Below are 230686 nucleotides of genomic sequence, written 5' to 3'. Positions count from 1 at the left end.
AGCCGGCGCAATCGGGCCTGGCCCGGCCGGACAACGCCTTCCTCGCCGAACAGGATCGCCTGCTGGTGGGTTGGCCAACCAAACTGGCCCTGGCGCCAGACTTCGCCGACCGGGTGCTCGCCGCCCTAAAGCGCGATGACATACAGCCAGGCCACGCTGAAGCCCTGCCCGTCCTGCCCAAGCCACCACTGGCGCAACCGGCCTGGGAGCAATTGCTGCCATGAGCCAGCCGACCCTGCACGACCTGCACCGAGCTATCGGCAGTACCGGCCTGATGGTTTCACCCCTGGGCCTGGGCACCGTCAAACTGGGCCGTGATCAAGGGGTGAAATACCCCAACGGCTTCCAGATCCCGGACGATCAGGAAGCGTGCATGTTGCTCAAGCTGAGCCGCGACCTGGGCATCAACCTGATCGACACCGCGCCCGCCTACGGCCGCAGCGAAGAGCGCCTGGGCCCCCTGCTGCGCGGCCAGCGCCAGGAATGGGTGATCGTCAGCAAGGTCGGTGAAGAATTTACCGACGGCATCTCCCGCCACGACTTCAGCGCCGCTCACACCCGACTGTCGGTGGAACGCAGCCTGCAACGCCTGGAAACCGACTTCATCGACCTGGTGCTGGTACATTCCGACGGCAACGACCTGGCGATCCTCGACCAGAGCGAGGTCTACCTGACCCTGGCGCAGCTCAAGCAAGAGGGCAAGATCCGCGGCTTCGGCTTCTCCGGCAAGACCGTCGAAGGTGGCCTGAGGGCTCTGGAGCAAGGCGATTGCGCCATGGTTACCTACAATCTGAACGAACAGGCGGAGCGGGCGGTCATTGACTATGCCACCGCCCACCACAAGGGCATCCTGGTTAAAAAGGCCCTGGCCAGCGGCCATGTATGCCTGAGCCCGGGCATCGATCCGGTGCGGGCCAGCTTCGAATTGCTGTTTGACCGGCCCGGTGTTGCCAGTGCTATTGTCGGGACCATCAATCCGCTGCACCTGGCCCATAACGTGGCAACCGTGGCACAGGTCCTGGGCAAGAACTGATGCCGCCGACGCGGCCGACCCCGAGGCAAGAAGGAGCCGAGATGTCGCGACCGCTCATTAGAAAGAACCCCAGCAACTTCAAGACCCTGCCCCTGTTCGTCGAAGCGACTCCCGAAGGCCTGTGCTACCAGAGCGTCGGAATGCCGCTGAACTTCGCCCAGACCCTGCAGCGCCGACGCCCGGTAACGGTGGCCGACAACGAACGTTTCGCCCTGGAACTGGCCAACCTCGGAGTCTCGGTGCGCCTGACCCTGCACTGGCAGAACCGCGACTATTGGGTGCTGGTACGCCAGCGGCGCCAGGATCGTGGCGACGTGGTGCTCAAGCTGATCTCCGGCTACGTGCCGGCCCATGAGCTGAACCTGCCACTGCACACCGCGATCCAGGAAATCGCCGAGGAATGCCTGCTGGAAACTCCTGAAGGCTGGCTCGGCGGACGCTTCAACGACACCTGGCTGCCCGCACCTTATGCCGGGGCACTGCATTACCGCGAAGCCCTGCCCTTTCGCCTGACCCCGTTGTCCGGCGCGGCGCGTCCGGTACGCTGCGCCAACCTGCAACTGCTGGAGCGCCCCCGGGCCTATGTACATTTGCCCACCGCCTCGTTGCAACTGATCTACGACCTGCGCCTGGATGTGCCCAAGGAGGCCAAGTCCCTGAGCCTGTTCCATGTTGACGAACGCCTGGAAGGTGATCAGTTGGTGGCGCGCCTGGACCGCAAGCGCCCGGACCTGTACCTGATGCCCCTGGACAACGGCCAGCCCTGCGCCGAGCTGTACACCTTGAAGAAGGATCAACTGCATCCGGCCAGCACCCGCGGCCTGTACCTGGCGGAAAGCTTCGCCCTGCAAGAGGGCTGGGTGGTGAATGATGAGCGTATTCGCTGGAAGGATTGGCTCAGGCAACGGGGCTTGAGCGAGCCGGAGAAGGCTTCGAAGCTGTCACGCCTGACCGGTAAAGCACGGCAGATCTTGCGCAAGATCGTTCCCAGCAAGGCCAGTCGCGAGGGATGAAGCAAACCGATCGGCGCCCAGGACGGGCGCCGATGGGTATCACGCCACTGTTACTCGGCTTTCTCGGACTTGCGGATCTTCTCGACGATGGCGGTGGTCGAGCTGTTCTCCACCAGCCCCAGCACCTTCACGGTGCCGCCATAGGCCGTGACGATATCGGCGCCCACCACCTGGTCGATGCCGTAGTCGCCGCCCTTGACCAGCACGTCCGGCCGGACCTGGGACAGCAGGTTTTCCGGGGTGCCTTCAGGGAAGCTGATCACCCAGTCCACCGCCCCCAGCCCCGCCAGCACGGCCATACGTCGATCAACACTGTTGATCGGACGGCCCGGGCCTTTGAGGCGACTGACCGAAGCATCGTCATTGATCGCGACGATCAGCCGGTCGCCCTGGGCCCGCGCCTGCTCGAGGTAGGTCACATGCCCAGCGTGAAGGATGTCGAAGCAGCCGTTGGTAAAGACGATCCTCTCGTTGTGCGCCCGAGCGTCATCAATGGCCAGCAATAACTGGTCGAGACTCAGGACACCGCGTTCGGAACCTTCCTCGCGCTGGATCGCCCGGCGCAATTCCGGCGCACTGATGGCCGCAGTACCCAGCTTGCCGACCACGATGCCCGCCGCCAGATTGGCCAGGCCCACTGCGTGAGGCAGCTCCTCGCCTGCGGCAATCGCTGCCGCCAGGGTCGAGATCACGGTATCCCCGGCACCGGTGACGTCGAACACTTCACGGGCACGGGCCGGCAGATGCAGGGCCGGATGATCCGGACGCAACAGGGTCATGCCGTGTTCGCCACGGGTCACCAACAGCGCCCCCAGCTCCAGGTCATGCATCAACTGTGCGCCCTTGCTCACCAGCTCGTGTTCATCGGCACAACCGCCAACGATGGTTTCGAACTCGCTGAGGTTCGGCGTGATCAGGCTGGCGCCACGATAGATGGAGAAATCCTTGCCCTTGGGATCAGCCAATACCGGTATGCCACGGGCCCGCGCAGCCGCGATCAGCACCTGGTGATTGCGCAGCGCGCCTTTGCCATAGTCCGATAGCACCAGCACCTTGATGCCGTCGAGCAAAGCCTCGACCTCGGCGGCCAAGGCCAGGGCGTCGGTGGCGAAGGGTTCTTCGAAATCGATGCGCAGTAACTGCTGGTGACGGCTCATGACCCGCAGCTTGACGATGGTCGGCTGGTGCTTGATGCGCTGGAACAAGGCGCGCACGCCCGCGCCTTGCAGGCTGTTGGCCAGGCTGTCGGCGGCTTCATCATCGCCGGTCACGCCCACCAGGGAGGCCGGCGCGCCGAGAGCGGCGATGTTCAGGGCGACGTTGGCGGCACCGCCGGGGCGATCCTCGATTTGCTCGACCTTGACCACCGGCACCGGCGCCTCAGGGGAAATCCGTGAGGTACCACCATGCCAGTAACGGTCGAGCATGACATCGCCGACCACCAAGACAGGGGCTTGATCGAATCGCGGCATGGACAACTTCATGGAGCATCCCACATACAAAATGAACAGGGGCGCGATATTAACACAGGGTTGGCGCCGCCTAGTTCAATGGCTTGAGTGGGGCCGACGAAGAATTTTCGCCGTTTATTTCCGCTGCAGGAGCAGCAGCAGGCGACGGATCGCCTCTGGCAGTTCCACTGCCTCTGTATCGATTTCGCAATCGGCCTGCAACGGCGCCTCATAGGGGCTGTCAATTCCGGTGAAATCCTTTATCCGCCCTTGCAGCGCCGCCTGATACAAGCCTTTGGGATCGCGTCGGGCACAGGTGTCGAACGGGGTACTGACATACACCTCGAAGAACTGTCCGGGGCCGAACAACGCCCGAGCGGCATCGCGCTCCGCCCGAAAGGGAGAAATCGCCGAGACGATCACCAGCAGACCGGCGTCCACCATCAAGCGCGCCACTTCGGCCATGCGACGGATATTTTCCTTGCGCGCCTCGACTCCCATTCCCAGATCGCTGCACAGACCACTGCGCACGTTGTCGCCATCAAGGACGAAGGTATGCATTCCCAATTCGTTGAGTCGCAACTCCAGCAGGTTGGCCAAGGTTGACTTGCCGGCCCCCGATAATCCGGTGAGCCAGACGCACCCTGGCTGCTGGTGCTTGAGGGCTGCCCGGGCCTCTGTCGAGAGTGACAGGGTATAGGGGCGAATCTGCGGTTGTTCCAGAGGCGCATATGCAAGCTTATTCATAACCAAGCATCTCGTAGTCACGTTGATAAACCCGACGCACCAGGCGCCGCGTACGTACCGAGCAGAAGTCCCTGACGGGAGTGCTTTGACGCTCCTGGGTGCTGTTGACATGAGTCAGTTGCGCTTCAGCGCCCAGGTGCTCGCAGAGTAGGTGGAAATCTCGCTGCAGGTGCTCCTGATAGCCAAGGAAATCCAGAGACATTCGCCCCAGTGAATCGGTGAGAAAATCACTCTGGGCGGCAAAGTGCATCTGTTTGTGGATGGTTTCCGCGTGCAGCCAGCGGCAGACAAAGTCATCGAAGTCGCGGTAGTGCGCCACCAGCCTTTGCGCGGCCTGGTCCCGCCGCCCCAGTTGATTGCCTCGCAGAAAGGCATAGGCCGAGTAGGCACGCTCCAGGGGATCGCGGACGAAGGCAAACTTGAAACTGCCGGCAAACGCCTCGGGAAATTGCTGTTCATACCAGTACAGCGGCAGGTGCCCGGGCATCCAGCCGTCGAACAAGGCCGAGCAGATGCTGCTGCCGGCACACTTGGGCACATGAATGAACAGGCAAGAACGGCGCGCGAAGGCATCAGGGAAGCGCACATTGGCGGACATGGATTTGTTCACCACCTGACGATCCACCACCGACAGGCGCCCGAGCAGAAAGTTACGCTGGGGCTTAGGGATCAACTTCCAGACAAAGCGTTGCAACATTCCGGTACCCACGCGAGAAGGATGGCCCTCTCGATCAATTCGACGATTCAGGGGGCAACCATAACAAGCGTGAAAGGCAGAATTATTTAAGCTTGGTCAAGAATGTAACGCGGGCAATACAAATGATATCAAGGTGCCTTGCACACCCTGGATATAGCGGGGAGCGAGCCTGCTCGCGCCCCGCTAACGGTCAGGCAATCCCAGTGGGTACGGGCTCTTCCAGCCCCATGGCATTCAACCGCGCGTAATAGCCGTTCTGCGCCAGCAGCTCAGCGTGGGTACCGCGCTCGACAATTCGCCCCTGATCCATGACCAGGATCAGATCAGCCTTCTCGATGGTCGACAGGCGGTGGGCGATCACCAAGGTGGTACGCCCTTTCATGACCTTGTCCAGAGCAGCCTGGATATGCCGCTCGGACTCGGTATCCAGGGCCGAGGTGGCTTCGTCGAGAATCAACAGCGGCGCGTTTTTCAACAAGGCCCGGGCAATCGCCAGGCGCTGACGCTGGCCACCCGAAAGCAGCACGCCGTTCTCACCCACCTGGGTGTCGAGACCCTCGGGCAACTGGGCGATGAAATCCATGGCATAGGCATCGGCGGCGGCCTTCTCGATATCCGCACGCGGCGCCCCAGCCAGGTCGCCATAGGCGATGTTGTTGGCCACGGTATCGCTGAACAGGGTGACGTGCTGGGTGACCTGGGCAATATGCCGACGCAGGTTGAGCAGGCGATAGTCCTCAATCTCGGTGCCGTCCAGGAGGATCTGGCCCTGGTCGTGGTGATAGAAGCGCGGGATCAGGTTGGCCAGGGTGGATTTACCGCTACCGGAACGCCCCACCAGAGCCACCATTTTCCCGGGTTCGACACTGAAACTGATGTCATCGAGCACCTGACGCTCGGTTCCCGGGTAGGTGAAGCTCAGATTACGCACTTCCAGGTGCCCACTGATGCTGGCGTGTTCCACGGTGCCACGGTCGATTTCCGGCTCGACGTCCAACTGCTCGAAAATGCTTTCCGCGCCCGCCACGCCCTTCTGGATAGTAGAGCTGACTTCGGACAGCTGGCGGATCGGCTTGGGCAGCAGGCCGGCCATGGTGATGTAGGCAACCATCTCGCCCGCAGAAGCATCACCGCGCAGGTACAGAACCAGGAACATCAGCACCGCCATGGCGCTGTAGATCACCAGTTGCAGCATCGGGGTGTAGATGGCACCGGTGCGGGTCATGCGCAGTTGTTTGTCGGTATTACCTTGGCTTGCGGCAAGAAAGCGCTGCTGCTCATAAGTCTCGCCGCCAAAGCTGCGTACCACGCGATAGCCCTGGATGGTTTCCGAGGCCACATGGGTCACATCACCCATGGCCACCTGGATTTTCTTGCTCTGTTTGCGGAATTTCTTGCTGGCGGTGCGAACCATGATGGCGATCAGCGGCAGGATGGCAATCATCACCAGGGTCAGGCGCCAGTTCATCCACAGCAACGAAGCAAACAGGAAGATCACCGTCATGCCTTCACGGATCACGACCTTGATCGCGTCCGTGGCCGCTCCGGTGACCATGGTCACGTTGAAGGTGATGCGCGAGATCAGGTGCCCGGAGTTGTGCTTGTCAAAATAGCGGTTGGGCAGTGTCAGCAAGTTGTTGAACAGCTGTACTCGCAGGTCATGCACCAGCCCCAGGGAGACCTTGGCTAGAAAGTAGTTGCCCAGGTAGGAGCCCAGGCCCTGCCAGGCCGCGATCAATACGATCAGTAGCGGCACCGCCTGCAGCAGGCGCATGTCCCGCAGATAGGGAACCGAGGGGAACAACGCAGCGTCGGGATTGGACAAGCCGTCGACAAAATACTTGAGGATGTAGCCGAGCATCGGCTGGGTCGATGCGAAGATCAAGAACCCGACGATGCTGATGAGGAACAGACCAATATATGGCCGCACATAGCCGAGCAGACGGAAGTAGATTTTCAAGCTCGAGGGGCTTGCGCTGGGACTGGAGTCGGTCATATCACGCGAATGTCGTCAAAAAGGAGGCTGACTTTAGCACAGCTTCCCAAGCACGCTGACAATCCCCGAGTGCCAGCAATTGTTCAGCTGACAAACGACAGTACCTGGCAATAGTCGCTATCATGGCCGACTTCATTTCTGGAACGAAGCTCCCAGCATGCAACTGAATGCGCTCAGCAACACGTCCAATCGAGTATTCGATTTCATTTGCCTATGGATCTTGCCGATTGGCTATCTATTGCTTCTCTGCGCGATGTTTTTTCTTCCCGGGCGAAGCATGCTGCACAAGATCTACTACGGGCTGTTCAGCATTCCGGTACTGATTGCCCTGTGCTCACGCCCCAGCGAGCTGAAAGGACTGGTACGCGAGCCAATCTTTATTGCCATGCTGCTGTTCTGTACCTGGGCCATTGTCAGCCTTGCCTGGAGCCCTCCGGTCGATAGCGTGCTGGGAGAGATCAAAGTCCCCCTGCACCTCCTGATGCTGTTTGCCGGCTGCGCCCTGCTGGTTCGCTATCGCAGCGAAATACTGCAGCCCCTGATCTTCTGCGCCGCGATCATTGCGCTCATCGCCTCGATCTTCAATCTGTATGTCTTCGTTCGTTATCACACCCCCGATTTACGCATGATCGGCGCCGGAGCTTTTGACAACCCGCTGCTGAGCTCCCATGTCTTCGGTTTCTTCTGTGTGTACTGGTTATGCCTGAGCATGACTTGTCGCCGCTACCAGATGCTCTGGCTGAGTGTTCCAGCCATGACCATCATGTTCGCCGCGCTGATCGCTACGGGCTCCAGAACGCCCTTGGTGGCACTGACTCTGGCCGCCCTCTGGCTGAGTTTCATCAGCTGGAACCGCCGCTCGCTGATGCTGCTTGCGGGCATGCTGGCAGGTGGCACGGCGGTGGTGCTGCTGTTCTCGCAGATGCTCCTGGAGCGTGGCAGTTCTTCGCGTTTCGATCTCTGGCGCCTGGCGCTGGAGCAGATTGCCAACCACCCATGGATCGGCCATGGCTATAACGCCAGCCTGTCTCTGGACCCGGGCATCGGCTTCCTTCTGCAAGAGCCGCACAACTTTGCCTTGGGGGTTCTCTACTATGTGGGCATCTTCGGCTTGCTGCCGTGGTTGTTCATGCAGGCCTGGGCCCTGTTCAAAAGCTGGCAGCTGCGTGCGACCCCACTGATGATCCTGGCCTCGACCTGGCTGATGTTCGGCATAGGGGCCGGCCTGACCGAGGGCGGCGGGATTCTCTCGCGCCCCAAGGAGCACTGGTTCCTGCTGTGGATTCCCCTGGCGCTGATCGCCGCCCTGTGCATAGGCCAGCGGGCCAGGCGCTCGCCTGCCCTGGCGGTGCAATTGCTCACGCCTGCCGCCGCCGAACAGTTGACCGCCAACGCCCAGGTAATCGAGGCCGATGGCCTGGGCCCCAAAGTCCTGTGCCTGGAGGACGGCAGCTTCTTCAAGCTGTTCCGCCCCCGCCACTGGTACACCTCCGGCGGTTTCAATCCCTACTCCGAGCGTTTTGCCAACAACAGCGAGCAACTGCGCGAACTGGGTATTGCTGTGCCGATCATCCTCGGGCTCTACCGCCTCGCAGACGGCAGCAATGCCGTGCGCTACCAGCCCCTGCCCGGGCAAACCCTGCGCCAACGCCTGCAGTCGGCCGACACCGCCGAGCAGCGCGCGAAGCTGATCAAGAGCTTCGGTACGTTCATGGCCAAGCTGCATGAGCAGGGGGTGTACTTCCGCTCGCTGCACCTGGCCAATGTGCTGGTGCTGGAAAATGGCGAGTTCGGCCTGATCGATCTTGCCGACCTGCGGGTCTACCCCTCTGCGCTAAGAACCTCGCTACGCCAGCGCAATCTGCGGCACATGCAGCGTTATAGCGAAGACCGTGGCTGGTTGTTCCAGGAGCACCTGGGCGCGCTGCAGGCCGGTTATGCACTACCGACCTCCGCGTCACTGGCTACAAGGCTATTGAAAGCGCTGCCTGTGGGCAGTGAGCGTCAAGGCGCTCACTGAGCCACAGCAACGCCCACGCTTGATCCAGGCAGCCCGTGAGGGTTGTCCGGGTCAAGTCAGGCAAGAGTCATGGCTGAGAGCCGCTATTGGCCCCAGCAGTCAGGCTGAGCGTTGCCGGGCATAGTCCAGAAAGCCCTCGATATCATCACTGCAGAGCTTGTCGGCCAACCCGTGCAACTCAGCCTCAGGCCAATCCCACCAGGCACTCTGCAGAAGTTGCAGACGCTGTTCTTCGGGAAAACGCCAGCGCAGGAAGCGTGCCGGGTTGCCACCAACCACCGCATAGGGCTCGACATCCTTGGTGACCAGGGCTCCTGCCGCAATAATTGCACCATGGCCAATGGTCACACCTGACAACAGGGTGCTGTTGGAACACAGCCAGACATCATTGCCAACCTTCACATCGCCATTGGTGACAGCGTATCCGCTGATATGCGCGGCCTGGGGCAGCATCGCCGGGAACGGATAAGTGCTGACCCAATCCGCCCGGTGGTGTCCACCGAGGAAAATCTGCACGCCTTCGGCAATCGAGCAGTACGCCCCAATGCTCAGGGTCGAGCCCTCTTGCCAGTCATGCACCTCGGGCAAGCCGTAGCTGCCACGCCCAATGCTGTACCCCGGATAATGCTGCTGGAAACGCACCACGCCGCGTTCGATCTTCGGCAGCTTGCGGATCGCACGCTTGGCGCGCTTTTCAAGAAAGCGTTGAATCCAGCCCATTACCTACGCCTCTTCAGTCTTTTTCCAACGGCGAAAAGTACAAGCGCGCCAGCCCACGCCAGGTTTTCTTGTTCCAGGCCTTGAAGGGAATCTGTGCCAGCAGCTCTCGGGCCAGTGTCCGGTCACGGTTGGAGACCTTGAGGAACATCGAGCTGAGAAACTTGTAGCGCACCTCGTCGTACAGCGGATGGTCGCTGAACAGGGCATAGGTACGCAGGATGTTGTCGATCATGAAACGGTGGTTTTTGTACGAGTTGGTGGCGTGCTTGCGATAACGCGCCATCAATACATTCAAGCCATCGATGAAGTAGCCCGCATGGGTGATCTTCAACTCGATCAACAAGTCTTCCAGGCGGATATTCGGATCGAAACCACCAACCTTCTCCAGCGCCTCACGACGAATCATCAGCGTCGGGGCCGGCGGATAAGGCTTGCGCTCAAGAAACATGTCGTCAAAGTCCAGGCGTCGGAACGGTACGTCACGGCGCTGGCGCTTCTCGGGAAACAGGTTGCCCTCACTGTCGATCAGTTCGATATTGCCGGCGCAGATCCCAACCTCGGGCTTGCCGTCCATATAGGCCACCTGCGTCGCGATACGCTCGGGCAACATGATGTCGTCGGAGCCGAAGGGCACGATCAGGCTGCCTTTGGATCGTGCGATGGCGCCATTGAGGGTGTTGGTCAGGCCCTGATTCTGCTGGACCCGGAAGTCGAAGCCATGCTGCTCCTGCAAGCGCCGGATACGCTCGGCACTGTCATCGCTGGAGCCATCATCGACCACCAGCAACTCGATGTTCGAATAGCTCTGGTTGAGCACACTGAGAATGCTCTGTTCGATGTAGGGCGCGTGGTTGTAGGAGGCGATGATCACCGTCACTACAGGTTGCTGGTCTGTCATTCCTGCCTCTTGCCCGCCTGACTCAAGCCCGAGTCGATCAGTTGGAGGTATTCCTGGCGGAATACATCAATGTCATGTTCTTGCCGCAAATAGCGATAGGCTTGCTGCCCCTTGTCCGCCAGCTCTGCGTCGGACAGCCCGAGGTACTTGTCCAAGGCCTCTAGCAGGGCCTGCACATTGGCAGGCTCCACGGCAAGACCACCAGCCCCCTCGATCAGCGGCAGCATCGCCGGTACGTTCGAGGCGATCACTGGCAACTGCCCACTCATGCCTTCGAGCAACGCCAGCCCAAGGCCTTCAGCCAGTGACGGCATGGTCCAGATATCGAAGGCGCGCACGTACTGCAGGGCGTTTTCCTTGAAGCCCAACAGGTGGGCCCGGCCCTGCAGCCCCAGGCGCTCGATCTCGGCTCGCAGATTGGACTCTTCACGACCCGCGCCAATGATCGCCAACTGCGCCTGCGGATACTTGTCCTTGAGCTGGGCAAATGCCTGTAGCAGATAGGTGTGGCCCTTTACCGGTACCAACCGCCCCAAGGCGCCAATCAGGCGCACCGACGGATCCAGCCCCAACAGCTCTCGAGAGCGTTCGCGCGAATGCTGCAAGGCTTCGGCCTGCTCAAGATCGATGGCGTTGGTGATGGCCCAGGTGTTCTGCTCGGTGAAACCGCACTGGCAATCCAGCAGGTACTGCTTGACCGCGGGCGACACACCGACAAAACGCCAATGCCGATCGATCAGGCGCTGGGCCTGGCGCCGCCGATACCAGCGGTCGTACTCGCCGAACCCATGGGAGATACCGATACACAACGGAACCTTCAACCAGCGGTTGAGCGTCAGCATCATGTTCACTGGTTTGAAGCGATTGCAGATCACCACATCGAACTTTTCCCTGCGGCAAAACTGATACAGCCGCCACATGGCCCCCAGACGCATCCCCTTGAGGGACTTGTCGGAAAAATCGAAATACACCGAATGGGCGGCCCGGCTTACAGGGTCGGCCGGCCCGGGGCGACCTTTCAGAAACGCTGCCGTGACCTCATAGCGTTCAGTCGGCAAGGCCTTGACGATCTGTTCTGCCAGGTCCGCGAAATCGTGGGATTTGACGTTGTAGTCCGGCTGCAATTGCAGGACCTTGAAGCGCTGGCTCATAACTCTCCCCGGTGAAAACCTGTGGCATCGATGAGCCAGGACGACTCACTGGCCAAGGCCTTGACCGCCTGTGCATCAGGCGCCAAGCCCGACCATTCATTGCGCTTCCAGCACACAAAGTGGAAGTACGGAAACTCGCGGCCGGCGTCGCGATCATTGGTCAGACGCCCATCCTTCCAGTACCAGCACGACGGAAAATCGCGACTGCCGTCATGCCACTTGATGACTCCGCCCGGAGTGCTGAACGCCTCGGTGAACTCACTGCGACGGCGCCACGGATTGAACTTGCCGACCAACTTGAACAGCGGCTCCGGGAAATTCTTGCGCCAGAGGAAAATCCGACTGAAGGCTCCCTCATCCAGTGCATGATGCTTCTGGTCGGTAAAGCGCACCTGCCAGTCCTTGATCTTCCTGAACAATTCACGCTGGCGGACATTGTTGCGTATCAGGCACAAGTGCCCGGCCACTCGCCGCTCGTGGGTGGAGAACAGGTCATACTTCGCCAGGCGATCCGCGGTGAAGTAGGCTCGCAGATCACCGTAGATCAGGTCGATATCGCCGAAGGCCCAGAAGTCGTAGCCCTCCAGCCGATCAAGATGGATATGCCCAAACGCCGGCCTGATATCACAGAGCTTGTAGGCGGCCGTGGGCGCAAAATCGATATCCAGACGCTGGGATACCAAGGCGCAGTAATCGGCAAAGCTGATGCTTTCATGGCGGACGTTCGGCGGCAGATTGTCCGGGATCCCGCAGTCGCTGAAAAATAGCCAGTCGATATCCGGATTACGTCGGCAGCTTTCAAGGAAAAACGGCATCCAGAAGGGCCAACTGCCAAAGTAAGGCATGAGAAACAAGATTCGCGGGCGAGGATTGATCACAAAGGACTCACTGTCGAATTAGGGGTACAAAGCGCCCCTATGGTTATGTCGGTTTAGCGCGACTTCAACAGCCAGAACAGCTCATGCCGCCTGACCGCCTTGCGAAAGAACTCATTCTCCCCAAGGGCCGAAGGTTTTCTGAGGGCCATAAGCTGCTGTATCGACCTGCGCAGGCGCCGCTTGAACGGCATTTTCGGCTGCAGGTCATGCATCATGCCCAGCGCCATGGCTTTGTCATATTGCTCGACCTGAGAAAGCGCCAGGCACCATGGACGCAGCACCGTGCCCGAGTCAAAAACGGGGGGCAAGGCAATGCCCGCGCCCGAATCGCCCATCGGCCAGCGGTCATTGTCATGCAGGTGATTGGCGTAACCAAGGATGCTGGTCGGCTGCCACTCCAGCCCTTCCAGAGCCTGCATCAGCGCCGCCTGGGCACAGATGTGATCGGGATGAGGGTCCAGTGTCGGGTGCGGCAGCACTATCACTTCGGGGCGCGCCTTGAGCAACAGCGCACGCAGGTCGGCTAGAAGATTGTTCCAGGTCGGCTGCCCATCCAGGTCGGCGGGCAACGGGAACGGATTGAACTGGCGGAACAGGCGGATATCGCTCAATTGCGCCTCGCGAGAGGCCATCGGCTGCTCAGGGGCAGCCTGCATGGCGGGCAGTTGCAGGCAGAAATAGCCCAGTTGCACGCAATGGGACTCCGGGACTCCCGCCCAACGAGGCACCGTAATACTGTCCCAGGCCCGTAGACGTCCCTTGACCCGCGCCGCCTCTGCAGGGTTCAGGCCCATGGCCTGGTAATGCTCGGCCTCGATTTCCCCTGCGGTCAGGGTCACGATCCAGGCTTCATCGGCCTGGCTGTACAGACCAAATGCTGCCAATTCAGCATCGTCGGCATGGGGGGCAATCACCATCACCCGCTGGCGCCGGTAGTCAGGATCACGCCAGACCATCAACTGTGGCTGGATCTGTATCCGGCAGAAGCGCCCGCGCAATTGCAACTCGCCGCTGGCCAAGGGACCGGCCAGGCCACTGAGATTGAGATAGCGCAGGCCATTGACCCCACGCTCGAATACCTGACGATCAATGCTCGAACCGCCCCGCACTTCAATCGCCGGATCAAGCAAACGTCCCAGCCAGGAGCTCTTGACCTGCACCCCAAGGACCAGCGTCTCATTCCCTGCCCACTCCTGCGGCGAGCCCAGCAGCAGGCGCCCCGCCTCCAGGCGCACCGCGACTGGCTGTGCGTCACTGCCGAAGTCGTAGCGATAGTCGTCTTGGGGCGAATAGAACAAGTGGTCGGCAAACCAGGCTTCATGGGCCAGCCAGCCAAGAACAGCCAGCAGCACCGGCAACCACCAGGCCACCAGCACACCAACCAGCAGCAGCAGCGCCAATCCGACCAGCAGAGCAATGCGTTTATTACGACGATGGCGCTTGAGCAGTTGCTGCTTACGACTCATGGGCTGACTCACACCTGGAAAACCGGCACAGGATTACACCAACGGTCCTTGTACTCACGGTCAGCGCGACCGAAGGAAAACCGCAACGGCTTGTTCAACGCACGAGCCTGCTCCCAGGCACTCTGGGTGTTGAGAAAACTCAGCACACTACCCGGGCTGAACTCGCGGGTCTCCGGATCGACACCACCATTGACGTACTCGACGCTGATCCACTCCGGCGCTTCGACCCGATAGATCAACTGCACGGCAATCGGTGCATCGTTGAGGAAAATTACCGAGCCAATCAGCAGCTCGCGCAAGCGTTCCAGCACCTCGGCCATGCGTTCGGCGCCAGTGGCGGCAAAGCCCCAGCGACGCTGGAACAGATCACAGTAGATGGCCGCCAGTTCAGGACTGGTGAAATCACTGACAGGCCGCACCAACCCGCCCGCCTCTTCCAGCAGGCGCAGTTCACGACGCTGGTTGTAGCGAAACTTCTTCGACAGTTCTTCCGGGGTACGAGCCATGGCCAGTTGTTCGGCCTGAGGCTTAAGAGTGCTGAAACGCCCTTCGTTCAACGCGGAAAGATAACGCCCGCGATGGCGCAGCGGCGCCTGGGCATCTGCGGCAGCCGGCAGGATCAGCTCGGCATTGCCAATATCGAACAACCCTTTCTTGCCGGCACGCTTGAGCACGTCCTTGGACAACGCCAAGTCCCGGCCCCAGGTAGCGATGGCGGCCTGCAACTGGCCGTTGTGCTCCCAGGCCAGATAACGCACCGGGATCTGCGCCAGGTCCGCCAACTGCTCTACCACCAACGGGTGAGTCGCTACGCTGCCGCCAAAACGCTGCCAGGCCTCGGCATAGGTCGATGCGTCAATGACTGACCAGCCACGTTCGCGCCAGCCTTGAAATCGATTGAGCATCAGCCCCTCGCGGTCAGATCGGTGACTTGCGGCAAACGCCAGAATACGTCGCGTACCGCACGGTCGGAGAACCGCTCGCGCAAGCGATCGAGCATCAGCTCGGCACAGACCCGGCGCTGGTGATCGTCCATCGCGGCCAGATGCTGCAGCCCTTGCGCCATATGCTCGACGTCCCCCAGAGGGAACAGGATGCCCACTCCCTCGACCACTTCCCGGGCACCGCCACAGGCGGTGGCCAGCAGCGGCACGCCAGCGGCCATGGCCTCCAGCAGGACCATGCCAAACGGCTCATGATCGGAACTCAGGGCGAACACATCGAAGGCGCGGAAATAGCGTCGGGCCTGGGACACCTGCCCAAGGAACAGCACGCGATCGGCAACCCCCAGTTCGCGGGCCAGGGATTTCAGGTCTTTTTCCAGACGCCCGGTTCCAAGAATCGCCAGTTGGCTGTGTGCCGGCAACTGCGGCACGGCCGCGGCAAAGCCACGCAGCAAGGTGGCCTGGTCCTTGTCCGGGTGCAGGCGCCCGACGTTGCCGACAATCCAGGCATCGGCGGACAGGCCCAGCTCGCTGCGGGCCTGGGCAGCGCTCAGTTGCTCGGCCTGCAGGGCCTCAAGGTCGATGCGGTTGTACAGGGTCTGAATGCGCTGCGCCGGCCATTTCGGCAGGCAGGCGCGCATGTCGTCACGCACCGCATCGGACACCCCGAGCAGGCTCAGGCGCTTGCGGAACAGCTGGGCAAAGAACTTGCGGCTGCCGCGCTTGTAATCGGAAAACGCATGATGGACACCAATCACCGGCAAGCGGGTGCCCAGCAAGGCGATGTAAATCGGCTTGAAACGATGGGCGATGCAGAAGCTGAAATTGCGCGAGGCGGCAATCTTGCGCATGTCACGGATGGCCCCCAGCTTCAGGCCACGAATGGCCTTGGAGCTGTACTCCATGAACAGCACTTCATCGGAGGCGCAGCCCGCGGCGACATCGGCATCGGCGGCCCCGGTCAGAAACACCGTGGTCACCCGATAGCCGCTGCCCGCGAACAGGTTGGCGTATTGCCGAGCACAGTCCAGGAACGGCCCGTCATAGCCGTGGCAGAACTGCAGCACATGGCGTTCAGCCGAGCGTGTCATAAGGGTCCACGCCGTCTTTGACCACCAGAATGTCTTCCATGATCAGGTACTGCAGATCGGACCCAAAGAACATGTTCAGGGCATCGGTCGGCGAGCAGATCATCGGTTCGCCACGGCGGTTCAACGATGTGTTCAGCGACACACCGTTGCCGGTCAGGACTTCCAGGGCCTTCATCATGTCGTAGTAGCGCGGGTTGTATTCGCGCTTGAGCACCTGGGCCCGGGACGTACCGTCCTCGTGGACCACTTCCGGCACCCGGCTTTTCCACTCTTCAGACACTTCAAAAGTGAAGGTCATGAACGGCGCCGGATGGTCGACCTTGATCATCTGCGGACCAACGGTGTCGAGCATCGACGGGCAGAAAGGCCTCCAGCGCTCGCGGAACTTGATCTGCTCGTTGATCCGGTCGGCGACACCGCTGGCGCTCGGGCAACCAATGATCGAGCGACCGCCCAAGGCACGCGGACCGAACTCCATGCGCCCCTGGAACCAGGCCACCGGGTTGCCGTCGACCATGATCTTGGCGATCCGCTCCGGAGTGTTGTCGATCTGCCGCCAGGCTGGCTTGTTCGGGTGACGGGCGCAGGCCGCAATCACATCTTCGTTGCTGTAGGACGGGCCGAGATAGACGTGTTCCATCTTCTCTACCGGCACCCCACGGGCATGGGAAACGTAGGCGGCGGCACCCACTGCGGTGCCGGCGTCGCCGGAAGCCGGCTGCACGAACAGCTCCTTGACCTCGGGGCGGGCAATGATCTTCTGGTTCAGCTTGACGTTCAGCGCGCAGCCGCCGGCGAAGGCCAGCTTGCCGGTTTCCTTGAGGATGTCGCCCAGGTAGTGGTCGATCATCTGCAGGGCCAGCTTTTCGAACAGCGCTTGCATGCTCGCCGCATAGTGGATGTAAGGCTCGTCGGCGATGTCGCCTTCGCGCTTGGGACCCAGCCACTCGATGAGTTTTGGCGAGAAGTAGAAACCCTTGCCCTTCTCTTTGTAACGACGCAGGCCGATGACGTTGGCGTAATCGGTGTTGATCACCAACTCGCCGTTTTCAAAACTGGCCAGGCGCGAGAAGTCGTACTTGCTGGCATCGCCGTACGGCGCCATGCCCATGACCTTGAACTCGCCATCGAGCATCTCGAAGCCGAGGAACTCAGTGATCGCGCCATAGAGGCCGCCCAGAGAGTCCGGATCGAAGAATTCCTTGATCTTGTGGATCTTGCCGTTTTCGCCGTAGCCGAAGAACGTGGTGGCGTACTCACCCTTGCCGTCGATCCCGAGGATCGCGGTTTTCTCCTTGAAGCCCGAACAGTGGTAAGCGCTGGAGGCGTGAGCCAGGTGATGCTCCACCGGCTCGATCTTGATCTTCTTCGGATCAAAACCCAGTTGCTCCAGGCACCAGACGATCTTGTTGCGATAGCGCTTGTAGCGACGGTTGCCCATCAGGATCGCATCGAGGGCACGGTCCGGGGCATACCAGTAGCGCTTGGCGTAATGCCAGCGGGCCTTGCCGAACAGGCTGATCGGGGCAAACGGAATCGCTACCACATCGACGTCGGAGGGTTTGATCCCGGCCTGCTCCAGGCAGAACTTCGCCGACTCATAGGGCATGCGGTTCTTTGCATGCTTGTCGCGCACGAAACGCTCTTCTTCAGCGGCGGCGATCAGCTTGCCATCGATGTACAGGGCTGCTGAAGGATCATGGCTAAGGGCGCCGGACAGGCCAAGAATCGTCAATGCCACAGGGGTCTAGCCTCGTTTAGTCTGCATGCGGGCGCAATGCGCCTTGAAAATAAAGTGTGCTCGCAAGGGGCGAGAAACAACGAAAGGGCGGGATTATAACGTAAAAGCCGGGGCAAGCCTCTAGCGGCAAGCCGCGAGCCCAGGGGCAGCGTACTACACGCTCCCCCAGCCATCCCTGTAGCCGCCACCAAAGCCTGCGAGGCGCCGCAGGAGATGCACTCTTGAGGCCCATGCAAGGTCCCGGATATCGAGCGCGGCAGCGGCTATAGGTCGCAGGTCAGGCCTCAGCGGCCTGCGCAGTCTTTGGCAAGCGCCGATCAATCACTTGATACAAATTGCTGCTTTCTGGCCAATTGCGCATGAAACGTGCGCGATCACGGGCATAAGCCGGCGCGAAACTCCTCAGGCTGTGGTGCTGGCACATGGAATCCAGATCGATCAGTGCCCAGCGGTCCTCTTGCCAGAACAGGTTGTGCCCCTTGAAGTCGCCATGACTGATGCGCTCCTTGATCAACTCGGCAAAGAGCTGGTCCAGGGCCTGCAATTCCGACTCCGGCGCATCACCACTGGCTACGAACGGAGCAAAGCGCTCGATGATGTCCGGTCCCGGCAGGTACTCGGTGACCAGATAGGCACGGCGCCGCAGCCAGAGAAAACGCGTCTCCAACAACGCCAGGGGCTTGGGCGTGGCGATCCCCAGAAACGCCAGGCGATTGCCTTCGCACCAGGAATGCCAGGCTCGGCTCGGGCGCCAGAAACGCTTGAGCCAATGGGCGAAGCCCTTGATGTTGTAGCGCTTGACCACCAGGCTGCGCCCCGCCACCTCGACCCGACCGACACTGGCTGCGCCACCGGTCTTGTACAAGTGACCCTGATCCAGCAGGGTGTCGGCCTGTTCAAGCACCGACAGCATCGCCGCCTCTTCCTCACGGCGAATCGCGCGCAACGCAAACGGTCCACGCTGCACGCTGAACAGCGTGCATTCACGGCCGACCTTCTTGAGAAAGTCCCGCAGGCGCCAGCCACGCACCTTGTCCACCTGCTTCTGCAGGGCTTCCAGGGGCAAGGCATGCTCGGCATTGCTCAATAGGTAGTGCACCAGCAACTCTTCGGTGAAAGGCTCCAGGCTCTTGGGCAGTTGAGCAAAGAACACCCCGAGATTCTCCAGGACCCTGGAGCGAGACAGCGGCTTGCCGGCCTCCTCGACACAGATCCCTGCACCATCGATCAAATGCAGCTGTGCGCCGTGACGCAGCAGATTGTCCAAGTGCAGGTCTTCCTGCCACAGGCCCTTGGCATGCAGCTGGCCGATCGCCCCAAGCGCCTGCGCCAGCACTGCAGCCTGCTCATCCGCCAGCACCGGCAGTGTTTCCACCTGCTTCCAGGCCTCGCCGAGGCTTTGCGCGCCCTCCAGGAACTCGAACAGCAGCCAGCCGCCCTCGCCATCCTGCAAACCGTCCGCCAACAGCAAAGGCGTGGTCAGGCCCTGCTCCGCCAGCAGGCGCACACCCTTCAATTCCCGCTGAAAATGGCGTGCGGCCTTGGGCCCCACCAGCAACTTGGCCAACACCGGCCGGCCGCGCCAGACCCCGGCACCCACATAGCGTTGCCCGGGCAACACTCGCAGCAAGGTCAACAATTGCAACTGCGCCGGGCCGGCGGCGTCCGCCAGGTCCAGGCTCAAGGGCAACGCCGGGCTACGCCCACTGTCTTTCAGCTCGGACAAACGCATCAGCGAGATTCCTTGTGACTGCTGCGAGTACTGAGACGAGCGACCCAGGCATCCACCAGGGAGCTGTCCAGGGGCTGATCCAGGTAGGCCGCCAGCAAGCAGCGCACCTCATCGGCACTCCACACTGAAGCCCGACGCAGCAAGGGTTCGAGATCCTTGACCCGATCACGCTGGCCGAACAGCAGGGGCCGGGTTTTCTCCAGGTCGATCAACTGCGCTTGATAACCGTCGCCGCTGGCCCGCAGGAAAATATGCTTGGGATAGAAGCAGCCATGCACCTGGCGCCGGCTGTGCAGTTGCCGGGCCAGTTGCCCACAAGCCCTGAGCACGGCTTGACGCTGAAGGTCACTGAGCTGGTCCCACTGCAGCAGCAACCCATCCAGATCATCCCAGCCATCCAGGGCACGAGTCAGGAGGATCGCCCTGGATTCCCCTGCTACCTTGCGCATACCGAAGAACACCGCCTGCAACGCGGGAATCCCCAACTGCTGATAGCGGCGAATATTGCGGAACTCACGGGCAAAGCTGGGCTCGCCGAAAGGCCGATGCAGGGTCCGGGTCAGGTAGTTGGTCTGCCGCTTGAGGTAGAACCCCTGCCCCTCTACATCCAGACGGAAAACACTGCTGCAACCGCCGCGACTGGTATTAGGCTCGTCCACCGCATCCAATTGCGTAGCCCACAGCTGGTCAAAAGTGCCAAGGCCGTTGCGCTCCAGCAGCGCACGTTCCTCGGACGCCAGGAAATCGCTCATTCACGCCCCTCGAAAAATCTCACCACGTGGCGAATACGCTCCTTGTCGGCGGCACTCAGGCGGTCGCGCTGGCGATATTGCAGATAAAAGCGCAGGCGCTGAGTCGCGGACAAATGATACTTGGCCACCTTGTCCAGGCAGGCCAGGTCCTTGGTGATCCGGTACTTGAGCCAGAATCCACGCCAGAAATCGCCGTTCGGACAGTCAATCAGGTACAACCGGTCCTGATCGTCGATCAGCAGGTTGCGCCACTTCAAATCGTTATGGGTAAAGCGATGGTCATGCATGACCCGGGTATAGGCCGCCAATTGACGACTGACCACATCGACCCAGCGCCGATCCTTGAGCCGTGGATCGTGACGGTCGGCCAGCACCGAAAGATCCTCGGTGTGCGGCAGTTCCCGAGTGATCAGCGCCCCGCGTGAATAAGCCAGGCCACACCGTTCCAGCCCCCAGGCCACCACATCGGCAGTGGGAATGCCCCACTTGGCGAAGCGCTTGAGGTTCTGCCACTCGGACTTGACCCGGGGCTTGCCCAGGTAACGCCGCAGGTTCTTGCCAGCACCGGTGTAGCGCTTGACGTAATAGTTGACGCCATCGCGCTTGACACGAATGACCTCGGACAGCGGATCACGGGTCAGGTGCTCGCCCTGCAGGGCGAATACCGCTTCCAGACTGCCGAAATCTTGCGCCAATGCCTGATAGGCAGGGTCCAGGTTCCAGCTCGCCATCAGAGCGCATCTCCGTACCGCTGTTTACGTGCGTAGAGCTTTTCCGCCTTGCCCTCGAGCCAGGACAACAGTGCGGCCTCCTCGGCCAGAATCTGGCGCAGTGGCTGCTGGAAGTAGCCCTTGAGGAAGCGCAGCTTGTCGCGGCGCGTCAGGCCAATGTCCAGGGCCGAGAAATACAGGGCCGCCAGATCCTTGTTGCGCCAGCGCAGAGTGATCTTCGACCGGGTCTGCGCGCGGTGCAGGTCGATCACCGAGAGCTTGAGCTCAGCTGGGGTGATCGGTCGGTCGGTGTGCAGCAGGAAGTGACAGATGTAGCAGTCGCGGTGGTTGACCCCGGCGCGGTGCATCATGCCGGTCATGCGCGCCACTTCGGCGATCAGCGCCCGCTTGAGCGCAGGCAGCGGCGGCTGCTTGATCCAGTCGATGCTGAAGTCTTCGAGGCTGACGGTAGGCGCCAGCTCCTCGGTGACGATAAACGAATGTTGGTCCGCCGGATTGGCACCGCGTTCGCCATAGGCCACGGCGGTCATGGTAGGTACGCCAACCTGGTGCAGGCGCTCCAGGGCCAGCCATTCCTGGCCAGCGCCGAGCACCGGCAACTTGGCGGTGATCAGGTTCTTGACGATCTCGCCCCAACCGATACCACGATGGATTTTCACAAAATAACCACGGCCGTCGACTTCCGTACGCAAGGTACGGCGCGCTTCCAGCTCACGGTAAACCTGGCCCTTGAGCTCCTCGACTGCAGCGAACGCATCGCGTCCGGCCCAGAGGGTCTTGAAGGGTTCGGCAAGCATCAACTTCATCGGTGTTGCTCCGCCAGAATCACATCCGCAGCGTGCTGCGGCATGCTATAGAGGTCGGCCGTCTCGGCGAACGCCAGGCCATTTCGGCCCCAGCTCGCACGTGCAGCGTCGTCGGTCAACATGGTGGTGAGGTATTGATTGAGCTGGGCCTGCTCAAACGGCTCATCCAGCACCAGGCCGCTCTCGGCCTCGGCGATGTAATGGGCGTAGCCGCAGACCGCACTCACCAGCACCGGCAGCCCGGCCACCAGGGCCTCGAGCAACACGGTGCCGGTATTTTCGTTGTAGGCCGGGTGAATCAACAGGTCGGCGCCCAGCAGGAACCGCGGGATATCACTGCGCCCTTTCATGAACTGCACCTGGTCGCTCAACCCCAGTGCGGCACTTTGCACCTGGAATACCTTGGGGTCGTCCTGGCCGATTACAAACAGCCGAGTGCGTTTTTTCAGCGCCGACGGCAACGCCGCCAGGGCCTTGAGGCTGCGATCCACGCCCTTGGTCTTGAACCCGGAACCGATCTGCACCAGCAACAGGTCGTCATCCTTCAAGCCGAACTCACTGCGGAAGTCGGCGCGAATCTCGGCCGCATTGGCCGGTGCCCGACGGTCCTGGGCGATCCCCGGCGGCAGCAGGTGGAAGCGCTCCAGCGGGGTGTCGTAATGCTTGATGAACAGTGGCTGCTGGACCTCGGAGATCATCAGGATCTCGGTCTTGGCGTCCTTGGCGAACACCGCGCGCTCGTACTCGGCAAAATGCCGGTAACGGCCCCAACGACGGTACAGGGAATGCCGCAGGTTCTGCGCCTTATCCTCAAAACAGCCGTCGGCGGCGTAGTACACGTCCAGCCCCGGCATCTTGTTGAAGCCGATCAGCCGGTCCACCGGACGCTTGGCCAGGTCGGCCTCCATCCAGGCACTGAGCTTTTCGTTGCGGCGATGGTTGAACAGCGCCTTGACCGGCGCCACCAGCACTTCGAAACCGGGGGGAATATCGCCCTCCCAGATCAGGGTATAGACGCGAATCTGGTGACCGCGACGCTGACACTCCAGGGCAATGCGCATGAAGTCACGCTGCAAGCCACCGAAGGGGAAATACTTGTAAAGGACAAAAGCCAATTGCATCAGCGCGGCTCCTCAGCCAGTAACAAGGTGCTCAGTCGGCTGGCGACACGCTCGGGATTCAGGCGAGTGAAGCACAGCGGCCACTCGCGTTTGAGGTCATAGCGCTGCTGATCGACAGCAGTCGGCTGGTAGGTGCATTTCTTCTGCAGACACGGCGCACAGGGAAAGTTGCTCCCCAGGTGGATCTGCAACCTGCCATAGGCACCGGTCAGGCCCGGGTTGGTCGGGCCGAACAACGAGATGGTCGGCACATCCAGGGCGGCGGCAAGATGGCCGAGCCCTGTGTCCACAGCCACACAGGCCTGGGCGTCGGCCAATACCTTGGCGACCCCGGCCAGATTCAGTTTCGGCAGCACCGTGGCGTTTTTCAGGCCGCTGGCGATGCGCTCGGCCCGAGCCTTCTCGGCAGGATTGCCCCAAGGCAGCTTGACCTCGACCCCGAGCATGCCCATGCGCTCGGTCAGCTCGCGCCAATAGGCTTCAGGCCAGTGCTTGGTGTCCCAGGTGGTCCCGTGCAAGAACAGCACGAAGGGCTTCTTGCGCGGCAACTCCACCAGTTTCTCGACATTCAGGCCGTAATCGCCCAAGCCTTGAGGCAGGTCGTAACCCAGGGCCACGGCAAACAACTGGCGCAGCCGCTCTACCGCGTGCTGCCCACGGGCCACCGCCAGGCGCCGAGAGTAGAAGCGTGAAGCCAGGGGTTCGCGGGCCGAATGCTTGTCCAGTCCCGCCACCGGGGCGCGAACATAACGGGTCAGCCAGGCACTTTTCAGCAGGCCTTGAGCGTCGATCACCAGGTCGTACTTGGTCGAACGCACGCTCTGCTTGAAGCGCCGCCACTCGCCGCTCTTGATGGTCTGCCAGATATTCTTGCGCCAGCGGCGGATCGCCACCGGAATCACCTTGCCCACCGCCGGATGCCAGGTAGGAATCTCGGCAAAACCCTCTTCCACCACCCAGTCGAACTTGATTCCCGGGATCGCTCGCGAGGCATCGGTAAGGGCCGGCAAGGCATGAATCACATCACCCAGGGAGGAGGTCTTGATCAACAGTACCCGCAACTTATTGAACCTCGACCACAGAGCCCTGCAACCGCTGCAAGGCTTCGTTCACCGGCTGCGGCAACAGCTGGCGCAGGCAGTTGTAATGGCCGAAACGGCAGGTGCGGTCGAAACATGGACTGCACTCGATCCCCAGGCGTACCACCTCGACCTGGTCGGCCAGGGGCGGGGTGAAGTCCGGCGAGGTCGAGCCGTACACCGCCACCAACGGTCGGTTCAGCGCCGCAGCCACGTGCATCAAGCCGGAATCGTTGGAGACCACCGAGTCGGCGCAGGACAGCAGATCGATGGCCTCGGCCAGGGAGGTCTCGCCGCTGAGGTTGCTTGATTCCTCACGCAAACCGGGAATCAGCCGCCCACGAATTTCTTCGCCGACACCGTGGTCATTCTTCGAGCCGAACAGCCAGACCTGCCAGCCTTCGCGGATCTTGGCCTCGGCGACCTGGGCGTAATGTTCGGACGGCCAGCGCTTGGCCTCGCCGAACTCCGCCCCCGGGCACAGCGCCAGTACGGGACGGTCCAGGGCCAGGCCGAACTTGGCCAGGGCCGCATCGCGGCTTTGCGGATCGATCTGCAGCTTCGGACGCGGATAAGGCTGGGGCAATTGGGCGCCCGGCTCATAGGCCAGCGCCATGAAACGCTCGATCATCAGCGGATAACGCTGCTTGTCGAGCTTGCGCACGTCGTTGAGCAGCCCGTAGCGAAACTCGCCACGCCAGCCGGTACGCTTGGGAATGCCGGCAAAAAACGGCACCAAGGCCGATTTCAGCGAGTTGGGCAATAAGATGGCCTGATCGTACTGACCGGCCAGGGACTTGCCGATACGGCGACGGGTGGCCAATTCGAAGGCGCCATGGCCGAGGGGAAAGCTCAAGGCCCGACGCACCTGGGGCATGCGTTCGAGGATCGGCCGGCTCCACTCGGGGGCCAGCACGTCGATCTCGCATTGAGGATGACGCTGTTTCAGGCACTCGAAGAGTGTCTGCGCCATCACCATGTCACCGACCCAACTGGGCCCAACAATCAGAATATTCATGTGGTTTCCATAAACGAACCGGGGAGGCATACGCCTCCCCGCCTCGAGAATCCAGCACCGCGGCCTTCACCGCCGGTTCAGTTTGGGCGAGCCCGCAAGGCTCGCCGAATACATGGGTGGCCCTCTCAGGCCGCTTAGCTTAGCCCCAGCTCGCGCCAAATCCGTAACACTTCCCGTCGTTCGGTCACGAATTGATCACCGGCAATGATCCCGGCTTCATTCTGCAACGCCTGTCGGTGAGCAGCGGAACGGTAGGCCTTGTAGACCTCGCGCAGCAGGCTGGCATCGCTCGACGGCATCAGCCCGACTTGCTCCAGACCTTCCAGGATGCGGATGTTATCGGTGTAGCGCAGCAGTGACGGGTGCTCTTCGGACCACGCCAGGGCCGCGTATTGCACCATAAATTCGATATCGACGATACCTCCGGCGTCCTGCTTGAGGTCGAACGGCGCCGTGGCTTCGAAGGCATTGGCCGCGGTTCCGGCAGCAGTCAGGCGACTGCCCAGGTTGTCGCGCATCTTGGCGCGCATCTCGCTGACTTCCTGGCGCAGCTTCGGCAGGTCGCGCTTTTTGCCCAATACGGCGGCGCGGACCTTTTCAAAGGCCTGGCCCACATCCTGGCTGCCCACCAGCACCCGCGCCCGCACCAGCGCCTGGTGCTCCCAGGTCCAGGCCTCGTTCTCCTGGTAACGGGCAAAGGCCCCCAGGGAACTCACCAGCAGGCCCGATGCACCGGAAGGACGCAAACGCATATCCACTTCATACAGCTGGCCGGAGTTGGTCTGGGTGGTCAGCAGATGAATGATGCGCTGTCCGAGCCGGGTGAAGAACTGCGCACCATCGATGGGTTTCGGCCCATCGGTTTCCGCCTGGGGATCGCCGTCATGGATGAACACCAGGTCCAGGTCGGAACCGTGCCCCAGCTCGATGCCGCCGACCTTGCCGTAGCCAACGATGATGAATCCCGGATCGCACAAGGTGCCGTCGGCGCGCTGTGGCGCGCCGTACTTGGCCACGGTCTGGCGCCAGGCCAGGGCCAGCACCTGTTCCAGGATCGCCTCCGCGAGCCAGGTCAGATAATCGCTGACTTTCATTAAAGGCAGGCTGCCGGCAATCTCCGATGCCGCCACCCGCAGACGGTGGGCCAGCTTGAAGTGACGCAAGGCCTCCATCTGCTGTTCCAGGTCGTCCTCGGGAATCCGCGTCAGGCGCTCCCGCAACTCGGCCGCCAGCTCCGGCGCCAGGGGCGGCTTGAACAAGCGCCCCTCGTTGAGCAACTCATCCAGCAGCAAGGGAAAGCGGGTGATCTGCTCGGCTATCCACGGACTGGCCGCACACAAGGTCAGTAGCCGCCGCAGCGCGCCGGGGTTTTCAGTGAGCAGCACCAGATAGGCCGAGCGCCGCGCCACGGCCTCCACCAACGGCAGCACCCGCTCCAACACCAGGTCCGGATTGGCGTGCTCCACTGCCTGAGCCAGCAAGCGCGGAATAAAGGCATCCAGGCGCTCGCGCCCCAGCCGCTGCATGGCACGCAGTTGCGGGCTGCTCCGCAGGCTGGCCAGAGCTCGCAAGGCCTTGGGCGCATCAACAAAACCGCCCTCCTGCAACTGGCGGCAGGCGGCCTCTTCGTCCTGGGCCTCCTCCCACAGCGGCAACCACTCACCGCCCACCACCACTTCACTTTCCGCGCCTTCATCCTCATCGGGGTCGGCGATGACCTGGCGAAAGTGCCACTCCACTCGACCGCGCCAGTACATCAGCTGCTCGTGGAAGGCACTCCAGTCGGCGAACCCCAACATGAAGGCAATGCGCGCCTGATCCTGGGGGTTGTCCGGGAGCATCTGCGTCTGCCGATCGGCAATCGCCTGGATCGCATGCTCGGTGTAACGCAGGAATTCGTAACCCTCGCGCAGCTCACTGATCACCGCCGCCGGCAGGTAGCCCTGACCTTCCAGGGTGCCGAGCACCTTTAATAAAGGACGCTGTTGCAGGCTCAGGTCACGCCCGCCGTGAATCAACTGGAAGGCCTGGGCAATGAACTCGACCTCACGAATCCCCCCCGAGCCCAGCTTGATGTTATCGGCCATGCCCTTGCGCCGCACTTCCTGCTGGATCAGCTGCTTCATGGTGCGCAGCGCTTCGATGGCGGAAAAGTCCAGGTAACGGCGATAGACGAAGGGCCGCAGCATATCCTGCAATTGCGCGCCGGCCACTTGATCCCCTGCCACCACCCGGGACTTGATCATGGCGTAGCGCTCCCAGTCGCGCCCCTGATCCTGATAGTACTGCTCCAGCGCGTTGAAACTCAGGACCAGGGAACCGGCAGAGCCATAAGGCCGCAGACGCATGTCGACGCGAAACACAAAACCGTCGACCGTCATCGGGTCCAGGGCCTTGATCAGGCGCTGCCCCAGGCGGATGAAGAACTCCTGGTTATCCAGGGGACGCTTGACCCCTACCGTCTCGCCGCCTTCCGGATAGGCAAAGATCAGGTCGATATCCGACGACAGATTGAGCTCCACCGCCCCCAGCTTGCCCATGCCGAGGATGACCATCTGCTGTGGCTCGCCGCTGCGCCCGCCGGTGGGCACTCCGAACTGCTGGCTGTGACGCAGGTACAACCATTGATAGGCCTGGTCGATGCAGGCGTCAGCCAGATCGGAAAGGTCGCGACAGGTCTGCACCAGGTCCGCCTGGCGATTCAGGTCGCGCCAGATAATCCGTACCTGCTGGCGGGTGCGCTGGCGGCGCAGCACCCGTCCCAACTGATCCTCGGTCTCGGCCGCCTGCACCGCCGTGGCGATCTGCCCGCACAGCTCGCCTGCGGCGAAATTGCGCTCCAGCTCGCCGGAGCGCACCAGCTCCAGCAACATCAAAGGGTCACGCAGGCTCTGTTCAATGACAAAGTCGCTGGCCGCCGCCACCCGGGCGAACTCGGCCCAGCGCTCGGCACTCCAATCCGCTAAGCCGGGGTCACCCTCCAGGGTCGCCACCACACTGCGCAACGACTGCTCAGCACGGCTGACCAATGGCAGGAGAATCGCGGGGAGTTGGGCAAGCGCGGGCAGGCTCATGGGCTATCCTTGATCGGCGTGGAAAACGCGGGCGGTGATGGTTGGCAAGGGCAAGCAGCGCGGTCGACTGTCGAACAAAAGTTAGAAATAGCTGAAAATAGGTTTTTCTTAGCAGCCAGCATTAATTTATTACCTATTCCCGTTGGTCACCGACCAACAGTAACGATTATTCTCACAACGCAGCAGGAGGCCACGAGCCAATCTTCTGTAGTTTTACTACTCGTATATACATTCGAAAGGCTGAAATGGCCGACGATTTGTAGTAAAACTACACGCCGCCGGAACAACCTTCGGCAATCCAAGAATTTATAATCGTCTGCCCACAAGGCCAGTCGCAAACTCAGGCAACCGATTCTGGAAGCCTTTCCGCCCTGGAGCAAGCCATGCAAGACCTCGATCCCGTCGAAACCCAGGAATGGCTGGACGCCCTGGAATCGGTTCTCGATAAAGAAGGCGAAGACCGTGCTCACTATCTGATGACCCGTATGGGCGAACTCGCGACCCGCAGCGGCTCGCAACTGCCCTACGCCATCACCACGCCATACCGCAATACGATTCCCGTCACCCACGAAGCACGCATGCCTGGCGACCTGTTCATGGAACGCCGCATTCGCTCGTTGGTTCGCTGGAACGCGATGGCGATGGTTATGCGCACGAACTTGAAAGATTCTGACCTGGGCGGTCACATCTCCAGCTTCGCTTCCAGCGCAACCCTGTATGACATCGGCTTCAACTACTTCTTCCAGGCCCCGACCGACGAACACGGCGGCGACCTGATCTACTTCCAGGGTCACACCTCGCCAGGCGTCTACGCCCGTGCGTTCATGGAAGGTCGTATCACCGAAGACCAGATGAACAACTTCCGCCAGGAAGTGGACGGTCAGGGCCTGTCGTCCTACCCGCACCCTTGGCTGATGCCTGACTTCTGGCAGTTCCCGACTGTATCCATGGGCCTTGGCCCGATCCAGGCGATCTACCAGGCACGCTTCATGAAGTACCTGGAAGCCCGCGGCTTCATCCCGGAAGGCAAGCAAAAAGTCTGGTGCTTCCTGGGCGACGGCGAGTGCGACGAACCCGAATCCCTGGGCGCAATCTCCCTGGCCGGCCGCGAGAAGCTGGACAACCTGATCTTCGTCATCAACTGCAACCTGCAGCGCCTCGACGGCCCGGTTCGCGGCAATGGCAAGATCATCCAGGAACTCGAAGGCGTGTTCCGTGGTGCTCAGTGGAACGTCACCAAAGTCATCTGGGGCCGTTTCTGGGACCCACTGCTGGCCAAAGACGTCGACGGCATCCTGCAACGTCGCATGGACGAAGTCATCGACGGCGAGTACCAGAACTACAAAGCCAAAGACGGCGCGTTCGTTCGCGAGCACTTCTTCAACACGCCTGAACTCAAGGCGATGGTTGCCGATCTGTCCGACGACGAGATCTGGAAACTCAACCGTGGCGGCCACGACCCGTACAAGGTCTATGCGGCGTACCACGAAGCGGTCAACCACAAAGAACAACCTACCGTCATCCTGGCCAAGACCATCAAAGGTTATGGCACCGGTGCCGGCGAAGCGAAAAACACTGCGCACAACACCAAGAAAGTCGATGTCGACAGCCTGAAGTTGTTCCGTGACCGCTTCGACATTCCGGTCAAAGACGACGAGCTGGAGAACCTGCCGTTCTTCAAGCCGGAGCCAAACAGCGCCGAAGCCCGCTACCTCAGCGAGCGCCGCACTGCACTGGGCGGTTTCGTGCCACAACGCCGCGCCCAAAGCTTCGGCATCCCGACCCCATCACTCGATACCCTCAAGGCTATCCTGGACGGCTCGGGCGACCGTGAAATCTCCACCACCATGGCCTTCGTGCGGATCCTCGCGCAGTTGGTCAAGGACAAGGACATCGGCCCGCGCATCGTCCCGATCATCCCGGACGAAGCCCGTACCTTTGGTATGGAAGGCATGTTCCGCCAACTGGGCATCTACTCCTCTGTCGGCCAGCTCTACGAGCCAGTCGATAAAGACCAGGTGATGTTCTACCGCGAAGACAAGAAGGGCCAGATCCTCGAAGAAGGCATCAACGAAGCAGGTGCCATGAGCTCCTTCATCGCTGCCGGTACTTCGTACTCCAGCCACAACCAGCCAATGCTGCCGTTCTACATCTTCTACTCGATGTTCGGCTTCCAGCGCATTGGCGACCTGGCCTGGGCCGCTGGCGACAGCCGCACCCGTGGCTTCCTGATCGGCGGTACCGCCGGCCGTACCACCCTTAACGGTGAAGGCCTGCAGCACGAAGATGGTCACAGCCACATCCTGGCTGCCACCATCCCGAACTGCCGCACCTTTGATCCAACCTACGGCTACGAGCTGGCGGTGATCATCCAGGACGGCATGAAGAAGATGACCGAAGAGCAACAGGACGTCTTCTACTACATCACCGTAATGAACGAGTCCTACCAGCAGCCAGCCATGCCGGCCGGTGTCGAAGAAGGCATCGTCAAGGGCATGTACCTGCTCGAAGAAGACACCAAGGAAGCGGCGCACCACGTGCAACTGATGGGCTCCGGCACCATCCTGCGTGAAGTCCGTGAAGCGGCGAAGATCCTGCGTGAAGAGTTCAACGTCGGCGCTGACGTATGGAGCGTTACCAGCTTCAACGAATTGCGTCGCGATGGCCTGGCCGTAGAGCGCAGCAACCGTCTGCACCCTGGCCAGAAGCCAAAACTGAGTTATGTCGAAGAATGCCTGAGCGGTCGTAAAGGTCCGGTCATTGCCTCTACCGACTACATGAAGCTGTTCGCCGAACAGATTCGCCAGTGGGTCCCGTCCAAGGAATTCAAAGTCCTGGGCACCGACGGTTTCGGCCGTAGCGACAGCCGCAAGAAACTGCGTCACTTCTTCGAAGTAGACCGTCATTTCGTGGTGTTGGCAGCCTTGGAAGCCTTGGCTGACCGTGGTGACATCGAACCTAAGGTCGTGGCTGAAGCCATCACCAAGTTCGGTATCAACCCGGAAAAACGCAACCCACTGGACTGCTGAGGAGACTTTCTGTGAGCGAACTCATTCGCGTACCTGACATCGGCAGCGGTGAAGGTGAAGTAATCGAACTGTTTGTGAAGGTCGGCGACCGTGTCGAAGCCGACCAAAGCATCCTGACGCTGGAATCGGACAAGGCCAGCATGGAAATTCCTGCGCCGAAAGCCGGTGTGGTCAAGAGCCTGAAAGTGAAGCTGGGCGACCGCCTGAAAGAAGGCGACGAACTGCTTGAGCTGGAAGTCGAGGGCGCCGCTGCCGCGGCCCCTGCACCTGCCGCCGCCCCTGCTGCCAAAGCTGACACAGCTGCTGCCGCGCCGGCTCCTGCCGCCGCGCCAGCGGCCCCTGCTGCGGCTTCGGTGCAGCAAGTGCACGTGCCGGATATCGGCTCGTCGGGCAAGGCCCAGATCATCGAGATCCAGGTCAAGGTCGGCGATAAGGTTGAGGCTGATCAATCGTTGATCACCCTGGAATCCGACAAGGCCAGCATGGAAATTCCATCGCCTGCCGCTGGCGTGGTCAAGGCCATCAGCGTCAAGCTCAACGACGAAGTCGGCACTGGCGATCTGATTCTGGATCTGGAAGTGGCAGGTGCTGCGGCCCCTGCTGCCGCGCCCGCTCAGGCGGCTGCTCCAGCCACTGCCGCTGCGCCTGCTCCGGCAGCGGCCCCTGCAGCACCGGTGGCCGACAGCGTCCAGGACATCCACGTTCCGGACATCGGCTCGGCCGGCAAGGCCAAGATCATCGAAGTGCTGGTCAAGGCTGGCGACAGCGTCGTCGCCGACCAATCGCTGATCACCCTCGAGTCCGACAAGGCCAGCATGGAAATTCCATCGCCAGCTGCCGGCATCGTTGAAAGCGTATCGATCAAGCTGGACGACGAAGTCGGCACCGGCGACCTGATCCTCAAGCTGAAAGTCAAAGGCGCGGCACCTGCTGTTGCCCCGGCTCCAGCTGCCGCTGCTGCAAGTGCTCCGGCACCAGCCTCTGCCGCTCCAGCCGCCGTACCTGCTGCTGCCGCTCCGGTTGCTGCTCCTGCCAAGCCGGGCGCGAAAGTTCATGCCGGCCCAGCCGTGCGTCAACTGGCTCGTGAGTTCGGCGTCGAACTGAACGCAGTAAGTCCAAGCGGTCCACACGGTCGCATCCTCAAGGAAGACGTGCAGGTCTACGTCAAGGCGATGATGCAGAAGGCCAAGGAAGCACCGGCTGCCGGCGCAACCTCAGGCTCGGGCATTCCGCCGATTCCAGTGGTGGACTTCAGCCGCTTCGGTGAAATCGAAGAAGTGCCGATGACCCGCCTGATGCAGGCTGGCGCCGCCAACCTGCACCGCAGCTGGCTGAACGTACCGCACGTGACTCAGTTCGACTCGGCCGACATCACCGAGCTGGAAGCTTTCCGCGTTGCGCAGAAGGCTGTGGCCGAGAAGGCCGGCGTCAAGCTGACCATCCTGCCGCTGCTGCTCAAGTCCTGCGCGCACCTGCTCAAGGAACTGCCGGACTTCAACAGCTCCCTGGCGCCAAGTGGCAAAGCGATCATCCGCAAGAAGTATGTGAACATCGGCTTCGCCGTGGACACCCCGGATGGCCTGCTGGTACCCGTGATCAAGAACGTCGATCAGAAGAGCCTGCTGCAGCTGGCGGCCGAGGCCGCTTCCCTGGCGGAAAAAGCCCGGACCAAGAAGCTGTCCGCAGACGAGATGCAAGGCGCTTGCTTCACCATCTCCAGCCTCGGGCACATTGGCGGTACCGGCTTCACGCCGATCGTCAACGCGCCGGAAGTGGCGATCCTCGGTGTTTCCAAGGCCACCATCCAGCCCGTCTGGGACGGCAAGGCCTTCCAGCCGAAGCTGATGCTGCCACTGTCCCTGTCCTATGATCACCGAGTGATCAACGGCGCGGCCGCTGCACGCTTCACCAAGCGCCTGAGCGACCTGCTGGCGGATATCCGCACCATTCTGCTGTAACCCGCGAACCGGCTCTCCCATCTTGGGCGGGCCGGTAACGCATGCTTTCCGAGCGCCACGCTCGTACCTCAACCCCGTCAATTTGGCGGGGCTTTTTTTTGCCAAGAAAACGTCGCCAATAGCCCGTCATTCCAGGGTGAAAATGGCCAAAAAAGTTACTTTGCAGAAATCCTTCAGTCTGCCGATACAGGTTTATAGCACTTAGCCTTCATCTTACTTGTCAGTCGATGCCGCATGATGCAACCTTGCTGCAGGCAACAGTAAAGAGGGCGTGAGCCCGGCGCGATCAGCAATTTCGAAGCGAGTTTCCCCCATGAAAAGCCAACCCGATGCCGCCAGCCGTATGGTGGCCGAGGTAGTGACGCAGTTGCCTGTGCCCTCGCGGCTCGGCATGTTGCGTTTCGAACGGCTAAATGAAGCTAGCTGGGCGTTGCTGTTTCTCGATCCCAATTGCGAACGCCAGTTCGGCCTGCCCGCCGTCGAACTCTGCGCCCTGGTCGGTTCCCCCTACGCCAGCCTGATGGAACCCGAGGCCCGCTATCAACTGCACGACACCATCCAGCAGCAGTTGAGCAGCAGCCCGAACTACCTGATCCGCTACACCTTGCACACCGGCCAGGGGCCCTTGAGCATCCTCGAGCTGGGAGAAGCCTACAAGCAACACAACCGGCACCTGCTGCGCGGTTACCTGCTGGTGGTGGAAGGCCTGTTCAGCGACGGATCGACGATGCCGATCCTGGACCTGGAAACCCAGAACACCCGCCTGCAGATCGCCCTGGAACTCAACCAGCGGGCCCAGCAGGAACAACTGCAGCACCTGGAACGGGTACGGGCTCAGCAAGACCTGATCCTGCTCCTGACCCGCCAGCGCTACAGCAGCGGCAACTCCTTGAAGGAAGCCGCCGAGCTGATTACTCGTTGCGCCTGTGACATCTACCAGATCGACTGCGCGAGCATCTGGAACCTGGAAGACCAGCAACTGGTGCCGATTGCCGCCTACCATCGTGGCTCCCAGGAACACCGCATGCCGGAGCCCGTGGACGCCAGCAACTTTCCCGATTACCTGGAAGCCCTGCACAGCTGCCGCGCCATCGACGCCCAGAACGCCATGCGCGATCCGCGCACCCGGGAAATGGCCGAGAGCCTGCGCCCGCGGGATGTGAATGCCATGCTCGACGCCAGCATCCGCATCGACGGCCAGGTGGTCGGCGTGCTGTGCCTGGAGCAGACCGGCATGACCCGGGCCTGGCAGTCGGACGAAATCGCCTTTGCCGGCGAGCTGGCAGACCAGTTCGCCCAAGTCATCAACAATCACAACCGGCGTGCCGCCACCAGCGCCCTGCACCTGTTCCAGCGCGCCGTGGAACAGAGCGCCAACGCCTTCCTGCTGGTCAACTGCGACGGCGTGGTGGAGTACGTCAACCCGAGCTTCACCGCGATCACCCAGTACAGTACCGAAGAGGTCCATGGCCACCGTTTGTCCGAACTACCGGCCCTGGAGAACCTCAGCGAACTGCTGTTCGACGCCCCCTCCAGCCTGGCCAAGAGCAATAGCTGGCAGGGCGAATTCAAGAGCCGGCGCAAGAACCTCGAACCCTATTGGGGCCAGTTGTCGATCTCCAAGGTCTATGGCGACAATCGCGAGCTGACCCACTACATCGGCATCTACGAAGACATCACCCAGACCAAGCTGGCCCAGCAGCGCATCGAGCGCCTGGCCTATACCGACAACCTGACCAACCTGGGCAACCGCCCCGCCTTCATCCGCAACCTCGACGAGCGGTTCGCCCGAGACAGCGATACCCCGATCAGCCTGCTGCTGGTGGACATCGACAACTTCAAGCGGATCAACGACAGCCTCGGCCACCAGACCGGCGACAAGCTGCTGATCAGCCTGGCCCGACGCCTGCGCAACAGCCTGAGCCCCAGCGGTAGCCTGGCACGCTTTGCCAGTAACGAATTCGCCGTGCTGCTGGACAACACCGACCTGGAAACCGGCCAACAGATCGCCAACCAACTGCTGATGACCCTCGACAAGCCGATGTTCGTCGACAACCAGTTGATCAGCGTCACCGGCTCCGTGGGGCTGGCCAGCTCGCCGCTGCACGGTCGTGATCCACAGACGCTGATGCGCAACGCCGGGCTGGCACTGCACAAGGCCAAGGCCAACGGCAAACACCAATTGCAGGTGTTCACCGAGGCCCTGAACGCCGAGGCCAGCTACAAGCTGTTCGTCGAGAATAACCTGCGCCGGGCCCTGACCCAGAACGAACTGGACGTGTTCTACCAACCCAAGCTGTGCCTGCGCAGTGGTCGCTTGCTGGGAATGGAGGCACTGCTGCGCTGGAACCACCCGGAAAAAGGCATGATCCGCCCGGACCAGTTCATCAGCGTGGCGGAAGAAACCGGCCTGATCATCCCCATCGGCAAGTGGATTGCCCGACAGGCCTGCCGCATGAGCAAGCAACTGACCGCCGCCGGCATGGGCAACCTGCATGTGGCCATCAACCTGTCACCCAAGCAGTTCTCCGACCCGGACCTGGTAGCCTCGATCGCCAGCATCCTCAAGGAAGAACAACTGCCCTCCTCGCTGCTGGAACTTGAGTTGACAGAGGGCTTGCTGCTGGAAGCCACCGACGACACCCACCAGCAGCTTGAACAGCTGAAAAAGCTCGGCCTGACCCTGGCCATGGACGACTTCGGCACCGGCTATTCGTCCCTGAGCTACCTGAAGAAATTCCCCATCGATATCATCAAGATCGATCGCAGCTTCATCCACGAAATCCCCGATAACCAGGACGACATGGAAATCACCTCCGCAGTGATCGCCATGGCCCACAACCTGAAAATCAAGGTGGTCGCCGAAGGCATCGAGACCGCCGAGCAACTGACCTTCCTCCGCCGCCATCGCTGCGACGTCGGCCAGGGCTACCTGTTCGACCGGCCGATTCCCGGCTCCGAACTGATCGCCAAGCTCAAGCGTTATCCTCGCGGTCCAATTGCCTGACAGCGCTGTAACACTCGGGCAAACTGCGTGTCTATCCTCTTACCGACTCCCCAACCTGACTGGAGGACCGCCACATGGTCTTGCGCTCGGAAATTCTGGTGAACAAAAAAGTGCTTCCAACCAAAGAACAAGCTCTGCCCGGCCGTGAAACCCCCATGGCCCTGCCTGCCGAACACTACGTCAACGGCAACCCGCTGCTGGGTCCGTTTCCGGGCAATGTGGATTTCGCCATCTTCGGCCTGGGTTGCTTCTGGGGCGCGGAACGGCGCTTCTGGCAGCGCGAAGGCGTGTTCAGCACGTGCGTGGGTTATGCCGGCGGCTTCACCCCGAACCCGACCTACGAAGAAGTCTGCTCAGGCCTGACCGGCCATACCGAAGTGGTGCTGGTGGTGTATGAACCTGAGAAGGTCAGCTACCAGGAGCTGTTGGCGATGTTCTGGGAATTGCACAACCCGACCCAGGGCATGCGCCAAGGCAATGACATCGGCACCCAGTACCGCTCGGTGATCTACGCCACCAACCCGACCCAGCTGGAGCAGGCACTGCACAGCAAGGACGTGTTCCAGGCCGAACTGACCAAGGCCGGACTGGGCAACATCACCACGGAAATCGAAGAAGCCCCGACCGTCTACTTCGCCGAGGCCTATCACCAGCAGTACCTGGCGAAGAATCCTGAAGGGTATTGCGGTATCGGCGGCACTGGCGTGACCTGCCCGATCTGAGCCTTTCGTTGCAAGCCGGTTCCTGCCGGAGCTGGCTTGCCAACGAAAGCCTCAGGCGCTTATTCCGCAATCAGCCAATCCATCTGCCAGCCGCCCTGAGTCTGACCGAGCTTCTTCGACAGCCAAGGCAACAGTTCGCGCAACTCCTCTTCCAGCCCCCAAGGCGGGTTGGCGATCGCCAGGCCCGAACCATTGAGGCTGTTGGGCGTATCCAGGGGATGCACCAGCAATTCCACCCGCAGCAACTTCGGCGCACCGGTGCCGGCCAGGTCCTGGTAGAAGCGCCGTAGCGCCCGCTGGTCCTTGACCGGGTACCAGATGGCCGCCACGGTCTGGCGCATGCGGGCGATGGCTTCCTTCAACGATGCGGCACAGCGCTGCATCTCATCGAGTTGCTCGAAAGGCGGATCGATCAGCATCAACGCACGCTTTTCCACCACCGGCAGCAGCGCCCGCGCCACATGCCAGCCCTCCCCCAGATGCACCGCCACCCGGCGATCACCCTTCATATTGTCCTTGAGCAATTGACCGTCTTGCGGGTGCTTTTCGTTGAGCAGTACCCGGTCCTGGGAGCGCGTCAGGCGCCGCGCCAACTCCGGTGAGCCCGGGTAGTAACGCAGTTCGCCATCCGGGTTCATCTTGTGCAGCACTTGCATGTAGTCCGCAGTCAGTGCCGGCAGTTCCTCGTCGCCCCACAGTCGTGCGATGCCTTCCAGGTATTCGCCGGTGCGCGTTGCCTGGTCGCCCTTGAGGTCATACAGGCCAATGCCGGCGTGGCTGTCGAGATAGGCGAACGGCTGCTCCTTGCGCGACATCAGGGCGATGAGGCGGGTCAGGGTCAGGTGTTTGAAGACGTCGGCGTGATTGCCGGCGTGGAAGGCGTGACGATAGTTCATGGTTGCTCCTGCGCAGGAGCGCAAGTTTACCCTGTGTGCAGCCTGTCGTCAGTTCGGACGGGGGCCGTACCCGGCGCAGTCGACGACGGGTACGACAGGCAACTCAGACGAACTCGTGGCTGACCTCGGACCACAGACTGACCCGGCGCCCGGAGGATTCGAAAACCTCGATCTCGCGCTTGATCCCGCCGCTGTCTTTCCAGCCCGGCAGGTCGAGCACGATCAGCTCTTCCATCATCGCCATGTACAGCGCATCGACAGGTGCCCAGAGTTTGCCAATGGCCGCGTTATCCTTGCCCTCAAGGCACAGGTTGATCGGATGGGACATGCTCACTTGGCTGAACACCGCATGCCCGGCCTGGAGAATCCCCGCCGCCACCCGGTTGCACTGGATAAAGCGCTCGTTGACGACCGCGGCTTCGGGATGGCTGTACGGACAGGCCAGGAAAATCTTGCGCATGGTTACCTCGACTCTTGGAACAGTGAAGCGGACCGTTCAGGTCCGCGCGGGTTGCAGGGCAAAGGCCTCGGCCTGCTCCTGCTCTTGCAGCTCATAACGCTGGGCAGCCGGAACCGAGATGCGGATGGCAATCGCCACCGCCAGCAGGCCGCCGAACAGTTTGCCGATGAGGATCGGCAGGATCAGGCTCGGCTGGAAGTTCGCAGTGAACGCCAGGTGATCGCCGATCAACGCCTGGGCACAGACACCCAGGGCCACGCACAGCACCTTGTCGCGAGCGGTCATGTACTTGAACAGGTGATAGGTGGCAATGATGTTGGCGAACACCATGATGAACCCCGCCGCACCGGTGCTCGACAGATTCAACTGGCGCCCCAGCAACTCCATGGGCTTCTTGCAGTAGCGCTGGAACAGGTAGCAGATCGGGAAGGTACCGGCGAGCATGATGCCGATGTAGCCGGCGATCTCGATGGCCCGGAACAACTCCTTTTCATCCGCGAACATCGGGTCGAAGCCCCAACCGCCGAAGTTGATGCTGAAGAACTTGGTGAAGTGTTCGACGATGCTCAAGGCGAGGATCAGCTTGATCCCGGCGTCCATGATCTTGCCGAACACCAGGAAGCCGCTGACCATCATTTGCGGGCGGTAGCGCAGCCCGGCCGCCAGCAAGAAGCAGAACACGAACAGCGGCGCCAGCAACTTGAGCATGTCGCCGAAACCCAGGGACAGGTAATACAACGCCTCGGAGTTGGTGGAGACAATGTCACGCACCGGCAATTGGCTGACGGTGATGATCAGCAGCGACATCAGCACCGCGAACGGAATACTGATCAGCCCGGCCATGGCCCCCAGCGCCAGGTACTTGTGGTCCTTGCGTTCGAGCATGGTCAGGCCCACCGGGATCAGGTAGACGATGGTCGCCCCGGAGGTATAGCCCACCAGCATCGCGGTGATCCACAGGTCGCGGTTGGCGGTCAGGGCGTTGGCCAACTGATAACCGCCCATGTCCACCGCAATGATCGACAGCGCCGCAATAGAGACATCCGAACCCAGGGCATTGAAAAACGGCCCCAGGGCGTGGGAAATGCCTTGGGACAGGTAGGGAATTGCCACCATGATCCCGGCCTGGGCCAGGAACACCGGACCGATGGAGTGGATACCGTTGACAAACTCCCTGCCCAGCCCGCTATCAGGCTTGATGATCGACGACAGGGCGCCGATTACCGCGCCGAGCATGATCAGGTAAATGACGTAGTTTCCAAATTCAGCCATGTTGGTTCATCTCTCTGAGCGTCATTTATAGGTTTCCCCGCCGGGAAGGTTCTTGTTGAGGCCAGTCCTGGTCAGCCCATCGCATAGGCGGTCGATAGTCCAGGTAAAGGAAGACAGGGCATTTCCTGTGCCACAATGTGTATTAGTTGTGGTTTTTACATACAAACAAGCAAATATCAGTCAACAAAATCACCACATTTCGATTCTTAAAGCCTATTTCATTGAATCAGCGGATGACTGAGGGTCATTGTTAAACGTGCAAGTAAATGCTTAACTTTTCCATCAGACTTGACCGAATCCGCACCTCAATGTGCAAAAGGTGTGCGTAAGTAACAAGAACTGCCCATTTGTGTGGCGAAGTACCACTGACGGAAAACCACCATGCGCCCCAACGAACGACGACAGCACATTCTCGAACTCCTGCGGCAACGGGAGCGGATCTCCGTGGAAGAGCTGGCCCGCATCACCACCACCTCCCAGGAGACCATCCGCCGCGACCTCAGCGAACTGGCGGAAAGCGGCCTGGTTACCAAGTTTCACGGCGGCGCCGCGCTACCGCCCACCGGCGAACACGAAAACACCTTTCAAACCCGCATGAACGAACATGCCCAGGAGAAGCGCGCCATCGCCCGCTATGCCGCCGGACTGTTCTGCGCCGGCGACAGTATCTTCATCGACACCGGGACCACTACCTTGTTCTTCGCCCGGGAACTGGCGCAACACACGCGCCTGACGGTAATCACCAACTCCCTGCCGATTGCCGGCTGCATGGGTGAGTCGGGCAACCGGGTGTTCATGATCGGTGGCGAATACCGCCCTGATTCGACCCAGAACGTCGGCACCCTGGCCCTCGAGCAGATCACCCGCTTCAACGCTGAGCACGCGGTCATCACCATCGGCGCCCTGAATGAGGACGGCGCCATGGACTTCTCCATTGAAGAGACGGAAGTCGCCCGCGCCATGATTGCCCAGGCCCGCCAACTGACGGTGATCGCCGACTCCTCGAAGCTGGAGCGGCGTGGCCTGTTCAAGGTGTTCCCGCTGGAGCGCATCGACCGACTGGTGATCGATCGCCAGCCTGGCCCGGAGCTGCTGGCGGCCCTGGAAAAAGCCAAGGTAGAGGTGCACGTGGTGACCCCCTCCTGAAGCCTTGATGAGAATTGGGAAAACCATAAAGCCTCATAAAAACAACATAAAACGACCGATACATGACCGAATAACAAATTAAAACAACAACAATGGCCCATATTATGCTTTGATTTCTGCACCGATCCTCAGGCGTTACCGCAGGAAACAGGCGTTTATATGACCGAACTTTATCCGAACAGTATGACTTTCGATGTGGCCATCGTCGGTGGCGGTGTCGTGGGTTGCGCCATGGCCCGGCGCTTTGCCCTGGAAGGCGCACGGGTGGTGCTGCTGGAAAAAGGCAGCGACATTCTCTCCGGGGCCAGCAAGGCCAACAGCGCCATCCTGCATACCGGTTTCGATGCGCCCAGCGCCAGCCTGGAGTTGCAGTGCATGCAGGCCGGGTACCAGGAGTACCTGGAAATTCACCCGCAGATGAACCTGCCGCTGCTCAAGAGCGGCGCGTTGGTGGTGGCCTGGAACACCGAGGACCAAGCCAAACTGCCCGGCATCCTCGCCCAGGCCCAGGCCAATGGGGTGAGCAATGCACGGTTGCTGGAACAAGGCGAGATCCTCGCGCTGGAACCGCATCTGGCCAATCACGCGGTGGGCGCAGTCCTGGTGCCCGATGAACACTTGATCGACCCCTGGTCCGCCCCCCTGGGATACCTGCAACAGGCCATGGCCCACGGCGCTCGCGTACAACTCCAGTGCGAGGTGCAGCAAGGCCAGTTCGACGGCGAGCACTGGACCCTGCACACCAACCGGGGCACCCTGCGCTGCGCACAGGTAATCAACTGCGCCGGGCTGTTCGGCGACACCCTGGAACACCAGTTGCTGGGGCACAGCGAGTTTCGGATCATGCCGCGCAAGGGCCAGTTCGTGGTCTTCGACAAAGCCGCGGCCAAGCTGCTGCAACGTATCGTCCTGCCGGTACCCAACGAACGCACCAAAGGCATCGTCCTGACCCGCACGGTGTACGGCAACCTGCTGGTGGGCCCCACCGCCGAAGAGCAGGAAGATCGGGTCCACGCCGGCCTCGACGGCGCCACCCTGCAAAGCCTGATCGATGCTGCGGTGGAGCGGATCCCGGCCCTCGCCGGCGTCCCGGTGACCGCCACCTATGCCGGGCTGCGCCCTGCCAGTGAAAAAAAGGAATACCGGATTCAAGCCGATCACCCACGGCACTGGATCACTGTCGGCGGTATCCGCTCCACCGGACTCACTGCTGCCCTGGGCATCGCCCGGCACGTCTATGAGCTGTACAGCCAACGCCGCCAGCATCACCCGGTGCGAGAGTTGATCTGGCCGCAGATGCCCAACCTCGCCGAGCACTTGCCCCGCGACTGGCAGCGGCCAGGCTACGGCGAAATCGTCTGCCATTGCGAACTGGTGACCCGACGCGAGATCGAGGCGGCCTTGATCGGTCCCCTGCCCCCCGGCGACCTCGGCGGCCTCAAGCGTCGCACCCGGGCCTGCATGGGCCGCTGCCAGGGTTTCTATTGCTCGGCCCAGGTGGCCGAACTCAGTGCCAGCCATCTAGCCGTTCCACTTGCCACAGGTCGTTGCCATGAACCGCACTGAACACATACAGGCCGAAGTGGCCATTATCGGTAGCGGTCCGGCAGGCCTCGCAGCAGCCATTGAGCTGCGGCGCCAGGGCATCGGCCCGGTACTGGTCATCGAGCGCGAAGGCCAGGCCGGCGGCATTCCCCGGCATTGCGCCCATCCACCTTTCGGCATGCGCGAGTACCAGCGCATTCTCAGCGGACCGGCCTATGCCCGGCGCAATGTCGAGGCCGCCCTGAAGGCCGGCGTGGTCCTGCTGTTGCGCCACACCGTGGTCAGCCTCGAACCCGGCGGCCTGCTGCAACTGGCCAGTCCCGACGGGCCGCTGCAGATCCACGCGCAGAAGGTCCTGATCGCCACCGGGGCCCGGGAAACCCCGCGCTCGGCCCGCCTGCTCTCCGGTGACCGGCCCGTGGGCGTGATCAATACCGGGGCGCTGCAGAATTTCCTCTATGTGCAGCACCTCAAACCCTTCGAGCGCCCGCTGATCATCGGCACCGAACTGGTCAGCCTGTCTGCCGTTCTCAGTTGCCGTCGCGCCGGCATCCGCCCGGTGGCCGTACTGGAAGCCAACACTCGCGCCACGGCCCGCTGGCCGCTGTCGCTGTTTCCACGTGTGCTCGGCATCCCCATGCACTTCGGCGCACAGTTACTGGCGATCAATGGCACCGGCCGCGTGGAGTCGGCCCAGGTGCGCATGGCCAATGGCGAGGTACGCACCCTCGACTGTGACGGGGTGCTGCTCAGCGGCCAGTTCACTCCGGAGTCGAGCCTGGTGCGCCAGAGCCACCTGCAACTGGACAGTGGTAGCGATGGGCCGAAGATCGATCAGTTCGGACGCTGCTCGGACCCGGCCTACTTCGCCGCCGGCAACCTGTTGCGCCCGATCGAGACCGCTGGCTGGTCCTACCGTGAAGGGCGGCGCATCGGTGGCTTGATGGCGCTGGCCCTCAGTGGCCAACTACCTGACACACACAATGCGCTGACCCTGAAATACGCAGCGCCCATCAAACTCGGCGTGCCGGCAAGACTGGTGCGCGGCGACGTTCCCGGCTTGCAACACATCCAGCTGCGGGTCAGCCAGGCGGTCAGCGGCACCTTGCGGGTCCGCGCCCATGGCAAGGACCTCTGGAGCCAGCCGGTGTCAGCCTTGCCGGAACGCCGTCTGCTGATTCCCCTCAAGGCATTGAAGCTGCCGGAGCACATCGACCAACTGGACATTTGCATCGAGTAGGCCCGTCCATCAATAAGAGAGAAAACCATGCGAATAGCCGCACTTGACCAGGGCACTACCAGCACCCGCGTATTGGTGGTGGACATGCAGGGCCGAGCCGATATCCAACTGTCGTTGCGTCATCAGCAGCATCATCCCCGCCCGGGCTGGGTCGAGCACGATCCGCTGGAACTGCTGGCCAACCTGCAACGCTGCCTGGAGGCCACCGGCCGGGTCGACGCCATCGGCCTGGCCAACCAGGGCGAAAGCTGCCTGGCCTGGGACGCTGTCAGCGGCACGCCACTGTCGCCAGTGATTGTCTGGCAGGACAACCGCACCACCGCGCGCATCGAGGAACTGCGCGCCAAGGACGCCGAGGCGCTGACCCTGGAGCGCGCCGGACTGCCCCTGGACGCCTACTTTTCCGCGAGCAAGCTGGCCTGGATCCTCGACAACCTGCCGGCCGCGCAAGCCGCCCTCAGCGCCGGCCGCCTGCGCCTGGGTACCACCGATGCGTATTTTCTCGACCGTCTGACCGGGGTCTACGCCACCGACATCACCACCGCCTCGCGCACCTCGCTGATGAATCTCAGCACTGGCCAGTGGGACCCCGAACTCTGCGAACTGTTCGGCGTGCCCCTGCAGGCGCTGCCGCAGATCCGCGACACAGTCGGTGACTTCGGGCGCATCGGCCAGACGCCTATCAGCGCCTCGGTGGTGGACCAGCAGGCTTCGCTGTACGGCCACGGCTGCCGACAGCCAGGGGACGCCAAGATCACCTTCGGCACCGGCGCCTTTGCCCTGACCGTTACCGGTGAACAAATCATCCGCGCCCCAGAGAAAGGCCTGCTGGCAACCGTTGCCTGGCAGGCCGACGGCCAACCGGTGTATGCCATGGACGGGGGTGTCTACGACGCCAGTGCCGCAGTGGAATGGGCCGGACGACTGGGCCTGTTCAGCGACTTTTCCGAGCTGGCGGCCTTCGACCAGCCTCCGGCGATTTCCCGCGACCTGGCCTTCGTGCCGGCGCTTTCCGGTCTCGCCTGCCCGCACTGGGACCGCAGCGCTGGCGCGGTGTGGATCGGCATGAACGCGGCCACCAGCCGCCAGGACCTGTGCCAGGCGGTACTGGAAGGCGTTGCCCTGCGCAGCGCCGAAGTGATCAGTGCAATGGACGACCACTTGAACGTCACCGACCAGCTGTCGATTGATGGCGGCCTGGCCCGCAGCCCGTATTTCGCCCAGTTCCTCGCCGACATCCTGCAGCGCACCATCGTCACCCAGCGTTTTGACGAGCTCACCGCCCTGGGCTGCGCCGCCCTCGCCGCCCGCGGCCTGGGCCTGGAACTGCCGGCCCTGGACAACACCCGCACCGACTACCAGCCACGCATCGACCAGGCCACCGCCGCGGCCTGGCGGCTGACCTTCAGCGGTGCGGTCAGCCGCTCCCAGGGCTGGTCGCAACCGCGCTGAACACTCAACCGGCCACGGACGGCCGGTGCTTCCTGGCGCACTCAACAGCCCCTTGCCGATCCGCCACGCCTATTGGACACTGGCCCGCCTGCCCGCGACCAAGCGGCGGGGACACCTAGCGGTTGCTGGCGACTCAGACACACGGGACCACTGACTGCTGCGCGGGCACACGACCTGCCTGGCTGTGCTCATTAATGGATTAACTCTGAGTCGAGGTTTTATGAAAGACGCAACGATTGCGCTGCACCATGGATTCAAGTCGGACCCGACCACCAAGGCCGTGGCCGTGCCCATCTACCAGAACGTCGCCTTCGAATTCGACAACGCCCAGCACGGCGCTGACCTGTTCAACCTCGATGTGCCCGGCAACATCTACACCCGCATCATGAACCCCACCAACGATGTGCTGGAACAGCGCATGGCCGCCCTGGAAGGCGGGATCGCCGGGCTCGCGGTGGCTGCCGGCAGCGCCGCGATCCACTACGCGATCCAGACCCTGACCCAGGCCGGCGACAATATTGTCTCCACCCCGCAGCTATACGGCGGCACCTACACCCTGTTCGCCCACCTGCTGCCGAGCTTCGGGGTCGAGGTGCGCTTTGCCCGGGACGACTCCGCCGAGGCCATCGCCGAGCTGATCGACGACAAGACCAAGCTGGTGTACTGCGAAAGCATCGGCAACCCGGCGGGCAACATCGTCGACCTCGAAGGCCTGGCGCAGGCGGCTCACGCCCGTGGCGTGCCGTTGATGGTGGACAACACCGTGGCCACGCCAATCCTGTGCAAGCCGATCCAGTTCGGTGCCGACATCGTCGTGCACTCGGTGACCAAATACGTCGGCGGCCATGGCAACTCCCTGGGTGGAGTGATCGTCGACAGCGGCAACTTCCCCTGGGCCGACCACCCGCAGAAGTTCGCCAGCCTCAATACCCCGGAGCCGGCCTACCACGGCGTGGTCTACACCGAGAAATTCGGCCCGGCGGCCTTCATCGCCCGGGCGCGCACCGTACCGCTGCGCAACACCGGCGCGGCGTTGGCGCCGATGAACGCCTTCCTCCTGCTGCAAGGCCTGGAAACCCTGGCCCTGCGCATGGAACGCCACACCGACAACGCCCTCAAGGTGGCGCAATTTCTCAAGGCCCACCCGCTGGTGGCGTGGGTCAGCTACGCCGGCCTGCCCGACCACCCGCACCATGAGCTGGCGCGCAAGTACATGCAGGGCAAACCGTCGGCGATCCTCTCCTTCGGCCTCAAGGGCGGCTATGCCGCGGGCGTGCGCTTCTACGACGCGCTGCAGATCTTCAAGCGCCTGGTGAATATTGGCGACGCCAAGTCCCTGGCCTGCCACCCGGCCTCCACCACCCATCGACAGATGAACGAAGAGGAGCAGGCCAAGGCCGGGGTCAAGCCGGAAATGATCCGGCTCTCGGTGGGTATCGAAGCCATCGAGGACCTGCTCGAAGACCTCGACCAGGCCTTGAAACAGGCCTGACCACCGATGGACCGCCGCCGAACAGCGGCGGCCCCTTGGGTACCAGGGCCCTGGCGATCAACGCCAGGGCCGAGCCAACCCGCGCCGGCACCGGCGCACCACCCACCCATCAGCCCCCAGGATCATTTCTCACCCTCAAAGGACCCCAACATGATTGTGCGTTACGTAAAAATCACCATGACCCTGGCCGTTGCCGCCTTCGCCTTGCTGGTGGCCTACAACAACCTCAGCGACTACGGCTCCAACTTCGCCTTCGTCCAGCACGTGCTGAGCATGGACAGCGTGTTCCCGGGCAACAGCGCCACCGACCGGGCACTCACCCTGCCGCTGCTGTGGAACCTCGGCTACTGGCTGATCATTGCCGGTGAAGCGCTGACCGGCGTCATCCTGACCTTGGGTGCCCTGCGCCTGTGGCTGGCAAGACGCGGTGCCGCCAGCTATTTCAACCGCGCCAAGCACTGGGCCATTGTCGGTTTCTGCCTGGGCTTCTGCGTATGGTTCTTCGGTTTCATGGTGGTGGGAGGCGAGTGGTTCATGATGTGGCAGTCACCGACCTGGAACGGTCAGGACGCCGCGTTCAAGTTCTACATGGCAATTCTTGGCGTGTTGATCTTCCTCAACCAGCCTGACGCCGAACTGCACTGAGCGGCCCCCGGATCACCGCGACAGGAATCCAGCCAGAGGCTGATGATCAGGCACAAAAAAGGCCCGCTGCGGTGACGCAACGGGCCTTTTTCTAGCGCCCTGAAACATCAGGGGCGGATTTTCCTACTCAGTGATTGAGCTTGAAATCCTTCTCGGCGGCTTCGAAACGCTGAACCATGCCAGCGCTCGGAGCACTCATCTTGCTCACCAGCAGGATCGCCAGGCTGGCGAAGATGAAGCCCGGGATGATTTCGTACAGGCCCAGCAGAGCAAAGTGCTTCCACAGGATTACGGTGACAGCACCGACGATGATGCCGGCCAGCGCGCCGTCGCGGGTCATGCCTTTCCACAGCACCGAAATCAGCACCACGGGACCGAAGGCCGCGCCGAAACCGGCCCAGGCATAGCTCACCAGGCCCAGCACGCGGTTTTCCGGGTTGGCGGCCATGGCGATGGCGATCAGCGCAACCACCAGCACCATGGCGCGACCGACCCACACCAGCTCCATCTGAGAGGCGTGCTTGCGCAGGAAGGCTTTATAGAAGTCTTCGGTCAAGGCACTGGAGCACACCAGCAGCTGGCAGCTCAAGGTACTCATGACGGCCGCCAGGATGGCCGACAGCAGCACGCCGGCGATCCATGGGTTGAACAGCAGCTTGGCCAGTTCGATGAACACCCGCTCATGGTTCTCGGTCACTGGACCGGCCACTTCTGGATGCGCCGAGAAGTAGGCGATGCCGAAGAAGCCCACGGCCACGGTGCCACCCAGGCACAGGATCATCCAGGTCATGGAGATGCGACGCGCGTTGGCGATCGACTTCACCGAATCTGCCGCCATGAAGCGCGCCAGGATATGCGGTTGGCCGAAGTAGCCCAGGCCCCAGCCCAGCAGCGAGATCACGCCGATGAAGGTGGTGTTCTTGAGCATGTTGAAGTTGCTGGGGTCCTGGGCCTCGATGGCCAGGAACGTGGTGTCGACACCACCGGTGGCCAGCAGCACGATGATCGGCGTCAGGATCAGGGCGAAGATCATCAGCGTGGCTTGCACGGTGTCAGTCCAGCTCACGGCCAGGAAACCACCGACGAAGGTGTAGGCGATGGTCGCTGCCGCGCCGGCCCACAGCGCTGTCTCGTAGGACATGCCGAAGGTGCTTTCGAACAGGCGGGCACCGGCGACGATGCCGGAAGCGCAGTAAATGGTGAAGAACACCAGGATCACTACCGCGGAGATGATCCGCAACAGGCCGCTTTTATCTTCGAAGCGGCTGGAGAAGTAGTCCGGCAGAGTCAGCGCATCACCGTTGTGCTCGGTCTGCACCCGCAGGCGACCGGCCACGAACAGCCAGTTCAGGTAGGCACCCACGATCAGGCCGATGGCGATCCAGCTTTCTGAAAGACCGGACATGTAGATGGCGCCCGGCAGGCCCATCAGCAGCCAGCCACTCATGTCGGAGGCACCAGCGGAAAGCGCGGTGACCACGCTGCCGAGGCTGCGGCCGCCAAGAATGTAGTCGGAAAGGTTGTTGGTGGAGCGATAGGCCATGAAGCCGATCAGCACCATTGCCGCGATGTAGATCACGAAGGTGATCAGGGTTGGATTGCTTGCACTCATTGAGTTACGCCCTGGCTTTGTTTTTATGGTGCGGCGGCCATTGCCACCCGCCGTCAAACGATGACGCTTGGGAGACGATCAGGTGGGCCGCGCATTTATGACTGATGTTTCCCCAGGAAAGCCATCAGCCGATGAACCGCTCTGAAAGAACGGTTGCACCTTGGGCGCGAATCCTATTCAACAAAATGAACAAGGTGCAACCAATTTGAGGTGAATCAGTTGCACCTTGTCGATTAATCCACCTTTGACGACGCTTTTGCTCCTTTTTGGGGCAAGCAACGGCTTTTTCAGAAGCAAATGCACCATATGGACGCAAGCAGCTCCCAGCAGGAAATTTATTCCTGACAAGCTGTCTATTTTTCCGACTGAAAATGGGTTGCACCCGGTTGCACCTATTTCGGCGCGCGGATAATCTTGCCGCCAGCTGATGCCACACGTGCGTGGCAAACATGAGGATAAAAATATGGCTACCACCACCCTCGGGGTCAAACTCGACGACCCAACCCGCGAGCGCCTCAAGGCCGCCGCGGCCTCGATCGATCGTACGCCGCACTGGCTGATCAAGCAGGCGATTTTCAATTACCTGGAAAAACTCGAGGGTGGTGCAACCCTGACCGAGCTGAGCAGTGTCACCGCCAAAGAAGGCGAAGATGCTGGCGACGTGCACACTGATCACGCTCATCAGTGCTTCCTCGAATTCGCCGAGAGCATCCTCCCGCAATCGGTGCTGCGCGCCTCGATCACTGCCGCTTACCGTCGCCCGGAACCGGAAGTGGTGCCGATGCTGCTGGAGCAGGCACGCCTGCCGGCCGAAACCGCCGAAGCCACCAACAAGCTGGCCTCCTCGATCGCCGAGAAGCTGCGCAACCAGAAGAGCGCCGGCGGCCGTGCCGGTATCGTCCAGGGCCTGCTGCAGGAATTCTCCCTGTCGTCCCAGGAAGGCGTGGCGCTGATGTGCCTGGCCGAAGCGCTGCTGCGCATCCCGGACAAAGGCACCCGTGACGCGCTGATCCGCGACAAGATCAGCACCGGCAACTGGCAGCCGCACCTGGGCAACAGCCCGTCGCTGTTCGTCAACGCCGCGACCTGGGGCCTGTTGCTCACCGGCAAGCTGGTGTCGACCCACAACGAGGCCGGCCTGACGTCGTCCCTGAGCCGCATCATCGGCAAGAGCGGCGAGCCGATGATCCGCAAGGGCGTCGACATGGCCATGCGCCTGATGGGCGAACAGTTCGTCACCGGCGAAACCATCGCCGAAGCCCTGGCCAATGCCAGCAAGTTCGAAGCCAAGGGCTTCCGCTACTCCTACGACATGCTCGGCGAAGCGGCACTGACCGAGCACGACGCACAGAAATACCTCGCCTCCTACGAGCAGGCCATCCACTCCATCGGCAAGGCTTCCCACGGTCGCGGCATCTATGAAGGCCCGGGCATCTCGATCAAGCTCTCGGCCCTGCACCCGCGCTACAGCCGCGCCCAGTACGAGCGCGTGATGGATGAGCTGTACCCGCGCCTGCTGTCGCTGACCCTGCTGGCTAAGCAATACGATATCGGCCTGAACATCGACGCCGAGGAAGCCGACCGCCTGGAGCTGTCCCTGGACCTGCTGGAGCGCCTGTGCTTCGAGCCGCAACTGACCGGTTGGAACGGTATCGGTTTCGTGATCCAGGCTTACCAGAAACGCTGCCCGTACGTGATCGACTACGTCATCGACCTGGCGCGCCGCAGCCGCCACCGCCTGATGATCCGCCTGGTGAAGGGCGCCTACTGGGACAGCGAAATCAAGCGCGCCCAGGTCGAAGGCCTGGAAGGCTATCCGGTCTACACCCGCAAGGTGTACACCGACGTGTCCTACATCGCCTGCGCACGCAAGCTGCTGTCGGTGCCGGAAGTTATCTATCCGCAGTTCGCCACCCACAACGCCCATACCCTGTCGGCGATCTACCACATTGCCGGTCAGAACTATTACCCCGGCCAGTACGAGTTCCAGTGCCTGCACGGCATGGGCGAACCGCTGTACGAGCAAGTGGTGGGTAAGGTTGCCGAGGGCAAGCTGAACCGTCCGTGCCGCGTGTACGCCCCGGTGGGCACCCACGAAACCCTGCTGGCCTACCTGGTTCGCCGCCTGCTGGAAAACGGCGCCAACACCTCGTTCGTCAACCGCATCGCCGATCAGTCGATCTCGATTCAAGAGTTGGTGGCCGATCCGGTGAGCCAGATCGAGCAGATGGCCACCCTGGAAGGCGGCCTCGGCCTGCCACATCCGCGCATTGCACTGCCGCGTGACTTGTATGGTGCCGAACGCGCCAACTCGGCCGGCATCGACATGGCTAACGAACACCGCCTGGCGTCGCTGTCCTGCGCATTGCTGGCCACCGCGCACAACAACTGGAAAGCCGCGCCGATGCTCGGCTGTGCTTCCAGCAGTGAAACCCCGGCTCCAGTCCTCAACCCTTCCGACCATCGCGATGTGGTGGGCCACGTCCAGGAAGCCACGGTCGAAGACGTCGACAACGCGATCCAGTGCGCCCTCAACGCCGCACCGATCTGGCAGGCCACGCCGCCGGCCGAACGTGCCGCGATCCTCGAACGTGCCGCCGACCTGATGGAAGGCGAGATCCAGCCTCTGATGGGCCTGTTGGCCCGCGAAGCCGGCAAGACCTTCGCCAACGCCATCGCCGAAGTGCGCGAAGCCGTGGACTTCCTGCGCTACTACGCGGTGCAGGCACGCAATGACTTCAGCAACGACGCTCACCGTCCGCTGGGTCCTGTGGTGTGCATCAGCCCTTGGAACTTCCCGCTGGCGATCTTCAGCGGCCAAGTCGCCGCAGCCCTGGCCGCCGGTAACCCGGTACTGGCCAAACCCGCCGAACAGACTCCACTGGTCGCCGCCCAGGCCGTGCGCCTGCTGCTGGAAGCCGGGATTCCTCAAGGCGTGCTGCAACTGCTGCCGGGCCAGGGCGAAAGCGTCGGTGCCCGCCTGGTAGGTGACGAGCGCGTCAAAGGCGTGATGTTCACCGGTTCCACCGAAGTCGCCCGCTTGCTGCAACGCAACATCGCCGGACGCCTGGACAACCATGGCCGACCGATCCCGCTGATCGCCGAAACCGGTGGCCAGAACGCAATGATCGTCGACTCCTCGGCGCTGACCGAACAAGTGGTCATCGACGTGGTCTCCTCGGCCTTCGACAGCGCCGGCCAACGTTGCTCTGCCCTGCGCGTGCTGTGCCTGCAGGAAGACTCCGCCGACCGCGTGATCGAAATGCTCAAGGGCGCCATGGCCGAAAACCGCCTGGGCAACCCGGAGCGCCTGTCGGTGGATATCGGCCCGGTGATCGACGCCGAAGCCAAGGCTGGCATCGAGAAGCACATCCAGGCCATGCGCGACAAAGGTCGCAACGTGTACCAGATGGCTATCGCCGACAGCGAAGAATGCAAGCGCGGCACCTTTGTCATGCCGACCCTGATCGAGCTGGAAAGCTTCGACGAGCTACAACGCGAGATCTTCGGTCCGGTGCTGCACGTGGTGCGCTACAAGCGCAAGGAAATCGACCAGTTGATCGCCCAGATCAACGCGTCCGGCTACGGCCTGACCCTGGGTGTGCACACCCGCATCGATGAAACCATCGCCAAGGTGGTGGACAACGTCCATGCCGGCAACGTCTACGTCAACCGCAACATCGTCGGTGCCGTGGTCGGCGTGCAGCCGTTCGGCGGCGAAGGCCTGTCGGGCACCGGCCCGAAAGCCGGCGGCCCGCTGTACCTGTACCGCCTGCTGTCGACCCGCCCGGTGGATGCCATCGAGCAGTCCTTCGTTCGGGCCGATGCTGCCAACGCTCCGGACCTGCGCCTGCGGGAAGTCCTGAGCAAGCCGCTCAACGCCCTGCAAGCCTGGGCCGAGAGCAGCAAGCTGGCGGAACTGGCGAGCCTGTGCAAACAGTTCGCCGGCCAGTCGCAAAGCGGTATCACCCGTCAATTGAACGGCCCGACCGGCGAACGCAACAGCTACGCCATCCTGCCTCGCGAGCACGTGCTGTGCCTGGCGGAAATCGAAAGCGACCTGCTGACGCAACTGGCAGCGGTCCTGGCCGTTGGCGGTTCGGCGGTGTGGCCAGAAAGCGATCTGAGCAAGGCGCTGTTCGCCCGTCTGCCGAAGGATGTGCAAGCGCGCATCCAACGGGTGGCGGATTGGACCAAGGATGACGTGGTGTTCGACGCGGTCCTGCACCACGGCGACTCTGACCAGCTGCGCGGCGTTTGCCAGCAAGTGGCCCAGCGTGCCGGTGCCATCGTCGGCGTCCAGGGCCTGTCCCAGGGCGAGACCGCGATTGCCCTGGAGCGCCTGGTGATCGAACGCGCCCTGAGCGTCAACACTGCAGCGGCCGGCGGCAACGCCAGCCTGATGACCATCGGCTGATCGCCGAAGGCCAGGCTGCATCGATGGGCGCCCTCACCGGCGCCCATTTTTTTTGCCCGCCCTCTGTAGGAGCCGGCTTGCCGGCGAAAAGGCCTTGAGTCCTGCATCGCCCTCCATGACGCCTTCGCTGGCAAGCCAGCTCCTACACAAGCCAGCTCCTACCGAGGTTTTTTGGGCCCTGCATCACCGCGATCAATCTTGCTATCCAGCCTTTATTCACCCGCCTAGACTCAGCCCACTCCCCAATCCACAGGTAAGCCGCCATGTCCGAGACCTTGCTCAGTTCCCGCAATCTGGCCTTTGAACTGTATGAGGTACTCGATGCCGAGGGCCTAACCCAACGCGAGCGGTTTGCCGAACACAACCGGGAAACCTTCGATGCAGCCCTGGGCACCGCCCGTAGCATCGCCGAGAAATTCTTCGCCCCGCACAACCGCAAGGGCGATGAACACGAACCCCGTTACGAAGACGGCCAGGCGGTGTTGATCCCCGAGGTCAAACCGGCGGTGGATGCCTTTCTCGAAGCCGGCTTCCTCAATGCCGCCCGCAGTTTCGAGGCCGGCGGCATGCAGCTGCCAACCCTGCTGTCCCAGGCCTGCTTCGCTCACTTCCAGGCGGCCAACGCGGCGACGACTTCCTATCCGTTCCTGACCATGGGCGCCGCCAACCTGATCGAAAGCTTCGGCACCCAGGAACAGCAGCAGCGCTTCCTGCAACCGATGATCGACGGTCGCTTCTTCGGCACCATGGCCCTGACCGAACCCCATGCCGGCTCGTCGCTGTCGGATATCCGCACCCGCGCCGAACCGGCCGCCGACGGTAGCTACCGGATCAAGGGCAACAAGATCTTCATCTCCGGCGGCGACCACTCTCTGTCGGAGAACATCGTGCACATGGTCCTGGCCAAGCTGCCGGATGCGCCACCCGGAGTGAAGGGTATCTCGCTGTTCATCGTGCCCAAGTTCCTGGTCAACGACGACGGCAGCCTGGGCCCGCGCAACGACGTCCTGCTGGCCGGGCTGTTCCACAAGATGGGCTGGCGCGGCACCACCTCCACCGCGCTGAACTTCGGCGATAACGGGCATTGCGTAGGCTATCTGGTGGGCAAGCCGCACCAGGGCCTGAGCTACATGTTCCAGATGATGAATGAGGCGCGGATCGGCGTCGGCATGGGCGCGGTGATGCTCGGCTACGCCGGTTACCTGTATTCACTGGAATATGCCCGTGAACGCCCGCAAGGCCGCCTGCCGGACAGCAAGGACCCGAACACTGCGCCGGTGTCGATCATCCAGCATGCCGATGTGCGGCGCATGCTGCTGACCCAGAAGGCTTATGTGGAAGGTGCCTTCGACCTGGGGCTGTACGCGGCGCGGCTGTTCGATGACACCACCACCCTGGGCACTGAGGCCGAACGCCAGCAGGCCCACGAACTGCTGGACTTGTTGACCCCGATCGTCAAGTCCTGGCCCTCGGAGTTCTGCCTCAAGGCCAACGAGCTGGCGATCCAGATCCTCGGCGGCCACGGCTATACCCGGGAATACCCGGTGGAGCAGTACTACCGTGACAACCGCCTGAACCCGATCCACGAAGGCACCCACGGCATCCAGTCCCTGGACCTGCTGGGACGAAAACTGGCGCAGAACGGCGGTGCCGGGCTCAAGCGCCTGATCCGCCTGATCGCCGAAACCGGGGCCCGGGCCCAGGCACATGAATCCCTGAACGCCCTGCGCATGCCGCTGGAGCAACTGCTGACACGCCTGCAGAGCGTGACTCTGGGGCTGTTGGGAGACCTGGCCAGCGGCAAGGTCACGCCGACCCTGGCCAACTCGGCGTTGTATCTCAAGGCGTTCGGCCACACGGTAATTGGCTGGCGCTGGCTGGAACAAGCCATCAAGGCCGAGGAAGGACTGGCGCGGGGCGATGCCGGGGATCGGGATTTTTATCGGGGCAAGCTGCAGGCCGCGCGCTATTTCCTGACCTGGGAGGTGCCGGGATGCCAGCATGAACTGACGCTGCTGGAGACCCGGGACGCGACCTGCCTGGAAATGCAGGATGCCTGGTTCTGAGGCGACCGCCGCAGGAGCCGACTTGCCGGCGAAAGCGCCCGGCCTGACACTGCGCAACACGCGGTTCGCTGGCAAGCCAGCTCCTACACGAGGCTTCACTCCACGCTCGTAGGAGCCGGCTTGCCGGCGAAAGCGCCCGGCCTGACACTGCGCGGCACGCGGTTCGCTGGCAAGCCAGCTCCTACACGAGGCTTCACTCCACGCTTGTAGGAGCCGGCTTGCCGGCGAAAGCGCCCGGCCTGACACTGCGCAGCACGCGGTTCGCTGGCAAGTCAGTTCCTACACGAGGCTTCACTCCACGCTCGTAGGAGCCGGCTTGCCGGCGAAAGCGCCCGGCCTGACACTGCGCAGCACGCGGTTCGCTGGCAAGCCTGCTTCTACAGGCTGGGCGATCAGCGCAACTTGAACCCGCCGACCTGGCGTGCGAGGTCCTCGGCCAGGCGCTGCAAGGTCCGACAGTCTTCACGACAGGCATGCACTTCAGCGGCAGTGGCCCGAGCCAGATCGGAAATACCCTGGACATTGCGGTTGATCTCTTCGGTCACCGCCGACTGCTCTTCGGTAGCGGTGGCCACCTGCTGGTTGATCTCGCTGATGTGTTCCACCTGCCCGGTAATCGCGGTCAGCGAAGCCCCGGTCTGCTGGCTCGACTCGACGCCCGTGCCGGTCGCCGCCTGCCCGGCGTGCATCGAGGTCACCGCATTTTCCGCGCCTTGCTTGAGGCTTTGGATCATCTGCTGGATTTCATCGGTGGACGCCTGGGTACGTTGGGCCAGGGTCCGGACTTCATCGGCCACCACGGCAAAACCACGACCCAGGTCCCCGGCCCGAGCGGCTTCGATGGCCGCGTTGAGGGCCAGCAGGTTGGTCTGCTCGGAGACCCCGCGAATCACCGCCAGCACCTGATCAATCGAAGCCACCTGTTCCGCCAGCTCGCTCACGGCAGCGGCGGCCAGGGCGATTTCCCCGGACATGCTCTCGATGTGCCGGATTGACCCACCCACCACGTCCCTGGCCTGCAGGGCTTCGTCTCGGGCTGACTGGGAAGCGTCCGCCGCCTGTCCGGCATTACGCGCGATGTCCTGGACCGTCAGGCCCATCTGATGCACCGCGGTGGCCACCATGTCGGTCATTTGCTGTTGCCGGCCGGAGCGTTCGGCGGTGTTCTCCACCACCGCAGCCACTTGCCCGACGGACGAGCGCAGGCGCTCGGTGGTGGCCAGCACTTCGCCGATCATGCCGCGCTGGCTATCAAGGAAACGGTTGAAGCCCCGGGCCAGATCCCCCAGTTCGTCGGCGCGACTGGCATCCAGGCGCAGGGTCAGGTCACCGCCACCACTGCCGATCGCGACCAAGCCGTCGGTCACCTGTCGCACTGGACGCACCAGCCCACGGGCCAGCCATACCACCAGCAACAGGCAGACCATGGCGATGGCCAAGCCAATCCCGGTGGTCGTCCACAGGGCTTGCCGGGCCTCAGCATAGATCTGTGCTTCGGGCACCTCCGCTACCAGCGACCAGCCCATGCCCCGCAAAGGCAGGCTCAAGGCGAGAAAACCTTCACCGTCCCGCTCGAAGCGGCTGCTGGCCAGCCCTGCATGGCCCATGACCGCCTCGGCCGCGGTGGCGCCGATCTGCTCCGACAGATGCCGTTTGCCACTGAATTGCGCCTCGGGGTGCACCTGGATCAAGCCGTCCGAGCGCACCAGGTAGACCTTGCCACGCTCGCCGAAACTGAAATTGTGGATCAGCTCGGACAACGCCTTCATCTTCAGCCCAAGCCCGGCAACGCCCACCAGCTTGCCGTCCTTCTTGACCCGCAGATCGATGAACATCGCCAATTCGCCAGTCGTCACATCAGTGTCGATGTTCAATAGCCGTGGCTGGTCGCTGTCGATGAAGTTGTAGAACCAGGAGTCCTTCGGGTTGGACCGGCTAAGCGTGCGATCCAGGCCTTTCTCGTTGTAGTAGTGATTGCTCGCGGTGCCCACCATCAGCGTGGTGAAGGCCTGGCTCTCGGCACGGATGCCTTCCAGGTAGTCGACAAATGCCGGGGCCTGGGAAGGGTCCTCACCGGCCGCCAGCCAGTCACGCAACATGCCATTGCTGGCAATGTCCCGGGCAACCGTCAGCGGCTGGGTGAGGATGCGTTCGATATCGTTGCGCATGGCTTCAATGCTCGAAGGCAGCGCCCTGTCCACCAGGTAGTTCTGGGTCAGGTTATTGATCAGCACGGTGTAGAGGGCTACGACCACTAGCAGGCTGACCAGCAGGGCCGATCCCATGCCGAGGATCAGCTGCCATTGAATACTGCGTCGCCAGAATTGCATGGAACACCTCTTTCTTATGGTTATAAGAGGCTGAGATACCGCGCCAGCCGCGGAAAGTTGTATACAAACATTAATAATGTTTGTCCAACCTATTGCCCGCTAACTGTGTTCAGTTCCATCAATTCTGCTGGATAGTCTTGGCGATCACCTCGACCGTGGCGCTCACCTGCTCCTGATAACGCTCAAGCTCCTGCGCATGCTGCTTCTTCATATCGATCTGCTGCGAACACAGGTTCATCGCTGCCAGCACCAGCAGGCGCTCGCCAATCAGCGTCGGGTACTTCTTCTTGGTGTCGGCCAGGGCCGCCTTGAGCATCAACGCGGCGTCCATCAGGGTCTGTTCCTGACCTGCCGGCGCCTTGATCGAATAATCCTCCCCCAGGATCGAGACGACCTTCACCCCATCGATGTGATGCTTCATGGATTGGCCGGGCTCGCACTGACACGTTCAACCAGAGCCTGGATCCGGGCGGTGGTAGCGCCCTGCTTTTCTTCCTGCTCCATCAGACTCAGCTGCAAGCTGTCGTTTTCATCCTTGGCCTGGGCCAGTTGTTCCTTGAGGGCTTCGTTCGTACCGAGCAGTTCCTGATTCTGTACCACCAGATCACTGACCAGCTGTTCCAATTGGCTGAGGGATGCTTCCAACATTTTGATCTTCCAGGCTTTTTGCAAAGGGCGCGTACGATAAAGAAAAGTCACCTTGGATGCCAGGGTTATCCAGGCGCAAAGCCTTGATTTTACTGGCGATGACCGTTCCGCGAGAGCTGTTAGAGACTGCCTTTCTCCCCTGCGGTTCCTGACGGTCCGTCGGACCTTGCATTTTTTTCGGAAGTTTCCCAAAAAGCATCCCGATATTTCTGAACATGCTCCTGGCGGTTCAAGAAGCACTTCTTCAATGCGATAGCACAGGTACGTCCCCGATTCACAAGGCGCAAACAGCGCTCACCCGAGGTAAATTCAATGTCCCTGCGCACCATGAATATCGCTCCGAGGGCATTCCTCGGATTTGCCCTGATAGGCTGCTTGATGTTGTTTCTCGGGGTCTTTGCCCTGAATCAGATGAGCAAGATCCGCGCAGCCACCGAAAGAATTACCCAGGACACCATTCCCAGCATCAAGAGCGTCGATGACTTCACTCAACTGACCCTGCGCCAGCGGGTCCAGGCCTACCGCCTATTGATCAACCGTGTACCTGAGGCGCAACAACGCGCCATGGATGCCATTGCTCAGCGCAACCAGATGATCGAAGCAGCCCGGGTGAGCTACGAACCGCTGATCAGCAGCCCTGAAGAGCAAGCCACCTACGATCAATACATCAAGCTACTGAGCGAACACCGCGAACTGGAAAACCGGCTGATCCAGCTGTCACAGGACAACCAGCTCGAAGGCATGCAAAAACTGTTGAACAGCGATCTGATGGAGAGTGCCGACACCATCAACAAAGTCCTGGAGCAGTTGGTGAAAATCAACACCCAGTACTCCGAGACCAGTGATCAAGAAGCCGCCAGCCAGTACAACAAAGCCGTCAACCTGGTGGTGATACTGCTGGTGTTATCCACCGGCCTGACCCTGCTGTTCGCCTGGCTGCTGACCCGTAGCATCACCCAGCCGATCGCCAATGCCCTGAGCGCCGCCGAAGAAATCGCCGAAGGCAATCTGTCCCGGCCGATCGAAGTCGACGGCAACGATGAAGCCGGGCGCCTGCTGCAGGCCATGGCCAAGATGCAGGAAAAGCTGCGTGACACCCTGCAGCGCATTTCCGGCTCCGCCCACCAACTGGCTTCGGCTGCCGAGGAGCTCAACAGCGTCACCGACGAAGGCGCTCGCGGCATGAACCAGCAGAATAATGAAATCGAACAAGCGGCCACTGCGGTCAATCAAATGACCAGCGCTGTGGAAGAAGTGGCGCGCAATGCCGTCAGCACCTCCGAGGCCTCCCAGAGCGCGACCCATTCAGCCGAAAACGGGCGGGACATGGTGCAGGAAACCGTCTCGGCCATTGAGCGCATGACCGGTGATGTGCAGGGCACTGCCAGCCTGATCGGCGACCTGGCCAACGAATCCCGGGACATCGGCAAGGTCCTCGACGTGATTCGTGGCCTGGCCGACCAGACCAACCTGCTGGCCCTCAATGCCGCCATCGAAGCCGCCCGCGCCGGTGAAGCCGGTCGTGGTTTCGCCGTGGTCGCCGACGAGGTCCGCGCCCTGGCCCATCGCACCCAGCAGTCCACCAGCGAAATCGAACGCATGATCGGCAGCATCCAGAGCGGCACCGAGCACGCCGTGGACTCCATGCGCAACAGCACCGAGCGCGCCGAGTCGACCCTGAACATCGCTCGCAGCGCCGGCCAGTCCCTGGACACCATCAACAGTGCCATCAGCGAGATCAACGAACGCAACCTGGTGATCGCCAGCGCCGCTGAAGAGCAGGCCCAGGTGGCCCGGGAAGTGGACCGCAACCTGGTGAACATCCACGACTTGTCGGTGCAGTCCACCTCGGGCGCCAACCAGACCCGCGCCGCCAGCAACGAGTTGTCACACCTGGCCGTCGATCTGAGCAACCTGGTGACCCGCTTCACCCTCTAGTGACCTGCCAGCGCGCTCCGGCCCCTGTGCTTCACGGCCGGAGCGAGGGCTACCGTCGCTCACTCCCCTCCGATAGGTGTGTACCCAACAGGCTAAATCCACGGCGAGACTCAAGACTTTAGTCGTACGACCGATATGTCACGGTAGATCAGTCTCAAGCCCCGCACGGATGCGCCCTTTTTGGTACCCCACCATGTCCCTACGTAATATGAATATCGCACCACGGGCCTTCCTCGGCTTTGCCATGATCGGCGGCTTGATGCTGATCCTCGGTGTGTTCGCCCTGAACCAGATGAGCAAGATCCGCGGCGCCGCCGAGGACATCACCCTGAGCAGCGTGCCGAGCATCAAGAGTCTCGACGAGTTCACCCAACTGACCCTGCGTCTGCGGGTGCTGTCCTATCGTTTGCTGGTCAACCGTGAACCTGATGTCCAGCAAAAGACCATCGAACTGCTGGAGATGCGCAACCAGCAGATCCGCAGCGCCCAGACCACCTACGAGAAGCTCATCACCAGCCCGGCGGAAAAATCCGCCTACGACCAGTACATCCAGTTGCTGGGCCAGTACCGGCAGATCGAAGAGCGGATGAAGACCCTGTCCCGCAGCAACCAGGTGGACGAGCTGCGCAACCTGCTCAATACCGACTTGCTGAATAACTCGGAAGCCATGAACACGGTGCTCAACCGCCTGCTGGAGATCAACACCCAGCAGACCATAGACACCAACCAGAAGGCTGCCGTGCAGTACTCCTCGGCGTTCAACCTGGTGGTCACCCTGCTGGTACTGGCTACTGGCCTGACCCTGCTGTTCGCCTGGCTGCTGACCCGCAGCATCACCCAGCCGATCGCCAATGCCCTGAGCGCCGCCGAAGAAATCGCCGAAGGCAACCTGACCCGACCCATCAAGGTCGATGGCAGCGACGAAGCCGGGCGTCTGTTGCAGGCCATGGCCAAAATGCAGGAAAAACTGCGCGACACCCTGCAGCACATCTCCGGTTCCGCCACCCAGCTGGCCTCTGCAGCGGAAGAGCTCAACTGCGTCACCGAAGAAAGCGCCCGCGGCCTGACCCAGCAGAACAACGAAATCGAGCAGGCAGCCACCGCCGTCAATGAAATGACCAGCGCCGTGGAAGAAGTGGCGCGCAATGCCGTCAGCACCTCGGAAGCCTCGAAGAACGCCACCACCTCTGCCGGTGACGGTCGCGACCTGGTGCAGGAAACCGTGTCCGCCATCGAGCGCATGAGTTCCGACGTGCAAAGCACCGCCAGCCTGATCGGCGACCTGGCCAATGAATCTCGGGACATCGGCAAGGTGCTCGATGTGATTCGCGGCCTGGCCGACCAGACCAACCTGCTGGCCCTCAACGCCGCCATCGAAGCCGCCCGCGCCGGTGAAGCCGGTCGTGGTTTCGCCGTGGTCGCCGACGAGGTCCGCGCCCTGGCCCATCGTACCCAGCAGTCCACCAGCGAAATCGAACGCATGATCGGCAGCATCCAGAGCGGCACCGAGCACGCCGTGGATTCCATGCGCAACAGCACCGAGCGCGCCGAGTCGACCCTGAACATCGCCCGCGGTGCCGGCCTGTCCCTGGACACCATCAACAGCGCCATCATCGAGATCAACGAGCGCAACCTGGTGATCGCCAGCGCCGCCGAAGAACAGGCCCAAGTGGCACGGGAAGTGGACCGCAACCTGGTCAACATCCGCGACTTGTCGGTGCAGTCGGCCACCGGCGCCAACCAGACCAGTGCAGCCAGCAACGAGCTGTCGCGCCTGGCCGTCGACCTCAACAGCATGGTCGCGCGCTTCAGCCTCTGAAGCTCCCGGCGAGCGTGGAAAAACCCCCTGCGCACGCCGCCTTCAGGGAATCTGCCGCTGTCACAAAAAGCTTTTTGACAGCGGCACATTTCAACAGGTTAGAATCGCTGGCACGTAGACTGCATGGTCAGTTTGCGCCCGCCTTTTTCGCTCTGGAGTACTGCCTTTGAATGCGACGACCATCAACAGCCTGTTCTTGATCGGCGCGTTGCTGGTAGGTGCGAGCATTCTGGTGAGCTCACTTTCATCCCGTCTCGGCATCCCGATCCTGGTGATCATCCTCGCCGTGGGCATGACCGCCGGGGTCGATGGCGGCGGCATTGTTTTCGACAACTACCCGACCGCCTATCTGGTGGGCAACCTGGCACTGGCGGTGATCCTGCTGGACGGTGGCCTGCGCACCCGGGTTGCGAGCTTTCGCGTGGCCCTGTGGCCGGCGCTGTCCCTGGCCACGGTGGGGGTGCTGATCACCACTGGGCTGACCGGCATGGCGGCGGCCTGGCTGTTCGATCTCAACCCGATCCAGGGCCTGCTGATCGGCGCCATCGTCGGCTCCACCGACGCCGCTGCGGTGTTCTCGTTGCTGGGAGGCAAGGGCCTCAACGAACGGGTCAGCGCCAGCCTGGAAATCGAATCCGGCAGCAACGACCCGATGGCGGTGTTCCTCACCGTGACCCTGATCGACATGCTCGCCAACGGCCACACCGGCCTGCACTGGAGCCTGTTGGGCGACCTGATCCGCGAATTCGGCATCGGTGCAGTGATCGGCCTCGGCGGCGGCTGGCTGATGCTGCAACTGGTCAATCGCATCCACCTGGCCAACGGCCTGTACCCGATCCTGGTGATCGCCGGCGGCCTGGCGGTCTTTGCCCTGACCAACGCCTTGCACGGCAGCGGCTTCCTCGCGGTGTACCTGTGCGGCCTGGTGATCGGCAACCGGCCGGTGCGCAGCCGCCACGGCATCCTGCACATGCTCGACGGCATGGCCTGGCTGGCACAGATCGGCATGTTCCTGGTGCTGGGGCTGCTGGTCACGCCCCACGACCTGCTGCCCATCGCCCTGCCGGCCCTGGGCCTGGCGCTGTGGATGATCCTGTTCGCCCGGCCGCTGTCGGTTCTGGTGGGCCTGCTGCCGTTCAAGGCCTTCCACCCCCGGGAAAAAGCCTTTATTTCCTGGGTCGGGCTGCGGGGCGCGGTCCCCATCATTCTCGCGGTGTTCCCGTTGATGGCCGGGCTGCCCAATGCCCAGCTGTATTTCAACCTGGCGTTCTTTATCGTGCTGATCTCGCTGCTGGTGCAAGGCACCAGCCTGCCATGGGTGGCCAAGTGGCTCAAAGTGACCGTACCACCAGAGCCGGCGCCGATTTCCCGTGCCGCACTGGAAGTCCACGTCACCAGCGAGTGGGAGCTGTTCGTCTATCGCCTGGGCGCGGAAAAGTGGTGCATCGGCGCCGCCCTGCGCGAGCTGAAAATGCCCGAGGGCACGCGGATCGCGGCCCTGTTCCGAGGCCAGCAACTGCTCCATCCGTCGGGTAGTACGGTGCTCGAAGTCGACGACCTGCTGTGTGTGATCGGTCATGAACACAACCTCCCGGCCCTCGGCAAACTCTTCAGCCAGGCGCCGGAACGCGGGCTCGACCTGCGCTTCTTCGGCGACTTCGTGCTGGAGGGCGACGCCCAGCTGGGCGCGGTTTCAGCACTCTACGGGCTACAACTCGACGGCCAGGACGCGGACATGCCGCTAGGGGCGTTCATCGCCCAGAAAGTCGGTGGCGCACCGGTAGTCGGCGACCAGGTGGAGTGGAACAACACCATCTGGACCGTGGCAGTGATGGACGGGAACAAGATCGGCAAAGTCGGCGTCAGATTCCCCGAAGGAAGTCGCCCCGGCCCCGGACTCTTCCTCTAAACTCGGGAACGCGCCAGGCTGCCGCCGCGGCGCTCCCCCTATTTCCACTTGCTTGACCGACCTCTATGCCTACCCTGCGTAAATTTATCGCTGTTGCCCTGCTGGGCCTGAGTCTCTCTGTCGGCGCCGCACAGGGCGGCGATCCGCCCAGCGCCGAGGCGGTCCAGCAAAACCTGGACAAGATCGCCGAGCGCAAACTGCCCGAAGCCGACCAGAAGGCCCTGCAGACCCTGCTGCAGAACACCCTGAGCCAGCTGAACAACAAGCAGGACTACGAACGGCGCCTGGCGGACCTGAAACAACAGCTGAGCAACGCGCCGCGCCTGACCGCGGACAACCAGCGTGAACTGGCGCGCCTCAAGGCCAGCAAAGTGGTGCCGGTGGCCCAGCGCTATGCCACTCTGGCGGTGTCCCAGCTGGAACAACTGCTGGCAGAACGCAGCAGCACCCAGGGCGAGCTGCAAAAGGCCCTGGCCGATGCCAACAGCCTGACCATCACTGCCCAGACCCGCCCCGAGCGCGCCCAGGCCGAGATCAGCAGCAGCCAGACGCGCATCCTGCAGATCAACGCCGCACTCAAGTCCGGCAAGGACGGCGGCAAGCTGCTCAGTGCCGACCAGCGCAATCTGCTCAATGCCGAGCTGGCGGCGATCAACGCCCTGATCCCCCTGCGCCGCCAGGAACTGGCGGGCAACAGCCAGCTCCAGGACCTGGGCAACAGCCAGCACGACCTGCTGATGGAAAAGGCCGCGCGCCTGGAACAGGAAATCCAGGACCTGCAGACCCTGATCAACCAGAAACGCCTGGCCCAATCCCAGGAAACCGTGACCCAGCAGTCCATCGAGGCGCAGAAGGCCGGGGGCAGTAGCCTGCTGGCCACCGAGAGCGCCACCAACCTCAAGCTCTCCGACTACCTGCTGGTGTGCACCGACCGCCTCAACGAGCTGACCCAGCAGAACCTGCAGACCAAGCAGCAACTGGATAGCGTGAGCCAGACCGATGCGGCCCTGGACGAACAGATCAACGTGCTCAAGGGCAGCCTGCTGCTGTCGAAGATTCTCTACAAGCAGAAGCAGGCCCTGCCGCGCCTGAAACTGGACCGCGACCTGGCGGACGAAATCGCCGACATCCGCCTCTACCAGTTCGAGATCAACCAGCAGCGGGAACTGCTCAGCAGCCCCAGCGGCTACGTCGACAACCTGCTCAAGACCCAGCCCGCCGAGCAGGTCACGCCGCAACTGCGACGGACCCTGACCGACCTGGCGATGACCCGCGCCGACCTGCTGGAACGCCTGAACCGTGAGCTCAGCGCACTGCTCAACGAATCCATTACCCTGCAACTGAATCAGAAGCAGCTGCTGAGCACCTCCCAGAGCCTGCGCGCGACCCTCGACGAGCAGATGTTCTGGATCCCCAGCAACAAGCCCCTGGACGCCGAGTGGCTGCAGGAAGTGCCCCAGCGCCTGGAGAAACAGGTCACCACCCTGCCCTGGGCCTCCAGCCTCAGCGAACTGGCCGACGGCCTGGCCCAGCGGCCGCTGCTGTTCCTGCCCCTGGCGCTGTTGATCGGCGCCTTGCTGTGGCGGCGCAAGGCCCTCTATGGGCGCCTGAGCAAGGTGCACAAGGACATTGGCCACTTCAAGCGCGACAGCCAATGGCACACGCCGCTGGCGATCCTGGTGAACATTCTGCTGGCGATGCCGGTGACCCTGGCCCTGGCCCTGTGCGGCTATGCCCTGCAGATCGACGCCCGCGGGCAGAACGCCAACCTCGGCGCGGCGCTGCTGCAGATCGCCCAGGCCTGGCTGGTGTTCTATACCGCCTATCGGATCCTCGCCCCTGGCGGCGTGGCCGAGCTGCATTTCCGTTGGGAAAAACCCCAGGTGGAATTCCTCCAGGGCTGGGTCCGGCGCCTGGGCCTGGTGGTCCTGGCGCTGGTGGCCGTGGTAGCGGTGGCCGAGCATCAGCCTGCGGCCCTGGCCGAGGACGTGCTGGGCATTGCCGTGGTGCTGACCTGCTATGCACTGATGGCCTGGCTGCTGAGCCGCCTGCTGCTCAGCAGCCCGACCCACCAGAACACCTCGCTGTTCCGCAAGGCCGTGGGTGTGCTGTTCACCCTGCTGCCGATCGCCTTGTTCATCGCCGTGTGCTTCGGCTACTACTACACCGCGCTGAAACTCAGCGACCGGCTGATCAATACCCTGTACCTGCTGATGTTCTGGCTGGTGATCGAGGCCACCTTCGTCCGCGGCCTGAGCGTGGCGGCCCGGCGCCTGGCCTACCAGCGTGCCCTGAGCAAGCGCCAGGCAGCCAAGGAAGCCGGGGAAAGCGGCGAGTCGGTGGTGGAAGAGCCGACCCTGGACATCGAGAAGGTCAACGAGCAGTCCCTGCGCCTGATCCGCCTGGCCCTGCTGGGCGGCTTCATGGCGGCGCTGTACTGGGTCTGGGCGGACCTGATCACGGTGTTCTCCTACCTGGACAACGTCACCCTCTACGAATACACCAGCGGCACCGGCGCCAACATGAGCATGGTGCCCATCAGCATCGGCGACGTGGTCGGCGCGCTGATCATCGTCGGCATCACCTTCGCCCTGGCGCGCAACCTGCCAGGCCTGCTGGAGGTCCTGGTGCTGTCCAAGCTGGACCTGGCCCAGGGCAGCGCCTACGCCACCACCACCCTGCTGTCCTACGCCATCGCCGGGATAGGTTTCGTCGCCACCCTGTCGACCCTGGGGGTCAGCTGGGACAAGTTGCAGTGGCTGGTCGCAGCCTTGTCCGTTGGCCTGGGTTTCGGCATGCAGGCGATCTTCGCCAACTTCATCTCCGGCATCATCATCCTGTTCGAGCGCCCGGTGCGGATCGGCGACACCATCACCATCGGCAACCTGTCGGGCACCGTGAGCAAGATCCGCATCCGTGCCACCACCATCACCGACTTCGACCGCAAGGACATCATCGTCCCCAACCAGACCTTCATCACCGGGCAACTGATCAACTGGTCGCTGACCGACACCATCACCCGGGTGACCCTCAAGCTCGGCGTCGACTACGGCTCGGACCTGGACCTGGTGAAGGAGTTGCTGCTCAAGGCCGCCCGGGAGAACCCACGGGTACTCAAGGAACCCGAGCCCCACGTGTACTTCCTGAACTTCGGGGAAAGCACCCTGGACCATGAGCTGCGCATGCACGTGCGCGAGCTGGGGGACCGCAACCCGGTGGTCGACGAGGTCAACCGCTTCATCAACCGCGAGTTCAAGAAACAGCACATCAACATCTCGTTCCGGCAGATGGAGGTCTACCTGAAGAACCTTCACGGCCAGGAGTACAAGATGGTGCCCATCGAGCCGGAGGCCAAGACGATAGTCCAGACAGCCGACGGCAAGCCGTTGCCGGAACCGCCGCCAAGCAAACTCGACTAAGCCACCTTTCCCCAGCAGAATACTCGGACATTCTGCTGGGAGATGGCCGTTGAAAGCCCTCGACGAACTGACCTTCGACAACCGTTTCGCCCGCCTCGGCGATGCCTTCTCGACCCATGTACTGCCCGAACCTCTGGACAATCCGCGCCTGGTAGCGGCCAGCCCTGCCGCCATGGCGCTGCTGGACCTGGACCCGGCCGTGGCCGAAAGCCCGGTATTCGCCGAGCTGTTCGGCGGGCACAAGCTGTGGGCCGAGGCCGAGCCGCGGGCGATGGTCTATTCCGGGCATCAGTTCGGCTCCTACAACCCGCAATTGGGAGACGGCCGCGGGCTGCTGCTGGGCGAGGTCTACAACCAGGCGGGGGAACACTGGGACCTGCACCTGAAGGGCGCCGGCCAGACGCCCTATTCGCGCATGGGCGATGGCCGTGCGGTATTGCGCTCTTCGATCCGCGAGTTCCTCGCCTCCGAAGCCCTGCATGCCCTGGGCATTCCCAGCAGCCGCGCCCTGTGCGTCATAGGCTCGGACACTCCGGTATGGCGCGAGAAACAGGAGCGTGGGGCGATGGTCCTGCGCCTGGCGCCAAGCCATATACGTTTCGGCCATTTCGAGTTTTTCTACTACACCAAGAAACCCGAGCAGCAGAAGCAGTTGGGAGAGCATGTGCTGGCCGCGCATTTCCCCGAGTGCCTGGAACAGCCTGAACCCTATCTGGCGATGTTTCGCGAAATCGTCGAGCGCAATGCCGAGCTGATTGCCAAATGGCAGGCCTACGGCTTCTGCCACGGGGTGATGAACACCGACAACATGTCGATCCTGGGCATCACCTTCGACTTCGGGCCGTTCGCCTTCCTCGATGACTTCGACGCCCACTTCATCTGCAACCACTCCGACGACCAGGGGCGCTACTCCTTCAGCAACCAGGTGCCCATCGGCCAATGGAACCTCAGCGCCCTGGCCCAGGCCCTGACGCCGTTCATCAGCGTCGAGGCGCTGCGGGAAAGCCTCGGTCTGTTCCTGCCGCTGTACCAGGCGCACTACCTGGACCTGATGCGCCGGCGCCTGGGCTTCACCCAGGCCGAGGACGATGATCAGAAGCTGGTGGAACGCCTGCTGCAACTGATGCAGAGCAGCGGCGTCGACTACAGCCTGTTCTTCCGCCGCCTGGGGGAGGAAACCCCGGAACAGTCGCTGGCGCGGCTGCGGGACGATTTCGTCGACCGCAGCGGCTTCGATGCCTGGGCCGAGTTGTACCGGCAACGGGTCGCCCGCGATCCGATCCAGGGCCAGGACCTGCGCCGGGAGCGCATGCACGCGGTCAACCCGCTGTACATCCTGCGCAACTATTTGGCGCAGAAAGCCATCGATGCCGCAGAAGCGGGGGACTACAGCGAAGTGCGCCGCCTGCACCAGGTGTTGAGCCGGCCGTTCGAGGAACAGCCCGGCATGGACAGCTACGCCGAACGCCCGCCGGAGTGGGGCAAGCACCTGGAAATCAGCTGTTCGTCCTGAGTCGGGCGCAGCTTTGCATCGGCACCTTGAAGCCCTCGGCCAACCAGCGGACTTGCCGCAGGTTGAGCCGGCGCTTGCCGCTCAGCCCTGGCTCAACCTGCGATTGCGCATGGACCCGCCGCCAACGGATGCGGATAATGCGCGGCTCTGATTTCCAGTACCGGCAAGGATGCGCATGAACCTGTTCCTCAACCTGGTCACCCTGGCTTGTGGCGTCATCAGCCTGGGATCGACCGTCATCTACCTGAGCCGTCGCGCCAAGTACCGGAAGAACCTGCAGGACCTGCACCTGCACGGTAAACCGCACCGCACCATCACCCAGGCTGAACGGGACGAACTGGCCAAGCAGACCGCCAGCCTGCAACGCATCCAGGGCAGCGGCGGCATGTCCTACGAGCCGGTCAGCGACAACGTCTATCTGATTTGCGGCGGCACCGCGAGCGACGGGCTGGAACTGCCTGTCCAGGCGCTGAAGCACGTGTCGATCGGCACTATTCCCATGGAATTCCCCTTCCCGATGGAAAGCTTCCTGGCCACCAGTAACAGGGCCGAAGTGGTCATCAGCAAGAAGTTCGCGGTGGTCATCGGCCTCAACGGGCATCGCCTGGCCCAGTGACGCACCGGCTGCCACCTTCACCGCTCGCCCCTGCCGCGAGCCCTGCTCCCGTCGATACCCTGCAAGAGTCCACCATGAAACCTCGCTACCTGCTGCTATTGCCCCTGCTGCTCACGCTGACCGGGTGCAAGGAAGACTTCGCCACCCTGCACTTCCAGGACTCGGTGCGCTCCGACCCCAAGGCCGGCCCGCAATACTCCGACCAGTTGGTGCACGAGGCGTACAAGCAGAGCATTTACACCGCGCTCAGCGCCCAGGGCCTGGACCCGGATGCCATCGCCCTGGAACGCGACAAGGAAGATGACAAGGTGATCCACCTGCGCCTGGTGGACTACTCCCTGAGCCCGGAACAACGCGGCAGCCTCAAGGCCCTCTTCGAGCAGGTCACCCAGGCGCGTAACGCCAGCTCGATGAACCTGCGCCTGGAACTGGACAACGCCCATGCCAGCGTCAAGCCGTCCGGCTCCAGCGAGCTGCCGGACCGCATCGACGCCAGCCTGGAGTTCGAGCCGGAGTTCGGCATGCTGCTGGACCGAAGCTACGACGACAGCATGCAGGCCATTGTCAACGAGAGCGAAATCGAAGGCCCGGTCAGTTGCAAGATCACCGCGCGCCTGGCGATGCCCACGTCCTTGAAACTGATCGCCTACGAAGCCCTTGAAAAGGACAACAGCGCACGCGGCCTGATCTCCTTGCTGACCCGCAGCGGCAGCATTGCCAAGGTAGAGCTCAAGGTGCATTTCGATGACCCGGACCTGACCCGCCACCTGCAACAGGATACCGTCCATGCCTGGCCATCCAGCTCGAGGATCACCCAGCCGGCACCGGTGCCCCTTGACGAATTTGCCTTCGTCATCGGCTCCATCGGCGTCCAGACCCTGACCTCAGCCCTGCCCTTCGACACCCGCAAAGACGAACTGCAAGCGCTGTGCGACCAGAAGATGCAGAGCCTGGGTCGGCCCTTTACCTTTCAAATGGGCCGGACCCTGGATCGCTTGACCCGCGTCGACTACCGCTGACACCCCGTGCACGACAAGGATTGCCATTGAACCGCCGCCTCTACGCCACCGCCCTGCTGCTGATGCTGCTCTGCGGCTGCAAGCAGACCTACCTCACCCTGCATTTCCAGGAGGAAGTGGGTGACCCCCAACAGGCTGAAGTAGCCTCCTACTTTGTCGAGACCATCACCCAGATGGCCACCACGATCGGCATCGCAGCCGACGACATCGGCCTGGAGATGGACCGCAAGGACGACAAGACCCTGCACATCAGCCTGGACAGCAGCGTGAGCGAACCCCAGCGCCAGCGCCTGCGTGCGCTGTTGGACGAGATTGTCGAGGCCCGTGCCGCCGTCACCTTCGACGCCGTTCTGGAGATCGCCCCGCAAACCGGGAAATACACCTCTCCCGACTACCGTAAAAGAGCCATGGCCTTGCCGCGCCACTTCTCCCTGGCCCTGGAGCCGGTGCAATACGCCAGTGTGATGTTTCAGTACTCGATGCAAGAGTTGATCAGCGGCAAGCTCTCGGCCACCGGCACGCCCAACGAGGCGCTTTGCCAATACCAGGCCAGTATCCGGGCGCCGGGCATGCTGTTCAGCCAGATGGGCAGCAAGGCCGGGAGCGGAACAGGGGATTACAACGTGTACCTGGAGTGGAAAGGCGACAAGCACGAACCGGAGCAATACTTGTTCGGCAACATCACTTTCGCCAATCCCACGCTCAACCAGATGCTGTTCGACAACCGCATCCAACTGTCCGTCATCAAGACCTCCTGGGGTTCGCGAGATAATCGCCGGGCCGACCGCATCGGTTTCAGCGTCGGCGGCCTGGGCCTGCAATACCACGAGGATGGGGAGATTTCTGCGCTGCAACATATTGGCTTGATGGGCAGGTGCACGGGCATGGCCATGGACCTGGGCCGCCCCTTCACCTTTTACATCGGCCGCTCCATGGACCGTCTGCTCAGCGTCGAACTGGCCTCGCCCAATGCGTGAGCCCTCAGCGCCACGACGGCTCCTGCCCGGCAGCGGCAACTTGATATTCACTCCGGGCGCTACCATTTAAGGCGCTCGACCCTGTTTGCGGAGCCCGACCATGACCGACCCACTGCTGATCCCCTGCCCGCACTGCAACGGGCTCAACCGCATCCCCGCCGAACGCCTGGGAGACACCCCCAAATGCGGGCGCTGCAAAGCCGAAGTGTTGCTGGGCAAACCCTTTGAATTGAAACAGGGCGACTACGCCAGCCAGATCAAGGGCGACCTGCCGTTGCTGGTGGACGTGTGGGCGGACTGGTGCGGGCCGTGCAAATCCTTTGCGCCGATTTTCCAGCAGGCCGCGGCACAACTGAGCGGCAAATGCCGGCTGGCCAAGCTCGACAGCGAGGCCAACCCACAGCTGTCAGGGCAATTGGGCATTCGCTCGATTCCGAGCCTGATCCTGTTCAAGAACGGGCGTGAAGTGGCCCGACAAAGCGGCGCCCTGCCATTACCGCAATTGTTGAGCTGGTTGCGCAGCCAGGGGATCTGAAGCCACACCGTGGCCAGAGGGCATCGCCCTGCGGTCACGGCAACATCAAGCTCAGGCGCTTTCCAGCAGACTGTGCAGGTCGACGAATTGCTGGGTCAGCTTGTGCCGTGGATCGAGGTGGATCAGCGGCATGCTGGCCTGGTGGGATTCACGCATGCGCACCGAACTGGCCAGGTACACCGGCAGTACCGGCAAACCCTCGCTGATCAGTTCGTCGAGCATCTGCTGCGGCAAGCTGGCCCGGGCCTGGAATTGGTTGACCACAATGCCCTCGACCTCCAGGCCTTCGTTGTGCTCCTCCTTCAAGTCTTCGATTTCCGCCAGCAGGCCATACAGCGCCTGACGGGAGAAACTGTCGCAGTCGAAAGGGATCAACACCCGATCAGCGGCAATCAACGCCGACACCGCGTAGAAGTTCAACGCCGGCGGGGTATCGAGGTAGATCCGGTCATAGTCCTCGGCCAACTCGTCGAGCAGTTTGCGCAGCCTGTTGATCTTGTGCTTGGCCTCAAGCTTGGGCTGCAGGTCAGCCAATTCGGCGGTGGCCGTCACCACGTGCAAGTTGTCGAACGGCGTCTCGTAGATATCCACCTGGTTCTTCTTCGAGAAGGGCCCGGACGACAGGGTCTGCTTGAAGAAGTCGGCGATGCCCATGGGAATGTCCTCGCCGGTCAGGCCGGTAAGGTATTGGGTCGAGTTGGCCTGGGCATCCAGGTCCACCAGCAAGGTGCGATAGCCCTCGCTGGCGCTGACCGCCGCCAGATTGCAGGCAATACTGGATTTGCCGACGCCACCTTTCTGATTGAACACCACACGCCGCATGTCTAGACCTCCGTGTTTCAAAGATCACCGAGTGTAGTAGGCCATACCGCCCCTTCGCTACCTCGGCAACGCAAGAGTTGCCCATGGCCTGCTCCCCTGGGGATAACTGGCGCAAAGGCTTGGCAGCAGGGGATTAGAGCAGGGACAAAACCCGATAGAGGCAAAACGCCATCCATGATCAACTCAGATTTATCGTTTTTACGACCAGCAGTCCAACCAGCATTTGCTACAAGCCAGTTGCACCGGGATAATGCGCGCCACTGGCGCTCTCGCGTCACCCAGGTCAATCACCGACCGAAGCGACACACCGCGTCAAGGAAGCCCGCAGGGGCGGGATGAAATCAAGTGATCAAGTTCAACATCGCTCAATGGCGTGCGTGGGCCCCTGGGCTCGAAAGCATGGACGCCTGGCAGGCCTGGAGCCAACAGCCGGTCCGGCCTGATAACAGCGATGCCGCCCCCGATGTGTCCTTCCTCCCCGCCATGCAGCGGCGCCGTCTCAGTCGCCTGGCACGCATGGCGTTCAGCGTTGGCTGGCCATTGGCCGAGGGCCTTGAGCAGTTGCCACTGGTGTTCATTTCCCGTCACGGCGAAACCCCGCGAACCTTTGAGATACTCAGCGACCTGGCCGCCGAGCAGCCACTGTCGCCGACCCAGTTCAGCCTCTCAGTGCACAACGCAGTGATCGGCCTGTGGTCCATCATGCGTGGTGAAACCAGTGAAATGACGGCCCTGGCCGCTGGCGGAGACGGCCTGGAACACGGCCTGCTGGAGGCCGCCATGCTGCTCGCCGACGGCGCCCCCCATGTGCTGCTGGTGATCACCGAGGAACAGCCGCCCGAGGCCTATGCCAGCTGGATCGACGACGTACCGTTCCCCTATGCCTTGGGCCTGTTGCTGACACCCGGCGACGACTGGCAGCTGTCCCTGGACAGCCACGACGGCCAAATCCCCAAGGCGCAATGGCCCCACGCCTTGAATCTGTTGCGTGCCCTGCTCGGCTCGCAGACCTTTTGCCAACATGCCTGGATGAATCGTGTATGGACCTGGCAACGCAGCCATTGAACACCAAGGGCCGCAACGCCTACTACTGGCGTCTACTGGCCACAGCGCTGAGTTTTACACTGTTCGGAATAGGTGGTTTGTGCCTGCGCCTGGTGATTTTCCCCCTGCTCGGCTGCCTGCCCGGCGATGCCCGCAGCCACCGCCTGCGAGCACGCAAGACCGTCAGCCGGCTGTTCTGGCTGTTCATCCGCTTCATGGCCAAAAGTGGCGTTCTCACCTATGAAGTCCAGGGCGCCGACCTGCTCGGGCGTCCGGGGCAGATGATCATCGCCAATCACCCGTCGCTGATCGACGTGGTGTTCCTGATCGGCCTGGTGCGAGACGCCAACTGCGTGGTCAAGCAAAGCCTCTGGAACAATCCTTTTACCCGTGGCCCGGTACGCTCCACTCAGTACATCAGCAACGATGGCAGCCTGGACATGCTCGATGCCGCCTCCCAGGCACTGCAAGAGGGCCAGACACTGATCGTCTTTCCCGAGGGCACCCGCACCCAGCCGGGCAGCGACCCTGCCTTTCATCGGGGGGCGGCGGCGATTGCCCTGCGGGGTGCGAAGATCATCACCCCGGTGGTGATCAGGGTCAGCCCCACCACCCTGACCAAGGCCGAGCCCTGGTATCGCATCCCGCAATGCCGTGTGCACTTCAGTTTTCACGTTGGGGCCGATATAGACCCACAGACCTTTGCTGCCCAAGGCCCAGCGCCCCAGGCTTCGCGCAAGCTCAATGAGCACTTGCACCACTATTTCATCAAGGAGCTCGCCAGAGATGAGCGATACAAACCCGGACCTGATGCTTGAAATCAAACTGCTGATCATCGACGCCCTGGGCCTCGAAGACATCAGCGCCCAGGACATCGGCAACGACCAGACCCTGTTCGGCGAAGGCCTCGGCCTGGACTCAGTGGACGCCCTCGAGCTGGGCCTGGCGGTCCAGAAGAAGTACGGCATCAAGATCGACGCCGACGCCAAGGACACCCGCAACCACTTCAGTAACGTGGCGAGCCTTGCGGCGTTCGTCACTGCAAAACAGGCAGCCTGAGAACCGACCATGCAAACCCGTGACGATATCTTCAACACCCTGCGCAATGCCCTGGTCGAACTGTTTGAACTGGAGCCTGCGCGCATCAACCTGGACTCCAACCTGTACCAGGACCTGGAAATCGACAGCATTGACGCCGTCGACCTGATCGACCACATCAAACGCCAGACCGGCAAGAAAATCGCCGCCGAGGAATTCAAGTCGGTGCGCACCGTCAATGACGTGGTCGAGGCGGTTTACCGTCTGGTCCAGCCGGCCGCATGAGTCGGCTGATCGGCCTGGGCTTGTTGCTGGCCGGCCTGCTTTACCCCTTCGCGGTGTATTTCGGCATGGAGCACTTCGCTCCGTGGCAGTTTGGCCTGCTGCTGGGTGGCCTGTGGCTGGCCCGGGTGCTGACCGGCGAACGTCGCCCTGGCAGCTTGTGGATGGCCGCCGCGGCGATTGCCTTCTGCCTGCTGCTGGCCTGGTTCGACCACCCGGCACTGCTGCGCTGGTATCCGGTGCTGATCAGCAGCTTCATGCTCGGCCTGTTCGGCCTGAGCCTGAAGTACGGCCCGCCGGTAGCGGAACGCCTGGCCCGCATCAGCGAGCCGGATCTGCCGGAAAAAGCCGTGCGTTATACCCGCCAGGTAACCATTGCCTGGAGTGTGTTTTTCCTCTGTAACGGAATGCTCGCCGCGGCCCTGACACTCTGGGCGCCGCTGAGTTGGTGGACGTTGTACAACGGCCTGATCGCCTACGGGCTGATGGGCTTGCTGTTTGCCATTGAGTGGCTATTACGACAACGGGTGCGAGGCCGTAGATGAACTGGATTCCCCTTGAGCAACTGTTGCTCAAGACGCACACATCACGAGTGGTCAGTGCCCATCCCGGGATCGACCTGGAGCGCTTGCAGGAACAGGCCCTGAGCCTGGCCGCGGCCCTGCAAGCCCGTGGCGTGAAGCGCCTGGCGCTGCACCTGGAAGATGCCGTGGAACTGGCGGTGGCGCTGCTCGGCGCCTGGCGTGCCGGGGTCAGCGTGCTGTTGCCCGCCGACCTGCAAGCCCAGACCCGCCAGCGCTGGGCGGCGGACGTCGACCTGTGGCTGACCGACCAGGACACACCCTTGCAACAGTTGCAGGACAGCCCCCTGGCGGCGGCTGAACTGGACCTGGACGGCTGCCGGCTGAGCCTGTGCACTTCCGGCTCCAGCGGTGAACCCAAGCGCATCGAGAAAAACCTGCGGCAACTGGCCAACGAAGTCCAGGCCCTGGAACAGCTGTGGGGCGCAGACCTGGGCCACGCCTGGATCATCGGCAGCGTTGCCACCCAGCATATCTACGGCTTGCTGTTCCGCGTGCTCTGGCCGCTGTGCGCCGGACGTCCTTTCGTGCGTCGCCAGTTGCCGTTCCCCGAAGACCTGCAACGGGCCAGTCGCGAGTGCCCCGCGTTTGCCTGGGTAGCAAGCCCTGCCCTGCTCAAGCGCATGAGCGACAACCTCGACTGGCCCGCGCTGAGCCAGGTGCGGCGAGTGTTTTCTTCCGGCGGCGCCTTGCCTGCCGATGCCGCGAGCAACCTGCAACATCGCTTGCAGCAATGGCCAACGGAAATTCTTGGCAGCTCCGAGACCGGCGGCATTGCCTGGCGCCAGGGCGACACCCTGTGGCAGCCCTTCGCCGACGTCCGGGTGAGCCAGAACAGCGACGGCGCGCTGTTGATCGCCTCGCCCTACCTGCCTGCCGGGCATGTCGAACACACCGCCGATGCCGCGCGGATTGCCGCCGATGGACGCTTCGAACTGCTGGGACGCCTGGACCGCATCGTCAAACTGGAAGAAAAACGCATTTCCCTGCCCATGCTGGAACAGGCTCTGGAGCACCACGACTGGGTGGCGCAAGCGCGGCTCGGCGTGATCGAGGAAAACCGTGCCTACCTCGGCGCCCTGCTGGTGCTCAATGACTCCGGTCTGCATGCCTTGCGCAATCAGGGCCGACGGCACCTGACCCAGACTCTGCGCCAGCACCTGGCCCAGCACTGTGAAGCCCTGGCCCTGCCGCGGCGCTGGCGCCTGGTGCGACAAATGCCCCTGAACAGCCAGGGCAAACTGCCCCAGGCCGAGGTCCAGGCCCTGCTCCTGGCCCCACGCCCGCAAGCCCCGGAAGTACTGCAGCAGGTGCAGCACGAGGGAGAGTGGCAACTGCAACTGGCGATCCCGCCAGACCTGGCGTATTTCAGCGGGCACTTCCCCGCCACCCCGGTGCTGCCGGGGGTAGTGCAAGTGGACTGGGCCCTGGCCCTGGGCCAGCAACTGCTCGAACTGCCGGGCCGCTTCGCCGGCATGGAAGTGCTGAAGTTCCAGCAACTGGTGCGCCCCGGCGACCGCATCCAGCTCAACCTGCGCTTCGATGCCCAGCGCCAGAAACTCTATTTCGCCTACTTGAATGACGGGGCCCCCTGCTCCAGCGGGCGGATCGTTCTGGAGGCCGGCTGTGGATAACTCTTCCCGCTTCGCGGCTGTAGGAGCTGGCTTGCCAGCGAAGGGTCCAACGCCGACCCACACGCCCTGCGCCGTCATCCCGGTCTACAACCACGAAACTGCCGTGCCCGCGGTGCTCAATGCCCTCTTGGCACAAGGCCTGCCCTGCATCCTGGTCGACGACGCCAGCAGCCCCGCCTGCGCCTGTGTGCTGGAGCAACTGGCAGGTCTCGATCAGGTGTTCCTGATCCGCCTGGCCATCAACCAGGGCAAAGGCGGTGCCGTCATGGCCGGCCTGCGGGAAGCCGCGAACCTGGGCTTCAGCCACGCCCTGCAAGTGGACGCCGACGGCCAGCATGACCTGGCGGATGTGGATAACTTCATCCGCCACTCCCAGGAGCACCCCCAAGCACTGATCTGCGGTTATCCACAGTACGACGCCAGCGTGCCCAAGGGCCGCCTGTACGCGCGCTACCTGACCCACGTCTGGGTGTGGATCAACAGCCTGTCGCTGCAGATCCCGGATTCGATGTGCGGCTTCCGGGTCTATCCCCTGCCGGCGACCTTGGCCCTGATCGACTCGGTACAGCTGGGCCAGCGCATGGACTTCGACCCGGAAATCCTAGTGCGCCTGTCATGGCGCAAGCAGCCCATGCTCTGGCTGCCGACCCGGGTGCATTATCCCCAGGACGGCCTGTCGCACTTTCGCCTGTTCCACGACAACGCGCTGATCTCCAAGATGCACGCCAAGCTGTTCTTCGGCATGTTGGCGCGCCTGCCAGTGATCCTCTGGCGGCGGTGGCGCTCATGAGTCAGAAGCCTTCCAAGGAGCCCACCAGCGAACACTGGGCCGAGCATCAGGAACGCGGCAGCTTCTGGCTGATGAAGCTCACCGCGTTCGGCGTTCGAGTGCTCGGGCGCCGAGTACTGAGCCCGGTGCTGTACGCCATCGTGTTCTACTTCTTCCTGTTCGGTCGCAGCGCTCGCTGCAGCATCTGGCAGTACCAGCAGCGCCTGGCGCAATGGAGCGGGCGTGACGAATTGCGCCCCAGCCATTGGCGAGTGTTTCGCCAGTTCATGGCCTTTGCCGACGCCCTGCTGGACAAGCTCGACGTGTGGAACGGCAAGCTGCGCATCGAGCAGATCGAGATCATCGATCCGGCGGCACTGCGCCACCAATTGCGCGGCGAGCGCGGGCAGATGCTGGTGGGCGCACACCTGGGCAACCTGGAAGTCTGCCGCGCCCTGGCCGAGCTGGGGGAGCAGGTGACCATGAACGTGCTGGTGCACACCAAGCACGCCGAACGCTTCAACCGACTGCTGGGCGAAGCCGGCGCCAGCAACCTGCGGCTGATTCAGGTCAGCGAGCTGGACCCGGCGATCATGCTGCAACTGAGCCAGCGCCTGGACCGCGGCGAGTGGCTGGCGATTGCCGGCGACCGCGTACCGCTGCACGGCGGACGCAACGTGCGGGTGGATTTTCTTGGCCATCAGGCGGCGTTCCCGCAAGGCCCCTGGCTACTGGCGGGGCTGCTCAAATGCCCGGTCAACCTGCTGCTGTGCCTGAAACAGCAGGGCCGTTACCGGGTGATCCTCGAACCCTTCGCCGAGGCCGTGCAGTGGAAACGCAACGACCGCCAGCAAGTGATTGCCCAGTGGACCGCCCGCTACGCCGAACGCCTGGGCCAGTACTGCCTGCAGGCGCCGCAACAATGGTTCAACTTTTACCCATTCTGGAAGACCGATGACGACCTCAACCCATGAGCCGGTAACCTTCGGCGAACACCCTCTGCGCATCGAAGACGTGCTGGCCCTGGCCAACCGCCAAGTGCCGACGCGCCTGCAAAGCGACGCCGCCTGGCGCCAGCGGATTGCCAAGGGGGCACAGTTCCTCGACTCCCTGCTGGACAAGGAAGGGGTGATCTACGGCGTGACCACCGGTTATGGCGACTCCTGCGTGGTGGCCGTGCCCCTGGAGCACGTCGAGGCCCTGCCCCGTCATCTGTACACCTTCCACGGCTGCGGCCTGGGCAAGCTGCTGGACGCCCAAGCCACCCGCGCGGTGCTGGCGGCGCGCTTGCAGTCGCTGTGCCACGGCGTCTCCGGGGTCCGCGTGGAACTGCTGGAGCGCCTGCAAGCCTTCCTCGATCAGGACATCCTGCCGCTGATCCCCGAAGAGGGTTCGGTGGGCGCCAGTGGCGACCTGACGCCGCTGTCCTACGTGGCCGCCACCTTGTCCGGCGAGCGCGAAGTGCTGTTCCGTGGCGAGCGTCGTGAAGCTGCCGACGTACACCGTGAACTGGGCTGGGAGCCTCTGGTGCTGCGGCCCAAGGAAGCCCTGGCGTTGATGAACGGCACCGCGGTGATGACCGGGCTGGCCTGCCTGGCCTTCGCCCGGGCCGACTACCTGCTGCGCCTGGCGACCCGCATCACCGCCCTCAACGTGGTGGCCCTGCAAGGCAACCCGGAGCACTTCGACGAGCGCCTGTTCGCCGCCAAGCCGCACCCGGGGCAGATGCAAGTGGCCGCCTGGCTGCGCCAGGACCTGGCGATCGACGCCCCTACCGCGCCCCTGCATCGCCTGCAGGACCGCTACTCCCTGCGCTGCGCGCCCCACGTGCTGGGGGTGCTGGCCGACAGCCTGAACTGGCTGCGCGGCTTCATCGAAACCGAGCTCAACAGCGCCAACGACAACCCGATCATCGACGCCGAGGCCGAGCGCGTGCTGCACGGTGGGCACTTCTATGGCGGGCACATCGCCTTCGCCATGGACAGCCTGAAGAACCTGGTGGCCAATGTCGCCGACCTGCTGGACCGGCAACTGGCCCTGCTGGTGGACGTGCGCTACAACCACGGCCTGCCGAGCAACCTGTCCGGCGCCAGCGCCGAGCGCGCCATGCTTAACCACGGTTTCAAGGCGGTGCAGATCGGCGCCAGCGCCTGGACCGCCGAAGCCCTGAAAAACACGATGCCGGCCAGCGTGTTCTCGCGCTCCACCGAGTGCCACAACCAGGACAAGGTGAGCATGGGCACCATCGCCGCCCGGGACGCGATTCGCGTGCTGGAGCTCACCGAGCAAGTGGCCGCCGCCGCCTTGCTGGCGGCCAACCAGGGGGTCTGGCTGCGCAGCCAGGAAACCGATGCCCGGCCGCTGCCACCGGCCCTGGATGCCATGCACCGGCAACTGGCCGAAGATTTTGCACCGGTGATCGAGGATCGGGCCCTGGAACGCGAGCTGCGTCTGTGCCTGCAGCGCATTGCCGAACAACACTGGAGGCTGCATGCGTAGTCAGGGAGTGATCCACGCCGACACCCAGATCCTCGTGCCGTTCTTCGACATCGACACCATGCATGTCGTCTGGCACGGGCACTACGTCAAGTACCTGGAAGTCGCCCGTTGCGCCCTGCTGGACCAGCTCGGCCACAACTACAACCAGATGCTCGAATCCGGCTATGCCTGGCCGGTGATCGACCTGCAGCTGCGCTACGTGCGTGGCGCGGTGTTCGGCCAGACCCTGAACGTGCGCGCCAGCCTGGTGGAGTGGGAGAACCGCCTGAAGATCAACTACCTGATCACCGACCTGGCCAGCGGCGAACGCCTGACCCGCGCCAGCTCGGTGCAGGTGGCGGTAGAAATCGCCAGCCGGGAAATGCAGCTGGCCTCGCCCAAGGTCTTCACCGACGCCGTCGCGAGGGCCCTGCCATGACTGTAGGAGCGAGCTTGCTCGCGAAGAGGGTCTGTCTGTCTGCCCATTGCACGGTGCTGAGCACTGTGGTGCGGCGGTTCGCGAGCAAGCTCGCTCCTACGGTGCTGGTGTTGTTGCTGGTGCCGGGGCTGGCTCAGGCATTCGATCTGCAACAGTTGAGCGATCAGCTGTCGCGGCCGGAGGTGATCCACGGCCGCTTCGTCCAGGAAAAGCACCTGCGGGCCCTGCCCCAGCCGCTGACCAGCAAGGGTCACTTCGTGCTGGCGAAAAACCACGGCCTGCTGTGGCTGCTGCAAACCCCACTGCAACAGGACTACCGCATCACTGCCCAGGGCATCGCCCGGCGCGATGGCGGCGGCTGGCAGATGCTTCCCGGCAAGAGCGCCGGGGCCGAGCAGAACCGCCTGTTCCTCGCCGTGCTGCAGGGCGACAGCAGCGGCCTGCAACGGGACTTCGACCTCCAGTTGCAAGGCAGCGCACAGCAGTGGCAGTTGCAATTGATCCCCCGCTCGCTGTTGCTGAAACAGATCTTCACCCAGATCAACATCGACGGCGGCGAGCTGGTGCAGCGCATCGAGTTGCTGGAAGCGCAGGGCGACCGCACCTTGCTGATCATGCAGGACAGCACCAGTGCCCAGCCCTTGAGCGAAGCGGAGCAACATGACTTTGCCGAGTGAACGCTGGCTACCACGATTGTTCCTGCTCCTGCTGGTGGCCGTGCTGGCCCTGGGCGCCTGGCAATGGCGCCACGGTGCACCGCTGTCCGCCAACCTGATGGAGCTGGTGCCCGGTACTGCCCCGGACGCCCTTGAACTGCAGGCCGAACAACGCATGCAAGAACCCCTGAACCGGGAAATCCTGGTGTTGGTGGGGCATGCCGAGCGTCAACAAGCCGTGGCCATGGCCCAGCAACTGGCCGGGCAATGGCAGGCCAGCGGCCTGTTCGACAAGGTCCAGTGGAACCTGCAGGCCGACCTGCCGGCCTTGCGCAGCCAACTGCTGCAAGGCCGACTGGCGATGCTGGCGGCCAAGGACCGCGAGCAGTTGATCGAGCAGCCCCAGGCATTCATCCAGCAACGGCTGCAGGGCCTGTTCGACCCTTTCGGCGGCTTCACCCTGGTGCCGAGCCAGGATGACTGGCTGGGCCTGAGCGGACGCATCCAGAACAGTCAGCCGCAGCACGGCGCGGTGCAGCTGGATATCGGCAGCGGCGCCCTGGTAGCCGAGGCCGACGGCAAGCACTGGGTGCTGCTGCGGGCGCGCACCAGCGGCAATGCCTTCGACATGCAACTGCCGCTGCAGGTGGCCGAGTTGCTGCGTGATAGTCGCCAGCAGGCCGACCAACAGCAGGTGCAACTGCTGGCCGCCAGCGGCCTGCTGTACGCCGCCAACGGGCAACAGCAGGCCACCCGGGAAATCACCTGGGTCGGTGGCGGCGCGACCCTGGGCATTCTGTTGCTGTTGCTCCTGGCATTCCGCCGCTGGCGTGTCCTGCTGGCCTTCGTTCCGGTGCTGGTGGGCATGCTGTTCGGTGCCGTGGCCTGCGTCGCCTTGTTTGGCCGTATGCATGTCATGACCCTGGTACTGGGCTCAAGCCTGATCGGCGTGGCGGTCGATTACCCGCTGCATTACCTGTCCAAGAGCTGGAGCCTGAAACCCTGGCACAGCTGGCCGGCCCTGCGCCTGACCCTGCCAGGGCTGAGCCTGAGCCTGGTGACCAGTTGCATCGGCTACCTGGCCCTGGCCTGGACCCCATTCCCGGCCCTGACCCAGATCGCGGTGTTTTCTGCCGCCGGCCTGGTGGGGGCCTACCTGTCGGCAGTGTGCCTGTTGCCGGCGCTGCTCAAGGGCGTCGAGTTGCGCCCGGCGCAGTGGCCGTTGCGGGTAGCCGAAGCCCTGCTCAAGGTCCGCGCTGCGCTGCTCAAACGCGTGCCGAGCCCGGTGCTGCTGGCCCTGCTGGCACTGTTCTGTGCCGCGGGCCTGTGGCAACTGAGCAGCAAGAACGATATCCGCCAGTGGGTCGGTGCGCCGCCGCAACTGCTGCAAGAGGCCCAGGCCATTGCGCGGATTACCGGCTATCAACCCACCAGCCAGTTCTTCCTGGTGCGTGCCGCCAACCAGCCACAGTTGCTGGAGCGCCTGGACACCCTGGACCAGCGCCTGCAACCGTTGGTGAGCCAGGGCAAGCTCAAGGGCTACCTGTCCCTGAACCAACTGGTCAGCCAGCCCGAGGTACAGCAGCAGGTGCGTGAAGCCCTCAAGCAACTGCCGAAATTCTGGCAACCGTTGCTGGACTTGGGCGTGCCTCTTGATGCACTGCAAAACGAGCTGAGCCAGCTCCAGGCGCTGCCCATCGAAGATATCGATGCCGCTCTGCGCGGCCCATTGGCCGAACCCTATCGTTCGCTGTGGCTGGGCAGCAATGATAACGGCGTGGCCGCCATGATCAGCTTGCAAGGTCTGAACGATGCCGCCCTGCTGCGGGTGCAGGCCGAGGGCCTGCCAGGCGTGCAACTGGTGGATCGCCTGGGCGACCTGAACCGGGTGTTCGCCGCCACCCAGGTCAGCGCCGCCGAACTCAAGCTGGCCTCTTGCGTGTTGATCGTGCTGCTGTTGATCCTGCCCTTCGGTTTCGGTGGTGCCCTGCGCCTGGTGGCCCTGCCGTTGCTGGCAGCCCTGTGCAGCCTGGCCAGCCTCGGCTGGCTGGGTCAGCCGCTGACCCTGTTCAGCCTGTTTGGCCTGCTGCTGGTGACCGCCATCAGCGTCGACTACGCGATCCTCATGCGCGAGCAGATCGGCGGCGCCGCGGTGAGCTTGCTGGGCACCCTGCTCGCGGCCCTGACCACTTGGCTGTCGTTCGGCCTGTTGGCCATTTCCAGCACCCCGGCGGTGAGCAACTTCGGCCTGGCGGTGAGCCTGGGGCTGGCCTTCAGCTTTATCCTCGCGCCCTGGGCCGGCCACACGCCGCACCCGGCAACCGACGCGCAGCGTTCGCCATGCTGACCTTACTGTTCTGGCTGCTGGCCCTGGCCCTGTTCGCCCTGGCCACTCAAATCGGCCGACGTTTCGGCCTGATCCCGATCGTCAGCCAACTGCTGCTGGCGACCTTCGGCCTGCCCTTGTTGATGCTGCTGTGGATCGAACCGCACTGGCAGCTCAGCGGTGCGCAACTGGTGTCGCCGCAATGGCTCAAGCACCTCTACAGCCTGAGCTTCGCCCTGCTGCTGGGGCACATCCTCAGTGACGTGATCGACCTGCGCCTGGATCGCCATAGCCTGAAGATCGCCGTGCCGAGCTTCTGCATACCCTTCGCCTGCGGCCTGGCGACAGCCCTCTGGCTGCTGCCGGCGCAACCCTGGCTGAGCTCCCTGGCCGTGGGCCTGCTATTCGCCATTACCGCGATCCCTGTGCTCTACCTGTACCTGCGGCACATCCAGTACCCGGCCGCTGCCACCCGGCGCCTGGTGCAGACCGCGATCCTCATCGACCTGGCCTGCTGGAGCCTGTTCGCCCTGGCCCAGGGCAGCCTGCACCTGGGCAGCCTGTTGCTGCCCCTGGCCGGCGCCTGCCTGCCGCTGCTGCTGCGGGCCCTGGGTTTGCGCCAGCCGATGCTGCACAGCCTGGGCTTCTTCGGCCTGCTGGTGGTGGCCGAGCACTACAAGCTCAATGCGCTGATTTTCGGCATCGGCTACCTGCTGTGCATGGCCAGCCTCAAGCTGGCGCTGGTGCTGCCGTTAAAGGCTGCCTGGATGAACCGCTTGCAGACCTTTATCGCCATCCCGCTGATCCTCACCTTCGGCATCGTGCAGATCAACGTGCACAGCGCCCTGGACAGCCTCGGCGGGGTGCAGCTGGCGGCGCTGCTGCTGTTGCCGATCGCCAGCAAGCTGCTGGGCAACTGGCTGGGCCTGGCCTGGGCCGGCGCGTCCTTCGAGGGTGCCAGCCGCTGGCGGGAAAGCCTGCTGCTGAACATTCGCGGCTTGAGCGAGATCGTGTTTCTCAACCTGCTGCTGCAACAACAGCTGATCAGCCCGGCGCTGTACTTCGCGCTGATGCTCATGGGGCTGATCGCCACCCTGCTGCCGGCCCTGGCCGGTTTGCACAAAACCCCCGTGGCTGCGACGAACGTGGCCCCTTTGAATCTGAACATCGCCGAACCGGCAAGGAGCCCCAGTGCCAACAGTTGAAATGCAACGTCGCCAGGTCGTGGTGATCGGTGCCGGCCCCTCGGGGGCCATCGCGGCCGCGCTGCTCAAGCGCCAGGGCCACGACGTGCTGATCGTCGAGCGTCAACATTTCCCACGGTTCTCCATCGGTGAAAGCCTGCTTTCCCACTGCCTGGATTTCGTCGAAGAGGCCGGCATGCTGGAGGCGGTGCAAGCCGCCGGCTTCCAACTCAAGAACGGCGCGGCCTTTGCCTGGGGCGAGCACTACAGCGCCTTCGATTTCGGCGACACCTTCAGCCAGGGCAAGCCCAGCGCGTTCCAGGTTCAGCGGGCTGATTTCGACAAGCTGCTGGCCGACCAGGCAGCCCTGCAAGGGGTTGAGATCCGCTATGGCGAGGAGATCGTCGCGGTGGACGTCGAGCGTGCGCTGCCGCAACTGGACTGCCGCCGCGAAGACGGCAGCCAGTACCGCATCGAGGCCGACTTCATCCTCGACGCCAGCGGCTACGGCCGAGTCCTGCCGCGGCTGCTGGCGCTGGAGGCGCCGTCGAACTTCCCGGTGCGCCGGGCCGTGTTCACCCACGTCGAAGACCGCATCGACTGCGAGCATTTCGACCGCAACAAGATCCTCATCACCACCCACCCGGAACACCGTGACATCTGGTTCTGGAGCATCCCCTTCAGCAACGGGCGCTGCTCGGTGGGCGTGGTGGCTGCCGATGCGCACTTCGCCGGACGCGATGGCGACCTGGACGCCTGCCTGCGCGGTTTCATCGCCGAAACCCCGAGCCTCGCCAAAGTCCTGCAATACGCCGAGTGGGACACCCCGGCACGGACCATCGGCGGCTACTCGGCCAACGTCACCACCTTGCACGGCCCCGGCTTCGCCCTGCTGGGCAACGCCGCGGAATTCCTCGACCCGGTGTTCTCCTCCGGAGTGACCATCGCCATGCGCTCCTCGAGCATGGCCGCCGCCGTACTGCACCGTCAGTTGCAGGGCGAGCACGTCGACTGGCATAGCGAATTCGCCGAACCACTCAAGCGTGGCGTGGACACCTTCCGCTGCTATGTCGAGGGCTGGTACGCCGGGACCTTCCAGGACGTGATCTACCACCCGGGCAGCTCGCCGGAGATCCGCCGCATGATCAGCTCGATCCTGGCCGGTTACGCCTGGGATGAGCGCAACCCCTTCGTCAGCGAACCCAAGCGCCGGCTCAAGGCCCTGTCGGAAGTCTGCGCGAGGGACTGCGTATGAGCGATCAATCCAGCCAATACCTGAGCGACAGCTACGTCGAGGAAACCCGCTTCGGCTTCTGGTTCCTGCGCAGCCACACCTGGCAACACCACGTGCTGCGGGTGGCGATCAATGACCTGCGCTCGCTGTTCGACGGCGAGCCGCCCAGCCACCCGGTGCTGCTGGATGCCGGCTGCGGCCAGGGCAAGTCCTTCCAGTACCTGCGCCAGGTATTCGCTCCGCAGCGCCTGATCGGCCTCGACGCCGACCCCCACAGCCTCCAGCTCAGCGCCGAAGAAGCCCGCCGCCAGCAGCTTCAGGTGGAGCTGATCGGCAGCGACTGCGCCACCCTGGAGCTGGCTGATGCCAGCGTCGACCTGCTGTTCTGCCACCAGACCTTCCATCATCTGGTGGAGCAGCAACAGGCCCTGGCCGAGTTCTACCGGGTGCTCAAGCCCGGGGGTTACCTGCTGTTCGCCGAATCCACCGAGGCCTACATCGATACCTGGGTGATTCGCTGGCTGTTCCGCCATCCGATGCAGGTGCAGAAAAGCGCCGCCGAATATTTGCAGATGATTCGTCAGCAGGGCTTTGAATTCGGCCCGCAGAACGTGTCTTATCCCTACCTGTGGTGGAGCCGCGCCAAGGACTTCGGCCTGCTGGAACGCTTCGGCCTGCGCCAGCCACCGCCGGTGGGCCAGCGCGAGGAAACCCTGGTCAACGTGGTGGCCCGCAAGCCCCTGAATAGCCCTGCTGCCGAGGAAGACCTGTCCGAATGATCCGCGCCCTGCTGCTCGGTTGTGTCCTGTTGCTGAGCGCTTGCGTCAGTCAGGCTCCGCTGCCCGAGAGCAGCCCCTCGCTGGCGTTGCCTCTGCAGTTGCATGTGCAGCGCGAGGCTGAAGGCCAGCGCCAGGACTGGCTGCTGGTGATCCAGGCCGAAGGCCCGAGCTTGCGCTGGTCGCTGATGGACCCCCTGGGCATTCCCCAGGCCCGCCAGCGCCTGGTCAATGGCCAGTGGCAGGCCGACGGCCTGCTGCCGCCCAACCCGGAAGCCCGGGAGCTGTTCGCCGCTTTGCTGTTCGCCCTGACGCCCGCAGCCGAACTGACGGCCAACTACCCCGGTGCCCGACAACAGGGCGCCCAACGCACCCTCGGCCCACGCTGGCGGATTGACTATCAACAACCTCTGGATTTCGAGTTGAACCTGCCTCAAGGCCCGCACTACCACATCACCGCCCTGCGCTCCGAGGCCGTGCCATGACGGCTTACCTGAATGCCCTGGGGGTGATCTGCGCCCTGGGCCGCAATTGCCAGGAAGTCGCTCGCAACCTGTTGGCCGGCGACTGCTCGGGCATGCGTGACGAAAGCCATTGGGTGCCCGAGCGCACCCTGCCAGTGGCTGCGGTGCGTGGCCCATTGGCCGGTATGCCGGCCGGCCTTGAAGCGCAGAACAGCCGCAACAACCAGTTGCTGCTGGAGGCCACGCTGCAGATCACGGACGATATCCAGCAGGTGATCCAGCGCTACGGTCGCAGCCGCATCGGCATTGTCCTGGGCACCAGTACCTCGGGGATCGACGAAGCCAGCCGTGGCATCGCCCACTACCTGCAGGACCGGCAATTCCCGGCAGAGTACGACTACCGCCAACAGGAACTCAGCGCCCCGGCGAACTTCCTCGCCGACTGGCTGCAATTGAGTGGCCCGGCCTATGTGATTTCCACCGCCTGCACCTCCAGCGCCCGGGCCCTGATCAGTGCCCGGCGCCTGCTCGACCTGGGCCTGTGCGACGCCGTGCTGTGCGGCGGGGTCGACAGCCTGTGCAAGCTGACCCTCAACGGCTTCAGGTCCCTGGAGGCGGTTTCCGGGCAACGCTGCAATCCGTTTTCGCGCAACCGCGACGGAATCAACATCGGTGAAGCGGCGGTGCTGTTCCTGATGAGCCGCGAGCCCGCCGGCGACGCCCCCATCGCCCTACTGGGCGGAGGGGCCAGCTCCGACGCCTACCATATTTCCGCCCCGGCCCCCGATGGCCGCGGCGCCCTGCAGGCCATGAGCCTGGCCTTGCGCAGCGCCGGCCTGCAGCCGCAGCAGATCGGCTACCTGAACCTGCATGGCACCGCCACCCTGCACAACGACGCCATGGAAAGCCTGGCCGTGACCCAGCTGTTCCCCGAAGGCGTGCCCTGCTCTTCGACCAAGCCCATGAGCGGCCACACCCTGGGCGCCGCCGGGGCCCTGGAAGCGGCGTTCTGCTGGCTCAGCCTGAGCGCCGAGAACCCCGGCCACGCGCTACCGCCGCACCTCTGGGACGCCCAGGCCGACCCGGCCCTGCCGGTGCTGCGCTGGGTCACCCCGGCCGACCACCTGGACCCGCACGCACCGCGCCGCCTGATGAGCAACTCCTTCGCCTTCGGCGGCAACAACGTCAGCCTGATAATCGGAGACGCCCCATGATTGACTGGCCGCTCGCCGAGTTGCTGCCCCATGCCGGGGACATGATCCTCATCGATCAAGTCCTGGCCTTTGATGAAGAACAGATCCGCACCCGCCTCGAAGTCCGTCCCGGTGGCCTGTTCAATCGCCCCGACGGCAGCCTGCCGGCCTGGGTCGGCGTCGAGCTGATGGCCCAGAGCGTGGCCGCCTACGCCGGTTGCCGCGCCCGCCAGCAGGGCCTGCCGGTGGAGCTGGGCTTTCTTCTCGGCACCCGTAAATTCGAATGCAATGTCGAGCACTTTGCCGTCGGCAGCACCTTGGAAATCCATGCCCTGCGCTCTCTGGAAGACGACAACGGCATGGGTGTGTTCGAGTGCCACCTCACCGGCCCCGGCATCACCGCCAGCGCGCGCCTGAACGTGTTCCGCCCGCCCCAGGCCGCCGACTACCTGCATGAAACACCTGCCTCTTCTACAGGAACCCCGTCATGACTGACTCCGTACTGGTCACCGGCTCCAGCCGTGGCATTGGCCGGGCCATCGCCCTGCGTCTGGCCCGGGCCGGGTATGACCTGGTGCTGCACTGCCGCAGTGGCCGCACCGAAGCCGACGCCGTCAAGGCCGAAGTCGAGGCCCTGGGCCGCAGCGCCCGCGTCCTGCAATTCGATGTCTCGGACCGGGAGGCCTGCCGGGCTGCCCTGGAGGCCGATGTCGAAGCCCATGGCGCCTATTACGGCGTGGTACTGAACGCCGGCCTGACCCGCGACGGCGCCTTCCCGGCCCTCAGCGAAGAGGACTGGGACCAGGTGCTGCGCACCAACCTCGACGGTTTCTACAACGTCCTGCACCCAGTAATGATGCCGATGATCCGCCGCCGTGCAGCCGGGCGCATCGTCTGCATCACCTCGGTGTCGGGGCTGATCGGTAACCGTGGCCAGGTCAACTACAGCGCCTCCAAGGCCGGGGTGATCGGCGCCGCCAAGGCCTTGGCCATCGAGCTGGGCAAGCGCAAGATCACCGTCAACTGTGTCGCTCCGGGGCTGATCGACACCGCCATGCTGGATGAAAACGTGCCGGTGGAAGAACTGCTGAAAATGATTCCCGCCCAGCGCATGGGCACCCCGGAAGAAGTGGCCGGCGCGGTGAACTTCCTGATGTCCGCCGAAGCGTCCTACATCACCCGCCAGGTGCTGGCGGTGAACGGGGGCCTGTGCTGATGAAGCGTGTGGTCGTCACCGGCATGGCCGGCATCACCTCCCTGGGCAACGACTGGGCCAGCATCGCTGAACGCTTTGGCGCCAACCGCAGCGGCATCCGGCGCATGGACGAGTGGGACCGGTTCAGCGAACTCAATACTCGCCTGGCCGGCCCCATCGATGATTTCCAGGTGCCCGCACACTGGACCCGCAAGCAGCTGCGCAGCATGGGTCGAGTCTCGCGGCTCGCCGTCGGGGCTGCCGAGCAGGCGCTGGCCGACGCCGGGTTGCTGGGCGACCCGTCGATCAAGGACGGGCGCATGGGCGTGGCCTGTGGCTCGTCCACCGGCAGCACCGACGAGATCAAGGCCTTCGGCAACATGCTGCTGAACTCGGTGGCAGAAGGACTCAACGCCAACTCCTACGTGCGCATGATGCCCCACACCACGGCAGCCAATATCAGCATCTTCTTCGGCCTCACCGGGCGCCTGATCCCCACCTCCAGTGCCTGCACCAGCGGTAGCCAGGGCATCGGCTACGCCTATGAGGCGATCAAGTTCGGGCGCCTGCCGCTGATGCTGGCTGGCGGCGCCGAAGAGCTGTGCCCCACCGAGGCCATGGTGTTCGACGCACTCTACGCCACCAGCCTGAAGAACGATGCGCCGCACACCAGTCCCCGGCCCTACGATTGCGATCGCGATGGCCTGGTGATCGGTGAAGGCGGCGGCATGCTGGTGCTGGAGGAACTGGAGCACGCCCTGGCCCGTGGCGCGCGCATCCACGCGGAAATCGTCGGTTTCGGCAGCAACGCCGATGGCCAGCACACCACTCGGCCCGAACAAAGCACCATGCGCCGGGCCATGGAGCTGGCACTGGAGGACGCAACCCTGGCACCGACGGCCATTGGTTATGTGAACGGCCACGGCACCGCCACCGAACAGGGCGACATCGCTGAAACCCAGGCCACCAGCAGCTTGTTCGGCAGCCGCATGCCCATCAGTTCGCAGAAGAGCTTTCTCGGCCATACCCTGGGCGCCTGCGGTGCACTGGAATCCTGGTTCAGCATCGAGATGCTCAACCGCGACCTGTACGTGCACACCTGCAACCTGGATCAGGTCGACCCCCGCTGCGGCGAGCTGGACTACCTGCGGGACGGCTTTCGCGCCATGAGCCACGAATACGTGATGAACAACAACTTTGCCTTTGGCGGCGTCAACACTTCGTTGATCTTCCGCCGCTGGCCCTAATGCCTCACTTCACTGGAGAAATGGAATGTCTTCCCTGCTTCGCGCCACCCTCATCGTCCTCGCCCTGCTCAGCGTCACTGCCTGTACCAGCAAGCGGATGTACACCCCCAACCGAGTGCTCCCGGCCACCATCCAGGCCGACCAGGAGCAGGTCAAACAAGCGATCCTGAAAAACCTGGTGGCCCGCAAGTGGACCGTACAGCGCATCAGCCCGGAACTGATCCAGGCCGAGATCACCGTGCGCCAGCAGTTCCACGCGGAGATCGATATCCAGTACTCCGCCAACCACTACAAGATCGTCTACCGCGACAGCCGCGACATGGACTACAAGGACGGCAAGATCCACAAGAACTACATCCGCTGGGTGCGCCTGCTGGACAAGGGTATCTTGCGCGAACTGCGGGACAACCAGAATGAGCGGACCGCGCAACAGCTGTCCGACACGGCGGCCAAGGCCTTCCCTGCGCCGTAATGATTCCTGCCCTGTGACCCCGCTCACAGGGCTGCTTTGCCCCCTTTGCACGTCAAGGAGAATACGATGCGTTTGAAGACTCTGGCGGCCACCGTCACCCTGCTGCTCTGCACCCTGCCCGGCGTCAGCCAGGCTCGCGACACCACCCTGTACCTGCCCTTCGACAAAGTCGTGGCCGAAGCCATCAGCACCGGCAAGATCGACGGCAGCGTGAAGTTTTACCTGGCGGGCAACAAGCCCACCGGCAAGGTCTCGGTACTGAGCCCGGGCGCGGTCACCAACAAGAAGACCAACGCTTTCGGCAAGGCCGACCAGGTGGCCTGCGAATGGGCCCTGCAGTCGGCGCTGATCACCCTGCATGAAGCGGCGAAGAAAGTCGGCGCCAATGCGGTGACCGACATCGCCAGCTTCTACAAGAGCCATGAGCGCAAGGATGCCACCACTTACGAATGCCACGCCGGCGCGATCATGGCGGGCGTCGCCCTGCGCGGTGATCTGTCCAAGGTCCAGTGAGCTGAGTCCTGCGGATGCTGAAGGGCGCCTTGGGGCGCCCTTTTTTGTTGCACGCCAGCGCCTCGAACTGCGCCAATCCCCGTCTACACTCGCAGCAGCAGGCTGAGTCACCGCAGCCTGCGCAAGCCGCATGGCGACGGGATGCTGTCGGGCACCAGCCCGGTCGGCCGATGTGCAATGGCGGCTGTCCTTTCACGTCCGTCAAGGAGCCGACCATGCAAGTGAAAGCACTGATTGCCGTGGCCCTGCTATCCAGCCTGAGCGTCCCCAGCCAGGCCACCAACCTGATGTACATGCCCTTCGAAAAAGTCGTCGCCGATGCCCAGCGCGCCGGGCGCCTGGACGGCAGTGTGAGCTTCTACCTGATGGGCAACCCACACCCGCCAGTGCTTGCAGTCAAGGTCACCGAGCTGCCCACCAACAAGAAAACCAATGCCAGCAACAAGAGCGATATCGACGCCTGCGAGTGGGCCCTGCAATCGGCACTGATCACCCTGCAAGCCGCAGCCAAAAAGGTCGGGGCCAATGCCGTGACCAACATCGTCAGCTACTACAAGCATCACGTGCGCAAGGACCTCAATACCTACGAGTGCCACGCCGGGGTGCTGATGGCGGGCGTGGCCTTGCGCGGCGACCTGGTGTTCCTGCAGGCCCCTGAGCGGCCCAATAGCTCAGGTCGCGGCCCCGGTCTTGCGCGTCAGTAGCTCGACAAACGCTTTGGCCATGGGCGAGCACTGGTCCTTGCGCTGTACCAGCCACACCGCCGACATGGCCTCGGGATCCAGCAAGCGGCGATAGACCACACCGTCGATGCGCATGCGCTGATAGGACGCCGGCAGCACCGAGACACCAAGACCGGCCGCCACCAGGCCGATGATGGTCATGGCTTCCGCCGCCTCCTGGGCGAAATGCGGAGTGAAGCCGGCATCCCGGGACAGCGTCAGCAACTGGGCATACAGGCCGCTGCCATAGCTGCGAGGGAAGAACACAAAGGGCTCGTTGGCCAGTTCCACCAGGTGCACCCCCTCTGCACTGCCACTGGCCAACGGGTGCTTGGAACTGAGCACCGCTACCAGCGGCTCGCGCAGCAACTCCACCACCGACAAGGAATCCGGCAGCGGCAAGGGACGCATGATGCCGACTTGGATCGACTGGTCCACCAGGGCTTCGGCCACCTGGGTGCTGCTCATTTCCTTGAGCTTGAGATGTACCGCTGGAAAGCGCTGGCGAAAGGCGAAGATCGCCTGAGGAATCGTCGAGTTGAATGGGGCCGATGAGGTGAAGCCGATCTTCAACTCCCCCAGCTCGCCCAACTGCGCACGCCGCGCCACATCCGCGGCCTTGTCCACTTGGGCCAGCACCAGGCGTGCCTCTTCGAGAAACAGCCGCCCGGCTTCGCTGAGCTCGACCCGACGATTGGTACGCTCGAACAACCGTGCCCCCACCTCCTGCTCCAGTGCCTGGATCTGCTGGCTCAGGGGCGGCTGGGAGATGCCCAGCACCTGGGCCGCGCGGCCGAAATGCAGCTCTTCGGCGACGGCGATGAAGTAGCGCAGGTGACGCAATTCCATGGGGACCTCATCAAGTCTTTAAACCTATCAAACAGGTCGAACAATATATTGGAAAGAATCATTAGCCAGCTATATGCTTTTTCCATTGCCTGACCGGCTGCGTTCCCCCCCGAGGTCCCCCGTGAAATCCGCTGTTGCCGCTGTTGCCCCCACTGCCCATGAAACCCCTGCCACGCCCCTGGACGAGGTGGTCGCCCAGCTCAACGAGATCTACATCGAGAAAGGCACACCGATGTTCATGCGCACGGTGCTGGCCCTGTTCTCCGGGGGCTTCGCCACCTTCGCCTTGCTCTACTGCGTGCAACCGATGATGCCACTGCTGTCCCGGGACTTTTCCATCAACGCGGCCCAGAGCAGCCTGATTCTCTCGGTCGCCACCGGCATGCTGGCCATCGGGCTGTTGATCACCGGGCCGGTTTCCGACCGCATCGGGCGCAAGCCGGTAATGGTGGCAGCCCTGCTGGCCGCCGCCCTGTGCACCATCGCCAGCGCGCTGATGCCCAGTTGGCACGGGGTGCTGCTCATGCGCGCCCTGGTGGGCCTGTCCCTCAGCGGGCTGGCAGCGGTGGCCATGACTTACCTGAGCGAAGAGATCCACCCGCAGCACATCGGCCTGGCCATGGGCCTGTACATCGGTGGCAATGCCATTGGTGGCATGAGCGGGCGGCTGATCACTGGCGTATTGATCGACTTCGTCAGTTGGCACACGGCGATGCTGGTGATCGGCGGCCTGGCGCTGATTGCCGCGGCGGTGTTCTGGAGAATCCTTCCCGAGTCGCGCAATTTCCGTCCCCGCTCGCTGCACCCGCGCAGCCTGCTGGACGGCTTTGCCATGCACTTTCGCGATGCCGGGCTGCCCTGGCTGTTTCTCGAAGGCTTCCTGCTGATGGGGGCCTTCGTCACCCTGTTCAACTACATCGGCTATCGCCTGCTGGCCGAGCCCTATCACCTGAGCCAGGCCTGGGTCGGGATGCTCTCGGTGGTCTATCTGTCGGGGATCTACAGCTCGGCGAAGATTGGCGCCCTGGCGGACCAACTGGGCCGACGCCGAGTGCTGTGGGGCACCATTGTGCTGATGTTGGCGGGGATCGCCCTGACCCTGCTGAGCCCACTGTCCCTGATACTGATCGGCATGCTGCTGTTCACCTTCGGCTTCTTCGGCGCCCACTCGGTGGCCAGCAGCTGGATCGGCCGCCGGGCCACCAAGGCCAAGGGCCAGGCCTCATCGCTGTACCTGTTCAGCTACTACGCGGGTTCGAGCATTGCCGGAACCGCTGGCGGCGTGTTCTGGCACCTGGCGGGCTGGAACGGCATTGGCCTGTTTATCGGCGCCTTGCTGATCGGAGCCCTGCTGATCGCCATGAAGCTGGCCAAACTCCCTCCTTTGTAACGCCTAGCCTGCGTAGGAGCTGGCTTGCCAGCGAAGGCGGCCGCCAGACAGGCGCAAGTCTCGAGGGCCCATTCGCCAGCAAGCTGGCTCCTACACAGGCCGGGTCGTAGCCAATGGCCCTTGTAGGAGCTGGCTTGCCAGCGAAGACGGCCGCCAGACAGGCGCAAGTCTCGAAGACCCATTCGCCAGCAAGCTGGCTCCTACACAGGCCGGGTCGTAGCCAATGGCCCTTGTAGGAGCTGGCTTGCCAGCGAAGGCGGCCGCCAGACAGGCGCAAGTCTCGAGGGCCCATTCGCCAGCAAGCCAGCTCCTACACAGGGCGGATCGTAGCCAATGGCCCTTGTAGGAGCTGGCTTGCCAGCGAAGGCGACCGTCAGGCAGGTGCAAGTCGCGAGGGCCCATTCGCCAGCAAGCTGGCTCCTACAAAAAAGTGTTCGCCAATGAAAACGCCCGGCAGGTGCCGGGCGTTTTTTATGGGGTGGCGCTTATACGTGGTACTGCGCCGACAACTCGTGAACCGCTTCGAGGAAGGCCCCGGCATGCTCCGGTTTCACTTCAGGGGTGATGCCGTGGCCCAGGTTGAACACGTGGCCGCTGCCCTTGCCGTAGCTGGCAAGGATGCGTGCGACTTCAGTGCGAATCGCTTGCGGGTTGGCGTACAGCACCGTGGGGTCCATGTTGCCTTGCAGCGACACCTTGCTGCCGACCCGACGACGGGCTTCGCCGATGTCGCAGGTCCAGTCCAGGCCCAGGGCATCGGCGCCGGCGTCAGCAATGCTTTCCAGCCACAGGCCGCCACCCTTGGTGAACAGGATCACCGGAACCTTGCGCCCGTCGTGCTCGCGGATCAGGCCGCTGACGATCTTGCGCATGTAGGCCAGGGAGAACTCCTGGTAGGCCGCCGACGACAGGCTGCCGCCCCAACTGTCGAAGATCTGCACCGCTTGCGCACCGGCCAGGATCTGCCCGTTGAGGTAAGAAGTGACCGACTGCGCCAGCTTGTCCAGCAGCAGGTGCATGGCTTGCGGGTTGTCGTAGAGCATGGCCTTGGATTTGCGGAAGTCTTTCGACGAGCCGCCTTCGACCATGTAGGTGGCCAGGGTCCAGGGGCTGCCGGCGAAACCGATCAGCGGTACCCGGCCGTTGAGTTCACGACGAATGGTACTGACCGCATCCATCACGTAGCCCAGGTCCTTTTGCGGATCGGGGATCGGCAAGGCCTCGATGTCGGCCAGGGTGCTGACCACTTTCTTGAAGCGCGGACCTTCACCGGTCTCGAAGTACAGGCCTTGGCCCATGGCATCGGGGATGGTCAGGATATCCGAGAAAAGGATCGCCGCATCCAGCTGTGGATAGCGGTCCAGAGGCTGCAGAGTGACTTCACAGGCGAACTCCGGGTTCATGCACAGGCTCATGAAGTCACCGGCGTTGGCGCGGCTGGCACGGTATTCAGGCAAGTAGCGCCCGGCTTGCCGCATCATCCACACCGGGGTGACGTCTACGGGTTGCTTGAGCAGGGCACGAAGGAAACGGTCGTTCTTCAGGGCAGTCATGTCGGCATCCGGAAAAAAAGTGCGGGCATTTTCTCAGAGCGCGACATAAAAGGCACGGCAAGAGCCGTTTCTTTATGTCTATGGGGTCAATTTGTCACGGGGACGGGCACGGACCCCGTAGGAGCCAGCTTGCTGGCGAAGCGATCGACGCGGTGCAGCAACTGCACCGCGGTATCGTTGTTCGCCGGCAAGCCGGCTCCTACAAGGTGGGTCAGACGCCCAGGTAGTCGAGGATCCCTTCGGCGGCATTGCGCCCCTCGAAGATCGCCGTCACCACCAGGTCGGAACCGCGGACCATGTCGCCACCGGCAAAGATCTTCGGGTTACTGGTCTGGTGCTTGTACTGACCTTGCTCCGGAGCCACTACGCGGCCCTGGCTGTCGGTCTGGATGGCGAACTGCTCAAACCACGGCGCCGGGCTCGGACGGAAGCCGAAAGCGATGACCACGGCATCGGCCGGGATGATTTCTTCGGAACCCGGGATCGGCTCGGGGCTGCGGCGGCCACGGGCATCCGGCGCGCCGAGACGGGTCTCGACCACCTTCACGCCTTGGACCTTGTCTTCACCGACAATCGCAATCGGCTGGCGGTTGTAGAGGAATTTCACGCCTTCTTCCTTGGCGTTCTTCACCTCTTTGCGCGAGCCGGGCATGTTGGCTTCATCACGGCGATAAGCACAGGTCACCGACTTGGCACCCTGGCGGATCGAAGTCCGGTTGCAGTCCATCGCGGTGTCACCACCACCTAGCACCACCACCTTCTTGCCTTTCATGTCGACGAAGTCTTCCGGCGACTTTTCAAAGCCCAGGTTGCGGTTGACGTTGGCAATCAGGAAGTCCAGCGCGTCATACACGCCCGGCAGGTCCTCACCGGCAAAACCACCCTTCATGTAGGTGTAGGTGCCCATGCCCATGAACACCGCGTCGTATTCAGCCAGCAGTTGCTCCATGGTCACATCCTTGCCCACCTCGGTGTTGAGGCGGAACTCGATGCCCATGCCAGTGAAGACTTCGCGACGATTGCTCAGCACGGTCTTTTCCAGCTTGAACTCGGGGATGCCGAAGGTCAGCAAGCCGCCGATTTCCGGGTTCTTGTCGAACACCACCGGGGTCACGCCGCCCCGCACCAGCACGTCGGCGCAGCCCAGGCCCGCCGGGCCCGCGCCGATGATCGCCACGCGCTTGCCGGTGGGCTTGACCTTGGACATGTCCGGACGCCAGCCCATGGCAAAGGCGGTGTCGGTGATGTACTTCTCCACCGAACCGATGGTCACTGCACCAAAACCGTCGTTGAGGGTGCAAGCACCCTCGCACAGGCGATCCTGTGGACAAACCCGGCCGCAGACTTCCGGCAGGGTGTTGGTCTGGTGCGACAGCTCGGCGGCGGCGAGGATGTTGCCCTCGGCCACCAGCTTGAGCCAGTTGGGAATGAAGTTGTGCACCGGGCACTTCCATTCACAGTACGGGTTGCCGCAGCCCAGGCAACGGTGGGCCTGGTCGGCCGACTGCTGGGGTTTGAAGGGTTCGTAGATCTCCACGAACTCTTTCTTGCGCTGACGCAACAGTTTCTTCTTCGGATCCTTGCGCCCGACCTCGATGAACTGGAAGTCGTTATTCAGACGTTCAGCCATTGTTAAAACCTCATCAAACTTCTCAGGCGCATATCACTGCGGGTTGGCACGGGTGCTGGAAAGCAACGATTTCAAGCTGGCAGCCTTTGGCTTGACCAACCAGAAACGCCGCAGATAGTCATCGAGGTTCTCGGCGAGTTCACGACCCCACTCGCTGTCGGTTTCCTCGACGTACTCGTTCAGCACACGCTGCAGGTGGCTGCGATAGGACTCCATCGCTTCGCCGCTGATCCGTTGGATCTCCACCAGTTCGTGGTTGACCCGGTCAACGAAGGTGTTGTCCTGGTCGAGCACGTAGGCGAAACCGCCGGTCATGCCTGAGCCGAAGTTGTAACCGGTCTTGCCCAGTACGCAGACAAAACCACCGGTCATGTACTCGCAGCAGTGATCGCCCGTGCCTTCCACCACAGTGTGGGCACCGGAGTTGCGCACGGCGAAACGCTCGCCTGCAGTGCCGGCGGCGAACAACTTGCCGCCGGTAGCACCGTACAGGCAGGTGTTGCCGATAATGGCACTGTCCTGAGTCTTGTAGAGGCTGCCCTTGGGCGGAACGATCACCAGCTTGCCGCCGGTCATGCCCTTGCCCACGTAGTCGTTGGCATCGCCTTCCAGGTACAGGTTCAGGCCACCGGCGTTCCACACGCCGAAGCTCTGGCCCGCAGTACCTTTGAAGCGGAAGGTGATCGGCGCCTGGGCCATGCCCTGGTTGCCATGGAGCTTGGCGATTTCGCCGGAAATCCGTGCGCCGATGGAGCGGTCGCAGTTGCAGATATCCAGAGCGAAGTCGGCGCCGCTCTTGTCATTGATCGCCGCGCGGGCCATCTCGACCATCTTCTCGGCCAACAGGCCTTTGTCGAATGGCGGGTTGCGCTGCACCTGGCAGAACTGTGGCTTGTCTGCCGGGATGTGGTCGCTGCCCAGCAGCGGCGTCAGGTCCAGGTGCTGCTGCTTGGCAGTCTGACCTTCCAGTACCTCCAGCAGATCAGTACGCCCGATCAATTGCTCAAGGGAACGCACGCCCAGCTTGGCCAGCCACTCACGGGTTTCTTCGGCAACGTAGGTGAAGAAGTTCACCACCATGTCGACGGTGCCGATGTAGTGATCCTTGCGCAGCTTCTCGTTCTGGGTCGCGACGCCGGTGGCGCAGTTGTTCAGGTGACAAATACGCAGGTATTTGCAGCCCAGGGCAATCATCGGCGCGGTGCCGAAGCCGAAGCTTTCGGCGCCGAGAATGGCCGCCTTGATCACGTCGAGGCCGGTCTTCAAGCCACCGTCGGTCTGTACCCGCACCTTACCGCGCAAGTCGTTGCCGCGCAGGGTCTGGTGGGTTTCCGCCAGGCCCAGTTCCCACGGTGCACCGGCGTACTTGATCGAGGTCAGCGGCGAGGCGCCGGTGCCACCGTCGTAGCCGGAGATGGTGATCAGGTCGGCATAAGCCTTGGCCACACCGGCGGCAATGGTGCCGACACCGGCTTCCGCCACCAGCTTCACCGAGACCAGCGCCTGCGGATTGACCTGCTTGAGGTCAAAGATCAGTTGCGACAAGTCTTCGATGGAATAGATATCGTGGTGCGGCGGTGGCGAGATCAGGGTCACGCCGGGAACCGCGTAGCGCAGCTTGGCGATCAGGCCATTGACCTTGCCGCCTGGCAGTTGGCCGCCCTCGCCGGGCTTGGCGCCCTGGGCCACCTTGATCTGCAGCACTTCGGCGTTGACCAGGTATTCCGGGGTTACCCCGAAACGACCGGTGGCCACTTGCTTGATCTTCGAGCTCTTGATGGTGCCGTAGCGCGCCGGGTCTTCGCCGCCTTCGCCGGAGTTGGAACGCGCACCGAGGCGGTTCATGGCTTCGGCCAGGGCTTCGTGGGCCTCGGGCGACAGGGCGCCCAGGGAGATACCGGCGGAGTCGAAGCGTTTGAGGATCGACTCCAAAGGCTCGACTTCGCTGAGATCCATCGGCGTGTCCAGGGTCTTCACCTGGAACAGGTCGCGGATCATCGACACCGGACGGTTGTCCACCAGCGCGGTGTATTCCTTGAACTTGGCGTAGTCGCCCTGCTGCACGGCGGCTTGCAGGGTGTTGACTACGTCCGGGTTGTAGGCGTGGTACTCGCCACCGTGGACGAACTTCAGCAGGCCGCCTTGCTGGATCGGCTTGCGCGGGCTCCAGGCTTCGGTCGCCAGGGCTTTCTGCTCGGCTTCGATGTCGACAAAGCGCGCGCCCTTGATCCGGCTCGGTACGCCGCGAAAGCTCAGGTTGCAGACTTCCTCTGACAGGCCAATGGCTTCGAACAGCTGCGCACCACGGTAGGAGGTGATGGTGGAGATGCCCATCTTCGAGAGGATCTTCAACAGGCCCTTGGTGATGCCCTTGCGGTAGTTCTTGAACACCTCATAGAGGTCGCCCAGGACTTCACCGGTACGGATCAGGTCGCCCAGCACTTCGTAGGCCAGGAACGGATAGACCGCCGAGGCGCCAAAGCCGATCAGCACCGCGAAATGATGCGGATCGCGGGCGGTGGCGGTTTCCACCAGGATGTTGGAGTCGCAGCGCAGGCCCTTTTCGGTCAGGCGGTGATGCACCGCGCCGGTGGCCAGGGACGCGTGGATCGGCAACTTGCCGGGAGCGATATGACGGTCACTGAGGACGATCTGGGTGCGGCCGGCTCGGGCGGCTTCTTCAGCCTGGTCGGCGACATTGCGGATCGCCGCTTCCAGGCCGACGCTCTCGTCGTAGTTCAGGTCGATGATCTGCCGCTCGAAGCCCGGGCGATCGAGGTTCATCAGCGAACGCCACTTGGCCGGGGAAATCACCGGCGAGCTGAGGATCACCCGCGAAGCGTGCTCAGGCGACTCCTGGAAGATATTGCGCTCGGCACCGAGGCAGATCTCCAGGGACATGACGATGGCTTCGCGCAGCGGGTCGATCGGCGGGTTGGTGACCTGGGCGAACTGCTGGCGGAAGTAGTCGTAGGGGGTACGCACGCGCTGGGACAGCACCGCCATCGGCGTGTCGTCGCCCATGGAGCCCACTGCTTCGTAGCCCTGCTCGCCCAGTGGGCGCAGCACCTGGTCACGCTCTTCGAAGGTGACCTGGTACATCTTCATGTACTGCTTGAGCTGGTCGACGTCGTAGAAAGCCGAACCGTGGTCGTTGTCTTCCATGGTGGCCTGGATACGCAGGGCATTCTTGCGCAGCCATTGCTTGTACGGATGACGGGACTTCAAGCGGTTGTCGATGGCGTCGGTGTCGAGGATCTGCCCGGTCTCGGTGTCCACGGCGAAGATCTGCCCCGGGCCGACACGGCCCTTGGCGATCACGTCTTCAGGCTGGTAGTTCCAGACGCCGATTTCCGAAGCCAGGGTGATGAAACCATTCTTGGTGGTGACCCAGCGCGCCGGACGCAGACCATTACGGTCCAGCAGGCAGACGGCGTAGCGGCCGTCGGTCATGACCACACCGGCAGGGCCGTCCCACGGCTCCATGTGCATCGAGTTGTACTCATAGAACGCCCGCAAGTCGGGGTCCATGGTCTCGACGTTCTGCCACGCTGGCGGAATGATCATGCGCACGCCGCGGAACAGGTCGATGCCGCCGGTGACCATCAGTTCGAGCATGTTGTCCATGCTTGAGGAGTCGGAACCCACACGGTTGACCAGCGGGCCGAGTTCTTCCAGGTCCGGGATCAGGTCGTTAGCGAACTTGGTGCGACGAGCAACCGCCCAGTTGCGGTTGCCGGTGATGGTATTGATCTCGCCGTTGTGGGCAAGGAAGCGAAATGGCTGGGCCAACGGCCATTTCGGCAGGGTGTTGGTGGAGAAGCGCTGGTGGAACACGCAAATCGCGGTTTGCAGGCGCGGATCGCCCAGGTCCGGATAGAAGGCGGCGAGGTCCGCCGGCATCATCAGGCCTTTATAGATGATGGTCTTGTGGGAAAAGCTGCAGATGTAGTGGTCAGTGTCGGCGGCGTTGGCCACCGAGGAGCGCCGACGGGAGCTGAACAGCTTGATGGCGAAATCCTGATCGCTCAGGCCTTCGGCACCGATGAACACTTGCTCGATCTGCGGCAGGCGCTCCAGGGCCAGGCGCCCGAGCACACGGGTGTCGATCGGCACTTTGCGCCAGCCCACCAACTGCAGGCCGGCGGCGAGGATCTCGCGATTCATGTTCTCGCGAGCGGCTTCGGCCTTCACCGGATCCTGGTTGAAGAACACCATGCCCACCGCATATTGCTTGGGCAGGTCATGGCCGAAGTGTTCCTTGGCTATCGCGCGCAGGAACAGATCGGGCTTTTGCATCAGCAGACCGCAACCGTCGCCGGTCTTGCCGTCCGCGTTGATCCCACCGCGGTGGGTCATGCAGGTCAGGGCCTCAATGGCCGTTTTTAACAAGGTGTGACTGGGTTCGCCCTGCATATGGGCTATCAGGCCGAAACCACAGTTATCCTTAAATTCATCTGGTTGGTACAGACCTGCTTTCATAGACACTTTCTCACCAGGCTGCCTCTTATCGAGACAAATTTCTTTTCAATTCAACCACTTGTCATCCACGTCGAACGTACGTCGACTTTGTGGCGGCAAAAGGGAAGTCATTGTACACACCGACACAAAGGCTCACAAATTTAGCGACGATTTGTCGAAAATTTATGTCGCATTTATGAACGTTTTAAAGCGATACGCTGTGCTAGTCAAAATGTTTTGATCTTGACTGCCGCGACTCAAAAACTACTGTGACGCAGACACCACAAGGCACGCGGCCTGGAAGGCAGCATGCCGATGCGGAAATTTGAGGTTGCCGGGAGAGGCGGCCTGGGTAAGGCCGCCGAATCTTCAGCGGGTTGTTGCCAGTTCTTGTTGAACGCTAGCGACAGTGCGAGGCCAAGGTTTACCAGCCTGAACCTTCGCTGGCAAGGATTTGATGGCGCTGACCGCTGCATCGCGGCTGGAGAAGTTGCCGTAGGTGATCACATACAGCGGCTTGCCGTTGAGGACTTTCTTGAAGTAGCGGTATTCGCCGCCCTGTTCCTTGACGAAGTTCTGCGCAGTGGCTTCCGAGCTGGTACCGAGGATCTGCACCACATAGTTGCCTGGCGCCTGCCCGGCGTACCAGCTGCCACCGGCGGCCTTGGCCACGGTGACCGGCTTTTCTGCCGGCTTGGCGGCTGCAGCAGGTTTGGCGGCCAGTGGTTTTTCCACTGGCTTGGCCGCAGGAACCGGCTTGGCGCTGGCAACCTGGGTCGGTGCTGGAGTTGGACGTGCTGCCGGTGTTGGGGTCGGACCGGCCGCTACACCACTAGGTGGCGCAATAGTGGTGACCGTCGGCGGAACGGCGCTGGAGCCTTCCACAGGAACCCCGTCATCGCCTTCGCTGATACCGCCTGCGGCTTCCGCCAATGGACCGCGCATCACCGGTTGCGACTGACCGACCAACGGCAGCGGCATCGGCTGCGATGAGCCGGCAAATTCCACCGCTGGGTTGCCATTGGCTGTCGGCGTTTGCCCCAGAGGCAGTTGCGCCTGCTCATTGGCAGGAGCCCCGGTAGTTGGCGCCTTGCTGCGACCCGGCATCAACCAGGCCGCGGCCACGGCCACAACCACTACAGCGGAAATGGCCAATACGTGTTTCTTCGGCATGTTGAACCCCATACTTGGACGCTTCACCGCAGAGCGGCTGGCGATCATGGCTTCGATCATTGCATCCCTGGCGACCTGGTTGATGTTGCCCGGCCAGCCATCGGAGCTTTCGTGAATATCACTGATCTGATCTGCGGAGAAAAGTTCGATACCCTGACCTGCGCCTTCAAGTCGCTGGGCCAGATATTCGCGGGTTTCCTCTTCGGTATAGGGCTGCAACTCGATGACGTGGAAGCGCTCTTCCTCGGTGCTCAGTTGATCCAGGTCGGCAATCAGCGACGACTCGCCGAACAGGAACACGTGCGGGCGACCTTCCGGAGCACCAGCCGCCAGGGCCAGCAGGGCCTCAAGCGCGGATTCGTCAAGCTGCTCGGCATCATCCACCAGCAGATAGACTTCCTGGCCGGTCAGGGCCAATTGCACCACCTGAGCCAGGATCGCGCCGATTTCGGCCTGAGCCACGTTCAGCGCCTGAGCCACCTGGCGCAGCACGCCGGCAGCGTCGCCAGCCCCACGGGCGGAGACCACCACGCTCTGCACCGATTGCTTGTTGGTGCTGGCTACCAGGGCCTGGCGCAGCAGGGTCTTGCCGCTGCCCTGAGGTCCGGTGACCACCAGCAGCAGCTGGCTGTAGCGGGCCAGGTGATGCAGTTGCCCCAGCACAGGCTTGCGTTGGGCAGGAAAGAACTTGAAGCCAGGGACCCGTGGAGCGAAGGGGTCATGGCTCAACTGGTAATGGCCGAGGAAAGCCTCGTCGGCGTGCAAACTAGTCATCGGGATCTTATTAACCTTTAAGCTGAGCCAGGGCGCGGTAATCCGCTCCCAGCGTGGCCTGTAAAACCTCTTTCGGATAATCGTCGGTCACTACGGCTTCGCCCATGTGGCGCAACAGCACCAGACGCAAACGACCGTCGATCACTTTCTTGTCAATTGCCATGTGTTCGAGAAAATCCGCTTCGGTCATCTCCTCAGGAGGGATGACCGGCAAGCCCGCGCGCTGGAACAAGCGAATACCGCGGTCACGCTCCTGACTGGAGATCCAGCCCAGGCGCGTGGACATTTCCAGGGCCATTACGGTGCCGGCAGCCACCGCCTCCCCATGCAACCAGACACCGTAGCCCATGTGGGTTTCGATGGCGTGGCCGAAGGTATGACCCAGGTTGAGGGTGGCACGCACCCCCGATTCACGTTCGTCGGCACCCACCACGGCGGCCTTGGCCGCGCAGGAGCGCTCGATGGCATAGGTCAGCGCCTGCTGGTCCAACGCCCGCAGACGGTCGACATTTTCTTCCAGCCAGGTGAGAAACGGCTCATCGCAGATCAGGCCGTACTTGATGACTTCCGCCAGGCCCGCCGACAGCTCGCGGCTCGGCAGGGTATTGAGGCTGGTGGTGTCGATCAGGACCACATTCGGCTGATAGAAAGCGCCGACCATATTCTTGCCCAGGGGATGGTTGATACCCGTCTTGCCGCCCACCGAGGAGTCCACCTGGGACAACAGGGTGGTGGGAACCTGGATGAAGTCCACTCCACGCTGATAACAGGCCGCGGCAAAACCGGCCATGTCACCGATCACACCGCCCCCCAGGGCGATGATGGTAGTACGGCGGTCGTGACGCGCAGTCAGCAGGCCGTCGAAGATCAGCTGCAGGGTTTCCCAGTTCTTGTAGGCCTCACCATCGGGCAAGACCACCGAGATCACCGAGAACTGCGTCAGGCTGCGGGTCAGGCGCTCTAGGTACAGCGGCGCGACGGTCTCATTGGAAATAATCGCCACTTGCCGCCCGGCAATGTGCGGCACCAGCAACTCAGGCTGGTCCAACAATCCTTCACCAATATGAATCGGGTAGCTGCGCTCGCCTAGATCGACCTTAAGTGTCTGCATGTGTCCCCACAGTGAAGATGGAAGCAGGCGTTCTGCCTTTATTGACGATGGGCCTCGTCTGGTTTTCTGACGCCGCCCGATAGCTCTGCGCCACACCTTGGCGGTCTGGCGCGACGCCGAGAATAGCGCATTTCGCTCGATGCATTAACGGGGTGGCAGCTGCTGCAGGCGCTCAAGTATGTCCAGCACCACCATTCGTGGCGGCCGCTCATCGGTTTCCACCACCAGATCGGCGATTTCCCGATAAAGCGGGTCGCGGATCTCCAGCAGGTCGCGCAGGGTCTTGGCCGGATCGGCGGTGCGCAGCAAGGGACGATTGCGGTCCCGAGCGGTGCGCCCTACCTGCTGCTCCACCGAGGCATGCAGATAGACCACTCGTCCGCCGGCACGCAGTGCCCGACGATTGGCTTCGCGCATTACCGCACCGCCGCCGGTAGCCAGGACCACGCCATCGGCACTGCACAGCTCGGCGATCATCGCCTGCTCGCGATCGCGAAAGCCCGGCTCGCCTTCCTTATCGAAGATCCACGGGATATTCGCGCCTGTACGCAGTTCAATTTCCTTATCGGAATCTTTGAATGGCAGGCGCAGCTCTTTGGCCAGTAAGCGGCCTATGGTGCTTTTTCCAGCCCCCATCGGCCCAACAAGAATCAAATTTCGCACAGAATCAACGACTCACAGCAATCGCCTGGTTGTTCATGATACGTGGAGTGAGAAATACCAGCAGCTCGGATTTTTTCTCCGACACCACGTCACGCCGGAAAAGGCGGCCAAGATACGGCACATCGCCAAGAAATGGCACTTTATCTACAACCTTGCTTTGGGTATTCGAAAAAACCCCGCCAATGACGATGGTCTCACCGTCACTGACCAGGACCTTGGCATTGACTTCGCTCTTCTTGATCGGCGGTACATCCTGGACCTTGTTCAAGTAGTCGGGCTCATCCTTGGTGACCTTGACCTCGATGATGATGCGATTGTCCGGAGTGATCTGCGGCGTCACTTCCAGGGAGAGCGAGGCCTCCTTGAATGACACCGAGGTCGCGCCACTGGAGCTGGCCTCCTGGTAGGGAATTTCGGTGCCCTTGAGGATCTTCGCGGTTTCCTTGTCGGAAGTGACCACCTTGGGCTGGGAGACAATCTCGCCATTGCCGCTCTTCTCCATTGCAGCCAGTTCCAGGTCCAGCAACACGTTGTTGGTGATGTAGGCGATGCCGATACCCGAAGTGTTGGCCGTGGCTCCCAGATCGACAAACGGCGAGTTGCTGCCACTGCTGCCTTGGCTGCCAATGGTCGACGAACCGCTGGCCCCGTTTTGCACGCCCGAGGCGTTCCAATTGCCCTTGTTCTGCACCGACCCGCCCCAGCGCACGCCCAGGCTCCTGTCGTAGTCGACATTGGCCTCGACGATCCGTGCCTCGATCATCACCTGGCGTACCGGAATATCCAGCTGAGCGACGATGCGCCGCAGCTCGTCAAGGCGCTCCTGGATCTGGTAGGCAATGATGTTGTTGGTACGCTCATCGACGGTGATCGAACCACGCTGCTCAGCTTTCTCCTCGGTACCGGTCACCGACTGGAACAACTTGGCGATGTCTGCAGCCTTGGCGTAATTGACCTGCAACAGCTCCCGTCGCAGGGGTGCCAGATCCTCCAAGTGTTTCTGCGACTCCAGCTCCTGGCGTTCCCGGGCGGCGATTTCATCCACCGGGGCCACCAGCAGTACATTACCGATTTTGCGCTGGTCCAGGCCCTTGGTCTTGAGGACCAGGTCCAGGGCCTGATCCCAGGGCACATTCTGCAGGCGCAGGGTGATGCCGCCTTGCACGGTGTCGCTGGTCACCAGATTGAGGCCGGTGAAATCGGCGATCAGTTGCAATACCGAACGCACCTCGATGTCCTGGAAGTTCAACGAGAGTTTTTCGCCGCTGTAGTCAGGAGCCGACGCACTGCGCCTGGCATCTGCATCCGCCAGAGGGCGGACGCTGGCGCTCAACCGGGCATCGGCGTGGAAGGTCGAGCGCACCGTATCCGCAGGTTCAGCCAGGCGCTTGCCCGGCACTTGAGTTACTCCACCAGAAGTGGCGGCCTTGGGCTCGGCAGCGCCGACCATCGACGCCTGCAACGCTATCCATAGCGCAGCACCGAAGGCTGAAACAGTCCTGTTCATTTCCAGATCCCACTTAAGAGTGTGTTTTCAGCGGCAGAGTCCGCGGTCGCTCCAGCCAGGCTCCTGTTCCATCGGGAACAATTTCCACTACCTCCACCTGGGAATCCCTGATGGCCACGATCCGGCCTTCGCTGCGGCCCAGGTAGTCACCGACCTTGAGCCGATGCACCCCACCGGCGCCGCGCAGCAGGGCAAAGCTTCCCGAGGCGTTGGACAGGCTCCCGACCATCTGCAACTGCTCGATATCGAAACCTTCGAGGTATTGCCGGACCCGCTGCGGATCGGGCCGAACCGCACTCACTCCCTGCTGACGAGCTGCCAGGTCGATTGTTTGCTTCGGCTGAAACGGACTGCGCAATGCACTGGCGCTGTAGGTGAACGAGGGGTAAGAATGGATGAGCGGTGTTGGTTCAATCGGCCCTACTGATTGCCCGCGCACTTCATTCATATAGGCGTCCAGGTCAGCGAAGTCATCGCCACCGCTACAACCCCACAGGCCCATGCACAAGCAACCGAACGCAGCCCAGCGCAAGCGCCTCACGACTGCGGCTCCAGGCGGTCATACCTGTAGGTTCGCGCCTCAATGCTCATGCGCAAGCGCTCGGGATTGCCTGCTTCCACAGGCTTGATCTGAAAATCATGCAGGGTGACGATTCGTGGCAACCCGGCGACCCCGCTGACGAAGGTCGCCAGATCGTGATAGGCACCGGTGACGGTGATCTGAATCGGCAACTCGACATAAAACTGCCGGGCCACCTCCGATTGCAGCTTGATCTCTTCAAACGCCAAGCCACTGCCCAACCCCACGCGACTGATGTCTTCAAGCAGCCCTGGAACTTCGGCGTCATTGGGCAACTGGCGCAGCAACAGATCAAAGCTGTTTTGTATGGCCTCTAACTGCTCGCAGTAACGCTCAAGATTGGCCCCCTGTCGAGCCTTATCAGCGAATTGCTGCTTGAAACGGATCTCTTCCTGGCGCTGCCGGTCCAGTTGTTCCAGGCGCGAAGCCAGATAAAGGCTGTAGCCCGACACCAGCACCAACAGCAACAGCAGAACCGCCACCAACGTCTTGATCAGTGCCGGCCAGGAGCCAAGGTTGCCCAGGTCCAGCGCCCGCAGATCGCTGCGACGCAACTCCACTAACCAGCGTCCCACGCTCATCCTCCCGGCTCCACAGGCAACACGGGCGTCTGCCCCACACTGAGCCGAAACAGGTTACCCAGGCCCTGATTGGTATCCGCAGCGCTCTTTACCTTGGTCAGGCTGGGCGCGGCAAAACCCTCGGCAGATTGCAAATTGCGCATCAAGTCCGATACCCGGTTGTTCGACTCGGCAGCCCCGCTGATGACCAGGCTCTGCCCCTGCAGATCCACTTCGGTGAAATACACGCCATCGGGCAAGCTGCGGGTCAACTGCTGGAAAACCCGCACATTGGACGAGCGATTGCCCTGCAGGCCTTCAATGATGCTCATGCGCTCAAGCAGTTGCTGGCGCTGTGCCTTGAGCTCATGAATACTGGCGATCTGCTTGTCCAGTCGCAGCGTCGCCTGCCCCAGATATTGGCCACGCAGACGCTGCCGCTCGATCAGCCGACCGATGTAGGCGTCGGCCAGCAGGACTACCCCACCACCGAGCACGATCATTGCTGCCAGCGCCCGCAGGAAACGCCGGCGTCGAAGCTCACGCGACGCCTCGCGCCAAGGCAGAAGATTGATCCGAGCCATCAGTCAAATCCTCTCAACGCCAGGCCGCAGGCGATCAGCAGGCTCGGAGCCTCTGCTGCAAGCAGCTGGGCATCGACCTGGTCGCTCACCGCCATGCCGAGAAAAGGGTTGGCGACAAACGTGCTAATTCCTAGTTGCTGCTCCAGCCGTCGGTCCAAACCCGCCAGGCGACTGCCATCACCTGCCAGCAACAACAGGCCCACCGGCTGTTGCTGGGGCGAGGCAGCAAACAACTGCAAGGCGCGGGACAACTGCTGGAGCACGCCTTGTTCGAGCGCACGCAGTACTTCCTCGGCACAACCCTCCGGTAGACCGTCCTGACGCTGCGCCAGCAGCATCTCGTCCAGCGTCAATGAATAACGTTGCTCAAGGGTCTCCAGCAACGCTCGACTGCCGAACAGTTGCTCGTGGCTGTGGATGATCTGCCCACCGTGCAGCACGCTGAAAGTGCTCATGTTCGTGCCTATCTCCAGCAGTGCCACAACCGAGCGGGACGCAGATGGCAGATGCACAGTCAGCGTCTGCAGGCAGCGCTCCAGGGCCAGGGGCGCGGTCTCCACTATCTGCGGGGTCAGGCCGGCCAGGGTCAGCACCAATTCGAGGTGTTCAACATGTTCGTTGCGACAGGCCACCAGCAACACCTGGACCCGCCGGGGATCGCCGTGCACAGCGCCCTGCACCTCAAAGTCGATGGTCACCTCCTCCAGGGGATAGGGAATGTACTGACCGGCCTCCAGCACAAGTTGGCTCTCCAGTTCATCGGCGGGCAGCCCCGCCGGCATCTCGATCAGCTTGCTGATCACCACCTCACCGGCCACCGCCACCACCGCGCCCTTGAGGCGGCTGCCGCTCTTGAGCCAGGCGCGAGACAAGGCCATGGCCAGCACCTCGGGATCGGCGCTGCGCTGGTCGAGCAACGTCTCGGGCGCCAGGCACTCCCTGGCATAAGCCTCGACCCGGTAGCCCGTCCCCTGACGACTCAAGGCCAGAAGCGTGACCGAGGTCGCACTGATATCGATCCCCAGAAGGGAACTCGGCTTTTTGCTGAAGAGTCCAAGCACGACCAATTCCCTATGACTATCCGTGAGTTACGGACTCCTTGAGGCGCCTTGCGCTCAATCGCCGCGTCTTGACAGACGGGCAAATGACGCTCTCGGTGGAAAATGCTTATAATGCCCAGCGTTTTTTCCGCTTTTACCTGCTGCGTGGGTCGGCCCCTGATTGCCGTCAATGCCCTGACGCCTAATTCATTCCTTTCTCTGGAAATCCAAAAGCCTTGATTCGTCTGCTGAAGTTTTTCGGGTGGTCCATCGTCGCGGTGTTCTGCGGGCTGCTCCTCGCCCTTTCCGGTGCGTATCTCTATCTTAGTCCCGGCCTGCCGTCGGTTGAGGCCCTGAGAAGCATCCAGTTGCAGATTCCCCTGCGGGTGTACAGCAGCGACGGCAAGTTGATCGCAGAATTTGGCGAAATGCGCCGTACCCCCATACGTTTCGCCGACATTCCACCCAACTTCATCAATGCGTTACTAAGTGCTGAAGACGACAACTTCGCTAACCATTACGGGGTTGACCCCAGCAGCCTGATGCGCGCTGCGACCCAGCTGGTCAAGAGCGGACACATCCAGTCGGGCGGTAGCACCATCACCATGCAGGTGGCGAAGAACTTCTTCCTCAGCAGCGAACGCAGCTTCTCGCGCAAGACCACCGAAATTCTCCTGGCCCTGCAGATCGAACGGCAATTGACCAAGGACGAGATCCTCGAGCTGTACGTCAACAAGATCTACCTGGGTAACCGCGCCTACGGTATCGAGGCAGCGTCCCAGGTGTATTACGGCAAGTCCATTCGTGACGCGAGCCTGGCCCAGATGGCGATGATCGCCGGCCTGCCCAAGGCGCCTTCGCGCTTCAACCCGCTGGCCAACCCGGCGCGCAGCAAGGAACGTCGCGACTGGATCCTCGGCCGCATGTACAAGCTCGGCAAGATCACCGAGGCAGCCTACACCGAGGCGCTCAACGAGCCGCTGAATGCCAGCTATCACGTACCGACCCCGGAAGTGAATGCGCCGTATGTCGCCGAAATGGCCCGCGCCGAGATGGTCGGTCGCTATGGCAGCGACGCCTATACCGAAGGTTTCCGAGTCACCACCACGGTGCCCAGCGACCTGCAGGAGATGGCCAATACCGCGGTCCACGAAGGCTTGATGACCTATGACCAGCGCCACGGCTATCGCGGTCCGGAATCCCGCCTGCCAGGCAAGACCCAGGCAGCCTGGACCACCGAGCTGACCAAGCAGCGCACTATCAGCGGCCTGGAACCGGCGATCGTCACCCAGGTCGAGAAGAATGGCGTCCAGGTGCTGACCCGCAACGGCGAAGAGCATGTGGCCTGGGACACCATGAAATGGGCCCGGCCGTTCCTCAACACCAACAGCATGGGGCCGGTCCCTCGCCAACCAGCGGACGTAGCCCAGGTCGGCGACCTGATTCGCGTGCAGCGCCAGGCGGACAACTCGCTGAAGTTCAGTCAGATCCCGGTGGCTCAAGGCGCCCTGGTGACCCTGGATCCGCAGAATGGGGCCATCCGCGCCCTGGTGGGCGGCTTTGCCTTCGAGCAGAGCAACTACAACCGGGCGATGCAGGCCAAGCGCCAGCCCGGCTCGAGCTTCAAGCCGTTCATCTATAGCGCCGCCCTGGACAACGGCTACACCCCAGCCAGCCTGGTGAACGATGCACCGATCGTGTTCGTCGACGAATACCTGGACAAGGTCTGGCGTCCGAAAAACGACACCAACACCTTCCTCGGTCCGATCCGTATGCGCGAAGCGCTGTACAAGTCGCGCAACCTGGTGTCGATCCGCCTCCTGCAAAGCATGGGCGTGGACCGCACCATCGACTACATCAGCAAGTTCGGCTTCAACAAGCAGGACCTGCCGCGCAACCTGTCCCTGGCCCTGGGCACCGCGACCCTGACGCCCATGGAAATCGCCACTGGCTGGAGCACTTTTGCCAACGGCGGCTACAAGATCAGCCCGTACATCATCGACAAGATCGAAAGCCGCAACGGCGAGATGTTGTTCAGCGCCAACCCGCCCAGCGTCCCCACCGGTGATACCGCCAGCAGTGGCATCGCGGCCCCGGAGCACAACTTCACGGTCAACACAGTCGCTGGCGAGAATCCAGCACAAGCGCCGGTGCAGACTCCAGCAGTGGCCGAGCGGATCATTGACGGACGCACCTCCTACATCCTCAACAGCATGCTCGAGGACGTGATCAAGCTGGGGACCGGGCGCCGCGCACTGGCCCTTGGCCGCTCGGACCTGGCCGGCAAGACCGGTACCACCAACGATTCCAAGGATGCCTGGTTCTCCGGCTACAACGCCGACTACGTGACCACGGTGTGGACCGGCTTCGACCAACCGGAAAGCCTGGGGCGTCGTGAATACGGCGGCACTGTGGCGCTACCGATCTGGATGAACTTCATGGGTGCCGCCCTCAAGGGCAAGCCGCCGCATACCCAGCCCGAACCGGAAGGCATCCTCAGCCTGCGGGTCGACCCGGTCAGTGGCCGCGCCGCTACTCCGGGCACGCCCAATGCCTACTTCGAACTGTTCAAAAGCGAAGACAGCCCACCGTCGGTCAACGAACTGGGCAATGGCGCGGCCCCGGGCAGCCCTCTGCCAGCGGACGAAGCGGCACCGATCGATCTGTTCTAGATCAACCTCAGGCGGCAAGAACGAGCGACACCGCGCGCTCTTGCCGCTTGAAAATTCTGCATAAAAAAACCCGGCACCAAGGCCGGGTTTTTTATGGGTCTGCGATTAACCGTTGAACACGTCATCCACGCTTTTCAGCGGGTAGTTCTTCGGATACGGCAGGGTTGCCACGCCAGTCTCGAGAGCGGCCTTGGCCACTGCATCGGAGATCACGGTGATCAGGCGAGCATCCATTGGCTTCGGAATGATGTACTCACGGCCGAATTCCAGCTTGATGCCGCCGTAGGCATCGCACACTTCCTGTGGCACTGGCAGCTTGGCCAATTCACGCAGGGCGTTGGCCGCGGCGATCTTCATTTCTTCGTTGATGCGCTTGGCACGTACGTCCAGGGCTCCACGGAAGATGAATGGGAAGCCCAGCACGTTGTTCACCTGGTTCGGGTAGTCCGAACGACCGGTGGCCATGATCACGTCGTCACGGGTGGCGTGAGCCAGCTCTGGAGCGATTTCCGGATCAGGGTTCGAGCAGGCGAACACGATCGGGTTCGGCGCCATCGACTTCAGGCCTTCAGCGCTCAGCAGGTTCGGACCGGACAGACCGACGAACACGTCAGCACCTTGCAGGGCGTCGCCCAGGGTGCGCTTGTCGGTGGTGTGGGCAAACACTGCCTTGTACTGGTTCAGGTCATCACGGCCGGAGTGGATCACACCGGTACGGTCAACCATGAAGATGTTCTCGATCTGCGCACCCATGCTCACCAGCAACTTCATGCAGGAGATGGCAGCAGCACCGGCACCCAGGCAGACGATCTTGGCATCGGCCAGGGTTTTGCCAGCGATTTCCAGGGCGTTGATCATGCCGGCTGCGGTCACGATCGCAGTACCGTGCTGGTCATCGTGGAATACCGGGATGTCACACTGCTCGATCAGCGCGCGCTCGATCTCGAAGCACTCAGGTGCCTTGATGTCTTCGAGGTTGATACCGCCGAAGGTGATGGAGATGCGCTTGACGGTGTCGATGAAGGCCTGCGGGCTTTCGGAATCGACTTCGATGTCGAATACATCGATCCCGGCGAAACGCTTGAACAGTACGCCTTTGCCTTCCATCACTGGCTTGGAGGCCAACGGACCGAGGTTACCCAGACCGAGAATCGCGGTGCCATCGGAAATGACGGCAACCAGGTTGCCTTTGCCGGTGTACTTGTAGGCCAGTTCCGGATCGCGAGCGATTTCGCGTACCGGTTCGGCTACGCCGGGGCTGTAGGCCAACGCCAGATCACGAGCGGTAGCAGTGGCCTTGGTGAGCTCGACACTCAGCTTTCCTGGACGAGGATGGGCATGATATTCGAGAGCGGCAGTTTTCAAATCAGACATGTGGGCATTCCGCTTTTTGCTGTTGGACAGACGGACCGCCGAGGATACGCGTGTCGCATAGTCCCCACAAGACTGGCCAGTCACCCCTGTCAAGGCCTGTAGCGTACGACTTTGGGCCAAGAGCCGCGGGATACAAGGCTTTCAACTGTTCACAATCTGATTAAAAAATGTCTACAATTTTTCTTTATCAGAGAAGTCTGAAGGCGGAGGGATCACTCAATGACAACATCCAGCGTGCTCCGGCAGATTTGAAGCGGTCTTCGCGCGAGCGATCCATCACCCAGCCGCGAACCTCGATCCGCCGTCCCGAAAGACCTTTGAGCAACTGGCGATCGAAGCGCCCCAGGACATTGGGTGCAATATGCAATACAACCTTGCCCTGCAATGCGATCCAAATCCCGCCACGATTGCGCTGCACCTTGCTCACACGGCCCTCGACCAAGGCAAAACCCGAGCGGCGGATCTGCTCCGCTTTCAGTACAGGTGAACGTCGCCAAAGCCCCAGCCCAGCACGGCGCGCATGGTTTTCAGCGGCCTGTTGGCAGGCGATCTGGGCGACGTTCGGCGCTACCGCGATCTGATAGGCGAGCCCTTCAGCGATCAGTCGGGCCTCAAAGTTGATGCCACTGGCGCCATAGACATGGGCCAGGGTCCGACCATAGCGATCACGCCTTTCGCGCCCCACCAGCAAGCCAACCCTGCCACCACTTTGTGCCACTAGCTGTTGCAAGCGCTGCCGTGCCGCCAGCGCATAGGGCTCTGCGGGACGCCCCTTGCCGGCCAACTCCGGCGCATTGAGACCGATCATGCGCACGCTGCGGCCATCCTTCAGGCGCAACGTGTCGCCATCCACTACCCGCTGTACCGTCGCAGGAATCAGCCCCTTTGGTGTTGGGCAAAACGCCTGGGCGGCGGTCAGCCAAATCGCGCCCACAAAAAAGGCGCCCACTTGGGACGCCTTTTTCATCAGCGAGGAAAGTCGATATCGGCTTTCCACAACGATCAGCCTTAGGCCTTTTTCGTTGCGCCGAAAGCACCGAAGCGCGACTTGAACTTGTCGACACGACCGCCAACGTCCAGAGTTTTTTGCTTACCGGTGTAGAACGGGTGGCACTCGTTGCACACGTCCAGGCTCAGAGGCTTGGCCAGGGTGGAGCGAGTTTCGATGACGTTACCGCAGCTGCAAGTAGCGGTAATGGCTTCGTATACTGGATGGATATTGGCTTTCATGGTGTATTCCTCAGGCTAGCGTGCCGCCACCCAACACTATTGTTGAATACCGCACGAATTAGGGCGCGAATTCTACCAGACCGCATCAATCGCGCAAGAGACCCTGACTGCATTCCATCAGAAAAACCGCCCATAACCTTGACAGCCCTCGCTTTGCCACCCTTCGAATCGCGCTTGGCGGATCTGGTTCTGCCAGCCTCCCAATCAGCGGGAGGCACGCACGCTTGTACAGGACACTCCACCGCTCCTCTGTTAGGCTCCGGGGCTTATTTACCGTCCGCTCAACGAGATTTTCCCGCGTGCCCGACGCCATCCTGCGCCTCGCCCTGCCTTCGCCCCTGCGCCGCCTGTTCGACTACCGTGCTCCGGCCGGCGTGCTGCGCGCCCAGCTGCATCCGGGCATGCGTCTGCGAGTGCCCTTCGGCCGCCGGGAAATGATTGGCATCCTGGTGGAAGTGGCGGATCACAGCGAGGTCCCGGCGGACAAACTCAAGCCGGCACTGGCCCTGCTGGACCCCACTGCGCCGCTGCCCCCGGCATTGTTCAAGCTGTGCCTGTGGACCGCCCAGTACTATCAGCACAGCCTGGGGGACACCCTGAGCTGGGCCTTGCCGGTGCTGCTGCGCCAGGGCGAACTGGCCGAAGCTCGCCAGGAGCGTTTCTGGTCGATTGCTCCAGGCGCCCGGCAGGACGACCCGCGCATCGCCCGCGCCCCGCGGCAGCGCGAAGCCCTCGCGACCCTGGCCCAGCATCCTCACGGCGTACCCCACACGCTGCTGAGCAAGCTGATGCTGAGCAAGGACAGCCTGGATCTGCTGCTGGCCAAGGACCTGGTGCAGGTAGAAGTGCGCAAGCACGCTCCCGGAGTGCGCCACGAACACTGGCTGGCCCAGCCGGAACTGCCGCTCAACAGCGAGCAACGCGCCGCCTATGAAGCCATTCGCGCAGGCTTCGACAGTTATCACGCCTTTCTCCTGGCCGGCGTCACCGGCAGCGGCAAGACCGAGGTCTACCTGCAACTGATCCGTGAAACCCTGGAAGCGGGCAAGCAGGCCCTGGTACTGATCCCGGAGATCAACCTTGGTCCGCAAACCCTGGCGCGCTTCGAGCAACGGTTCAACGCGCGCATCGCCCTACTGCACTCGGCGGTCAACGATCGCGAGCGCCTGGATGCCTGGCTCGCCGCCCGGGATGGCGAGGCCGACATCATCATCGGTACCCGCTCGGCGCTGTTCACGCCAATGAAGAACCCCGGGCTGATCATCATCGACGAAGAACACGACGGCTCCTATAAACAGCAGGAAGGCCTGCGCTACCACGCGCGCGACCTGGCCCTGGTGCGCGCGCGCCAGGAAAACATCCCGATTGTCCTCGGCTCGGCCACTCCGTCCCTGGAAAGCCTGCACAACGCCTACACCGGCCGCTATGGCCTGCTGCGCCTGAATGAGCGCGCTGGCGGTGCCAAGCAGCCGCGCTTCCTAAGGCTGGATGTGAAGAGTCGCCCCCTGGACAGCGGCATCTCCGGCCCCATGCAACAAGCCATCGGCCAGACGCTGGCGGCCGGGCAACAAGTGCTGGTGTTCCTCAACCGCCGCGGCTTCGCCCCGACCCTGCTGTGTCACGATTGCGGCTGGATGTCCGAATGCCAGCGCTGTGACGCCCGCATGACCGTGCACCAGCGCTCCAACGAGTTGCGCTGCCACCATTGCGGTCACGTGGAACGGGTGCCCCGGCACTGTCCGCAATGCGGCAAGGTCGACCTGCGTCCTGTGGGAGCCGGCACCGAACGAGCAGAGGAACGCCTGGGGATCTTGTTTCCCGATTACCCGGTACTGCGGGTGGATCGCGACAGCACCTCACGTAAAGATGCGATGAACCAGCTGTTCGCCACCATCCAGAAAGGCCACCCGTGCATCCTGGTAGGCACCCAGATGCTGGCCAAGGGTCACCACTTTCCCCGGGTCACCCTGGTGTCGATCCTCGACGCCGATGGCGGCCTGTTCTCCGGTGATTTCCGCGCCAGCGAGCGCATGGCGCAGCTGATCGTCCAGGTCGCCGGGCGTGCAGGCCGTGCAGAAGAGCCGGGCAAGGTGATCATCCAGACCCACCTGGCCGACCACCCGTTGCTGGTGCAATTGACCGAACAGGGTTACTTCGCCTTTGCCGAACAGGCCCTGAGCGAGCGCCGCGCCGCGGGCCTGCCACCTTTTGCTCATCTGGCCCTGCTCCGGGCCGAAGCGCACAAGCCGGGCCAGGCCGAGGGCTTCCTCGATGAAGCCTGCAGCGAGGCCGAGCGCCTGCTAGCAGAACAGAATCTGGGGGGCATCGAACTATTGGGCCCGGTGCCAGCTCCCATGGAACGACGCGCCGGACGTTATCGGGCGCAATTGCTGCTGCAGGCTAACGCCCGGGCGCCACTGCATCGGCTGCTCAGCAGCTGGCTGCTGGTGCTGGAACAGATGCCCAGCGGGCGCCAGGTCCGCTGGTCGCTGGATGTGGATCCGGTGGATTTGTATTGATCGATATCGCGTTTTCGCGGGCAAGCCCGCTCCTACAATGGGCAGCATCAAACCCGTAGGGGCGGGCTTGCCGGCGAAGGCACTCGAATGCCACCACCGATCCCCAAGCAGCCCTCTATAGTTGGCAAGCCCGTTCCAGCAACGGATAATGCTCAGTTTTTCCACCTGCGCACTGAAGCGCCGCCGCACCAGCGGTCGAAAGAGAAGACCATGAAAGACACCATTCGCCAGCTCATCCAGCAAGCCATCACCCAACTCGTCACCGAAGGTGTGTTGCCAGAAGGCCTGACGCCGGCGATCCAGGTCGAAAACACCCGCGACAAGACCCACGGCGACTTCGCCAGCAACATCGCCATGATGCTGGCCAAGCCCGCCGGCATGAAACCCCGCGACCTGGCGGAAAAGATCATCGCCGCGCTGCCGGCCGACGAGAACCTGAGCAAGGCGGAAATTGCCGGCCCAGGCTTCATCAACTTCTTCCAGAACACCCAGGCCCTGGCCGCGCGCCTGGATGCCGCCCTCGGCGACGATCACCTGGGTGTGCGCAAGGCTGGTCCGGTCCAACGCACCGTGATCGACATGTCGGCACCGAACCTGGCCAAAGAGATGCACGTCGGCCACCTGCGCTCCACCATCATCGGTGATGGCGTGGCGCGGGTCCTGGAGTTCCTCGGCGATACGGTGATCCGCCAGAACCACGTTGGCGACTGGGGTACCCAGTTCGGCATGCTGATGGCGTACCTGGAAGAGAACCCCATCACCAGCGACGAACTGTCGGACCTGGAGAACTTCTACCGCGCCGCCAAGCAACGCTTCGACGAGTCCGAAGCCTTTGCCGACCGCGCCCGTGGCCTGGTGGTCAAGCTGCAGGCCGGTGACCCGGACTGCCTGGAGCTGTGGACCAAGTTCAAGGACATCTCGCTGTCGCACTGCCAGAAGATCTACGAGCTGCTCAACGTCAAGCTGACCATGGCCGATGTCATGGGCGAGAGCGCCTACAACGATGACCTGATCAACGTGGTCAACGATCTCAAGGCCAAGGGCATGCTGGTGGAGAGCAATGGCGCCCAGTGCGTGTTCCTCGACGAGTTCAAGAACGCCGACGGCGAGCCGCTGCCGGTGATCATCGTCAAGGCCGACGGTGGCTATCTGTATGCAACCACCGACCTTGCCGCCGTGCGCTACCGCAGCGGCAAGCTCAAGGCTGATCGCGCGCTGTACTTTGTCGACCAGCGCCAGGCCCTGCACTTCCAGCAAGTGTTTGCCGTGGCCCACAAGGCCGGCTTCGTGACCCATCCGATGGAGATGGAGCACATGGGCTTCGGCACCATGAACGGTGCCGATGGCCGTCCGTTCAAGACCCGTGACGGCGGCACCGTGAAGCTCATCGACTTGCTGACCGAAGCCGAAGAGCGCGCCTACGCCCTGGTGAAAGAGAAGAACCCGCAACTGCCGGAAGCCGACCTGCGCAGCATTGCCAAGGTGGTGGGCATCGACTCGGTGAAATACGCCGACCTGTCCAAGCACCGTGCCAGTGACTACAGCTTCAACTTCGACCTGATGCTCAACTTCGAAGGCAACACCGCGCCATACCTGCTGTACGCCTACACTCGCGCCGCCGGGGTATTCCGCAAGCTGGGCAAGGAATTTAGCGAAGTGGGGGGCCAAATCGAACTGCACGCCCCCCAGGAACTGGAGCTGGCGGCCAAGCTGGCGCAGTTTGGCGAAATCCTCAACAACGTGGCCGACAAAGGCACCCCGCACATTCTCTGCACCTACCTGTACGACGTAGCCGGGCTGTTCTCCAGTTTCTATGAAAACTGCCCAATCCTGTCGGCCGAGACGCCAACGCAGATGCACAGCCGCCTGCGCCTCACCGAGCTGACTCGCCGTACCCTCAAGCAAGGTCTGGAACTGCTGGGCCTCAAAGTCCTGGAGCAAATGTAAGTTGGCTGCCAAGAAAAAACCTGCACCCAAGCGTGGCGCCAGCCGTTACCAGGCCCCGGCCAAGCAGCCGATTCCGGGCTGGTTGTGGCTGGCCATCGGCCTGACCATCGGCGCATTCATTGTGTTCTTGATGAAGCTCGAGCCAGGCAAAGGCGGTGACAGCGTCAAGCGCGAGAAAATCGAGCAACAGAAAGCCAGCAAGATCGCCGAGGCCAACAAGACCCCGCCGAGCCCACAGCAACCGGTGAAGCCTAAGTACGACTTCTATACCCTGTTGCCGGAATCGGAAGTCATAGTGCCGCCAGAAGCGGTGCCGGAAAAAACCCTGCCGACGCCACAGGTGCCGACGGTACCGACCACTCCGGTGACCCCGGCGGAAGCCGCGAAGATCGACACTGCCCGGGCCCAGGCGGCCCTGGCCGGTATCACTCCGCCGCCCCCGCCGCCTGTAGCCAAGGCAGCGCCTGTGACCAAGTTCTTCCTCCAGGCCGGCTCGTTCCGCAAGGAAGCCGATGCCGATAAGGTGCGCGCGCAGATCATCCTGCTCGGCCAGTCGGTTTCGGTTGAGTCCGGCACGGTGAAAGACGAAACCTGGTACCGGGTCTTGGTGGGACCGTTCAGCAATCGTGAACAACTCACCGTGGCGCAGAAGCAACTGGCGGGCGCCGGCTTCAGCAACCTGCTGTTACAACAGCGCCAGAACCGTTAAGCCAAGCGCCAAACGCTTGATCGTGGGCAAGCCACTCCTACTACCTACTGCCCTGTAGGAGCGGACTTGCCAGCGCTGCTCTGCCCCCTCCCCGAGAATACCGCTGGTCCCTCGACACAGCCCCCGGTTGAAAAATTCTCAGCCACCCCCATATGAGTTTCCATCAGGGCACTTTCGCCCCGCTGCGTGGAGACTCCCCCTTGACCACCATCGTTTCAGTCCGCCGCCACGGCAAAGTCGTCATGGGCGGCGACGGCCAGGTTTCTCTGGGCAACACCGTGATGAAAGGCAACGCGAAAAAAGTCCGTCGCCTCTATCACGGCCAGGTCATCGCCGGTTTTGCCGGAGCCACCGCTGACGCCTTCACCCTCTTCGAGCGCTTCGAAGGCCAGCTGGAGAAACACCAGGGCCACCTGGTTCGCGCCGCTGTCGAACTGGCCAAAGAATGGCGCACCGACCGCTCTCTCAGCCGCCTGGAAGCCATGCTGGCCGTGGCCAACAAGGACGCGTCCTTGATCATCACCGGCAACGGTGACGTGGTTGAACCCGAAGACGGCCTGATTGCCATGGGTTCCGGTGGCGGTTACGCCCAGGCCGCTGCCAGCGCCCTGCTGAAAAAGACCGATTTGTCGGCCCGCGAAATCGTCGAGACCGCCCTTGGCATCGCCGGCGACATCTGTGTATTCACCAACCACACTCAAACCATCGAGGAGCAGGATCTCGCGGAATAAGCCTGTTTCGGCCCAGTGCCACGGCATTCATTCCTGCTTGAGAACCGCCAATTACTATGTCCATGACACCCCGCGAAATCGTCCACGAACTCAATCGCCATATCATCGGCCAGGACGATGCCAAGCGCGCCGTCGCTATCGCTCTGCGTAATCGCTGGCGCCGGATGCAACTGCCTGCCGAGCTGCGCGTTGAAGTGACCCCCAAGAACATCCTGATGATCGGCCCGACCGGTGTCGGCAAGACCGAAATCGCCCGACGCCTGGCCAAACTGGCCAATGCACCGTTCATCAAGGTCGAAGCCACCAAGTTCACCGAGGTCGGCTATGTCGGCCGCGATGTTGAATCGATTATTCGCGACCTGGCCGACGCGGCCATCAAGATGTTCCGCGAACAGGAAATGACCCGGGTCAGCCATCGCGCCGAAGATGCCGCCGAAGAACGCATCCTTGATGCCTTGCTGCCGCCAGCCCGCATGGGTTTCAGCAGCGATGACGCACCGGCCCAGGACTCCAACACCCGCCAGCTGTTCCGCAAGCGCCTGCGCGAAGGCCAACTGGACGATAAGGAAATCGAGATCGAAGTGGCGGAAGTCGCCGGGGTCGATATCTCCGCGCCTCCGGGCATGGAAGAAATGACCAACCAGCTGCAAAACCTGTTCGCCAACATGGGCAAGGGCAAGCGCAAGAACCGCAAGCTCAAGGTCAAGGAAGCGCTGAAGCTGGTACGCGACGAAGAAGCCAGCCGCCTGGTCAACGACGAAGAACTGAAAGCCAAGGCCCTGGAAGCCGTCGAACAGCACGGCATCGTGTTCATCGACGAGATCGACAAGGTCGCCAAGCGCGGTAATTCCGGCGGCGTCGACGTATCCCGCGAAGGCGTGCAGCGCGACCTGCTGCCGCTGATCGAGGGTTGCACCGTCAACACCAAACTGGGCATGGTCAAGACCGACCACATCCTGTTCATTGCCTCCGGGGCCTTCCACCTGAGCAAGCCCAGCGACCTGGTACCTGAGCTGCAGGGCCGCCTGCCGATTCGCGTAGAGCTCAAGGCGCTGTCGCCGGAAGACTTCGAGCGCATCCTCAGCGAACCTCACGCGTCGCTGACCGAGCAGTACCGCGAGTTGCTGAAGACCGAAGGCCTGGCCATCGAGTTCCTGCCGGACGGGATCAAGCGCCTGGCGGAGATCGCCTGGCAGGTCAACGAGAAAACCGAGAACATCGGTGCCCGTCGCCTGCACACCTTGCTCGAGCGCCTGTTGGAAGAGGTGTCGTTCAGCGCCGGTGATCTGGCCAGCGCCCACAGCGAAGAACCGATCCGCATCGACGCCGCCTACGTCAACAGCCACCTGGGCGAATTGGCACAGAACGAAGATCTTTCCCGTTATATCCTGTAAGCCTTCGCCACCCATGTAGGAGCTGGCTTGCCAGCGATAGGGCCACCCCCGATCGCCGGCAAGCCGGCTCCTACCGGAAGGACTACAACTCATGAGCAAACTCCCCACCGGCATCAACCTGCACAAAGCCTCGAAAACCCTGACCCTGACCTACGGGCCGGATGAGGTCTATCACTTGCCCGCCGAGTTTCTGCGCGTGCACTCCCCCTCCGCCGAGGTCCAGGGCCACGGCAAACCCATCCTGCAATTCGGCAAGCTCGGCGTCGGCCTGAGCAAGGTCGAAGCGGCCGGCCAGTACGCACTGAAATTGACCTTCGATGACGGTCATGACAGCGGATTGTTCACTTGGGACTATCTGTATCAGTTGGCGCTGCGCCAGGACGATTTATGGAACGACTATCTGGCAGAACTGAAAGCTGCCGAAAAAACCCGCGATCCGAATGAGTCTGTGGTCAAGCTGATGCTCTAACTCAAGGCTTCGACTGTTTAGAGGGCATTTTCTAATTTCATCTGCTTGAATGCGCTGCTGTATGGCCAATGAATGGCCTGCTTGCGAAAAAAATTAAACTCGGGTAACCAATGGTGCTGGCAAGTTCCCTGCAATGCTTTGCGAACTAAAAAGCAGTGGTGCGCACTTAACGGTCACCCGAGCAGTAGTACCTGGCATCGTACTGTGTGACTGCACAGCAGGTCCGGTACTCGTCTCAGGACAATGGAGCGTCGTAGATGAGTAACAAGAATAACGATGACCTGAAACGCCAAGCCTCGGAAAACACTCTGGGGCTCAATCCGGTCATCGGCTTGCGTAAAAAAGATCTGCTTACCTCTGCTCGAATGGTGCTCACCCAGGCCATCAAACAACCCCTCCACAGCGTCAAGCACGTCGCGCATTTCGGCCTTGAGCTGAAGAACGTGATGTTCGGCAAATCGACCCTGCAACCGGAGAGTGACGACCGTCGCTTCAACGACCCGGCGTGGAGCCAGAACCCGCTGTACAAACGCTATCTGCAAACCTACCTGGCGTGGCGCAAGGAGCTCCACGACTGGATCGGCGACAGCAGTTTGTCGGACCAGGACATCAGCCGCGGGCACTTTGTCATCAACCTGATGACCGAAGCCATGGCCCCGACCAACAGCGCGGCCAACCCCGCTGCGGTCAAACGTTTCTTCGAAACCGGCGGCAAGAGCCTGCTGGATGGCCTGTCCCATCTGGCCAAGGATCTGGTGCACAACGGCGGCATGCCCAGCCAGGTCAACATGGACGCCTTCGAAGTCGGCAAGAACCTCGGTACCAGCGAAGGCGCGGTGGTGTTTCGCAACGATGTACTGGAGCTGATCCAGTACCGACCGATTACCGAGCAGGTGCATGAGCGTCCACTGCTGGTGGTGCCACCCCAAATCAACAAGTTCTATGTTTTCGACCTCAGCCCGGACAAGAGCCTGGCGCGTTTCTGCCTGCGCAACAACGTGCAGACCTTCATCGTCAGCTGGCGCAACCCCACCAAGGCACAACGGGAATGGGGCCTGTCCACCTACATCGAGGCCCTGAAAGAAGCCGTCGACGTGGTGACTGCAATCACCGGCAGCAAGGACGTGAACATGCTGGGCGCCTGCTCCGGTGGCATTACCTGCACCGCGCTGCTGGGCCATTACGCTGCATTAGGACAGAAGAAGGTCAACGCCCTGACCCTGCTGGTCAGTGTGCTCGACACCACCATGGATACCCAGGTGGCGCTGTTCGTCGACGAGCAAACCCTGGAAGCGGCCAAGCGCCACTCCTATCAGGCCGGCGTCCTCGAAGGCCGTGACATGGCCAAGGTGTTTGCCTGGATGCGCCCCAACGACCTGATCTGGAACTACTGGGTCAACAACTACCTGCTGGGCAACGAGCCGCCGGTTTTCGACATCCTGTTCTGGAACAACGACACCACGCGACTACCGGCGGCGTTCCACGGTGACCTGATTGAAATGTTCAAAAACAACCCGCTGATCCGCCCCGACGCACTGGAAGTGTGCGGTACACCGATCGACCTGAAACAGGTAACCGCCGACATTTTCTCCCTGGCCGGCACCAACGACCACATCACGCCTTGGAAGTCCTGTTACAAGTCGGCGCAGCTGTTCGGTGGCAATGTGGAGTTCGTGCTGTCCAGCAGCGGTCATATCCAGAGCATCCTCAATCCACCGGGCAACCCGAAAGCGCGTTATATGACCAACACCGAGATTCCACTTTGCCCCGACCAATGGCAGGAAAACTCGGTCAAGCACACCGACTCCTGGTGGTTGCACTGGCAGGCCTGGCAGGCAGAGCGCTCGGGCGAGCTGAAAGCCGCGCCGAGCGTACTGGGCAACAAGAAATACGCGGCCGCCGAGGCAGCGCCGGGAACCTACGTCCACGAGCGCTGAGTCCAGGCATCCAACGATGCGGCACCAGGAGGTGCCGCCACGCCCTATTCTTAAGACGAGGCCTGGCCTCAGGAAATCTGGAGGACGCCCAGGACGGCGCTTCCAATGGTTCAATTCACAGGGCTACGGCATGCCACACTCTTTTATCTTTCGCACCGTCGACCTGGATGGCCAAACCATCCGCACCGCGGTTCGCCCCGGCAAGCCTCACTTGACGCCACTGCTGATCTTCAACGGCATCGGCGCCAACCTGGAGCTGGTGTTCCCCTTCGTCCTGGCCCTGGACCCGGACCTGGAAGTCATTGCCTTTGATGTCCCCGGCGTTGGCGGCTCCTCGACCCCCAGCTGCCCCTATCGTTTCCCCGGCCTGGCCAAGCTGACTGCGCGAATGCTCGACTACCTCGACTACGGCCAGGTCAACGCAGTGGGCGTGTCCTGGGGCGGGGCGCTGGCGCAACAGTTCGCCTACGACTACCCCGAGCGCTGCAAGAAGCTGGTGCTGGCCGCCACTGCTGCCGGCGCCTTCATGATCCCTGGCAAACCCAAGGTGCTGTGGATGATGGCCAGCCCACGGCGCTATGTGCAGCCATCCCATGTGATGCGCATCGCGCCGCTGATCTACGGCGGCGCCTTTCGCCGCGACCCAAACCTGGCGGCGGAACATGCAGCCAAGGTGCGCTCGGCCGGCAAGCTGGGCTACTACTGGCAACTGTTCGCGGGGCTGGGCTGGACCAGCATCCACTGGCTGCACAAGATCCACCAGCCAACCCTGGTGCTGGCCGGCGACGATGATCCGCTGATTCCCCTGATCAACATGCGCATGCTGGCCTGGCGAATTCCCAATGCCCAGTTGCACATCATCGACGACGGTCACCTGTTCCTGATCACCAGGGCCGAGGCCGTCGCCCCGATCATCATGAAGTTCCTCCAGGAAGAACGACAACGGGCAGTGATGCACCCGCACCCTCTGCCGGTGCACCCGACGAAATAAAACCACTCAGTCAACAGGATCGTCTCGCGCAAGAAGGGCCAGGACCGACTATGTTATCTGTCTTGGATTGGTCTGCTTGTTAGTGGTTTGACGAAGGAGTGTTGACTCATGCAAGACAAACCTGCGGCGGGCTCGCTGCCCTCCCCTGCCGCGTACATCAACGCGCAGAGTGCGATCACCGGTCTACGTGGCCGGGATCTGTTCTCCACATTGCGCAGCCTTGCTGCCCACAGCCTGCGCAACCCGTTGCACAGTGCCCGCCATACCCTGGCCCTGGGTGGCCAGCTGGGACGTGTGCTGCTGGGCGAAACCCTGCACAAACCCAGCCCCAGGGACAACCGTTTCTCCGACCCGACCTGGAGCCTCAACCCCTTTTACAAACGGAGTCTGCAGGCTTACCTGAGCTGGCAGAAACAGGTCCGCCACTGGATCGATGACAGCGGCATGAGTGAAGACGACCGGGCTCGGGCGCATTTTGCCTTCTCCCTGATCAATGACGCAGTGGCCCCCTCCAACACTCTGCTCAATCCCCTGGCCCTCAAGGAGATTTTCAACACCGGGGGCAACAGCGTGGTGCGCGGCATCAGCAACCTGTTGGACGACCTGCTGCACAACAACGGAATGCCCAGCCAGGTGACCAAGCACGCCTTCGAGGTGGGCAAGAACGTCGCGGTGACCCAAGGCTCGGTGGTGTTTCGCAACGAGCTGCTGGAACTGATCCAGTACAACCCCATGAGCGAACAGCAGTACGCCAAGCCACTGTTGATCGTGCCGCCACAAATCAACAAGTACTACATCTTCGACCTCAGCCCGCACAACAGCTTCGTCCAGTACGCACTGAAAAACGGCCTGCAGGTGTTCATGATCAGCTGGCGCAACCCGGACGTGCGCCATCGCGAGTGGGGCCTGTCGACCTATGTCGAGGCTGCCGAGGAAGCGCTGAACGTCACCCGTGCCATTACCGGCAGTCGCGAAGTCAACCTCGCTGGCGCTTGTGCCGGCGGCTTGACCATCGCCGCCTTGCAAGGTCACTTGCAGGCCAAACGGCAACTGCGCCGGGTCTCCAGCGCCACCTATATGGTGAGTCTGCTGGACAGCCAGCTGGACAGCCCGGCCACCCTGTTCGCCGACGAAAAGACCCTGGAGGCGGCCAAGCGCCGCTCCTACCAGCAAGGCGTACTGGATGGTCGCGACATGGCCAAGGTATTTGCCTGGATGCGTCCCAACGACCTGATCTGGAACTACTGGATCAACAACTACCTGCTGGGCAAGGAACCGCCGGTCTTCGACATCCTCTACTGGAACAACGACAGCACCCGACTGCCCGCTGCCCTGCACGGCGATTTGCTGGACTTCTTCAAGCACAACCCGCTGAGCCATGTCGGCGGACTGGAAATCTGCGGCACACCGATCGATCTGCAGAAGGTCACGGTGGACAGCTTCAGCGTGGCTGGGATCAACGACCACATCACGCCCTGGGACGCGGTGTATCGCTCGACTCTGCTGCTGGGCGGCGAACGACGCTTCGTACTGTCCAACAGCGGGCATGTGCAGAGCATCCTCAATCCGCCGAGCAACCCCAAGGCCAACTATGTGGAGAACCCCAAGCTCAGCAGCGACCCTCGGGCCTGGTACTACGATGCCAAGCATGTCGACGGCAGCTGGTGGAGCCAGTGGCTGGGCTGGATCCAGGAACGCTCGGGAGCGCAACGGGACAGCCTCACCACGCTCGGCAACCAGAACTATCCACCGATGGAGGCTGCACCTGGCACTTACGTGCGCGTGCGCTGAAGACACCTTGCACCACGACTCCGCGCTGGAGTCGTGCCCCCTAATGGACCGACAAGAAGTCAGGATGAAAACCCGCGACCGAATACTCGAATGTGCCCTGCAGTTGTTCAACCAGAAGGGTGAGCCCAATGTCTCGACCATGGAGGTGGCCAATGAAATGGGGATCAGCCCCGGCAACCTCTACTACCACTTCCATGGCAAGGAGCCCCTGGTGCTCGGCCTGTTCGAACGCTTCCAGAACGAGCTGACGCCACTGCTGGACCCACCATCAGATGCGCAACTGGCCCCGGAAGACTACTGGCTGTTTCTGCATCTGATTGTCGAGCGCCTGGCCCACTACCGGTTTCTGTTCCAGGACCTGTCCAACCTGGCCGGGCGCCTGCCAAAGCTGGCCAAGGGCATTCGCAACCTGCTCAACGCCCTCAAACGCACCCTGGCTTCGCTGTTGGCACGGCTCAAGGCCATGGGACAACTGGTCAGCGGCACCCAGGCCCTGGGACAACTGGTGGAGCAGATCACCATGACCTTGCTGTTTTCTCTGGACTATCAGCGAATTCTCGATCGCGAAGGGGAAGTGCGCCTGGTGGTCTATCAGATCATGATGCTGGTGGCACCGCACCTGTTGCCACCGGCGAAGCTGGCCACCGAGCAGATGGCCCTGCGTTACCTGGATGAACAGGGGTAGTCGGTTGTACAGGGCATTGATTGCCGCTCAATAAAAAACGCCCGGGCTTTGCAGACCGGGCGTTTTTTGTGTTCCTGACTCAGTCAGGACTGGCTGCTTGGCGTCGCAGAGGTCGACGTGGCAGCTGGGCTTGCAGCCGGGCTTGACGCTGCAGCGGAGTTCGCCGAGCTGGCCGATGCCGTCGGGGCCGGAGTCGCAGGCTTGGCCGCAACAGCAGGTTTGATTGCAGGCTTGGCGGCTACGGGCTTCTTGGCCACAGGCTTTTTCGCCACGGCAGGCTTTGCAGCAGGCTTGGCTGCGGGTTTTGCCGCTGGCTTGGCTGCAACAGGCTTGGCAGCAGGTTTCGCTGCAGGTTTGGCAGCAGCGGTTTTCACCGCAGGTTTAGCCACGGCTTTGACTGCTGGCTTGGCAACAGGCTTGGCCAGAGGTTTGGCAGCCGATTTTACCGCTGGCTTAGCCGCAGCGGTTTTAGCCGCAACCGGCGCGACCTTGGCACCTGTGAGTTTTTCGATCTGCTTGGTCAGGGTATCGACCTTTTCATGCAGCGCCTTTACTTCATTGCGGCTTGGCACGCCCAGACGCGAGATGGCACTGTTCAAGCGCTTGTCGAAAGCACCTTCCAGTTCGTCCCACTTGCCCAGAGCGCGGTCCTTGACGTCGCTGATACGCGACTTGGCCGAACTGGCGGAATCCTTGGCGGCATCGACTTTCTTGCCGACTACGCTTTTAGTCAGCTTCTCGGCTTTCTCGCCATCTTTGACCAATGTCTCGAAAAGCTTGCTGCCGTCAGAGTCGATTTTCGAGTACACGCCTAAACCAGCAAGCCAAATTTTACGGGAGTAATCTTCGACTTTCCCGATCCACGAGCTGCCTTCTTTTTCAGTATTCTTTTTACCAGCCATCCCGTTCTCCTTAATGTTTACGCGCGACACGTTCGAGCAACGCCGTCAGCTCATCGAGCTTAGCAGAGAGTGTCTCGACGTCATGTTTAGACGGAATGCCGATACGATTCAAGGCACTGGCGACGCGCGTGTCAAAAGCCTTCTCGACCTTGTCCAGTTGCACTTCGACTTTGCCTTTAAGAGTGCTGACATCCCCTTTAACGCTATCTATCTGACTGTTGGCTGCTTCAAGTTGTTCAGTGACAACTTTTTTGCCTTTCTTTTCAACGGATTGACCTGTCTTGATCAGCTCCTGAAAGTACTCGCTGCCTTCCTGACCGACTTTGGCGTAGGCACCCAGGCCTGCCAGCCAGATCTTGCGGGCATAGGTTTTGACTTCACTCAGAGCAGTCGATTGAGCATCAACTTTTTTCTTCAGAATTACTTTGGCCATGGTGCACCTCACGCGCAGAAGGTTTGAGGAACTGCCCTCGAAAAGAGGACCTGAGGCACAACCTAGAGAGAAAAATTAGAATCGGCACCCTAACGAATGCAATAAAACCGTGATGGATCCTTGCAGGAGCGAGCGGACGGCATTGCGCTTGCCGGCGAAGCTCTATGAGCACCCTTGCAGTGCCCGGTGATTCGCTGGCGAACCAGCTCCTGCAAGTGGCTCAGACCAGCGCCTTGTCCAGGGCTTTCTCGATTTCGGACTTGATGGTGCCGCTCATGGCCGACATCAACAGGCCCAGTTCGACATCGATCCTGATGGACTCATCGCCTACATGCACCGTGCCTTTGACCCCGGAACGCTTGAGGTTCAGGGTATCCCCCGCCCACTGCGGCGCCAGGCCATATTGATCGGCGAGTTTCTGCGCCAGTTGGTCGGCCTTTTCACGGGCCGCCTGCTTACCCAGGCCATGGGCACGTTCAACACTAATACGGGCCATCTAAGGACTCCTGCTGGTTCGGGACTTGCCTGGAGCATCTTGACCCTGTGTGCGTCAAAACGTCCCGGCGGATCACTATCTTACATTCAGCCTTGCCAAGACAAAGACCGTCACCGGCATTAGAATGTCCCGCATTCTCTTTTGGTGACAGCGATATGACTGATCAGCGCAAAGGCAGCGATGCCGAACCCACCACTCACTTCGGCTTCAAAAACGTTCCTGAAAGCCAGAAAGCGGAAAAAGTCGCTGAGGTATTTCACTCGGTAGCGGCCAAGTACGACCTGATGAACGACGTGCTGTCCGGTGGCATGCACCGCTTGTGGAAGCGTTTCACCATCGAGTTGTCGGGCGTGCGCGCCGGCAACCGCGTACTGGACATCGCCGGTGGTACCGGTGACCTGACCAAGCGTTTCTCCCATCTGGTGGGTCCGACCGGCCAGGTCGTGCTGGCAGACATCAACGAGTCGATGCTCAAGGTCGGCCGTGACCGCCTGCTGGACTTGGGTGTGGCCGGCAACGTCGAGTTCGTCCAGGCCGACGCGGAAAAGCTGCCTTTCCCGGACAACCATTTTGACTGCGTGACCATTGCCTTCGGCCTGCGCAATGTCACCCATAAAGAAGACGCGCTGCGCTCCATGCTGCGGGTGCTCAAGCCAGGTGGCCGCCTGCTGGTGCTGGAATTCTCCAAACCCACCAGCACCTTGATGTCCAAGGTCTACGACGCCTATTCGTTCGCCTTCATGCCTCTGGCCGGCAAGCTGATCACCAACGACTCGGAAAGCTATCGCTACCTGGCCGAATCGATCCGCATGCATCCGAACCAGGAAACCCTGAAGTCAATGATGGTCGAGGCCGGTTTCGACCGCGTGACCTATCACAACATGACCGCAGGCATCGTCGCCCTGCACCGCGGCATCAAGCCCTGATGCTGCTCAGCGGCCTGCTCGCCAGCGTCGAGACCGGCATCAATCGGGTGCTGCGTCTGGACAGCACGGCCCTGCCGCGCCTGCAGCACCTGAACGGCAAGGTGATCGCTGTGGACTGCCGCAGCCCGGCACTGCAGCTGTTCATCCTGCCCAGCGATGAAGGCCTGATGCTGGCCTCGCAGTGGGCCGCAGACCCTGACTGCATCCTGCGGGCACCGGCCTCAAGCCTGGTGCGACTGGCCCTGAGCAAGGACAAGACCGCAGTCCTGCATGGTCCGGAAGTGGAGTTGGAAGGCGACAGCGGCGTGCTGTTGGACCTGGCGGCGATCCTCCAGGACCTGGAGCTGGACTGGGAATACGAACTTTCCCGCTGGCTGGGCCCAGTGGCCACCCAGCTGTTCAGCGGCCATGTGCGCAGCCGCGCACGCTGGTATCAGCAAGGATTTGCCAGCCTGAACCAGAACCTCGCCGAATTCCTCGCTGAAGAATCGCGGACCCTGGTGGGTCAGCGTGAAGCCGAAGCGCGCTTTCGCGAACTGGATCAGGCCAAACTCGACCTGGAACGTCTCGAGGCGCGCTTCGAGCGCCTTTCCCGATCCCTTGACCCAAGCGATAACGCATGAAGCTGCTTGCCGTCCGCCGTCTGTTGCGCATCCAGCGCGTCGTGATCCGCTACCGCCTCGATGACCTGCTGTTCGAACTGCCCCTGCCCTGGTTTCTCCTGGCCTTGCGCTTCGCCCTGCCCTGGCGCTGGTTCCCGCGCAAGCCGCTGGACCTGAGCCGCGGTGCACGGCTGCGCCTGGCGTTGCAGGACCTGGGGCCGATTTTCATCAAGTTCGGGCAGATCCTCTCCACCCGCCGCGACCTGTTGCCGGAAGACATCGCCGACGAGCTGATGCTGCTGCAGGACCGGGTCCCGCCATTCGATTCGCAAAAGTCCATGGCGCTGATCGAAGAGCAACTGGGCCAGAAGATCAGCGACGTGTTCAGCCGCTTCGACATCGAGCCCCTGGCCTCCGCCTCGGTGGCCCAGGTGCACGCCGCCAAGCTCAAGACTGGCGAAGAAGTGGTGGTCAAGGTGATCCGCCCGGGGCTCAAGCCGATCATCGCCCAGGACCTGGCGTGGCTGTTCATCCTCGCCCGGGCTGCGGAAAAGGTCTCCGCCGACGCGCGCCTGCTGCACCCGGTGGACGTGGTCAGCGACTACGAGAAAACCATCTACGACGAGCTCGACCTGCTGCGCGAGGCGGCCAACGCCAGCCAGCTCAAGCGTAACTTCGAAGGCTCGCCGCTGCTGTATGTACCTCAGGTCTACTGGGACTGGTGCCGACCGAAAGTGCTGGTGATGGAGCGTATCTACGGCATCCAGGTCACCGACCTGGCGACCTTGGCCGACCAGCGTACCGACATGAAGATGCTCGCCGAACGCGGCGTGGAGATTTTCTTCACCCAGGTGTTCCGTGACAGCTTCTTCCACGCCGACATGCACCCCGGCAACATCTTCGTCAGCACCGTACAGCCCTGGAGCCCGCAGTACATTGCCATCGACTGCGGCATCGTCGGCAGCCTGACTCCGGAAGACCAGGACTACCTGGCCCGCAACCTGTTCGCCTTCTTCAAGCGCGACTATCGCCGCGTGGCCCAGTTGCACATCGACTCCGGCTGGGTCCCGGCAGAGACCAAGCTCAACGAATTCGAAGCGGCGATCCGCACGGTCTGCGAACCGATCTTCGAAAAACCGTTAAAGGATATTTCCTTCGGCCAGGTGCTGATGCGCCTGTTCCAGACCGCTCGGCGCTTCAACATGGAAGTGCAGCCGCAGTTGGTATTGCTGCAGAAAACCCTGCTCAACATCGAAGGCCTGGGCCGCCAGCTGTACCCGGAACTGGACCTGTGGAATACCGCGCAACCCTTCCTCGAACGCTGGATGCGCGAACGGGTCAGCCCCAAGGCCGTGTTCGGCAATATCCACAGCCAGATCGAGCAGCTACCGCACCTGGCCAACATGACCCGTGACCTGCTCGAACGCATGTCGCGGCCTCATGCCGCCGACCCTCCGGCACCCTGGCACAAGCGCAAGGACGACTGGTTCCTGCGCCTGCTGGGCACCGCCCATCTGGGCGGTGGTGCGATCCTGGCCGCCGGTGGTCCACTGAATGAGCTGGGACACTGGCCTGCTGGCATCATGATTGCCGTGGGTTTGTATCTGATCGTTCGTCGATAGCCAGTGGCGCGACCTGCTGGCAAACTGTCGAAATCGTCGAGGCGCAACCAGCGGGTTGAGCCCGGTTGTCGGAGTCGAAAATGAAAGATTGGCTGGACCAGATCAAATGGGATGCGGACGGCCTGGTGCCGGCCATCGCCCAGGATCACAAGACCGGGCGCGTGCTGATGATGGCCTGGATGAACCGCGAGGCCCTGAGCCTGACAGCCGCCGAGCACCGCGCAATCTACTGGTCACGTTCCCGTGGCAAGCTGTGGCGCAAGGGCGAAGAGTCCGGGCATGTACAGCAGCTTCACGAAATGCGCCTGGACTGTGACGCTGATGTGATCATCCTGATGGTCGAGCAGATCGGCGACATTGCCTGCCACACTGGCCGCCATAGCTGTTTCTACCGCGTCTATGAAGACGGCGAGTGGAAAACCGTCGAACCGGTCCTCAAGGACCCGCACGCGATTTATTCTGCAGGACACTGACATGAGCGATACCCTCAGCCGTCTGGCCCAGGTGCTGGAAGAGCGTAAAGATGCTGCCGCCGATAGTTCTTATGTCGCCAGCCTGTATCACAAGGGTCTGAACAAGATTCTGGAAAAAGTCGGCGAAGAGTCGGTGGAAACCATCATCGCCGCCAAGGACGCCGCCATCAGCGGTGACTGCAGCGATGTGATCTACGAAACCGCGGACCTGTGGTTCCACACTATGGTCATGCTGGCGCAGCTGGGGCAGCATCCCCAGGCCGTGCTCGATGAGCTGGACCGCCGCTTCGGTTTGTCCGGACACGCCGAGAAAGCCTCGCGTCCGTCCGCCTGAACAACTTTCTAAAAGGAAACGCAGCATGGGCATTTTTGACTGGAAACACTGGATCGTCATCCTGGTGGTCGTGGTACTGGTATTCGGCACCAAGAAGCTCAAGAACCTGGGCACCGATGTCGGTGAGTCGATCAAGGGTTTTCGCAAGGCCATGAACGACGACGAAAAACCTGCCGACCCCGTAGTACCGCCAGCAGCGCAGCCGGTGCCACCGGTTCAACCGCAGCAGAACGCGCCGTTGAACCAGCCGCACACCATTGACGTGCAGGCGCAGAAAGTTGAAGAGCCGACCCGCAAAGACTCGTGAGCACTGAATAATGTTTGGTATCAGCTTCTCTGAACTGCTGCTGGTGGGCCTGGTGGCCCTGCTGGTGCTCGGCCCCGAGCGCCTTCCCGGCGCTGCGCGCACCGCCGGCCTCTGGGTCGGGCGCCTCAAGCGCAGCTTCAACGCGATTAAACAGGAAGTTGAACGTGAAATCGGTGCCGACGAAATCCGTCGGCAACTGCACAACGAGCACATTCTGTCCCTGGAGCAGGAAGCGCGGAAAATCCTCGCCCCGACCCAGCAGCCAGCGACTCCGGTGGAGCCCGTGGCCGAGCAGACCATTCACGCACCGGATGCCGTCCCTGTAGCCGCAACCGACGCCGTGCCGGCCCAGGTACCGGAAACCCCTGCGGCTCCAGCGCCGAGCGCCGCTGCGCTGCCGGTCGAGCCGACCGCACCGACAGCGCCAGCCGCCACCAGCGCTCCCCACGACCCCACTTTGCCGCCGCGAGCACCATGAGCGATATCCCAGAGAACGACCAACATATGCCGCTGGTGTCGCACCTCACCGAGTTGCGTACCCGCCTGCTGCGCTGCGTAGCGGCGATCTTCATCATCTTCGCCGGGTTGTTCGCCTTCACCCAGCAGATCTACACCATCGTCTCCACACCACTGCGCCAGTACCTGCCGGTGGGCGCGACTATGATCGCCACCGACGTTGCCTCGCCGTTCCTCACGCCGCTGAAGCTGACCATGATGGTCTCGCTATTCCTGGCGATCCCAGTGATCCTGCACCAGATCTGGGGGTTTATCGCACCCGGTCTGTACAAGCATGAAAAGCGCATCGCCGTGCCACTGCTGGTGTCGAGCATCCTGCTGTTCTACACCGGCATGGCCTTCGCCTACTTCCTGGTGTTTCCGCTGATTTTCAAGTTCTTCGCTGCCGCCACCCCGGCCGGCGTGGAAATGATGACCGACATCACCAGCTACCTCGATTTCGTCATGACCTTGTTCTTCGCCTTCGGCGTGGCGTTCGAGATCCCGGTGGCCGTGGTCCTGCTGGTATGGATCGGCGTGGTCAATGTGACGTACCTGCGCAAGATCCGCCCTTATGTGGTCATCGGCTGCTTCGTGGTGGGCATGATCCTCACCCCGCCGGACATTTTCTCCCAGACCCTGCTGGCCGTGCCCATGTGGCTGCTGTTCGAGATCGGCGTGCTGTTCGGCGGGCTGATCAGCAAGCGCGGCGAGCACCCGGACGATACGCCGGCTGACGACCACAACGACCAGCCGCCAGCGACCCAAGCGTGAACCTGCTGCTGCTTGAGGAGGCCGATTTCATTGCGGCCGACCGTGTGGTGCTGCGCGACCGGCGCCTGACCCATATGCAGGAAGTGCATCGCGTGGCTGTCGGCGACAGCCTGCGGGTAGGGCGCATTGGTGGGCTGATGGGCTCGGCCCAGGTGCTGCGCCTGGAGCCTGCCGAAGCCGAACTGCAAGTGCAGCTTGAACTGCCGCCTCCGGCCAAGCTGCCACTGACCATGATCCTCGCCCTGCCGCGACCGAAAATGCTCCGCCGAGTACTGCAGACCGTTGCAGCCATGGGCGTGCCACGGCTGGTGCTGGTCAACAGCTACCGGGTGGAAAAAAGCTTCTGGCAAACGCCCTTTCTCGAACCCGAGGCGATTCGTGAACAACTGGTCCTCGGTCTGGAACAGGCCCGCGACAGCGTGCTGCCCGAAGTCGTCATCGAAAAACGCTTCAAACCCTTCGTCGAAGACCGCCTGCCAACCCTGAGCGCAGGCACCCTGGGACTGGTAGGCCACCCCGGCCAGTACCCGCCCTGCCCTCGCGGCCTGGATGAACCGGTAACCCTGGCCATTGGTCCGGAAGGTGGCTGGATCCCATACGAAATCGATCTGCTGGGCAAGGCCGGCCTGCAACCGGTACAGCTGGGCGAGCGCATCCTGCGGGTCGAAACTGCGGTGACTGCCCTGCTTTCACGCCTGTTCTAAGCGCCATGCCCCCAACCCCGTACCGGCGGGGGCAACCCTCTTGCAGTGCCCTTTGCCGGCAAGCCGATTGCTACAGGAATGCCTATGGCCGCCGATAGCCTATGGTTAAGCCCAAACTGCTAAAAGGAGTTCGCAGCATGTACCGTTGGCTAGCCAGAAATCTGGGAAACGTGAGTGTCAGCCTCAAACTCGGCATCGGCTTCGGCCTGGTACTGCTGCTGACCCTACTGATCACCGCCACCGGCTGGACTGGCCTGGGCGCAGTGATCGACCGCGGCGACAAACTGGGCAACATTTCTAATCTCTACGCCATGACCAAGGACCTGCGCATCACCCGCCTCGACTTTGAGATGCGCCATGGCGAGCAAGGCCCGGCCGCTGTCAATGATGTGCTCAAGCAGCTCGACCAGGGCCTGCAGGCGGCCCGCGAGCAGTTGCAGCAACCCGAGAGCCTCGCCATGATCGAGCAGCAACTGCAGGCCGTAGCCGAATACCAGAAAGCCTTTGCCGACATGACCCGTGCCACCAGCAGCCGCGAAACGGCCCGGGCTCAGCTTGGCGCCAGCGCGGACAACGCCGTGGCCCGGGTGGCCGAAGTCGAGAAATCGCTGCTGCAAGGCGACAGCGTGGCGCAGTTCAACAACGTCATCGAGCTCTCCAAACTGATCCAGCAGGCACGCTTCCAGGTACGCGGCTACACCTACAGCGCCAAATCCGAAGCCAAACAACCGGCCCTGGATGCCATCGACAACGCCCTGAACAACCTCACCAGCCTGCCAGCCCGGCTGCCAGAACAGCACATCGCCAGCCTGCAACAGGCCAGCGACTCGCTCCGGGCCTACCGGGCAGCCGTCAGCGCCTTTAGCGACGCCGAGGAGGCCAGCGCCAATGCGCTCAAGCGCATGGCCGCCCAGGGCGACCACCTGATGGACCTGAGCAAGCAACTGACCACGGCGCAGACCGTCAAGCGCGACAGCGAGGCCAGCCAGGCCAGGAGCACCCTGCTGATTGCCACCGCACTGGCCCTGGTGTTCGGCCTGATTGCCGCCTGGGCTATTACCCGGCAGATCATTCAACCCTTGCAACAGACCCTCAAGGCCGCCGAGCGAGTGGCCGCCGGCGATCTCAGCCAGAACCTCGTGGTGGATCGTCGCGACGAGCTGGGTCAATTGCAGAAGGCCATGCAGCGCATGACCCTCGGCCTGCGGGAGCTGATTGGCGGTATCAGCGACGGCGTGACCCAGATTGCCAGCGCCGCGGAGCAACTGTCCGCGGTCACCGAGCAGACCAGTGCCGGGGTCAACAGCCAGAAAGTCGAAACCGACCAGGTGGCCACGGCAATGAACGAAATGGCCGCCACGGTGCAGGAAGTCGCACGCAACGCCGAGGAAGCCTCTGAGGCCGCTGCGGCCGCAGATCAGCAAGCCCGCGAGGGTGATCGGGTGGTGAACGAAGCAATCGCCCAGATCGAGCGCCTGGCCAGCGAGGTTGGCCATTCCACCGAAGCCATGGGCCACCTCAAGCAAGAAAGCGACAAGATCGGCAGTGTGCTGGACGTGATCAAGTCCGTGGCCCAGCAAACCAACCTGCTGGCCCTCAACGCCGCCATCGAAGCGGCCCGGGCCGGAGAAGCCGGACGTGGTTTCGCCGTGGTGGCGGATGAAGTACGCAGCCTGGCTCAGCGCACACAGCAGTCCACCGAGGAAATCGCCGAACTGATCATCAGCCTGCAAAGTGGCACCCAGCAAGTGGCCAGCACCCTGGACACCAGCCGCAGCCTGTCCGACAGCAGTGTCGAGTTGACCCGCCGGGCCGGCGGCTCGCTGGAAAACATCACCCGTACCGTGTCGGCGATCCAGGCGATGAACCAGCAAATTGCCGCGGCCGCCGAGCAGCAGAGCGCCGTGGCGGAAGAGATCAACCGCAGTGTGTTGAATGTGCGTGATGTGTCCGAACAGACTTCATCGGCCAGTGAAGAGACCGCAGCGTCCAGCGCCGAGCTGGCGCGACTGGGGATTCACCTGCAAGGGCTGGTGGGACGTTTCCGGGTCTGAGCCTGATAGCGGCTCGCATCCCTCGCCAGCAAGCCGACGCCTACAAAGGATGATGTAGGAGCCGGCTTGCTGGCGAAGCGATCAAAGCACCTGGCGCAAGAATGCCTGGGCCCGCGGGTCTTTCGGCGCAGCGAAAAACAACTCCGGTGCGGCATCTTCCAGCAACTTGCCGTGGTCGAAGAACAGCACCCGATCCGCCACTTCCCGGGCAAAACCCATCTCGTGGGTCACACAGACCATGGTCATACCTTCCAGGGCCAGGGTCTTCATCACGTCCAGCACCTCGCCGACCATTTCCGGGTCCAGGGCCGAGGTCGGCTCATCGAACAGCATGACCTTGGGTTCCATGGCCAAGGCCCGGGCAATCGCCACCCGCTGCTGCTGGCCGCCAGAAAGGCGCGACGGAAACTCATGGGCCTTCTGCGCGATTCCAACCTTCTCCAGCAGCGCCAGGGCCTTGGCCTCACGCTCCTGCTTGCCACGCTTGCGCACCACCTTTTGCGCCAGGCAAAGGTTCTCCAGCACGGTCATGTGGGGGAACAGGTTGAAGTGCTGGAACACCATGCCGACCTCGCGACGATAGGCGTTCACATCGGTCTTGGGATCGGCCAGTTGCAGGCCGTCGATACTTACCGAGCCGGAATCGAATTCCTCCAGGCCATTGAGGCAGCGCAGGAAGGTCGACTTGCCGGAACCCGACGGACCGATCACCACCAGCACTTCGCCCTTGGCCACCTGGGTGCTGACGTTATCCACCGCGCGCACCACCTGGCCACGGGTGTCGAAGACTTTTACCAGATCGCGGACTTCAATCACTTTGCGCGAGCCTCCGCTCAAGCCGGCTGGCCATCTTCGACAGCGGCAGGTTGATCAACAAATACAGGCCCGCCACACAGAACAGGATTTCAAACGGCGAGAACGAGGTGGTAATGACTTCCCGACCGCTCTTGAGCAACTCGGTGATAGCGATTACCGACACCAGCGAAGTGTCCTTGACCAGGCTGATGAACTGCCCGGCCAGGGGTGGCAGCACTCGCTTGAAGGCCTGTGGCAGCACCACGTGGCGCATCGACTGGCCAGCACTCAGGCCCAGGGAGCGAGCCGCTTCGTTCTGTCCACGGGTAATGGACTGCACCCCGGCGCGGACGATTTCCGCCACATAGGCCCCGGTGAACAGCGACAACGCGGCAATCCCCGCAAACTCCCGGGACAGGTTGAGCACCGTGCCGATAAAAAAGTAGAAAATGAAGATCTGCACCAGCAGCGGCGTGCCTCGCACCAGCTCGACATAAAGGGTCGACAGGTCACGCAGGGTCGGGTTGCTCGACAGGCGGCACAGCCCGGTGCCCAGACCGATGAGCAAACCCAACACGCCGGACACTACCGACAACCACAACGTAGTCCACAAACCCCACAACAGCGGCCCCGCCGCCCAGTGCCGGGTCACACCGACCACGTCGCCCTCGGCCACATCATCGCCACGAGCCACCTGCAGGCTGCTTTCATCAACACTCAGGCGCTGTTCGTCACCAGAGTCGCCACGCAGCGTGACTTCAGCCTTGCCGCCCTGGCGCACCACCTCGGTGACCGTGGAAATCTGCGCTGCACGCAGGGGTTCTTCGGCCTGATAGGCGAAATACTGTGGTACGCGGTTCCAGCGCCATTCGTAGGACATCAGCGAGGTGGCGTAGTACAGGGCGCCGGCCAGGCCGATCAGCACCAGCGCGGTGAGCACGTGCCAGGGCCATTGGGCTTTCTTCTGTTTCATTGCTGTACAAATTCCGGAGTGGGTGTCGCGAATCCAGGCGCTTGCGCCTGTAGGAGCCGGCTTGCCGGCGAAGGTCCGCGGCACGGAGTCACTGCAAGGACGCCGCGCCGCTCAACCGGCGTTACTCCATGTCCTTGAGCCACTCGGTGCTCTTGAACCACTTGTCATGGATGCGATCGTAAGTACCGTCTTCGTGGATCTGGTGCAGGAAGTTATTGATGAAGTTGATGCTGTCGTAGTCACCCTTCTTCAGGCCGAAGGCCAGAGGCTCGTAGGTGAACGGCTTGTCGAGGAACGTAAGCTTGCCGTTGCCGACCTTGCTCAGCGCCACCACGTTGTACGGGGCGTCGTAGATGAAGGCGTCGGCCTTGCCGTTGACCACGTCGAGCACGGCTTCCTGCTCGTTGTCGTAGCCGTGGTACTTGGCTTTGGCGATCAGCTTCTTGGCAACCATTTCCCCGGTGGTGCCCAGCTTGGAAGTGATGCGGTAGTCCGCGCTGTTCAGGTCCTTGTAGGACTTGATGGTGCCTTCCAGGTCCTTGCGGATCAGCAGGGTCTGGCCGACCACGATGAAGGGCTCGCTGAAGTTCAGGCGCAGGTTGCGCTCCTGGGTCAGGGTCATGCCGCTGCCGATCATGTCGAATTTATCAGTCAGCAAGGCCGGGATGATGCCGTCATAGCCGGTGGACACTGTCTCCAGCTTGACCCCCATGGACTTGGCCATGGCCTTGAGCAGGTCGACTTCGAAACCGATGATCTCGCCGCGCTTGTTGGTCATCTGGAACGGCATGTAGGTCGGGTCCATGCCAACCTTCAGCGTGCCACGCTTGACCGCGTCGTCGATGGCGCCGGCCTGGGCCGTGTTGACCGCCAGCAGAGCTGCGGCGCCTGCCAGCAGCAGCGAAAGATACTTCTTCATCTCGAGTCCCCTGAAACCATTTTATTGTGGTGTCTGTGCGCAGCGGGCCTGGAACGGAAACTTTCGGAGATCAAGCCGCTGTCGATTACGCACAGAAATTTGCGGGTGCGATGCTAACGCACTCGGCCATTTGCACAAGGATTTTTGTTGTTACCGAGGGGCGACCTGTAGCCGCTGTCAAAGCCTGCGATCGGCTCTGAAGGCCGTGCATTCTGGAGACCGCCGGAAAGCCCTGCAACGCTGGCGGTGTGCACGCAGTCCAGGCCCGCGGCAACGGCTACGAGGATTCGCGATAGGTCGACGGCAGAAAGTAAAACGCCCTTGAGCAAGAACTCAAGGGCGTTGGCTTCAGGCCGGTTGCGGCGCCGCGTTCAACGGCTGCAACGGCAACTGCGGAGCATGGGGATCAGCCTCCACCGACTGGCGCCAGGCGCTCAGCCATTCGCTGTGCCCCTCGCTCCAGACCTGCTCGTGCAGGCGCCCCAGGGCTACCGGATCACTCAACAGCGCCAGACGCTCGCTGTTATTCAGGGCCGCCGGACCCACTTTCAGTGCATGCCGTACCCGTTCCTGGCGCAGCCATTCAATCGGCTCGGCCTCAGTGTGTCGGGACGTCGCCAAGGCACAGGCCAGGGCGTTCTGCTGTGGATCGACCACGGCCCGGACAAAACCGTCGTTAAGCGCATGCCAGCGGTTCTCATGGGTGTACTGGTCGGTTGCCAGCAGCGCCTGCGGCGGAGCGTATTCCTCAGGAATCAGGAACAGGCTTTCGTCACGGGACTTCAGGCCCAGGCCAACACGGCTGGAGATCACCGACACCGGGATCGACAGCATCAGCGAACCGACGATCGGCACCAGCCACCAGAGGAAGCTCGGGTTCAGCCAGATCACCAGCAATGCCCAGCAGAAGCCCAGCAGGGTCTGCGGACCATGGCGGCGCACCGCCTCGCTCCATGGCGTGGAGTCATCGTCACGTTGTGGCGAGTTCCAGGTCGCGGCCCAGCCGAGGAACGCGGCCAGTACGAAACGGGTGTGGAAAATCATCCGCACCGGTGCCAGCAACATGGAGAACAGCATCTCCAGGAGCATCGACAGGGTCACCTTGAACTTGCCGCCGAACTCCTTCGCACCCTTGGCCCAGATCAGGATGATGCTCAAGAGCTTGGGCAGGAACAGCAGCACGATGGTGGTGGAGAACAGCGCGATGGCCTTGTCCGGATGCCACTGCGGCCACAGCGGATACAGCTGCCGTGGCTCGAGGAAGTACTGCGGCTCCATCAGGGTATTGACCGCCAGCAGGGCCGTGGACAGCACCAGGAAGAAGAACCACAGCGGCGCCGACAGGTAGGACATCACCCCGGTGAGGAACACCGCACGGTGCACCGGGTGCATGCCCTTGACCAGGAACAGGCGAAAGTTCATCAGGTTGCCGTGGCACCAGCGACGGTCACGCTTGAGTTCATCCAGCAGGTTCGGCGGCAACTCTTCATAGCTGCCGGGCAGATCGTAGGCAATCCACACGCCCCAGCCGGCACGGCGCATCAGCGCGGCTTCGACGAAGTCGTGGGACAGGATCGCACCGGCAAAGGCGCCTTTACCGGGCAGTGGCGCCAGGGCGCAGTGCTCGATGAAGGGCTTCATGCGGATGATTGCGTTGTGCCCCCAGTAGTGGGACTCGCCCAACTGCCAGAAGTGCAGGCCAGCAGTGAACAGCGGACCGTAGACCCGAGTGGCGAACTGCTGCATGCGCGCATAGAGGGTGTCCATGCCCGACGCCCGTGGCGCGGTCTGGATGATCCCTGCATCCGGCGTGGCCTCCATCAGGCGCACCAGGCTGGTCAGGCATTCGCCGCTCATCACGCTGTCGGCGTCGAGCACCACCATGTACTTGTAGTCGCCGCCCCAACGACGGCAGAAGTCGTCGAGATTGCCGCTCTTGCGCTTCACCCGACGGCGGCGACGGCGATAGAAGATCTTGCCGAAGCCCTTGGCTTCACGGCAGACATCCAGCCAGGCCTGCTGCTCGGCGATGCAGATATCGGCGTCGTTACTGTCACTGAGCACAAAGAAGTCGAAGCGGTCCAGGTCACCAGTGGCCGCCACCGACTCGAAGGTCGCCCGCAGACCGGCAAATACCCGGGGCACGTCTTCGTTGCAGATCGGCATCACCAGTGCGGTGCGCGCATCTTTCGCAATCGGTTCGTTGCCGGCGCTGGCTCCGGAGATGCGATATTTATCGCGACCGGTCAACAGTTCCAGGAAGCCCATCAGCGCTGTCCAGAAACCCGCCGAAACCCAGCAGAAGAGGATCCCGAACAGGATCAGGATGCTGGTCTGCAATGCATAAGGCAGTACCTGCTGCGCGGTCTGCATCAGTGGCTGATGCATCACCTCATCCAGATCGACGAAGGACCAGCCCTGATACGGCATGATGCCTTTCATGTACCAGCCGGCAACGATGGTCTGGCCGAGCATCAGCACCAACAGGATATAGCGACGGATCGAACCCACGGTGCGCCAGCGGGCAGCCGGCAGCACACGCTCGTCCTTGGGCGGCGCGGGTGGGTTGGTGCGCCCGGTCAGGCGCCGCCAGCCACGCACCAGGATATTGGTACGCCACGGCTCGGGCACCACCTTGGTCCGACGGATCGGTGGCGTAGCCTTGAGACAGACTCGCCCCACTGCGTCGACGCCGAGCATTTCGGCATCTTCCAGTTCAGCCGCGGTGCTCAGGCTCAAGCGCGGCCCGATCGAAGCCTGGGCGGCATCGTCAGGACCATCGAAGGTGGCAGACGACAGACGCTGGTGCAGTTCACTGAAGGACTGGCAGCCCGCGAGTTCCGCGCGCTGCTCATCCGACATCGGCAAGTGAGCCAGGTACTCGGCAAGAGACTCTGGCTGGAGTTGAGAGTTACTCATCGGCAGGCAACTGATAGCTCCAGGTCTCGGTCAGGACTTGTTCAGTTTTAACCGGTTCCGGTGTGGCTGGGGCCGCTTCGGCAGCCACTGGCTGCTTGGCGTCTTTGTGGTCCTTGTCCTTGGTATCCTTGACGTCTTTGGCCGACTGGGCAGCCGCCTGCTTGGCCGCTTCCTTCTTCTCTTTTTCCTGCTGCTTGGCGGCAACCTTGTCGGCCTTGGCCACGGAGGAATTGGAGTTCGGCGTCGAGGCCTTGGCCGGTTCGGCAACCGGGATATCGCGAACCAGCGCGGCACGCATCTCGGTGGCTTTGCTGGCGTCCTTGATCTTCAAGCGCAGGGTCAGGCGCCAGCCCTTGGTTTCGTCGTTGTAGCGCACGCTGTTCTCGACCACTTCGGCGTTGTCGCCGACGCTGACCTGGCTGCGTACCTGTGCATCGGCCGGCAGTGCCTTGAGCGACGGGCCTTCGAAGTCCACCAGGTAGGCAACGCTGCCGTCAGGCTGACGGATCAGGTTGGACTGCTTGACGTCACCGGTGGAACGCAGGGTCTGTTGCACCCAGGCGCTGTCCGGGGAATGCAGGGCGGCTTCATCCATGGTCCAGTGCAGACGGTAGGCGAAGTCCAGCGGCTGGCCTGGCTCAGGTTGTTTTTCCGGGTTCCAGAACGCCACGATGTTGTCGTTGGTTTCGTCGGCGGTAGGGATTTCCACCAGGTCGACAGTGCCTTTGCCCCAGTCGCCCTTAGGCTCGATCCAGGCGCTTGGGCGCTTGTCGTAGCGGTCGTCGAGGTCTTCATAGTGGCTGAAGTCGCGGCCACGTTGCAGCAGGCCGAAACCACGCGGGTTCTCCACCGAGAAGTTGCTCACGGCCAAGTGCTTCGGATTGTTCAGCGGACGCCAGATCCACTCGCCATTGCCGGCATGGATCGACAGGCCACTGGAGTCGTGCAGCTCGCGACGGTAGTTGAGGACTTTCGACGGCTGGTTGGCGCCGAACAGGTACATGCTGGTCAGCGGGGCCAGGCCCAGCTTGCCAACTTTGTCCCGCAGGAATACCCGGGCCTTGACGTCGACAATGGTGTCAGCGCCCGGCCGCAGGGTCAGGCGATAGGCGCCGGTGGCCCGTGGCGAATCCAGCAGGGCGTAGATCACCAGGTGCTTGTCGGTAGGCTTGGGCTGTTGAATCCAGAACTCGCTGAAACGCGGGAACTCTTCACCGGACGGCAAGGCGGTATCGATCGCCAGGCCACGGGCGGACAGGCCATACGTGTGGCCTTTGCCGACGACGCGGAAATAGCTCGCGCCGAGCATGGTCATGATCTCGTCTTGCTTGTCAGCCTTGTTGATCGGGTACAGCACACGGAAACCGGCATAGCCGAGCTTTTCGGTGGCCTTGGGATCGAACTTGGCGTCGCCGAAGTCGAAACGGCTCGGATCGTACTTGATCTCGGAAACGGCGTTGGCGCTGATCTGGTTGATCTTCACCGGCGTGTCGAAGTGCATGCCCTGGTGATAGAACGACAGCTTGAACGGGGTCTTCTGATCGGCCCATTCGGCTTTTTCGGTGAGAAAGCGAATTTTCTGGTAGTCCGCGAACTTCATGTCACGGAACTCGTTCGGCAGGTTACTGCGCGGGGCCTCGTACTTCTGCCCGGCAAGATCCTTGGCTTTGGCCGACACATCATCAAGATTGAATGCCATGAGTTGACCGGCACCGAGCAGGCAGAACAGCGCAGAGCCCGTCACCAGTACGTTTCGTAACCGTTTGGCAAACAAATTTGGTGCATTACAGGGACTAACAATCACGAGCAACCCTCGCCGAAAACAGATCAAAAAACCAACGGCCAGCTATCTATATGCCAGGTTGGCGAGCATTGTTCCGACTCCGATGGGGCTAAATGATTCCCCAAACGGCCGTGGACAAGTCTCTACTTAAGTCAAAATGGACCAACGAACGCTGATCCCCGTAGCGCGCGATTATCTAGTAGCCCGCGTTACAACGCATCAGGGGCAACAAAGTATTTATCGCGAAAAACAGCAGTTTCCGGCCTAAATCGATGGAAAAAGATGTTTCAGGCGCTTTTAGGTCTGTAACACGAAGGTTACCGGGCCATCGTTGACCAGATGCACCTGCATGTCCGCGCCAAAACGCCCTGATGCCACTTTGCCATGCAACTGTTGCGCCTTCACTACCAGGTAGTCGAAAAGTTCCTCACCGAGAGCGGGCGGCGCGGCGCTGGAAAAACTCGGACGCAACCCGCTTTTGGTGTCCGCCGCCAGGGTGAACTGCGACACCAGCAACAACCCTCCCTGCACATCCATCAAGGACAGGTTCATCTTGCCCTCGGCGTCACTGAACACCCGATAGTTAAGCAGCTTATGCAGAAGTTTGTCGGCGCTGGCCCGGGTGTCCTCGGGCTCCACCGCCACCAGCACCAGTAACCCCTGGTCCACGGCGCCGACTATTTCCCCGGCGACTTCCACTCGCGCGCCGGCCACGCGCTGCAACAGGCCCTTCATGCTTCTTCAGGCGGCAAGTCGAGCAGGCGTCGGGCCAACTGATCGGTGGCACGCACCAGGGCATCGGTGATGCCCGGCTCGGAAGCGGCGTGGCCGGCATCGCGAATCACCTGCAACTCACTGTTGGGCCACGCCTGATGCAACTCCCAGGCGTTGTCCAGAGGACAGATCACATCGTAGCGGCCGTGGACGATGACCCCAGGCAAATGGGCGATCTTGCCCATGTCGCGAATCAGCTGATCGGGTTCGAGGAAGGCGTTATTGGTGAAGTAGTGGCACTCGATCCGGGCAATCGACAGTGCTCGCTGTGGCTCGGAGAACCGGTCCACCACCAGCGGATTGGGACGCAGGGTCGCGGTGCGCCCTTCCCAGCCGGACCAGGCTTTGGCTGCATGCATCTGGGCGATCTGGTCACTGCCGGTCAGGCGCTTGTGGAAGGCACTGACCAGGTCATGACGCTCCTCCAGAGGAATCGGCGCGACGTAGTCCTGCCAGTAGTCCGGGAACAGACGGCTGGCACCACACTGGTAATACCACTGGACTTCCTGGGGCCGGGCAAGAAAGATGCCCCGCACGATCAGCCCGTGCACCCGCTCCGGGTGGGTTTGCGCGTAGGCCAGGGCCAGGGTCGACCCCCAGGAACCGCCGAACAGCACCCATTTGTCGATGCCAAGGTGCTGGCGGATCCGTTCCAGGTCGGCCACCAGATCCCAGGTGGTGTTGTTTTCCAGGCTGGCGTGGGGAGTGGAGCGCCCGCAACCGCGCTGGTCGAAGGTGACAATGCGGTACAGGTTCGGATCAAAATAGCAGCGGCTGGAAGCATCACAGCCAGCACCTGGCCCACCATGAATGAACACCACCGGCAAACCTTCCGGTGAACCACTTTCGTCGACATACAGCACGTGGGGGCTGTCGACGGCCAGATCGTGCCGGGCATAGGGTTTGATCTGCGGGTACAAAGTCTGCATTACGCGCTCCGTGGAGGTCGGGTTCATCCCTGAAGGGACTTCATTTATTCTGCCGTCCGGCATCATAAACCCGAATTACACAATGAGCATGCCCTTGAGAAAAATGGGGTTGTTGACCCCATTTGTCGTCTCCAGCCTGGCGTGGCTGCCACCATATGATCAGCGGCCGTAGCGCTCATGCCCCCAGGCCAGCAGGCCTTGCAGCAATGCCTTGAGCACCTCCTGGGTCGGTGCCGCCAGATCCTCGCGATAGCGGAACGGTTCGAACTCCTCCATATAAGCGCTCTGCGCCAGTTCCAGCTGCACCGCGTGAATGTGCTCGGCCGGGTTACCGTAATGCCGGGTGATGTGACCGCCCTTGAAACGACCGTTGAGCACATGGGTGTAATCACCATGAGCGGCGCAGATGCTCTCCAAGTGGCTGGCCAGTTGCGGATCACAGCTGGCGCCATTGAAGGTGCCGAGGTTGAAGTCCGGCAGCTTGCCCTCGAACAGGTGCGGGATCAGCGAGCGAATGGAGTGGGCATCGAACAGCAAGGCATAACCGAACTCGGCCTTGAGCCGCGCCAGCTCCTCCTGCAGGGTGCGGTGATAAGGCCCCCAGACCTCTTGCAGGTACTGCTGCCGCTCGGCCTTGGAAGGCGCCTGCCCCTCGATGAACAAGGGCTCACCATCAAACAGCGTCTCCGGGTACAGGCCCGTGGTGGCGCCAACGTAAAGGGGTTTATCGTCGGACGGACGGTTCAGGTCGATGACGAAGCGCGAGTATTCGGCGGCCAGGGTACTGGCCCCCAGCGCCGTGGCGAATTCGTACAGACGTGGGATGTGCCAGTCGGTATCCGGCAGGCTCTGCGCCCGCGGAACCAGCCCGGCGGCCACCGCCGGGGTCAGGCACGTGCCGGCGTGGGGCATGCTGATCAGCAACGGCACCCGACCAGGTTTGAAACTCAGAACCTTATCCACAACCCTTCTCCTACACAGTCACTTCAACGCCGTGTCGTACGACGCGTTTTTCCAGGTCACCGCCCAGCCAATAGGCCAGGTCGGCGGGACGATCAATCTGCCAGGCGACGAAGTCCGCCACCTTGCCCACTTCCAGCGAGCCATGGGTTTGCTCCATGCCCAAGGCCTGGGCCGCATGCAGGGTAACCCCGGCAAGGGCCTCCTCGGGAGTCATGCGAAAACAGGTGCAGGCCATGTTCAACATCAAGCGCACTGACAGCGCCGGTGAAGTGCCAGGATTGAGGTCGCTGGCCACGGCGATCTTCACCCCGTGTTTGCGCAAGGCATCCATCGGCGGCAACTGGGTTTCCCGGAGGAAATAAAAGGCCCCGGGCAATAGCACCGCAACCGTCCCGGAGGCCGCCATGGCGATGGCATCGCCCTCGGTCATGAACTCCAGGTGATCGGCGGACAGTGCCTGATAGCGCGCTGCCAGGCTCGAACCATGCAGGGAAGACAGCTGCTCGGCATGCAGCTTGACCGGCAGGCCAAGCTTCTGCGCGGCAATGAACACCCGCTCCACCTGCGCCGGGGAAAACGCCAGGTATTCACAGAAGGCATCCACGGCATCCACCAACCCCTCGGCCGCCAGCGCCGGGAGCATCTCGCTGCAGATGTGCTCGATGTAGTCATCCGCACGCTCGGCGTATTCCGGCGGCAGGGCGTGGGCCGCCAGGCAGGTGCTGCGCACGCTGACCGGCAGCACCTCGCCGAGCCTGCGGATGACCCGCAGGATCTTGCGCTCGCTGGCCAGGTCCAGGCCATAGCCGGACTTGATCTCGACGCTGGTGACGCCATCCCGCAGCAGGCTCAGTAGACGCTTGCGCGCACTGACGAACAACTCCTCCTCGGTGGCCGCACGGGTAGCCCGCACGGTGCTGGCGATACCGCCACCGGCGGCGGCGATTTCGGCGTAGCTGACCCCCTGCAGACGCTGTTCGAACTCACCGCTGCGGTTGCCACCGAACACGGTATGAGTGTGGCAATCGATCAGGCCCGGGGTGACCCAGGCACCCGCCAGGTCCTGTACCTGATGGTAATCGGCGACCGGCGCCTGCTGGCGCCGGCCGATCCACTCGATGTGCGCCCCTGACGTCACGATGGCCGCGTCCTCGATGATCGAGTAGGTGCCCTGGGCCATGCTGGCGACGTTGCAGTGTTGCCAAAGAGTCTTCATCCAAGGCCTCCGTTAATGATCAGTAGGTACAGAAGTGTCGGCGAGAATTCGCTGGGCCTGCGCGGCCGCCGGTTTGACCCACAGCATATAGGCCAGCACTAGCAACACGACCCACGCCACGCCCACCATCAGCGATGCCTGGGTTTCCGGGAAGTAGGCCAGCACGCCGAAGATGAACAGCATGAAAACAATGGCCGCCGCCGGCGCCCAAGGCCAGAACGGCACCTTGAACTGCAACTGCGCCACCTGCTCGGCGCTCATGGAGCGGCGCATGGCCACGTGGGTCAGGAGAATCATCAGCCAGACCCAGACCGTGGCGAAAGTGGCCAAGGAGGCAATCAGCAGGAAGATGTTTTCCGGAATCAGGTAGTTCAGCACCACCCCGCCCAGCAAGGCCACGGCCATCACGAGCACGGTCATCCACGGCACCCCATACTTCGACACCTGGGCAAAGCCCTTGGGCGCCTGCCCTTGCTGGGCCAGGCCGAACATCATACGTCCAGCGCCAAAGATATCGCTGTTGATCGCCGACACCGCCGCCGAAATCACCACAATATTGAGGATGGTCGCCGCCGCACTGATTCCCAGGCTGTCGAAGATCTGTACGAACGGACTGCCTTGGGTACCGATCTGCGGCCAAGGGTAAATCGACATCAGCACGAACAGGGTCAGCACGTAGAACAGCAAGATCCGCAGAGGCACCGCGTTGATCGCCTTGGGGATGACCCGCTGCGGGTCCTTGGCCTCACCGGCGGTGACGCCAATGATCTCGATCCCGCCGAAGGCGAACATCACCACGGCGAATGAAGCGATCAGCCCACCCACGCCGTTAGGCATGAAGCCACCATGAGCCCAAAGGTTGCTGACGCCGGTCGCCTGGTCGGCGGTGGCCGAGCTGAGGCCGAACAGCATGATGCCGAAACCACCGAGAATCATCGCAACGATCGCCCCGACCTTGAGCAGTGACAGCCAGAACTCCATCTCGCCAAAGACCTTGACGCTGCACAGGTTCAGGCCGCCGATCAGCAACACGATGCCCAGTACCCAGACCCAGCGCGCCACCTCCGGAAACCAGAAGCCCATATAAATGCCAAAGGCCGTGACGTCGGCCAGGCAGACGATGATCATCTCGAACGCATAAGTCCAACCCAGCACAAAACCCGCCAGGGGGCCCAGGTACTGGCTGGCGTAGTGACCGAAGGAGCCGGACACTGGGTTGTGCACGGCCATCTCGCCCAGGGCGCGCATCACCATGAATACCGCCGCGCCACCGATCAGGTAGGCCAGCAGTACCGCCGGGCCGGCCATCTGGATCGCCGAGGCGGAGCCGTAGAACAGCCCGGTGCCGATTGCCGACCCCAGGGCCATGAAACGTATGTGCCGGGCGGTCAGGCCCCGGCGTAAGCCTTTCTCTTGCGATTGCATGTCTTTGTCCCTTTTATTGTTATCGGACAAGACCACCCTGCGCGGCTGCGCAGGGTGACTGGAGCAGGCGCTCCAGGTCTGTCTTGCGGGTAACGCGCCCCCTAATGGGCCGCCCCTGCCTACCGGACACGGAGTGACAGGGCGGCCCGTCGCCCATCACAGGCTCGGCAACAACCGGGCAGGCAACAGATCGTTCAGGCAGCGTGAAGCCAACAGTTCGCTGGCGGCGTTGATGTCCGGTGCGAAGAAACGGTCCTTCTCGTAGTACGCCACTTTTTCGCGCAGGGTAGCGCGGGCTTTTTCCAGGGTCGGCGAGGTTTTCAGGCCTGCGCGCAGGTCCAGGCCCTGGCAGGCCGCCAGCCATTCCACAGCCAGGACACCGCGGGTGTTCTCGGCCATTTCCCACAGGCGCTTGCCGGCGGCCGGGGCCATGGAAACGTGGTCTTCCTGGTTGGCGGAGGTGGGGATGCTGTCCACCGAGTGCGGATGGGCCAAGGCCTTGTTTTCGCTGGCCAGGGCCGCCGCGGTGACCTGGGCGATCATGAAGCCGGAGTTGACCCCGCCATTGGCCACCAGGAACGGCGGCAGCTGGGACATGTGCTTGTCCATCATCAGCGAGATACGGCGTTCGCTCAGGGAGGCGATCTCGGCGATGGCCAGGGCCATGTTGTCGGCGGCCATGGCCACCGGCTCGGCGTGGAAGTTGCCACCGGAGATCACGTCACCCTCGGCAGCGAACACCAGCGGGTTGTCCGATACGGCGTTGGCTTCCACCACCAGCACTTCGGCGGCCTGGCGGAACTGAGTCAGGCAAGCGCCCATCACTTGCGGCTGGCAACGCAGGGAGTACGGGTCCTGAACCTTGTCGCAGTTCTGGTGCGAGGCGGACACCTCGGTGCTGTCCCCCAGCAATGCCCGGTAGGCCGCAGCGGTATCGATCTGCCCGCGCTGACCGCGAGCGGCGTGAATCCGCGCATCGAACGGCGAGCGCGAACCCAGCACGGCTTCCACCGTCAGGCCACCACAGACCAGGGCACCGGCGAACAGATCTTCGCCTTCGAACAGACCGCGCAGGGCATATGCAGTCGAAACCTGGGTGCCGTTGAGCAGCGCCAGGCCTTCCTTGGCGGCCAGGGTCAGCGGCTTGAGGCCGGCGACTTCCAGGGCCGTCGTAGCTTCCAGCCATTGCCCCTTGTAGCGCGCCTTGCCCTCGCCCAGCAGCACCAGGGACATGTGCGCCAGTGGCGCCAGGTCACCGGATGCACCCACAGAGCCCTTGAGCGGGATATGCGGGTAGACCTCAGCGTTGATCAGGGCGATCAAGGCATCGATCACCTTGCGACGGATACCGGAGAAGCCACGGCTCAGGCTGTTGACCTTGAGCACCATGATCAACCGCACCAGATCATCGCTGATCGGCTCGCCCACGCCAGCGGCATGGGACAGCACCAGGGAGCGCTGGAGATTTTCCAGGTCGGCGCTGGCGATGCGGGTCGAGGCCAACAGGCCGAAACCGGTGTTGATCCCGTAGGCGGTGCGGTTCTCGGCGAGGATCTGCTCGACACAGGCGACGCTGGCGTCGATCTGCGCCGAAGCGCTGTGGTCCAGGCTCAGGGTCAGCGGTTGCTGATAGATAGCCCGCAGTTGGGCCAGGGTCAGTTGGCCGGGAATCAGGTTTAGCGCAGTCACATTTATGCTCCTTTTGAGAGTTTTGTAATAACGACCAGTCGCTCCGGAAGCTTCCGTTGTCCGTCGCCAGGCTCAATAGTGAGTCGCTGGCGCCTTGGCACGCTGGTTATGGAAAATCGGGGTTCACACCGCCGTAACACGGCGAGGCTCATGGGTCGTTTGTTCAAGGGCTGCTGGCGGCTCGGCGGGCAGGATCAACTGCTCGGGCACCGCCCCATGCCACTTCTTCGCACAGACGTAATACAACGCTGCGGGCACCACCAGGCCGATGATCCAGGAAATATCAGTATCGCCAAGACTCGCCACCAGGGGGCCGGTATAGAAGTGAGTGGAAATGAACGGCATCTGGACCAGCACGCCGAACACATAAATGCTGATGCCCATGACATTCCAACGACCGTAGCGACCGTCCGGGTCGGACAGCGCAGGGATGTCATAACGCTCCCTGGTGATGCAATAGAAGTCCACCAGGTTGATCGCGCTCCAGGGCGTGAAGAACGCCAGCAGGAACAGGATGAAGGATTTGAACGCACCGAGGAACGAGTGCTGGCCGAGCAGAGCGATCAGGGTCGCGGTACCGACAATCAGCAACACCACGACCAGCCGCTGCAAGCGGGTCACCTTCAGCTCGCCGCGAAAACCGCTGATGATGGTGGCAATGCACATGAAGCTGCCGTAGGAGTTCAGCGTCGAGATGGTCACCTTGCCGAAGGCGATGCTGAAGTAGAGCAACGCGGCTATCGCACCACTGCCACCCAGGCCAACGATGTAGGCCACTTCACGGCCAGCGAACTGGCCCTTGGACATGGCCGCGGCGAACACCCCGAGCACCATCGCCACCTGAGCACCGATCACCGAACCTGCACCGGCGGCGAGGAACGTCTTCAACGGCGAAGTCGTGCTCGGCAGGTAGCGCGAATAGTCGGCGACGTAGGGACCGAAAGCGATCTGCCAGGATGCGGCCAACGACACGGCCAGGAGGAAACTGCTCCAGCTGAAGTGACGAATAGCCAGCAAGGCACTGACGTCGGTCTGGCTCAGCAGCCGGCTGAACAGGTAGCAGAAAGCGATCACGCCGATCACACTGGCGACTCGGCCGATATAGTGAATCACCCGATAGCCAAGCACAGTGACCAGCACAATGACACTGGCGAAGACCAAGATGCCGGTGCTGTCACTGACGCCGAACATCTGGCCCAGCGCCTGCCCGGAAAGCACCGTGCCGGTCGCGGTGAAGCCCAGGTACATCAGGCACACCAGCACCATCGGGATGGCCGCGCCATAGACTCCGAACTGCACCCGACTGGAGATCATCTGCGGCAGGCCGAGCCTCGGCCCTTGCGCCGCATGCAGCGCCATCACCCCGCCGCCCAGCAGTTGCCCGATCAACAGACCGATCAACGACCAGAACACATCACCGCCCAACACCACCGCCAGAGCGCCAGTGACGATGGCTGTGATCTGCAGGTTGGCACCCAACCACAGGGTGAACTGACTCAAGAGACGACCGTGTCTTTCCGCTTCCGGGATGTAGTCGATCGAACGCTTTTCGATCAACGGTTTGATGCTTGCACGATCATTCGCTAAAGCCATGGACGTCGAACCTCTATGGGCACTGCAGACGATATCCCCTGTAGGAGCGAGCTTGCTCGCGAGGCGGTACGACTCGCGCACCGCAGTGTTGCCATCGCCAGCAAGCTGGCTCCTACAGAGAACGGGGGGTTACTTGCCGGTGATCATCGGCAGATTCAGGCCCTGTTCCTTGGCGCAATCGATAGCGATCTGGTAACCGGCATCGGCATGCCGCATGACCCCGGTGGCCGGATCGTTGTGCAGCACGCGGGCAATACGCTCGGCCGCTTCATCGGTACCGTCGCAGACGATCACCATCCCCGAGTGCTGGGAGAAGCCCATGCCAACGCCGCCGCCGTGGTGCAGGGAAACCCAGGTTGCGCCACTGGCGGTGTTCAACAGGGCGTTGAGCAACGGCCAGTCGGACACGGCGTCGGAGCCGTCCTGCATGGATTCGGTTTCACGGTTCGGGCTGGCCACGGAACCGGAGTCCAGGTGATCACGGCCGATGACGATCGGCGCCGACAACTCACCGCTACGGACCATTTCGTTGAACGCCAGACCGAGCTTGGCGCGCAGGCCCAGGCCGACCCAGCAAATCCGCGCCGGCAGGCCCTGGAAGCTGATGCGCTCGCGGGCCATGTCCAGCCAGTTGTGCAAGTGGGCGTCGTCGGGGATCAGCTCCTTGACCTTGGCGTCGGTCTTGTAGATGTCTTGCGGATCACCCGACAGCGCCGCCCAGCGGAACGGGCCGATGCCGCGGCAGAACAGCGGACGGATGTAGGCCGGGACGAAGCCTGGGAAGTCGAAAGCATTCTCGACGCCTTCTTCCTGGGCCATCTGGCGGATGTTGTTACCGTAGTCGAAAGTCGGGATGCCCTGCTTCTGGAAGTCGAGCATGGCCTGGACGTGCACGGCCATCGATTGCTTGGCCGCCTTGACCACCGCTGCAGGCTCGGTCTTGGCGCGCTCGCGGTATTGCTCCCAGGTCCAGCCAGCCGGCAGGTAGCCGTTGAGCGGGTCGTGGGCGCTGGTCTGGTCGGTGACCATGTCCGGGCGCACGCCGCGACGGACCATTTCCGGAAGAATCTCGGCGGCGTTACCGCACAAGGCAATGGAGATCGCACGGCCTTCGGCAGTGTATTTGGCGATGCGCGCCAGGGCGTCGTCCAGGTCCTTGGCCTGCTCGTCGACATAGCGGGTCTTGAGGCGGAAATCGATGCTGGTCTGTTGGCACTCGATGTTCAGCGAGCAGGCGCCGGCCAGGGTTGCGGCCAGAGGCTGGGCGCCGCCCATGCCGCCGAGGCCGGCGGTCAGGACCCAGCGGCCCTTGAGGTTATCGTTGTAGTGCTGGCGACCGGCTTCGACGAAGGTTTCGTAGGTGCCTTGGACGATGCCCTGGCTGCCGATATAGATCCAGCTGCCGGCGGTCATCTGGCCGTACATGGCCAGGCCCTTGGCATCCAGTTCGTTGAAGTGTTCCCAGGTAGCCCAGTGCGGCACCAGGTTGGAGTTGGCGATCAGTACCCGCGGCGCATTGCTGTGGGTCTTGAACACGCCCACTGGCTTGCCGGATTGCACCAGCAGGGTTTCGTCATCATTCAGGTTGGTCAGGGCTTCGACGATCTTGTCGTAGCACTCCCAGTTGCGGGCGGCGCGACCGATGCCACCGTAGACCACCAGTTCCTTGGGGTTCTCGGCGACTTCCGGGTCGAGGTTGTTCATCAGCATGCGCAGCGGCGCTTCAGTCAGCCAGCTCTTGGCGGTCAGCTTGTTGCCGCGGGCGGCGCGAATTTCGACGTTGCGGAATGTGGTGGGTTTGCTGTCAGTCACGGAAAAACTCCTCGGCGATGAGTCCAAGGTGCGAAGAGGATTCCATCGACTCTTACGCACACATATTTACTTGTACATACAAGCATATGCAATCAAGCGGCCAACTCTCTTGAGACTTACCTGATAAGCCTCAGGAAAAATCTGCAAGCCTTGTGGAATGCGGTCTCCAGCAGTGCGTAATTTTTAAACGAAGATTTTTTGCCAGGTGCGCAGCTGTTACCAAAGTCGGGGGTTGCGCCGTACTGGGGCATTCGGTAACAAATCAGTGCGCGAACGGAAGCGCATTCGACGGCCGAGAGGTGGGAGTTTTACCCAGCACCAATCGCCTCGATCCGAATGGGATCGAAGTGCAGATTAAGGAGGGAAGTGTGAAACATCCGCAGGCCGTATCCCGGCCTGCGGCAACCGCTGGTTGATCAAACAGCGGTGAGTTCGATCACGCAGCAGAGACCATCGAGGGCGATTTCCATGACCTCGGTGTTGCCGTCCACGCGCAGGCAGTCATAGCGCCCCAGTGCTTGCACCGGGGTGTTGCCCATGTCCACCCACGCCTGCTCGGCGGCACCAAACACCAGCACCGTGTGGGCCTGGGTGAAAAACCGCTGCTGGCCATCGAGCCATTGCAAACGGGCGACGTAACGCTCAGGGCAATAGATCAGGTTGAAGTCGCGGATCGCCCCGTCCAGCAGGGTGCAGCTCACCTGGCTGGCGCCACTGAAGGCAAAGGCATCGAGGGGCAGCAAGGGCCGCGCATCCCGGCCATCGACATTGAGCGTCATGCCGGTGCCTTGCAACACGGTGATGATCCGCTGATAACCGGCAAAGCTGGAAAAACCGCCGGACTCGGCGATGTCGGCAATCGACAGGCGCCAACCGAAACCCTCCAGGCCGGCCCCAGTATCGCGAGCAATCTCTTCAGTGCTGCCGCCGCCATTTTTCCACGGCATGCGCGGGTAGTCGGTGGCGCGTAAAAGGGTGGACTGGATCATTTATGAAAGCGTCCTTCCAGACGATGACGGGAACCGGGGTGGATCAAACGCGCAGCAGTCACCGGCTGGCGCCCGGACCAGGTACGGCGGCGAATCAGCAGGCACGGCTCGCCACGCTCGATCTGCAGCAGCCGGCACTCTTCGGGCTCGGCGAGAATCGCCTCCACCACGTGCTCGCCCTCGGTCAGGGGCGCGACCTGGGACAGATAGGCATAAGGGGTTTGCAGGGTGAAGTCCTGCTTGAGGTACTCCGGCGCCACCAGGGCGTTAACGAAGCGATCCTCGATCTGCACCGGAATATCGTTCTCGAAATGCACGATCAGCGAGTGGAAGACCTTCTGCCCTTCGCGCATGTCCAGGGCCAGGGCGCGCTCGGAACCGGCAGCCTCCTCGCCCAGGGTGACGACCTGGCAGGTGTGGCGATGACCGCGGGAGGCGATCTCGTCGGCAATGTTGTGCACCTCGAACAGCGCCGACTGGCTCTTGGGCTCGGCAACGAACGTGCCCACGCCCTGCATGCGCACCAGCATGCCCTCGGCGGTCATTTCCCGCAGCGCGCGGTTGATGGTCATGCGACTGAAGCCCAGCTGATTGACCAACTCGCTTTCCGACGGCACCCGGTAATGCGGCGGCCAGTTCCCGCTCTCGATCTGCTGGGTGATCATCTGTTTGACGCGGGCATACAAGGGCGCCGGACTATCGCCCAGATGGGCAGCCAGCGGCAATTTGGCAGGCGGAGTCGGCACGGGAAATCCTTGTGGTTCGATAAAGGTGGCTAGCTTGCCGGAGTTTACCGGGCAGGCAAACGTCTGTATATGTATATACAAATAACATAACGATGGGGTTTTGAACCATGTCCGCCTTCTTTGCCGAGCGCGCGCTACTGCCTAATGGATGGGCCAACCATGTACGACTTGAAGTCAGCGCCAGCGGCCAACTGACTCACATCCAGGCCAACGCCAGCGCAGAAGGTGCCGAGCGGCTCAAGGGCCCGCTGCTGCCAGGCATGCCCAACCTGCACTCCCACGCGTTCCAACGGGCCATGGCCGGGCTGGCGGAAGTTGCCGGCAACCCCAACGACAGCTTCTGGACCTGGCGTGACCTGATGTACCGCCTGGTAGGCAAGATCAGTCCCGAGCAGCTGGAGATCATCGCCCACCAGCTGTACATCGAAATGCTCAAGGCCGGTTACACCTCGGTGGCGGAATTCCACTATGTGCATCACGACACCGACGGCCAGCCCTACGCCGATCCTGCCGAGCTGTCTCGACGCATCAGCCAGGCAGCCGGCAGCACCGGTATCGGCCTGACCCTGCTGCCAGTGCTGTACAGCCACTCCGGATTCGGCGGTCAGGCACCCAATGACGGCCAGCGGCGCTTTATCAACAGCACGGAAAACTACCTCGAGCTACAGCAGCGTTTGCAGCCCCTGCTGGCACAGCAGGCCAACCAGCAACTGGGCTTGTGCTTTCACTCCTTGCGCGCGGTCACCCCACAGCAGATCAGCGAAGTGCTGGCCGCCAGCGATCGCCAATGCCCGGTGCATATGCACATTGCCGAACAGCAGAAGGAAGTCGACGATTGCCTGGCCTGGAGTGGGCGTCGCCCACTGCAATGGCTGTATGAAAACATCACGGTGGATCAACGTTGGTGCCTGGTCCACGCCACCCACGCCAACCCGGAAGAAGTCAGTCTCATGGCCAAGAGCCAAGCCATTGCCGGCCTGTGCCTGACCACCGAGGCCAACCTCGGTGACGGGATCTTCCCAGCGGTGGATTTCCTCGCTCAGGGCGGGCGCTTGGGCATCGGCTCCGACAGCCATGTATCACTCAGCGTGGTGGAGGAACTACGTTGGCTGGAGTACGGCCAGCGCCTGCGGGATCAGCGGCGCAACCGCCTGTATCGCGCGGACCAGCCCATGGTTGGCCGCACGCTGTACGATGCCGCGCTGGACGGTGGCGCCCAGGCACTGGGGCAAGCCATAGGCGCCTTGGCCGTGGGCAAACGCGCCGACTGGCTGGTGCTCGATGGCAACGACCCCTACCTGGCCACCGCCGACGGTGACGGGATTCTCAACCGTTGGCTGTTTGCCGGCGGCGACCGCCAGGTGAGGGACGTGATGGTGGGTGGCCAGTGGGTGGTGCGTGACGGGCGCCACGCTGCCGAAGAAGACAGTAGCCGGGCCTTCACCCAGGTCCTGCGCGACCTGCTCAACTAACCCCAACCCGTAGGATCCGGCTTGCCGGCGAAAGCATTCTCACGAGCGCCTTCGCCGGCAAGCCGGCTCCTACGGATGAGCTTATTTCGAGGTCTTGGCCATTGCCGAGTCCGACACCCGCCAGATCAGCCGCGTGGTGTCATAACCCTGCTGGCGAGCCTTGCTCAGCAACTCCTCACGCACCGTCTCGGTGACTTCCGGCGTCCGCGACAGCAGCCACAGGTAGCGCCGGTTCGGGTTGCCAACAATCGCGGTCTTGTAGTCATCGCTGACGTACAGCACCCAGTAGTCACCCTTGGTCGCCCCCGGCAACAGCCGCGAGAACCAGTTATCGAACTCGACCCAGAGCTTGTCGGTTTTACCCGACACCTGAGGCGTTGCCGTGCCGCGAGCCTCCTCCCACTTCCACTCCGGAGTCAGGCAGCGGTTGAGCACCGCCACGGTGCCATCCGGCAGTTGGGTGTAACGGGCCTCGGATTGCGCACAGTTGCGCTGGAAATACATCGGCAACCGCGCCAACTCGTACCAGGTCCCTTGGTAACGCTTGAGATCGACGTGATTGACGGTCTTGGGCGCCAGCGAATCGTCCCGGGACGTGGCGCAGCCGGCCAAGAGCAGGCCGACCAGAAGAGTGACAACAAAACGCATCATTATTTTTCTCCCGCAGGCCCGAAGCCCCGGTTTTACTTCAGGCCTTGCCCGGAAAACATCAGGACCTTGTCACCGGCATACTGCACGCTGATAAAGCTGTTCTTGTCGCCCCAGGTGCAACTGGACATGCCCAGCGCGCCCGAACAATCGGTCGGTTTGCCCAGGAGTTGCTCAACCTCGACCTTGGGCATGCCCGCCGAGAGCTTGGAATAGTTTTCCTGATTGACCTTGCTGCACGCAGCCAGCAGCACGCAAAACGACAACAGAGCGAGAGAACGCAGGGACATGGTGAACTCCTGGACGAAGGGGGGAAGGCCTGTCAGCCAACCAGAAGCTTAGAAGAGAAAACCCCCTTCTGGTTCCCCATCGCGGCGGGTATTTGTTGCCCGATGTCCCAGGCATTTTCCTCGCAAATCAATGACCTTTCTACCTGCCCTGGCAGTTCGTCGGTTTTCCTCGCGGGCGCCTCATCTTACGTACTGGCCAGTCGACATAACTGCAGCGCAAAACCCTCCACTGTGGCAAATTGACGCCCCTCGTTGACCAGCCCATCGCGGTAGTTCATTTAATGACCAGCAATATGAAATTCAGCCACAAGATCCTGCTTGCCGCCGCCCTTGTGGTGGCCGTCGCGTTCGCCTGTTTTATTCTGTTCAATGACTACCGACAGCGTGAGGCTCTACACAGCAGCACCGAATCCTCGATGCAAGAACTGGGCAGCCTGACCACCAGCAATATCCAGACCTGGCTGGAAAGTCGCATCCAGCTCCTGCAATCCCTGGCCCAACAGATCGCTGTGGACGGCAACGGCGCCGACAGCCTGAAACGCAGCGTCGGCCTGCCCGCCTATACCAGCAACTTCCAGCTCAGCTACTTCGGCGGCCAGGATGGCGTGATGTTCTCGGTGCCAGCCGGCAACCGCAGCGCCGACTACGATCCCCGCGCCCGTGGCTGGTACAAGGCCGCCAACAGCGCCCAGCAGACCATCGTCACCGAACCCTACATCGCCGCCTCGTCCGGCAAGCTGGTGATCACCGTCGCCACGCCGGTGCGGCATCAGGAGCAAATGATCGGCGTCGCCGGAGCCGACATCGACCTGTCGAGCATCAGCGCGATCATCAACTCGCTGAACTTCGGCGGTCATGGCCACGCCTTCATCGTCAGCGCCGATGGCAAGATCCTGATCCATCCCGATAGCAAGCTGGTGCTCAAAAGCCTTGCCGAGGCGTATCCCAGCGGCGCGCCAACCATCAGTCCCGGCTTGAAAGAAGTGCAACTGAACGGCAAGACCCAGTTCATCTCCTTCACTCACGTCAACGGTGTGCCCTCGGCCGACTGGTACGTGGCCCTGGTCCTGGACCAGGACACCGCCTTCGCCATGCTCAGCGAGTTCCGCACCTCGGCGATCATCGCCATGTTGATCGCCGTGGTGATCATCATCAGCCTGTTGGGCATGCTGATCCGCCTGCTGATGCAACCCTTGCACCTGATGGGCCGGGCCATGCACGACATCGCCGAAGGCGAAGGCGACCTGACCAAGCGCCTGGTGATCCACAGCCACGACGAGTTCGGCACCCTGGGCCTGTCGTTCAACCGTTTTGTCGAGCGCATCCACAGTTCGATCCGCGAAGTGTCCTCAGCCACCGGCCAGGTCAACGAAGTTGCCCTGCGGGTGGTGGCCGCCTCCAACTCGTCGATGCTCAATTCCGACCAACAGGCCTCGCGCACCAGCAGCGTCGCTGCAGCCATCAACCAGCTGGGCGCCGCCGCCCAGGAAATTGCCCAGAACGCCGCCCTGGCTTCGCAGCATTCCAGCGATGCCCGCAGCCTGGCGCAAGATGGCCAGCAGGTGGTGGACAAGACCATCGCTGCCATGCAGCAGCTTTCGGTGAAGATCAGCAGCTCCTGCGACAACATCGAGACCCTCAACAGCAACACCGTGAACATCGGTCAGATCCTCGAAGTCATCACCAGCATCTCCCAGCAGACCAACCTGCTGGCCCTCAACGCAGCCATCGAGGCAGCCCGGGCCGGGGAAGCCGGACGCGGCTTTGCCGTGGTCGCGGACGAAGTGCGCAACCTCGCCCACCGTACCCAGGATTCGGCGCAGCAAGTGCAGAAGATGATCGAGGAGTTGCAGGTGGGTGCCCGTGAAGCGGTGGGCACCATGACTGAAAGTCAGCGCGAGAGCGAAAGCAGTGTCGGCATCGCCAATCAAGCCGGCGAACGCCTGGACAGCGTAACCCAGCGCATCGGCGAGATCGACGGCATGAACCAGTCAGTGGCCACCGCCACCGAGGAACAGACCGCCGTGGTGGAGTCGATCAATGTCGACATCACCGAGATCAACACCCTCAACCAGGAAGGCGTGGAAAACCTGCAAGCGACCCTGCGTGCCTGCGCCGATCTGGAGCAACAGGCCAAGCGCCTGCAGCAGTTGGTGGGCAGTTTCCGTATCTGACAGCTTCGCCGGTCAGCCTGCCCCTACAGAAACCCGGTAGGAGCCGGCGGGCCAACGAAGGCGATCTGCCAGGGGTCTTCAGCAACACTGTCGACAATCAGAAGCGCGAGCCGGGCTCACCCAGGAAGGCCAGTTCTTCGGCTGTGGATTCACGGCCAAGAATGATATTGCGATGGGGGAAGCGCCCGAAGCGGGCAATGACCTTCTGGTGCCGTTCGGCATAGTCCAGTTGATCGGCGAATACCGGGCGATCTTCCAGCGACTGTTGGTCGTGCAGGGCGGCAAAGCGTGAAACGCCTTCGTTCTGCACCGCCAGGTGCTCGCAATGCTCGAACACCAGGTAGATGAAGCTGCGCTGCATGGCGCTCAACTGCCGATCAAGATCCGCGGCAATGCCTTGCGCTACCAGGGCCTGGGCACGGCTATCGCCGGCAAATGCCTTGGGGGTGTCGCGGTAGATCATGCGTGGCAGTTGGTCGAGCAGGATCACCAGGGCCAGCCAGCCTTGCGGACTTTGCGCCCAGTCGGTCAAGCCGCCCGCCAGCGCCTGTTCGACCTGGCCCCCGAAGCGCGTGCGCGCTTCGAGGTCCTGGCTGTCACGCTTGCCAAACCACAGGCCGCCCTTCTCAGCCACGATGTCCGAAGGTTTCTCGGCGCTGCCGAACCACCAATCAAGCAAAGGCTGCCAGGAGTCGGCCATGGGTTTACTCGCTGTGGTAGGAAGTCGCGCGAGCGACTTCTTCTTTCGAACCAAGGAACACCGCTACGCGCTGGTGCAAGCCTTCAGGCTGGATGTCGAGAATGCGCTGATGGCCGTTGGTGGAGGCGCCGCCGGCTTGTTCAACCAGGAACGACATCGGGTTGGCTTCGTACATCAGGCGCAGTTTGCCTGGCTTCTCCGGCTCGCGGCTGTCACGTGGGTACATGAACAAGCCACCACGGGTCAGGATCCGGTGCACGTCGGCAACCATCGCAGCGACCCAACGCATGTTGTAGTTCTTTTTCAGCGGACCGTCTTCGCCTGCCAGCAGTTCGTCGACATAGCGTTGTACCGGCGCTTCCCAGTGACGCTGGTTGGACATGTTGATCGCGAATTCCTGAGTGGATTCCGGGATCTTGATGTCTTCGTGGGTCAGTACGAAGCTGCCCATTTCACGGTCCAGGGTGAAGCCTTTCACACCATCGCCCAGGGTCAGCACCAGCATGGTCTGCGGGCCGTAGATGGCATAACCGGCAGCAACCTGCTCGGTACCTGGCTGCAGGAAGGCCTTTTCGTTCAAGGCTTCGTTCTGGCTCAGGTACTCGTTCGGGCAACGCAGTACCGAGAAGATCGTGCCGACCGGCGCGTTGATATCGATGTTCGAGGAGCCGTCCAGTGGGTCGAAAACCAGCAGGTAGGCGCCCTTCGGATATTTGCCGGGGATCTGGTAGGCATTGTCCATTTCTTCGGACGCCATGCCGGCCAGGTGACCGCCCCATTCGTTGGCTTCGAGGAGGATCTCGTTGGAGATCACGTCGAGCTTCTTCTGCACTTCGCCCTGCACGTTTTCCGTGCCCATGCTGCCCAACACGCCGCCCAGGGCGCCCTTGGACACAGCGTGGCTGATCTCCTTGCAAGCACGCGCCACCACTTCGATCAGGAAGCGCAGATCGGCAGGAGTGTTGTTGCTGCGGGTCTGCTCAATCAAATAGCGACTCAGGGTAACGCGGGACATGGAAGGCTCCGGAGGAATGGGGGGCTAAAAACCCGCGCAGTTTAACGCGAGTCGAGGCGCATTTCCTCCTCTCAGACAGGGAACTGGCAGATAGAGTTCAGGCGCCGGTTTCAGCGTAGTCGCATTTATGGCGAGGGCGCTTGCTCCCTCGCCACAGGGATCAGGATTTGATCGCTGGTTTGCGCAGCAGGCTGAACGCCATTGCGCCCAATGCCAGCACCCCCAGGAGCAGCACCGCCCACAGGCCGATTTTCTTCCAGTCAGGCCCGCTTGCCACCGGGGCGGCCGAGGTCGCGGCAGTGGACGGCGTCAACTGCGCCGCACCCTCGACCTTGGCCTGACCGAGCTCCTTGAGGCGCTGCGGACTGTAATCGGGAATCAGGGTGGCCAGCGGCAGGTTCGCCGCCGTCGCGCTCGGATTGCCCAGGGCCAGGGTGTAAGGCCCGGCGCCACGGGCCAGGAACACCAGTTGGGTGCCACGCACGGCAAATTGCAGCGACGGAGCCTCGCTGCCCAAGCCACCTCCGCGCTCATCCACGGTGAGTTTCAGTTGCTGCACGGTCTGCCCGGGCAATTGCAGTTCGTTCTGCTGCACGTCCTGGCCGTTCTGGGTCAGGCGATACAGCAGGCCGCTGCCCAGGGGCTGCCACGGCAGGCTGCTCTCGCGACGCCCATGCAGCGTCGCCGGGGCCAGGCTGTTGGCCTGTTTGAGTTCGACTCGCACCCGCTCGATATTCAGCCCCATGGGCAACTGCCAGGTGTACTCACCCGCCTTGGCCGTACTGCCGCCCAGGGGCTGCGACCACACCAGCGGCGACGGCAGGCTGCTGGTGCTGCTGCTCAGCAGTTGTGCCGAGATCAGCGCCGGTGCCGACTGCGGGGTGTTCCACAACAGGCGCAGGTAGCGCGCCGACTGCCCGGGCAAGGCCACTTCATGCTGCTCGATCCGTTCGTCGGCAAACGACAGACGCGCCACCTGGCCTTCGCCCCAGGATTGCCAATGCTGCAGGTCGTCGCTGGCCTCGATGCTGAAACGCTGGAAACCGTCGCGCTCGCTGGTCCAGTCCAGTACCAGTTGCTGCAACGGCGCCTTGATCGCACTGGCGTCCAGCAACCAGCCCCGCAGGACTTCCTCGCCCGCCTCAAGCTGAGTGGCTGGCTGCACCTCCACCAGGGTGCCATTGGCAGTGGACTGCACTCGCACACTTGGGGTGCTGTCGCTGGCCTGCTCGGAGTTGTACAGCGGGAACCACTTCACGTCGCTGAGGTTGCGCCGCTCACTGGTCTGCGCCTGCTGACGAGCCAGGGCATAGGCTTGGGGCTCGCCGGCAGCGTTGAATACGCGGATGTCGCGCAGATCGGTCTGGCTGGCATGGAGTTGCACCGCTAGCGGCAACTCGAGGCGATACCAGGGGCCCTCGCCGCTCAGGCTCAATGGTGCAAGGGACTTAAAGTCCCCCGGCTTGTCCTGGGCCACGGCGGACAACGCCACACACAGGCCCATGGCCCCCAACCAGCCCAGGTTCAACTTATGACTCAAGACGACACTCCTTCATTCAACGGTTTGCCAGCCTCAGGCTCGGCCTCGGCCCGCTTGGGCGGCAACGGGGCGAAGTAGCCCACCACCAGCAACAGCACGCCGACCCCGATGAACGAGACGATCCGCGCCAGCCCGCCACGGTTGCTCAATTCCACCAGGAACAATTTGGCCACCACTACGGCAATCAGCGCAGCGCCAATCAGCCAGACTTCGCGACGATGACGCAAATGCCCGCCAATCATCAGGCTCAGGGCAATCAGGGTCCAAACGATGGACAACCCGGCCTGGACCATCATGGATTCCAGCAGCGCATCCGGCTGGAACGGTACGCCGCTCCAATGGTGAGCCGCCCGCATCACCAGGACAGTAAAGAAGGCGAACAGGGAGACCCCGGTCACCAACTGCAGGCCACGTTGCGCATGATCGGCACGAATCGACAGCTGCTGCACGGCGCTGCGGGACCAGACATAGACCCCGAACAGGGAGAACAGCAGTCCCAATTCGAGCGGGTTGAGCAGCGGCAGATACGGCAACGGCTCGGCGCGTCCGTCGCTGAAGGTATTCGCCAGCCAGAACCAGCCGAGCATCAACACCGCCAGGGGCAGTGCGGCATACAAGCGGTACTCTCTGGAGTGGGAGGAAATCGGCCACGGCCAGTTGCGCGGCAGTGCCATCAACACCAGGTACAGGCTTGGCAGGATCGCCCAACCCAGCCAGCGCCAGGCGTTGTACTGCTCGGACAACAGCAGCAGGGCATAGCGCAGTTCCAGCGCCAGTATTCCGATCAGCAGCCAGCACCCCAGCACATGGGCACCGCTCAGCACCCGCGCCGGCAGCAATGTCGCCAAGCGCCGCAGGCTGAAGAAGTGCACTGCAAACAGCAGACTCCAGGCCAGCCAGCCAAGATCTGCCGCCGGGTGGTAACGCGGCGCCCAGGATGCCAGCAGCACCAGGGCCCCGGCCGGTATCAGCACACTGCACAGCAGGCCAAGAGACGACCATTTCAGGCGCAGCGCCAGCAATGACCAGAGCAACACACTAGCGGCAGCGATCAGCAACAACAGGCTTGCCTGCCAATGGACCGGAGCAAAACGCAGTACTTCCTTGAACCAGGTAAAGGCCCACCAGCAAGCACCCCAGGCCAGTAACAGATCGGACAGATGCCCCAGGCGCAAAGCAGCGAATGCCGAGCCGTGGTTGCCCCGCTGCAAGCGCCAGGCGCCCACCAACGCTGCCAGGGCCAGGACCATCGGCGTCCAGAAGTCGCCATTGGCCAGAGGCCGCACGCCCTCCTCCAGATCGCTGAAGAACCCGTTCGAACCGGCCAGCAGGAAGGTACTGCCGCCAATCACCTGCAGCAGCAGGCCGAAGACAAAACTCGCTCGCTGCTGCAGGTACAGGCTCAGCCAGATGATCAGCAGGCCGCTGGCCGCCCAGACTCCGCTGGCGGTGCGCCAAGGCAGGACAAACAACACCGCCAGGTTGATCATCATCAACCCCGCCAGCAGCACCACCGACAGGCCACGCAGCAGGCGCGGGTCACTGCGCACCATGTCATCGCGGGCCGCCAGGAGCATGCCGCCGATCAGTGTCAGGCCGATCAGCGACGCGCTCAACAGGCCGCTCCAGCCAGCACTGAACACCCCACTGGCATTCGCGTCCGCACCTTGCAGGCGCATCAGGAACAGGGCGCCGCCCAGCAACTGTATGGCGAACGCGGTGAACAGGAACGCCCGTGATTGCAGGCGCAGGCCAACAAACAGTGTCACCAGTCCTGCCAGGGCCCAGCTGATGGCGGTGCCTTGAGTGAAAAAGAACAGCGGCGCCAACAGGTACAGGAAGCCCAGCCCGAGCACTGCCAGGATCGGCGCTATGCCCTGCTCCCAATTCGACGACAAGGCCGCCTCGGCCCGTCGCAGTTGATCAAAACTGAACAGCAACGCAGCCCCGAGCAACAGCGCGCCCAACGGCGCACCGGCCAGCAGGCTGGTGTCACCGGGGCTCAGCTCACTGAGGAAAGCCAGGGCCGAGCCCACCTGCAGCAGCAAGGCGAACGCCCGCGCCAGAGGACGCTGCTGGCGCAGGCCGAGCCAGAAGATTCCGGCGCCCTCCACCGCCCACGCGGCAGCGGTCCAACGCGCATCCAGGCCCAGCGGAATCGCCAGGCTGGCGAAAATCACTCCCAGTGCCAGGCAGGTTTCACCCAACAGCAGAGCGCGCCCACCCATCAGCACCCGGGCCAGCAGCATGTAGATCAGACCCAGCGCCAAGGCGCTGAAGGACGCTGCGAATTCCAGGTGCTGGACCAGCGCCAACTGCAGGCCGAAGCCCACCAGCGGCGGACCGAAAAGCATGCTGCCGTCGACATAGTCGCCCTTGCGCGCGGACCAGTGCAGCAGCGCCTGCCGGCTGTCGTCCTGCGGCGCATCACTCATCTCCAGCAGCTTGCGCCGGGTGAACAACAGGCCGATGGCCAGGTACATCAGGAAGAACAGGATCAGGAACGGCTCGGTATTCCACAGCAGCTCCGGTGCATAGGAGCGCATGCCCCAGGCGAAACCGATGCCGAAGGTACCGACAAAGCCGATCAGGTTGAGCAGGCGCCAGGCCTTGAACCAGGCAATGGCCAGGATCCCGGCGTTGAGCAGGGCGAAGTAGCTGAACAGCGCCACATGGCTACCGGCGCCTGTGGACGTGAGGATCGGCGCGGCAAACCCACCCAGGGCAGCTGCAGCCGCCAACCCCAGGGCGTCCTGGGTAATGGCCAGGATTGCCGAGAACAGCGTCACCGCCACCAGCAGCCCTAGCGCAGCGGAAGGGTCGAGCAATGGGTGCAGGCGCATGGCCGCGAACACGGTCAAGTACAGCACCGCGATACCGGTACCTTGCAGCATCAGGGCGTAATTGCTGTTGCGCCGACGCAGCCACCAGCCCAGCCCCAGCAAGCCCAGGGAGCACGCCGCGACTCCGGCGTAACGCATTTCGATGGGCACCACCATGCCTTCGGTGGCGTAACGCAGGAGGAAGGCCAAGCCAAGGAACAACAGCACCACGCCGACCCGCAGCACGGTGTTGCCGCCAAATAACCAGTTGCGTGCGCCGCTGATGGCACGCTCGATCAGGTTCGGTTCCAGATGCACAGGGGCAGCAGGCTGATGCGCCTCCTGCGACGTCGGTTGCGACTGCCAGACCGCGTCCGGCACAGGCTGGCTGGCCTCGGCTGCGGCAGCCGACTGGGCAGCGGCTGGCAATTCCCAAACCAGCTCGGCAGCGACGGGAGCAGGCTCTACCGGCTGGACGGGGTCGAGAATGAATTCAGGCAATTGCGCAAGCTCTGGAGCCTCGGCAAAGCCAGTGGCCGTCTCGGGGAATGCTGCGCTGCTGGCTGTGGCCAAGGGCTGCGACGTGGGCTCGACAGTCGGGCTGCCGCTGGTTTCCAGCAACGCAAGACGCTGGCCCAGCGTGGACAGGGTGTTCTTCGCCAGCTCCAGCTCGCGGTGCTGATCAGCAACCTGCTTGTGCAGGGCACCGAGACGCAAGGCCAGGCCGATGGCCAGCCCCACGAACGCGCCAATCAGGGCATCGCTGAAGGATTCATCAACGATCCAGCCCAGCACCACCCCCAACAGCATGAACATCCATTGCATGTGTCGATATCCCTAAGCGGTCCACTGAAGGACGGGTACAACCGTGTTGACACTTTCGCCGGCAAGACGGCGCAGGTCACCCCCTATTGGAAGCCAGTCACGAAGCACAAGGCACCAGCAGGGAGATAAAAGGCGGCGCTCAGTATATCGACAAGGCCCAACAAACGTTGGGCCCTGTAGACACTTCTAGAATTTTCTCAAAAGGCTCATTCCAGCGCCTTCCAGATCTCCGCTGCGTATTCACGAATGGTCCGGTCCGATGAGAACCAGCCCATCCGCGCGCTGTTGAGTACCGCCGAGCGCCACCATTCCTTGGAATCGTGCCAGCGCTCCTCGACCCGGGCCTGGGCGCTCCAGTAGGCATCGAAGTCGGCGCAGACCAGGAACCGGTCGTGGTCGATCAGCGAATCCACCAGCCCGGTGTAGCGCGACGGATCATCCGGCGAGAACACCCCGCCGCGGATCGCCTGCAACACATCGTTGAGCCGATGAGAAGCAGCAACATCCGCAACCGCGCTGAATTCACCATTGCGCTTGCGCGCCTCCACCTGCTGGGCGCTAAGGCCGAAGATGAACATGTGTTCGGCGCCGACCCGCTCACACATCTCGACGTTGGCGCCATCCAGGGTGCCGATGGTCAGCGCACCGTTGAGACCGAACTTCATGTTGCTGGTGCCCGAGGCTTCGAACCCGGCAGTGGAGATCTGCTCCGAAAGGTCGGCGGCGGGAATGATGCTTTCCGCCAGGCTGACGTTGTAGTTGGGCAGGAACACCACCTTGAGCAGCCCGCGTACCGTAGGATCGTTGTTCACCGTGCGGGCGATGTCGTTGGTCAGCTTGATGATCAGCTTGGCCTGGTGATAGCTGGCGGCGGCCTTGCCGGCGAAGATCTTCACCCGAGGCACCCAGTCGGTTTCCGGCTCGGCGCGAATCGCCTGGTACAGCGCCACGGTGTGCAGCAGGTTGAGCAACTGACGCTTGTACTCGTGGATGCGCTTGACCTGCACATCGAACATCGCCGCCGGGTTGACCGCAATCCCCAGGCGCTCATGGATGATCGCCGCCAGGGCGCGCTTGCTGTGCAAGCGCTGTTCGGCGAACTGTTTGCGAAATGCCGGTTTTTCGGCAAAAGGCTCAAGCCCCAGCAGCAGCTCTTCGGGGTTGTCCAACAGCTCGTGACCAAGCGCCTCGACCAGCATGCCTGTCAGTTGCGGGTTGGCCTGGTACAGCCAGCGGCGGAAGGTGATGCCGTTGGTCTTGTTGTTGATTCGCTCGGGATACAGCTTGTGCAGCTCGGAGAACACCGTGCTGCGCATCAACTGGGTGTGCAAGCCGGACACACCATTGACGCTGTGGGAGCCAAGGAATGCCAGGTTGCCCATGCGCACCCGGCGGCCATTGTCTTCCTCGATCAGCGACACCGCCCGCAGTACGTCGAAATCATGCATGCCCTTGGCCCGTAGCGCATCGATGTGCTGGGCATTGATCAGGTAGATGATCTGCATGTGCCGCGGCAGCATGCGCTCCATCAGGCCCACCGGCCAGGTTTCCAGGGCCTCGGGCAGCAGGGTGTGGTTGGTGTAGGACAGGGTTTCCACGGTGATCTGCCACGCCGCATCCCAGGCGATGCCGTGCAGGTCCACCAACTGGCGCATCAACTCGGCCACGGCAATCGAGGGGTGGGTGTCGTTGAGCTGGATCGCCGCGTGCTCGCCGAGGCTGAGCACCGAGTCGTGCATGTTCTTGTGGCGCCGCAGCAGGTCCTGCAACGACGCCGAGACGAAGAAGTACTCCTGGCGCAGGCGCAGTTCCTGGCCGGCCTCGGTGCTGTCGGCCGGGTACAACACCCGGGAAATGCTCTCGGCCCGGGCCACCTCCGCTACCGCCCCCAGGTGGTCACCGGCATTGAAACGCTCCAGGTGCAGGTCTTCCATGGCCCGCGCCCGCCACAGGCGCAGGGTATTGACGCTGGCCCCGCGCCAACCCACCACTGGGGTGTCATAGGCCACCGCCCGCACCGTTTCCACCGGCCACCAGACTTGCCGGGGATTACCCATCTCGTCGGTCACCGTGTCGACGCTGCCGCCAAAACCGATGGAGTAGATCACCTCCGGGCGCTCGAACTCCCAGGGGTTGCCGAAATCCAGCCAGTGCTCGGTCTGCTCCTGTTGCCAGCCGTCGACGATGGCCTGGCGGAACAAGCCGTGCTCATAACGGATGCCGTAGCCGTGGCCGGCGATGCCCAGGGTCGACATGCTTTCCATGAAGCACGCCGCCAGGCGTCCGAGGCCACCGTTGCCCAAGGCCGCATCGGGCTCCAGCAAACGAATGCGCTCCAGGTCCACCCCCAGGTCGGTTAGGGCTTCACGGGCCACCTCCAACAGCCCGAGATTGCTCAGGCTGTCGAACAACAGGCGGCCGATCAGGAACTCCAGGGACAGGTAGTACACCCGCTTCTGGCCCTTGCGGTAGATCTGCCGCGTGTGATCCATCCAGCGGTCGACCATATGGTCGCGCGCAGCCAGGGCAATAGCCTCGAACCAGTCGTGGTCGAAGGCGTGATCCGGGTCTTTGCCTACCGCGTAGGTGAGCTTGGTCAAGACGGCTTCGCGAAAAGCAGCCACCTCAGCGTCGCGAACAAGGGGTTCCTGAGTCATTGATACGACCTCTGACGAGATACACAGTGAGCATGGAGTGGACTGAGCCTAGTCGGTCTGACACGAGGCGAAGGCTCTGGTTCGGCGCTATTTCAAATGGCTCGGCTAAAACGGCAGCCTTCTGCGCCAGCAGGGAAAAAGATGCAGATGCCGTGCCGCCAGGCGTTGATCGACCTGACATGAAGAAAAATCCGACACAAAGTTGTTCAAAAATCCACCAGTCCCGGTATGATCGCGCGCCCTGGAACATGCCGGAAACAACCTTGATGAAGCCCACTCTGATCGCCGCCGCGGAAATCGACCGACTCGATACCTGGGCCAAGTACTCCGCACCCATGTGCGGTTCCTGCATGTCCAGCTGCTGCACCCTGCCGGTGGAAGTGAAGATCAAGGACCTGATCCGCATTGGCATCGTCGATGAGTTCGAACTGGGCGAGCCGGCGAAGAACATCGCCAAGCGCCTGCAGAAAGAAGGCATCGTCGAGCGCTACAACCAGAAGTCGGAAATCTTCACCCTGCAGCGCATGAGCAACAACGACTGCCTGTATCTGGATCGTAAAAGCCGCCTGTGCACCATTTATGACAAGCGCCCGGACACCTGCCGCAACCATCCGAAGATCGGCCCGCGTCCCGGCCATTGCGCCTACAAGCCCAAGCCACTGGAACGCCCGACCAACACCACCCGTCGGACCCTGGAACGCTTCTGATCCCCGACCTGCGCCTTTAGCCCGGTAGCGAGGCCGCGGCCGGCTGCACAGCAGCCGCTGTGCGGCCGTCCCGGCGAGATGTAGCGCGCCCTGTCGCTTCACGGCTGCTACGCAAGCTCGGCAAGGGCACTGACAGGCAGCCAACCGGGCTTTTTCGCAGAGCAAAAAAAACGCCCCCGGTCTTGCGACCGGGGGCGTTTTTATTCAGCCGGAACTAAAGACTCAGTTCTTGGCTTTCTTGGCAGCGCGGGTACGCTCGCTTTCGTCCAGGATCTTCTTGCGAAGACGGATGGACTTAGGAGTCACTTCACACAGCTCGTCGTCCTGGATGAATTCCAGAGCCTGTTCCAGGGTGAAGCGAACAGGTGGAACCAGGGCGATGGTTTCGTCTTTACCCGAAGCACGCATGTTGTCGAGCTTCTTGCCCTTGGTAGGGTTAACGCCCAGGTCGTTGTCACGGCTGTTCAGACCAACGATCTGACCGTTGTAGATCTCTTGACCGTGCTCAACGAACAGCTTGCCACGCGCCTGCAGGGTTTCCAGGGAGTAGGTCAGCGCCTTACCGGTTTCAACCGATACCAGAACACCGTTCTGACGGCCGGACATGTCGCCGGACTTCATCACGTCGTAACGGTCGAAGATCGAGGTCAGGATGCCAGCACCGTTGGTCAGGGTCAGGAACTGGTTACGGAAACCGATCAGACCGCGAGCAGGGATGTTGTATTCCAGACGTACACGGCCCTTGCCATCCGGCACCATGTTGGTCAGGTCGCCCTTACGCAGGCCCATCTCTTCCATCACCTTGCCCTGGGATTCTTCCGGCAGGTCGATGGTGACGTTTTCGAACGGTTCGTGCTTCACGCCGTCAACCAGACGGATGATCACTTCCGGACGGCCTACAGCCATTTCGAAGCCTTCGCGACGCATGGTTTCGATCAGTACCGAGAGGTGCAGCTCACCACGGCCGGAAACCTTGAACTTGTCAGCCGAGTCGCCTTCTTCAACGCGCAGTGCAACGTTGTACAGCAGCTCTTTGTCCAGACGTTCCTTGATGTTACGGGAAGTCACGAACTTGCCTTCTTTACCGCAGAATGGCGAGTCGTTGACCTGGAAGGTCATGGAAACGGTTGGCTCGTCAACGGTCAGCGGCTTCATCGCTTCGACCGTGTCCGGGTGGCACAGGGTGTCGGAGATGAACAGCGAGTCCATGCCGCTGATGCAAACGATGTCGCCTGCAGCAGCTTCTTCAACGTCAACGCGGTGCAGACCGTGGTGACCCATCAGCTTCAGGATACGACCGTTACGCTTCTTGCCAGTGGCGTCGATAGCCACGACTGGGGTGTTCGGCTTGACGCGACCACGAGCGATACGGCCAACGCCGATAACACCCAGGAAGCTGTTGTAGTCCAGTGCGGAGATCTGCATCTGGAACGGACCGTCACGGTCAACAGCCGGCGCGGGTACGTTGTCGACGATCGACTGGTACAGCGGGGTCATGTCTTCAGCCATGTCGGTGTGGTCCAGACCGGCAATACCGTTCAGGGCCGAGGCGTAGACGACTTTGAAGTCCAGCTGTTCTTCGGTAGCACCCAGGTTGTCGAACAGATCGAAGATCTGGTCCAGAACCCAGTCCGGACGCGCGCCTGGACGGTCAACCTTGTTGATCACCACGATTGGACGCAGGCCGGCTTCGAAAGCCTTCTTGGTCACGAAACGGGTTTGCGGCATAGGGCCGTCCTGGGCGTCGACCAGCAGCAGCACGGAGTCAACCATGGACATTACGCGCTCAACTTCACCACCGAAGTCGGCGTGGCCCGGGGTGTCCACGATGTTGATGTGGTAGCCGTTCCAGTTGATGGCGGTGTTTTTCGCCAGGATGGTAATACCGCGCTCTTTTTCCTGGTCGTTGGAGTCCATCACGCGCTCGTCGTTGAGCTCGTTGCGCTCCAGGGTGCCGGATTGACGCAGGAGTTTGTCTACCAGGGTGGTCTTACCATGGTCAACGTGGGCAATGATGGCGATGTTGCGTAGATTTTCGATCACTTGTGTATCTCGATCAGAGGATTCGGTGTGCTGACAAATGCTGGCAGCGATTAACAATAGATTCAGGCCTGGCCGTTACAGCTTGACGGCGGCGTCGGGGGGCCGGTGACGCAAGCCACAGGCAAACATCCCCGGGCACTTAGCTCGGTCTATAAACGCGCACATTGGCATGTCCCTCACTGAGCAGATGGTGAGCATGCAGGCGACTCATGACGCCTTTGTCGCAATACAGCAGGTACTGGCGCGTAGGGTCCAGTTCCTTGAAGCGGGCGTTCAATGCATAGAACGGCAGCGCTTTTACTTCGATGCCAGAAAGCTCCAGCGGGTCATCTTCCTGAGCATCCGGGTGACGGATGTCGATGACGATCTGACCGGCCAGCGCTTCACTGACTTCTTCAATCTGCACATCCTGGCCCAACTCGTCGATCACCCGATCGATCGGCACCAGTTTGGCCCGCTCGATCGCACGCTCGAGCACCGCCATATCGAATTCTTTCTCTTCATGCTCGACGCGATGGCGCTTGGCATGGGTCTTGGGGTTCACCGAGATGACCCCGCAGTACTCCGGCATGTGCTTGGCGAAGTCGGCGGTGCCGATCTCCACGGCCAGGTCGATGATGTCCTGCTTGTGGCTGGCGATCAGTGGACGCAACACCAGCTTCTCGGTCACGCAGTCGATTACCGACAGGTTCGGCAGGGTCTGGCTGGACACCTGGGAAATCGCCTCGCCGGTGACCAGCGCATCGATGTTCAGACGGTCGGCAATGCTCGACGCGGCACGCAACATCATACGCTTCAAAATGACGCCCATATGACTGTTGTCGACTTTGCCGAGGATTTCCCCCAGCACTTCCTCGAACGGCACGCTGACGAACAGCACCCGCTGGGAGCTGCCGTACTTCTTCCATATATAGTGCGCGACTTCCATCACGCCCAATTCATGGGCACGACCGCCCAGGTTGAAGAAGCAGAAATGCCCCATCAGGCCGCGGCGCATGATCTGGTAGGCCGCCACTGTAGAGTCGAAACCGCCGGACATCAGTACCAGGGTCTGTTCCAGGGCGCCCAGCGGATAGCCGCCGATGCCGTTGTGCTGGCTATGGATCACAAACAACCGTTGGTCGCGAATTTCCATCCGCACTTCAATTTCCGGCGTTTTCAGGGAAATTCCGGCGGCGCCGCACTGCCGACGCAGTTGGCTGCCGACGTATTTCTCCACGTCCATGGAGCTGAATTCATGCTTGCCGGCACGCTTGCAACGCACGGCAAAGACCTTCCCGGCCAGGGCGTCGCCGAAGTGCTGCTGACACTTGGCAACGATGTCGTCGAAGTCACCCAGGCGGTACTCATCGACCTGCAGGAAATGCGCGATGCCGGGCATGCAGCTCAGGCGCTCGGTCATGTCCTTGAGGGCCTTGGGCTCGCTGACGGCAGTTTCCAGCTCGAGGTTGTCCCACACACCATTGACCACCACAGCCGGGTCCAGATCGCGGAGCACGGCACGGATGTTTTTAGCCAGCTGACGGATGAAACGCGTCCGTACCGGGCGGCTCTTGATAGTGATTTCTGGGAAAACTTTAACGATTAGTTTCATGAAAACAGCGCGCGCTGGGCCAGCCGAAAAAGGGGGGCGCGGATTATAGCGGAAATTGCTCAAGGTTTGACCAGTTAATGTGCAGAAGGATTTCAATGCACCAAAACGGGTCATTTATCAGCAAAGACGCTACATTGCAGTGCGTCGCACGCCGGCATTTAGCCAAAACCGCCCGATAAAGCGTGATTTTGGGGCAGAAAACCCATCTCGGGGCACTGGCATGCAATTTGCTCCCTTGTGAGGCAGGTTGCCATGGCAGAGTATTCGCGCCGGCATCACCCACATTCTAAGGGCACTCCAACACCAGCCCGAAGCCACCCGGAGGACACTATGTCGAAGTCGGTTCAACTCATCAAAGATCATGACGTCAAATGGATTGATCTGCGCTTCACAGACACCAAGGGCACTCAACATCACGTGACCATGCCGGCCCGTGATGCCCTGGATGACGCCTTCTTCGAAGAAGGCAAGATGTTCGACGGTTCCTCCATCGCTGGCTGGAAAGGCATCGAAGCCTCCGACATGATCCTGATGCCGGACGACACCACCGCCGTACTCGACCCGTTCACCGAAGAGCCGACCCTGATCCTGGTCTGCGACGTGATCGAACCTTCGACCATGCAAGGCTACGACCGCGACCCGCGTGCGATCGCCAAGCGTGCCGAGGAGTACCTGAAGTCCACCGGTATCGGCGACACCGTATTCGTAGGCCCGGAGCCTGAGTTCTTCATCTTCGACCAGGTGAAGTTCAAGTCCGACATCTCCGGCTCGATGTTCAAGATCTTCTCCGACCAGGGTTCGTGGATGTCCGACCAGGACGTGGAAGGCGGCAACCATGGCCACCGTCCAGGTATCAAAGGCGGCTACTTCCCGGTTCCGCCGTTCGACCACGACCACGAAATCCGTACCTCCATGTGCAACGCCATGGAAGAAATGGGCCTGGTCATCGAAGTTCACCACCACGAAGTGGCGACTGCCGGCCAGAACGAGATCGGTGTGAAGTTCAACACCCTGGTCACCAAGGCTGACGAAGTTCAGACCCTGAAATACTGCGTACACAACGTTGCCGTGGCCTACGGCCGCACCGCGACCTTCATGCCCAAGCCTCTGTACGGCGACAACGGTTCGGGTATGCACGTTCACCTGTCCATCGCCAAAGATGGCAAGAACACCTTCGCTGGCGAAGGTTATGCCGGCCTGTCCGATACCGCCCTGTACTTCATCGGCGGCATCATCAAGCACGGTAAGGCCCTGAACGGCTTCACCAACCCGTCGACCAACTCCTACAAGCGTCTGGTCCCAGGTTTCGAAGCACCGGTAATGTTGGCCTACTCGGCGCGCAACCGCTCCGCTTCGATCCGGATTCCTTACGTGTCCAGCCCTCGCGCTCGCCGTATCGAAGCCCGCTTCCCGGATCCAGCAGCCAACCCGTACCTGGGCTTCGCTGCCCTGCTGATGGCTGGCCTGGACGGCATCCAGAACAAGATCCACCCTGGCGACGCAGCTGACAAAAACCTGTACGACCTGCCGCCTGAAGAGGCCAAAGAGATCCCACAAGTTTGCGGCAGCCTGAAAGAAGCCCTGGAAGAGCTGGACAAAGGTCGGGCGTTCCTGACCAAAGGCGGCGTTTTCAGCGACGACTTCATCGACGCTTACATCGCTCTGAAAAGCGAAGAAGAAATCAAGGTCCGGACCTTCGTACACCCACTGGAATACGAGCTGTACTACAGCTGCTGATCCGGTAGCGCCGGCGCAAGCCGCGTGATCAAAAGGCCTCCTTCGGGAGGCCTTTTTTTATGCCTGCAATAGCGCAGGAGGCTTTTGTGGCGAGAGCGCTTTCAGGGACGCAAGTTTGCACCGCCCAGGGCAGTTGCGTGCATCATGGGCGCCACTCTATTGAACAGCCGAGCTCGCCCATGACCTCACGCCTCACGCTATGCCTGACACTGACCTGCAGCCTGTTTGCCACAGCAGCCTGCGCCGCCGACGCCCCAGCCTCCCTGGCCCCGTTGCTGGGCAGCATTGGCGAACGTCTGGACATTGCCGATCAAGTAGCCCTGAGCAAATGGGACAGCCACAAAGCCGTGGAAGACCGCTCCAGGGAACAGCAGGTGATTGCCGGGGCCTCAGCCCAGGCCGCCGTCTATCACCTGAACCAGGAGGTGGTCGCGCCATTCTTCGCCGCCCAGATCGAAGCCAACAAGCTGGTGCAGTACGCCAGGCTTTCCGCCTGGCATCTGCAAGGCAAGGCGCCTGATACGCCACGGGCGGATCTGGTTGGGCAGATCCGCCCGCAACTCGATCAGTTACAAAAACGCCTGCTGCAGCAACTGGCCGATTTCAGCCCTCATCGCAGTGACGCTCAATGCCCGCAATGGCTGGCCCAGGCCAACAGGGCCAGCAGCAACGACCCACTGCGCCAACTGGCGATGGTCCGGGCCACGGCCGAGTTATGTGTGTTCAAAGGTTAACCACGGCCGGGCCAATCGGCCCTGCGCCCTATGCTGGAGCCTTTCAAGCAAAGGCCCCGGCGGCCAGGATCAAGGTCATGCGCGTCACCGTCTTTTGCCTGCTGTGGATAACGGCTCTGCCAGCCATTGCCGAGATCTACCAGTACACCGATGCCGCGGGCCATCGCGCCTACAGCGACCAGCCGCCAAAGACTGCGTACCAGTCAATCGAAACACCCGCACCCAATCGCATCCAGAGCCCTGTGCCACTCCCCCGGGAAACGCCGCGAGCGGCACCGCCCACGTCGGAGCAGCCCTACGCCCGGCTGGAGCTGAGCGGAGTGCCAGAGCACGGGGCCTTGCGGGCCAACAATGGCAGCTTCAGCGTGCAAGTGGAGTTGCAACCAGGCCTGCAGGCACCTCATCGCCTACGCCTGTTGCTGGACGACAAACCCTATGGCCGCGCCAGCCCGGGGCCAGGCCTGCAGCTGGTGAACCTCAACCGTGGCCAGCATCGCCTGGCTGTCCAGGTCCTCGATGGCGAACGGGTCTTGCAGCAGAGTCCGGACGTCACCTTCACCCTGCTGCGAACCCGTCGACCTTGACCCCACGCACGCCTCAACCGCGCACCACCCCGCTGGCCAATAGCTTGGCAATCGTCGGCGCATCCAGCCCGAGCCCCTCCAGTACTCCGCGGGTGTGCTGCCCCAATGTCGGCGGCGCACTGCGATAACTGGCCGGCGTCCGCGAGAGCTTCACTGGAGAACCAATGCCCCGATAGTCGCCGATCTCCACCAGCAACCCTCGATGACGGGTGTGGGGATGGGCCACCACCTGGTCAACGGTGGCGATCGAACCGCAAGGCACACCCAGGCCAATCAGTCGCGGCGCTAGCAACGCACCGTCGTGGGCGGCCAGATAATGCTCCAGAGCCTGCTTCAATGCCTGGCGATTGACCGAACGCTGGCCGTTGTCGGTAAAGCGTGGGTCTTCCAGCAACTCACTGGCCCCCAGTTCCTGACACAACCTGGCGAACTGTCGATCGTTGCCAACCGCAAGGAAGATCGGTTCGCCAGCAGTGCGATAGCTGTCGTATGGAGCAATGTTGGGATGGGCATTACCGGTGCGCTGTGGCGTTTTGCCAGAGGCAAAATAGTTCGGCAAATGCGGATGCAACAGCGATACGCCACAGTCGTACAAGGAGATATCCAGTGACTGCCCGAGGCCGCTGCGCTGACGCTCGTTGAGCGCCAGGAGGATCCCCGCCAGAGCATTCAGGCCAGTGACCATGTCGACAATTGGCAGACCGATCCGCAGCGGCCCGCCCTCGCCTTCGCCATTGACACTCATCAAGCCGGCCATGGCCTGGATCACCGCGTCATACCCGGGCAGGCCTCCCAGGGGACCGTCACCGCCAAAACCGGAAATCGCGCAGTGAATCAGTCCTGGAAAGCGCTGGCTCAGCACCTCGCTGTAGCCGATCCCCCAGCGCAGCAGAGTGCCGGGCTTGAAGTTCTCGACCAGCACATCGGCGTCTTCCAGCAATTGCATCAGCAACGCCAGCCCTTCGGGACGGGACAGGTCAACGGCAATCCCCTGCTTGTTGCGGTTGATACCCCGAAAATACGCAGCATCGACCCCTTCGAAAGGCGGCCCCCAGCCCCGGGTCTCGTCGCCACTCAACGGCTCCAGCTTGATCACCTGCGCACCATGGTCGGCCAGCGCCTGGGAACAGTAGGGACCGCCCAGCACACGGCTGAGGTCGATGACTTTCAGGCCTGTCAGGGCCCCTTGGGCAAGCGTCATGAATGTACTCCGGCAAATCGGAAAGGGCCGGCCATTCAGGCCGGCAGCAACTGCAGGGCCTCGGCTTGCGACAGCGGGCTTTCATTGGCCAGGCGCGCCAGCAGCCCGGCGTCGATGCTGGGCTCCAGGCCCAGGGGATCGCGCGGCAAGACCTTGTGCACCAGCACCAGATGCGCCAGGGCCAGGCGGCGATAATCCGGTGCCTGACGCGTGGCCTCCCAGGCCATGAAGATCGCACTGGCCAGGTGATAGAGCACACTGCCAGCCTGCCGCACCTGCTCATCCCGGCGTTGTTGCGCCACCGCATGAAAGCAGGTCACGGTGCGCAGCAAGGCCGAGTCGAACTGCCGGCGGCTGGCCTCGGGCAAATCGGCTTCGGCCAACAATCCGGCCAGATGGCCTTGCAAGGATTCCAGTGCCTGTTCACGGGTTACCGCTCGGGCAATGTCGAGGGCCACGATGTTGCTGGTGCCCTCCCAGATCGACCCCAAATGTGCATCGCGCACCAGCCGGGCATCGCTCCACTCCTCGATGTAGCCAACCCCGCCGCGCACTTCCATGGCATCGCCGGTGACCCGTCGGGCATCCCGGCAAGCGCGGAACTTGATCAGCGGCGTGAGAATTCGCACGCACTTGCGCGCCGCGTCGTCACCGCCATCGGCCCGGGGCAGCAAGCTGGCGATCTGCATGAACATCGAGCGCGCCTGTTCGGTGGGCAGCATCATCTTCAGCAACTGGCGCTGCATCAGCGGCATCTCTATCAGGTGCTTGCCGAAGGCCCGGCGCTGGCGCGCGATGAACAGCGCTTCATTAAGCCCGCGACGCATCAATCCCGCCGCCCGCACGCCGTTGGACAGCCGTGACATGTTGATCATGTCGGCCATCTGCTGGAAACCGCGGCCGACCTCACCGATCAAGTAGGCACTAGCGCCTTCCAGGGTAATCTCGCCGCTCGCCATGGAACGGCTGCCCAGCTTGTCCTTCAGGCGCTGGATCCGGTAGTGATTGCGCGAACCATCCGCCAGGATTTTCGGCAGCAGGAACAAACTGACCCCGGCCATGCCCTCTGGGGCGTCTTCCGGGCGCGCCAGGACCATGGCCAGGTCGGCATCCGGGTTGGAGCAGAACCACTTTTCCCCGAACAGGCGCCATTGGCCGCCCTCCAGCCGGGCTCGGGTTTCAGTGCGCGAGACATCGGAGCCAGCGGCCTGTTCAGTCATGAACATCGCCCCTTGGAACAGCTGCTCGAAATCCTGCGATTGCAACTGCGGCAGGTAGCGCTCCACCAGTTCCGGTGCGCCGAACTTGCGCAAAGTGCGAGTCAGGGAGTCGGTCATGCTGACCGGGCAGCACAGGCCGAATTCAGCCTGGACGAACAGATAGGTCAGGGCATATTTGATCAACGGCACAGGGCTGTCGGGGCGATGGCTCATGGCGGCCAGGCCCAGTTCGGCGTAGGCGACTCGTTCCAGGGCCACGTAGTCTGGATGCTTGGCGATGCTTTGCAGGTTCTCGCCACGGCGGGTGCGCGGTTGCAGAACCGGCGGGTTCTTGTCGGCGGACAGGGCCAGCACATCCAGTTCACCGCCAGCCCGAGCACCCAGGCGCTGCAAGGTGGGCAACCACTGCTGGTAGACCGTCGACGGCAGGTAGACCTTGAGCAACGCGGCCAGGCCAGCATCACATTCGAATAGGTTGATGCCCCGGCTATCAGGGATATTCAGGCTGTCTGCAGTGGGGCGAGGCTCGGCGATCATGGCGCATCTCCTGATTTTTGTAGGCCGAGACTAGAGCCGCCATTGATAAGTATCTAATACAAAATTCATCAACTACGATAAGAAAACAATATCGTAGAAGCCGAGCTCATCATGGACCTCAAACAGCTGCGCTACTTCGTCGCGGTCGCCGAAGAACTGCACTTCGGACGCGCCGCAGCCCGCCTGTGCATCTCGCAACCGGCGCTGAGTTTCGATATCAAGAAGCTGGAAGGGCAGCTGGATATCCAATTGCTCAATCGCAACAACAAGTCCGTGAGCCTGACCAACGCAGGCCAGGTGCTGCTGAACGAGGCGCGCTACCTGCTGCTGCGGGCCGACCAGGCTCGGCGCCTGACCCAGCGCTCGGCCGAGGGTTTTGCCGGGCGCCTGAGCGTGGGCTTCGTCAACTCGATCCTGCACCGCGGCCTGCCCCAGGCGGTCAAGGCCTTCGAACGCGATCACCCGGACACCGAGATCGTGCTGATGGAAATGAACAGCGCCGATCAGGCCCAGGCCCTGCAACGCGGCCAGATCGATATCGGCTTCGTCCACGGCGGCACCTTCGCCGCCGGTATCCACAGCGAACCGCTGCTGGCCGAACCCTTCCTCTGTTGCCTGCCCCTGAACCACCGACTGGCACAGCAGACGCGAATCGACCTGGTGCTGTTGGCCAACGATGATTTCATCCTGTTTCCGCGAGAGGTCTCACCGCACTACCACGACCTGATCATCGCCCGCTGCGTGGCCGCCGGCTTCAGCCCGCGCATCCGCCATGAGACCCGGCTCTGGCAAACGGTGGTGGCGATGGTGGTGCATGAGATGGGGGTGGCGCTGGTACCCCAGACCCTGGCCATGCTCGGCCAGGCTGGCGTGCGTTACTGCGAGATCGAAGGCAGCGGCGCCCCTTCCGAGATCCTGGCGATCCATCCGGCGGGCCAACCCTCAGCCGCTGCCAAGAGTTTCCTGGCGATGTTCAAGTCTTTGCTGCAACCCACAACCACGGGCAGTTGAGCCCTGCGCCGCGATACTAAATCACGTATCAAACCATAAGATTTAATCATTATATTTTTCGATTCCCGCCTGTATAGGCTCCAGCGGCCGGACCGTGCACGAAGCCATGCACCCGGCGCAGGCGCACATAACAATAACAAGCAGGAGTTGAACATGACCGCCGCCCAGGAAGCTGCCGCCCACCAGAAAGCCCGCAAGGCGGGCATCGCCTCGTTCATCGGCACCACCATCGAGTGGTATGACTTCTACGCCTACGGGATCGCCGCCGCCCTGGTGTTCGGCAAAGTGTTCTTCCCCGCCGACCTGCCTCCCGGCACCGCCACCCTGCTGTCCTTCCTGACCCTATGGGCCGGGTTCATCGCCCGCCCCATCGGCGGCATCATCTTCGGCCACATGGGCGACAAGATCGGCCGCAAGACCACCCTGGTAATCACCCTGATCATGATGGGCGTGGCCACCACCTGCATCGGCCTGCTGCCCAGCTACCTGCAGGTCGGCATCTGGGCGCCGATTGCCCTGGTGACGCTGCGGATCATCCAGGGCATCGCGGTGGGCGGCGAATGGGGCGGGGCGATCCTGATCGCCAGCGAAAGCGCGCCCAAGGGCAAGGGCATCCTGTATGCCGCCTTTGCCCAACAAGGCTCCCCGGCCGGCAACCTGCTGGCGACCCTGGTGTTCTTCGGCCTCAGCGCCCTGCCCACGCCGGACTTTCTGCTCTGGGGCTGGCGCATTCCCTTCCTGCTGTCGGCGCTGCTGGTGATTGTCGGCATGGTCATTCGCCTCAAGCTCGAAGAGTCTGATGACATGAAGCGCCTGATCGAGCAGAAGAAGACCGTCAAGCTGCCGATTCTCGAAGTGCTGCGCGATCACTGGCGGTTAGTGCTGCTGGGCGCCGGCGTGCTGCCGATCATCCACGTGACCTATTTCAAGAGCACCTTTGCCCTGTCCTGGGCCACCAAGGAACTGGGCTACTCCCAAGGCAGTTTCCTCAGTGTGATCGTCATCGCCCTGGTGGTGCAGTTCATCACCCAACCCCTCGGCGCGGTGCTGGTTTCGCGCATCGACATGCGCAAGGCGATGGTGCTGATGGTGGTGCCGGAGTTGCTGCTGATGCCGGCGATGTTCTTCGCCGTGGAGACCGGCAACTACTGGATCGCCGTGCTCGGCATGTGCCTGGCCACGGTGCCGCACTCGATGTTCTATGGCGCGGTGGGCGGCATCCTGGCCCGGGCCTTTCCGACCCGGGTGCGCTACAGCGGGCTGTCGATCTCCTATCAGTTGTGCTCGCTATTGGTAGGAGGCGCCACCCCGGTGCTGGCCCAGAGCATTCTCAACAGCACCGGCAGCATCGTCGGCGTGGCCATCGCCTCGGCCTGCTACACCCTGGTCTCGCTGGTGTGCATGCTGGCGCTGCTCAAGCGCATCGGCCACAACGCCGCCGAGCTGTCCACCGCAGAGCAGGCGGACGCCGACGAACTGGCTCGACAGGCGCAGGACCACACGCCCCTGCTACGTCCTGTGGATAACGACGCCAGCAGCCAGCAAACAGCCGCAGAAAGCGAGCTGCAACCCGCACGCTGAATCCCTCAGGCCACGGCCTGTTTCTCAAGCAGGGCCTGGAGCGTGCGCCGCTCATGCTCCAGCAGCCAGCGCTTGCGCCACAGGCCGCCGCCGTAGCCGGTCAGGGAGCCATCGGCGCCAATGACCCGATGGCAGGCAATGACGATGGAGATCTGGTTGGCACCATTGGCCCGGGCCACTGCACGCACCGCAGACGGCGAACCGATCTGGTTCGCCACCTCGGCATAGCTACAGGTGCTGCCCAGGGGAATGGCGCGCAAGGCTTGCCAGACCGTGCGGGTAAAGGGCGAGGCATTCATCGCCAACGGCGTGGCGAAGTGGACTGACTCACCAGCGAAATAGCTACGCAGTTCGACTTCAATCTGATCGATCGGGGCAAAACGCCCGAAGCCGATGGTCGAGCCGCTGTTCTTCTGCAGGTGCTGCAACTCACTCGCCAAGGCCGGCCGATCGAAGAACTCCAGCAGATGCAGGACCTGAGCGTCAGCCACCGCCAGCATCACGCCGATGGGGGTCTGCAGCCAATCCACCTTGAGTAGCTCGCGTCCCCGCAGGTTCGATGGCGGCTGACCCGCCAGACGACTGAATGCACGACGAAAACCGCTGTCGGAGTCAAAGCCGGCACTGATCTGCGCCTCGATCACCGACTCCCCTGAAGACAGCTGCTGCATGCCCTGGCCGATACGCCGCAGGCGGGCCATTTCCAGGAAGGTCACCCCGAAGTAACGCTTGAACGCGCGACGCACGGTGGACGGATCCAGCCCCAGGCGGATCAGGTCATCCTCGTACCAACGGCGTTCGGCGTTGTTCTCCAGCTGTTCAAGCAGGGTCTGCACCCAAGGCTCCTGGACCCCGGCCCGCTCCAGGGGACGGCAACGCAGGCAGGCCCGGAATCCCGCTTCGACACAGCCCTTGATCGAACTGAAAAACACGCTGTTCTCGCGCTTGGGTTTGCGCGCGGCACAGGTCAGGCGGCAAAACACGCCGGTGCTTTTCACTCCGACAAAGGCAAACCCCTCGTAGGCCGGATCACGGTCCAGAAGCGCCTGGTAAAGGGTGTCATCGTCTGGGAGCTGGAACAGCAGAGCGGGGTTTTCCATGGCCGTATCCTAAACCTTGAAGCATCAGGTTCGAGCACTCTAAACCTGCGCCTTGCCAACTGCCGCTGAAAAACGGGCGTTGATTCCGAGGCCTCGGTGCACTGGGCAAGCACCACTCAAGATCATGCACTATATTGGTGCAACAACTTGCACTCGCGGGTCATTGCCAGCCCATTTTGGTTCGAAAATACTCAACAGAGCTGGCAAAACGCCACGCAAGCGGGCTTCAAACGCCTGTTTCAGGGCTTGAGCGCTTCTTTTCGGAGCCTTGGTTTGGTTTTTGCATTTTCTCCACATCAGTGCTTAACCCGTGCGCGCAATCCGGGTTCAGTTCCGGTCTTGCCTTGCTTCAAAAGAGGTCAACATTTACCCATGACCATCAGCGATCCACTGCACCGTCTGCTTCTGGACAACCTGACCACTGCCACCATCCTGCTCAATGCCGACCTGCGCCTTGAGTACATGAACCCGGCGGCGGAAATGCTCCTGGCCATCAGCGGCCAGCGCAGCCATGGGCAATTCATCAGTGAGCTGTTCACCGAGTCGGCCGAAGCCCTGAGCTCCCTGCGCCAGGCCGTGGAACAGGCGCACCCCTTCACCAAGCGCGAGGCCATGCTCACCGCCCTGACCGGCCAGACCCTGACCGTCGACTATGCGGTGACGCCGATCCTCAGCAATGGCGACACCTTGTTGCTGCTGGAAGTCCACCCCCGGGACCGTTTGCTGCGGATCACCAAGGAAGAGGCCCAGCTGTCCAAGCAGGAGACCAGCAAGATGCTGGTGCGCGGCCTGGCCCATGAGATCAAGAACCCCCTGGGAGGCATTCGCGGCGCCGCTCAGTTATTGGCCCGAGAGCTGCCGGAAGAGAGCCTCAAGGACTACACCAACGTCATCATCGAAGAAGCCGACCGTCTGCGTAACCTGGTGGACCGCATGCTCGGCTCGAACAAGCTGCCGTCCCTGGCACTGACCAATATCCATGAGGTACTGGAGCGCGTCAGCAGCCTGGTGGAAGCCGAAAGCCAGGGTTGCATCACCCTGGTCCGGGACTACGACCCGAGCATTCCCGACGTGCTGATCGACCGCGAACAGATGATCCAGGCAGTGCTCAATATCGTGCGCAACGCCATGCAGGCCATCAGCAGCCAGAATGAACTGCGCCTGGGGCGCATCACCCTGCGCAGCCGCGCCATGCGCCAGTTCACCATCGGCCATGTGCGCCATCGCCTGGTGACCAAGATCGAGATCATCGACAACGGCCCGGGCATTCCCGCCGAGCTGCAGGACACGCTCTTCTTCCCCATGGTCAGCGGCCGTCCGGACGGTACCGGGCTGGGCCTGGCCATTACCCAGAACATCATCAGCCAGCACCAGGGCCTGATCGAATGTGACAGCCATCCCGGCCACACCACCTTCTCGATCTTTCTGCCTCTGGAACAAGGAGCCCCATCGACATGAGCCGTAGTGAAACCGTGTGGATCGTCGATGACGACCGTTCTATCCGTTGGGTCCTGGAAAAAGCCCTGCAACAGGAAGGGATGACCACCCAGAGCTTCGACAGTGCCGACGGGGTGATGAGCCGCCTGGCCCGCCAAGCGCCGGACGTGATCATTTCCGACATTCGCATGCCTGGCGCCAGCGGTCTCGACCTGCTGGCGCGGATTCGCGAACAGCATCCGCGCCTGCCGGTGATCATCATGACGGCGCACTCCGACCTGGACAGCGCTGTCGCCTCCTATCAGGGCGGGGCCTTCGAATACCTGCCCAAGCCCTTCGATGTCGACGAGGCGGTGTCGCTGGTCAAGCGCGCCAATCAGCACGCCCAGGAGCAACAAGGCCTGGAAGTGCCACCGACCCTGACCCGCACCCCGGAAATCATCGGTGAAGCACCGGCGATGCAGGAGGTGTTCCGGGCCATTGGGCGTCTCAGCCACTCCAACATCACCGTATTGATCAATGGCGAATCCGGCACCGGCAAAGAGCTGGTGGCCCACGCCCTGCACCGCCACAGCCCTCGGGCGGCCTCGCCGTTCATTGCCCTGAACATGGCGGCGATTCCCAAGGATCTGATGGAGTCCGAGCTGTTCGGCCATGAAAAAGGCGCATTCACCGGCGCAGCCAACCTGCGGCGTGGGCGCTTCGAGCAAGCCGACGGTGGCACCCTGTTCCTCGACGAGATCGGCGACATGCCGGCGGAAACCCAGACCCGCCTGTTGCGGGTACTGGCCGACGGCGAGTTCTACCGAGTCGGCGGCCACACCCCGGTCAAGGTCGACGTGCGCATCATCGCCGCGACCCACCAGAACCTGGAAACCCTGGTCCACGCTGGCAAGTTCCGCGAGGACCTGTTCCACCGCCTCAACGTGATCCGCATTCATATCCCGCGCCTGTCGGACCGTCGCGAAGACATCCCGACCCTGGCCCGACACTTCCTCAGCCGTGCGGCGCAGGAGCTGGCGGTGGAGCCCAAGCTGCTGAAGAGCGAAACCGAGGAGTACCTGAAAAACCTGCCGTGGCCGGGCAACGTGCGCCAGCTGGAGAACACCTGCCGCTGGATCACCGTGATGGCCTCCGGGCGCGAGGTGCATATCAGTGACCTGCCGCCGGAACTGCTGAGCCTGCCTCAGGACTCGGCGCCGGTGACCAACTGGGAACAGGCCCTGCGCCAATGGGCCGACCAGGCCCTGGCCCGTGGGCAATCGAGCCTGCTGGACAGTGCGGTGCCAAGCTTCGAGCGGATCATGATCGAGACCGCCCTCAAGCACACCGCCGGCCGTCGCCGTGACGCGGCGGTGCTGCTGGGTTGGGGACGCAATACCCTGACCCGCAAGATCAAGGAACTGGGGATGAAGGTCGACGGCGGCGACGAGGACGAAAGCGAGGAAGGCTGAGCCCTCCCCCCTGCGTAGGAGCTGGCTTGCCAGCGAAGAAGCCCTTGACCCTTGCAACGCGCTGACAGGCGCTTTCGCCGGCAAGCCGGCTCCTACAACAAGGTCAAGCGTGCACCAGGATGGGCTGCATGCACTGCCCGAAGGCACCGGTGCGGCAGTCCGGCTTCAGGTTTCACTTGCGAAAATCTCCGCTTCGAAAACGCAAAAGCCCCGGATTACGGGGCTTTCGGCTTTTTATTCAACCCATGAACGCCTCTGCGGCGAAAACTGGCACGCCACCTGCAATAACCCTGTCACTACCCAGTTTCGGGGACCTTGGTACAGGCAGGCCGGGGATTCCCCTCTTTAACACCGAGCTCGGCACGCATGGCGACGAGCCCAAGGTTTCGGGAACCCCAGTACAGGCAGGCTGGGACTTCCCTCTTTAATAGCCGGCCCTTCACGCACACCGTGACCGGCCATGTTTTCGGGAACCCTGGTACAGGCAGGCCGGGAATTCCCTCTTTAACACCCGGCCCATCACGCGCATCGCGACGGGCCCAAGGTTTCGGGAACCTCAGTACAGGCAGGCTGGGGCTTCCCTCTTTAATACCCGGCCCATCACGCGCATCGCGCTGGGCCACGCTTTCGGGGACCCTGGTACAGGCAGGCCGGGAATTCCCCTCTTTACACCGGGACTGATTGCCCCTGAGGCAATTGGCCCCTCCCGCTTTTGGGGGCCTTGGTACAGGCAGGCCGGGGTTTCCCTCTTTTATTCCTCCCGCAGGTGGATCTCCAGGCGCCAGCGCCCGTCGACCTCGCCTCCGCGCCATTCACCGCGCAGCGCGCGGGCGGCCACCAGGTTCAGCAGCAAGCCCTGGTCCGCCAGGCGGACACGCCAGTTCACATTCCTCTGGTTGACCTGCAATTGGCCGTGCTGCGCATGTCCCTGGGCATCGAACAGCAGCGCCACGGTACCGTCGATGTGCTCACCGTGAACCTTGGGTTCCTGGTTGAACCAAACCACCAGCCCGTCAGGTGCGATTTCGACCTGCTGCAGCTCCACAGGATCGGACTGGGTCAGGCGACCGATCATCAGCCCCACCATCACCCCGACAATCGCCAGGGAGCCGAACACCCGCAGCATTAGCTTCGGTCGCGAGTACTCTTCAGGCGTAGAATGCAGCCTGTCTTTCTCTTCGGAGCCGTGCATGTTTCACGTCATCCTCTTTCAACCAGAAATTCCGCCGAATACCGGCAACGTTATCAGGCTGTGCGCCAACAGCGGCTGCCACCTGCATTTGATCGAGCCGCTGGGTTTCGACATGGACGACAAGCGCCTGCGCCGCGCCGGCCTCGACTACCACGAATATGCCACCCTGCAACGCCATGCCGACCTCGCCAGCTGCCTGGAGAGCCTCGGCCAACCGCGCCTGTTTGCCTTCACTACCAAGGGCTCGCGGCCGTTTCATGATGCCAGCTTCGAGGAAGGCGACGCCTTCCTGTTCGGCCCGGAAAGCCGCGGCCTGCCAGCGGACGTGCTGGACGCCCTGCCCGGCGAACAGCGCCTGCGCCTGCCGATGCGCGAAGGCTGCCGCAGCCTCAACCTGTCCAACACCGTGGCGGTGGCGGTTTATGAAGGCTGGCGGCAACTGGGCTTCAAGTAAGGCCCGGAGATTCGCGGGCAAGCCCGCTCCTACAGGTTTCGCCCGTGCATGAAAAAAGCGCCATTACAGGCGCTTTTTTCATGCTCGGGCGACGCTCTTATTGAACGGTGTTCTCGCCAGCGGACTGCATGCGTTGCAGCTCCTGGGCGTACAGCGCGTCGAAGTTCACCGGAGCCAGCATCAACGCCGGGAACGAACCACGGGTCACCAGGCTGTCCAGCGCTTCGCGAGCGTAAGGGAACAGGATGTTCGGGCAGAAGGCACCCAGGGTGTGGCTCATCGAAGCCTCATCCAGGTTCTTGATCAGGAAGATACCGGCTTGTTGCACTTCAGCGATGAAGGCCACTTCGTCGCCGTTCTTCACGGTCACCGACAGGGTCAGCACGACTTCGTGGAAGTCGGTTTCCAGGGCTTTCTGGCGGGTGTTCAGGTCCAGGCCGACGCTTGGCTCCCACTGCTGGCGGAAGATCGCCGGGCTTTTCGGCGCTTCGAAGGACAGGTCACGCACGTAGATGCGCTGCAGGGAGAATTGCGGTGCGCTTTCGTCTTCGGCAGCAGCAGTGTTCTGTTGGTCAGTCATCTCAGATCCTTCTTGATCTTTAGGTCTATAGGGTTAGGAATTTCAGGCCGCCAACAGCGTGTCGAGCTTGCCGACGCGCTCCAGGGCAAACAAATCATCACAACCACCTACGTGGGTGGCACCGATCCAGATCTGCGGCACGGACGTGCGTCCGGCCTTCTGGGCCATATCGGCGCGCACCTGCGGCTTGCCATCGACCTTGATCTCTTCGAAGGCTACGCCTTTGCTCGTGAGCAGATGCTTGGCCCGCGAGCAGTAAGGGCAGTAATCACTGGAGTAGACGATGACCGTGGACATTACTTCACCAATGGCAGGTTATCGGCTTTCCAGCTGGCAATACCACCGGACAGCTTGGCCGCGGTGAAACCGGATTTCATCAGCTCACGGGCGTGGGTGCCGGCGTGCTGGCCTTGGGCATCCACCAGGATGATGGTCTTGGCCTTGTGCTTCTCCAGCTCGCCGACGCGCGACATCAGCTTGTCCTGGGGAATGTTCAGCGCGCCGACGATGTGGCCGGCAGCGAAGTCCTTGGAAGGGCGAAGGTCGATCACCACGCCCTGCTCACCATTGACCAGTGCGGTCAGTTCACGGGTGCTGAGGCTGCGGCCGCCGCGGCTCAATTCATGGGCGATCAATAGCGCCAGCAGGATAGCGAAGGCACCGGCGAGCAAGTAGTGTTCAGTGGCGAATTGAATCAGGTGAGCAACCATCTAGGAGGTTCCAGGGCGTTAAAATGTCGGCCAGTATACACAGCCCTCCGGGTCGGCCAAACCCCGCCCGGCGGTGACGCCGTCGGAACTTCGCTTTAAACTGCCACTCCCTTTTTCAACACCTCTCTTTTCATTACTTTCCTATCCAGCCACGAGTGGACGCCATGACTACCACGCCTAAACCTTTGGTCCTGATGATTCTGGATGGCTTCGGTCACAGCGAGAGCCACGAATCCAACGCCGTCTATGCGGCCAAGAAGCCAGTCCTGGACCGTTTGTGCGCGAGCATGCCCAACGGCCTGATCTCGGGCTCGGGCATGGACGTCGGCCTGCCGGACGGGCAGATGGGCAACTCTGAAGTCGGCCACATGAACCTGGGGGCCGGTCGCGTGGTGTACCAGGACTTCACCCGGGTGACCAAGTCCATCCGCGACGGTGAGTTCTTCGAAAACCCGACTATCTGCGCTGCCGTGGATAAAGCCGTGGCCGCCGGCAAGGCGGTGCACATCCTCGGCCTGCTGTCCGACGGTGGCGTGCACAGCCACCAGGACCACCTGGTGGCCATGGCCGAACTGGCCTTCAAGCGCGGCGCCGAGAAGATCTACCTGCACGCCTTCCTCGACGGCCGTGACACCCCGCCGAGAAGCGCCCAGTCGTCCATCGAACTGCTGGACGAAACCTTCAAGGCCCTGGGCAAGGGCCGGATCGCCAGCCTGGTGGGTCGCTACTTCGCCATGGACCGCGACAATCGCTGGGACCGCGTGGCCCAGGCCTACAACCTGATCGTCGATGGCCAGGGGCAATTCAACGCCGCCACCGCCCAAGAAGGCCTGCAAGCCGCCTATGCCCGCGATGAGAGCGACGAATTCGTCAAGGCCACCACCATCGGTGAGCCGGTCAAGGTCGAAGACGGCGACGCCGTGGTGTTCATGAACTTCCGCGCCGACCGTGCCCGCGAACTGACTCGGGTGTTCGTCGAAAATGACTTCAAGGACTTCGAGCGTGCGCGCCAGCCGAAACTGGCCGGGTTCGTCATGCTCACCCAGTACGCCGCCAGCATCCCCGCGCCGTCGGCCTTTGCCCCGGGCAGCCTGGAAAACGTGCTGGGCGATTATCTGGCGAAAAACGGCAAGACCCAGCTGCGCATCGCCGAAACCGAGAAATACGCCCACGTGACCTTCTTCTTCTCCGGTGGCCGTGAAGAGCCGTTCCCGGGGGAAGAGCGCATCCTGATCCCGTCGCCGAAAGTCGCCACCTATGACCTGCAGCCGGAAATGAGCGCTCCGGAAGTCACCGACAAGATCGTCGATGCCATCGAGCACCAGCGTTACGACGTGATCATCGTCAACTACGCCAACGGCGACATGGTCGGCCACAGCGGTGTGTTCGAAGCCGCGGTGAAAGCTGTGGAATGCCTGGACCTGTGCGTCGGACGCATTGTCGACGCCCTGGACAAGGTCGGCGGCGAAGCGCTGATCACCGCCGACCACGGCAACGTCGAGCAGATGTCCGACGAGTCCACTGGTCAGGCCCATACGGCTCACACCACTGAGCCGGTGCCCTTCATCTATGTCGGCAAGCGCCCGCTGAAAGTCCGAGAGGGCGGGGTTCTGGCGGATGTGGCACCGACCATGCTCAAGCTGCTGGGCCTGGCACAACCCAAGGAAATGACCGGCAAGTCGATCCTGCTGGACGCCTGAGACTGAAGCAGGTTGCCCCCTGTTGCCTGCGCAAACGCCCGATACACCGTGTCGGGCGTTTGTGCATCAGTCCTGCCTGATGGGCAACGAGACCAACGCCTGACACAGACCCGCGGCGTGCAATGCAAGTACCCGCTGTGACAGTATCCATCGCCCCCTGGAACACTAATCCCCCCGCAGTGTCTCCCTCTGATGAGCAAATTCAGATAGCGCGTTCTGCAACATCGCCTTATAAATGGTAATAATTATCAATTCCATTTAATGGCAGCATGGAGAAATCGAATGAACAAGGCCGCCGTATTTTTTTTAGCCTCTGTCCTGGCAGGCTGCGCAAACCCGACCCACGTCGAACACAAGACCCAAGCCGAAGTGGGTGCGCTCGAGGATCAGCGCACCCAGCTAGAGATGGACACCTACACCGCCGAAAAACTCACCGCCCTGCTCAAGGTCCGCAACCAGCTCGGAGCCGACCAGCCAGGACAACTGAGCGAGCAGATCTCCCGCGAGTTCATGCATACACCTTATGCAGCGGACATGTTGCAGGGCTCGGCGAGCATGGCAGAGAAGCTGGTTGTCGACTTCAGGGGCCTGGATTGCTTCACCTATATGGATTACGTCGAGACATTGCGTAAATCCACCGACCAGGACAGCTTCATCAAGAACCTCATCCAGACCCGCTACGTGAACACCGATGTCCAGTTTGCCAACCGCCGGCACTTCTTCACGGACTGGGCGTATGCCGGACAACCGCTGACCAATGATCTGACTGCACAACTGAGCGCCCACTCAGTGACCGTGACTAAAAAGCTCAATCAAAAGGCTGACGGGGATCTTTACCTGCCAGGCCTGCCCCTGGTCGAGCGCGACATTACCTACATACCCAGTTCGTCGATTGACGAGAAGTTGCTCAGCCGCCTCAAGACCGGCGACTACATTGGCATCTACACCCACCTTCCGGGCCTGGACGTCACCCATACCGGGCTCTTCATCCAAACCGCCGCCGGCCCCGTGCTGCGCAATGCATCTTCCAAGAAGATGTACCGCGAGGTCATGGACGCACCTTTCATGGAGTATGTCCAGAACATCCCGGGCATCGTCGTACTGCGCACGCGGCAAGACCGCCAGGCACTCGAAGAACCATCCGTATCGGAAACCGGCGCATCATCCGCACAACATCCAGACAAGACGCTCGCCCACGGCTGATACCGCCCGCGATCAGCCGCTACCCAGGCAAGACAACAGGCCGGACTGGATCACCGCCCGCGGCAGTAACAGTCCCTGCTCTGATAGCAAAAGGCCCAATAACGGCCCGGAAACGGCTTTTTATGACGAACGCCTCAAAGCAGTTGGCTTTGAGGCGTTTTTTTTGCAGCGATGGGCGGGCATACTAGGCCGTCCCTTTCCCTGGTGTCGCCCGCCTCTATGCTTCGCGCCCTGATTGCCCTTGCTCTGACCTGCCTGCTCCAACCGGCCTTTGCCGACGAGCGCGCGCAAACCCAACAACAGTTGGACGCCACGCGTCAGGACATTACCGAGCTGAAGAAGCTGCTGGGCAAGCTGCAGGAAGAAAAGTCCGGCGTGCAGAAAGAACTGCGCGGCACCGAGACCGAGATGGGCAAGCTGGAGAAACAGGTCGAAGCCCTGCAAAAAGAGCTGAAGAAAAGCGAATCCGAGCTGCAGCGCCTCGATGAGGAGAAAAAAAAACTCCAGAGCGCGCGCACTGAACAGCAACGACTGATCGCCATCCAGGCCCGCGCGGCCTATCAGAACGGGCGCCAGGAATACCTCAAGCTACTGCTCAACCAGCAGAATCCGGAAAAATTCGCCCGCACCCTCACTTATTACGACTACCTGAGCCAGGCCCGCCTGGAGCAGCTGAAGAATTTCAACGAGACCCTGCGCCAACTGGCCAATGTGGAAAAAGACATTTCCCTGCAGCAAGCCCAGTTGCTGGTGCAGAAAAGCAGCCTCGACACCCAGCGTGAAGAACTCGACAAGGTCCGCAAGGAACGTCAACTGGCCTTGGCCAAGCTCAACAACGACGTCAAGGCCCGCGACGACAAGCTCAAGGCGCGTGAACAGGACCAAGCCGACCTGGGCAAAGTCCTGAAAACCATTGAGGAAACCCTGGCACGCCAGGCCCGCGAGGCAGAGGAAGCGCGCCAGAAAGCGCTGATCGCCCAGCAGGAAGCCGAAAAAAAGCGTTTACGTGAGGCCCAGGCCAACACCAGCGATGAGCCGCGCAAGCCAGTCAGATCAAGCCCTGGTGCCCTGGTCTCGAGCAGCGGCCCCTCCTACGGCGGGGCTTTTGCTTCATCCCGGGGAAAACTTCCATGGCCCGTTGATGGTCGACTGCTGGCACGCTTTGGTGAAACCCGTGGCGACGACTCCCGTTCCAAATGGGACGGGGTGATGATCAGCGCCACCGCCGGCAGCCAGGTGCACGCCGTGCACGGCGGCCGGGTGGTGTTTGCCGACTGGCTGCGGGGCGCCGGCCTGCTGGTGATCCTCGATCACGGCAACGGTTACCTGAGTCTCTATGGACACAATCAGACGCTGCTTAAAGAAGCCGGCGATGTGGTCAAGGCCGGAGAGTCCATCTCCACAGTGGGTAATAGTGGCGGACAGGACACTCCTGCGCTGTACTTTGCTATTCGTCAGCAGGGCCGCCCCAGCGACCCGGCACAGTGGTGCCACGCGCAAGGATAAGCGCTGCATCTAAATTAGGAGTTCGTTCGACATGCTGCATTTGTCCCGCCTTACCTCGCTGGCCCTGACGATCGCCCTGGTGATCGGAGCGCCACTGGCGTTTGCCGCCGAAACCGCTCAATCGGCCACCGCCGCGACCACCAAGGCGCCCTTGCCGCTGGAAGAACTGCGCACCTTTGCCGAGGTCATGGACCGCATCAAGGCCGCGTATGTCGAACCTGTCGACGACAAGACCCTACTGGAAAATGCGATCAAGGGCATGCTCAGCAACCTTGATCCGCACTCGGCCTACCTGGGGCCGGAAGACTTTGCCGAACTGCAGGAAAGCACCAGCGGCGAATTCGGCGGCCTGGGTATCGAAGTCGGCGCCGAAGACGGCTTCATCAAGGTGGTCTCGCCGATCGACGACACTCCGGCGTCCAAGGCCGGGATCCAGGCCGGCGACCTGATCGTCAAGATCAACGGCCAGCCGACCCGCGGCCAGACCATGACCGAAGCCGTGGACAAGATGCGCGGCAAGATCGGCCAGAAGATCACCCTGACCCTGGTACGCGACGGCGGTACACCGTTCGACGTGACCCTGGCCCGCGCCACCATCCAGGTCAAAAGCGTGAAGAGCCAGCTGCTGGAATCGGGCTACGGCTACATCCGCATTACCCAGTTCCAGGTCAAGACCGGCGAGGAAGTCTCCAAGGCCCTGGCCAAGCTGCGCAAGGACAACGGCAAGAAGCTCAACGGCATCGTCCTCGACCTGCGTAACAACCCGGGCGGCGTGCTGCAGGCGGCGGTGGAAGTGGTCGACCACTTCATCACCAAGGGCCTGATCGTCTACACCAAGGGCCGCATCGCCAACTCCGAGCTGCGCTTCTCCGCCACCGGCAAGGACGAAAGCGAAGCCGTGCCGATGGTAGTGCTGATCAACGGCGGCAGCGCCTCGGCCTCGGAAATCGTCGCCGGCGCCCTGCAGGACCAGAAACGCGCGGTGCTGATGGGCACCACCAGCTTCGGCAAGGGCTCGGTGCAGACCGTGCTGCCGCTGAACAACGACCGTGCACTGAAGATCACCACTGCGTTGTACTTCACTCCCAACGGGCGCTCGATCCAGGCCCAGGGCATTGTCCCGGACATCGAAGTGCGTCGCGCCAAGATCACCAGCGAAGCTCAGGACGGCGAGTACTTCAAGGAAGCCGACCTCCAGGGCCACCTGGGCAACGGCAACGGCGGCGCCGACAAACCGAGCAGTTCGACGGGCAAGGCCAAGCCGATGCCGCAGGATGACGACTACCAGTTGGCCCAGGCCCTGAGCCTGCTCAAAGGGTTGAGCATCACCCGCGGCAAATGATTGAACCCTTCGCCGGCAAGCCGGCTCCTACAGGAGCTGGCTTGTGTAGGAGCTGGCTCGCCAGCGAAGCGCCCGCCAGGGCGCCCATCCCCCCTAAAGGCCTGATCCCGATCCGATGATTTCCCGCTGCTCCCCCCTGTTCCGCTCATTCCGGGCCCCGCTGCTCAGCCTGCTGTGCCTCTTGCCCCTTGCGAGCCAAGCCGCCGAACCCACAGCCGCTGCACCCAAGGCCTACCTGAGCCTGATCATCGACGACCTCGGCCAGAATTTGCCCCGTGACCGCCGCGTACTGGCCCTGCCCGGCCCGGTGACCACGGCGATCATGCCCGACACCCCCCACGCTGGCGAATTCGCCCGCGAGGCCCACCGCGCTGGCAAGATCGTCATGCTGCACATGCCCATGGACCCAGCCACCGGGCCTTTCGCCTGGCACCCCGACCTACCCATCGAAGAGCTGCAAAAACGCCTGGAGGCGGCCTTCCAGGTCGTGCCCTACACCAGTGGCATCAACAACCATATGGGCAGCCGCATGACCGCCCAGCCGCAAGCCATGGCCTGGTTGATGGGTGAGTTGCAACGGCGCCACAAGTTCTTCGTCGACAGCCGCACCAGCGCGCAGACCGTGGCTGCCGCCGAGGCGCAGAAGATCGGCCTGGCCAGTGTTTCCCGGGACGTGTTCCTCGACGACGAGCGCACCGAAACGGCGATTGCCCAGCAGTTGCAGACCGCCATCAAGCTGGCCCACAAGCAAGGGTCGGTGGTGATCATCGGCCATCCCTATCCGCAGAGCCTGGCGGTGCTCGAGCGCGAGTTGCCCAAGCTCAAGGCCCAGGGCATCGAGTGGATTGATATCAAGTCGATGATCAGCCTGCGCAGCAACAAGGCCATGGCCGGGCATGGCAAGGATGGTGTGTATCGTTAGGCCAGTTCCTGCTGGGGCTTTGTAGGTACTGGCCTGCCAACCAAGCGTTTAGAGATAGCGCCCCATGATCTCTTCCACCAGCCCTTCTTTGCGCATCTCGTCCAGGGCCGCCTGGAGCTTGGCCACTACCTCGTCGGACACGTCCTTGTTCAAGGCCAGGTACAGCTCGGCGCTGTTGAAACGCAGCACGGTCTTGAGGCCGCCGATGCCTTCCTGCTTGGCCAGGTAGCGGCCGGCCGGGTCGCCGGTGGCCCACAGATCGATCTGCCCAGCCACCAGCTTCCTGGCGTTGTCCTGATCGCGCAGTACCACTTGCGGCGCCAGCCCCTGCTTGGTCAGGGTTTCGGCAATCGCATCGCCCTTGTAGGCGCCGATCTTGTACTTGCGCGCCTGCTCCAGGGATTGGAGGTTGATCTTGCTGTCACCCTTGGCCAGCATGATCCAGTCATCCGGACCGATAGGTCCGACCCACTTGAACAGCGGTTCGCGGTCCGGCAGGCGCGCCATGACAAACACCCCATAGCCCGGTTGCTTCAGGGCCAGCTTGTAGATGCGTTCCCAGGGAAAGCGCAGGGTCAGGCTGTAATTGATTCCGGCACGCTTGAACATTTCGCGGACGATATCCACGGCGATGCCGTCGATATTTTCGCCCTGAGCGAAGTTCTTGCCGTTCTTGGCCATGTTGTAGGGGGGGAAGTTTTCTGTCAGCAACACCAGGGAGGTGTCGGCGGTTTCAGCGGCGCGGGCAATACCGCCAAGGAGGAACGAGGCGCTGGCAACAACCACAAGAAGACGTTTGAGCATAACGGGCTACCGGAATCCATGGCGTGCTCAAGAGTGCCGTGAGCCCGCCATGCTGTCCAGTGGCTATCGCACAACAATCCCGCGCTGGGCCATGTAAGCCTTGGCCTCGGGAACCGTGTACTCACCGAAGTGGAAGATGCTCGCCGCCAGCACTGCGCTGGCGTGGCCTTCAATGATGCCGTCGGCCAGATGCTGGAGATTGCCGACACCGCCGGAGGCGATCACTGGAATGCCCAATGCATCGCTGATGGCCCGGGTCACGCCCAGGTCAAAGCCGTTCTTCATGCCGTCCTGGTCCATGCTGGTGAGCAGGATCTCGCCGGCCCCCAGGCCTTCCATCTTCTTTGCCCATTCCACTGCGTCCAGCCCCGTGGGCTTGCGCCCGCCGTGGGTGAAGATTTCCCAACGCGGAATTTCACCCGGGCCGGAGACCTTCTTCGCGTCGATGGCAACCACGATGCACTGGGAACCGAAATGCTGCGCCGCTTCGCCAACGAACTCGGGGTTGAACACCGCAGCGGTGTTGATCGAGACCTTGTCCGCGCCGGCATTGAGCAGGTTGCGGATGTCCTGCACGGTACGCACGCCACCGCCCACGGTCAGCGGGATGAACACCTGGCTGGCCATGCGCTCGACGGTATGCAGCGTGGTGTCGCGCCCGTCGACGCTGGCGGTGATGTCGAGAAAAGTAATCTCGTCAGCGCCCTGCTCGTCATAACGACGGGCGATTTCCACCGGGTCGCCGGCGTCACGGATGTTCTCGAACTTGACGCCCTTGACCACCCGGCCGTTGTCCACGTCCAGGCAAGGGATGATGCGTTTGGCCAATGCCATGACGAGTCCTCAGCCTGGATACGAATCGCAGAAAGCCTGGGCTTCTGCGACGTCGAGAGTGCCTTCGTAGATCGCGCGCCCGGTAATGGCGCCGATGATTCCCGGAGCCTTGGCATCCAGCAGGGCCTTGATATCACCCAGGTTGTGGATACCGCCGGAAGCGATCACCGGAATCTTGGTGGCCGCCGCCAGGGCTGCGGTGAAGGGTACGTTGCAGCCCTGCATCATGCCGTCTTTGGCGATGTCGGTATAAACGATGGCGGACACGCCGTCAGCTTCGAACTGCTTGGCCAGGTCGATCACCTGCACGGTGCTGATTTCAGCCCAGCCGTCGGTGGCGACAAAACCATCCTTGGCGTCCAGGCCAACAATCACCTTGCCCGGAAACGCGCGGCAGGCTTCGGCGACGAAGGCCGGATCTTTCACCGCTTTAGTGCCGATGATCACGTAGCTGACGCCAGCCTTGACGTAGTGCTCGATGGTTTCCAGGGAACGGATACCGCCACCGATCTGGATCGGCAGGTTGGGGTAGCGCTTGGCGATCGCGGTGACCACCTCGCCGTTGACCGGCTGGCCTTCAAAGGCACCGTTCAGGTCCACCAGATGCAGACGACGGCAGCCCCCCTCAACCCACTTGGCAGCCATGCTCACCGGGTCATCGGAGAACACCGTGGAATCTTCCATGCGGCCCTGGCGCAGACGTACACAGGCACCGTCTTTAAGATCGATAGCGGGAATAATCAGCATCTGGCAAACCTTCAAATTCGATTGTTCAGCTTCACTCGAAAATCAGTTTTTCTCGAGCGCCCACAGGTCGCTTTCGATGCTCTCGAACCTCTCTTTGAGGTGCGTCTGCACATCGAAAATCGCCCTGTTGTAATAGTGCGGAGCAATTTCACGGGTAAACAGCTCAAGAATCTCCGCTGCTTCGAACGAACCCAGATCGAGTTCGAAGCGGTCTTCCATGAAGCGCTTGATCTTGTGTGTCGCCTCACTCTCCTGTTCGGTGGTGAGGGTCAGGATCGGCGGCTTGGATTTCTTGATCGCCATTTACCAGCGACCGTCCCAGGCGGCGAAGTTCTGCAGTAACTGCAGGCCATGGGTATGGCTCTTCTCCGGGTGGAACTGCACGGCGAAACGCGAGCCGTCGGCCAACGCCGCAGCGAAGTCCACGCCATAGTGACCACTACCCACCACCTGCCGGGCATTGCCGGCCGCGATGTAGTAACTGTGCACGAAGTAGAAGCGCGCCAGGTCCGGAATGTTGTGCCACAGCGGGTGTTCCACCGCCTGCTGCACTTCGTTCCAGCCCATGTGCGGCACCTTGAGGTGCTCGCCATCCTCGATCAGGCCCTTGCCGAAGAACTTCACCTGGCCCGGGAACAGGCCGATGCAGTCGACGCCAGCGTTCTCTTCGCTGTGGTCCAGCAGGGCTTGCATGCCCACACAAATGCCCAGGAAGGGACGGTCCTGGCTGACTTCGCGCACCAGGGTGTCGAAGCCCAGGCGACGGATCTCGGCCATGCAATCGCGGATCGCGCCGACGCCGGGAAACACCACCCGGTCGGCTTCACGAATCACACTGGCATCGCTGGTGATCAGGACCTTGCCGGCACCCACGTGCTCCAGGGCCTTGGCCACCGAGTGCAGGTTGCCCATGCCGTAGTCGATAACGGCGACGGTCTGCATTACAGCACGCCCTTGGTCGACGGCATCTGGCCGGCCATACGCTCATCCAGCTCGACGGCCATGCGCAGCGCGCGGCCGAAGGCCTTGAACACGGTTTCGATCTGGTGGTGGGTGTTGGTGCCACGCAGAGTGTCGATGTGCAGGCTGACCAACGCGTGGTTGACGAAGCCCTGGAAGAACTCCTGGAACAGGTCAACGTCGAAACCGCCAACGGTGGCGCGGGTGAAAGGCACGTGCATCTGCAGGCCGGGGCGGCCGGAGAAGTCGATCACCACACGAGACAGGGCTTCATCGAGGGGCACATAGGCGTGACCGTAGCGACGAATGCCTTTCTTGTCGCCGATGGCTTTGGCGAAAGCCTGGCCGAGGGTGATACCGACATCCTCCACGGTGTGGTGGTCGTCGATATGCAGGTCGCCCTTGCTTTCGATGTCCAGGTCGATCAGCCCGTGCCGGGCGATCTGGTCCAGCATGTGCTCAAGGAAGGGCACGCCGATATCGAATCGGGCCTTTCCGGTGCCATCCAGGTTGATCGAGGCTTTGATCTGGGTTTCCAGAGTGTCGCGCTCGACAGATGCCTTACGTTCGGCCATCACCAGCTCCGCAAAATCATTGGGCGAAAAAGGCGAATAGTATAGGCCCGAGGACGGCTAAACAGAAACACGTCGGACAATATCCAGACAAGCGCCAGCCAATGGCTCCGGGGCTATACCTGTCATGACAAGCAGTCATCTGCGGTGGCCAGAACGCAGAACAGGGCGCATGCGCCCTGTTCCGTGAACCTCAGACATTGACTCAGTGAAACAGCACCGCGGTCTTTTGCAGGGTGACCCACACGCCCCACGCCAGGGGAATGCCCACCGCCAACCAGGCGGCGATCACCACCGGCAGGCTCGCGGACGAAGCTTTCCACTCCAGCACGACACTGCTGTCAGCACCTTTGTCGTGGCCCAGGGCCTGTTCAGCGGCCAGTTGCTCGTCGGTCATGAAGTACTTGTCCGCCACCGGACGTACCAGCAAGTTGCACAGGAACCCCAGCACCAGCAGGCCGGCGAGGATGTACAAGGTGATGTCGTAAGCAGCCGCACGCTCGACACCGATGCTCAGCTGGTACTCACGCAGGTAGTTCACCAGTACCGGGCCCAGCACCCCGGCCGCCGCCCAGGCCGTCAGCAGGCGGCCGTGGATCGCCCCCACCATCTGCGTACCGAACAGGTCCGCCAGATACGCCGGCACGGTGGCAAAACCGCCGCCGTACATCGACAGGATGATGCAGAACGCCGCCACGAACAGGGCGATATTGCCCAAGTGGCCGAGGTTCGGAATCAGCGCATACAGGGCAAAGCCCAGGGCGAAGAACACAAAGTAGGTGTTCTTGCGTCCCAGGTAGTCGGAGAACGACGCCCAGAAGAACCGCCCACCAATGTTGAACAGGCTCAACAGTCCGGTGAAACCGGCGGCGATCGCGGCAATCTGCGCCAGTTGCCCGGCATCCAGTTGACTGAAGGTCAGGCTATTGCCCAACAACTTGCCGGCAAAGACTTCCTGCAGCAGTGGCGAGGCCATGCCGAGAATGCCGATACCCGCCGACACGTTGAGGCACAGCACCAGCCACACCAGGCGGAACTGCGGGGTCTTCCAGGCCACGTTCACATGCACATGGCGGTGAGTGATCATCGCATTGGCGGTTTTCTTCGCCGGTGCATTCCAGCCCTCAGGCTTCCAGCCGGTAGGCGGAACCCGATAGGCCAGGGCGCCACCGATCATGAACACGAAGTAGATCGCCGCCATCACCAGGAAGCTCTGCCACACGCCAACGCTGGTAGGGGTCGCGAAGTGGCCCATCAGCGCTGCCGCCAGGGGCGCGCCAACCATGGCGCCACCGCCGAAACCCATGATCGCCATGCCGGTAGCCATGCCGCGCTTGTCCGGGAACCACTTGATCAGGGTCGACACCGGGGAGATGTAGCCCAGCCCCAAGCCGATACCGCCGATCACCCCCGAGCCGGTCCACATCAACCAGATCTGGTGGGTGTAGATCCCCAGCGCGGAGATCAGCAGACCGCCACACCAGCACAGGGCCGAGACCACACCAGCCTTGCGTGGACCGGCATGTTCCAGCCAGCCACCCCAGATCGCCGCCGAGCAGCCGAGGAAGATGAAAAACAGGGTGTAGATCCAGCCAAGCATGGAGATCGGCCAGTCACACTGGGATGAAAATATCTGCGCGACAAAGCTCATGTCCGGTGCGCAAGCCACCGGCGCGCCGATGCCCAGGGCCTTGGACAGTGGCAGCCAGAACACCGAGAAACCGTAGGCCATGCCGATGCACAGGTGAATGGCCAGCGCGGCCGGCGGTACCAGCCAACGGTTGAAACCGGGCTTGGCGATGATGCGTTCTTTGGACAAGAACGCTGGCTGAGCGGCCGAACTGGCGGACGCGATGCTAGTGCTCATGGATGTTTCCCCCAATTATTAGAATTGTTCATCGGCCACTCCTCTGCGACGACCTTGGCACGCAGGCGCGGTCGTTTTATTGAGTAAAGCTCCATTTTGGCAGGCGCGACATTAAGTCGCAGAAGGACGAACGAACCGCGAGAGGTTACCATTTGCGACGCGCTAAAAAACCAGACTGCTATGACCTTTTTTGCCGCGTCTGCTTCGCCCGGCCTCGCCAAAGTGCTGACCTGAGCCTGCAGTCGGCCCTGTTCGCCGGCAAGCCGGCACCTAGCTGAAAACGCTACTCCCGCAGGAGCCGGCCTGCCGGCGAAGGCCCAAGCCAAGGCCCCCCAAACAGGAAATCCCATGCCCATTCTTGTCGAATCACTGCGCAACGCCAGTTATCAGGACCAGCAAGACCTGCAGAAGATTTACCAGGACGCCCCGGACTGGCTGTTTGCGCCCCAGCGCGACGCTCAGGACCTGATCGACAGCGGCCTGCGCGAAGGCGAGCTGCTCACCGCCCGCTTCAATGATCGCTTGCTGGGCGCCGCGCGCCTGCAACGGCACTCGGATGGCTGGCACCTGTCCCAACTCTGCGTCCGCAGGATCACCCGGCGCCGCGGGGTGGCCGAGCGACTGCTGAACGAGGCACGGAAAATGGCTCGGGACCAGGGCGCAACCTTGCATTTGCTGGCCCCCGCCGGGCACCTGGAGGCTCAGGCCCTGGCGGCCAAACTGCATCTGCCGCTGAAAAAACTGTAAGCGGATTGGCTGACCAGTCGTCTGGTTCAGAGCGCTATACTCCCCGGCTAAATTTTGAATTCGACATACAAGGACTCGCCCATGAAAGCGTTCGGCAAAATCCTGGGTCTGGTAATTCTCGGGCTGTTGCTGATCATCGTGGCTCTGGGCTTTGCCCTGACCCACCTGTTTGATCCCAACGACTACAAAGACGAGATTCGCCAGATTGCCCGCGACAAGGCCCACATCGAGCTGACGCTCAATGGCGACATCGGCTGGAGCCTGTTCCCCTGGCTTGGCCTGGAACTGCACGATGCCGGGGTAGCCACCCTGGCCAACCCGACCCAACCTTTCGCCGACCTGCAAATGCTCGGCCTCTCGGTGCGCGTGCTGCCGCTGCTGCGCCGCGAAGTGCAGATGAGCGATGTACGGGTCGAAGGCCTGAACCTGCGCCTGACACGCAACAAGGACGGCCACGGCAACTGGCAAGACATCGGCAAGGCCGCCCCTGCCGAAAAGCAGGGCGAGACGCCTGCCACCAGCACCGGTGAAACCGGCCAGGCCAGCGCCGGCACGGAGAAGCCCTCGCAGCCGATCCGCCTGGACATCGACAGCCTGACCGTGAACAACGCCCGGATCGAGTACAACGATGAACAGACCGACAAGCAGTTCACCGCCGAAAGCATCCAGCTGAGCACCGGGCCGATTCACGAAGCCAGCAACACCCCGGTCAAGCTCACCGCCTTCCTCGCCAGCACCCAGCCCGCCGTGCGCGTGCGCACCGAGCTCAATGGCGAATTGCGTTTCGATCGCGCCCTGCAGCGCTACCAGTTCGAAGACATGCGCCTGTCCGGCGAAGTGGCCGGCGATCCGCTGCAAGGCAAGACCGTCACCTTCGCTGCCCAGGGCCAACTGCTGCTGGACCAGGCCGCCAACGTCGGCCAGTGGACCGGCCTGAAAGTCTCCCTCAACCAACTGCGCGCCCTGGGCGAGCTCAAGGTCAATGACCTGGACAAGACCCCGCAGATCAGCGGCGGGATCTCCATTGCCCAGTTCGACCTGGCAAAATTCGTCGACAGCATCGGCCAGACCCTGCCGGCCATGGCTGAAGGCAGCCTGAGCAAGGTCGAACTGGTCAGCCGCCTGCAAGGCACGCCCACCAGCCTGGCCCTGGAAGACCTGAACCTGAAGCTCGACGACAGCACCTTCAGCGGCCGCCTGGCCATCGAAGACTTCGACAAGCAATCCCTGCGTGCCCAGCTCAAGGCCGACACCTTCAATGTCGACCGCTACCTGCCGCCAAAATCCGCCGCGGCCAATAGCGCCACCTCGGCGCGCAAGGCTGAAGTACAAAGCAGCGAAGCCGATGCCATGGCAGGGGCCGGTACCACGCCACTGCCCAATGCACCGACCAAGGGCGCCTGGAGCACCGACAAGCTGCTGCCGGTGGAGCGCCTGAGCAAACTCGACGTCGATGCCGACCTGAGCTTCGGCCAATTGACCCTGGACAAGCTGCCGATCCACAACGCCGCGCTCAAGGCCTCCGGCCAGGGCGGCCTGCTGACGCTCTCGAGCCTGCGCGGTGAGTTGTACAACGGCAGCTTCGACGCCAGCGGCAATCTCGATCTGCGCCCGAACACCCCGCAACTGAGCCTGCAGACCAAGATCAGCCGGGTGCCGGTGGAACGCATCCTCGAAAGCCAGGGCCAGACACCTCCGATCAAGGGCCTGGTGACCTTGAACAGCAATCTGACCGGCAGCGGCAACAGCCAGAAGGCGCTGATCGACAGCCTCAACGGCAATGCCAGTTTCGCCATCAACAACGGCGTGCTGATCAATGCCAACCTGGAACAGCAGCTATGCCAGGGCATCGCCGTACTCAATCGCAAGAACCTTGGCAGCACCCCACGCGGCAAGGACACCCCGTTCCAGGAGCTCAAGGGCAACCTGACGTTCCGTAATGGCGTCGCCAGCAACCCGGACCTGAAGGTGCGGATCCCCGGCCTGAGCGTCAACGGCAATGGCGATATCGACTTGCGGGTGCTGGGCATGGACTATCGGGTCGGCATCATTGTCGAGGGCGACCTGAGCACTAACCCGGACCCGGCCTGCCAGGTCGGCGACCGCTTCAAGGGCATCGAACTGCCGCTGCGTTGCCGTGGCCCGCTGGAGCTCGGGGCCAAGGCCTGCCGCCTGGACAAGGACGGCCTGGGCCAGGTCGCGGCCAAGCTGGCCGGTGACCGCCTGCAGCAAAAGATCGACGAGAAGCTCGGTGACAAGGTCAGCCCGGAACTGAAGAACGCACTCAAGGGGCTGTTCAAGCGATGAGAGCCGAGGCGTTTGCACCGGCGGTGCTGGACTGGTACGACCATCACGGCCGCCATGACCTGCCCTGGCAACAGGGCATCAACCCGTATCGGGTATGGGTCTCGGAGATCATGCTGCAGCAGACCCAGGTCAGCACCGTGCTCAACTACTTCGACCGCTTCATGGCCTCCCTGCCCACGGTGCAGGCCCTGGCCGAAGCCCCGGAAGACGAAGTGCTGCACCTGTGGACCGGCCTGGGTTACTACACCCGCGCACGCAACCTGCAGAAGACCGCGAAGATCGTCGTCGCCGAGTATGGCGGCGAGTTTCCCCAAGACGTGGAAAAGCTCACCGAGCTGCCGGGCATCGGCCTGTCCACGGCCGGCGCCATCGCCAGCATCAGCATGGGCCTGCGGGCGCCGATCCTCGACGGCAACGTCAAGCGGGTGCTGGCGCGCTTCACCGCCCAGGAGGGCTACCCCGGGGAACCCAAAGTGGCCAAGCAGCTGTGGGCCGCCGCCGAACGCTTCACGCCCCACAGCCGGGTCAACCACTACACCCAGGCGATGATGGACCTGGGGGCCACCCTCTGTACCCGGAGCAAACCCAGCTGCCTGCTGTGTCCCCTGGAGCGAGGCTGCGAAGCCCACATGCTCGGCCTGGAGACCCGCTACCCGATTCCCAAGCCGCGCAAGGAAGTGCCGCGCAAGCGCACCCTGATGCCGCTGCTGGCCAACCGCGAAGGCGCCATCCTGCTTTACCGAAGGCCCTCCACGGGGCTCTGGGGCGGCCTCTGGAGCCTGCCGGAGCTGGATGACCTGGAAGACATCCAGCACCTGGCCCTGCAGCACTCTCTGGAACTGGGCCAACAGCAAGAGATGCCGGGACTGGTACACACCTTCAGCCACTTCCAGCTGGCCATCGAACCTTGGCTGATCCGGGTCGAAGAGTCGGCCCTGCACGTCGCCGAGGCCGACTGGCTCTGGTATAACCTCGCCACCCCGCCGCGCCTGGGCCTTGCCGCCCCGGTGAAGAAACTGCTGAAACGCGCGGCCGAAGTATTGAATGCAGGAGAGTCCGCATGACCCGCAGCGTAATGTGCCGCAAGTACCAAGAAGAACTGCCAGGTTTGGAGCGCCCTCCGTATCCGGGCGCCAAGGGCCAGGATATTTTCGAACACATCTCGGCCAAGGCCTGGGCCGACTGGCAGAAACACCAGACCCTGCTGATCAACGAAAAGCGCCTGAACATGATGAATGCCGAAGACCGCAAATATCTGCAGGGCGAGATGGACAAGTTTTTCTCCGGCGAGGAATACGCCAAGGCCGACGGCTACGTGCCACCGACCGAGTAAACCCGCGGAAAATCGGGGCGGGAACGTAAGCGGCGGTAATAATTAAACTTTTTTTCAAAACTTGCTTGACGACCCCCCGAAAAACCCGTTTAATGCGCCCCGTTGCCCAGATAGCTCAGTCGGTAGAGCAGGGGATTGAAAATCCCCGTGTCGGCGGTTCGATTCCGTCTCTGGGCACCACCTTCAGCTTTCAGGTGGTGTTTACATCACGTGAAAGCAACCAAAAAACCCGCCTAGTGCGGGTTTTTTGCTTTCTACGGTTCCAAACCATTCCCCTAGATGCTGGCGCTTGGCGCATACCCAGCAGTCACCCAGCTCAACGCTCGCCAGAGCCTCAATAAAGCCGTCAACTACCGATTGAGGGCATCGATCCCGGCGAGTGGAAGAAACCCCTCAAACACGCTCAGAAGGGCCAGGCCCTGGCTGTCGACAAAACTGAAAGCGATTCACTCACGCTGTGGGCATGGTGTCTTTCTCGAGCAAAACGGCGCCCTTTCCGAGCTGGCCCAAATGATCACCCGGGTTACGAAGAGGACAGTCGTCCATAGAGAGACACCCACAGCCGATACAACCGTCAAGCTGATCGCGAAGCTGGGTGAGGCTGCGAATCCGCTCGGTCAGCGTGTTCCTCCAGATCGTGGAGAGATGCGTCCAGTCTTTTGCCGTCAGCGGTCGCCCGGATGGAAGCTCGTCGAGCGCAGCCTTGATGGTCATCAACGGGATACCCGCGAGCTTCGCGACCTTGATAATGGCAATGCGCCGGAGAGTATCGCGGGCATAGCGACGCTGATTGCCCACGCTGCGCTGCCCCTGGATGAGGCCTTTGGCCTCGTAGAAGTGGACGGTCGCAATTGTCACACCGCATCGGTGGGCCAACTCTCCTACCGATAAAGGCACGCGTACATCAATCATGGATTCTTGACCCCTCTTGACCTCATCTATACATGAGGTTTTATAACGAGTGTCGGTTTGCCTTCGCAAGCCCTCATGCACTGCCGCGTGAGACCTCTCGAAGTGGAGCTAACATGGACAAGCGTCACGCCTCATCCGATCAATATTGCCACTCCGCGCCAGGAGCGGGTTGGATCGCCCTGCTGTCTGGCTCTAATGGAGTACGCGCGCTCGCACTCGCAGGTGGCGTGGTCCTCCATGCAATCAATGTCTACATCGCCACCACGATTCTGCCGTCGGTGATCAAGGACATCGGCGGCATTGACTATTACGCCTGGAATACCACCCTGTTCGTCGCGGCTTCCATCCTCGGTTCGGCGCTGTCGGCGAGGCTGCTCACCAGCGCGGGGCCACGCGGCGCGTACGTTATTGCCGCATTGGTGTTTGCGAGCGGAGCGTTCATCTGCGCACTTGCCCCGTCAATGCCGGTAATGCTCACGGGGCGTCTTGTTCAGGGACTAGGCGGCGGTTTTTTGTTCGCGCTCTCCTATGCCATGATCCGGCTGGTTTTCGATGAAGCCTTGTGGCCGCGCGCAATGGCGTTAGTCTCCGGCATGTGGGGCGTGGCAACGCTGGTCGGTCCTGCCGTAGGCGGCATCTTCGCTGAACTCGGCGTCTGGCGAGCGGCGTTCTGGTCGCTCATTCCAGTCGCGGTACTGTTTGCCCTGCTGGCTGTAGGCATGCTGCCGAAACGCAGCGCTGACAAAGCCGAACGCTCGCCGCTTGCACTCGCCCAGCTGGTGTTCTTGACGTCGGCGGTGCTCGCGGTTTCTTTCGCCAGTGTCTCCTCGGTCCTCTCCTGGAACATCGCCGGCCTGGCAGCCGCCGCCATCCTGACCGCGCTGCTGATCGGCACGGAAAACCGCGCCCGCCATAGACTGCTGCCGGCAGGCGCGTTCCGGATCACAACGGCACTGGGGGTGCTGTATGCAACCATGTCGCTGCTTGCGGTCGCCGTGACCAGTGGCGAAATATTCGTTCCGCTGTTTCTCCAGGTCCTCCACCATCAGTCCCCGCTCGTCGCAGGCTATCTCGCAGCGCTCATGGCCGCTGGATGGACACTGGGGTCAATCGCAAGCTCTGGGGCGAGCGGCACAGGCATCAGGCACGCGATCCTCGCCGGCCCGATCCTTGGAGCGTTCGGCATGGTGGTGCTTGCCGTTTTGATGCCAACCGAGAGCGCTGGTGGCTGGCTGTCACTCACGCCGATATGCATTGGGTTGGTCGCCATCGGATTGGGCGTGGGACTCGCTTGGCCGCATCTGCTGACCCAGGTGTTTCAGGTCGCGTCAGTTGGCGAGCAAGACTTGGCTGCTGCGTCTATTACGACCGTGCAGTTGTTCGCCACCGCGCTCGGCGCCGCCCTGGCCGGCATGATCGCGAACGTCGCCGGCCTAACTGATCCCGGAGGCATCCCCGGCACCGCGAGCGCTGCCAGCTGGCTGTTTGCAGTCTTCGCGCTCGCGCCGATCGTCGGCGTTTTTACTGCCCTGCGGGTGGTCCGGCGGCATTCGAAAAATGGAGAGAGTCGCCAGGCTTCACGCAACACGTGACTAGCACAGTTTTCAGGGCTCGCGCACCGAAGCATGCTCGCCTGCTCCGGTACGCAGCGTTCCAATCCCTGGCTCACCACGAAGCATGATCACTCGCACCGCCAGCACTGTCCCCGTCAGCACCGCCATCAGGCCCAGGCCTTCGAACAGGGTTGGCCAGCGCCCATGGAACAGCAGGCCGAGCAGGGTCGCGAACAAGGACTCCAACGCCACCAATTGCCCCGAGAGCACCATCGGCAGATGTCGGGTGGCAAGATTCCAGGCCCAGGCGCCGGCCACCGAGGAGCACAGGGCAATCATCAGCGCCCAGAGATACAACGATCCGGCCTGTGCCCAGGAAAAGCCCAGGGTCGGTAACCGGAACAACTCCAGGTGCAGGCCCAAGGGCAGCAGAAGCAGCATCGCCAGCGCCCCCCCACTCATCATCAATCCGGTCCAGGCGCCGAGTGCCCGCACAGACAGGCTTTCCATCGCCCGCTGATTGAGCAGGCTGAAAATCAGCCACACGGCTATCGCTCCCAGGGAGAACAGCAGCCCGACACCCAGGGATGAACCCTCGACTGTCGCCTGCCCCAGGCTGCCCAGATGGATCAGCCCCAGACCGGCCAGCAGGAACCCCAGCGGCAAGGCCAGCCGCCCCCAAGGCAAGGTCCGGCTACGGCTATTGCCCAGCAGGGCCATCAGCACCGGCACCAGGCCAATCAACGCCGGGGTCAGCACCGGGCCGGCGAGCAGCACACCACCGGCGATACAGGCGCTGTAGCCCAGGTAACCGATCACTCCCAGGCCCAGACCAAGGCAGCGCAGCCCCCGGCTGATGCCGCGCAGATGAGTACGATTGACCCACAACAGGCAGGCACCGATTGCTCCGGCCATTAGAAAGCGCAGGGCCATCAGGTCGTACAGGCTGTAATTGCCGGTGATATACGGCGCGATGAAATTCACTGACCAACTCAAGGTGGCGAAAACGGCAAACGCCACGCCCAGGGCCAGGCTCGTAGTGTGGTTGTTCATGACCGGCCTCCATCGATAATTCGGGGCCATACTGCGCAATCCTCAACCTGTGCTACAAACGAGTTCTCGGCCGTCGATGCATAACCACAGATCATGAATCTACTCGGCAAGGCACTACCTCCGCTCGCCACCCTGCTGCCCTTCGAAGCCGCCGCACGCCTGGGCAGTTTTTCCCGCGCGGCCGAAGAGCTGCACATCACCCAGGCCGCCGTCAGCCGGCAGATTCGCGGGCTGGAGGAGAACCTCGGGCTGAAGCTGTTCAGCCGGCGCAATCGCTCGGTGTTCCTGACCCCGGAAGGCATCGAGCTGGCCCGGGTGGTCAGCAGCGCCCTGGGAGCGATAGGCAGCACTGCCGAGGCCATGCGCGGCCGGCCGCAAAGCCATCAGGTGGTGCTGCTGTGCCAGCTGTGCGAGGGCTTCTATTGGCTGATGCCACGACTGTCGAGGTTCCATCTGCGCCATCCGCAGATCGAGATCCAGGTGGTCACCACCACACAGCCCCTGAGCCGATTCGACGGCCATTTTGATGTCGCCCTGCAAAGCACCGGGCGCGACAGCGGTTCCCACCAGTTGATGTTCACCGCCTCGGACGAAGTGTTCCCGGTATGCAGCCCCGAGTATCTGGCCATCGCCCCGGGCTCCCTGGCGATCGATGAACTGCAGCGGCATGTCCTGTTGCACTACCGCTCCAGCACCCCGCACTTGATGGAGTGGAGCAGCTGGCTACGCAGATTCGAAGCGCACCTGGCCGAAAGCACCCGCGGCCAGTTCTTCGATAACTACCCGATGGTGCTCCAGGCCGCAGTCCAGGGGCACGGTATCGCCATGGGCTGGCGCCGTACCGCCGACCGCTTGATCGACCATGGCGCGCTGTTCAGGCCTTGTGTTGAAAGCGTGTCATTGCCCACGGCGCTCTCGGTCTACAGCCATCCCGAGGAGCACCCTCGGCAGCAGGTCCAGGCCCTGCTGGAATGGCTTGAACAGGAGTTCAACGAAGAGGATTCAGCCCTCAGGCCGGAGCTTGCGCGGCCTGCCAATGACGCATCTCCTGCGCGATGAAATGCTGCACCAGGTCGGCATAGAGTCTTTCGATGGCATCCGGGTCCAGGCCCTCGGCCTGGGCCCATTCACGCCGGGTGGCGAGCATCGCCTTGAAGCGCTCATCGGCGCGCACCGACGCCGCCGAGGTCTTGAACTTAGAGGCCGCCAGCACGTACTTGAAACGCGCCCCCAGCAACTCGATGACGGCTCGATCCAGGGTGTCGATCTCGCGCCGGATGTCTTCCATACCCTGGCACTGTTCCGGGCTCAGCTGATTCTTCACTTCCATGCTCGACACTCCAGTCGTCAGTTAGGGCCGCCACGGAAAACCATGGCCACAGATTATTCCCATGGGCCTGCCCGGGAGTAAAGTTATCCAGCGGCCGTGGCTGAAAGACGAACTGCGCGCCGACGATGAGGTGCTGGCGCCTAGGTGAGCTCCGAGTCGGACGGCGCGGGGTAGTGCCTCGTCGACGGTACGACAATATGCACCGCCGCAGGCAACCGCCCCAGACGTTCGAGCACCGAACGCAGCGCCTCCAGGCTGCCTCGGGTGCTGATGTGGATGCTGGTCGGCCCAGCGAAGAACCGTCGGCTCTCGACGAGGTAGGTGCGGCACTGCACATGCCCTCGCCGTCCAAGGTCGATGGACTGCTCCAGAGTCGCCACGCGGGTAATGTCCGCAAAGGGAATGAAGTACTGGTAAACCGCGCCCGGGGCCTTTTTCGTGCCGCGCATCAGGTGCAAGCCGTGGGCATCGAACCAGGCATCGGCACGAGCAGGCGGGCGCAGCAGCCTGACGATAGCCAAGACCATCAGCGGCACAAACAGGATCAAGGCGCCAAAGCCAAGCGCCAGTGCCTGGTTGCCCAGCGCCACCGCGCCAAGCAACCCCACCACCAGCACCACCCAGCCATAGCGCAGCGCCCGAAAGGGGCGCTTCTCGGGCATGGCCAGTGTCGTAAGCTCCAAGCAGTCGGCCCACAGGCTGACGTGCTCGGGAAACAGCTTGATGCGCGCATCGTCGGCACTCAGGTTGTACTCAGGCACTCTTGAACCTCGAGGCGACCAGCACGTACTTGAAACGCGCCCCCAGCAGCTTGATGAGCGACCGCTCCAGGGTGTCGATTGCACGCCGGATCTCCCCCATGCCCCAGCATTGTTCCGCGCCCAGCTGATTCTTCACGTCCATGCTCGACACTCTATTCGTCAGTCAATGCCGCCACGAAAAACCATGGCCACGGATTATTCCCATGGCGCTGCCCGGGAGTAAAGTTGTCACCACCCGCCCCCAAGGCTGCAATGGAACTGCCCTGCGTGAATCAGAAGAGAACCCGTATTCCCCGGCCCCATCCCAAGCCCGCAAACCACCGCAGCGGGGCCTGGCTATTCCTGTTGATCGGCATGGTGCTGCTGGCACTGACCGGGCTGCTGGCCTGGACGCTGATCGCTGCACTGCTCGATGGCCAGATTGTCACCAGCAACCGCGCCGGCCCGAAGCTCACCTACAACCAGGAGCTGCAACCCACCCCGTTCTATTTCGAGCTGCTCTGGCAAGGCACCTCTACGCTGCTGCTGGGAGCATTGGCGGTTGCCGTGCTGTGGATCGGCCGGGTATTAATGAGCGCACAAGAAAACCGTCGCTGAGCACCGTCAGTTCCCTGACTCACTCCAGCCAACCAGGAACAACCGCCCATGTCCCTGTTGTCCCCATCCGACCTGCCAGCCACCCGCCCCGCCATCACCGGACCTGTGGCCGGTCCCAGCGAAACCTTCAGCGAGCCCACGGCAGATGGCGTGGTTCTGGGCGGCTTTGCCTGGCGACACGCCCAGCCGGACCCGGCACGCGCCGTGGTGATCATCAACGCCGCCACCTCGGTGCGCTGCCGCTATTACTTCCGCTTTGCCGACTACCTGTTCGCCAACGGCTTCGATGTCATGACCTACGACTATCGCGGCATCGGCGAGTCGCGCCCGGCCTCGCTCAAAGGCTTCAAGGCCTCCTGGTCGGATTGGGGCTCGCTGGACTACGAGGCCATGCTCAAGCGCGCCCAGCGCGAGTTCCCCGGCCAGCCGATCGATGTCGTCGGCCACAGCTTTGGCGGCTGCGCAGTGGGCCTGGGAGCCTCCTCAGGGATAGTTCGCAGGGTGGTGACCATGGGCGCGCAGTTTGCCTACTGGCGTGACTACACTCCGCAACTGCGCTGGCGAATGCTCGCCAAGTGGCATCTGCTGATGCCGCTGCTGACGCGGTTCTATGGCTACTTTCCCGGCAAGCGCCTGGGCTGGATGGAAGACACCCCGGCCGGCGTGGTCAGCGACTGGTGCACCCCGCACTCACGCTACGAGGGCCGCCCCAGTGGCAGGACACTCAACAGCCGGGAGGACTCTCTGGCGTTCAGCCGGGTCACCGCGCCAATGCTCGCCATCAGTGTTAGCGACGACCCCTTTGGCACCATCCCGGCCATCGAGCGGCTGCTGGGCTACTACAGCAACAGCCCACGCACCCATCTGCGCATCAACCCCGAGGACATCGGCGAAACCGAGATCGGGCATTTCGCGTTTTTCCACAGCCGCTTCCAGACCCGGCTCTGGCCCGTGACCCTGGCCTGGCTGCGCCACGGCGCACTGGATAGCCAGGGCCCGGGGCACCAGGTGCCAGGGCCTCGCTAAGCCTGCGACTCAGGCAAAGGCGTTGATGAACCAGGTGATGATCGGGATCGCCACGATGTCGATCAATACCGCGCCACACAGCGGCACGATGATGAACGCCTTGTAGGAAAATACTTTGTAGTGATCACAGATCGCCCCCATGTTGGCCACCGCATTGGGCGTCGCGCCCAGGCCATGGCCCATGAAGCCGGCACACAGCACCGCGGCGTCGTAGTTGCCGCCAAACAGGCGAAACAGCACGAACACGCACAGCAGGATCATGATCAACACCTGCACCACCAGGATCACCAGCAGCGGCAGGCCCAGTTGCTCCAGCTCCCAGAACTTCAGGCTCATCATCGCCATAGTCAGGAATACCCCTAGGCACACATCGCCGACGGTGCTCACGGCACTGTCGGGGATCTCGATGATCTGCGTGCGGTCGTTGAGATTGCGCAGGATGATCGCCACGAACATCGCCCCGACGTAGCTGGGCAGGACAATCCCCAAGTGCTGGTTGAGAGCGCTGCCCATCCAGAACCCCAGCACCATGATCACCAGGATGCAGGTCAGCAGGCGCAGCAGGGTGGGCGCATCCAGCGGCGCGAGCGGCGTAGTGGCGGCACTTTCCAGGTGTTGCAGGCTACTGACCTGATCGGCCTGGATCACCAGCTTGTTGCGTTCGATCAACCAGCGCGCCAACGGGCTGCCCAGCAGGCCGCCAGCCACCATGCCGAAAGTCGCCGCCGCCAGCGCTGCGGTGGTGGCGCCGACGGCACCGAGGTTCTCGGCAATCGGCCCGAACGCCGCCGCCGCGCCAAAGCCGCCTTCCAGGGACACCGCGCCCGCCATGATGCCCAGCAGCGGATCGATCCCCAGCGCCTTGGCCGTGCCAACCCCTACCAGGTTCTGCAGCAGGGCCAGGGACCAGCAGGCTCCCAGATAGACAAACAGAATCTTGCCCCCCCGACGCAGTAGCCCGAGGCTGCCACCCAGGCCGACTGTGGTGAAGAACGCCACCATCAACGGGCCCTGGATCGCCGTATCGAGCTTGAGGCTGAGCAACTGCTGGTCCCGCAGCAGCCAGACGATCAGGGCAAAGCCAAATCCGCCGATGACCGGTGACGGCACACAAAGCTGGGTCAGCCAGCGGCTGCGCTTTTTCAGCTGCGCGCCCACCCCCAGAAGGATCAAGGCCAGCGCCAGCGTAGTCAGCGCGTCCAGTTCAAAAGTCAGCATGCGTGGTATCTCTTCTTTTTGTCGTTGTGGTGTCGTTCAGCGGGGGTCAACGCCCCGTCAGTGAATCAGGCTGGCCAGCAAGCGTGCTGCCACACGGGCGGTACGCTGGTCATGATCGAGCCCGGGATTGAGTTCGGCGATATCGGCGACCCGCAGCTTGCCGCTGGCACGGGCCCGCCGCGCCAGGTGCTCGACCACCTGGACATCGACGCCGTGGGCCGAAGGCGCACTGACCCCTGGCGCTTGGCTGGCGGGCAATACGTCCAGGCACAGGGTCATGTAGAGCACATCGATGCGGTCTAGAAAATCATCGACGAATGCCTCGATGGCCGTCATGTTCCAGCCCTGCATCTGCCGGTCCAGCAGATAGCGCACCTTGAGCTGGCGGGCCTGATCGAACAGTGCCTGGGTATTGCTCAACTCACTGACCCCCAGGCAGCAGTAGTTGAAGGGCAGGTCCGCCGCCTGGCAATACTCGGCGATCTGCCGAAAGGGCGTTCCCGAGCTGCTGTGCTGGGCATGGCGCAGGTCGAAATGCGCGTCGAAATTCAGGATGCCGATCCGCGGGCGCTGCGCCTGGCGCTCAAGGTGGTCGGCCAGGCCGCTGAAGCTGGCGAAAGCGATTTCATGGCCACCGCCGAGACCCAAGGGCAGATGCCCTTGATCCAGCAACCGGCTGAGCCGCTGGGCGTAGGCCTGTTGCGCCGCTTCCAGTTGAGCACCCTGGCAGCTCACATCACCCGCGTCGTACAAGCCACAGCTGCCATGCCAGGCCAGGTTGGCCAAGGCGCCGCGCAAGGCCTCGGGCCCCTGGCGGGCACCGGTACGCCCCTGGTTGCGCTTGACCCCCTCATCACAAGCCAGCCCCAGCAAGGCGATACCTGCGGCCTGGCCTGGTGCCTCGGGCTGCACCCATTGGTGCCAGCGCAAGGCCGCCGCGCCTTCGGCCAGGTCGCTACGGCCCTGCCACAGATGCATGGGGGGATGGACAGTCATGGGTTTGCTCCAGTCAACTCAGTCAAGTCGGGCGCTCAGGCGCTGCGCCGCTTCGCGGGTCCAGCGGATCAGCCGCTCGCTGTTCTGCCCGGCACGAAAGGCCGGGGCCATGAGGCTGATGGCGCCCTGCAAGCGCTCGCGGCTGTCCAGCAAAGGCGCGCTGACGCCCCAGATACCCTCATCGATTTCACTCAGGCTGACCGCATGACCGGCCTGGCGGATTTGCTCGAAGCCCTGCAGGTAGCCCGCGAATTCACCTTCATCGACGCCCTGCAGACGCAGGATCGGCAGGCTGCGCTCAGGCTCCATATAGGCCAGCAGGACCCTGGCCGAGGCCCCCAGCAATAACGGTTGGGCCAGGCCTTTTTGATAGCAGCAGCGCAGGGGCTGGGGGCTGTCCACCAGCTCGATGCAGATGGCCTGCCCGTTGCTGGGTACCATCAGCGCGACACTTTCCTGAGTGAGCTCGGCCAGGCGTTTCAACTCCGGCTTGGCCAGGGTCACCAGCAACCCTTCACGGTCGAATTTCTTCGCCAGTTGCAGGCAGGTCGGCCCGGGCACATAGCGACCCTGGCCGTTGTCTTCGGCCAAGCCCCAGCGCAACAGGGTCTTGAGGTGGCGATAGGTGCTGCTCAACGGCTGTTGCAAGTCTTGCGACAAGGCCTTGGCGGACATCGCCTCGGGGGATTGCCCCAAGGCCACGAGGATTTGCAGTAAGCGATCAGTCGGCGTGTGGTAGTTCATAGCGGCCTCTTGCAGCCATGGTGCATGGAGTTTCCCGCCGAATGAAATCAGATTCCCACTGAGTGGGAAAAACCCGACAAAAGACCCACGCGCTCGCTTCCAAGGCACTCCCGGGCAAGACTTCGGCGGTGCCCGCGGTCCGGCAGCAGATGCCGGATCGCGGATTTACTGGCATCCTTGCGCGCCTGACATGCCGCACGCCTGCCATCAGGCGCGCGCTGAACCATTTCGCAGCAAGGTAAGACGCCCATGGCCTCTCTGGACAAACAACACAAACGTGCCGCCCGGGCCAAAGCCAAGGCCAAGCAAAACCGCGCCAAGCGCAGCGCCCCGACCTCGGAACTGGAGCTGGACCCCAACGACAGCCGCCTCGACTTCGAATCGGTGGACCTGACCGAGCTGTTCGTGAAAATGCGCGACGCCGAGAAAACCAGCCAGCAGGCCCTGTGCACGGTGTTCCTGCAGGATCCGTTACTGGAGCTGGTGTATGAACAGGAGGGCGAACAGGGCGCCACGGACTTCATCCTTGCGGCCCTGATCGAATACCGCAATTGGTCCACCGAGGCTGACGAGGCCACGGCGCTGGCCTGGATCGAGTCAGAGGCCTTCCAGGCCGACTACATGGCCGCTTCCCAGGCCTTGTTCAGCGCCGAAGGCTGAGCCTCGACCGCGGATGAAAAAAGGGCGCATTCAGCAATGAATGCGCCCTTTTCCATTTCCGCTACGGGAGCCGACCTGAAACTCAGGCAGCTTCCAGCCGGGGGATTTCCATGCCGACACTGGCGCTGGCGAAACCCAGGTCGCCGCTAGCGATGGACTGAGCCTTGTAGCCTTCGCCGATCAGATCGCGGGCATAAAACTTGTTGTAGATGAAGCAGAACACGAAGTTGCTCAGGCCGAAGGTGAAGAAGCCCACCGCGAACATGATCGCCGCCCATTTCCAGTCGGAACGAAACAGTGCCGGGATGAAACCAAAAAAGAACACGGTCCAGGAAAAGCCGATAGGCGCAACTTTCATGGCTCCGGTGTTCGGGTTTTTGAAGATGATTTTAGTGAATGCCATGCGCGTCTCCTTGCCGCCCCATTTTGAGGAACCAATGATCGGGCGATCACCGTTGGCTCCTGAATGCTCGCTCTTCGAGCCGGGACTGTCGGCCATGCCTGAGGCAGGCGCGGCCAAGCAGGAGCAAGGGCCGGCGCGGATGGATCAAGGGAGAGAGGCAGAAGACGGATTCAGAGTCCCGACAAGTGTTCAATCCCTTGCAATACAGCGCCATTCCCCGGCTCCTCTCACGTTGCCACGCAAGAGCTCTTATCGAAGAATGCGCAGGCTACTATTTCGTCTGGGGGGCTGTCCATGAAACGCCCTCCAACGCGTCGCAAACCCAGTAGAAAGGCCGCTGTAAATGCTGACAACGGCCTTTTGTCCTTCAGAAGGTCACACCCTCGGCACCGGCCTCCGGTTGCTGCTCAAGTTCCTTGACCAGCGCCTGGCGGTACTGCTCCGCACTGACTTCGGTGAGAGTCGCGTAGCCGTCGTACTGGTAGAACCGCTGCTTGTCCCGGGCATGGCGCGCGCCGAGAAACTCCAAGCTCGCCAGGTCGATGCGCTTGGCACTCAGCGGCCGCCGGCCACAGAACAGCTTGCGCGTGCCCAACTGCAAAAAGTCCGGATGCGGCACCCTCACCTCTTCCGGGCTGAACGCCACCTCCAGCGGTTTGCCGGCAGAGAACATCTGTGTCGCGCAGAAGGCGTAGTTGCCCATGAAACGGGTGTGAGCCGGGTCGAGGCGTTTTTTGCTCTCGCGGTAGTAATACACCGCACCCTTGTCCCTACCCCAGCCATACCCACAGGACTCGAAGCTGGCCAGATCCGCCTTGCCCATCGGCTCAGGCACCAGGTAGAAAATCGTGTGGCAGAACAGCGTCTGGCCATCCGTCAGGTAGGGCCCGCCCAGGGCGCGGTAATGCTCGACAGGAGCCGAGGAGAAACGCTCGGGCACATCCGTCTGGGCATTGTGGAAAGGGATCAGGTACAAGCCATTGGCATCGCCGCACAGATGGGTGTCCAGCAGCTTGAAGCTGGCTGCATCCAGGCCATTGATCACGCGGCCATGGAAGTGCACCTGACGCCCCAGCTCAAAGCCCAGGCCAATGGCCCGCAGGGGTTGCGGCTCAGGCACCGGCTCAGGTCGCGCCTGCAGGCGGTGCCACCAGTAATCCTGCAACTGTGGATGGGCCTCGAAGAACGCTGCCCACTCTTGCAGCATCCCCTGGTCAATCACCCCACCCGAGCCCAGGGGGCCATGCCTGTCGCCCACCAGCACCGGCGAATACTCGTACTCACCGCGATTGAGCTGGGCGACCACAAAGCTCTGCACATCCAGCTCCAGCGGTTTGTTGCGCAGGTAGGCGCGATGCTCATCGGCGTAGTAGTCGAACCCCAGGTGGCGGAAGCTCGGGCCGTGGGCTCCCCGCAAGCGGGTGCCAGCGCAGTAGACGAACTGGTCGTCCACGGCAAAGTACTGGTCCGGGCTTGCACTATGGCCCAGCACTCGGCCACCGGCATCGAACAACGGCTGACAGCGGTTCAGCAGGCGAAAGTCGCCGACAAAACGCACGGTCTTGCCAGTCAGGTAGTAGGCCCGCTGGGCATCCTTGGCGTAGCGTTCGTTGAGCACACTGAAGGTCGTCAGGTCGACCTTATCGATGCGGTAGAAGTATTCGTAGGTCGTTTTTGAGCCCTGCTGCGCCTGGACGATTACCGAATGCCCATCCGTGCCCCAGCGCCGGGCCAGCATCTGAAAGCCGTCCGGATTGATGATGGGCAACACCGATCCGTCCTTCTGGTGCAACGGTGTACCGCCCCGACAGACCTGGCCGTTGATCACCTGATAAGCCGGGTGGTTGGTGCCACGCACCTGGTCCGCCGCACTGGCGATCGCTCGCCCGCCGAGAAAGACCTTGGCCCCGTCGCTGAACAGCACCGCGGCCGAAGGCCAGCTGTCCGCTACCGGCTGCAGGAGCGCCAGGCGTTCATGACGCACGCCCTCGATCACATTGAACCCATAGTCGTGGCAGAAATAGGCGCGCTCATGGTCGCGCCAATGGTCATGACCCAGGCTCTGCAGCCTTCGGCACACGCGCATCGGCAACGCCTGCAAAGGGTAGTAGCCATAACGCTCGAAGTAGCGGGGCAACCCATAGTAATCAGCCCGGGCATCCCGCAGCAGTTGCCGCTGGGTCCGATGCCGCCAGAGCGGTTCGCCAGGCACCAGGGGGGAAACCGGAAAGTGCTGGGCCGCCGCCTGGCGCGCCTGCTCAGAGGGTGTCTGCCCGTCGAGCTGGAGCATCAGGTAGACGTCCCGCGCACACGCGTCCACCAGCAGCGCAGCGTCCATGAAGGCAAACCCTTGATGCCATTCAAGGTCGAGTATTTCCCACTCGGCAGAGTCCATATCCAGATGCTTCATCGCAACCTCCCAAGCTGACCGAGTGGCGGATTATCAGCAGGAGTCCACAGTCAGTAAAGCCACCGGCAGCCCCACCAACGGGGAACCCCAGACGCGCCACAGGGCCAGGCGCCGGGTTTGATCCGGGGATGAAAAAGGCCGCGGTCATCACTGACAGCGGCCTTTTCGGTAGCAATGGGTCGAACCGTCAGTTCAGAACCAGTGCTCCCCTGCGTTCAGCCTTGCGCCGCCGTGCCACTAGCAGGCCGGCGACAATCACCACCACGCTCAGCAAGCCGGTGGCGAGGATCTCCACCCGGTGCTCTTCCTGGAACAGCATGATGCTCAGGATCGCGACGATGAACACAATCACCGCGTAGGTCAGGCCGGGGAACAGCCACATGCGAAAAGCGATCTTCTCACCGGCGGCCATGCGCTTCTGGCGCATGCGCAGTTGCGAAACCGCGATCACCAGGTACACCAGCAAGGCGATGGCACCGGAACTGGCCAGCAGGAACTCGAACACTGCAGCCGGCGCTACGTAGTTGGCGAACACCGCAAGGAACGCCGCAGCAGTGGACAGGATCACCGCCCAGTAAGGGGTGCCACTGGCGTTGGTGCGCTTGGCTGCGGCCGGAGCATCGCCGCGCTTGCCCAGGGAGAAGAGCATGCGCGAGGCGGTGTAGAGCGCCGAGTTCAGGCAACTGGTCACGGCCACCAGCACCACCAGGTCAACGATCAGCTTGGCGTTGGGGATACCCATGCGATCAAGCACGGTCTGGTAGGAGCCGACCTGGGCCAGGCTCGGGTCGTTCCACGGCACCAGGGCCACGACAATGAAGATCGACACCAGGTAGAACAAGCCGATACGCCAGATCACCGAATTGGTGGCCTTGGAGATCTGCTGGCCCGGGTTCTTCGATTCCGCCGCCGCAATGGTGACAATCTCGGTGCCCATGAAAGAGAACATGGTGGTCAGCATCGCTGCCAACACGGCTCCCATGCCGTTGGGCATGAAGCCCTGGGTATCCACCAGATGCGCGACGCCGCTGACCTGGCTGTTGGGCAGGAAGCCGAAGATCGCCGCCAGACCGAGAATCACGAAACCGATAATGGCCACCACCTTGATCAAGGCGAACCAGAACTCGAACTCGCCGTAGTGCTTCACGCTGAACAGGTTGGTGGCGGTCAGCAGCAGAGTGATCACCAGGGTGAAGGCCCAGATCGCCACGTTGGGGAACCAGGCGTGGAGGATGGTTGCCGCGGCGTTGGCCTCCAACGGGATCACCAACACCCAGAACCACCAGTACAGCCAACCGATGGTGAAACCGGCCCAGTGGCCGATGGCGCGATCGGCGTAGGTCGAGAACGACCCGGTGTCCGGCGAGGCTACGGCCATCTCCGCCAGCATGCGCATCACCAGCACTACCAGGGTACCGGCGGCCGCGTAGGCCAGCAGGACGGCCGGGCCGGCCTCGGCAATGGCGTGGCCGGAGCCGACGAAGAGACCCGCACCGATCACGCCGGCAATCGACAGCATGGTCACATGCCGTGGTTTGAGCCCCTGTTCGAGGTCATTGGAGAGTTGCGTACCGCTCATGAAAAGCACCTTTGCAACGAAAAAAGAGTCACTCCACCCGGTCTGCATTCGTTCTCGTAAAAAGAATCCAACAGGGCGTTCTTTATTTCGTACGCAAGAATTGCGCCAAAATGTTACAGGCTCCCGGACTCCGCGGGCTGGCGAACCGACCAACGGAAATCTCAAGTCATTGAGATTAATGGCATTTCGCCAGATCGTTACTGGCCGACTCACTTTGTAGGACGAAACAGTGCACCAAAAACACACCCAAAAAGTAGGGGATGTGCAAATAGAGTGCAGAACCATGGCCTTTGACCCGTTAACCCTTCCAACACCCGGCCAAAGCTGGCACCATCGCGCCTTTTTTTACGCGACACCCGCCGGATCCAGGGTTAAAACAGGCGTTCGGTTGTTGATGGGGCGACAGTCTTCTGTGCTGATGCGACAACCTGCCACACACCGCCTGCTTACCTCCGGTAGCGCTGTTGGCTGCGCTTTGAACCCTATGCTAGCTTGGCGCCTCGCCAGGAAGGCCGCCAACAGCAGGAGCACAATGAACTCAATGAGGACCGCACATGGCTGAGGCCACGCCCGCGCTTGAAATCCGCAACTTGCACAAACGCTACGGCACTCAGGAGGTACTCAAAGGTATCTCGCTGACCGCTCGCGACGGTGACGTGATATCGATCCTGGGTTCCTCCGGCTCCGGCAAGTCCACTTTCCTGCGCTGCATCAACCTGCTGGAAAACCCGCACCAGGGCCAGATCCTGGTAGCCGGTGAAGAGCTCAAGCTCAAACCCGCGAAAAACGGTGAGCTGGTGGCGGCCGACGGCAAGCAGATCAACCGCATGCGCAGCGAAATCGGTTTCGTCTTCCAGAATTTCAATCTCTGGCCCCATATGAGCGTGCTCGACAACATCATCGAGGCTCCACGCCGAGTGCTGGGCCAGAGCAAAGCCGAGGCCACCGAAGTGGCCGAGGCACTGCTGGCCAAGGTCGGCATCTCCGACAAGCGCCATGCCTACCCTTCCCAGTTGTCCGGCGGCCAGCAGCAACGTGCGGCCATCGCCCGGACCCTGGCGATGCAGCCCAAAGTCATCCTGTTCGACGAGCCGACTTCGGCGCTGGACCCGGAAATGGTCCAGGAAGTCCTCAATGTGATCCGCGCCCTGGCCGAAGAAGGCCGTACCATGCTGCTGGTCACCCATGAAATGAGCTTTGCCCGTCAGGTTTCCAGTGAAGTGGTGTTCCTTCACCAGGGCCTCATAGAAGAGCAGGGATCGCCACAGCAGGTCTTCGAAAACCCGCTTTCGGCGCGCTGCAAACAATTCATGTCCAGCAACCGCTAACGGAGCTACACGCATGCAGAGCTATAAGAAAATCCTCCTGGCCGCTGCCGTCACCCTGGCCTTCAGCGCCAGCGCTGCCGCCGAGACCCTGAAGATGGGCATCGAAGCAGCCTACCCGCCGTTCAATAACAAGGATGCCAGCGGCCAGGTCGTGGGCTTCGACAAAGACATCGGCGACGCCCTGTGCGCCAAGATGAAAGTCGAATGCAGCGTGGTCACCTCTGACTGGGACGGCATCATCCCGGCCCTGAACGCGAAGAAGTTCGACTTCCTGATCTCCTCGATGTCGATCACCGACGAGCGCAAGCAGGCGGTGGACTTCACCGACCCCTACTATTCGAACAAGCTGCAGTTCATCGCGCCGAAAAGCAAAGCCGACTTCAAGACCGACAAGGCCTACCTCAAGGGCAAGGTCATCGGTGCCCAACGCGCCACCCTGTCCGGCACCTGGCTGGAAGACCAGATGGGCGATGACATCACCATCAAGCTCTATGACACCCAGGAAAACGCTTACCTGGACCTGACGTCCGGCCGCCTGGACGCAATCCTGGCCGACAAGTACGTCAACTATGAGTGGCTCAAGAGCGAAGCCGGCAAGCCTTACGAGTTCAAGGGCGAGCCTGTGGAAGAAAGCGACAAGATCGGCATCGCCGTGCGCAAGGGTGATCCGATCCGTGCGAAGCTCAATGCCGCGCTGAAAGAAATCGTCGCTGACGGCACCTACAAGAAGATCAACGACAAGTACTTCCCGTTCAACATCTATTGATCTGACTCGCTCGGCCGCGCCCGCCCCCCGGGCGCCGGCCGGGCAACACCTGGCCTCCCCATGACTATCGACCTTCACGGATTCGGCCCGGCGCTTGCTGTCGGCGCGCTGATGACCGTCAAACTGGCCCTCCTGGCCTTGTGCCTGGGATTGGTGCTCGGCCTGCTCGGCGCACTGGCCAAGACTTCCTCGCACAAGCCCCTGCGCTGGCTTGGCGAAACCTATTCGACCATCGTCCGTGGCGTGCCCGAGCTGCTCTGGGTGCTGCTGATCTACTACGGCACGGTCAACCTGATGCGGGCCTTGGGCGAGTTCTTCGGCAACCCCGAACTTGAACTCAACGCCTTCGCCGCCGGGGTCATCGCCCTCGGCCTGTGCTTTGGCGCCTACGCCACCGAGGTGTTCCGTGGTGCGATCCTGGCGATCCCCAAGGGCCACCGAGAAGCCGGTGTCGCCCTCGGCCTGTCGCGGCCGCGGATTTTCATTCGGCTGATCCTGCCGCAGATGTGGCGCATCGCCCTGCCCGGCCTGGGCAACCTGTTCATGATCCTGATGAAGGACACCGCGCTGGTGTCGGTGATCGGCCTGGAAGAAATCATGCGCCACGCGCAGATCGCAGTGACCGTGTCCAAGCAGCCGTTCACCTTCTACATGGTGGCAGCGGTGATGTACCTGGGCCTGACGATCATCTCCATGACCGGCCTGCACTATCTGGAAAAACGCGCAGCGCGCGGCTTTGTGAGGACCACGTAAATGGAATGGGAAGTCATCTACAAATGGCTGCCGAAGTTCATCCAGGGCGCCACGCTGACCCTGGAACTGGTGGGCCTGGCCGTGACCCTGGGGCTGCTGCTGGCGATTCCCCTGGGCATCGCCCGTTCGTCGAAGTTGTGGTACGTGCGTGCCCTGCCGTACGGCTACATTTTCTTCTTCCGCGGGACCCCGCTGCTGGTGCAACTGTTCCTGGTCTACTACGGCCTGGCGCAGTTCGACGCGGTGCGCGAGAGCGCCCTGTGGCCCTATCTGCGCGATCCGTTCTGGTGCGCCGTGGCGACCATGACCCTGCACACCGCGGCCTATATCGCCGAGATCCTGCGGGGCGCGATCCAGGCCATTCCACCGGGTGAGATCGAAGCCGCACGGGCCCTGGGCATGTCCAAGCCCAAGACCCTGTTCTACATCATCCTGCCCCGGGCGGCGCGGATCGGCCTACCGGCCTACAGCAACGAAGTGATCCTGATGCTCAAGGCCAGCTCCCTGGCCAGCACCGTGACCATGCTCGAACTGACCGGCATGGCGCGCACCATCATTGCCCGCAACTACCTGACCGTGGACATGTTCTTCACCGCCGGGGTGTTCTACCTGGTGATGTCCTTCGTCCTGGTTCAGGTCTTCCGGCAACTGGAACGCTGGCTGCGGGTCGACGCCTGCCAGGGACGCTGATCCTCTCCCGCTCCCACCAGGGAGCGGGCTTGCCCCGGACGCCATGACCATGCCTGCGACTCTCCAAGGCCCTGCGCTCCTCAGCCGCTTCCAGGCCCTGGACATTTTTTTGCTGGAGCACCAGGCGCTCTGGCGCCCGCGTCCGTTCAACCATCTGCAACTGCCTTGGGAAACCGCTCATCCCGAACTGGCGCAGTGCCTGCGCCAGCGCTCCCTGGAAGACGCCGAAGCGGCACACAACCATCCGGGACAATTCCAGGCGCCCGCCCCCTTCGGCGAACTGGCCGCTCAATCCCTGGCCCTGTCTGCCGTGGCTGAATTGCCTGGCCAGGCATTGCCACCCCTGCGCCAGCGCCTCAGCGTCGACGTCCCGGGGCGCAAATGGCAGCAGATCGAAGCCTTCGCCGCCAGCCTGCAATTCAACCAGGCACCCGGGCACTGGCTCGACTGGTGTTCGGGTAAAGGCCACCTGGGACGACGCCTGCTGCAACCCGGGCAACAGCTGACCTGCCTGGAATACGACCCGGTGCTGGTGGCCAGTGGCGAGCAACTGAGCCTGCACCACCGCCTGCCTGCCCAGCACCTGCAGCAGGATGTGCTGGCCGCCGACGCCGCCCGGCAACTCGACGCCCGGCACACCCCGGTGGCCCTGCACGCCTGCGGCGACCTGCATGTGCGGCTGATGCAACTGGCCAGCCTCCAGGGCTGCCGTCAGCTGGCCATCGCCCCGTGCTGCTACAACCGCACGCAAAGCAGCCAGTACTCGGGGTTATCCACAGCAGGACAAACCTCGGCGCTGCGCCTGCACCGGGACGACCTGGGCTTGGCACTGAGCGAAACCGTCACGGCCGGCGCCCGGGTCCGGCGCCAGCGCGACACTTCCATGGCCCGGCGCCTGGCATTCGATCTGCTGCAACGGCAAGTGCGCGGCATCGACGAATACCTGCCGACGCCCTCCCTGCCCAGCCACTGGCTGGACAAACCCTTCGCCGACTACTGCCGCGATCTCGCCGGGCTCAAGGAGTTATCCACAGTCGATTGCCAGGATTGGGCCGCCCTCGAAGCCGCCGGCTGGCAGCGCCTGGCCCAGGTGCGCAACCTGGAACTGCTGCGCGGCCTGTTTCGCCGCCCCCTGGAATTGTGGCTGGTGCTCGACCGGGCATTGTTTCTGCTGCAACAGGGCTACCAGGTACGCCTGGGCACCTTTTGCCCTGCGCCCCTGACACCACGCAATTTGCTACTCCTGGCAGAGCGTTGACGCTCTGCGACGGCCTGTCGCGACCTGTGGACAAGTCTGTTGATGGAATTCCATGAAACCCTTTTAAAGCCTGGCCTGAAACCCAAAACAGCGACTGATCATTTTTTGCTCACAAAATAAATCTTCGAAAAAACAGCCAGTTGCAAAAAAAAGAGAAGCGCTCCACAAAATCAGCGGCCTTCACGCAAGCCCACCCATCTGTTGTGCATAACCCCCTAGCAAAGGGCATAAACAAAGCATTATTCAATCTATGCCCTCAGCGCTTGCACCCTCTGCGCAACACTCAACTGTCCTTGATCAAGCCCTTGAACAGCCCCCTAAGTAACTGGTTTCCGGAGTCGACCAAATGGTTGTCATCGAAGTACAGCGGTATGCCGTCCTTCGAGCCCTTGCAACGGCCATTGGGACACAGATAAGGCGTGGGATCGAGGACCTGGGCGTTGCACGCTTGAGCGGCCGTTTCAATGGCCTGGATTGCCAGCTGATTGCGGCGCTGGTAGTCCTCAAGAGAGGTGCTGATGTCAGAGGTCCGCCCAAAGATCCGCTTATGCAGATTCAGGCCTTTGTAGACACTGAAAGGCATCTCGGGAATGGGTTTGACGATGTAGACCGGATGATTCTTGGCAACAGAACACACGGTTCGTGTGTACTCGGCCGTGTAATCGCGGGCGAAGGCTGCCTGGTCCTGATGCTCATTTCCGTTGAAGAAGACTCGGTAGCTGTTGTCCCGATTGGTATCGGAATACATCGCGGCGCGACTGAAGAGAATGACCGGAACGCCGTGATACTCCTCATTCAGACGTGTCAGAAATTCATTGTTGAACCCCAGGCACTGGCTCTGCTGCTTCTTGTCCCGCATCTCAAAGTGCCACAGGGTCGGACAGCCGCCACGTGCCCAGGATATT

The 230686-nt window shown here is 62.3% G+C and carries 194 protein-coding genes, 1 tRNA gene and 7 pseudogenes (2 of these 202 cut by a window edge); 105 read left to right on the top strand and 97 right to left on the bottom strand.

Annotation, left to right across the window (positions count from 1 at the left end):
* The 3 genes in view from GV818_RS02005 to GV818_RS01995 are tightly spaced (at most 41 nt apart) and all read left to right on the top strand, a layout consistent with a single transcriptional unit that may run on beyond the window.
* Nucleotides 1-224: the final stretch of an NAD(P)/FAD-dependent oxidoreductase gene (locus tag GV818_RS02005; RefSeq protein ID WP_161758944.1), read on the top strand. 952 nt of this gene lie to the left of the window's left edge; only the last 224 of its 1176 coding nucleotides appear in the window; the start codon falls outside the window, past its left edge; its stop codon occupies nucleotides 222-224.
* Nucleotides 221-1033: an aldo/keto reductase gene (locus tag GV818_RS02000; RefSeq protein WP_161758943.1), complete on the top strand. Its 813-nt coding sequence runs from the start codon at nucleotides 221-223 to the stop codon at nucleotides 1031-1033. Before GV818_RS02005 ends, GV818_RS02000 begins: the two co-directional genes overlap by 4 nt.
* Before the next feature lie 41 nt (nucleotides 1034-1074).
* Nucleotides 1075-2046: a metal ABC transporter ATPase gene (locus GV818_RS01995; protein ID WP_161775715.1), complete on the top strand. Its 972-nt coding sequence runs from the start codon at nucleotides 1075-1077 to the stop codon at nucleotides 2044-2046.
* 50 nt (nucleotides 2047-2096) lie between these two features.
* Here the strand turns inward: GV818_RS01995 and hldE are convergent, their stop codons facing one another.
* From hldE to msbA, 4 genes are all read right to left on the bottom strand, one after another.
* Complete coding sequence (hldE, locus tag GV818_RS01990; protein ID WP_161758941.1) at nucleotides 2097-3530, bottom strand: bifunctional D-glycero-beta-D-manno-heptose-7-phosphate kinase/D-glycero-beta-D-manno-heptose 1-phosphate adenylyltransferase HldE; 1434 nt, start codon at nucleotides 3528-3530, stop codon at nucleotides 2097-2099.
* A 102-nt stretch (nucleotides 3531-3632) separates the two neighbouring features.
* Nucleotides 3633-4244 carry an adenylyl-sulfate kinase gene (gene cysC / locus GV818_RS01985; protein WP_161758940.1) on the bottom strand — a complete coding sequence of 204 codons (612 nt, stop codon included), beginning with the start codon at nucleotides 4242-4244 and terminating at the stop codon, nucleotides 3633-3635.
* Entirely contained in the window at nucleotides 4237-4941 is a 705-nt protein-coding gene (locus GV818_RS01980) for a sulfotransferase family 2 domain-containing protein (RefSeq protein WP_161775714.1), read from the bottom strand. The genes cysC and GV818_RS01980 overlap by 8 nt, the downstream gene beginning before the upstream one ends.
* A gap of 190 nt (nucleotides 4942-5131) precedes the next feature.
* Nucleotides 5132-6937 carry a lipid A export permease/ATP-binding protein MsbA gene (gene msbA, locus GV818_RS01975; protein WP_161775713.1) on the bottom strand — a complete coding sequence of 602 codons (1806 nt, stop codon included), beginning with the start codon at nucleotides 6935-6937 and terminating at the stop codon, nucleotides 5132-5134.
* Between the two features lie 157 nt (nucleotides 6938-7094).
* Here msbA and GV818_RS01970 point away from each other — a divergent pair, with 157 nt between their 5' ends.
* Entirely contained in the window at nucleotides 7095-8957 is a 1863-nt protein-coding gene (locus GV818_RS01970) for an O-antigen ligase family protein (protein WP_161775712.1), read from the top strand.
* A gap of 99 nt (nucleotides 8958-9056) precedes the next feature.
* On the opposite strand, the gene GV818_RS01965 is transcribed toward GV818_RS01970, so the two are convergent.
* The 16 genes from GV818_RS01965 to glnE all read right to left on the bottom strand — a co-directional run bounded on the left by GV818_RS01965 (nucleotide 9057) and on the right by glnE (nucleotide 28159).
* Complete coding sequence (locus GV818_RS01965) at nucleotides 9057-9677, bottom strand: CatB-related O-acetyltransferase (RefSeq protein ID WP_161758936.1); 621 nt, start codon at nucleotides 9675-9677, stop codon at nucleotides 9057-9059.
* A 13-nt stretch (nucleotides 9678-9690) separates the two neighbouring features.
* Nucleotides 9691-10575, bottom strand: coding sequence for a glycosyltransferase (locus GV818_RS01960; protein WP_161775711.1), 885 nt, complete (start codon nucleotides 10573-10575; stop codon nucleotides 9691-9693).
* Nucleotides 10572-11726 carry a glycosyltransferase gene (locus GV818_RS01955; RefSeq protein ID WP_161775710.1) on the bottom strand — a complete coding sequence of 385 codons (1155 nt, stop codon included), beginning with the start codon at nucleotides 11724-11726 and terminating at the stop codon, nucleotides 10572-10574. The genes GV818_RS01960 and GV818_RS01955 overlap by 4 nt, the downstream gene beginning before the upstream one ends.
* A complete protein-coding gene (locus tag GV818_RS01950; RefSeq protein WP_161775709.1) occupies nucleotides 11723-12604 on the bottom strand; it encodes a DUF6625 family protein in 882 nt (293 codons plus the stop codon). The genes GV818_RS01955 and GV818_RS01950 overlap by 4 nt, the downstream gene beginning before the upstream one ends.
* Nucleotides 12605-12657: 53 nt before the next feature.
* Entirely contained in the window at nucleotides 12658-14070 is a 1413-nt protein-coding gene (locus GV818_RS01945; RefSeq protein ID WP_161775708.1) for a PIG-L deacetylase family protein, read from the bottom strand.
* A gap of 8 nt (nucleotides 14071-14078) precedes the next feature.
* Nucleotides 14079-14975 carry an antimicrobial resistance protein Mig-14 gene (locus GV818_RS01940; protein ID WP_161775707.1) on the bottom strand — a complete coding sequence of 299 codons (897 nt, stop codon included), beginning with the start codon at nucleotides 14973-14975 and terminating at the stop codon, nucleotides 14079-14081.
* Entirely contained in the window at nucleotides 14975-16105 is a 1131-nt protein-coding gene (locus tag GV818_RS01935; protein ID WP_161758930.1) for a glycosyltransferase, read from the bottom strand. The genes GV818_RS01940 and GV818_RS01935 overlap by 1 nt, the downstream gene beginning before the upstream one ends.
* A complete protein-coding gene (locus GV818_RS01930; RefSeq protein WP_161758929.1) occupies nucleotides 16089-17846 on the bottom strand; it encodes a carbamoyltransferase family protein in 1758 nt (585 codons plus the stop codon). The genes GV818_RS01935 and GV818_RS01930 overlap by 17 nt, the downstream gene beginning before the upstream one ends.
* Nucleotides 17847-18123: 277 nt before the next feature.
* On the bottom strand, nucleotides 18124-19578 hold the full coding sequence (locus GV818_RS01925) for a lipopolysaccharide kinase InaA family protein (RefSeq protein WP_161775706.1): 1455 nt from the start codon (nucleotides 19576-19578) through the stop codon (nucleotides 18124-18126).
* Complete coding sequence (locus GV818_RS01920; protein ID WP_161758927.1) at nucleotides 19578-20330, bottom strand: lipopolysaccharide kinase InaA family protein; 753 nt, start codon at nucleotides 20328-20330, stop codon at nucleotides 19578-19580. The genes GV818_RS01925 and GV818_RS01920 overlap by 1 nt, the downstream gene beginning before the upstream one ends.
* Nucleotides 20327-21061 carry a lipopolysaccharide kinase InaA family protein gene (locus GV818_RS01915; RefSeq protein ID WP_161758926.1) on the bottom strand — a complete coding sequence of 245 codons (735 nt, stop codon included), beginning with the start codon at nucleotides 21059-21061 and terminating at the stop codon, nucleotides 20327-20329. The genes GV818_RS01920 and GV818_RS01915 overlap by 4 nt, the downstream gene beginning before the upstream one ends.
* On the bottom strand, nucleotides 21061-21867 hold the full coding sequence (gene rfaP, locus GV818_RS01910; RefSeq protein ID WP_161758925.1) for a lipopolysaccharide core heptose(I) kinase RfaP: 807 nt from the start codon (nucleotides 21865-21867) through the stop codon (nucleotides 21061-21063). The genes GV818_RS01915 and rfaP overlap by 1 nt, the downstream gene beginning before the upstream one ends.
* Nucleotides 21864-22988 (bottom strand): glycosyltransferase family 4 protein, encoded by a 1125-nt coding sequence (locus tag GV818_RS01905; RefSeq protein WP_161775705.1) that lies wholly within the window; start codon nucleotides 22986-22988, stop codon nucleotides 21864-21866. Before GV818_RS01905 ends, rfaP begins: the two co-directional genes overlap by 4 nt.
* The gene (waaC, locus tag GV818_RS01900; protein WP_161758923.1) at nucleotides 22988-24049 is read right to left on the bottom strand and encodes a lipopolysaccharide heptosyltransferase I; all 1062 of its coding nucleotides are present in this window, start codon (nucleotides 24047-24049) and stop codon (nucleotides 22988-22990) included. Before waaC ends, GV818_RS01905 begins: the two co-directional genes overlap by 1 nt.
* A 1-nt stretch (nucleotide 24050) precedes the next feature.
* Nucleotides 24051-25085, bottom strand: a complete 1035-nt coding sequence (gene waaF / locus GV818_RS01895) for a lipopolysaccharide heptosyltransferase II (RefSeq protein ID WP_161775704.1) — start codon at nucleotides 25083-25085, stop codon at nucleotides 24051-24053.
* A gap of 134 nt (nucleotides 25086-25219) precedes the next feature.
* Nucleotides 25220-28159: a bifunctional [glutamate--ammonia ligase]-adenylyl-L-tyrosine phosphorylase/[glutamate--ammonia-ligase] adenylyltransferase gene (glnE, locus tag GV818_RS01890; RefSeq protein WP_161775703.1), complete on the bottom strand. Its 2940-nt coding sequence runs from the start codon at nucleotides 28157-28159 to the stop codon at nucleotides 25220-25222.
* 383 nt (nucleotides 28160-28542) lie between these two features.
* On the opposite strand from glnE, the gene aceE reads away from it, so the two are divergent.
* The 4 genes from aceE to msrA all read left to right on the top strand — a co-directional run bounded on the left by aceE (nucleotide 28543) and on the right by msrA (nucleotide 36875).
* Entirely contained in the window at nucleotides 28543-31188 is a 2646-nt protein-coding gene (gene aceE, locus GV818_RS01885; RefSeq protein WP_161775702.1) for a pyruvate dehydrogenase (acetyl-transferring), homodimeric type, read from the top strand.
* An 11-nt stretch (nucleotides 31189-31199) separates the two neighbouring features.
* On the top strand, nucleotides 31200-33146 hold the full coding sequence (gene aceF / locus GV818_RS01880; RefSeq protein ID WP_161775701.1) for a dihydrolipoyllysine-residue acetyltransferase: 1947 nt from the start codon (nucleotides 31200-31202) through the stop codon (nucleotides 33144-33146).
* Nucleotides 33147-33459: 313 nt separating this feature from the next.
* Nucleotides 33460-36153, top strand: coding sequence for a sensor domain-containing phosphodiesterase (locus tag GV818_RS01875; protein WP_161758918.1), 2694 nt, complete (start codon nucleotides 33460-33462; stop codon nucleotides 36151-36153).
* Between the two features lie 74 nt (nucleotides 36154-36227).
* Complete coding sequence (gene msrA / locus GV818_RS01870) at nucleotides 36228-36875, top strand: peptide-methionine (S)-S-oxide reductase MsrA (protein WP_161758917.1); 648 nt, start codon at nucleotides 36228-36230, stop codon at nucleotides 36873-36875.
* A 59-nt stretch (nucleotides 36876-36934) separates the two neighbouring features.
* On the opposite strand, the gene GV818_RS01865 is transcribed toward msrA, so the two are convergent.
* From GV818_RS01865 to eutH, 3 genes are all read right to left on the bottom strand, one after another.
* A complete protein-coding gene (locus GV818_RS01865; protein WP_161775700.1) occupies nucleotides 36935-37771 on the bottom strand; it encodes a 23S rRNA (adenine(2030)-N(6))-methyltransferase RlmJ in 837 nt (278 codons plus the stop codon).
* Between the two features lie 103 nt (nucleotides 37772-37874).
* The gene (locus tag GV818_RS01860) at nucleotides 37875-38231 is read right to left on the bottom strand and encodes a DUF1937 family protein (protein WP_161758915.1); all 357 of its coding nucleotides are present in this window, start codon (nucleotides 38229-38231) and stop codon (nucleotides 37875-37877) included.
* A 36-nt stretch (nucleotides 38232-38267) separates the two neighbouring features.
* A complete protein-coding gene (eutH, locus tag GV818_RS01855) occupies nucleotides 38268-39503 on the bottom strand; it encodes an ethanolamine utilization protein EutH (RefSeq protein WP_161758914.1) in 1236 nt (411 codons plus the stop codon).
* 381 nt (nucleotides 39504-39884) lie between these two features.
* On the opposite strand from eutH, the gene GV818_RS01850 reads away from it, so the two are divergent.
* The 6 genes from GV818_RS01850 to GV818_RS01825 all read left to right on the top strand — a co-directional run bounded on the left by GV818_RS01850 (nucleotide 39885) and on the right by GV818_RS01825 (nucleotide 47023).
* Nucleotides 39885-40649 (top strand): DeoR/GlpR family DNA-binding transcription regulator, encoded by a 765-nt coding sequence (locus GV818_RS01850; protein WP_161758913.1) that lies wholly within the window; start codon nucleotides 39885-39887, stop codon nucleotides 40647-40649.
* A 159-nt stretch (nucleotides 40650-40808) separates the two neighbouring features.
* Nucleotides 40809-42215 (top strand): NAD(P)/FAD-dependent oxidoreductase, encoded by a 1407-nt coding sequence (locus GV818_RS01845; protein WP_161758912.1) that lies wholly within the window; start codon nucleotides 40809-40811, stop codon nucleotides 42213-42215.
* Nucleotides 42202-43434, top strand: a complete 1233-nt coding sequence (locus GV818_RS01840; protein WP_161758911.1) for an NAD(P)/FAD-dependent oxidoreductase — start codon at nucleotides 42202-42204, stop codon at nucleotides 43432-43434. Before GV818_RS01845 ends, GV818_RS01840 begins: the two co-directional genes overlap by 14 nt.
* 27 nt (nucleotides 43435-43461) lie before the next feature.
* Nucleotides 43462-44886, top strand: a complete 1425-nt coding sequence (locus tag GV818_RS01835) for a glycerol kinase (protein ID WP_161775699.1) — start codon at nucleotides 43462-43464, stop codon at nucleotides 44884-44886.
* Between the two features lie 220 nt (nucleotides 44887-45106).
* Nucleotides 45107-46378, top strand: coding sequence for an O-acetylhomoserine aminocarboxypropyltransferase/cysteine synthase family protein (locus tag GV818_RS01830; RefSeq protein WP_161758909.1), 1272 nt, complete (start codon nucleotides 45107-45109; stop codon nucleotides 46376-46378).
* Between the two features lie 150 nt (nucleotides 46379-46528).
* Entirely contained in the window at nucleotides 46529-47023 is a 495-nt protein-coding gene (locus tag GV818_RS01825; RefSeq protein WP_161758908.1) for a DUF2165 family protein, read from the top strand.
* Nucleotides 47024-47150: 127 nt separating this feature from the next.
* Here the strand turns inward: GV818_RS01825 and putP are convergent, their stop codons facing one another.
* The gene (gene putP / locus GV818_RS01820) at nucleotides 47151-48635 is read right to left on the bottom strand and encodes a sodium/proline symporter PutP (RefSeq protein ID WP_161758907.1); all 1485 of its coding nucleotides are present in this window, start codon (nucleotides 48633-48635) and stop codon (nucleotides 47151-47153) included.
* Nucleotides 48636-49098: 463 nt separating this feature from the next.
* On the opposite strand from putP, the gene putA reads away from it, so the two are divergent.
* A complete protein-coding gene (gene putA, locus GV818_RS01815) occupies nucleotides 49099-53052 on the top strand; it encodes a trifunctional transcriptional regulator/proline dehydrogenase/L-glutamate gamma-semialdehyde dehydrogenase (protein WP_161758906.1) in 3954 nt (1317 codons plus the stop codon).
* Nucleotides 53053-53315: 263 nt separating this feature from the next.
* On the top strand, nucleotides 53316-55118 hold the full coding sequence (locus GV818_RS01810; protein ID WP_161775698.1) for an acyl-CoA dehydrogenase: 1803 nt from the start codon (nucleotides 53316-53318) through the stop codon (nucleotides 55116-55118).
* 392 nt (nucleotides 55119-55510) lie between these two features.
* On the opposite strand, the gene GV818_RS34890 is transcribed toward GV818_RS01810, so the two are convergent.
* From GV818_RS34890 to GV818_RS01795, 4 genes and pseudogenes are all read right to left on the bottom strand, one after another.
* Nucleotides 55511-56242 (bottom strand): methyl-accepting chemotaxis protein, encoded by a 732-nt coding sequence (locus GV818_RS34890; RefSeq protein WP_372242033.1) that lies wholly within the window; start codon nucleotides 56240-56242, stop codon nucleotides 55511-55513.
* A 135-nt stretch (nucleotides 56243-56377) separates the two neighbouring features.
* Nucleotides 56378-57403: pseudogene (locus GV818_RS34885) on the bottom strand (cache domain-containing protein); the annotation flags it as partial.
* Between the two features lie 163 nt (nucleotides 57404-57566).
* Nucleotides 57567-57869, bottom strand: coding sequence for a cell division protein ZapA (locus GV818_RS01800; RefSeq protein ID WP_161754607.1), 303 nt, complete (start codon nucleotides 57867-57869; stop codon nucleotides 57567-57569).
* Entirely contained in the window at nucleotides 57866-58096 is a 231-nt protein-coding gene (locus GV818_RS01795; RefSeq protein ID WP_161754605.1) for a hypothetical protein, read from the bottom strand. The genes GV818_RS01800 and GV818_RS01795 overlap by 4 nt, the downstream gene beginning before the upstream one ends.
* A gap of 312 nt (nucleotides 58097-58408) precedes the next feature.
* Between GV818_RS01795 and GV818_RS34880 the strand changes: the two are divergent.
* From GV818_RS34880 to trxC, 11 genes and pseudogenes are all read left to right on the top strand, one after another.
* Nucleotides 58409-58903, top strand: a pseudogene (locus GV818_RS34880) (MCP four helix bundle domain-containing protein); the annotation flags it as partial.
* A 36-nt stretch (nucleotides 58904-58939) separates the two neighbouring features.
* A pseudogene (locus GV818_RS01790) lies at nucleotides 58940-60034 on the top strand (methyl-accepting chemotaxis protein); the annotation flags it as partial.
* Nucleotides 60035-60203: 169 nt separating this feature from the next.
* Nucleotides 60204-60950 (top strand): annotated as a pseudogene (locus tag GV818_RS34875) (MCP four helix bundle domain-containing protein); the annotation flags it as partial.
* Nucleotides 60951-60980: 30 nt separating this feature from the next.
* Complete coding sequence (locus GV818_RS34870) at nucleotides 60981-61853, top strand: methyl-accepting chemotaxis protein (RefSeq protein WP_372242032.1); 873 nt, start codon at nucleotides 60981-60983, stop codon at nucleotides 61851-61853.
* Between the two features lie 166 nt (nucleotides 61854-62019).
* Nucleotides 62020-63762, top strand: coding sequence for a potassium/proton antiporter (locus tag GV818_RS01780; protein ID WP_161754599.1), 1743 nt, complete (start codon nucleotides 62020-62022; stop codon nucleotides 63760-63762).
* 65 nt (nucleotides 63763-63827) lie between these two features.
* Complete coding sequence (mscK, locus tag GV818_RS01775; protein WP_161754597.1) at nucleotides 63828-67181, top strand: mechanosensitive channel MscK; 3354 nt, start codon at nucleotides 63828-63830, stop codon at nucleotides 67179-67181.
* A gap of 49 nt (nucleotides 67182-67230) precedes the next feature.
* On the top strand, nucleotides 67231-68694 hold the full coding sequence (gene selO, locus GV818_RS01770) for a protein adenylyltransferase SelO (RefSeq protein ID WP_161775695.1): 1464 nt from the start codon (nucleotides 67231-67233) through the stop codon (nucleotides 68692-68694).
* Between the two features lie 175 nt (nucleotides 68695-68869).
* The gene (locus GV818_RS01765) at nucleotides 68870-69310 is read left to right on the top strand and encodes an IgaA/UmoB family intracellular growth attenuator (protein ID WP_161775694.1); all 441 of its coding nucleotides are present in this window, start codon (nucleotides 68870-68872) and stop codon (nucleotides 69308-69310) included.
* 74 nt (nucleotides 69311-69384) lie between these two features.
* Complete coding sequence (locus GV818_RS01760) at nucleotides 69385-70329, top strand: hypothetical protein (protein ID WP_161754591.1); 945 nt, start codon at nucleotides 69385-69387, stop codon at nucleotides 70327-70329.
* 26 nt (nucleotides 70330-70355) lie between these two features.
* Nucleotides 70356-71306 (top strand): hypothetical protein, encoded by a 951-nt coding sequence (locus GV818_RS01755; protein ID WP_161754589.1) that lies wholly within the window; start codon nucleotides 70356-70358, stop codon nucleotides 71304-71306.
* Nucleotides 71307-71406: 100 nt separating this feature from the next.
* Nucleotides 71407-71841 carry a thioredoxin TrxC gene (gene trxC, locus GV818_RS01750; RefSeq protein WP_161754587.1) on the top strand — a complete coding sequence of 145 codons (435 nt, stop codon included), beginning with the start codon at nucleotides 71407-71409 and terminating at the stop codon, nucleotides 71839-71841.
* A 51-nt stretch (nucleotides 71842-71892) separates the two neighbouring features.
* Here trxC and GV818_RS01745 read toward each other — a convergent pair whose 3' ends face one another.
* Nucleotides 71893-72663 (bottom strand): ParA family protein, encoded by a 771-nt coding sequence (locus GV818_RS01745; protein ID WP_161754585.1) that lies wholly within the window; start codon nucleotides 72661-72663, stop codon nucleotides 71893-71895.
* 399 nt (nucleotides 72664-73062) lie between these two features.
* Here GV818_RS01745 and GV818_RS01740 point away from each other — a divergent pair, with 399 nt between their 5' ends.
* From GV818_RS01740 to GV818_RS01630, 23 genes are all read left to right on the top strand, one after another.
* Nucleotides 73063-73728 carry a beta-ketoacyl synthase chain length factor gene (locus GV818_RS01740; RefSeq protein ID WP_161754644.1) on the top strand — a complete coding sequence of 222 codons (666 nt, stop codon included), beginning with the start codon at nucleotides 73063-73065 and terminating at the stop codon, nucleotides 73726-73728.
* On the top strand, nucleotides 73704-74525 hold the full coding sequence (locus tag GV818_RS01735; protein ID WP_161754583.1) for a lysophospholipid acyltransferase family protein: 822 nt from the start codon (nucleotides 73704-73706) through the stop codon (nucleotides 74523-74525). Before GV818_RS01740 ends, GV818_RS01735 begins: the two co-directional genes overlap by 25 nt.
* The gene (locus tag GV818_RS01730) at nucleotides 74494-74766 is read left to right on the top strand and encodes a phosphopantetheine-binding protein (protein WP_161754581.1); all 273 of its coding nucleotides are present in this window, start codon (nucleotides 74494-74496) and stop codon (nucleotides 74764-74766) included. Before GV818_RS01735 ends, GV818_RS01730 begins: the two co-directional genes overlap by 32 nt.
* A gap of 9 nt (nucleotides 74767-74775) precedes the next feature.
* Entirely contained in the window at nucleotides 74776-75030 is a 255-nt protein-coding gene (locus tag GV818_RS01725; protein ID WP_161754579.1) for an acyl carrier protein, read from the top strand.
* Complete coding sequence (locus GV818_RS01720) at nucleotides 75027-75572, top strand: hypothetical protein (protein WP_161754577.1); 546 nt, start codon at nucleotides 75027-75029, stop codon at nucleotides 75570-75572. Before GV818_RS01725 ends, GV818_RS01720 begins: the two co-directional genes overlap by 4 nt.
* Nucleotides 75569-77242: an ApeI family dehydratase gene (locus GV818_RS01715; protein WP_161775693.1), complete on the top strand. Its 1674-nt coding sequence runs from the start codon at nucleotides 75569-75571 to the stop codon at nucleotides 77240-77242. Before GV818_RS01720 ends, GV818_RS01715 begins: the two co-directional genes overlap by 4 nt.
* 31 nt (nucleotides 77243-77273) lie before the next feature.
* Nucleotides 77274-78032, top strand: a complete 759-nt coding sequence (locus GV818_RS01710; protein ID WP_161754573.1) for a glycosyltransferase family 2 protein — start codon at nucleotides 77274-77276, stop codon at nucleotides 78030-78032.
* A complete protein-coding gene (locus tag GV818_RS01705) occupies nucleotides 78029-78985 on the top strand; it encodes a glycosyl transferase (RefSeq protein ID WP_161754571.1) in 957 nt (318 codons plus the stop codon). The genes GV818_RS01710 and GV818_RS01705 overlap by 4 nt, the downstream gene beginning before the upstream one ends.
* Complete coding sequence (locus tag GV818_RS01700; protein WP_161754569.1) at nucleotides 78966-80510, top strand: HAL/PAL/TAL family ammonia-lyase; 1545 nt, start codon at nucleotides 78966-78968, stop codon at nucleotides 80508-80510. The genes GV818_RS01705 and GV818_RS01700 overlap by 20 nt, the downstream gene beginning before the upstream one ends.
* Complete coding sequence (locus GV818_RS01695) at nucleotides 80503-80928, top strand: acyl-CoA thioesterase (RefSeq protein ID WP_161775692.1); 426 nt, start codon at nucleotides 80503-80505, stop codon at nucleotides 80926-80928. Before GV818_RS01700 ends, GV818_RS01695 begins: the two co-directional genes overlap by 8 nt.
* On the top strand, nucleotides 80925-81605 hold the full coding sequence (locus GV818_RS01690) for an outer membrane lipoprotein carrier protein LolA (RefSeq protein WP_161775691.1): 681 nt from the start codon (nucleotides 80925-80927) through the stop codon (nucleotides 81603-81605). The genes GV818_RS01695 and GV818_RS01690 overlap by 4 nt, the downstream gene beginning before the upstream one ends.
* Nucleotides 81589-83931, top strand: a complete 2343-nt coding sequence (locus tag GV818_RS01685) for an MMPL family transporter (protein ID WP_161775690.1) — start codon at nucleotides 81589-81591, stop codon at nucleotides 83929-83931. Before GV818_RS01690 ends, GV818_RS01685 begins: the two co-directional genes overlap by 17 nt.
* The gene (locus GV818_RS01680; RefSeq protein ID WP_161775689.1) at nucleotides 83925-85115 is read left to right on the top strand and encodes a sodium:proton antiporter; all 1191 of its coding nucleotides are present in this window, start codon (nucleotides 83925-83927) and stop codon (nucleotides 85113-85115) included. Before GV818_RS01685 ends, GV818_RS01680 begins: the two co-directional genes overlap by 7 nt.
* Nucleotides 85102-86349 (top strand): NAD(P)/FAD-dependent oxidoreductase, encoded by a 1248-nt coding sequence (locus GV818_RS01675; protein WP_161754559.1) that lies wholly within the window; start codon nucleotides 85102-85104, stop codon nucleotides 86347-86349. The genes GV818_RS01680 and GV818_RS01675 overlap by 14 nt, the downstream gene beginning before the upstream one ends.
* The gene (locus tag GV818_RS01670) at nucleotides 86346-87107 is read left to right on the top strand and encodes a class I SAM-dependent methyltransferase (protein WP_161754557.1); all 762 of its coding nucleotides are present in this window, start codon (nucleotides 86346-86348) and stop codon (nucleotides 87105-87107) included. Before GV818_RS01675 ends, GV818_RS01670 begins: the two co-directional genes overlap by 4 nt.
* Nucleotides 87104-87589, top strand: a complete 486-nt coding sequence (locus GV818_RS01665; RefSeq protein ID WP_161754555.1) for a DUF3261 domain-containing protein — start codon at nucleotides 87104-87106, stop codon at nucleotides 87587-87589. Before GV818_RS01670 ends, GV818_RS01665 begins: the two co-directional genes overlap by 4 nt.
* Nucleotides 87586-88782 (top strand): beta-ketoacyl-[acyl-carrier-protein] synthase family protein, encoded by a 1197-nt coding sequence (locus GV818_RS01660; protein ID WP_161754553.1) that lies wholly within the window; start codon nucleotides 87586-87588, stop codon nucleotides 88780-88782. The genes GV818_RS01665 and GV818_RS01660 overlap by 4 nt, the downstream gene beginning before the upstream one ends.
* Nucleotides 88779-89252, top strand: coding sequence for an ApeP family dehydratase (locus GV818_RS01655; protein WP_161754551.1), 474 nt, complete (start codon nucleotides 88779-88781; stop codon nucleotides 89250-89252). Before GV818_RS01660 ends, GV818_RS01655 begins: the two co-directional genes overlap by 4 nt.
* Nucleotides 89249-89977, top strand: a complete 729-nt coding sequence (fabG, locus tag GV818_RS01650; RefSeq protein WP_161754549.1) for a 3-oxoacyl-ACP reductase FabG — start codon at nucleotides 89249-89251, stop codon at nucleotides 89975-89977. Before GV818_RS01655 ends, fabG begins: the two co-directional genes overlap by 4 nt.
* The gene (locus GV818_RS01645) at nucleotides 89977-91203 is read left to right on the top strand and encodes a beta-ketoacyl-ACP synthase (RefSeq protein WP_161754547.1); all 1227 of its coding nucleotides are present in this window, start codon (nucleotides 89977-89979) and stop codon (nucleotides 91201-91203) included. The genes fabG and GV818_RS01645 overlap by 1 nt, the downstream gene beginning before the upstream one ends.
* A gap of 25 nt (nucleotides 91204-91228) precedes the next feature.
* A complete protein-coding gene (locus tag GV818_RS01640) occupies nucleotides 91229-91675 on the top strand; it encodes a hypothetical protein (RefSeq protein ID WP_161754545.1) in 447 nt (148 codons plus the stop codon).
* Between the two features lie 66 nt (nucleotides 91676-91741).
* The gene (locus tag GV818_RS01635) at nucleotides 91742-92188 is read left to right on the top strand and encodes an excinuclease (protein ID WP_161754543.1); all 447 of its coding nucleotides are present in this window, start codon (nucleotides 91742-91744) and stop codon (nucleotides 92186-92188) included.
* A gap of 215 nt (nucleotides 92189-92403) precedes the next feature.
* Complete coding sequence (locus GV818_RS01630) at nucleotides 92404-92892, top strand: excinuclease (RefSeq protein WP_161754541.1); 489 nt, start codon at nucleotides 92404-92406, stop codon at nucleotides 92890-92892.
* Here the strand turns inward: GV818_RS01630 and GV818_RS01625 are convergent.
* Complete coding sequence (locus GV818_RS01625; protein ID WP_161754539.1) at nucleotides 92860-93759, bottom strand: LysR family transcriptional regulator; 900 nt, start codon at nucleotides 93757-93759, stop codon at nucleotides 92860-92862. The genes GV818_RS01630 and GV818_RS01625 overlap by 33 nt on opposite strands.
* 121 nt (nucleotides 93760-93880) lie before the next feature.
* Between GV818_RS01625 and GV818_RS01620 the strand changes: the two genes are divergently transcribed.
* Nucleotides 93881-95149, top strand: coding sequence for an MFS transporter (locus tag GV818_RS01620; RefSeq protein WP_161754537.1), 1269 nt, complete (start codon nucleotides 93881-93883; stop codon nucleotides 95147-95149).
* Nucleotides 95150-95634: 485 nt separating this feature from the next.
* Here the strand turns inward: GV818_RS01620 and hemE are convergent, their stop codons facing one another.
* From hemE to pilM, 11 genes and pseudogenes are all read right to left on the bottom strand, one after another.
* On the bottom strand, nucleotides 95635-96702 hold the full coding sequence (hemE, locus tag GV818_RS01615; protein ID WP_161775688.1) for a uroporphyrinogen decarboxylase: 1068 nt from the start codon (nucleotides 96700-96702) through the stop codon (nucleotides 95635-95637).
* Nucleotides 96703-96913: 211 nt separating this feature from the next.
* Entirely contained in the window at nucleotides 96914-98332 is a 1419-nt protein-coding gene (locus tag GV818_RS01610; RefSeq protein ID WP_161754533.1) for an FAD-dependent oxidoreductase, read from the bottom strand.
* 33 nt (nucleotides 98333-98365) lie between these two features.
* A complete protein-coding gene (gene gltB / locus GV818_RS01605) occupies nucleotides 98366-102814 on the bottom strand; it encodes a glutamate synthase large subunit (protein ID WP_161754531.1) in 4449 nt (1482 codons plus the stop codon).
* A gap of 348 nt (nucleotides 102815-103162) precedes the next feature.
* Nucleotides 103163-104740, bottom strand: coding sequence for an SPOR domain-containing protein (locus tag GV818_RS01600; RefSeq protein WP_161754529.1), 1578 nt, complete (start codon nucleotides 104738-104740; stop codon nucleotides 103163-103165).
* A 10-nt stretch (nucleotides 104741-104750) separates the two neighbouring features.
* Nucleotides 104751-105851, bottom strand: a complete 1101-nt coding sequence (gene aroB, locus GV818_RS01595; protein ID WP_161775687.1) for a 3-dehydroquinate synthase — start codon at nucleotides 105849-105851, stop codon at nucleotides 104751-104753.
* A gap of 144 nt (nucleotides 105852-105995) precedes the next feature.
* Nucleotides 105996-106514: a shikimate kinase AroK gene (gene aroK, locus GV818_RS01590; protein ID WP_161754525.1), complete on the bottom strand. Its 519-nt coding sequence runs from the start codon at nucleotides 106512-106514 to the stop codon at nucleotides 105996-105998.
* A 4-nt stretch (nucleotides 106515-106518) separates the two neighbouring features.
* A pseudogene (locus GV818_RS01585) lies at nucleotides 106519-107865 on the bottom strand (type IV pilus secretin PilQ); the annotation flags it as partial.
* Nucleotides 107866-108034: 169 nt separating this feature from the next.
* Nucleotides 108035-108562, bottom strand: a complete 528-nt coding sequence (locus GV818_RS01580; RefSeq protein ID WP_372242027.1) for a pilus assembly protein PilP — start codon at nucleotides 108560-108562, stop codon at nucleotides 108035-108037.
* The gene (locus GV818_RS01575; RefSeq protein ID WP_161775684.1) at nucleotides 108559-109182 is read right to left on the bottom strand and encodes a type 4a pilus biogenesis protein PilO; all 624 of its coding nucleotides are present in this window, start codon (nucleotides 109180-109182) and stop codon (nucleotides 108559-108561) included. The genes GV818_RS01580 and GV818_RS01575 overlap by 4 nt, the downstream gene beginning before the upstream one ends.
* Nucleotides 109179-109745 carry a PilN domain-containing protein gene (locus GV818_RS01570; protein WP_161775683.1) on the bottom strand — a complete coding sequence of 189 codons (567 nt, stop codon included), beginning with the start codon at nucleotides 109743-109745 and terminating at the stop codon, nucleotides 109179-109181. The genes GV818_RS01575 and GV818_RS01570 overlap by 4 nt, the downstream gene beginning before the upstream one ends.
* On the bottom strand, nucleotides 109745-110806 hold the full coding sequence (gene pilM / locus GV818_RS01565) for a type IV pilus assembly protein PilM (protein WP_161775682.1): 1062 nt from the start codon (nucleotides 110804-110806) through the stop codon (nucleotides 109745-109747). The genes GV818_RS01570 and pilM overlap by 1 nt, the downstream gene beginning before the upstream one ends.
* 218 nt (nucleotides 110807-111024) lie before the next feature.
* Here pilM and GV818_RS01560 point away from each other — a divergent pair, with 218 nt between their 5' ends.
* On the top strand, nucleotides 111025-113457 hold the full coding sequence (locus GV818_RS01560; RefSeq protein ID WP_372242031.1) for a penicillin-binding protein 1A: 2433 nt from the start codon (nucleotides 111025-111027) through the stop codon (nucleotides 113455-113457).
* Nucleotides 113458-113562: 105 nt separating this feature from the next.
* Here the strand turns inward: GV818_RS01560 and GV818_RS01555 are convergent, their stop codons facing one another.
* From GV818_RS01555 to rpmE, 3 genes are all read right to left on the bottom strand, one after another.
* Entirely contained in the window at nucleotides 113563-114831 is a 1269-nt protein-coding gene (locus tag GV818_RS01555) for a malic enzyme-like NAD(P)-binding protein (RefSeq protein ID WP_161754511.1), read from the bottom strand.
* A gap of 187 nt (nucleotides 114832-115018) precedes the next feature.
* Nucleotides 115019-115798: a thermonuclease family protein gene (locus tag GV818_RS01550; RefSeq protein ID WP_161775736.1), complete on the bottom strand. Its 780-nt coding sequence runs from the start codon at nucleotides 115796-115798 to the stop codon at nucleotides 115019-115021.
* Nucleotides 115799-115839: 41 nt separating this feature from the next.
* On the bottom strand, nucleotides 115840-116061 hold the full coding sequence (rpmE, locus tag GV818_RS01545) for a 50S ribosomal protein L31 (protein WP_161754507.1): 222 nt from the start codon (nucleotides 116059-116061) through the stop codon (nucleotides 115840-115842).
* Nucleotides 116062-116360: 299 nt separating this feature from the next.
* On the opposite strand from rpmE, the gene GV818_RS01540 reads away from it, so the two are divergent.
* The 10 genes from GV818_RS01540 to GV818_RS01495 all read left to right on the top strand — a co-directional run bounded on the left by GV818_RS01540 (nucleotide 116361) and on the right by GV818_RS01495 (nucleotide 129234).
* Nucleotides 116361-118580 (top strand): primosomal protein N', encoded by a 2220-nt coding sequence (locus tag GV818_RS01540; protein ID WP_161775681.1) that lies wholly within the window; start codon nucleotides 116361-116363, stop codon nucleotides 118578-118580.
* 210 nt (nucleotides 118581-118790) lie between these two features.
* Nucleotides 118791-120527 carry an arginine--tRNA ligase gene (gene argS / locus GV818_RS01535; protein WP_161754503.1) on the top strand — a complete coding sequence of 579 codons (1737 nt, stop codon included), beginning with the start codon at nucleotides 118791-118793 and terminating at the stop codon, nucleotides 120525-120527.
* Between the two features lies 1 nt (nucleotide 120528).
* On the top strand, nucleotides 120529-121236 hold the full coding sequence (locus tag GV818_RS01530) for an SPOR domain-containing protein (RefSeq protein ID WP_161754501.1): 708 nt from the start codon (nucleotides 120529-120531) through the stop codon (nucleotides 121234-121236).
* A gap of 200 nt (nucleotides 121237-121436) precedes the next feature.
* On the top strand, nucleotides 121437-121967 hold the full coding sequence (gene hslV / locus GV818_RS01525; RefSeq protein ID WP_016984593.1) for an ATP-dependent protease subunit HslV: 531 nt from the start codon (nucleotides 121437-121439) through the stop codon (nucleotides 121965-121967).
* A 56-nt stretch (nucleotides 121968-122023) separates the two neighbouring features.
* Nucleotides 122024-123361, top strand: coding sequence for an ATP-dependent protease ATPase subunit HslU (gene hslU / locus GV818_RS01520; protein WP_161775680.1), 1338 nt, complete (start codon nucleotides 122024-122026; stop codon nucleotides 123359-123361).
* 91 nt (nucleotides 123362-123452) lie between these two features.
* Complete coding sequence (locus GV818_RS01515; protein ID WP_161775679.1) at nucleotides 123453-123830, top strand: gamma-butyrobetaine hydroxylase-like domain-containing protein; 378 nt, start codon at nucleotides 123453-123455, stop codon at nucleotides 123828-123830.
* Between the two features lie 257 nt (nucleotides 123831-124087).
* Entirely contained in the window at nucleotides 124088-125767 is a 1680-nt protein-coding gene (phaC, locus tag GV818_RS01510; protein WP_161754495.1) for a class II poly(R)-hydroxyalkanoic acid synthase, read from the top strand.
* A gap of 130 nt (nucleotides 125768-125897) precedes the next feature.
* Complete coding sequence (gene phaZ / locus GV818_RS01505; protein WP_161775678.1) at nucleotides 125898-126758, top strand: poly(3-hydroxyalkanoate) depolymerase; 861 nt, start codon at nucleotides 125898-125900, stop codon at nucleotides 126756-126758.
* 108 nt (nucleotides 126759-126866) lie between these two features.
* Nucleotides 126867-128549 (top strand): class II poly(R)-hydroxyalkanoic acid synthase, encoded by a 1683-nt coding sequence (phaC, locus tag GV818_RS01500; RefSeq protein WP_161754491.1) that lies wholly within the window; start codon nucleotides 126867-126869, stop codon nucleotides 128547-128549.
* 64 nt (nucleotides 128550-128613) lie between these two features.
* Complete coding sequence (locus GV818_RS01495; protein WP_161754489.1) at nucleotides 128614-129234, top strand: TetR/AcrR family transcriptional regulator; 621 nt, start codon at nucleotides 128614-128616, stop codon at nucleotides 129232-129234.
* Between the two features lie 83 nt (nucleotides 129235-129317).
* On the opposite strand, the gene GV818_RS01490 is transcribed toward GV818_RS01495, so the two are convergent.
* From GV818_RS01490 to GV818_RS01480, 3 genes are all read right to left on the bottom strand, one after another.
* Entirely contained in the window at nucleotides 129318-130136 is an 819-nt protein-coding gene (locus tag GV818_RS01490) for a phasin family protein (protein WP_161754487.1), read from the bottom strand.
* Between the two features lie 10 nt (nucleotides 130137-130146).
* Nucleotides 130147-130569, bottom strand: a complete 423-nt coding sequence (locus GV818_RS01485; RefSeq protein ID WP_161754484.1) for a phasin family protein — start codon at nucleotides 130567-130569, stop codon at nucleotides 130147-130149.
* A gap of 220 nt (nucleotides 130570-130789) precedes the next feature.
* On the bottom strand, nucleotides 130790-131065 hold the full coding sequence (locus tag GV818_RS01480) for a polyhydroxyalkanoic acid system family protein (protein WP_161754482.1): 276 nt from the start codon (nucleotides 131063-131065) through the stop codon (nucleotides 130790-130792).
* A gap of 155 nt (nucleotides 131066-131220) precedes the next feature.
* On the opposite strand from GV818_RS01480, the gene ubiE reads away from it, so the two are divergent.
* From ubiE to GV818_RS34860, 11 genes and pseudogenes are all read left to right on the top strand, one after another.
* Nucleotides 131221-131991: a bifunctional demethylmenaquinone methyltransferase/2-methoxy-6-polyprenyl-1,4-benzoquinol methylase UbiE gene (gene ubiE / locus GV818_RS01475; RefSeq protein WP_161775677.1), complete on the top strand. Its 771-nt coding sequence runs from the start codon at nucleotides 131221-131223 to the stop codon at nucleotides 131989-131991.
* Nucleotides 131991-132614, top strand: a complete 624-nt coding sequence (locus tag GV818_RS01470) for a ubiquinone biosynthesis accessory factor UbiJ (RefSeq protein WP_161754478.1) — start codon at nucleotides 131991-131993, stop codon at nucleotides 132612-132614. The genes ubiE and GV818_RS01470 overlap by 1 nt, the downstream gene beginning before the upstream one ends.
* Nucleotides 132611-134215 carry a ubiquinone biosynthesis regulatory protein kinase UbiB gene (gene ubiB, locus GV818_RS01465; RefSeq protein WP_161775676.1) on the top strand — a complete coding sequence of 535 codons (1605 nt, stop codon included), beginning with the start codon at nucleotides 132611-132613 and terminating at the stop codon, nucleotides 134213-134215. The genes GV818_RS01470 and ubiB overlap by 4 nt, the downstream gene beginning before the upstream one ends.
* An 80-nt stretch (nucleotides 134216-134295) precedes the next feature.
* Nucleotides 134296-134688, top strand: a complete 393-nt coding sequence (hisI, locus tag GV818_RS01460; RefSeq protein ID WP_161754474.1) for a phosphoribosyl-AMP cyclohydrolase — start codon at nucleotides 134296-134298, stop codon at nucleotides 134686-134688.
* Nucleotide 134689: 1 nt separating this feature from the next.
* Entirely contained in the window at nucleotides 134690-135022 is a 333-nt protein-coding gene (locus GV818_RS01455) for a phosphoribosyl-ATP diphosphatase (protein ID WP_161754472.1), read from the top strand.
* 25 nt (nucleotides 135023-135047) lie between these two features.
* The gene (locus GV818_RS01450) at nucleotides 135048-135329 is read left to right on the top strand and encodes a twin-arginine translocase TatA/TatE family subunit (RefSeq protein ID WP_161775675.1); all 282 of its coding nucleotides are present in this window, start codon (nucleotides 135048-135050) and stop codon (nucleotides 135327-135329) included.
* A gap of 10 nt (nucleotides 135330-135339) precedes the next feature.
* Entirely contained in the window at nucleotides 135340-135807 is a 468-nt protein-coding gene (gene tatB, locus GV818_RS01445) for a Sec-independent protein translocase protein TatB (protein ID WP_161775674.1), read from the top strand.
* Nucleotides 135804-136598, top strand: a complete 795-nt coding sequence (gene tatC, locus GV818_RS01440; protein ID WP_161754466.1) for a twin-arginine translocase subunit TatC — start codon at nucleotides 135804-135806, stop codon at nucleotides 136596-136598. The genes tatB and tatC overlap by 4 nt, the downstream gene beginning before the upstream one ends.
* On the top strand, nucleotides 136595-137302 hold the full coding sequence (locus GV818_RS01435) for a 16S rRNA (uracil(1498)-N(3))-methyltransferase (RefSeq protein ID WP_161775673.1): 708 nt from the start codon (nucleotides 136595-136597) through the stop codon (nucleotides 137300-137302). Before tatC ends, GV818_RS01435 begins: the two co-directional genes overlap by 4 nt.
* Before the next feature lie 101 nt (nucleotides 137303-137403).
* Nucleotides 137404-138498, top strand: a pseudogene (locus GV818_RS34865) (methyl-accepting chemotaxis protein); the annotation flags it as partial.
* The gene (locus tag GV818_RS34860) at nucleotides 138484-139356 is read left to right on the top strand and encodes a methyl-accepting chemotaxis protein (RefSeq protein ID WP_372242029.1); all 873 of its coding nucleotides are present in this window, start codon (nucleotides 138484-138486) and stop codon (nucleotides 139354-139356) included. The pseudogene GV818_RS34865 and the gene GV818_RS34860, both read left to right, overlap by 15 nt.
* Nucleotides 139357-139437: 81 nt before the next feature.
* On the opposite strand, the gene GV818_RS01425 is transcribed toward GV818_RS34860, so the two are convergent.
* From GV818_RS01425 to hutC, 15 genes are all read right to left on the bottom strand, one after another.
* Nucleotides 139438-140172 (bottom strand): amino acid ABC transporter ATP-binding protein, encoded by a 735-nt coding sequence (locus GV818_RS01425; RefSeq protein WP_161754460.1) that lies wholly within the window; start codon nucleotides 140170-140172, stop codon nucleotides 139438-139440.
* Nucleotides 140165-141124, bottom strand: a complete 960-nt coding sequence (locus GV818_RS01420) for an amino acid ABC transporter permease (RefSeq protein ID WP_161775672.1) — start codon at nucleotides 141122-141124, stop codon at nucleotides 140165-140167. The genes GV818_RS01425 and GV818_RS01420 overlap by 8 nt, the downstream gene beginning before the upstream one ends.
* Nucleotides 141125-141245: 121 nt before the next feature.
* Nucleotides 141246-142043 (bottom strand): transporter substrate-binding domain-containing protein, encoded by a 798-nt coding sequence (locus GV818_RS01415; protein WP_161754456.1) that lies wholly within the window; start codon nucleotides 142041-142043, stop codon nucleotides 141246-141248.
* 348 nt (nucleotides 142044-142391) lie between these two features.
* Nucleotides 142392-144962: a glucans biosynthesis glucosyltransferase MdoH gene (gene mdoH, locus GV818_RS01410; protein ID WP_161775671.1), complete on the bottom strand. Its 2571-nt coding sequence runs from the start codon at nucleotides 144960-144962 to the stop codon at nucleotides 142392-142394.
* Nucleotides 144955-146766: a glucan biosynthesis protein G gene (locus GV818_RS01405; RefSeq protein ID WP_161754452.1), complete on the bottom strand. Its 1812-nt coding sequence runs from the start codon at nucleotides 146764-146766 to the stop codon at nucleotides 144955-144957. Before GV818_RS01405 ends, mdoH begins: the two co-directional genes overlap by 8 nt.
* Nucleotides 146767-147042: 276 nt before the next feature.
* The gene (dtd, locus tag GV818_RS01400) at nucleotides 147043-147480 is read right to left on the bottom strand and encodes a D-aminoacyl-tRNA deacylase (RefSeq protein WP_161775670.1); all 438 of its coding nucleotides are present in this window, start codon (nucleotides 147478-147480) and stop codon (nucleotides 147043-147045) included.
* Entirely contained in the window at nucleotides 147477-148448 is a 972-nt protein-coding gene (gene pip, locus GV818_RS01395; RefSeq protein ID WP_161754448.1) for a prolyl aminopeptidase, read from the bottom strand. Before pip ends, dtd begins: the two co-directional genes overlap by 4 nt.
* Nucleotides 148449-148607: 159 nt before the next feature.
* On the bottom strand, nucleotides 148608-149411 hold the full coding sequence (gene hutG, locus GV818_RS01390) for an N-formylglutamate deformylase (RefSeq protein ID WP_161754446.1): 804 nt from the start codon (nucleotides 149409-149411) through the stop codon (nucleotides 148608-148610).
* Between the two features lie 10 nt (nucleotides 149412-149421).
* On the bottom strand, nucleotides 149422-150627 hold the full coding sequence (hutI, locus tag GV818_RS01385; RefSeq protein WP_161754444.1) for an imidazolonepropionase: 1206 nt from the start codon (nucleotides 150625-150627) through the stop codon (nucleotides 149422-149424).
* A gap of 12 nt (nucleotides 150628-150639) precedes the next feature.
* Nucleotides 150640-152052, bottom strand: a complete 1413-nt coding sequence (locus GV818_RS01380; RefSeq protein WP_161754441.1) for an amino acid permease — start codon at nucleotides 152050-152052, stop codon at nucleotides 150640-150642.
* Nucleotides 152053-152208: 156 nt separating this feature from the next.
* Nucleotides 152209-153741: a histidine ammonia-lyase gene (gene hutH, locus GV818_RS01375; protein ID WP_161754439.1), complete on the bottom strand. Its 1533-nt coding sequence runs from the start codon at nucleotides 153739-153741 to the stop codon at nucleotides 152209-152211.
* A 123-nt stretch (nucleotides 153742-153864) separates the two neighbouring features.
* Nucleotides 153865-155334, bottom strand: coding sequence for a purine-cytosine permease family protein (locus GV818_RS01370; protein ID WP_161754438.1), 1470 nt, complete (start codon nucleotides 155332-155334; stop codon nucleotides 153865-153867).
* A 129-nt stretch (nucleotides 155335-155463) separates the two neighbouring features.
* Nucleotides 155464-157146, bottom strand: a complete 1683-nt coding sequence (gene hutU, locus GV818_RS01365) for a urocanate hydratase (protein ID WP_161754436.1) — start codon at nucleotides 157144-157146, stop codon at nucleotides 155464-155466.
* Nucleotides 157147-157562: 416 nt separating this feature from the next.
* Nucleotides 157563-158135, bottom strand: a complete 573-nt coding sequence (locus GV818_RS01360) for a HutD/Ves family protein (RefSeq protein ID WP_161754434.1) — start codon at nucleotides 158133-158135, stop codon at nucleotides 157563-157565.
* Nucleotides 158132-158800 carry a histidine utilization repressor gene (gene hutC, locus GV818_RS01355; RefSeq protein WP_256667381.1) on the bottom strand — a complete coding sequence of 223 codons (669 nt, stop codon included), beginning with the start codon at nucleotides 158798-158800 and terminating at the stop codon, nucleotides 158132-158134. Before hutC ends, GV818_RS01360 begins: the two co-directional genes overlap by 4 nt.
* Nucleotides 158801-158988: 188 nt before the next feature.
* Here hutC and GV818_RS01350 point away from each other — a divergent pair, with 188 nt between their 5' ends.
* Nucleotides 158989-160353 carry a formimidoylglutamate deiminase gene (locus GV818_RS01350; protein ID WP_161775669.1) on the top strand — a complete coding sequence of 455 codons (1365 nt, stop codon included), beginning with the start codon at nucleotides 158989-158991 and terminating at the stop codon, nucleotides 160351-160353.
* Nucleotides 160354-160434: 81 nt separating this feature from the next.
* On the opposite strand, the gene GV818_RS01345 is transcribed toward GV818_RS01350, so the two are convergent.
* Both GV818_RS01345 and GV818_RS01340 read right to left on the bottom strand, forming a co-directional pair.
* Nucleotides 160435-161004 (bottom strand): lipocalin family protein, encoded by a 570-nt coding sequence (locus tag GV818_RS01345; protein ID WP_161754427.1) that lies wholly within the window; start codon nucleotides 161002-161004, stop codon nucleotides 160435-160437.
* A 32-nt stretch (nucleotides 161005-161036) separates the two neighbouring features.
* A complete protein-coding gene (locus tag GV818_RS01340; protein ID WP_161754426.1) occupies nucleotides 161037-161291 on the bottom strand; it encodes an outer membrane protein assembly factor BamE in 255 nt (84 codons plus the stop codon).
* Between the two features lie 281 nt (nucleotides 161292-161572).
* On the opposite strand from GV818_RS01340, the pseudogene GV818_RS34855 reads away from it, so the two are divergent.
* Both GV818_RS34855 and GV818_RS34850 read left to right on the top strand, forming a co-directional pair.
* Nucleotides 161573-162607 (top strand): annotated as a pseudogene (locus tag GV818_RS34855) (HAMP domain-containing protein); the annotation flags it as partial.
* A gap of 93 nt (nucleotides 162608-162700) precedes the next feature.
* Nucleotides 162701-163465, top strand: coding sequence for a methyl-accepting chemotaxis protein (locus GV818_RS34850; RefSeq protein WP_372242028.1), 765 nt, complete (start codon nucleotides 162701-162703; stop codon nucleotides 163463-163465).
* 97 nt (nucleotides 163466-163562) lie between these two features.
* Here GV818_RS34850 and GV818_RS01330 read toward each other — a convergent pair whose 3' ends face one another.
* The 5 genes from GV818_RS01330 to GV818_RS01310 all read right to left on the bottom strand — a co-directional run bounded on the left by GV818_RS01330 (nucleotide 163563) and on the right by GV818_RS01310 (nucleotide 173024).
* Nucleotides 163563-164165 (bottom strand): DUF924 family protein, encoded by a 603-nt coding sequence (locus GV818_RS01330; RefSeq protein ID WP_161775667.1) that lies wholly within the window; start codon nucleotides 164163-164165, stop codon nucleotides 163563-163565.
* 4 nt (nucleotides 164166-164169) lie between these two features.
* Complete coding sequence (locus tag GV818_RS01325) at nucleotides 164170-165180, bottom strand: class 1 fructose-bisphosphatase (protein WP_161754420.1); 1011 nt, start codon at nucleotides 165178-165180, stop codon at nucleotides 164170-164172.
* 160 nt (nucleotides 165181-165340) lie between these two features.
* Entirely contained in the window at nucleotides 165341-166720 is a 1380-nt protein-coding gene (locus GV818_RS01320) for a DUF3999 domain-containing protein (RefSeq protein WP_161754418.1), read from the bottom strand.
* A complete protein-coding gene (locus GV818_RS01315) occupies nucleotides 166717-170367 on the bottom strand; it encodes a DUF2339 domain-containing protein (protein WP_161754416.1) in 3651 nt (1216 codons plus the stop codon). Before GV818_RS01315 ends, GV818_RS01320 begins: the two co-directional genes overlap by 4 nt.
* Nucleotides 170368-170573: 206 nt before the next feature.
* Nucleotides 170574-173024: a glycogen/starch/alpha-glucan phosphorylase gene (locus GV818_RS01310; protein ID WP_161754414.1), complete on the bottom strand. Its 2451-nt coding sequence runs from the start codon at nucleotides 173022-173024 to the stop codon at nucleotides 170574-170576.
* A gap of 266 nt (nucleotides 173025-173290) precedes the next feature.
* On the opposite strand from GV818_RS01310, the gene GV818_RS01305 reads away from it, so the two are divergent.
* Nucleotides 173291-173731 carry a YkgJ family cysteine cluster protein gene (locus tag GV818_RS01305; protein WP_161754412.1) on the top strand — a complete coding sequence of 147 codons (441 nt, stop codon included), beginning with the start codon at nucleotides 173291-173293 and terminating at the stop codon, nucleotides 173729-173731.
* A gap of 222 nt (nucleotides 173732-173953) precedes the next feature.
* Here GV818_RS01305 and typA read toward each other — a convergent pair whose 3' ends face one another.
* The gene (gene typA / locus GV818_RS01300; protein WP_161754410.1) at nucleotides 173954-175774 is read right to left on the bottom strand and encodes a translational GTPase TypA; all 1821 of its coding nucleotides are present in this window, start codon (nucleotides 175772-175774) and stop codon (nucleotides 173954-173956) included.
* A 139-nt stretch (nucleotides 175775-175913) separates the two neighbouring features.
* On the bottom strand, nucleotides 175914-177368 hold the full coding sequence (thiI, locus tag GV818_RS01295; protein ID WP_161754408.1) for a tRNA uracil 4-sulfurtransferase ThiI: 1455 nt from the start codon (nucleotides 177366-177368) through the stop codon (nucleotides 175914-175916).
* 330 nt (nucleotides 177369-177698) lie between these two features.
* Between thiI and glnA the strand changes: the two genes are divergently transcribed.
* The 3 genes from glnA (at nucleotide 177699) to GV818_RS01280 (ending at nucleotide 180423) form a co-directional block, all read left to right on the top strand.
* A complete protein-coding gene (glnA, locus tag GV818_RS01290; RefSeq protein WP_161754406.1) occupies nucleotides 177699-179105 on the top strand; it encodes a glutamate--ammonia ligase in 1407 nt (468 codons plus the stop codon).
* Between the two features lie 179 nt (nucleotides 179106-179284).
* Nucleotides 179285-179839, top strand: a complete 555-nt coding sequence (locus GV818_RS01285; RefSeq protein ID WP_161754404.1) for a chorismate mutase — start codon at nucleotides 179285-179287, stop codon at nucleotides 179837-179839.
* Nucleotides 179840-179916: 77 nt separating this feature from the next.
* Complete coding sequence (locus GV818_RS01280) at nucleotides 179917-180423, top strand: DUF4124 domain-containing protein (protein ID WP_178124666.1); 507 nt, start codon at nucleotides 179917-179919, stop codon at nucleotides 180421-180423.
* A gap of 13 nt (nucleotides 180424-180436) precedes the next feature.
* On the opposite strand, the gene GV818_RS01275 is transcribed toward GV818_RS01280, so the two are convergent.
* Both GV818_RS01275 and GV818_RS01270 read right to left on the bottom strand, forming a co-directional pair.
* Entirely contained in the window at nucleotides 180437-181624 is a 1188-nt protein-coding gene (locus GV818_RS01275; protein WP_161775666.1) for a CaiB/BaiF CoA transferase family protein, read from the bottom strand.
* Between the two features lie 35 nt (nucleotides 181625-181659).
* Nucleotides 181660-183381 (bottom strand): acyl-CoA dehydrogenase family protein, encoded by a 1722-nt coding sequence (locus tag GV818_RS01270; protein WP_161775665.1) that lies wholly within the window; start codon nucleotides 183379-183381, stop codon nucleotides 181660-181662.
* Nucleotides 183382-183492: 111 nt separating this feature from the next.
* On the opposite strand from GV818_RS01270, the gene GV818_RS01265 reads away from it, so the two are divergent.
* On the top strand, nucleotides 183493-184392 hold the full coding sequence (locus tag GV818_RS01265) for a LysR family transcriptional regulator (RefSeq protein ID WP_161775664.1): 900 nt from the start codon (nucleotides 183493-183495) through the stop codon (nucleotides 184390-184392).
* A 153-nt stretch (nucleotides 184393-184545) separates the two neighbouring features.
* Nucleotides 184546-185973, top strand: a complete 1428-nt coding sequence (locus tag GV818_RS01260) for an MFS transporter (RefSeq protein WP_256679395.1) — start codon at nucleotides 184546-184548, stop codon at nucleotides 185971-185973.
* A gap of 5 nt (nucleotides 185974-185978) precedes the next feature.
* On the opposite strand, the gene GV818_RS01255 is transcribed toward GV818_RS01260, so the two are convergent.
* Entirely contained in the window at nucleotides 185979-187073 is a 1095-nt protein-coding gene (locus tag GV818_RS01255) for a bifunctional transcriptional activator/DNA repair enzyme AdaA (RefSeq protein ID WP_161754394.1), read from the bottom strand.
* Between the two features lie 372 nt (nucleotides 187074-187445).
* Between GV818_RS01255 and glnL the strand changes: the two genes are divergently transcribed.
* Nucleotides 187446-188531: a nitrogen regulation protein NR(II) gene (glnL, locus tag GV818_RS01250; RefSeq protein ID WP_161754392.1), complete on the top strand. Its 1086-nt coding sequence runs from the start codon at nucleotides 187446-187448 to the stop codon at nucleotides 188529-188531.
* On the top strand, nucleotides 188528-189964 hold the full coding sequence (gene ntrC / locus GV818_RS01245; protein WP_161754390.1) for a nitrogen regulation protein NR(I): 1437 nt from the start codon (nucleotides 188528-188530) through the stop codon (nucleotides 189962-189964). The genes glnL and ntrC overlap by 4 nt, the downstream gene beginning before the upstream one ends.
* Nucleotides 189965-190715: 751 nt before the next feature.
* On the opposite strand, the gene GV818_RS01240 is transcribed toward ntrC, so the two are convergent.
* Nucleotides 190716-191156, bottom strand: coding sequence for a hypothetical protein (locus GV818_RS01240; RefSeq protein ID WP_161754388.1), 441 nt, complete (start codon nucleotides 191154-191156; stop codon nucleotides 190716-190718).
* On the opposite strand from GV818_RS01240, the gene GV818_RS01235 reads away from it, so the two are divergent.
* On the top strand, nucleotides 191155-191610 hold the full coding sequence (locus tag GV818_RS01235) for a tRNA (cytidine(34)-2'-O)-methyltransferase (protein WP_161754386.1): 456 nt from the start codon (nucleotides 191155-191157) through the stop codon (nucleotides 191608-191610). The genes GV818_RS01240 and GV818_RS01235 overlap by 2 nt on opposite strands.
* A gap of 97 nt (nucleotides 191611-191707) precedes the next feature.
* On the opposite strand, the gene secB is transcribed toward GV818_RS01235, so the two are convergent.
* The 3 genes from secB to GV818_RS01220 are packed head-to-tail and all read right to left on the bottom strand — an operon-like array spanning nucleotide 191708 to nucleotide 192900.
* Nucleotides 191708-192190 carry a protein-export chaperone SecB gene (gene secB / locus GV818_RS01230; protein ID WP_161754384.1) on the bottom strand — a complete coding sequence of 161 codons (483 nt, stop codon included), beginning with the start codon at nucleotides 192188-192190 and terminating at the stop codon, nucleotides 191708-191710.
* 42 nt (nucleotides 192191-192232) lie between these two features.
* Complete coding sequence (gene grxC / locus GV818_RS01225) at nucleotides 192233-192487, bottom strand: glutaredoxin 3 (protein WP_161754382.1); 255 nt, start codon at nucleotides 192485-192487, stop codon at nucleotides 192233-192235.
* On the bottom strand, nucleotides 192487-192900 hold the full coding sequence (locus GV818_RS01220) for a rhodanese-like domain-containing protein (RefSeq protein ID WP_161754380.1): 414 nt from the start codon (nucleotides 192898-192900) through the stop codon (nucleotides 192487-192489). Before GV818_RS01220 ends, grxC begins: the two co-directional genes overlap by 1 nt.
* A gap of 164 nt (nucleotides 192901-193064) precedes the next feature.
* Here GV818_RS01220 and gpmI point away from each other — a divergent pair, with 164 nt between their 5' ends.
* From gpmI to GV818_RS01195, 5 genes are all read left to right on the top strand, one after another.
* Nucleotides 193065-194600: a 2,3-bisphosphoglycerate-independent phosphoglycerate mutase gene (gene gpmI, locus GV818_RS01215; protein WP_161754378.1), complete on the top strand. Its 1536-nt coding sequence runs from the start codon at nucleotides 193065-193067 to the stop codon at nucleotides 194598-194600.
* Nucleotides 194601-194882: 282 nt separating this feature from the next.
* On the top strand, nucleotides 194883-195803 hold the full coding sequence (locus GV818_RS01210) for a DUF1460 domain-containing protein (protein WP_161754376.1): 921 nt from the start codon (nucleotides 194883-194885) through the stop codon (nucleotides 195801-195803).
* A gap of 219 nt (nucleotides 195804-196022) precedes the next feature.
* Nucleotides 196023-197309 (top strand): murein hydrolase activator EnvC family protein, encoded by a 1287-nt coding sequence (locus tag GV818_RS01205; protein ID WP_161754374.1) that lies wholly within the window; start codon nucleotides 196023-196025, stop codon nucleotides 197307-197309.
* 31 nt (nucleotides 197310-197340) lie between these two features.
* Entirely contained in the window at nucleotides 197341-198651 is a 1311-nt protein-coding gene (locus GV818_RS01200) for a S41 family peptidase (protein WP_161754372.1), read from the top strand.
* A gap of 115 nt (nucleotides 198652-198766) precedes the next feature.
* Nucleotides 198767-199573 carry a divergent polysaccharide deacetylase family protein gene (locus tag GV818_RS01195; RefSeq protein WP_161754370.1) on the top strand — a complete coding sequence of 269 codons (807 nt, stop codon included), beginning with the start codon at nucleotides 198767-198769 and terminating at the stop codon, nucleotides 199571-199573.
* Nucleotides 199574-199621: 48 nt separating this feature from the next.
* Here the strand turns inward: GV818_RS01195 and GV818_RS01190 are convergent, their stop codons facing one another.
* The 7 genes from GV818_RS01190 to GV818_RS01160 all read right to left on the bottom strand — a co-directional run bounded on the left by GV818_RS01190 (nucleotide 199622) and on the right by GV818_RS01160 (nucleotide 205357).
* On the bottom strand, nucleotides 199622-200377 hold the full coding sequence (locus GV818_RS01190; RefSeq protein WP_161754368.1) for a substrate-binding periplasmic protein: 756 nt from the start codon (nucleotides 200375-200377) through the stop codon (nucleotides 199622-199624).
* A 63-nt stretch (nucleotides 200378-200440) separates the two neighbouring features.
* Entirely contained in the window at nucleotides 200441-201211 is a 771-nt protein-coding gene (gene hisF, locus GV818_RS01185) for an imidazole glycerol phosphate synthase subunit HisF (protein WP_161754366.1), read from the bottom strand.
* 9 nt (nucleotides 201212-201220) lie between these two features.
* Nucleotides 201221-201958, bottom strand: coding sequence for a 1-(5-phosphoribosyl)-5-[(5-phosphoribosylamino)methylideneamino]imidazole-4-carboxamide isomerase (gene hisA, locus GV818_RS01180; RefSeq protein WP_161754364.1), 738 nt, complete (start codon nucleotides 201956-201958; stop codon nucleotides 201221-201223).
* A gap of 42 nt (nucleotides 201959-202000) precedes the next feature.
* Nucleotides 202001-202261, bottom strand: a complete 261-nt coding sequence (locus GV818_RS01175; RefSeq protein WP_123724143.1) for a DUF2164 domain-containing protein — start codon at nucleotides 202259-202261, stop codon at nucleotides 202001-202003.
* On the bottom strand, nucleotides 202262-202900 hold the full coding sequence (gene hisH / locus GV818_RS01170) for an imidazole glycerol phosphate synthase subunit HisH (RefSeq protein WP_161754362.1): 639 nt from the start codon (nucleotides 202898-202900) through the stop codon (nucleotides 202262-202264).
* Nucleotides 202900-203493, bottom strand: coding sequence for an imidazoleglycerol-phosphate dehydratase HisB (hisB, locus tag GV818_RS01165; RefSeq protein WP_025128392.1), 594 nt, complete (start codon nucleotides 203491-203493; stop codon nucleotides 202900-202902). Before hisB ends, hisH begins: the two co-directional genes overlap by 1 nt.
* Before the next feature lie 202 nt (nucleotides 203494-203695).
* Nucleotides 203696-205357, bottom strand: coding sequence for an OFA family MFS transporter (locus GV818_RS01160; protein ID WP_161775663.1), 1662 nt, complete (start codon nucleotides 205355-205357; stop codon nucleotides 203696-203698).
* A 348-nt stretch (nucleotides 205358-205705) separates the two neighbouring features.
* On the opposite strand from GV818_RS01160, the gene GV818_RS01155 reads away from it, so the two are divergent.
* The 5 genes from GV818_RS01155 (at nucleotide 205706) to GV818_RS01135 (ending at nucleotide 209924) form a co-directional block, all read left to right on the top strand.
* A complete protein-coding gene (locus tag GV818_RS01155) occupies nucleotides 205706-206104 on the top strand; it encodes an acetyl-CoA sensor PanZ family protein (protein ID WP_161754358.1) in 399 nt (132 codons plus the stop codon).
* A gap of 81 nt (nucleotides 206105-206185) precedes the next feature.
* Nucleotides 206186-208411 (top strand): AsmA family protein, encoded by a 2226-nt coding sequence (locus tag GV818_RS01150; RefSeq protein ID WP_161775662.1) that lies wholly within the window; start codon nucleotides 206186-206188, stop codon nucleotides 208409-208411.
* Nucleotides 208408-209475 carry an A/G-specific adenine glycosylase gene (gene mutY / locus GV818_RS01145; protein ID WP_161754354.1) on the top strand — a complete coding sequence of 356 codons (1068 nt, stop codon included), beginning with the start codon at nucleotides 208408-208410 and terminating at the stop codon, nucleotides 209473-209475. The genes GV818_RS01150 and mutY overlap by 4 nt, the downstream gene beginning before the upstream one ends.
* On the top strand, nucleotides 209472-209744 hold the full coding sequence (locus tag GV818_RS01140) for an oxidative damage protection protein (protein WP_161754352.1): 273 nt from the start codon (nucleotides 209472-209474) through the stop codon (nucleotides 209742-209744). Before mutY ends, GV818_RS01140 begins: the two co-directional genes overlap by 4 nt.
* Nucleotides 209745-209848: 104 nt before the next feature.
* A tRNA-Phe gene (locus GV818_RS01135) sits at nucleotides 209849-209924 on the top strand.
* A gap of 270 nt (nucleotides 209925-210194) precedes the next feature.
* On the opposite strand, the gene soxR is transcribed toward GV818_RS01135, so the two are convergent.
* Complete coding sequence (soxR, locus tag GV818_RS01130; RefSeq protein ID WP_161775661.1) at nucleotides 210195-210656, bottom strand: redox-sensitive transcriptional activator SoxR; 462 nt, start codon at nucleotides 210654-210656, stop codon at nucleotides 210195-210197.
* 113 nt (nucleotides 210657-210769) lie between these two features.
* On the opposite strand from soxR, the gene GV818_RS01125 reads away from it, so the two are divergent.
* Nucleotides 210770-212248 carry an MFS transporter gene (locus tag GV818_RS01125; protein WP_161775660.1) on the top strand — a complete coding sequence of 493 codons (1479 nt, stop codon included), beginning with the start codon at nucleotides 210770-210772 and terminating at the stop codon, nucleotides 212246-212248.
* 12 nt (nucleotides 212249-212260) lie between these two features.
* On the opposite strand, the gene GV818_RS01120 is transcribed toward GV818_RS01125, so the two are convergent.
* The gene (locus GV818_RS01120) at nucleotides 212261-213262 is read right to left on the bottom strand and encodes a DMT family transporter (RefSeq protein ID WP_161775659.1); all 1002 of its coding nucleotides are present in this window, start codon (nucleotides 213260-213262) and stop codon (nucleotides 212261-212263) included.
* A 93-nt stretch (nucleotides 213263-213355) separates the two neighbouring features.
* On the opposite strand from GV818_RS01120, the gene GV818_RS01115 reads away from it, so the two are divergent.
* On the top strand, nucleotides 213356-214321 hold the full coding sequence (locus tag GV818_RS01115; protein ID WP_161775658.1) for a LysR substrate-binding domain-containing protein: 966 nt from the start codon (nucleotides 213356-213358) through the stop codon (nucleotides 214319-214321).
* Here the strand turns inward: GV818_RS01115 and GV818_RS01110 are convergent.
* From GV818_RS01110 to GV818_RS01100, 3 genes are all read right to left on the bottom strand, one after another.
* Nucleotides 214272-214592: an isochorismate lyase gene (locus tag GV818_RS01110; protein ID WP_161754322.1), complete on the bottom strand. Its 321-nt coding sequence runs from the start codon at nucleotides 214590-214592 to the stop codon at nucleotides 214272-214274. The genes GV818_RS01115 and GV818_RS01110 overlap by 50 nt on opposite strands.
* A 140-nt stretch (nucleotides 214593-214732) precedes the next feature.
* Nucleotides 214733-215353, bottom strand: coding sequence for a hypothetical protein (locus tag GV818_RS01105; protein WP_161775657.1), 621 nt, complete (start codon nucleotides 215351-215353; stop codon nucleotides 214733-214735).
* A complete protein-coding gene (locus GV818_RS01100; RefSeq protein ID WP_161775656.1) occupies nucleotides 215346-215495 on the bottom strand; it encodes a hypothetical protein in 150 nt (49 codons plus the stop codon). The genes GV818_RS01105 and GV818_RS01100 overlap by 8 nt, the downstream gene beginning before the upstream one ends.
* 125 nt (nucleotides 215496-215620) lie before the next feature.
* Here GV818_RS01100 and GV818_RS01095 point away from each other — a divergent pair, with 125 nt between their 5' ends.
* Both GV818_RS01095 and GV818_RS01090 read left to right on the top strand, forming a co-directional pair.
* Nucleotides 215621-215950, top strand: a complete 330-nt coding sequence (locus GV818_RS01095) for a hypothetical protein (RefSeq protein WP_161775655.1) — start codon at nucleotides 215621-215623, stop codon at nucleotides 215948-215950.
* Between the two features lie 48 nt (nucleotides 215951-215998).
* The gene (locus GV818_RS01090; RefSeq protein WP_161775654.1) at nucleotides 215999-216976 is read left to right on the top strand and encodes an alpha/beta hydrolase family protein; all 978 of its coding nucleotides are present in this window, start codon (nucleotides 215999-216001) and stop codon (nucleotides 216974-216976) included.
* Between the two features lie 9 nt (nucleotides 216977-216985).
* On the opposite strand, the gene gltS is transcribed toward GV818_RS01090, so the two are convergent.
* Genes gltS through GV818_RS01075 form a run of 3 tightly spaced genes read right to left on the bottom strand, consistent with a single transcriptional unit; the run spans nucleotide 216986 to nucleotide 219934 of the window.
* Complete coding sequence (gene gltS, locus GV818_RS01085; RefSeq protein ID WP_161775653.1) at nucleotides 216986-218194, bottom strand: sodium/glutamate symporter; 1209 nt, start codon at nucleotides 218192-218194, stop codon at nucleotides 216986-216988.
* 57 nt (nucleotides 218195-218251) lie between these two features.
* Nucleotides 218252-219190 carry a formimidoylglutamase gene (gene hutG / locus GV818_RS01080; RefSeq protein ID WP_161775652.1) on the bottom strand — a complete coding sequence of 313 codons (939 nt, stop codon included), beginning with the start codon at nucleotides 219188-219190 and terminating at the stop codon, nucleotides 218252-218254.
* A gap of 18 nt (nucleotides 219191-219208) precedes the next feature.
* Nucleotides 219209-219934 (bottom strand): IclR family transcriptional regulator, encoded by a 726-nt coding sequence (locus GV818_RS01075; RefSeq protein WP_161754308.1) that lies wholly within the window; start codon nucleotides 219932-219934, stop codon nucleotides 219209-219211.
* Between the two features lie 249 nt (nucleotides 219935-220183).
* Between GV818_RS01075 and GV818_RS01070 the strand changes: the two genes are divergently transcribed.
* Entirely contained in the window at nucleotides 220184-220594 is a 411-nt protein-coding gene (locus GV818_RS01070; protein WP_161754306.1) for a hypothetical protein, read from the top strand.
* An 82-nt stretch (nucleotides 220595-220676) separates the two neighbouring features.
* On the opposite strand, the gene GV818_RS01065 is transcribed toward GV818_RS01070, so the two are convergent.
* The 3 genes from GV818_RS01065 to gabP form a co-directional block, all read right to left on the bottom strand.
* The gene (locus GV818_RS01065; protein ID WP_161775651.1) at nucleotides 220677-220997 is read right to left on the bottom strand and encodes a hypothetical protein; all 321 of its coding nucleotides are present in this window, start codon (nucleotides 220995-220997) and stop codon (nucleotides 220677-220679) included.
* A 367-nt stretch (nucleotides 220998-221364) separates the two neighbouring features.
* Nucleotides 221365-223407, bottom strand: coding sequence for a DKNYY domain-containing protein (locus tag GV818_RS01060; RefSeq protein ID WP_161775650.1), 2043 nt, complete (start codon nucleotides 223405-223407; stop codon nucleotides 221365-221367).
* Between the two features lie 187 nt (nucleotides 223408-223594).
* The gene (gabP, locus tag GV818_RS01055) at nucleotides 223595-224986 is read right to left on the bottom strand and encodes a GABA permease (RefSeq protein WP_161754302.1); all 1392 of its coding nucleotides are present in this window, start codon (nucleotides 224984-224986) and stop codon (nucleotides 223595-223597) included.
* A gap of 554 nt (nucleotides 224987-225540) precedes the next feature.
* On the opposite strand from gabP, the gene GV818_RS01050 reads away from it, so the two are divergent.
* The 5 genes from GV818_RS01050 to GV818_RS01030 are packed head-to-tail and all read left to right on the top strand — an operon-like array spanning nucleotide 225541 to nucleotide 229781.
* Nucleotides 225541-226314 (top strand): ABC transporter ATP-binding protein, encoded by a 774-nt coding sequence (locus GV818_RS01050; protein ID WP_161754300.1) that lies wholly within the window; start codon nucleotides 225541-225543, stop codon nucleotides 226312-226314.
* Nucleotides 226315-226327: 13 nt separating this feature from the next.
* Nucleotides 226328-227080, top strand: a complete 753-nt coding sequence (locus tag GV818_RS01045) for an ABC transporter substrate-binding protein (RefSeq protein WP_161754298.1) — start codon at nucleotides 226328-226330, stop codon at nucleotides 227078-227080.
* A 60-nt stretch (nucleotides 227081-227140) separates the two neighbouring features.
* Nucleotides 227141-227833 carry an ABC transporter permease gene (locus GV818_RS01040; protein ID WP_161775649.1) on the top strand — a complete coding sequence of 231 codons (693 nt, stop codon included), beginning with the start codon at nucleotides 227141-227143 and terminating at the stop codon, nucleotides 227831-227833.
* The gene (locus GV818_RS01035; RefSeq protein WP_161754294.1) at nucleotides 227834-228523 is read left to right on the top strand and encodes an ABC transporter permease; all 690 of its coding nucleotides are present in this window, start codon (nucleotides 227834-227836) and stop codon (nucleotides 228521-228523) included.
* Between the two features lie 49 nt (nucleotides 228524-228572).
* Nucleotides 228573-229781 carry a methyltransferase gene (locus GV818_RS01030; protein ID WP_161775648.1) on the top strand — a complete coding sequence of 403 codons (1209 nt, stop codon included), beginning with the start codon at nucleotides 228573-228575 and terminating at the stop codon, nucleotides 229779-229781.
* Nucleotides 229782-230064: 283 nt separating this feature from the next.
* On the opposite strand, the gene GV818_RS01025 is transcribed toward GV818_RS01030, so the two are convergent.
* A protein-coding gene (locus GV818_RS01025) for an acyltransferase family protein (RefSeq protein ID WP_161775647.1) crosses the window boundary here: on the bottom strand, nucleotides 230065-230686 show its final stretch. It continues 1280 nt past the right edge of the window; 622 of the gene's 1902 nt are visible here — the last part of the coding sequence; its start codon lies beyond the right edge, outside the window; the stop codon is at nucleotides 230065-230067.

The organism is Pseudomonas sp. Fl4BN1 (assembly GCF_009908285.1).
Taxonomy (GTDB): domain Bacteria; phylum Pseudomonadota; class Gammaproteobacteria; order Pseudomonadales; family Pseudomonadaceae; genus Aquipseudomonas.
The sequence above is the reverse complement of the archived record's forward strand: the minus strand, read 5'-3'. Positions and strand labels throughout refer to the sequence as shown.

Bases quoted from the DNA above. Each gene is read 5' to 3' on its own strand.
- GV818_RS01735 (WP_161754583.1), top strand. From the start codon at position 73,704: ATGGACCTGGCAACGCAGCCATTGAACACCAAGGGCCGCAACGCCTAC.
- hutG (WP_161775652.1), bottom strand. From the start codon at position 219,190: ATGACTGTCCATCCCCCCATGCATCTGTGGCAGGGCCGTAGCGACCTG.
- GV818_RS01310 (WP_161754414.1), bottom strand. From the start codon at position 173,024: ATGACTCAGGAACCCCTTGTTCGCGACGCTGAGGTGGCTGCTTTTCGC.
- hisI (WP_161754474.1), top strand. From the start codon at position 134,296: ATGAAAGATTGGCTGGACCAGATCAAATGGGATGCGGACGGCCTGGTG.
- GV818_RS01240 (WP_161754388.1), bottom strand. From the start codon at position 191,156: ATGCACGGCTCCGAAGAGAAAGACAGGCTGCATTCTACGCCTGAAGAG.
- GV818_RS01955 (WP_161775710.1), bottom strand. From the start codon at position 11,726: ATGAGCCAGCGCTTCAAGGTCCTGCAATTGCAGCCGGACTACAACGTC.
- GV818_RS01600 (WP_161754529.1), bottom strand. From the start codon at position 104,740: ATGACTAGTTTGCACGCCGACGAGGCTTTCCTCGGCCATTACCAGTTG.
- GV818_RS01920 (WP_161758927.1), bottom strand. From the start codon at position 20,330: ATGAGCGATTTCCTGGCGTCCGAGGAACGTGCGCTGCTGGAGCGCAAC.
- aroB (WP_161775687.1), bottom strand. From the start codon at position 105,851: ATGCAGACACTTAAGGTCGATCTAGGCGAGCGCAGCTACCCGATTCAT.
- GV818_RS01060 (WP_161775650.1), bottom strand. From the start codon at position 223,407: ATGAAGCATCTGGATATGGACTCTGCCGAGTGGGAAATACTCGACCTT.
- GV818_RS01905 (WP_161775705.1), bottom strand. From the start codon at position 22,988: ATGCAATTGGCTTTTGTCCTTTACAAGTATTTCCCCTTCGGTGGCTTG.
- GV818_RS01865 (WP_161775700.1), bottom strand. From the start codon at position 37,771: ATGAACTATCGTCACGCCTTCCACGCCGGCAATCACGCCGACGTCTTC.
- cysC (WP_161758940.1), bottom strand. From the start codon at position 4,244: ATGAATAAGCTTGCATATGCGCCTCTGGAACAACCGCAGATTCGCCCC.
- GV818_RS01610 (WP_161754533.1), bottom strand. From the start codon at position 98,332: ATGGCTGAACGTCTGAATAACGACTTCCAGTTCATCGAGGTCGGGCGC.
- soxR (WP_161775661.1), bottom strand. From the start codon at position 210,656: ATGATTGATGTACGCGTGCCTTTATCGGTAGGAGAGTTGGCCCACCGA.
- pip (WP_161754448.1), bottom strand. From the start codon at position 148,448: ATGCAGACTTTGTACCCGCAGATCAAACCCTATGCCCGGCACGATCTG.
- GV818_RS01630 (WP_161754541.1), top strand. From the start codon at position 92,404: ATGCAAGTGAAAGCACTGATTGCCGTGGCCCTGCTATCCAGCCTGAGC.
- GV818_RS01980 (WP_161775714.1), bottom strand. From the start codon at position 4,941: ATGTTGCAACGCTTTGTCTGGAAGTTGATCCCTAAGCCCCAGCGTAAC.
- GV818_RS01325 (WP_161754420.1), bottom strand. From the start codon at position 165,180: ATGTCCCGCGTTACCCTGAGTCGCTATTTGATTGAGCAGACCCGCAGC.
- GV818_RS01845 (WP_161758912.1), top strand. From the start codon at position 40,809: ATGACCGAACTTTATCCGAACAGTATGACTTTCGATGTGGCCATCGTC.
- GV818_RS01265 (WP_161775664.1), top strand. From the start codon at position 183,493: ATGGACCTCAAACAGCTGCGCTACTTCGTCGCGGTCGCCGAAGAACTG.
- GV818_RS01340 (WP_161754426.1), bottom strand. From the start codon at position 161,291: ATGTCCCTGCGTTCTCTCGCTCTGTTGTCGTTTTGCGTGCTGCTGGCT.
- GV818_RS01350 (WP_161775669.1), top strand. From the start codon at position 158,989: ATGTCCGCCTTCTTTGCCGAGCGCGCGCTACTGCCTAATGGATGGGCC.
- GV818_RS01995 (WP_161775715.1), top strand. From the start codon at position 1,075: ATGTCGCGACCGCTCATTAGAAAGAACCCCAGCAACTTCAAGACCCTG.
- GV818_RS01550 (WP_161775736.1), bottom strand. From the start codon at position 115,798: ATGAAAAAGGCGTCCCAAGTGGGCGCCTTTTTTGTGGGCGCGATTTGG.
- GV818_RS01455 (WP_161754472.1), top strand. From the start codon at position 134,690: ATGAGCGATACCCTCAGCCGTCTGGCCCAGGTGCTGGAAGAGCGTAAA.
- GV818_RS01570 (WP_161775683.1), bottom strand. From the start codon at position 109,745: ATGGCTCGGATCAATCTTCTGCCTTGGCGCGAGGCGTCGCGTGAGCTT.
- ubiB (WP_161775676.1), top strand. From the start codon at position 132,611: ATGAAGCTGCTTGCCGTCCGCCGTCTGTTGCGCATCCAGCGCGTCGTG.
- glnA (WP_161754406.1), top strand. From the start codon at position 177,699: ATGTCGAAGTCGGTTCAACTCATCAAAGATCATGACGTCAAATGGATT.
- GV818_RS01315 (WP_161754416.1), bottom strand. From the start codon at position 170,367: ATGCAATGGATGTTCATGCTGTTGGGGGTGGTGCTGGGCTGGATCGTT.
- phaC (WP_161754495.1), top strand. From the start codon at position 124,088: ATGAGTAACAAGAATAACGATGACCTGAAACGCCAAGCCTCGGAAAAC.
- GV818_RS01070 (WP_161754306.1), top strand. From the start codon at position 220,184: ATGGCCTCTCTGGACAAACAACACAAACGTGCCGCCCGGGCCAAAGCC.
- GV818_RS01665 (WP_161754555.1), top strand. From the start codon at position 87,104: ATGATCCGCGCCCTGCTGCTCGGTTGTGTCCTGTTGCTGAGCGCTTGC.
- GV818_RS01200 (WP_161754372.1), top strand. From the start codon at position 197,341: ATGCTGCATTTGTCCCGCCTTACCTCGCTGGCCCTGACGATCGCCCTG.
- GV818_RS01745 (WP_161754585.1), bottom strand. From the start codon at position 72,663: ATGCGGCGTGTGGTGTTCAATCAGAAAGGTGGCGTCGGCAAATCCAGT.
- GV818_RS01765 (WP_161775694.1), top strand. From the start codon at position 68,870: ATGAACCTGTTCCTCAACCTGGTCACCCTGGCTTGTGGCGTCATCAGC.
- msbA (WP_161775713.1), bottom strand. From the start codon at position 6,937: ATGACCGACTCCAGTCCCAGCGCAAGCCCCTCGAGCTTGAAAATCTAC.
- GV818_RS01360 (WP_161754434.1), bottom strand. From the start codon at position 158,135: ATGATCCAGTCCACCCTTTTACGCGCCACCGACTACCCGCGCATGCCG.
- GV818_RS01740 (WP_161754644.1), top strand. From the start codon at position 73,063: ATGGACGCCTGGCAGGCCTGGAGCCAACAGCCGGTCCGGCCTGATAAC.
- GV818_RS01835 (WP_161775699.1), top strand. From the start codon at position 43,462: ATGCGAATAGCCGCACTTGACCAGGGCACTACCAGCACCCGCGTATTG.
- hutI (WP_161754444.1), bottom strand. From the start codon at position 150,627: ATGAAGACTCTTTGGCAACACTGCAACGTCGCCAGCATGGCCCAGGGC.
- ntrC (WP_161754390.1), top strand. From the start codon at position 188,528: ATGAGCCGTAGTGAAACCGTGTGGATCGTCGATGACGACCGTTCTATC.
- tatC (WP_161754466.1), top strand. From the start codon at position 135,804: ATGAGCGATATCCCAGAGAACGACCAACATATGCCGCTGGTGTCGCAC.
- GV818_RS01640 (WP_161754545.1), top strand. From the start codon at position 91,229: ATGTCTTCCCTGCTTCGCGCCACCCTCATCGTCCTCGCCCTGCTCAGC.
- GV818_RS01810 (WP_161775698.1), top strand. From the start codon at position 53,316: ATGTCCGAGACCTTGCTCAGTTCCCGCAATCTGGCCTTTGAACTGTAT.
- GV818_RS01205 (WP_161754374.1), top strand. From the start codon at position 196,023: ATGCTTCGCGCCCTGATTGCCCTTGCTCTGACCTGCCTGCTCCAACCG.
- glnE (WP_161775703.1), bottom strand. From the start codon at position 28,159: ATGAGCCTGCCCGCGCTTGCCCAACTCCCCGCGATTCTCCTGCCATTG.
- hisF (WP_161754366.1), bottom strand. From the start codon at position 201,211: ATGGCATTGGCCAAACGCATCATCCCTTGCCTGGACGTGGACAACGGC.
- tatB (WP_161775674.1), top strand. From the start codon at position 135,340: ATGTTTGGTATCAGCTTCTCTGAACTGCTGCTGGTGGGCCTGGTGGCC.
- GV818_RS01715 (WP_161775693.1), top strand. From the start codon at position 75,569: ATGAACTGGATTCCCCTTGAGCAACTGTTGCTCAAGACGCACACATCA.
- hldE (WP_161758941.1), bottom strand. From the start codon at position 3,530: ATGAAGTTGTCCATGCCGCGATTCGATCAAGCCCCTGTCTTGGTGGTC.
- phaZ (WP_161775678.1), top strand. From the start codon at position 125,898: ATGCCACACTCTTTTATCTTTCGCACCGTCGACCTGGATGGCCAAACC.
- GV818_RS34860 (WP_372242029.1), top strand. From the start codon at position 138,484: ATGCAGCGCATGACCCTCGGCCTGCGGGAGCTGATTGGCGGTATCAGC.
- GV818_RS01485 (WP_161754484.1), bottom strand. From the start codon at position 130,569: ATGGCCAAAGTAATTCTGAAGAAAAAAGTTGATGCTCAATCGACTGCT.
- mscK (WP_161754597.1), top strand. From the start codon at position 63,828: ATGCCTACCCTGCGTAAATTTATCGCTGTTGCCCTGCTGGGCCTGAGT.
- gltS (WP_161775653.1), bottom strand. From the start codon at position 218,194: ATGCTGACTTTTGAACTGGACGCGCTGACTACGCTGGCGCTGGCCTTG.
- GV818_RS01655 (WP_161754551.1), top strand. From the start codon at position 88,779: ATGATTGACTGGCCGCTCGCCGAGTTGCTGCCCCATGCCGGGGACATG.
- glnL (WP_161754392.1), top strand. From the start codon at position 187,446: ATGACCATCAGCGATCCACTGCACCGTCTGCTTCTGGACAACCTGACC.
- GV818_RS01065 (WP_161775651.1), bottom strand. From the start codon at position 220,997: ATGGCATTCACTAAAATCATCTTCAAAAACCCGAACACCGGAGCCATG.
- phaC (WP_161754491.1), top strand. From the start codon at position 126,867: ATGCAAGACAAACCTGCGGCGGGCTCGCTGCCCTCCCCTGCCGCGTAC.
- GV818_RS01155 (WP_161754358.1), top strand. From the start codon at position 205,706: ATGCCCATTCTTGTCGAATCACTGCGCAACGCCAGTTATCAGGACCAG.
- GV818_RS01670 (WP_161754557.1), top strand. From the start codon at position 86,346: ATGAGCGATCAATCCAGCCAATACCTGAGCGACAGCTACGTCGAGGAA.
- GV818_RS01195 (WP_161754370.1), top strand. From the start codon at position 198,767: ATGATTTCCCGCTGCTCCCCCCTGTTCCGCTCATTCCGGGCCCCGCTG.
- hslU (WP_161775680.1), top strand. From the start codon at position 122,024: ATGTCCATGACACCCCGCGAAATCGTCCACGAACTCAATCGCCATATC.
- GV818_RS01150 (WP_161775662.1), top strand. From the start codon at position 206,186: ATGAAAGCGTTCGGCAAAATCCTGGGTCTGGTAATTCTCGGGCTGTTG.
- GV818_RS01045 (WP_161754298.1), top strand. From the start codon at position 226,328: ATGCAGAGCTATAAGAAAATCCTCCTGGCCGCTGCCGTCACCCTGGCC.
- GV818_RS01450 (WP_161775675.1), top strand. From the start codon at position 135,048: ATGGGCATTTTTGACTGGAAACACTGGATCGTCATCCTGGTGGTCGTG.
- GV818_RS01305 (WP_161754412.1), top strand. From the start codon at position 173,291: ATGAAGCCCACTCTGATCGCCGCCGCGGAAATCGACCGACTCGATACC.
- thiI (WP_161754408.1), bottom strand. From the start codon at position 177,368: ATGAAACTAATCGTTAAAGTTTTCCCAGAAATCACTATCAAGAGCCGC.
- trxC (WP_161754587.1), top strand. From the start codon at position 71,407: ATGACCGACCCACTGCTGATCCCCTGCCCGCACTGCAACGGGCTCAAC.
- GV818_RS01370 (WP_161754438.1), bottom strand. From the start codon at position 155,334: ATGGCTTTAGCGAATGATCGTGCAAGCATCAAACCGTTGATCGAAAAG.
- GV818_RS01140 (WP_161754352.1), top strand. From the start codon at position 209,472: ATGACCCGCAGCGTAATGTGCCGCAAGTACCAAGAAGAACTGCCAGGT.
- GV818_RS01125 (WP_161775660.1), top strand. From the start codon at position 210,770: ATGGACAAGCGTCACGCCTCATCCGATCAATATTGCCACTCCGCGCCA.
- GV818_RS01050 (WP_161754300.1), top strand. From the start codon at position 225,541: ATGGCTGAGGCCACGCCCGCGCTTGAAATCCGCAACTTGCACAAACGC.
- argS (WP_161754503.1), top strand. From the start codon at position 118,791: ATGAAAGACACCATTCGCCAGCTCATCCAGCAAGCCATCACCCAACTC.
- rpmE (WP_161754507.1), bottom strand. From the start codon at position 116,061: ATGAAAGCCAATATCCATCCAGTATACGAAGCCATTACCGCTACTTGC.
- GV818_RS01700 (WP_161754569.1), top strand. From the start codon at position 78,966: ATGACGACCTCAACCCATGAGCCGGTAACCTTCGGCGAACACCCTCTG.
- GV818_RS01960 (WP_161775711.1), bottom strand. From the start codon at position 10,575: ATGACAGACCAGCAACCTGTAGTGACGGTGATCATCGCCTCCTACAAC.
- GV818_RS34870 (WP_372242032.1), top strand. From the start codon at position 60,981: ATGGCCAAAATGCAGGAAAAACTGCGCGACACCCTGCAGCACATCTCC.
- GV818_RS01470 (WP_161754478.1), top strand. From the start codon at position 131,991: ATGCTGCTCAGCGGCCTGCTCGCCAGCGTCGAGACCGGCATCAATCGG.
- GV818_RS01035 (WP_161754294.1), top strand. From the start codon at position 227,834: ATGGAATGGGAAGTCATCTACAAATGGCTGCCGAAGTTCATCCAGGGC.
- GV818_RS01695 (WP_161775692.1), top strand. From the start codon at position 80,503: ATGCGTAGTCAGGGAGTGATCCACGCCGACACCCAGATCCTCGTGCCG.
- eutH (WP_161758914.1), bottom strand. From the start codon at position 39,503: ATGGCTGAATTTGGAAACTACGTCATTTACCTGATCATGCTCGGCGCG.
- GV818_RS01380 (WP_161754441.1), bottom strand. From the start codon at position 152,052: ATGCAATCGCAAGAGAAAGGCTTACGCCGGGGCCTGACCGCCCGGCAC.
- GV818_RS01255 (WP_161754394.1), bottom strand. From the start codon at position 187,073: ATGGAAAACCCCGCTCTGCTGTTCCAGCTCCCAGACGATGACACCCTT.
- ubiE (WP_161775677.1), top strand. From the start codon at position 131,221: ATGACTGATCAGCGCAAAGGCAGCGATGCCGAACCCACCACTCACTTC.
- hisB (WP_025128392.1), bottom strand. From the start codon at position 203,493: ATGGCCGAACGTAAGGCATCTGTCGAGCGCGACACTCTGGAAACCCAG.
- aceE (WP_161775702.1), top strand. From the start codon at position 28,543: ATGCAAGACCTCGATCCCGTCGAAACCCAGGAATGGCTGGACGCCCTG.
- GV818_RS01830 (WP_161758909.1), top strand. From the start codon at position 45,107: ATGAAAGACGCAACGATTGCGCTGCACCATGGATTCAAGTCGGACCCG.
- GV818_RS01680 (WP_161775689.1), top strand. From the start codon at position 83,925: ATGCTGACCTTACTGTTCTGGCTGCTGGCCCTGGCCCTGTTCGCCCTG.
- GV818_RS01175 (WP_123724143.1), bottom strand. From the start codon at position 202,261: ATGGCGATCAAGAAATCCAAGCCGCCGATCCTGACCCTCACCACCGAA.
- gpmI (WP_161754378.1), top strand. From the start codon at position 193,065: ATGACTACCACGCCTAAACCTTTGGTCCTGATGATTCTGGATGGCTTC.
- GV818_RS01705 (WP_161754571.1), top strand. From the start codon at position 78,029: ATGAGTCAGAAGCCTTCCAAGGAGCCCACCAGCGAACACTGGGCCGAG.
- GV818_RS01040 (WP_161775649.1), top strand. From the start codon at position 227,141: ATGACTATCGACCTTCACGGATTCGGCCCGGCGCTTGCTGTCGGCGCG.
- GV818_RS01875 (WP_161758918.1), top strand. From the start codon at position 33,460: ATGAAAAGCCAACCCGATGCCGCCAGCCGTATGGTGGCCGAGGTAGTG.
- GV818_RS01760 (WP_161754591.1), top strand. From the start codon at position 69,385: ATGAAACCTCGCTACCTGCTGCTATTGCCCCTGCTGCTCACGCTGACC.
- GV818_RS01965 (WP_161758936.1), bottom strand. From the start codon at position 9,677: ATGGGCTGGATTCAACGCTTTCTTGAAAAGCGCGCCAAGCGTGCGATC.
- GV818_RS01795 (WP_161754605.1), bottom strand. From the start codon at position 58,096: ATGTTGGAAGCATCCCTCAGCCAATTGGAACAGCTGGTCAGTGATCTG.
- dtd (WP_161775670.1), bottom strand. From the start codon at position 147,480: ATGAAGGGCCTGTTGCAGCGCGTGGCCGGCGCGCGAGTGGAAGTCGCC.
- GV818_RS01235 (WP_161754386.1), top strand. From the start codon at position 191,155: ATGTTTCACGTCATCCTCTTTCAACCAGAAATTCCGCCGAATACCGGC.
- grxC (WP_161754382.1), bottom strand. From the start codon at position 192,487: ATGTCCACGGTCATCGTCTACTCCAGTGATTACTGCCCTTACTGCTCG.
- GV818_RS01275 (WP_161775666.1), bottom strand. From the start codon at position 181,624: ATGACGCTTGCCCAAGGGGCCCTGACAGGCCTGAAAGTCATCGACCTC.
- rfaP (WP_161758925.1), bottom strand. From the start codon at position 21,867: ATGAAGTTGATGCTTGCCGAACCCTTCAAGACCCTCTGGGCCGGACGC.
- GV818_RS01625 (WP_161754539.1), bottom strand. From the start codon at position 93,759: ATGGAATTGCGTCACCTGCGCTACTTCATCGCCGTCGCCGAAGAGCTG.
- GV818_RS01160 (WP_161775663.1), bottom strand. From the start codon at position 205,357: ATGAGCACTAGCATCGCGTCCGCCAGTTCGGCCGCTCAGCCAGCGTTC.
- GV818_RS01280 (WP_178124666.1), top strand. From the start codon at position 179,917: ATGCGCGTCACCGTCTTTTGCCTGCTGTGGATAACGGCTCTGCCAGCC.
- GV818_RS01915 (WP_161758926.1), bottom strand. From the start codon at position 21,061: ATGGCGAGCTGGAACCTGGACCCTGCCTATCAGGCATTGGCGCAAGAT.
- GV818_RS34850 (WP_372242028.1), top strand. From the start codon at position 162,701: ATGCTCAATTCCGACCAACAGGCCTCGCGCACCAGCAGCGTCGCTGCA.
- GV818_RS01480 (WP_161754482.1), bottom strand. From the start codon at position 131,065: ATGGCCCGTATTAGTGTTGAACGTGCCCATGGCCTGGGTAAGCAGGCG.
- putA (WP_161758906.1), top strand. From the start codon at position 49,099: ATGGCTACCACCACCCTCGGGGTCAAACTCGACGACCCAACCCGCGAG.
- GV818_RS01030 (WP_161775648.1), top strand. From the start codon at position 228,573: ATGCCTGCGACTCTCCAAGGCCCTGCGCTCCTCAGCCGCTTCCAGGCC.
- GV818_RS01260 (WP_256679395.1), top strand. From the start codon at position 184,546: ATGACCGCCGCCCAGGAAGCTGCCGCCCACCAGAAAGCCCGCAAGGCG.
- GV818_RS01720 (WP_161754577.1), top strand. From the start codon at position 75,027: ATGAGTCGGCTGATCGGCCTGGGCTTGTTGCTGGCCGGCCTGCTTTAC.
- GV818_RS01840 (WP_161758911.1), top strand. From the start codon at position 42,202: ATGAACCGCACTGAACACATACAGGCCGAAGTGGCCATTATCGGTAGC.
- GV818_RS01935 (WP_161758930.1), bottom strand. From the start codon at position 16,105: ATGACACGCTCGGCTGAACGCCATGTGCTGCAGTTCTGCCACGGCTAT.
- GV818_RS02000 (WP_161758943.1), top strand. From the start codon at position 221: ATGAGCCAGCCGACCCTGCACGACCTGCACCGAGCTATCGGCAGTACC.
- GV818_RS01090 (WP_161775654.1), top strand. From the start codon at position 215,999: ATGTCCCTGTTGTCCCCATCCGACCTGCCAGCCACCCGCCCCGCCATC.
- GV818_RS01940 (WP_161775707.1), bottom strand. From the start codon at position 14,975: ATGCTCAATCGATTTCAAGGCTGGCGCGAACGTGGCTGGTCAGTCATT.
- GV818_RS01115 (WP_161775658.1), top strand. From the start codon at position 213,356: ATGAATCTACTCGGCAAGGCACTACCTCCGCTCGCCACCCTGCTGCCC.
- GV818_RS01725 (WP_161754579.1), top strand. From the start codon at position 74,776: ATGCAAACCCGTGACGATATCTTCAACACCCTGCGCAATGCCCTGGTC.
- GV818_RS01925 (WP_161775706.1), bottom strand. From the start codon at position 19,578: ATGCGTTTGTCCGAGCTGAAAGACAGTGGGCGTAGCCCGGCGTTGCCC.
- GV818_RS01515 (WP_161775679.1), top strand. From the start codon at position 123,453: ATGAGCAAACTCCCCACCGGCATCAACCTGCACAAAGCCTCGAAAACC.
- GV818_RS01730 (WP_161754581.1), top strand. From the start codon at position 74,494: ATGAGCGATACAAACCCGGACCTGATGCTTGAAATCAAACTGCTGATC.
- gltB (WP_161754531.1), bottom strand. From the start codon at position 102,814: ATGAAAGCAGGTCTGTACCAACCAGATGAATTTAAGGATAACTGTGGT.
- mdoH (WP_161775671.1), bottom strand. From the start codon at position 144,962: ATGAGTAACTCTCAACTCCAGCCAGAGTCTCTTGCCGAGTACCTGGCT.
- GV818_RS01850 (WP_161758913.1), top strand. From the start codon at position 39,885: ATGCGCCCCAACGAACGACGACAGCACATTCTCGAACTCCTGCGGCAA.
- GV818_RS01635 (WP_161754543.1), top strand. From the start codon at position 91,742: ATGCGTTTGAAGACTCTGGCGGCCACCGTCACCCTGCTGCTCTGCACC.
- GV818_RS01495 (WP_161754489.1), top strand. From the start codon at position 128,614: ATGAAAACCCGCGACCGAATACTCGAATGTGCCCTGCAGTTGTTCAAC.
- mutY (WP_161754354.1), top strand. From the start codon at position 208,408: ATGAGAGCCGAGGCGTTTGCACCGGCGGTGCTGGACTGGTACGACCAT.
- GV818_RS01285 (WP_161754404.1), top strand. From the start codon at position 179,285: ATGACCTCACGCCTCACGCTATGCCTGACACTGACCTGCAGCCTGTTT.
- GV818_RS01415 (WP_161754456.1), bottom strand. From the start codon at position 142,043: ATGAAGAAGTATCTTTCGCTGCTGCTGGCAGGCGCCGCAGCTCTGCTG.
- GV818_RS01685 (WP_161775690.1), top strand. From the start codon at position 81,589: ATGACTTTGCCGAGTGAACGCTGGCTACCACGATTGTTCCTGCTCCTG.
- msrA (WP_161758917.1), top strand. From the start codon at position 36,228: ATGGTCTTGCGCTCGGAAATTCTGGTGAACAAAAAAGTGCTTCCAACC.
- GV818_RS01970 (WP_161775712.1), top strand. From the start codon at position 7,095: ATGCAACTGAATGCGCTCAGCAACACGTCCAATCGAGTATTCGATTTC.
- GV818_RS01270 (WP_161775665.1), bottom strand. From the start codon at position 183,381: ATGATCGCCGAGCCTCGCCCCACTGCAGACAGCCTGAATATCCCTGAT.
- putP (WP_161758907.1), bottom strand. From the start codon at position 48,635: ATGAGTGCAAGCAATCCAACCCTGATCACCTTCGTGATCTACATCGCG.
- GV818_RS01825 (WP_161758908.1), top strand. From the start codon at position 46,529: ATGATTGTGCGTTACGTAAAAATCACCATGACCCTGGCCGTTGCCGCC.
- GV818_RS01110 (WP_161754322.1), bottom strand. From the start codon at position 214,592: ATGGAAGTGAAGAATCAGCTGAGCCCGGAACAGTGCCAGGGTATGGAA.
- hisA (WP_161754364.1), bottom strand. From the start codon at position 201,958: ATGCTGATTATTCCCGCTATCGATCTTAAAGACGGTGCCTGTGTACGT.
- GV818_RS01330 (WP_161775667.1), bottom strand. From the start codon at position 164,165: ATGGCCGACTCCTGGCAGCCTTTGCTTGATTGGTGGTTCGGCAGCGCC.
- GV818_RS01075 (WP_161754308.1), bottom strand. From the start codon at position 219,934: ATGAACTACCACACGCCGACTGATCGCTTACTGCAAATCCTCGTGGCC.
- hutC (WP_256667381.1), bottom strand. From the start codon at position 158,800: ATGATCACCCAGCAGATCGAGAGCGGGAACTGGCCGCCGCATTACCGG.
- GV818_RS01120 (WP_161775659.1), bottom strand. From the start codon at position 213,262: ATGAACAACCACACTACGAGCCTGGCCCTGGGCGTGGCGTTTGCCGTT.
- hisH (WP_161754362.1), bottom strand. From the start codon at position 202,900: ATGCAGACCGTCGCCGTTATCGACTACGGCATGGGCAACCTGCACTCG.
- GV818_RS01100 (WP_161775656.1), bottom strand. From the start codon at position 215,495: ATGGACGTGAAGAATCAGCTGGGCGCGGAACAATGCTGGGGCATGGGG.
- GV818_RS01210 (WP_161754376.1), top strand. From the start codon at position 194,883: ATGAACAAGGCCGCCGTATTTTTTTTAGCCTCTGTCCTGGCAGGCTGC.
- GV818_RS01945 (WP_161775708.1), bottom strand. From the start codon at position 14,070: ATGAGTCGTAAGCAGCAACTGCTCAAGCGCCATCGTCGTAATAAACGC.
- GV818_RS01190 (WP_161754368.1), bottom strand. From the start codon at position 200,377: ATGCTCAAACGTCTTCTTGTGGTTGTTGCCAGCGCCTCGTTCCTCCTT.
- GV818_RS01220 (WP_161754380.1), bottom strand. From the start codon at position 192,900: ATGGTTGCTCACCTGATTCAATTCGCCACTGAACACTACTTGCTCGCC.
- GV818_RS01860 (WP_161758915.1), bottom strand. From the start codon at position 38,231: ATGCGCAAGATTTTCCTGGCCTGTCCGTACAGCCATCCCGAAGCCGCG.
- GV818_RS01660 (WP_161754553.1), top strand. From the start codon at position 87,586: ATGACGGCTTACCTGAATGCCCTGGGGGTGATCTGCGCCCTGGGCCGC.
- GV818_RS34890 (WP_372242033.1), bottom strand. From the start codon at position 56,242: ATGGTGGCCACCGCGGTGCATCAGATGGGCCTGACGGTCCAGGACATC.
- GV818_RS01575 (WP_161775684.1), bottom strand. From the start codon at position 109,182: ATGAGCGTGGGACGCTGGTTAGTGGAGTTGCGTCGCAGCGATCTGCGG.
- GV818_RS01555 (WP_161754511.1), bottom strand. From the start codon at position 114,831: ATGTCTGATTTGAAAACTGCCGCTCTCGAATATCATGCCCATCCTCGT.
- hemE (WP_161775688.1), bottom strand. From the start codon at position 96,702: ATGACTGCCCTGAAGAACGACCGTTTCCTTCGTGCCCTGCTCAAGCAA.
- secB (WP_161754384.1), bottom strand. From the start codon at position 192,190: ATGACTGACCAACAGAACACTGCTGCTGCCGAAGACGAAAGCGCACCG.
- GV818_RS01690 (WP_161775691.1), top strand. From the start codon at position 80,925: ATGACTGTAGGAGCGAGCTTGCTCGCGAAGAGGGTCTGTCTGTCTGCC.
- GV818_RS01345 (WP_161754427.1), bottom strand. From the start codon at position 161,004: ATGATGCGTTTTGTTGTCACTCTTCTGGTCGGCCTGCTCTTGGCCGGC.
- GV818_RS01645 (WP_161754547.1), top strand. From the start codon at position 89,977: ATGAAGCGTGTGGTCGTCACCGGCATGGCCGGCATCACCTCCCTGGGC.
- gabP (WP_161754302.1), bottom strand. From the start codon at position 224,986: ATGAGCGGTACGCAACTCTCCAATGACCTCGAACAGGGGCTCAAACCA.
- waaF (WP_161775704.1), bottom strand. From the start codon at position 25,085: ATGAATATTCTGATTGTTGGGCCCAGTTGGGTCGGTGACATGGTGATG.
- GV818_RS01490 (WP_161754487.1), bottom strand. From the start codon at position 130,136: ATGGCTGGTAAAAAGAATACTGAAAAAGAAGGCAGCTCGTGGATCGGG.
- fabG (WP_161754549.1), top strand. From the start codon at position 89,249: ATGACTGACTCCGTACTGGTCACCGGCTCCAGCCGTGGCATTGGCCGG.
- GV818_RS01420 (WP_161775672.1), bottom strand. From the start codon at position 141,124: ATGAAACAGAAGAAAGCCCAATGGCCCTGGCACGTGCTCACCGCGCTG.
- GV818_RS01800 (WP_161754607.1), bottom strand. From the start codon at position 57,869: ATGAAGCATCACATCGATGGGGTGAAGGTCGTCTCGATCCTGGGGGAG.